Here is a 222191-nt window from a genome sequence, read left to right on the forward strand (position 1 = left end):
CCGAGGTGGACGACCCCGTGCCGATCGGCCGACCCGTCGCGGGTACCGGGATCCACATCCTCGACGCCCACCAGCGGGAGGTCCCGCCCGGTGCCGTCGGCGAGCTGTACACGTCGGGCGTCGGACTCGCGGCGGGCTACCTCGACGACCCGGAGCGGACGGCCGCCGCGTTCGGCCGGTTCTGCCCCGACCTGCCGGAGCGCCTCTACCGGACCGGTGACCTGGTGCGGCTGGCCGCCGACGGCACCGTGCGGTTCCTGGGCCGACGCGACCACCAGGTCAAGGTACGGGGCTTCCGCATCGAGCTGGACGAGATCCGCTCGGCGGTCCTGCGGGCGGCCGGCGGCGGCGTCGCCGACTGTCTCGTCCTGACGGCCGGACGCGACAGCTCGGACAAGCAGCTCGTCGCGGCGGTGGTGCCGGCGGCCGGCGCGCCCCGGCCGGACCCGGCCGCGCTGATCGGGGAACTGGGCGCCGTGCTGCCCGCGTACATGGTGCCGAGGAAGTGGGCGGTGCTGAGCGAGCTGCCGGTGACGCCCAACGGCAAGATCGATCGTGACGCGATAGTGCGCCTGGCGGCGACGCCGGCGCACTCGAGCGCGCGGCAGTCGTAGCGGAGGGGAACCATCGACACGCTCGCAGCGGCCTTCCACCAGCTGACGGCCTATTCCACCGACCGGCACTGGCTGGAGCCGGTCGACGACGACCGGCTGCGCCAGGACTTCATCCCGCTGCTGGCGGAGGAGCAGCCGCCGCCGTTCAAGGAGTACCCGGCGCACCTGCCGCGGGTCACGCTGCCGGCCGTCCCGGGCGCCCCGGTGGCGGCGGCGACGCTGCTCAGCGGCGACGTGGTCGGACCGGCGGCGGGCCGGACGCCGAGCATCGGGGACGTGTCGGTGACGCTCGCCCGGTGCGCGGGGGTGAAGGGGCGCTCCGCGCGCTCCGGCGAACTCTTCCGGGCCGTCAGCTCCGCGGGCAACCGGCATCCGTACGAGGTCTATGTCAGCGCCCGAGGCGTCGACGGTCTCCCGGACGGGGTGTGGCACTACGACCCCCGCGCCCACGCGGTCACCCTGATCGGGCCGCCGGCGGTCGGCGAGGTGACGGCCCTGGTCATCAGCGGCGTGCCGTGGCGCAGCTGCTGGCGGTACAGCGAGCGCGGCTACCGGCACGTCGGCTGGGACTGCGGCACCGTCACGGCGCACGCGGTGCTGGCCGCTGCGGCGCAGGGACTGCCCGCGCGGGTGGAGACCGCCTTCGACGACGCCGCGGTGCGCGCCCTGATCGGGGCCCGGGACGGTGCGGAGTTCCCGATGGTGCTGGTGCCGCTGGGTGACGGCACGCCCGCGGTGGCCGCCGGTGGGGAGGCGGCGCAGGGCGACCTCGGCGCGGGCGCGGAGGAGTTCCCACTCGTGGTCGCGGTGCACGAGGCCGGGAACCTGCGCGGGGCGGCGGAGGTCGCGCAGTGGCGCCGCACCCGGGCGGGCCGTGATCCGGCCCTCCGCCCGACGGCGCAGGTCCCCGCCGAGGCCGGCGACGAGCCGCTGGAGCTGCTGGTGAGCCGGCGGCGCTCCACCCGCCGGCTCGACGACGCGGCCGTCATCCCGCCGGCCGCCGCCCGGTGGATCGTCGACGTGGCCTCGGCGGCGATGCCGGGGGACGCCGGCACGCTCCACGAGGTACGGGTCGTGGCGCACGGCGTCGAAGGGCTGGATCCGGGGGTGTACCGGCCGACGGCCGACGGTCTCGAACGGACCGCCTCCACCAGCCGGGAGGCGACCTTCCGGACCTGCCTCGACCAGGCGCCCGGCCGGGACGCCGCCGCCGTGCTCTTCCTGACCCCGGCGCCCGGGCCGGCGGTCGCCTCGGACCCGCGGACCTACCGCGCGGCCCTGCTGGCGGCGGGTTACGCGCTGGGCCGGATCTATCTCGCCGTCACGGCGCTGCGGCTGGACTGCAGCGGCCTCACCTTCGTCGACAGTGAGCTGCCCGCCACGATCGGTGTCCAGGATGCCCTGGCGGTCATCGCCGTCGGCGTACGCCGGTGAGCACGGAACGGAAGGCTCCCATGAACCCGGATCTCCCGCAGCCCGCGGTGCGGCTGTTCGAATTCTCGACCGACGCGGCGGCCGACACCGTCCTGTACTGCTTCACGCATGCCGGCGGCGCGGCCCCGTTCTACCGGCCGTGGGCGGCCAGCCTGCCGCCCGGCGTCGCGCTCTGTGCGATCCAGCAGCCGGGCCGCCAGGACCTGATGCGACTGCCGCCGTACGCCGACATGAGCGCGCTCGCCGACGCTGCGGCCCGGGCGATCGCGGCTCACCTGCAGGGCCGACGCCACGTCTTCTTCGGGCACAGCATGGGTGCCCTGACGGCGTTCGAGACCGCCCGCCGGCTGCGGCGGGCCGGCGTTCCGGGACCTGACCTGCTGGGTGTCTCCGCGTGCCCCGCGCCGCACCGGGCCGGTGGTCGGCCGGGGGTCAGCGGCCTCTCCGACGAGCAGCTGTTGGCCCGGGTGGCGGGGCTGGGCGGGATCGCGCCCGAGTTCCTGGCCTCCCGGGAGCTGGTGAAGCTGATGCTGCCCGCGATCCGCGCCGACTACGAGGTCCTCGACGGCTACGAGTACGTCGCGGAGGCGCCGCTGGACTGCGCGCTCACCATCTTCGGTGGACTGTCGGACGACTCGGTGCCCGAGGACGCGCTGCGCGCGTGGGACGGGTACGCGTCGGGACCGACGGCGGTCGAGCTGTATCCCGGCGGGCACTTCTATCTGAACGACCGGGCGGCCGGGATCCTCGACGTGCTCTTCGCCCCCGGCACGGCTGCTCCTCGTAACCTCGATCGACAGGCGGTTGACCTCTGATGGCGACATTCCTCAAGCGGGCCGGTCTCGAGGCCGGGCTCGACCACCTCCGCGCCTCGCCCACCGGGAGCGGCACCCTGGAGATGATCGTCCGGCGGCCGGAGGTCGGCGAGCGGGAGATGCTCGACGAGGGCGTGCTCGACCTCGCCGAGGGCCTGGTCGGTGACATGTGGCTGCGGCGCGGCAGCCGCGACAAGATCACCGGTACGCCCGACGTCAACCGGCAGATCACCGTGATGAACGCCCGGTGCGCGGCGTTGGTGGCGCAGGACCGCGAGCGCTGGGCGCTCGCCGGCGACCAGCTCTATGTCGACTTCGACCTGAGCGTCGCGAACGTTCCCCCCGGGACGCGGCTGCAGATCGGGTCGGCGGTCATCGAGGCGACGACCGAGCTGCACCTGGGGTGTAGCAAGTTCCAGACGCGCTTCGGTTGGGACGCGGTGCTCTTCGTCAACTCGCGCGTCGGCCGGGAGCTGCGGCTGCGCGGCATGAGCGCGAAGATCGTGACCGGTGGCGTCATCCGTACCGGCGACAAGGTGCAGCGGGTGGTCGACGGCGCGGCCTAGCGCGGCGTCGGCGGGCTCACACCCGCAGCAGGGTGACCGCCCAGTGCATCCCGCTGCCGAGGGTGGTCAGGGCGACCAGGTCGCCGTCCTGGAGTTCGCCGTCGCGAAGCAGCCGGCGCAGGCCGACCAACTGGTCGGCCGTGCCGAAGTGACCGTTCTCCAGGGCCAGGTCGTTGGTGAGCTGCGCCAGGGGTACGCCCAGCGCCCGGGCGATGTCGGCCGCCGCCTTCTGGTTGTCGTTGAGGTGGATGAAGCGCTTGATCTCGCTGATATCCGTCCCGGTGCGGGCGCAGGCCCGGTCCACCGCGATCCGCATGTTCCCGCCGAACTTCCGGACGAACGCCAGCATCCGGCGGGCGTCGTTGTCGCACAGCTCGCCGAGCCGGTCGAGCGGGTTGCGCACCCGCAGCCCGTCCCGGCCGGCCACCGTGGACGGGTCGAAGGGCCGCGCGGCGCCGCCGACGTCCATCCGGAAGAAGTCCGCGTACTGGCCGTCGGTGATGGTCTCGGTGGCCAGCCAGCGGCCCCGCTCGTGGCCGCGCCGCACCAGCGCCGCCGCGGCACCGTCCGACAGCACGGTCGTCGTGGAGTCCATCCGGTTCTGGTACGTGTCGCAGACCCGGTTCGCCGAGACGATGAGTGCGTGCCGATAGTCCGGATGGGTGGCGAAGCGCCCGGCGACCGCGTCGAAGGCGACCGTGCCGGAGCTGCACGCCTGGTTGATCAGCATCGCCTCGGCGTTGACGGCCCCGATCCGGCCCTGCACCGCGGCGGCGGCGTCCCAGCAGAGGTACTCGGCGAAGTCCGCGATGGCGAGCACCACCAGGTCGACCTCCGCGGCGTCCACCGAGGACGCCCGGAGGGCCTCCTCGCACGCCCGCACCGCCAGATCCGTGAGCAGCGCACCGTCCTCGGCCCGGTGGAAGCGCCGGTAACCCCAGGACCGCACCGTCTCCTCGCTGGCCGCGTACTGCGCGATCACCGCGTCGGTGACCTCCACCGGTTCGCCGAGAGATTCGCCGATGGCGACGATCCCGAACGACATCCAAGCCTCCTGCCAGGGGTCGGCGGCCTCCGATGCGGGTGCCGGGCCGTACGAGACCGCCATCCTAGTCCGGCGGCCACCCGCGCCGGGGACACCCGGGACGGCGGCCGCGCGTTACCCTGCGCCGGTGATCGATCCCGCTGCCGAGCAGCTGACCTTCCGCACCCTGCTGCACAGTCAGATGGCGTTCGCCGTTGAGGCAGGACTGTTCGTCATCCGAGGCGAGGACGAGTGGTTGTCCACGTGGGAGGGCTGGAGGGGCAGCCGGCAGTCCGCTCCGGCCGTCGACTGGGCGGGCGAACTCGTGGTGGCGCTGGCCCTGGGCAGCCGTCCGGCGAGCGGCTATCAGGTGACCATCGAACAGCTCGCCGTCCGGGATCGCAGGCTGTACGTCAACGCCTGGGAGGAGGAGAACGGCGGTACGGGACTGGACATCATCACCCACCCGGTCCACGCCGTCGCCGTGCCGCGGCGGGATTTCGCCGGCGAACCGCACCTCGTCAAGCGCGTCACCGTCTGGACCGACGAGGACTGAGGAATTCGGCCCGTCACTCACCCACGGCGTACGTCACGATGTGCGCGCCCGTGCTGGTCACCTCGCTGCTGGTCAGGCGCAGGGGACGGTGTGCCCCGTCGTCGCCGAAGAGGCGCTTCCCGCCGCCCACCAGCACCGGGTCGACCATCAGCCGAAGCTCGTCCAGCAGCTCCAGGACCAGCAGCGACCGGACGAGCCCGGGACTGCCGATGACGTGCAGGTCGCGGCCCTCCTGCGCCTTCAGCGCGCGCACCGCCGCGCCGATGTCGCCCGGCAGCAGCGTCGCGTTCCGCCAGGCGAGCGGCTCGTGCAGGGTCGTCGAGGCGACGTACTTCGGCAGCGTGTTGAGCGACTCGGCCAGCACCTGCTGCTCCTGCGGCGCGGTCGGCCAGTGCGCCGCGAAGATCTCGTACGTGCCCCGTCCCAGCAGGTAGCCGCCCGCGCCGCGCACGTTCTCGATCACCCAGTTCATCGACAGCTCGTCGAAGTAGCGGGCGTGCCAGCCGCCGTGCGGGAAGCCCCCGGTCACGTCCTCGTCGGGGTAGCTGGGCGACTGCACCACCCCGTCCAGCGTCGTCCACACGTTCGCGATCACCTTGCGCATCCGGATCCCCTGTCGGTCGGTCTCCGCCGCCTGTGCCGGCGGCCGGGTCACCGCGGGGACGGAACCGGACCGCCGTCCTCGACACGACCGGCCGCACCGACGGGCGACCGTCGCTGGTCAGGCTCGCGCCGCCCGGATCGGCCCGTGACATGATGGCGCCCATGGCAGAGCAGCAGGACGTCGGCGGACCCGACCGTCACCACAGGTCAGGTACCACCGCCAACCGTCCGGCTGGCGGCGTCGACGCGCGGCTCGCCCTCGCGCAGGACCCCGCCACGCCACCGATGACCCTGTACGACCTGGCGTCCGACCCGTCGGCCGTGGTCCGCAGGGCGGTGGCCGCCCGGGCCGACGCCCCGGCGCAGGCCCTGCGACCCTTGACCCGGGACCATGACCGCGACGTCCGGGAGGCGGTGGCGAGGAACCCGTCGGCGTCGGTCGCCAATCTGCTGCGTCTGGTGAAGGACGCCGACCGGTGGGTCCGCTGGGCGGTCGCCGGCAACCCGGCCTGCGACGAGTCGGTCCGCCGGGTGATGTCGCAGGCCGCCGACAAGGAGCTTCGTGGCCTGCTCGCGGAGCGGCCGGAGCTGGAGCCCGAGCTGGCCGCCCGACTGATCGACGACGCGTCACCCGAGGTCCGGGAACGCCTGGCCACCCACACCCGGCACCCCGACGTGATCACCGCGCTGCTGGCCGACCGCACCGTCCGCGTCCGCAAGGGGCTGGCCCGCAACCCGCGGACCAGCGCCGCGCAGCGCACGGCGCTCGCCCAGGACCCGGTGGTCGACGTCCGGGTCGCGCTGGTGCGCGCGGTGCCGCTCGACGAGGCGGACCTGGCCCGCCTGGCGGAGGACCGTTCGGTGCAGGTGCGACTGGCGATGGCGACCTCCGAGGTCGTCCCGTCGCACATCCGGCAGGCCCTCGGCAGCGACCCCGACGAGCTGGTGGCCGGCGCGGCGCGGGACTTCCGCCCCGCGTCGAGCAGCTCCTCGGTGGTGAAGCCGCCGCGTGTCGGCCTCCGGCGCCCGGGTGCCGGCCCGGGTCGGCGCGGCACCGGGCGCTGACGCGCGCGGCATCCGGCGGGCTAGCCGGAAGCCTCGGCCAGCTCCTTGATCCCGCGCAACGTGCCCTCGATGGCGGTGCGCAGGTCGGCGAGGCGGAGCTGGACGAGCGCCTCCTCGTGGTGCGGCCTGCGGTCGATCACCAGGGTGAGCCCGGACCGGGCCGGTCCGATCCGCGCGCCGTGGGCCAGCCGGGTGCCGCCGGCCTGGGGCGTGAGGTCGAACCGCCAGGTCGCCACCGGGGTACGCGGATCCGGCGCGGCGTCCCCGAAGCGGCCGTCCGGGTCCACCACCGCCCAGGCGAAGGTGCGTGGGGCGTCCAGCTCGACCACGTAGGAGACGGTCCGCCAGTCGCCGAGCACGGAGTTGTGGTTGTGGCCCTCGAAGCGGGCACCGGGAACGAGGCCGGGGTCGTCCAGCCAGCGCACGCGCCGCAGTTCCGGACTGAACCGGGCCGGCAGGTGGATGTCCGTCGCCAGCTCCCACACCCGGGTCACGTCCGCCTCGATGAACACGTCGCACTCCACCGTCGGACGATCCGCGAAGCGCACGTTTCCTCCTCGTCGCCGGGCGGCAGGCCGGGTCGGGGACCCGGCACGCGTCCGGGTCTGGCGTCGTGGCTCCGACTCTAGGCAGCGGCTGTTCGACGGGGCGGCCCTCACCCTGAGCGATTCGTCACATGCGTAGGATCACCGCGTGTTCCAGCCGGCGTACCCGATCCGCACCGCGCGGCTCACCCTGCGCCCGGTCACCCTCGCCGACCTCGACGACGTGTACGCCTGGCAACGCCGACCCGACGTGGTCCGCTGGATGCTCGGCGCCGAGCCGCGTACCCGGGAGCAGTCGCGGGCGTCGGTGCTCGCCATTGCGGGCGAGGACGCGCTGCGCGCGGAGGGCGACTGCCTGACCCTGGCCGTGGTCGCCGACGCCGGCGTGATCGGGGCCGTCGAGCTGGTGTGGCGCAGCCGGCGCGACCGGACGGCGGAACTGGGGTACGTCCTGCACCCCGACCACGGCGGCCGAGGACTGGCCACCGAGGCCGCCACGGCGCTGCTCGACTGGGGGTTCACCGAGTTCGGGCTGCACCGGGTCTTCGGTCGGTGTCACGGCCGCAACGACGCCTCCGCCCGCCTGATGCGCCGGCTCGGCATGCGCCAGGAGGCCCGCCACGTCGACAGTTACCTGCTCCGGGGGGAGTGGGCCGATCAGCTGGTCTTCGCCGTCCTCGACCACGAATGGCGCGGGCGAGCCGACGCGCCGGTCCGAACCACCTGACCGGCGCCGAGCCCGCGGGAGGACGCGCCCCGGTCAGCTGCCGACATAGGCCGCCAGGTGTTCGCCGGTGAGGGTGGAACGGGCGGCGACCAGCTCCGCCGGGGTGCCCTCGAAGACGACCCGACCGCCGTCGTGGCCGGCACCGGGGCCGAGGTCGATGATCCAGTCGGCGTGCGCCATGACCGCCTGGTGGTGCTCGATGACGATGACCGACTTGCCGGCGTCGACGAGCCGGTCGAGCAGCCCGAGCAGCTGCGCCACGTCGGCGAGGTGCAGACCGCTGGTCGGTTCGTCGAGGACGTAGACGCCGCCCTTCTCGCCCAGGTGGGTGGCCAGCTTGAGTCGCTGCCGCTCGCCGCCGGAGAGCGTCGTGAGGGGCTGACCGAGGCTGAGGTAGCCGAGCCCGACGTCGGCCAGGTGGGTCAGGATCCGGTGCGCCGCGGGCGTCGCCGCGGCACCGCTGCCGAAGAACCCGGCGGCCTCGTCGACCGACATGGCGAGCACCTCGCTGATGTTCCGGCCGCCGAAGGTGTGGCCGAGCACCTCGGCCTGGAACCGTCTGCCCTCGCACTCCTCGCAGACGGTCGCCACGCCGGCCATCATCGCCAGGTCGGTGTAGATGACCCCGGCGCCGTTGCAGGCCAGGCAGGCTCCCTCGGAGTTGGCGCTGAACAGGGCCGGCTTCACGCCGTTGGCCTTCGCGAACGCCTTGCGGATCGGGTCGAGCAGTCCGGTGTACGTGGCGGGGTTGCTGCGCCGCGAACCCTTGATCCCGGCCTGGTCCACCGCGACCACCCCGTCCCGGCGGGCCACCGAGCCGTGGATCAGCGAACTCTTGCCCGAGCCGGCCACCCCGGTCACCACCACCAGTACGCCGAGCGGGATGTCGACGTCGACGTCGCGCAGGTTGTGGGTGCGGGCGCCGCGCACCGCCAACACCCCGGAGGGCGTACGCACCGACGGCTTCGGGGCGACGCGGTCGTCCAGGTGCCGCCCGGTGACCGTGCCGCTGGCCCGCAGCCCCTCGACGGTGCCGGCGAAGACCACCTCGCCACCGGCCGCGCCGGCGCCGGGGCCGAGGTCGACCACGTGCTCGGCGATGGCGATCACCTCCGGCTTGTGCTCGACGACCAGCACCGTGTTGCCCTTGTCGCGCAGCTGCCGCAGCAGGTCGTTCATCCGGGCGATGTCGTGCGGGTGCAACCCGACGGTCGGCTCGTCGAAGACGTACGTGACGTCGGTCAGCGCGGACCCGAGGTGCCGGATCATCCTGGTCCGCTGCGCCTCGCCGCCGGAGAGCGTCCCCGACGCGCGGTCGAGGCTGAGATAGCCCAGCCCGATCTCCACGAACGAGTCGAGGGTGCGGCGCAGCGACGCCAGCAGCGGCGCCACGGCGGGTTCGGCCAACTCACCAACCCAGGTGGCGAGGTCGCTGATCTGCATCGCGCAGGCGTCGGCGATGCTGATCCCCGCAATCTTCGACGACCGGGCCGCCTCGCTGAGCCGGGTGCCGCCGCACTCCGGGCAGGTGGTGAAGGTGACCGCCCGCTCCACGAAGGCGCGGATGTGCGGCTGCATCGCCTCCGGGTCCTTGGCGAGCATGGACTTGCGGATCTTCGGGAGCAGTCCCTCGTACGTCAGGTTGACGCCCTCGACCTTGATCTTGGTCGGCTCCCGGTGGAGCAGGTCGTTCAGCTCCCGCTTCGTGTATCTACCGATCGGCTTGTCCATGTCGAAGAAGCCGGAGCCGCTGAAGATCCGGCCGAACCAGCCGTCCATGCTGAAGCCGGGGATGGTCAACGCGCCCTGACTGAGCGACTTGCTGTCGTCGTAGAGCGCGGAGAGGTCGAAGTCGGTGACCGCGCCGCGTCCCTCGCAGCGCGGACACATCCCGCCGGTGATGCTGAAGCTGCGCCGCTCCTTCACGGTCCGCCCGGCGCGCTCGACGGTGACCGCACCGGCACCGCTGATCGAGGCGACGTTGAACGAGAACGCCTGCGGCGAGCCGATGTGCGGTCGGCCGAGCCGGCTGAACAGGATCCGCAGCATGGCGTTGGCGTCGGTGGCGGTGCCGACCGTGGAGCGGGGATCGGTGCCGAGCCGCTGCTGGTCGACGATGATCGCCGTGGTCAGCCCGTCGAGGACGTCGACGTCGGGCCGTGCCAGCGTCGGCATGAAGCCCTGCACGAAGGTGCTGTACGTCTCGTTGATCATCCGCTGGGACTCGGCGGCGATAGTGCCGAAGACCAGGGAACTCTTGCCCGAGCCGGAGACCCCGGTGAAGACGGTCAGCCGGCGCTTCGGCAGGGTGATGCTGACGTCCCTGAGGTTGTTCACGCGCGCGCCGTGCACGCGGATCAGGTCGTGGCGGTCGGCGGGGTGCGGGGCGTCCGTGCTCGTGGCGTCCATCGTGTCCGTCAGCGCGCTTCCCGGATCCGGATCAGGTTGCCGGCGGGATCGCGGAAGGCGCAGTCGCGGATGCCGTACGGCTGCTCGATCGGCTCCTGGACCACCTCGGCGTCGCTGGCCTGGAGCTTCTCGAAGGTGCCGTCGAGGTCCGGGGTGGCCAGCAGGATCCAGCCGTAGGTGCCCTTGGCCATCATCTCGACGATGGTCCGGCGTTCGTCGTCGGTGACGCCGGGGTCGACGGCCGGCGGCGCCAGCAGGATGGAGGTGCCGGGCTGGCCGGCGGGTCCGACGGTGATCCAGCGCATCTTCCCCTGCCCGACGTCGTTGCGGACCTCGAAGCCGAGCACGTCGCGGTAGAAGGCCAGCGAGGCCTCCGGGTCGTCATGGGGGAGGAAGGTGGTGTCGATGGTGATGTCCATGGCGATCAGGCTAGGTGCGTGTCGACGGGCTGCGCTTCTCGATTCCTGATCGGTCTGGCCACCTGTTTGGCCAGGCACGGCGGCATCCCCGCCGTCACCCGCGCGCCCTGCTGCCGGTAGACGCTGGGCGAGACGCCGACCAGCTCGGAGAAGCGGGTGCTGAAGGTGCCCAGCGACGAGCAGCCGACCGCGAAGCAGACCTCGGTGACGCTGAGGTCACCGCGCCGCAGCAGGGCCATCGCGCGCTCGATCCGCCGGGTCATCAGATAGGAGTACGGCGACTCGCCGTAGGCGCGCCGGAACTCGCGGCTGAGGTGCCCGGCCGACATGTGCGCGCCCCGGGCGAGGGCCTCGACGTCCAGCGGCTGCGCGTACTCCCGGTCGATCCGGTCGCGGACGCGGCGCAACCGGGCGAGGTCACGGAGCTGCTGCGTCGGGTCGGATCTGCTGGTCACCTGCGCGATCCTGCCACGCGGCACCCCGCTCGCCCATGCGCCGGGCCGGCGCCGTCACGGACGCCCGGCCCCGCCCCGACGGACCCGGAACCGCAGGTGGGTCACGTACGGCGACTCCACCGTGCCGAGCCGGTCGAGTTCGATGTGTGCGTCGCCCAGGTTGTCGAAGAGCCGGCGACCCGCGCCGAGCAGCACGGGGGCGAGCTGGACGCGGATCTCGTCGACCAGGCCCGCGGCCAGGAACTGCTGGGCGACCTCCGCACCCATCAGCCGGACGTCCCGCTCCCCGGCCGCCGCGGTGGCCCGGGCGTGGGCGTCGTGGACGTCGGTGACGAAGGTGAACGTGCCGCCCTTCTCGACCCGTTCGGCCAGCGGGTCGTGGGTCAGCACGAAGCAGGGCGCGGGGAACGGGGTGTCGTTCCAGACGCCGATGCCGACGTCGAACGTCCGGCGGCCGAGCACCACCGCGCCGGTGGTCGCCTGCATCTCGCGCGCGATCTCGGCGTCCACCTCGCTGGTGGCCGTGTTGAAGATCCACTCGTGCAGGCGGAGACCGCCCTCGCCCATCGGGTGTGCGGCGCTGACCCGGGGGCCGGCCATGAAGCCGTCCAGCGACATCGTGACGTCCAGCAGAACTCGCGCCATGTCAGTCCTTCCGTCGCCCTCGCGGGCGGGGTCGGTGGTCCTGAACCGGAAGCTACCGGCCGGGTCCGACACCGGCCGGCGGCGCGCCGCCGAAGTCCTCGACCTCGATCACGTCGGCGGGGCGGCGGCGGGGTGCCGGCGGCAGCTCGCCCGGTGGCGCCCAGCCCACCCGGACCACCAGGTAGGGGTCGCCGACGCCGGCCAGCAGGTCACGCATCATCCGCCGCGGCCAGGCCAGCTCGATGGCGTCGCTGATCGGCGCGGTGGCCAGCCCCGCCGCGGTCGCGGTCAGCAGCAGCGCCGACAGCGCCTCGCCGCCGCGCAGCCAGGCCGCCGGGTCGTCCCGCTCACCGAAGAGGATCACGTACGCGGCGCCCCGGTCGAAGTCCGTGCCGGCGCTCAGGCCGGCCGCCCCGCCGGGCACGTGGTCGCGCAGCGGCACCCGCCGGGGCGCCGGCCGGACCGCGGTCGCGGTGGGTACGCCGTCTCCGCTGCCCGCCGGCCGGTTCGTCCACTCGCGCAGCTCCGCCCGGTACGCGGGGTCGGCCAGCTCGGCGTCGGCGGCGCGGGCCGTGGAGACGGCCAGCATCGGCATCTGGTCCAGTCGGACGACGTGCAGGTAAGCCCCCTGCGCCTCGACCGCCTCGCGCAACCGGGTCAGCAACTCCTCGGGGACCGGCCGGTCGCCGTACGCGCGCCGGTCGGTGCGGCGGCGCGGGATGGCGTCGACCAGCGGGCCGGCCGCCACGTCCAGGTCGGTCGGCCCGGTGGTGCGCAGCCGGGCCAGCAGCCCCGGGTCGGCCGGGTCGGGCAGCCGGTCCACCTCGACCCCCCAGCCGAGGGCGGTGAGCGAGATCCGGGCGTGGTGCAGGGCGGCGCCGCAGCTCAGCACCAGCAACCGGCCGTCCGGGTCGGTGGCGGCGAGCTGCCGCCCCGGGTCGGCACGCAGTTCGAGCGCGTCCCCGGCGATCCGCCAGCGCCACGGTTGGGTGTTGAACACCGACGGGGCGTGCAGGGACTGGCGGGCCGCGGCCTCCAGCACCCGTACGGTCGGGGTCTGCTCCGTCCAGGTCGATGGCTGGCTCATGGTGGGCCTCCTCGTTGCTCGTCCCCTCTCACCGTGCTCCGGGCGACCCCGTGCGGACAGGGCCGGAGGACCCCTGGTCACCGGGCCGGCCGCCCTGCTCACTCCGGAGCGGGCGGCGGCGGAGGGACGGCCAGGGCGAGGGTCAGGTCGAGGACGGTGGCCGGGTCGTGCAGCCGGTCGCCGTACAGCTCGCGCAGCTTGCCCATCCGGTAGCGGACGGTCTGCGGGTGCACGAAGAGGTCGGCGGCCACCTCGTCGCGTCGGCCCTGGTGCAGCAGCCAGGAGCGCAGCGTCTCGGCGAGCCGCTGCGCGGTGGCCGGGGACACCGACTCCAGCGGGGCCAGCACCTGCGCGCGCAGGTCGGCCAGCCCCTCCGGGTCCATGCTGAGCAGCAGCTGCGCCAGGTGCTGCTCGGTGTCCAGCGGGGCCTCGCCGGCCGGGTCACCGAGGCCCAGCGCGAGCGCCCGGGTGGCCCGCTGGTACGACGTGGCCACCCGGTGCCACGGCCGGGCCGGCCCGAGCACCGCCCGGTGCCCGTGCAGCACCCGGACGAGCTGCCGGCGGCGGCCGCCGTGCATGTCCGGCACCAGCAGCACCGCCAGCTCCTCGGCCGGCTCGACCCCGGGCAGGTCCTCGCCGCTCTCCAGGGTGTGCGGGCTGAGCAGCGCCAGCACCGCGCGCAGGCCGCGGCGGGGCAGCAGCACCACGGTCAGCGTGCGCGGCGGCGGCCAGTCGGCCCGTTCGGCGCTGCGCCGCAGGGTCTCCTCCGGCTCACCGGCCAGCAGCTGCTGGGTGAGGCGTTCCAGGGAGCGGCGGCGGGCCCGGCCGGCGCTGGCCAGCTCGTCGGCGTGCCCGGCGACGCTGGCCGCCGAGAGCTCGTCGATGTAGGCGAACATCAGCTCGGCGAACTCGGCGACCGTCGCGGCGGCCAGCCCGCTCTGCACGGTGGTGGTGGAGACCTCCCGCCAGGCCACCCGGGCACCGATCCGGTACGCGGCCAGCAACGCGTCCATGCTCCGCCCGGCGCGCGCCTCCCCGCTGCCGAGGGCGTACGCCGCCTCCAGGGCGGGGGTGAGCGGGGTGCTCGGGTCGGACGGCTGGGTACCCTCCAGGAGCTGGAGGAACGTGCCCAGCGCGATCCGTACCGCGTTCTCGATCTTCTCCCGCATGCTGCCGGTCAGGGTGCCGGAATAGCTCGGCACCTCGGCGGTGATCGCGCTGACCGTACGCTCGGCGACGACGGGGAGGCGGTCGCGGAGCCGACCGGCCACCTGTTCGTCGAGTTCGAGGTGGGCGGCGCGTCGGGTTGTCCCGGACTCGTCCGACATGCGTTGTTCTCCCGGAACAAAAACCTGTGGTTGATTCACCTCTGCCGGTCAAGATGTTATGCGATTACGCGGCCACCCTGGTTATATGACCACAACTGTCCCGCGCCCGCCCAAGCGGCTCTCCGTCCGGGACCGGCTGCTGCGGCTGGCCGAGACGGTGACCACCCCGCTGCTGCCCGAGGACTATCTCGACCTGGTCGCGCCGCTGCGCGCCGGGGCCGCCCTGCGCGGCCGGATCGTCGAGGTGCGCCCCGAGACGCCCGACGCGGCGACCGTGGTCATCAAGCCGGGCCGCGGCTGGCAGGGGCACAGCCCCGGGCAGTACGTCCGGCTCGGCGTCGACGTCGACGGGGTGCGGCAGTGGCGGGCGTACTCGCTGACCTGCCCGCCGGACGGCGCGGACGGCCGGATCGCGGTGACCGTCAAGGCCATCCCGGACGGGAAGGTCAGCAACCACCTGGTCCACCGGGCCCGGCCCGGCACGATCGTGCAGCTCGACCAGGCCCAGGGCGACTTCGTGCTGCCCGAGGCCACCCCGGAGCGGGTCCTCTTCCTCACCGCCGGCAGCGGCATCACCCCGGTCATGGGGATGCTCCGCGCCGGCCTGCACACCCGCGCCGACGTGGTGCTGGTGCACTCGGCGCCCACCGCCGGTGACGTCATCTTCGGCGCCGAGCTGCGGGCGCTCGCCGCCGCGGGCGGACTGCGGCTGGTCGAGCGGCACACCGACGTCGACGGGCTGCTCGGGGTGCACGAGCTCGACGACCTGGTGCCCGACCACGCCGAGCGCGAGACCTGGGCCTGCGGTCCGGTCGGCATGCTCGACGCGGTCGAGGGGTACTGGACCTCCCGTGGGCTCGCCGACCGGCTGCACACCGAGCGGTTCCGGCCCACGGTCATCTCCGCGGGGGAGGGCGGGGCGGTGACCTTCACGGGAGCGGGAGTGACGGTCGAGGCCGACGGCGCGACGCCGATCCTCGACGCGGGCGAGAACGCCGGCGTGCTCATGCCGTCGGGCTGCCGGATGGGGATCTGCTACGGCTGCGTCCTCCCGCTGCGTCAGGGCGCCGTGCGCGACCTGCGCACCGGCGACCTCACCACCGCCGTCCCGGGCGACGGCGTGCTCATCCAGACCTGTGTGTCGGCGGCGGCCGGTACCTGCGACATCGACCTGTAGACAGGAGGCCGACGTGACCGTGATCCAGAAGAAGGCCGTCAACCCGATCGCCCACCTCAGTGCCGAGGACATCGAGATCCTCGGCAAGGAGCTGGACGCCATCCGGGACCGGGTGCTCGCCGAACGCGGCGAGTCCGACGCGACGTACATCCGCAAGGTGATCAGGACGCAGCGGACGCTGGAGATCAGCAGCCGGGCGGTGCTGCTCTTCTCGCTCTTCCCGCCGGCCTGGGTCGTCGGGACCGCGGGCCTCGCGGCGGCCAAGATCCTGGAGAACATGGAGATCGGCCACAACATCCTGCACGGCCAGTACGACTTCATGCGCGACCCGAAGATCCACTCCACCACCTGGGAGTGGGACCACGTCTCGCCGGCCGAGCAGTGGAAGCACTCGCACAACCAGCTGCACCACACGTACACCAACGTGCTGGGCAAGGACAACGACCTCGGGTACGGCATCATGCGCGTCGACGAGGACCAGAAGTGGCACCCGATGCACCTGGGTCAGCCGCTGTGGAACTTCATCAACGCCTGCTTCTTCGAGTACGGCATCGCCGCGTACGACCTGGAGCTGGGCCGGAACCTGCAGAAGGGCCGGCACAAGTCGCCGGAGTTCCGGGCCCGGGCCCGCGCGGTGGGTCGCAAGATCCGCCGACAGTTCCTCAAGGACTACCTCGTCCACCCGCTGCTGTCCGGCCCGTCCTTCCTCAGCACCCTCGCCGCCACCTTCACCGCGAACCTGATCCGCAACCTGTGGAGCCACTCGGTGATCATGTGCGGGCACTTCCCGAACGGGGTCGAGACGTTCTCCAGGACCTCCATCGAGGGCGAGACCCGGGGCGAGTGGTACCTGCGGCAGATGCTCGGCTCGGCCAACATCAGCGGCAGCCGGCTGATGCACATCATGACCGGCAACCTGTCGTTCCAGATCGAGCACCACCTCTTCCCCGACCTGCCCAGCAAGCGCTACCAGGAGATCGCCCCGCAGGTGCGGGCGCTGTTCGACCGGTACGGGCTGAAGTACACCACCGGCCCGCTGCCCAAGCAGGTCGCCTCGGCCTGGTGGAAGGTCATCCGGCTCTCCCTGCCCAACCGCGATGCCGCCCGGCGGGAGCCGGTGACCCCCGCGCTGGCCTCCGGCGCGGCCTGACCCCTCGCGCTCCTCGCGCGGCAGGACCTGTGCAGCGGCCCGACCGGCCGGCGACGACGAGTCGCCGAGCCGGCCGGGCCGGTGTCGTTCCGGTGCTCACCGCGCAGGTGCGCGGGTCCACCGGTCAGGGGTTGACGAAGTCGCGCACCTGCCCGTAGATCGTCGCGTCGGTGATCAGGCTGAGGTGGCCGACGCAGGCGGTCTTGGTGTTGGTGGCACCGCTCAGCACCGTGCTGTCGGCCGGGTTGATGACCCCGTCGCAGGACGACCAGAACGTGCCGTACGTGAAGGAGCCGGGCGTCTCGTCTCCGGAGTTGAGGTTGGCCAGGAAGGTCGAGCCGACCCGCATCTCCACGCAGGCGGTGCTGAAGCAGGTGTTCGCCGAGCTGGTGCCGTGGTTCGGGCCGCCCAGGGAGACCCACCGGTCGACCTTGCCGCTGCTGGCCAGGTTCTTCAGGTAGTAGCGGGAGGAGAGCCCACCCATCGAGTGGGTGACGATGTCGACCTTGGTGGCGCCGGTGGCGGCGAGCAGCTTGTCGACCTCCTGGCTCACCGTCTGCGCCGTGGTGGCGTTGGACTGGCTGGTGTTGTAGGAGAACGCCCGCAGGTAGCTCGACGGCCAGCCGTCCGCCTGGAACCGGCTGATCATGGTGTTCCAGGTGGAGGCGCTGCTGTTCCAGCCGTGCACGAACAGGATCGGGTTGCTCGACGGCGTCCAGTTCGCGGCCTGCGCGGGGGAGGGGAGGCCGACCAGGGTCGCCGCGGCGACGGTGAGGGCGAGGAGCCATCTCGTCAGCAGGGATTTCACGGGGGTGGATCCTTCCGGGGGAGACGGGCGAGGCGCCGCCGGTCGGCGGGCCGCCCACGAGCCGTCCACGTGCCTGTTCGGCACCTCGGAGGGGTCACGACACGGGTTCGGGGGACCCGGGTCGTCCGAGGTGCCGGAATGTTACCGACGGGTTGCCTTCGAATGTCAATACATCGATGCGTGTTTGGTCGGTGGCGGTCCGGAACCGTCGGCGTACGGTGGCGGGTTGTCGGGGGTGGCTGGCAGACTTCCGGGAGGTCACCGGCGGAGGGACGTGAGGTCCATGACGGGTAACGGGCACGACCTGCGGCCGAGCGCCGACAGCTTCACGCTGTTCGACGCCCGGGTCACCGTCCACGATGCCGCCGGCCTGCTCGCGGCGGCCGAGGCCGGCCCCGTCGAGCTGCTCGCCGACGCGCCGGTTCCCGCGCCGCTGCGCGCCCTCCGGCTCACCCTCCGCGCCGCCGACGGGACCCACCACTTCGACGCCGAGGTCCGGGGCTCCGCCGGTCGGGCGGTCGGCCTGCTCAGCCTGGGTGTCGCCGGCCCCGCCGGGGTGCTGCTCGTGCGCCGGCTGACCGCCGGCGACCCACCGACCGGCGGGCTGCTCGCCGAGGCGTCGCGCCGGCTCGGGCTGCGCCCCCCGGGCACCCTCGACGAGGACCCGGCCGGGGCCGTCGCGCTGCGCGAGGCCGCCGCGCTCGGCCTGCGCCCCGACCTGACGTACGACGAGGGGCCCGACGGTGGACGGACGGTGACCCTGCGCGCGGCCGTGCCCAGCGCGGAGGTCGGGCCGGCGCACCTGGGGGCCGTGGTCGGCCTGGTGCTGCACGTGATCCGCGAGCTGGCCGGGGAGGGCGCGCTGCGCGGCCGGGCCTTCCCGGTGGGCCGGCCGCCCACGCCGCCGACGGTCCGGGCCGTGCCGCGCACCGACGCGGTCACCCTCGACCAGGTCGGCGGCCTCGCCGAGGTGGTCGCCCGGTTCCGGGAGATCGCCGTGTCGTTCCGGCACCCCCAGGTGATGGCCCGCTGGGGCGCCCGCCGGCCGCAGGGCATCCTGATGTACGGCCCGCCCGGCACCGGCAAGACCATGCTGGCCCGGGCCCTGGCCAACGAGATCGGCGCCGACTTCCGGGAGATCCGCACCCCGGAGATCCTCGACAAGTATCTGGGCGGCTCGGAACGCAACATCAAGCAGATCTTCCGGGAGGCCCGCCGCTACCGGCAGCCCACCGTGATGCTCTTCGACGAGTTCGACAGCATCATCAGCTATGCCGGTGCCGGCGGCGACGCCGCCAGCCAGGCGGTCAACGCGGTCGCCGGCATCTTCAAGCAGGAGATGAACACCCTCTTCGAGGAGAACCCCGACGTCATCGTGGTGGCCACCACCAACTTCCCGCAGCGGGTGGACGCCTCACTGATCCGCTCCGGGCGCTTCGACATCAAGCTGGCCATTCCCGCCCCCGACGAGACCGGCCGCGCGGAGATCATCACCAAGATGGTCCGCGAGTTGATCGACCGGCACGAGCGGCCCGGCTTCCGGATGTTCGCCGACGACGTCGACCCGGCCGGGCTGGCCGCGCTCACCCCCGGCCTGACCGGCGCGGACATCCGCGAGGTGCTGCGCCGGGTGCAGCTGGCCAAGGCGATGCGTGAGGCGACCGAGGGTGCGCCGGCCGGCCCGATCAGCCAGGATGACCTGCGAGAGGCTGTCGCCGGGCTGCGCCGCGGCTGAGCCGGCCCGACGGAAGGAGACCCGTGTCGTCCACCCTGCTGTCCCGCCGGGACCTGGCGTTCCTGCTCCACGACTGGCTGGACGTGACCCGGCTGACCGAGCGGGCCCGCTATGCCGAGCACTCCCGGGAGACCTTCGACGACGTGCTGGACCTGGCCGCCCGGGTGGCCGCCGAGCACTTCGCCACCCACAACCGGGCCGCCGACCTCGCCGAGCCCACCTTCGACGGTCGCCGGGTGCACACGATCCCGCAGGTCAAGGCCGCCCTCGACGTCTTCGCCGAGACCGGGCTGCTGGCCGCCACGATGGACTCCTCGGTCGGCGGGATGCAGCTGCCGCACGTGGTCGCCTCGGCCTGCTTCGCCTGGCTCCAGGCGGCCAACGTGAGCACCGCGGCCTACCCGTTCCTCACCCTCGGCAACGCCAACCTGCTGCTCACCCACGGCAGCGCCGAACAGGTCGACACCTGGGTCCGGCCGATGGTCGAGGGCCGCTTCTTCGGCACCATGTGCCTCTCCGAGCCGCAGGCCGGCAGCTCGCTCGCCGACATCACCACCCGCGCCGAGCCGCAGGACGACGGGACCTACCGGCTGACCGGCACCAAGATGTGGATCTCCGGCGGCGACCACGAGCTGGCCGAGAACATCGTCCACCTGGTCCTGGCGCGGATCCCCGGGGGACCGCCGGGGGTCAAGGGCATCTCGCTGTTCATCGTGCCCAAGGTGCTGCTCGACGAGGACGGGCAGCTCGGGCCGCGCAACGACGTGGTGCTGGTCGGCCTCAACCACAAGATGGGCTACCGCGGCACCACCAACACGCTGCTCAACTTCGGTGAGGGAGTGCACCGGCCGTACGGGCGGGCCGGGGCGGTCGGTCACCTGGTCGGCGAGCCGCACCAGGGCCTCGCGCAGATGTTCCACATGATGAACGAGGCACGGATCGGGGTGGGCGCCGGGGCCACCGCCCTCGGCTACACCGGCTACCTCAAGTCCGTCGCGTACGCCCGTCAGCGTCCCCAGGGCCGCCCGGTCGCCGACAAGGACCCGACCGCGCCGCAGGTCCCGATCGTGGCCCACCCCGACGTACGCCGGATGCTGCTGGCCCAGAAGAGCTACGTGGAGGGCGCGCTCGCCCTGGTCCTCTACTGCGGCCGGCTGCTCGACGAGGAGCGGACCGCCCCGGCCGAGGCCGACCGCGACCGGGCGCACCTGCTGCTGGACATGCTCACCCCGATCGCCAAGAGCTGGCCGTCGCAGTGGTGCCTGGCCGCCAACGACCTGGCCATCCAGGTGCACGGGGGCTACGGCTACACCCGCGACTACGACGTCGAGCAGCACTGGCGGGACAACCGGCTCAACCCCATCCACGAGGGCACCCACGGCATCCAGGCCCTCGACCTGCTCGGCCGCAAGGTGACCATGCAGGGCGGCGCCGGGCTGGCGCTGCTGCTGGAGACGATCGGCGCGACGGTCACCCGGGCCTGGAAGGCCGAGGGGGAGGCCGCCGAGCTGGCCGCCCACCTGGGGGCGGCGGTGGACCGGATCGGCGTGGTGACCCGGCGGCTGTGGGGCAGCGGCGACCCGGAGCTGGCGCTGGCCAACGCCTCGCTCTATCTGGAGGCGGTCGGCCACGTGGTGATCGCGTGGATGTGGCTGGAGCAGCTGCTCGCCGTGGAGGCGAAGGGGTCGCCGGAGGGGGCCGAGGGGGAGTTCCTGGCCGGGAAGCGGCAGGCGGCACGCTACTTCTTCCGCTACGAACTGCCGCGCACGGGGCCGCAGTTCGACCTGCTGGAGAGCCTGGACCGGACCACCCTGGAGGCCCGGGAAGGCTGGTTCTGACCGACGCGTACCGCCTGCCGCCTCAGGGTTGGCGCTTCTCGACCCGGGTCCAGCCGACCCACCCGCGCTCCGCCACGAGCGTCCGCAGTCGGGCGACGGCCGGGTGGGCGGCGTAGGCGAACGAGTCCATCAGGCGGACGAACGCCTCGTCGGGCGAGGTGTCGCCCATCCCGCTCAGCTCCCCGGCGGCCTCCGCCTGGGCGAAGAGCTCGCTCATCAGGTCGGCCGTCTCGCCCAGCAGCTCCTCGTCCGCCCAGTTCTCGGCGATCCGGCCGATGAGCTGATAGAGCCGCACCACCTTCGGGTCGGCCAGCTGCGCCACCTTCTGCTCCATCATCTGCGGGATCGACTCCGGCCAGCGCGCCGCCATGAGGATCCAGGCGTCCCGCTCCGCCTCGACGGTGGCCGCCGACGCGCCGATCGCCCGCAACCGCGCCAGATAGTCGGCCACCTCCGGCGGGACGGCGAGGGAGTCGCCGGAGCCCAGGAGCGCGATCCGCCGCCGGTGCTCCTGCAGGGTGCGGATCTGCGTACGCAACTGCCGGTCGATCTCGGCGGTCGCGGCGGCGAACGTCTCGGGCTCGGCGTCGAGCAGCTCCCGGACCCGGGCCAGCGGGACACCCGCCTCGGCCAGGGTCCGGATCCGCACGAGCCGCACGACCGCCGCCGCGTCGTACGTCCGGTAGCCGGAGGCGTCGCGCTCCGGTTCTTGGAGCAGCCCGATCTGGTGGTAGTGCCGCACGGCGCGGATGGTCACCCCGGCGTAGGACGCGAGCCGTCCGATCGTCAGCATGGCATCCGCCTCCCGTCAGCTGATCTTGCGGCGGTACACGGCCATGGCGGCGACGTACGCCACGACGAGCAGGCCGGCACACCAGGCGATGGCGATCCAGGCGTCGGCACCGACCTGCTGCTGAGCGAACAGGTTACGGATGGTGTCGACGATGGACGTCACCGGCTGGTTCTCGGCGAAGGCGCGTACCGGGCCGGGCATGCTCCCGGTGGGGACGAAGGCCGAGCTGATGAACGGCAGGAAGATGAGCGGGTAGGCGAGCGCGCTCGCGCCGTCGACGGACTTCGCGGTCAGCCCGGGGATCACGGCGAGCCAGGTCAGGGCCAGCGTGAACAGCAGCACGATCCCGGTGACGGCGAGCCAGTCCAGCACGCCGGCGCCCGAGCGGAAGCCCATGGCCAGGGCGACCAGCACCACCAGCACGAGGGAGAGCAGATTGGCGACCACCGAGGTCAGCACGTGCGCCCACAGCACCGACGAGCGGGCGATCGGCATGGACTGGAACCGTTCGAAGATGCCGCCCTTCAGGTCGAGGAAGAGCCGGTACGCGGTGTAGGAGATGCCCGAGGCGATCGTGATGAGCAGGATGCCCGGCAGCAGATAGTTCACGTAGCTGCCCGACCCGGTGCGGATCGCGCCGCCGAAGACGTAGACGAAGAGCAGCAGCATGGCGATCGGCATGATCGCGGTGGTGATGATGGTGTCGGGGCTGCGGCCGATGTGCCGCAGCGACCGCCCCAGCAGGACGGCGGTGTCGCCGAAGAAGTGCTTGTTCATCGGGGCTCCTCAGCTGTTCGTGGGGGAGAGGTCGGCGGTGCCGGCGTCGGTGGCGTCGTCGCCGACGATGGCGAGGAAGACGTCCTCGAGCGTCGGCTGCTTCTCGACGTACTCGACCGTGGCGGGCGGGAGCAGCCGCTTGAGGTCGGCAAGGGTGCCGTCGGCGATGATGCGTCCCCGGTGCAGGATCGCGATCCGGTCGGCGAGCTGTTCGGCCTCGTCGAGGTACTGGGTGGTGAGCAGCACCGTCGTGCCCTGCGTGGCCAGTTCCCGGACGGCCTGCCAGACCTCCAGCCGCGCCTGGGGGTCGAGCCCCGTCGTCGGCTCGTCGAGGAAGATCACCGGCGGCTCGCCGATCAGGCTCATCGCGATGTCGAGGCGGCGGCGCATGCCACCGGAGTACGTCGACACCCGCCGGCTCCCCGCGTCGACCAGCGAGAAGCGGGCCAGCAGGTCGTCCGCGATCCGGCCCGGGTTCCGCAGGTGTCGCAGCCTGGCCACCAGCACCAGGTTCTCCCGCCCGCTGAGGATCTCGTCGACGGCGGCGAACTGTCCGGTCAGGCTGATCGACTCGCGTACCTGTGGGGCCTGAGCGGTCACGTCGAAGCCGTTGACGCCGGCCGTGCCCGCGTCGGGTCTGAGCAGCGTCGACAGGATCCGCACCAGCGTCGTCTTGCCCGCCCCGTTGGAACCGAGCAGGGCGAAGATGCTGCCCCGCGCCACGTCGAGGTCCACCCCGCGCAGCACGTGCAGTTGCTGGTACGACTTCTCCAGGCCACGGACCTGGATGGCAGGCCCGGGGACCTGCTCGGACGTCCTCCGAAGATTCATGGCGTCAGCATGCAGGGTTGACGCTGCGTCAAGGTCAAGCCGACGAGAGGGATGATGTGGTGGTGGCCGACGACGGAGATCTGATCGACAACCCCCGCATGAACCGCCCTTCCCTACGCGACGAGGTGATCGGCCACCTGGCGGAGGCGGTCGGGGCCGTCACCGTCGCACATCCGGTCCGGGTCGCCGTCGACGGACCGCCCGCCGCCGGCAAGACCACCCTCGCCGACGAACTGGCCGCCGTCCTGCGCGCAGAGGGCCGCGACGTCATCCGCGCGACGATCGACGATTTCCTCTTTCCCCGAGCCCAGCGCTATTCGCGCGGCGAGTACTCGGCCGAGGGCTGCTACTTCGACACCCACGACCACGACGCGCTGAACCGGGTGCTGCTCGATCCGCTCGGCCCGGACGGAGATCGACGGTTCCGATCCGCGGTCTACGACCACACGACGGATGCCGCGCTGTGCCCGCCGGCCACCACCGCCCCCGCCGACGCCGTGCTGCTCTTCGACGGCGTCTTCCTCCTGCGCCCGGAACTGATCGACCGGTGGGACCTGCGGATCTTCGTATCGACCGCGTTCGAGACGACCGTGGACCGTGCCATCAGCCGAGACGGACAGGTGTCATCCCGGACCGACGTCGAACGGCGCTGGCGCGAGCGTTACCTCCCCGCCCAACAGCTCTACTTCGCCACGGTCCGCCCGACCGATCATGCCGACGTCGTCGTGCACAACGACGATCCCCGGCAGCCGCGCTGGGAGACGCGAGTACCCTGACCCCGCTCTCGAAGTGGAGTGCCGGCTCCGTCACTCGTATCCCATCGCCGGGATGATCGCGCCGAATGCCTCTTCGATGCGCCTGCGGGTGCCGGCGTCGAACTGGTCGTCGCGGTGCGCCAGCTTCTGTGCCTGGAACGTCGACCGGGTGGCGAAGTCCTCGACGCCGAGGCGTGCGAAGAGGGCGCGGCGCTGCCCGGGCCAGTCGGCGGCGAGGTCCTCCGCCTTCACCTCGACGTACCGCCGGCCCGTCAGGTCGACCGTGTCCTTCCAGGTGAGCCACCGGTGGTAGACCGCCGTGAGGTAGGCGAGCGCGCCGTCGACGGTGGGCGGCGCCCACGGCTGGGCCAGGTGGGAGGCGAGCACCGAGACCGGGTGACGCGTGATGTGGACGATGGTCGCCTCGGGGACCAGCTCCCAGAGGAACTCCATGCACAGCAGGTTGAACGGCGTCTTCTCGCACCACGTCGGCTTGCCCGCGTCGGCGGCGGCGCCGCCGAACAGGGCGTCGATCAGGCCCCGCAGGATGGTGATCAGTTCACCCCGGTCGCGGAAGTACCGGGGCAGCACCCGCCGTCGGCTCAGCGGCGCGAACGGGCCGGCGGGCCGGTCGGCGTTCCCGAAGCCCTCCGCGGGCGCGGGTTCGTCGTACGTGCAGGCGATCAACTGCGGCCAGAGCCGGTGCACCGCGTCCCGGTAGCGCTCCTGGCCGACCAGCTCGGGAACGGTCTTGCCGCGATCGTCACGCCGGCCGGGCACCCGTACGGTGAGGAACTCGGTGAGCCGGTGGAGGGCGTCCTCGCCGACGATCGGGTCGTACCGGTCGGTGAGCGCGTCGGCCAGGTCCCGCAGGCCACCCGGGTCGACGAGGAACCGGGTCTCCATGGGGATCCGGTGGATCAGCGGATGCTCGCCGATGATGTCGGCGAGCCGTGACGTTCCGGAACGACCCGTGCCCGCGACGAAGACCGGTGAGGGGGAAGACATGGCGAGCAGTCAATCCCTCCGCCCGCTGCGGGGCAAGTCATTTGAGGGCCGCGTCGAGGTCGTCGAGGTGACGGGAGACGGGGCCGGCGGTGAGCATCCCGCTGCCGGCTCCGGCCAGCTCCCCGGCGGCCGGTGCGAGTGCGGTCCGGGCGCGGGTCAGCACCGTCCGGTCGTCCAGGGCGATCGCCGCTCGGGCGGTGAGGCACCACAGGGCTTCCCACAGCAGGTCGCGCGGCGGCTCCGGGACCTGGCGCAGCGCCGCGGCGGCCTCGACCGGGCGATCCCGTCCCAGCAGGACGAGCGGGCGTGCCCAGGGGGTGTACGGCCCCCAATCCGTCCCGTCGTCGAAGGTGACCGGTTCCCCGTGCGCCACCCGCAGGCACAGCAGGGCCAGCGGCAGGAGGCCCCGCTCGACGCCGGGCATGCCGGCGGTGGCGAGCTCTGCCGCCCCCGCACGGTAGGCCGCCTCCGCGGCCTGCGGCGACGGCTCGGTCGCGGCCAGTCGCAGCGCGCGGTACCACCGGGTGAACACGCCGACGAGGGGGCGGTCGTACCGCTCGGCGAGCCGGTCCGCCGCGGCGGCGTGCCGGTCGCCGGTGCGGAAGTCCGCGAGCGCGCTGCGGGCCTGCATGCGGACGAGATGACCGAGGATCTCGAACGCCCCCAGGCCGTGCCGGGCGGAGAGCGCGACGAGTTCGGCGCCGATCCGGTCCCGCCGGGGAGCCAGGCCCGCGCGGTGGAAGGTCTGCATGAACACGCCGTTCAGCGCGAAGGCCAGCAGGGACGGGTCGCCCAGGCGGCGCGCGATCCGCTCCGCCTCCTCGGCGGCCTCGGGTCCGCGCGCCGCGCGGGTGCCGCGTGACTCCACCGCGATCGTGGCCAGCAGCCGGGCCCGGGTGGCCTCGGAGGACCCGGGACGTAATGCGCTCAGGGCCCGCTCGGCGGCCGCGACGATCTGCGCCGCCTGCGCCGGATCATCCGACCGCGTCCAGATCGCCGGTACGTCGTAGCCGCCGATCACCCGGGCGGTGAGATCAGGATCGCCCAGCTGCTCGGCCGCGGCGATGGCCGCGCTCCGCTGCTCCCGCGCCGCCTCGAGCCCGCTCGCCCCGGTCACGGCGAGACTGCGCAGCAGGCCGACCGTCGACTCCAGCCGGGCGGCGGAGCCGGACGCCACCGTACGGTCGTACGCCGCAGCGGTCTCCGCCCAGACCCGGTACGGTCCCGGCGATCCCGGTCCGCCGCCGACCCGATCGGCCTGCCGGAGGATGTCGGTCTCCAGGCCACGCAGTCGCGGACCCGGATCAACGCCGAGCTGGTCCGCCAGCAGGCCGCGGGCCCGGCGCAGGACCGCGAGCGCGTCACCCTGGCGTCCCGCGCGGTACAGGGCGAGCGCCAGCAGCAGCCACGCCTCCTCCCGCCACGGATGCGCGGCCACATGCGCATCGAGATCGGGTACGACCTCCGCGGCGCGCCCGACCTCCAGCAGCGCCTCGGCCCGCTGCTCGATCGCGTTCAACCGGAGCTGTTCGAGACGGGAGCGCTCGACGCGCGACCACGGCTCGTCGTCGACACCGGCGAACGCGGGACCCCGCCACCGACCCAGGGCACGGTCGAGCCGCTCGAGTGCCGCGTGCGGGAACGCCGTGGCCGCGGCGGCGACCTCGTCCTCGAACCGCCAGGCGTCGACCGCGTCCGGCGCCAACCTGAGCGCGTAGCCCGGGCCCTCCGTGACCAGCAACCGGGCCGGCTCGCGCGGTGGACGCTCCGGCTCCAGCGCGCGCCGCAACGCCGCCACGAAGGTGCGGACGCTGCCCACCGCGCCCGGTGCCGGCTCCGCCCAAAGATCAGCCACGAGGCGGTCGACCGGTACGACCCGACCACGCGCCACAACGAGTCGGGCCAGCACCGCGCGGTGTTTCGGCCCTTTCAGGTCCAGCGGCGCGCCGCCGTCGTCCCAGGCGACGACCGGACCGAGCACACCGATGCTGACCTGCACTGATCGAACCCGCCCTTCCGCGCCTGCGCCCAACGTATCGCGCTCATCGTCTGCTCATCCGCGACCGGCAGGCTGGGACCGTCCGACCAACCAGAAGAGGACGATCATGACATTTGCCATTCCCGGTTTCGACTACCAGCGCGTCCCGGTCACCGACGACGTGACCCTGAACGTGGCCGTCGGCGGCACGGGCAGCCCCGTCGTGCTGCTGCACGGCTTCCCCCAGACCCACCTCATGTGGCGGCACGTCGCCGGCGACCTCGCCACCGACCACACCGTGATCTGTCCCGACCTGCGCGGCTACGGCGCCAGCGACAAGCCCGCCGCGCGCGACGTCGACACGTACTCCAAGCGGACCATGGCCGCCGACATCGTCACCCTCGCCGGCACGCTCGGCCACGAGCGCTTCGCCCTGGCCGGACACGACCGCGGTGCCCTCGTCGCCATCCGTGCCGGCCTCGACCATCCCGGCACGATCAGCCACCTCGCCATCCTCGACGTCCTGCCGACACTGGACATGTGGGACATCCTGCACGGGTCCTCCGCCGCAGTCGCCTTCCACCTGTATCTGATGGCCCAGCCTCCCGGCCTGCCCGAGCAGATGATCACCGCCAGCGCGGACGCGTTCTTCGGCTACTTCCTCGACCTGTGGGCCAGGGACCCGGGGGCCATCCCCGCCGACGTGCGGGCGGAATACCTGAGAGCATCCCGGGACGCGGTCGACTCCATCGTCGCCGACTACCGCGCCTCGGCCGGCATCGACATCGACCACGACCGGGCCGACCGGTCCGCCGGGAATCGGCTGCGCATGCCGGTCACCGTCGTCCAGCAGGACTGGGGGGCCGCACTCGGCTACGACGCCGCCGCGCTGTGGCACACCTGGGCCGCCGAGCTGGAGCACCACACCACGTCGGTCGGGCACTTCATGGCCGAGGAGACACCCGCCGAGATCATCGGCGTCCTGCGTACCCTGCTCGCGCGGTAACGATCGTCCGCCCGGCGACCACGCGCGGCGACCGCGCGACCGGGTGCCGGAGGATAACCGGTGTCGTCGCGGAGACCCGACCGGTACGAAGATCGGGTGCCCTTTGTCGCGCTCTTCGCCGCCGTCCTCCTCTTCGGCATCGCGGACTCGATGATCCACTCCTACCTCGTGCTCTTCGGCGCGGACGTGGTGGGGCTGACGCCGCTGCAGATCGGCGTGTGGGCCTCGGTGCTCGCCGTCGGCGGGATCACGATCGGCTGGTGGCTGGGACGGCTGTTCGACCGTCGGCCCGCCCGGACGTACGCGATGGTCGTGATCCTGGCGGGCTCGGCGGGTTATCTGCTGCTGCCGTGGGTCTCCAGCTTCCTGCTGCTGCTCCTCCTGGCCGCGACGGTGCTCGGCGCGATGGGGGCGGTCTTCCCGCAGCTCTTCGCCCTGGCCCGGGCCGTGCTGGGCGAGGGCGCCGCCGGGCAGCGGTCCGCGCCGCTGCTGCGGTCGGGCTGGTCCCTGGCGTGGGCCGTCGGGCCGTTGCTGGGCGCGCTCGTGCTGTCCCGGGGCGGCTATCCCTGGCTGATGTGGACGGCCGCCGGGGTGTACGTCGCCGCCGCGCTGATCCTCTCCGCCGTGCCCCGCCCCGGGCCCGTCGCGGGTACGAGTTCCGCGCCGGGCCGGACCCCGGTCCTGCTCACCGTGAGCGTCACCCTCTTCTTCACCGCGATGTTCGCGGGCGGGGTGGCGCTGCCGTTGTTCGTCACGCGCGCCCTGCACCAGCCGCCCGCGTCGGTCGGCGTGCTGTTCAGCGTCTGCGCGGCAGTCGAGGTGGTGGCCACGCTGGGGCTGATCGTCGTCCCCGACCGGGTCAGCCAGCGGGCCCTGATCCTCGGCGGCTTCGGCTCCTTCGTCTGCCTCTACGCCCTGACGGCCGTCTCCTCGACCATGCTGATGCTCGTCGTCGGGCAGGTCTTCCGCGGCGTGGGGATCGCGATCGTCGGCGCGGCGGGCATCCGCTACTTCCAGGACCTCCTGGCCCCGGCGACCGGCCGCGCCACCACGCTGTTCGCCAACGCGTCCACGGCCGGTCTGCTGGTCTCCGGGATCCTCTCCGGCGTGGCCGTCGAACACGTCGGCTACCGCGCGACGTTCTGCCTCTGCGGGGTGGCCGCCGCCCTGGGCGCAGTCGCCTTCACCCTCGGTTCCCGCCGCCGGCCCGACCGCCGCGCGCCCGCGCCGGTCGGGCCCGAACGGCAGCCGGCCGGCTCCGCGTGACGGGAGACGTCAGCCCACCCGCTCGGCCAGCGAGACGACGATCCCCTCCGGCCCCCGGACGTACGCCATCCGCCACGCACCCTCGTACTCGCCGATGCCGCCGACCAGGCCGTAGCCCTCGCTCGCCGCCCAGTCGACGGCGGCCCGCAGGTCGTCGACCTCGAAGGAGACGTTGCGCAGACCCAGCTCGTTCGCCATGGCGGCCGGCGAGCCGGGCACCGAGGCGGGGCGCACGAAACGCGCCAGTTCCAGGCGCGCACCGCCGTCGGGCGCGGCCAGCATGACGATCTCGGTGCGGGAGTCGGGGATGCCGCAGACCGTCTCCAGGAACTCTCCCTCGACGTACGTCCGACCCTCGACCTCCAGACCGAGCGCCACGAAGAAGGCGGTCACCCCGTCGAGATCCTCGACGGTGATGCCGACGTGGTCGAAGCGCCGTACGAATGACATGGTGTGTGCTCCCGCGGTCGTCCCGGCCAGGTATCCGTCACGGTAGACGTTCCCCGGCGCCGTGCCGGGGGCTTCGAGTTGCGTCGCACGGCGAACCTTGTTCGGATTGATCGACGTGGTCCATCGCGGGGGAGGACGGAACGTGCGTCGGCTGCTGCTCCTCCTCTCTGCCACGGCGGTGGGCGTCGGTCTCATGATCCTGATGAGCGCCGGGACAGGGGCCGGGACGTGGTTCGGCATCACGTTCTGCGTCTTGCTGATCGTCGGTGCCGCCGTTGGTGGCCGGTGGGGTCGCGGACCGGTGGCCCGGGGCGTACGGGCTCCGCTGCTGGCCGGAGTGGGAGAGCTGGTCCTGGGGCTGTGCGCGGTCATGGGCGTCATGCTGATCTGGCGGCCCTCGGTCGGAGCCGACCTGCCGATGGTGCCCTTCCTGCTCTGCATGGCGCTCGGGTCGCTGCTGATGGTCCCCGTCGGGCTGATGGGCGACGAGACGGACGGCGAGCCGGGCGCGGCCGTACGCCGACCCGCCAGAGAATCCACCGGTGACGAAGAATTCTCTGGCGCAGACGGCCAACCCCTCCGCTGACCTGCACTACTACCTGGTTCACGACCGCTTCGGCGAGCCGGAGGGACTGCTGGCCGAGGAGTTTCTGCTCGCGGCCGACTACTCCTCCGTCGGGCTGATGAGCGGCGGCTGGAGCCGAGCGGTGGGGAGGTGGCGCGACGCGTCAGCCACCAGTCGGCGCCTCCGCGTCGATGCCGCGCTGCGGGCCCGGGTGACGCCCGTCGGCCGGACGGCGGCGGCGCTCTACCGGGATCTCGGCGGCGTCGATCTGCCGGACGAGACCGCGCTGCGGAGGTGCTTCGGTGACCTTCCCGCGCAGACACCGCCTCTCCTGCGCCTCGACGGCTCCCAGGCCACGTCCGGGTTCCGCGAGACGCGCGTGTACCGGATCCTCTTCACCGACGAGTTGACCCAGGTCGGCCTCGCGGCGCTCAGCGATACGTGGCAGATGCCGGTCACCGGGGACCTCACCGATCCCGAGATGCAAATCGTGGGTGCGGTCCACCGCCGTGTTGCTGGCGACGCCTTCCGCTGGAATCTGCGCCGGGTGGCGGCAGGCGCCGCCTGGGGGTTGGACGTGACGTGTGATCTAGGGGGGAAGCGGGACGAGGCGGTCGGCATGCTGTTGCGCGGCCTGACGACCCAGATGCGGCAGCAGGGTCTGATCCCGATCACCCTCGATCGGTTCCGCTGAGCGTTTCCGGCTGTCACTTCCTCGGCTGCGTCGAAGCCGAGGAGTCGGTCCGGAGCCTTGTGCCGCCCCACGGCGCGGTTCGGAGACTCGGCGTCCGACCCGGACGGAGACGCGGCTGAGGGTTGCGCGGTACCGTCCGAAAGGCGGATCGCCATGAGGCGTGCTGGTCCGCAGTCGCAGTCCTCGACCTGGGAAGCAGGCGAAGGTATGGCTACCAAGACGGACACGATCGGCACCAGGATCCGCTACTGGCGGATGCGCCGTGGCGGGATGAGTCAGGCCGTCCTCGCCGGGTTGGCCGGGGTCAGCCAGCCGTACATCTCGCAGGTCGAATCCGGCCGCAAGACGATCGACCGACGTTCCACCCTGGTCGCCATCGCCGCCGCGTTGCAGGTCACGGTGGCTGATCTGCTCGGACAGGGCACCGAGCCCGGCGACCCGGCTCGGGAACGTGCCGCCGAGAGCGTGCCGGCGATCTGGTCCGCCCTCATCGAGATCGAGGACGGCGAGCGCAGGCCGTCGACCCGCAGCAGGGATGAGTTGACCGCCGACATCGCGCAGAGCGACCAGCTCCGCAACCGTTCCCACTATCCGGCGATGGCCCGGATGCTCCCCGGTCTGCTCTTGGAAGCCGCCGCAGTCGGTGGGACGGTGTTGGCCCAGGTGGCGTACCAGGCCTCCACCTGCCTACGGAATCTCGGGTACCGGCACCTGGCGCTCAACGCCGCCCGGATCGCGGTGGCCGCGGCCGAGGACGTCGAGGAGCCGGCCTGGCTGGGGGCGTCCCGATTCGCGTATGCGCAGAGCCTGCCGATAGAGGCCGCGCCCCTGGCGGCCAGGGGTGCCGACCGCTCGATGGCCGAGCTTCAGGCAGCCGCCGCCGATGAGCGGGTCCGTCAGATGCTCGGCCAGCTGCACCTCGTGGCCGCCCTGGCCTCGACCGTGAGCGGGCGACCGGATGTTGCCCGGGACCACCTCGCCGAGGCGGCTCGTGAGGCGGCGACCCTCGGCGATCCGGCGGACGGCGCGGGCTTCAACGGTTGCGGGTTCGGCCCGACCAACGTGGGCCTGTGGGAGATGTCCATCGCGGCCGAGTCGGGTGAGCCCGGCCGGGTGATCGAGCTGTCCCGCACGGTCCAGCCCCAGGTCCTGACGGCGTCGATCCGGCAGATGTCCTACTGGCTTGACCTCGGCCGAGCGTTGACCGAATCCAGTCGCGACGCCGAGGCGCTGGTGGCGTTCGTGCGAGCGGAACAGGCCGCACCCGTGCCGTTCGCGCTGAGCCCCCTTGCACAGGACGCTGTGGTGACGATGGCGCAGCGGGCGAAGCGGCGTGCCGTTCCGACCGAACTGCGGCAGCTCGCTGGGCGCCTCGGCATCAGCCTGGCGTCATAACCAGCGGTAATCACCACATCACCGGTCACCCCTAGTGTCCGATTCGGGAGAGGCAATGGCCTCCCTCGGTCGGGCATCGGTGGCTTCGGGATAGCCGCCGTGCCCCTCGGCACCGGAGGTGGGGATGGGCGGTCCGGGCGACGACGTGCCGGGCATCGGCCAGCTGGTTCAGGCGGTGGAGCGGGAGGCCGCCAAACGACGCCTCCTCGCCCTCGCCGAATCGGGTCGGATACCAGTCGACGAGACCGTCCGGGCGGTGCCGGACCGGCGGTGGCGACGCCCCGCCAGCAGCGGCACAGGTGACGACCCGCCGGCATCACGCGTCGCGTACGACGAGTATCTGCTCGCGGTCGCCCTGACGTTCGCCCGGCGGCACCGTCCGGTGTGGTGCTGGCGCAGATGGCGGCGGGTCTGCCGGTGCGGCGCCGACCTGCCCTGCGTCACCCGCCACCGCATTCCGATCGGCCGTCAGCACTGGCCGGAGCAGGGGGAGCAGTGAGCGAGGAGGAGGCGATTCTCGCCGTACACCTGCGGGGTCTCGACGGGATGTGCGTGGGGTGTCGGGTGTGGTGGGCGCGGCTGGTGCCGTACCCGTGCTGGCAGGTGGAGTGGGTGACCAGCCGGCAGGCGCGGGCGGTCACCGCGCGGTTCCTGGGGGTGCGCGCGTGACCACCCACGGGCCGGTGCTGCCCATCTGGACCTGCGGTGGTTGCGGCGCGCCGTGGCCGTGCGCGACCCGTCGGCGGGAGCTGCGGGCGGAGTACGCGGACGCACCGGTCTCGCTGGCGCTCCATCTGGGGGCGCAGCTCGTCCGCGCCACCGCCGATCTGAGCTGGGCACCCGCCGGGACGCTGCACCGGCGCTTCCTGGGCTGGCTGCGGTGAGCATCCTGCGGGCGGGGGACGAGAAGTACCACTACCGCGACGGCTCGCACCGCTGGGTGCCGCCCGACCCGGACGAGGACCAGGCGGTGTGGGAGGAGCAGGTCCGCCAGCACAAGCACGGCCACCTGCGCAACGAGCGGCCGAAGGTACGCCTCCGGCGCCTCGTCTGAGGCGACCCCCCCGACGACCGGCGGATCAGCGGGCGTCAGGCACGGCCGACGCGGTGGACTCCGCAGGATGGCTGTCATCCGACCCTGTGTCGGCGGTGCGGGCGGGGACGGCCGTTTGCAGCCGACGGACATCTCGGCTGGTCAGCATGCCGAGGACGGAGAGCACCATCAGAGCGGCGAGGATCAACAGCGTCCGGCGGGTGCCGATGACCGCCGCGAGTGGTCCGGCCGCCACCTGGCCGAGGGGGATGGCGATCCAGGATCCCAACATGTCGTAGGAGTAGACGCGGGCCAGCCGGTCGGCCGGGATGTGTTGCGCGATCGACGTCTCCCAGGCGACGGAGAACTGTTCGACGGCGATGCCCACCGCGACCGCGGCCGTCACCAGCACGACGACGGTGGGTGCCAGGGCCAGCCCCAGCAGCACGGACGACTCGGCGAACATGCAGACCACCCCGAGCAGGAGCAGCCGGCGCACCCGGAGCCGCAGGGCGATCAACCCGCCCACCACCATCCCGGCGGTCTCCGCCGCCAGCACCAGACCCCAGCCGCTGCGGCCGATCGTCTCGTCGGCGACGGCCGGGCCGAGCACGTTCATCCCACCGGCGAGGGCCGCGTTGAGCATCATGAAGCCGAGCACCACCACCGGGACCCAGGTGCGCGCGGTGAATTCGCTCCAGCCGGTGCGGAGGTCGGCGAGGACGCCCGAGCGGGCACCCGCCGTCCCAGGGGCGGCGATCCGGACGCCGGTGAACGCCACCGCCGCGACAGCGAAGGTGAGCGCGTCGACGGCGAGCCCCCAGCCCGGCCCGACGGCGGCCACCAGCACCCCACCGAGGGCCGCGCCGCCGATCATGCTCGTGTTGATGCCGAGCCGGAGGAGCGCGTTGGCCGGCTGGATCAGCTCCGCCGGCACGGTCTGCGGCGTCGCGGCGGCGGAGGCCGGCTGGGACAGGGCGCTCACGACGCCGTTGGCCGCACCGAGCGCCAGCAACAGCGGGAGCGTCGCCGTGTCGGTGAGCACGACAGTGGCCACCACCGCCTGGGTCAGCGCGCCCAGGGCGTTGGAGCCGACCAGCACCAGCCGCCGCGGGACCCGGTCGGCCACCACCCCGCCGAAGAGCACGAACAGCACGGTCAACAGCGATCTCGCACCGACCACCAGACCGAGGTCGCGCACCGAGCCGGTCAGATCGAGTACAGCGAAGGCGAGCGCGATCGGAGCGACGCCGTTGCCCAGCATGTTGACCATCCGGCCGGCCGCCAGGAACCGGAACGCGCCATACCGTAGCGGCGCCAGCATCAGTCCTCCTCCCGCAGGGAACACCGGTCGACGGGGGCCGGGATCCAGGCCCCGGAGCCGCTCGGCACCCGGGCCATGGTCGCGTCCCGGCGCGGGCGCGCGCGACCCGTTCTCTTCCGGGCAGAACGACGCCGCGACACGTCCGACCACTCGGGACTTCCACCCGGCCGGTCGACCGCGTGCTCGTCGCCGGCGTTCCTGCTGCGAGCAGGCATGGTCTCGGGACCCCGGCCCACGATGCCGGTCAGAGCGAGGTCGACGGCCGGGCCTTCTGGGGGTGGAGCGTCTCGTGCCGGGCCAGCATGGCGACGAACTCGCGGATCTTCCGCTCGCGGGTCTCCGCCCGCTTGACGGCGTTGACGCGGTAGATGAGCGCGAACCTGTTGGTCTTGGTGAGCACGTCGAACATGGCCTGCGCGGCCGGGTTCGCGGCGATGGCGGCGAGCAGGTCGGCCGGCACCTCGGCCTCGGACGGCGGGGCGTAGGCGGCGGCCCACCGGCCGTCGGCCTTCGCGGCCTCCACGGCGGCCCGGCCGGCGGGCTGCATCCGCCCCTCCGCCTCCAGCCGGGCGACGTGCGTAATGTTGCGCTGCGACCAGGCACTGCTGGGCCGGCGCGGGGTGAACCGGATCCAGGAGATCTCCTCGGTCCCCTTCCGGGCCTGCCCGTCGATCCAGCCGACACAGAGTGCCTCGTCGACCGCCTGCTGCCAGGTCAGCGTGGTGACGGTGCCGCCCTTCTTGCCCAGGGCGAGCCACACCCCGGGGGAGGAGGCGTGGTGGGCCGACAACCACGCCCGCAGCGCGTCGGCGTCGGCGACGATCAACTCATCCAGTTCGGCCCCTGCCATGACAGCAGGCTATCGCTGGCCCCCGACCTTCCTAGATGGCGATCGGGAGTGTCTCGATCCAGCACGAGGCGACCTTCGGCGCCAGCAGGGCCTTGGCCTCCTCGGCGTCGGCCCGGGTGAGGAAGACTCCGATGCCGGAGATCTCCGGCCGGTGCGCCAGGCCCACGTCCGTCATGAGGACGAAGACGTCGCGGAACCGGTCCCGGCGCGCCTGCTGCTGATGGTGGTCCGGGTGCAGTGAGGCGATGAGGTCCTCGACGGAGGCGGCGTTGAAGCCGGGGTTCACCCCGGACAACGGGGCCGTCGGCCACCGTGGCAGGTAGGCGTCGGCGGTGTGGAAGAAGCTGCCCTGGACGCGGGAGAGGACGTCCTCGTGCCAGCCGAAGGCCATGCTGACGACGTAGTCCGACCGGCCCTCGCTCTCCAGCAGGAAGACCCGGTAACCAAGGTCGGCGCGAATGCCCGGCAGCGCCGCCATGATCCGGCTGGCTTCCGCCACGGTCGCGCACCGGACGACCAGCCCCCGGTAGCCCTCCCGGATCTTGACTGCCTCCGCCGGCTTGAACAGCAGGTCGATCGTCGTCTCGTGCTCCCTGCCCGGGTTGCTGCGCAGCAGCAACTGGCCGTGAGTCGCGGAGTAGGCCTCCAAGGCGAACCGGCGGTCGCTCCGGAAGACCGCCGTCCCCGGCCTCAGCTCATGATCCTGCCTCAGCCACGAGCTCCCGGTCATCGGGACATGGTCGGGGCTCGGGGCGGCCATGGTCAACACGGCGTCCCTCCTCTGCGAGCCGCTCAGTCGGCCGGATCGGTCGCGGGTGTCGTCTCCGCCGCAGCGGTGATCTGGCTGGGCTGGGGTTCGGCTGTCGCGCGGTACGGTCGTTCAATCAGCGGGCGTTGAACGAACGGGGGAGTCGATGACCGCCACGTCACGCGAGATCGTGGAGCGGGTGCTCCGGGCAGGCCGCGAACTGGATGTCGACACCTTCGTGGCGTTGATGGCGCCCGACGGGTACATCGAGTGGCCGTACCGGCCGCCGGGCGTACCCGCGCGGGTGCAGGGGCGCGCGGAGATCCGGAGGCATCTGACCGAGGTGGCCAAGGGCTTCATCAGGTTCCACGAGTACCGCGCCGTCGTGCTGCACGAGACCGCCGATCCGGAGGTGGTCATCGTGGAGTACGACGCGCACGGGACCGTTGTCACGACCGGTGCACCCTTCCAGCAGACGGTGATCGCGGTGATCCGCGTCCAGGACGGTCGGATCGTGTCCTACCGCGACTATGTCAATCCACTGCCGTTGGTCGAGCTGCTCGCCGACATCACCGCAACGCCGGCCGACGCCTAGCGACGCGGGACCGTCACCGGAACATGCCCTCAGCGCAGGCACTCGGTCTCGTGCAGGTGATCGAAGATGATCTGGTCGACCGGGGAGACCCGGTGGCGGTCGGCATAGGTGAGCCAGGCGATCTCCTCGATCTCGCTGCTGGGTCGCAGGACTCCCCGGTAGTCGGCGGTGTAGCAGGTCATCCGGACGATCGTCCCGTCGGGATGACCATGGGCCTGGGCGTGGAACGTCCCGGCGTGCTCGGCGGTGCCGGGAGCGATGGTCACGCTGAGTTCCTCCTCGATCTCGCGGACGAGGGTGTCGAGGTCGCTCTCGCCCGGCTCCCGCTTGCCGCCGGGGAGGTAGTAGACGTCCTTGCCGCGTGAGCGGGAGCTGAGGATCGCGCCGTCCTCCAGCCGGATCCAGGCGACCTTGTCGATGATGGTCATGCTCGGCCTTCCCACGGGGTGCTCCGCCGCTAGGCGGCGAAGTCGACGCCGGCGAGGGAGACGCCACGGTACGCGGCGAGCCGTTCCGCCTGCTCGACGATCGCCTTCCGCCGGCTGTCGGGCAGCTCCCGCCACGGTTGGACGGCCAGCTTCATCGTCCGGCCGGACTTGCGGGGCCGCCAGGTGCCGACCAGGTCACCGTCGACCAGCACGGCACCGGGGCGACCCAGCACCGGCCACAGCTCCTTCGCCCGGCCCGGGTCCGGCACCAGCGTCTCCCGGTCCTTCGCCTGGAGGAAGAGGTCGAACGGGCCGAGCAGCCGGGTCGCCGGGGCGTCCGTCGACCTCCACGCCGGTTCGTCGGCGGCCAGGAGCCAGCGCGTCTCGCCGTCGACGACCACTTCGACCACCTCCTCCGGCCAGTGTGCCTTGACGTCCCGGACCGGGGCGTCGAGATAGCCGGCCACGTGTCGAGGGGTGGCCGGGCCGAGCAGCCGCAGGTAGGCGCGGACCAGGTCGAACCGGTCGCCCGGGGCGGCCGCCTTCGTGAATCCGGGGATGCGGCGCAGGACCGGGGGCGAGGTGTCGGGTCGCAGCTCCAGACCGGCCCGTACGGCGGCCAGCCGGAACGGCATCTCGTACAGGTGGGTGGCCTGGCACGGTCGGCAGAACCGCAGGTAGGGCTCGGGCAGCAGCGCGGCCAGGCGGGCGGAGACCGCACCCTTGACGGTCGGCTCGGCGACGATGGCGCGCATCCGGGCGGCCACCTCGTCGAGAGCGGCCAGGATGCCGATGCCGGCCGCCTTCAACGGCTTCGCGGCGTCATAGATGCGCTTGCCGGCGTCCGCGTCGGAGAACGGCTCCACCGCCGCCGCCACCTCGGCCAGGTCGGCACGACGGTAGCGGTGCGGTGCGCCGCGTACCGTCCAGAGCAGCACCGGCTCCTCGTCGGAGAGCGCGGCCACGTCGATCCCGCGCAGGGCCAGCGCCCACCGGGCACCGTCCGGACCGGTGTCCTGCACCCCCAGGTCGAGCACGGCGGTGTCCGCGAGGCTGCCCCCGGTCCGGTCGAGCTGCTGGGCCCGCACGCGGAAGTTCAGCACCTGGCGACGGTCAGCCACGTCGGTCCGCCGCCTCCAGGTAGGCGGCCAGGTTGGCCAGCGAGGAGGCGATCCCGGCCTCGTGGACCGCCGGGTCGATGCCGGGTGGCACGTCCGTCGCGGTGACGGTCACCTCGGTGCCCGCGCCGACGGCGGCGAGCTGCCAGGTCATGGTCATGGTGCCGGCGTACGCGGGGTCGTCGGCCTCGAACACCGCCCGCTGCACCACCCCACCGGGAGGCTCCAGGGCGGCGAAGCCGACCTCCACCACGTCGGTCGCGTCCGACGTCTTACCGGGGCTGCCCGTTGCGTCGAGGTGAGTGAGGACCATCCGGAAACCACCGCCGGGGCGCGGATCCCACTGCGCGATCCGGCCCCGCATGCCCTGCGGTGGCAACCACGCCTCGACCGCCGCCCGGTCGAGGAGGGCGGCGTACACGGTCGTCGGCGGTGCCGCGATCACCCGGCTGGCACGGTCGGTCCTGGCCATGGACCGATCCTAGGGCCGGCGTCGCGGAGGACCGGCAGCGTCAGTGCTGCCGGCCCACAGTGTCCTTGGTGAGGCGGACGGCACCGTCCGGGGTGGCGGGTGCTGCCGTCCGGTAGCCCTCGCTCTGATAGAGGTCGATGTTCCGCCCGCTCTTCGCGCCGGTGAAGAGCACGACGCGGCGGCAGTCGGGTGCCGCGTCCGCCTCGGCGGTGCGCAGCAGCCACCGGCCCAGCCCGTGACCGCGCAGGTCGGGCACGACGGCGAGCCGACCCACGTGCCAGTCGCTGTCGACGCGCCGGGTCCGCACCATGCCCAGCAGCCGGCCGTCCCGCCAGAGGCCCGTGGTGTGCCAGGTCGCCAGCCAGTCACCCACCTCCGCCACCGACTCGCGCAGCGCCGGAACGGCCAGGGTGTCGTTGGCGAGCGCCTCGTCCACCCAGCAGCACCGCTGCAGCACCGTCACCTCGGGCGCGTCGTCCGAGGTCAGCCGGCGTACGTAGGACCCGGGCAGCGGTCCGGGGAGCGTCCCGGGGCGGGCGCTCTCGCGCAGGGGCCGCAGCGCGTGGGCGACCCGGACCAGCTCGTCCAGCAGCCCGATGCCCGCCGCGTCGCGGGTCGCGTCGGGGCGCAGCCGTCCACTCTCCACCGCCGCGCCGCTGCGGATGGCGACCGTGGCGCCCAACGGCACCAGGCGCAGCGTGGTCACCACCTGCGTGGCGTGCTGCACCGCCCGGGTGCCGGCCGACGTGTGGCCGTAGCTGACGAAGCCGATCGGCTTCCACGCCCATTCGCGGCCGAGGTGGTCCAGCGCGTTCTTCAGCGTCGCCGGCATTCCGCTGTGGTGCTCCGGCGTGACCGCGATGAAGCCGTCCGCCGCGTCGACGATCGCGCTCCACCGGCGGGTGTGCTCGTGCCGGTGCACGCCCGACGCCGGATGTTCCTCCTCGTCGAAAAAGGGCAGGTCCAGCTCGCCGAGGGCCACCGGGACGAGTTCGACGCCGAGTTCCGCGGCGCGCGGGGTGACGGCCTCGACCAGCCACTGTCCGATCAGGGGGCCGAGGGCGCCGGGACGGGTGCCGCACCGCAGCACCAGGACACGGAGCGGTTTCGTTGACATGGAAACGAGCGTAGGTGCTAGTTTGATTACATGTCAACGAAAGAGTCGGCCGTGCGCTGGTTGAGCCCCGACGAGGAGCGGGCGTGGCGGGCGTTCCTGCGGGTCGTGGTCGCCGTGCAGAGCGGCACGGCGCGCGACCTGGCCGCCGTCGGTCTCTCCGAACCCGACTACGAGGTGCTGAGCACCCTGTCGGAGCGGCCCGACCACACCAGCAGCCTGGGGGAGCAGGCCGACAAGATGGGCTGGTCCCGCAGCCGGCTGTCCCGGCACGCCACCCGCATGGAGGTACGCGGCCTGCTGAGCCGCGCCCCCGACCCGACCGACGGCAGGGGCTGCCTCCTCGTGCTCACCGCGCAGGGTCTGGCCGCACTGGAGAACGCCGCCCCGGCCCACCTCGAGTCGGTACGACGGCACTTCATCGACCGGCTGACCCCGGAAGACCTCGCCGCCGTCGAACGCATCGCCCGGCGGCTCGACGCACCCCCGGCCGACCGTGACCGTTGAGCGTCTCCGCGGGGAGTACGCCCTTCGCGTTGCGGGTCAGCGGTCGGCGAGCAGCGTGTCGCGCACCTCGCGGCGCAGCACCTTGCCGATCTGGGAACGGGGCAGGTCCTCCACCACCACGACCCGGCGGGGCACCTTGTAACCGGCGAGGTGCTCCCGGCACGCGGAGCGGAGCGCCTCCGGGTCGGCGCTCGCGTCCGGCTCCAGGACCACGGCGGCGACGACCTCCTCGCCGCCCTGCGCGACCGGCATCCCGACGGCGGCGGCGTCGCGTACGCCGGGGAGCCGGCGCAGCGCCTCCTCCACCTCGGACGGATAGACGTTGAAGCCGCCGGTGATGATCAGTTCCTTGATCCGGTCCACCACGGTGACGAAGCCGTCCGGGTCCATCGTCACGATGTCACCGGTGCGCAGCCAGCCCTCCGGCAGCAGCACCTTCGCCGTCTCCTCGGGCCGGTGCCAGTAGCCGGCGAACACCTGCGGGCCACGGACCAGCAGCTCGCCGGCCTCGCCGGGGGCCCGGTCCCGGGACGGGTCCTCCGGGTCGACGATCCGGATGTCGGTGGAGGGGAACGGCACTCCGACGGTGCCGGGGCGACGCGCGGGGGAGACCGGGTTGCCGAGGGTGATCGGCGAGGTCTCGGTCATGCCGTACCCCTCGACGAGCAGGCCACCGGTGACCGACTCCCACAGCTGGACGGTGGCCGGTGGCAGCGCCATCGCGCCGGAGATGGCGTACCGGACGGAGGTCAGGTCGATGCCGCGGTCGCGGGCGGCGCCGGCCAACCGCTCGTAGATCGGCGGGACCGCCGGCAGGAACGTCGGCGGGCGGCGCCGGGCCGCGTCGAGCACCTGCTCCAGGTCGAAGCGGGGGAAGAGCACCAGCGTGGCGCCGATGCTCACCGCGAAGGTCAGGCAGAGCGTCAGCCCGTACGCGTGGAAGAGCGGCAGGACCGCGTACACCGTCTCCTCGCCGTCGCGCAGGCCCGGCACCCACGCGCGGCCCTGCGCCGCGTTGACCCGCAGGTTGTGGTGGGTCAGGATGGCGCCCTTCGGGGTGCCGGTGGTGCCGCCGGTGTACTGCAGCAGCGCGGTGTCCGCCGCGCCCGGCGCGGGATGGTCGGCGGGCAGCGGGGTGGCGGCGGCGAGCAGCCGGGACCAGGCGAGGGTGCCGGGTGCCGGCGCGGTCATCGCGGCGCGGGCGGCGCGGGCCTTGCCCAGCGGGAGCCGCAGGGCGAGGCGCTTGAGGGGAGGCAGCGCCCGGGTCAGGTCGACCGCGACGACGGTCTCCACCGCGCCGCGCCCGACGACCAGCGGGGCGACCTTGTCCCACACCACCGCGACCCGGGCGCCGTGGTCGGTGAGCTGCTGGGCCAGTTCCTGCGCGGTGTAGAGCGGGTTGTGCTCGACCACCACCGCGCCGAGCCGCAGTACGGCGTAGAAGGCGACCACGTGTTGCGGGCAGTTCGGCAGCACCAGCGCCACCCGGTCGCCGCGGGACACGCCGAGCCGGTGCAACGCCCCGGCCGCGCGCGCGACCTCGGCGTCCAGTTCGGCGTAACTGGTGGTGGCGCCGAAGAAGTCCAGCGCCACCCGGGAGCCGAACCGGCGGGCGGCGGCGCTCAGCAGGTCGACCAGCGAGTCGGTCGACTCGGGAACGTCGGCCGGTACGCCGGGGGCGTAGCTGCGGATCCAGGGCCGCTGCGCGGTCGAGTCCATCGCCGTCTCCTCGCTGGGTGGTGGTGGCGCCCCGCCCAGCCTAACTTACCGTTCGGTAACCTACGGCCCCGTAGGCCGGGTCAGTGTCGCTGCATCGCCTGCCGGCCCCGCAGGAACGCCAGGACCACCACCACGACCAGCGCGATGATCCCGATGACGACCAGCCAGCGCACCGCCTCCAGCAGCAGCCCGAGCAGGATGAGCGCGCCGCCGACGACGCCGACGACCCAGAGCATGGCCCGCATGTTCGCCTCCCGTGACGAGGATGCCGCCGACCGGCGGACCGCCCGGTTTCCCGCTGCGCCGCCGGCCATGCCCGCCCGGGAGCGGTCAGTGCCGGGCGACGTAGACGGTGTTCGCCGACTCCCGGCCCTGCAACGGGTTGGGGAAGCGGACGACGTGCGCCACCGACGTCGGGAACACCTCGGTCAGCACCCGCTGGAACGCCGGGTCCGGCGGGTCGTTCGACCAGAGCGCGAAGACCCCGTCGGGGTGCAGCAGCGCGGCCAGCCGCCGCAACCCGTCCACCGTGTAGAACGCGGCGTGGCTGGGGTGCAGCACCTGGCGGGGGGAGTGGTCCACGTCGAGCAGCACGGCGTGGAACCGGCGTCCGGGCGACTCGGGGTCGAAACCGGTGCCGTCGGCGACCGCGGCGAAGAAGTCCGCCCGGACGAAGCGGGTACGCGGATCGGTGGCCAGCCCGCTGGCGAACGGCAGCAGCTCCCGGCGGTGCCAGTCGATCACGTCCTCGATCGCCTCGACCACCACCAGCGAGCGCAGTCGCGGGTCCTCCAGCGCCGTCCGCGCGGTGTAGCCCAGGCCGAGCCCGCCCACCACCACGTCCAGGTCGGTGCCGGTCAGCGGCGCCAACCCGAGCCGGGCGAGTTCGATCTCCGCGACCGGGAAGAGGCTGGACATCAGGAACTCGTCGTCGAGCTTCACCTCGTACACGTCGACGTCGAGCGCCGGGTCGCGGCGGCGGCGCAGGCTGATCTCGCCGATCGGGGTCTCCCGCCAGGCCAGTTCTTCGAATCGCGCGACCACGGGTGATCCTTCCGCCGGTTTCGTCACCGGATGTTACCGGTCCGCCGGGCGGGCGCCGGATGATCCGCCGGGGTTGCGCTTTTTCGCCCGTCCCGGCATCGTCCGCCCCGTCCGGGGTACGCGAACCGGTCGAGATGTCCCGAGAGGAGAGCGGCGTGGCGGAGATGCTGGCCGGACGGCTGCACGTGACCGGACGAGAGCTGAGGATGGAGTCGGTGCCGGTGCCCGAACCGGGGCGCGGGCAGGTCCGCGTCCGGGTGGCCGCCGCCGGGGTGTGCCTGTCGGACGTACACCTGATCGACGGCACCCTCACCCCGCTGTACCTCGCCGGAGACGTGGTGACCCTCGGTCACGAGGTGGCCGGGACCGTCGACGCCCTCGGCGACGGGGTCGAGGGCTGGGTCCCGGGCCAGCGGGTGCTGCTCCAGGCCGGGGAGCGGGACCGGCGGGGCTCCGTGCTCACCCGCGGCGTCGACTACGACGGCGGCTGGGCCGAGTACGCCCTGGCCCGCGAGGACACCCTGGTACCGATCCCCGACGCCCTGCCCTTCGAGCAGGCCTGCATCATCCCCGACGCGGTCTCCACGCCGTGGGCGGCGGTCACCGACACCGCCCGGACCCGACCGGGGGAGGCCGTCGGGGTGTGGGGCGTCGGCGGACTCGGCGCGCACGCCGTGCAACTGCTGCGGCTGGTCGGCGCGGCCCCGGTGATCGCGGTGGACCCGCTGCCGGCGGCCCGGGAACGGGCGCTGACCCTCGGCGCGGACGTCGCGCTCGACCCGAAGGACGGCGGCTTCCGCGACGCCGTGCTGGAGTTGACCGCCGCCCGGGGCCTCGACGTGGCGTTCGACTTCGCCGGCGTCACCCCGGTCCGCGAGCAGGCGCTGACGGTGCTCGGCCGGCGCGGCCGGCTGGTGCTCGCCGGCATCGCGAACCGGCCGGTCACCATCGCCTCCGACAGCCGGTTCAACTACCTCGGCCAGTCCGTGCACGGGCACTACGGCTCGGAGGCCGAGCACGTCGACCAGCTGGTGTCGCTGGCCGGCCAGGGCCGGCTCGACCTGGCCGCGTCGGTCAGCGACGTGCTGCCCCTCGCCGACGCGGCGGAGGCGGTCCGGCGCGTCCACGACAAGCAGGGCAACCCGATCCGGCTGATCCTGCGCCCCTGACCGCCGTCTGACACACCCGCCGGACCGGCGGGTGCCGTCGGAGTGGGCTCAGAGGGCCAGCGCCAGGGCGGCGGACACCACCGCGACGGCCAGCCCCAGCAGGGCCAGCCAGCCGGCGACGCGGGCGGCCCGAGGTGAGCCGCGGTGTCGCAGCAAGGCGACCGTGACTGCGCTGCCCGTCGCGGCCAGCACGCCCGTCGGCACGAGGATGACCAGCGCCGAGAAGGTCAGCATGCCCTCGACGCTGGTCCGCCCGGCCCAGAGCGCGAGGACGCAGTACGCGACGCCCAGCCACGCCAGCAACGCGAACGGCACCACGAAGAGGAGCACCGCGTCGGTCCAGGAGCCGGGGTCCGGCGCGGCCGGACCGGCGGTGGTCGGGTCGAACGGACCGAATCCGTCCGCCCGGCCCGGCTCGTCCGGCTCGTCCGGCGCGGCGGGGCGGAGCGCGGGCGGCTGAGCGTCGTCGCTCCGGACGAAGTCCATCAGTCGGCGGGTCGGCTGGCGACCACGACCGTGTCGAGGGCGTCCACGGTACGGCCGTCGGCGGCGGTCACCGGGCGGCGGGCCGTCTCGGCGCGCCGGATGTGCAGCCCGGCGAGGCCGTCGACGACCGTCTCCGGGGTGAGCAGCACCGCCGGGTCCTGCGGCCCGCCGATGCCGCCCTCGAGGTTGGCGAGGTCGTGTCCCACCACCACCACGGTGCCGCCCGGGCGCAGCGCCCGCCGGACCGAGGTGAGCACGCCGGCGAGGTCGGCGGCGGGCAGGTGCAGGTAGCTCAGCAGGACCAGGTCGTACGAGCCGGGCACCGGCCGGTACGCGGTCACGTCCGCCACCCGCCACTCGACCGTCACGCCGCGCCGGGCGGCCAGCTCCCGGCCCCGCTCGACGGCCACCGGCGAGAAGTCCACCGCGTTGACCCGCCAGCCCTGCTCGGCCAGCCAGACCGCGTTGCGTCCCTCGCCGGCGGCCAGGTCGAGCGCCGCACCGGGGGTCAGCCCGGTCACCGACTCGACCACGAAGCGGTTGGCCTCAGCGCTCCACACCAGTCCCGGCGCGTTGGCGTACCGGGTGTCCCACTCGTGGCTGTCCACTGTGTCCCTCCGTCCGGTGTCCCCAGAACATCACCGCGACCGTACCGGTCACCGCCAACGCCGCGACGGCGACCAGTCCGAGCGCCCACCCGACGGGTAGTTCCCGGGCGAGGACGAAGACCCCCATCACCACCACGAACCAGCCGAACGACCTGCGCAGGACGTCGGCGGGGATCCGACCGGCGAGCCGGCCGCCGACCAGGCTGCCGGCGACGGCGGCGGCGGTCACCGCGGCGGCCAGGCCCCAGTCGATGCTGACGCTGGAGAGATAGCCGGCCAGCCCGGCGAAGGACTTCATCGCGACGACCACCAGGGAGGTGCCGACCGCGACCGGCATCGGCAGGCCGCCGAGCAGGGCGAGCGCGGGCACGACGAGGAAGCCGCCGCCGGCACCGACCAGCCCGGTGACCAGGCCGACCACCACGCCGTCGACGATCACCCGCAGCGCCGGCAGCTCGTGCGGCACCGGCCGGCCCTCGACCGGCCGCCGACCGCGGATCATCGCGACCGCGGTGGCGAGCATCATCAGCGCGAAGCCGGTGAGCAGGACGCCGGCCGGGACGAACTCGGCCAGCCGGCCGCCGACGTACGCGCCGGTCATCCCGGCCAGCCCGAAGACCAGTCCGGTACGCCAGCGGACCCGGTGCGCCCGGACGTGGGGCAGCACGCCCACCGCGCTGGTGGCGCCGACCACCAGCAGTGAGGTGGAGATCGCCTCCTTGGCGGGCAGGTCGGCGACGTAGACCAGCAGCGGCACGGCGAGGATCGACCCGCCGCCGCCGAGCAGGCCCAGGGCGACCCCGATCAGCACGGCCAGTCCGACGGTGAGGGCCAGGGTCCCGGTCATGCCCGCGCTCCGGTGCTCTCCCGCAGCTGACCGACGATGGTGTCCAGGTCGCAGTTGGCGCCCCGGTTGTAGGGCAGCCTGCCGAGCAGCATGCCCATCGCGCAGGTGTCGGTGACCGCGGCGACGGTGAGGCCGGCGCCGATCAGCCCGGCGACCCACTTGAGGCCCGGTACGAAGACCGAGGCCACGACGCTGACCAGGACGATCGATCCAGCGACGAGGCGGACCTGACGCTCCAGGCCCCAGCGTGGGGTGCCCTGCCGGATCGGCGCGTTGCTGGCCTGCCAGGCCAGCATGCCGCCGTCGAGGACCTTGAGGTTCGGCAGTCCGACCCCGGCGAGGGACTGCCCTGCCTGCGTGGCCCGGGCGCCGGAGCGGCAGATCAGCACCACGTCCTCGGCCAGGTGGTCGCGCAGTTCCGCGCGGTGCTCCTTCAGGAGGTTCAGCGGCACGTTGTAGGCGCCGGGGATGTGGGACGTCTCGAACTCGGCCGGGGTGCGCACATCCAGCAGGCGGGGTGCGTGTCCCGAGTCGATGAGTTCGCGCAGGCTCGGGGCGTCGATGGTGCTCGGGCGGGGGGTGGTCTCGGGAGTGCTCATTTCTCCTCTTTCGTGGACAAACCGCCACGCGTGACGGCAGGGCCGTACGCCGGCCGGCGCAGGCGCGTCGGCCGGTACGGGCGGGTGGGTCAGCCGGCCATGGCGAGACCGGCCGACGCGGCCCGGTCGAACCGGTCGTCGATGACGACGACCTCGCGGCCGGCGTTGGCCAGCAGCGACGCCGCCGCGGTGGCCCGGTAGCCGGAGCCGCAGTGCACCCAGACCGTGCCGGCCGGCACGTCGGCGAGCCGGCCGGGCAGGTCGGGCAGCGGAACGTGCACGGCGCCGGCGAGGTGCCCGGCCCGCCACTCGTTGGTCATCCGCACGTCGAGCACCACGTCGGGGTGGGGCAGCCCGGCGGGGGCGGCACCCGCCCGGGCGGCGGCCAGCGCCGGGAAGTCGGCCGCCCGCAGCTCGCGCAGGTCGCCGGGTTCGGTGGCCCACTGCTCGGGCGTCCCGGTGGCCTGCGCGGCCGGGCGGTCGATGCCGATCCGGACCAGCTCCCGCTGGGCGTCGGCGACCTGCTCGGCGGTGTCGGCGAGCAGGGTGACCGGGCTGCCCCAGTCGATCAGCCAGCCCAGCCAGGTCGACATCGGGCCGTCCAGCCCGAGGCTGACGGTGCCGGCCAGATGCGCGGCCGCGTACGCCTTGCGGTGCCGCAGGTCGACCACCCACTCGCCGTCGGCGATCCGTCGGCGCAGCTGTGCCGCGTCGGCCCGGGCGACCGGGGTGAGGTCCACCGGGGCGGGCCCGGCCTGGTTCGTCACCCCCATGTGGGCGTAGTAGGCCGGGTAGGCGTCGAGGCCGCCCAGGGTCTCGGTGACGAACTCGTCGGCCGCGAGGCGCAGCACGGGGTTGGCCTGCTTCTCCCGCCCGATGGTCGAGTCCGGGGCGTCGGCCTGGCTGGCCGAGCAGAAGCTGCCGAAGCCGTGCGTCGGCCAGACCTGGGTGCCGTCGGGCAGCAGGTCGGCCAGCCGTCGGGCGGAGTCGTGCTGGCGTCGGGCGAGGTCGTGCGCGTGCTCCCTGCCGAGCAGGTCGGTGCGACCGGTGGTGCCGAAGAGCAGCGACCCGCCGGTGAAGACGCCGACCGGCTGCCAGCCGCCGTCGGTGGCCTCGTCCAGCACGTACGACAGGTGGTGGAAGGTGTGTCCCGGGGTGGCCAGCACGCGCAGCCGCAGCGAGTCGGAGACGGTCACCGCGTCGCCGTCGGCCACGGCCTCGCGGGCGAAGCCGACCTCGTCGGCAGCGGCCACCAGATGGTGGGCGCCGCTGATCCGGGCCAGGTCGCGTCCGCCGGAGACGTAGTCGTTGTGCAGGTGGGTCTCGACCACGTGGGTGACGCGTACCCCCTGGGCCCCGGCGAGGTGGAGGACGCGGTCGATGTCGCGTTGTGGGTCGACCACGACCGCCACGCGGCCGTCGGAGGCCAGATAGCTGCGGTCGCCGAGTGAGGACGTCGCGATGACGGAGACCTGCACGGTCATGTCGTTCTTCCTTTCCTTATACCCCCGGGGGTATGTGACGGGCAGAGTGCGCTCTTGTCCGGTGCGGCCGACTACCCGCCCACGCCGTTGTTACGCGACGTGGGCGGTCGGTGGTCGGTGGCTCAGGCGAGGGAGAGGAAGAGCTTCTCCAGCTCCTCCTCGGTCATCTCCGGCGTCTCCCCGCGCTCGCGGGCGGCGTTGCAGTGCCGCATGCCGGAGGCGATGATCTTGAAGCCGGCCCGGTCGATCGCCTTCGACACGGCGGCGAGCTGGGTGAGCGCCTCGCGGCAGTCCTGACCGCTCTCCATCATCTCGATGACGGCGTTGAGCTGGCCTCGGGCCCGCTTCAGCCGGGTCAGCGCGTCGCTGGTCATGTCGGGTCGAAGCTTCATGGTTACCTCCTGCGCTCCAAGATACCCCCGGGGGTACCCGTGTGCCACCCCTACCCCGGACGGCGGGTGCCACGCAGGGTCCCCGAGGGATCGACGGAGCGCTTATCCTGTGCCCCGACCGACCACGGAAGGGATCCCATGCCGTCGCGGCAGGACCAGCTCCACTCGTACCAGTTCACCGTGCAGCGGGCGGTCGCCGCGCTGGTGATGCGGGAGACCGACCCCGCCCGGTCGCCGTTCCGGCGGCTGGCCGGCGCGGGGCTGGCCAGCGTCCTGGTCGCGGCCATCGGGCTCGGCGGGTTCGCCCTGTACGGCCTCTTCGCCGGCGGCGGCACCTCCTGGCGGGACAGCAGCGCGGTGATCGTGGAGAAGGAGTCCGGCGCCCGGTTCGTCTATCGGGAGCAGCGGCTGCACCCGGTGCTCAACTACGCCTCCGCCCTGCTGATCATCGGGGCGGAACGGCCGCGGACGGTGCTGGTGTCCCGCCGCTCGATCGACGGCGTGCCGCGCGGCCTGCCGCTGGGCATCGCCGACGCCCCCGACTCGCTGCCCGCGCCGGGCCGTCTCGCCACCGGCCCGTGGACGGTCTGCTCGGTCCCGTCGACCGAGGCCGGGCGGACCGAGCCCCGCTCGGCGCTGCTGATCGGCCGGGACGCCACCGGTGGCCGGCCCCTCGGCGAGCAGGGCATGCTGCTGCGGCACCCGGACGGCGGCATCTACCTGCTCTGGCACCAGCGGCGCTACCTGCTGCGCGACACCGACCGGGTGCTCGCGGCGCTGGCCGCCACCCGGGAACGGGCCGTGCCGGTGGCACCCGCGCTGCTCAACACCGTGCCGGCGGGCGCCGACCTGGCGCCGCCACCCCTGCGCGGCCTCGGCGGGCCCTCCGACGCCGTCTCCGGCGCCGCCGTCGGCGACGTCTACCTGGTCCGCAACTCCGGCGGCGGTCGCCAGTACGCGGTCGCCGAGCGGGACGGACTGGCCGGCATCACCGAACTCCAGGCGAGCCTGCTGCTCGCCCGCACCGGCCAGGGCGAGCCCAAGCCGATCACGCTCGGCCGTTTCGCCACCCTGCCCAAGCGCCCCGACCTGGTGCCGGTCGGCCCGACCGCCCCGCCGACCAGCCCGCCCCGGCTGGCCGGCGGCGACACCGGCGCCATCTGCGCCCGGGTCGGCGACGACACCGGCGTACGCGACGTGCGGACCGGGGTCACTCCGCCGGACCTCACCGCCGCCGCCCGGAGCGTGCCGCCGCCCGGCCGACCCGACCCGCTCGCCGACCAGGTGGTGGTGGAGCCGGGCCGGGGCGCGGTGGTGGAGTCCGCCGCCGCGCCCGGCGCGCCCGGTGGCGCGATCTCCGTCGTCACCGACCTCGGTCGGCGGTACGTGCTCGCCGACGGCGCGGTGCTCGGCATGCTGGGCTATTCCGGCGTGCGGCCGGTGCGGCTACCCGCCGGCCTGGTCAGCCTGGTGCCGGCGGGCAGCGCCCTCGACCCGGCCGCCGCCCGGGCCGTCGCCGCCCCCGCCTGACGGCCCTCCGAGCCGGGCCGGGGCCGCCGGGCGCAGCGGTCCGGCGCGTCGCTCACTCCGCCGGGCGGCGCAGCACACTCACCGCGAAGTCCGCGTCGTCCCGCCACGGGCGCAGGTCCCAGGTGGCGAAGCGGTGCTCCAGGCGCAGCCCGGCCACCACCGCGTCGGCGTCGAAGTCGGGCAGCGGGTAGCCCCGGTCGGTGCCGAACCCGACCACCACCAGCCCGTCCGGCCGGACGTGGGCGGCGACCCGGGTGAGCACCGACCGCTCGGTGCCGGGCGCGACGAAGGCCATCACGTTCCCGGCGACCACCGCCGCGTCGAACGGCTCCGCCTCGCCCTGCGCGGCCAGGTCCAGCTCCGCCAGGTCACCGACCAGCCAGCGCGGCCCCGGGTGGTCGGCCCGGGCGGCGTCGACCAGCGCCGGATCGGCGTCCACGCCGACCACCCGGTGCCCCCGGGCGGCCAGCTCGGCGGCCACCCGCCCGGTGCCGCAGCCGGCGTCGAGGATCCGCGCGCCCGGCGCCACCAGCGCGTCCAGCAGTCGCGCCTCACCGGCCAGGTCCGCCCCCTCGGCGGCGAGGCGGCGGAACCGGTCGATGTACCACTGCGAGTGGCCCGGCTTGGTCTCGGTCACCCAACGGGTCGGCTTGGCCATGCCGTCACGGTAACCGGATCTTTCCCGCCGGGTCGGCTCACCCCTTCTCCGCCCCGCTGGTCAGCCCCTCGGTCAGCAGCCGCTCGCTGGCGAAGAAGAGCAGCACGATGGGCAGGGTGAGGATCACCGAGCCGGCCATCAGCACCGTCTTGGGCACCTCGACGCCGTCGGCCAGCAGGGACAGCCCCAGCGAGACGGTCCACCGGTCCGGCCGGTCCACCAGGAAGAGCAGGGCGAACAGGTACTCGTTCCAGGCGATCATGAAGTCGTACAGGGCGACGGCCATGATCGACGGCGCGGCGAGCGGCAGGCTGACCCGGCGGATGATGCCGAGCCGCCCCGCCCCGTCGATGGCGGCGGACTCCTCCAGGCTGACCGGGATGGTCTCGAAGTAGTTCTTGAGCATGTAGACCGAGACCGGCAGGGTCTGCGAGATGTAGACCAGCACCAGCCCGAAGAGCGACCCGCGCAGCCCGGCCCGGGTGAAGACCACGAAGAGCGGGATCGCGATGACGATCGACGGGAAGAGATAGACGGCGAGGAAGAGCACGTTGACCTGGCGTCGGCCGAAGAATCGCAGCCGCGACACCGCGTACGCGCCGGGGATGGCGACGACCAGGGTGAGCAGGGTCGCGGCGACGGCGACCAGTCCGCTGTTGCGGATGAAGGTGAGGAAGCCCTGCCCGCCGTGCTCGACCGAGCGCAGCACCTCCGCGTACGTCGCCACGGTCAGCTCGTTCACCGGCACCAGCAGCGCGCCCGGGTCGAGCAGCAGCCGCTCGATCGGGCGTACCGACAGCACCAGCATGTACCAGAACGGCAGCAGGGTGACCAGCAGGAACGCGGCGATCACCAGTCGCCGCAGCCAGCGCAGGGAAACAGTCTCGATCCGGTCCCGGTCCATCACGCCTCCTGGCGGCCGGAGAAGAAGCGCAGGTAGATCGCGACGAACACGATCAGCACCACGGCCAGCACGACCGCCTGCGCCGCCGCCGCACCGATGTCGGTACGCGCGGTCAGGAACTGGTAGACCCGGACGCTGACCACCTCGGTGCCGGCCGAGCCGCCGGTGAGCAGATAGACGTCGTCGAACTTGTTGAACGTCATGATGAACCGCAGCACCCCCAGCAGGCCGATCACCGGCATCAGCTGCGGCAGCAGGATGTGCCGGAAGCGCTGCGTCGGGGTGGCCCCGTCGACCCGGGCGGCCTCCTCCAGCTCGCCGGGCACCGCCTGGAGCCGCGCCAGCAGGAACAGGAACGCGAAGGGGAAGTAGCGCCACGCCTCGAACGCGATCACGGTCCACAGGGCGGTGGAGTCCTGCGACAGGAACGCCACCGGGGCGTCCCAGCCGAGGAACCGGCGGCCCCAGTCGTTGACGATGCCGAGCTGCGGGTCGAGCATCACCTGCCAGACGAAGGCGACCGCCACCACCGGCGCCACGTACGGCAGCAGCATCGACGCCCGGACCAGGGTGCGGCCCCGGAACGGGCGGCGGACGACCAGCGCGGCGACCAGGCCGAGCGCGATCGAGCCGAACGTCCCGCCGACGCTGTAGAGCAGGGTGGTCCAGAGCGTGTCGGCGAACCCGGGGGTGTGCAGCACCCGGTCGAAGTTGCTCAGGGTCAGCTCGCCGAAGAGCCCGGTCTTGCGCAGGGTGGCCAGGCGTACCCGTTGGAAGGCCAGCACCACGGTCCAGACGATCGGGATGCCGATCACCGCGACCACGACGAGCAGGGTCGGGGCGACCAGGGCGAGCCCGGCGCGGGACTCTCGGCGGCGCAGGGTGAGCGGACGGCGGCGGCCGGGGGTGGGCCGCTCCCGGGTGGGGGAGCGGCCGGCCTCCGGCGCGGTGGTGCTCAATTCACCCCCTTGGCGATCGCCTCGACGTCCTTGCGGGCCCGCGCCGCCGCGGCGGCGGCGTCGGACTTCCCGCCCGCCACGTCGGCCAGGGCCTTCGGCACGGGCAGCTCGCCGAGGATCGCGCCGACCAGCTTGCCCTGCCCCTGCGGCAGCCCCCACCGGGCGAAGGTGTCCGGGCTGCGGCGCAGGGTGGCCAGCACGTCGTCGCCGTACACCTGGGAGAGCGGCTTCTTCGTGTCCACCCCGGCCGGGCTGGTGGTCCAGGCGGTGAGGAACTTCTCCTTGTCCTGCGGGGTGCCCTTGCGCACCGGGACCCGCCCCTCGGGCGACATGCCGAACCAGCGGGGGTAGCCGTCGGAGAGCATGTACTCCACGAAGGACGACGCCGGGTCGGCGGCCCCGTCCAGCACCGCCCACGAGCTGATCTCGCCGTACTGGGCGGGCTCGGTGCCGTTCGGACCCTTGATCGCGGTGACGAACCCGCTGTTCTTTGCCAGGAACGTCGGGTCGGCCTGGCACTGCAGGCAGGTCGGCCGGGCGTCGTTGCGCAGGCCGGCCAGCTCGTCGAGGATGAACGGCGACCAGATCACCATGGCCGCCTTGCCTGCGAAGTAGGTGGCCCGGGTGGTGTCCACGTCCTGCGCGCCCTTCACCGAGTGGTTGCGCACCAGGTCGCCGTAGAAGCGGAACGCCTCGACGCACTCGGGGGAGTCCAGCTTCACCGCCCCGGAGTCGTCCGTGAGCTGGCAGTTGTTGGCCAGCGCCAGGTGTTCGAAGGTCTGCTGGGTGAAGACGTCACCGGGAGCGGTCGCCGCGGTGATGCCGGCGACCCCGCCGGTGTTCAGCTTCGCCGCCGCGGCGGCGATCCTGTCGTACGTGTCGGGGGCGGGCAGGCCGGCGGCGGCGAAGAGGTCCTTGCGGTAGACCAGCAGCTGGCCCCACCCGTCACTGGGGACGGCGAGCTGCTTCCCGTCGTCGGAGGCGAGTTCCAGCGCGCGGGCGGAGAAGGTGTCCCGGCCCAGCTTGTCGACGATCTTCGCGTTCGCGTCGGGGTGCAGCAGGTCGTTGCCGGCCAGGGTCCGGATGCCGGCCAGCGACACCGAGCCGACCACGTCCGGCAGGTCGCCCGCGGCGGCGGCGGAGGCGATCAGGGAGGGGAACTGGTCCTCGTTGACGGCGACGAGGTTGACCTTCACGCCGGTCTTCGCGGTGTAGTCGGCGATGATCGCCTTGGTCGCGTTCACGCGGTCGGCGACGTCCTCCAGGCTCCACACGGTGATCTGTGAACTGTCGCTTTTCTGCGCGTCGTCGCCGCAGGACACCACGCCGACCCCGGCGAGTGCCAGGATCAGGGTGAGGGCCAGCGACCGCGTCGGAGGCGATGACATCGGCGGCACTCCTCTCGAAGGGTACAACAACGCGTCTATACCCATCGATCTATTGATCTAACCAGATATGCCGATTTACCTGGTAGAATGGGGTCCGGCACTTCCCTGGAGCGACGCCATGGGCAATTGGGTTGTCTCTCTGGCCGGGCCTCGACGGATCAGCCTCGAGCCCTGCCCCGCGGACCCGCTCGGCCCCGGCCAGGTCCGCGTCCGCACCTGCTGGTCCGGCATCTCCGCCGGCACCGAGCTGACCCTCTACCGGGGCAGCAATCCGCGCCTCACCAAGCAGTGGGACGACGCCACCCGGATGTTCGTGCCCCGCCAGAACCCCACCCCCTACCCGGTCGCCGGCTTCGGCTACGAGGAGGTCGGCGAGATCGTCGAGGTCGCCCCGGACGTCCCCGACCGCCACCCCGGCCAGCTCGTCTGGGGCATCTGGGGCCACCGCGCCGAGGCGGTCGTGCCGGCCGGCGCGGTCAGCCCGCTGCCGTCCGGGGTGGACCCGCTCACCGCGGTCTTCGCCCGCCCCGGCGCCATCGCACTCACCGCCGTGCTCGCCGGCGACCTGCACCTCGGTGACTGGGTGGGGATCTTCGGGCAGGGCGTGATCGGCCTGCTCGCCACCCGGCTCGCCGCCCTCTCCGGTGCCCGGGTGGTGGCCGTGGACCGGGTACCCGCCCGGCTGGAGGCCGCCGCGCGCTTCGGCGCCCGGCTGACCGTCGACGCCGCCGTCGCCTCCGCCGCCACGGTGCTGCGCGCCGCCGCCGACGGCCGGGGCGCGGACGTCTGCGTCGAGCTGTCCGGGTCGTACCCGGCGCTGCACGAGGCGATCCGGGCCACCGCACCCGGCGGCCGGGTCGTCGCCGCCGGCTTCTACCAGGGGTACGCCTCTGGGCTGGCCCTCGGCGAGGAGTTCCACCACAACCGGATCCAACTCGTGGCGGCCCAGGTCTCCGGGGCCGCCCCGCTGCCCGGCCTGGCCGGCCGGTGGACCGGCACCCGGATCGCCCACACCTTCATGGACCTGGTGGCCGAGGGCAGCGTCGACCCGCTGCCGCTGGTGAGCCACGTCGTCGACGCGGGCGCGGTGGCCGACGCGCTCACGTTGCTCGACCGCGGTGACGGTGACGTCCTCCAAGTCGTGCTGAGGTTCTGATGACCATTCCACTCGCCTGCCAGGAACAACTCCTCCCCGGCGGCACGCTCTCCGACAAGTTCGCCCTCGCCACCTCCCTCGGCTACGACGCCATCGAGCTGCGCGGCCGGGGCGACCTCGGGTTCGCCCGACGGCTGCCGGAGCTGCGTCGGGCCCGGGCCGACGGGGTCGTCATGCCCACCGTCTGCGTCGAGATGGACCACTTCATCGGCGACTTCGACCCCGACCGCTCGCGCGACGCGGTCCGCAACCTCCGCTCCCAGCTCTCCGTCATCGCCGAGCTGGGCGGCCTGGGTGCGATGACCCCCGCCGCGTGGGGGATGTTCTCCCGCCGCCTGCCGCCCTTCGAGCCGCCCCGGTCGCCCGCCGGGGATCGACAGGTGCTGGTCGACGCCCTCGGCGAGCTGGGCGAGCACGCCCGCGCCGAGGGCGTCACCCTCTTCCTGGAACCCCTCAACCGGTACGAGGACCACATGGTCAACCGGCTCGACGAGGCGGTGGATCTCTGCGTCGCCGTCGGGCTGCCCTCGGTGCGGGTCGTCGCCGACACCTTTCACATGAACATCGAGGAGGACGACGTGCCCGCCGCGCTGCGCGCCGCCGCGCCTCACCTCGGGCACGTGCAGGTCAGCGACTCCAACCGCCATCAGCCCGGCGCCGGGCACCTGGACTGGCCGGAACTGCTGCGCACCCTGGACGAGATCGGCTACCCGGGCTGGCTGGCGCTGGAGTGCCGGCTGCGCGGCGACCCGCTCCGCGCCCTGCGGCAGGCCGCCACCGTGCTGCGGGACGCCCAGCCACGGCGGGCCGCGGCGTGACCACCGCCGTCCCCGGCTCCGGCGCGGAGCTGACCGCCCCGGGCGGGCCGCCGCCCCGACCCACCGGCGACGAGCGGGCCGCCGCGCTGCGCCGCCTCGCCGTGGCCACCCTCGACGCCAACTGGGAACACGACCACACCGTGCCGTCCCGGACGCTCTATCCGCACCAGTGGAGCTGGGACTCGGCGTTCATCGCGGTCGGGCTGGCCCACGTCCGCCCCGACCGGGCCTGGCGGGAGCTGCGTACCCTCTTCGCCGCCCAGTGGGCCGACGGACGGGTGCCGCACATCGTCTTCAACCCCGCGCTGCGGGTCGGGTCGTACTTCCCCGGGCCCGAGTTCTGGGACTCCGCCCGCGCCGACGGGGCCCCGCCCGTGGCCACCTCCGGGATGGTGCAGCCGCCGGTGCACGCCCTCGCCGCCTGGCTGGTGCACCGCCGCGCCCCCACCGAGGCGTCCGTGCAGGCGCTGCGCTGGCTCTATCCCCGGCTCGTCGCCCAGCAGCGTTACCTGACCGTCCGGCGGGACGTCGGCGGCGCCGGGCTGGCCTGCATCGTGCACCCGTGGGAGTCCGGCCTGGACAACAGCCCGGCCTGGGACGCGCCGCTGGCGGCGGTGCCCGCCGACGCCGCCGTCATGCGGGCGTACCGCCGGCACGACACCGCGCACGCCGACGCCGCGCACCGCCCCACCGACCTGGACTACGCGCGGTACGTCGCGATCGTCGCCGCCTACCGTGCGGTCCGCTACCGCGACGGGGCGCTGGCCGGTGGCCATCCCTTCCTGGTCGAGTGTCCGCTGGTCAACGCGGCGCTCGGGGCGGCCGAGCACGCGCTGGCCCGGATCGCGACGGTGGTCGGTGCCGACCCGGGGCCGCACCGGGACCGGGCCGCCCGGATCACCGAGACCATGGTGGCCCGCCTGTACGACCCGGTCACCGGCACCTTCCACCCGCGCGACCTGCGCACCGACCGGCTCGTCCCGGCCCGGACGGTGCTCGGGCTGCTGCCGCTGATCCTGCCCGACCTGCCCGCCCGGCAGGTCCAGGCGGTGCTGACCGAGGCGTGCTCGGCCCGGTTCGGTCTCGCGGCCCGGATGGCCCGCCCGCTGCCCAGCCACGACCGGACCGCACCGGACTTCGAGCCGCTGCGCTACTGGCGCGGACCGAGCTGGCTGAACACCGGCTGGCTGCTCTGGCGGGGCCTGGGCGTCCACCACCGGCCCGACCTGGCCGCCGGGCTGCGCGAGTCCATGCTGGAGCTGGTCGCGCGGGGCGGCTGCCACGAGTACTTCCACCCGGACACCGGGGCGGGGCTGGGCTCCCCGGCGTTCAGTTGGACGGCGGCGCTGGCCCTCGACGCGCTCGCCGACGGCTGAGCCGCCCGGCGGGCGTGGCTAGACAGCCGAGCCTCCCGGCGGGCGCGGCCGGTCGGCTCAGGCGCGCAGCTCGGCGAGGAGGTCCGCCACCCGGGTCCGGATCTCGTCCCGGATCGGGCGGACCGCCTCGACGCCCTTGCCGGCCGGGTCCGCCAGCTGCCAGTCCTCGTAGCGCTTGCCGGGAAAGACCGGGCAGGCGTCGCCGCAGCCCATGGTGACGATGACGTCGGAGGACTCCGCCGTGGCGTACGCCAGCAGTGTCGGGGTCTGGTCGGTGATGTCGATGCCGACCTCGCGCATGGCCTCGACGGCGGCCGGGTTGACGGTGTCGGCGGGGGCGGAGCCGGCGGAGCGGACCTCGACGGTGTCGCCGGCGAGGTGGCGCAGCCACCCGGCGGCCATCTGGGAGCGGCCGGCGTTGTGCACGCAGACGAAGAGCACGCTGGGCTTGTCGGACATCGGGGCCTCTCTCGGGGTCAGGCGCGGTGCTCGGTCGGTGCGGGCTCGCCGGTCGGGACGACCACCTGGTCGGCGGCCCGCCCGGCGTCGGGATAGAGGGCCAGCAGCAGCGCGGTGCCGACGGCGAGCCCGACGAGCTGGGCGACCACGAAGCCGGGGACCGCGGCGGGGGCGATGCCGGCGAAGGTGTCGGTGAAGGCGCGGCCGACCGTCACCGCCGGGTTGGCGAACGAGGTGGACGAGGTGAACCAGTACGCCGCGCCGATGTAGGCGCCGACGGCGGCCGGGGCGACCGGGGCCCGGCCGGAGCGGGCCAGCGCGAAGATCAGCAGGATCAGTCCGGCGGTGGCGACGACCTCGCCCAGCCAGAGGTGCCCGCCCGTGCGGTTTCTGCCGGAGAGGTCGACGGCCGCCAGGTCGAACATCAGGTTCGCCAGCACCGACCCGCTGATCGCGCCGGCGACCTGTGCGACGACGTAGCCGCCGAGTTCCCGACCGGTGAGGCCGGTGCCGGCGCGGCGGCCGAGGAACCAGTCCGCTGCGGAGACCACCGGGTTGAAGTGCGCGCCGGAGACCGGACCGAAGATCAGGATCAGCGCGCCGAGGGCGAACGCGGTGGCCGTCGAGTTCTCCAGCAGCTGGAGGCCGACGTCGTCGGGGGAGAGGGTGGTGGCCATGATGCCGGAGCCCACCACGGCGGTGACCAGTGCGGCGGTGCCGGTGAACTCGGCCAGCAGTCGCCGCCAGGGTGCGACGGTCATGCGGCCGGCTCGACGGTGAGCAGGGCGGCGAGCTGGCGCAGCAGGGCGGGCCGGGCCCGGTACCAGACCCAGGTGCCCCGGCGCTCGGCGTCGACCAGGCCGGCCTCGCGCAGCGTCCGCAGGTGGTGCGAGATGGTCGGCCCGGTCAGGTCGAACGCGGGGGTCAGGTCGCAGACGCAGACCTCTCCGCCCTCGGCGGAGGCGATCATCGACATGAGCTGCAGCCGGACCGGGTCGCCGAGCGCCTTGAACGCGGGGGCGAGGGCGGTGGCGGTCCCGGCCGGCACCCGGCGCTGCGCCAGCGGCGCGCAGCAGGGGGCGTCGGCGCGGTCCGGGGGCGGGGCCGCTTGCTTCGACATCGCTCTAGGTTGACAGACGTCTAAACAATGTGCAACCGTCTGCTTCGACAGACGTCGAGACAGTCCTCGAAGGGGGTGCAGCGTGCCGGCCGACATCACCGTACGCCCGATGCGCGCCGACGACGCCGCAGCGGTGCTGGCGATCTACCAGGCCGGCCTGGACGGCGGGGACGCCAGCTTCGAGACGACCGCGCCGAGCTGGGCCGCGTTCGACGCCGGCCGGCTGCCCGACCACCGTCTGGTCGCCGTCGACGGGGCGGACACCGTGCTCGGCTGGGTCGCCGTCTCGCCCACCTCGACCCGCCCCGTCTACGCCGGGGTGGTCGAGCACTCCGTCTACGTCGACCCGGCCACCCGGGGCCGCGGCGTGGCCCGGCTGCTGCTGGACGCCCTGATCGCCGCCACCGAGGCGGCCGGCATCTGGACCGTCCAGTCCGGCGTCTTCCCGGAGAACGCCGCCAGCCTGGCCGTGCACCGGCGGGCCGGTTTCCGGATCGTCGGCACCCGGGAGCGGGTCGGCCGCCACCACGGCCGGTGGCGCGACGTGATCCTGCTCGAACGCCGCAGCCCGCTGATCTGATCCACCTCTCATCGCACAGGAGACCCGATGAACGCCCTGGACGCACTGCCCGTCGTGGTGATCGGCGCCGGCCCGGTCGGCCTGGCCGCCGCCGCGCACCTGCACGAGCGGGGCCTGCCCTTCACCGTCCTGGAGGCCGGCGACACCGCCGGCGCGGCCGTCCGGCAGTGGGGGCACGTCCGGCTCTTCTCCCCGTGGCGGTACGACGTCGACGCCGCCGCCCGGCGGCTCCTCGACCAGGCCGGCTGGGTGGCCCCCGACCCCGACGCCCTCCCCACCGGGGCGGAACTCGCCGCCGACTACCTCCAGCCCCTCGCCGACCTGCCGCAGCTGCGCCCACGTCTGCGGTACGGCGTCCGGGTCGAGGCGATCAGCCGGCTCGGCCTGGACCGGCTCCGGACCGCCGGCCGGGACGCCACCCCGTTCCTGATCCGCCTCGCCGACGGCGAGGAACTGCTGGCCCGCGCGGTGATCGACGCCTCCGGCACCTGGCGCACCCCGAACGTCCTCGGCGCCTCCGGGCTGCCCGCCCGGGGCGAGGACACCGCCGGGGACCACCTGGAGCACGCGCTGCCGGACGTGCTCGGCGCGGACCGCGACCGGTTCGCCGGCCGGCACACCCTGGTCGTCGGCGCCGGTCACTCCGCCGCCACCACCCTGCTCAGCCTGGCCGACCTCGCCGCCGAGGCACCCGGCACCCAGGTGACCTGGGCGATCCGCGCCGCCAGCGCCACCCGCACGTACGGCGGGGGTGACGCCGACGCCCTGCCCGCCCGGGGTGCGCTCGGCTCCCGGCTGCGCGCCCACGTCGACGCCGGCCGGGTCCGCCTGCTCACCGGCTTCTCCGTGCACGCCCTGCGGCCCGCCGACGGCCGGGTCGACGTGGTCGTCCGGCGGGCCGACGGCGGCGAGGGGTCGCTGGTCGTGGACCGGATCGTCGCCGCCACCGGCTTCCGCCCCGACCACTCCATCGCCGCCGAGCTGCGGCTGGACCTGGACCCGGTGATGGGCGCCACCCGGGCCCTCGCCCCCCTGATCGACCCGAACGAGCACTCCTGCGGCACCGTCCCGCCGCACGGCGTGGACGAGCTGTCCCACCCCGAGGCCGGCTACCACGCCGTCGGCATGAAGAGCTACGGCCGGGCACCGACCTTCCTGATGGCCACCGGCTACGAGCAGGTCCGCTCCGTCGTGGCGGCACTCGCCGGTGACTGGGCGGCGGCCCGGGACGTCCAGCTCGACCTGCCCGAGACCGGAGTCTGCAGCAGCGACCCGGCCGACCCGGCCGGCGGCGACAGCTGCTGCGGCACCGCCGCACCCGCCGCCAAGGGCCTGGCGACCGGCATCGTCCCGCTCAACCTGATCACCATTGGCGCCGCGCCGGTCACCGCCCAGACCGGTGGCTGCTGCGGCGGTTGACGGGGACCGGTGCCCGCCGGCCGTGGGGTCGGCGGGCGCCGGTCACGCCGCCGCGTGCCTGCGGCGGCCGGCCGCCGTCGCCACCATCCCGGCGACCAGCGCGGTGAGCACCCCGACCAGTTGGAGAGCCTGACCGGCCGCCACGGCGGCGCCCGCCCGGCCGGTCAGGTTGCCCCAGCCGGTGGGGCTGACCGCCCAGCCGACGGCCACGAAGAGCCCCAGCGCGGCCCCCACCGCTGGGGACCACCACCAGCGGCGGCCCAGGCCGACGACGAGTGCGCCGGCCAACAGGATGACGATCCCCGGCGGGATCGCGACGGGGAACTCCACCCCCGCCGCCCGGAGCACGCCGATGCCGACGGCACCGACGAGCAGACCCAGGATCGTGTACGTGCGTGCCCTGTCCCTCATGGACGCAGCATCCGCCGCCGGACACCGCTCGGGCGTCACCGCGGACGCGTCAGCCCGGCTACCGCCGACGGCGCAGCGGCCGGGTCCGGATAAGCCACCGGGCGTACGCCCGGCGGCCGACCCGCAACCCTCCCGCCGGCCGTTTGCCGACGGGTGGCGCGGGTAACCGTCGCCGGTCCCGGAGTGTGGCCGGGGCCGGTGAGGACAGGAGTGCGACGTGCGGTTTCCCCGGTTCGTCGAGGCGGTGTCCCGCCGTGCCGAACTCCCCACCGAGCAGGCGGCCACCATCTCCCGCGCGGTGCTCCAGACCCTCGCCGAGCGGGTCACCGGCGGCGAGTCGGCGGACCTGGCCGCCCAACTGCCCGACGAACTGAGCGGCTACCTCGCCGCCCCTCCCGGTGACCCGCCGACCGGGGGCTCGGTCGAGTTCCTGTTCCGGGTGGCCCACCGGGCCGGCGTCGACCCGGCCGTCGCCGAGGTGGGCGTACGGGCGGTGCTGACCACGCTGCGCGAGGCGGTCACCGTCGGCGAGTTCGAGGACATGGTGGCGCAGCTGCCGCGGGGCTTCGACGCGATGGTCGACCCGATCCCGCGCCCCGGCGACGTCTGAGCCGTCAGTCGGCCTCGGGCGGGTCGGCGAGGTCGTCCGCCGACGGCTCCTGCGGCTCGGCCACCCAGGCGGAGAAGACCGGCACCCCGTGCCACGCCCCGGCCCCGTCCCGCCGCTGGTCCGTGGCCACCGCCACCACCGCGTACGGGTGGCCGAAGCGCAGCTCCGCCGTCCGGGCCACCCCCGGCGGGGCGAAGCTGACCAGCTCGAGCGCGGCGGTGACAGCGGCAGCGGAGAAGCCGTACCGGCCGAAGCGGGCCAGTGCGCTCTGCCGCGCCTCCACCTCGGCCCCCGCCACGCCCAGCCGGCCGGCGAGCGCCCGACCGGCGGCGTCGAACCCGAGGCCGGGGCCGGTCAGCCCGTGCTCGCTCCGCGCCGACCAGCACGGCAGCACCGCCGTGTGCCGCTCCTCGCGGCCACCGGTCGCCCGGGTGCGCAGTCGCTCCTCCCGCAGCTCCCACAGCGCCGTCCCGCCCAGCGGCAGGTCGAACAGGGACCGCCGGTCCACGTCCGTCCCGTCCACCGCGCCGGTGGCCAGCCGGTGGGCGGCGGCCAGCACCGCCGCCCGGTCGACGTCCGGCGCCGCGGCCACCGACACCACCGCCAGCCCGGCACCCGACTCGGCGCGGGCCGGCGCGAGGTGCACGATCACGTCCCCGGCCGCCCCGTCGGCGGCGATCCAGCCGCGGTGCCCGCGGGCGGGGCTGCGCAGCACCCGGGTCAGCGTGCCGGCCCAGCGGCTCTCCGGTCCCAGGTCGGCGGCCGGCGTGACGTCGAACGGGGTGGCCCAGGAGATCCGGGTGGCCACGGCGCTGGCCAGCGCCAGCACCACCTGTGGGGTGAGCCGCAGCGGGAACCGGTCGATCAGGCCGAGGGTGTGCTCGCGGGCCCACTCGTCGAGCGCCGCCTGATCGGGCAGGGGACCGGTCGCGGTCTGCGGGGGCAGCGCGGCCTGCCAGTCGGTCGGCCCCTGCCCGGCCCGCTGCCACACGGCGGTCGCCGCCGGCACCAGCGGGTGCGGCTCGGCCAGCAGCGCGGCGGCCTGCGCCGCGGCGTCCGCCGGTGCCGTGCCGAGGACGTCGGCCAGGGCGTCCCGCTCCGCGCCGGTCGCCGCCGGGGCGCAGAGTGCCAGCAGCAGCCAGGCGCCGAGCGGGGAGGCGACGTGGTGGCCGGGGCCGGCGGCGGCGTGCAGGCGGGCGGCGTACCGGGCGAGGGAGTCCTGGAGGGTGCTCATGGCTCCACTCTGCCCATCGGCCGCCCGCTCGGCACGTCCAGCGCCGGGTCGGGTCACGACCACAGCTCGAACGGCTCGTCGATCTCCTCACCGGCCAGGAACGACGGCAGCAGCTCGGGCAGCCGGCCCGGATAGAACCGCTCCCGGCCGGCCACGATCTCCGGCACCGGCCACCAGCGGAAGCCGACGTAGTCCTCCACCTCGTAGTCCAACCGGTCCGTGCCGTCCACGTCGGGCGCGTCGGCGTCGAGGCGTACGGTCAGCACCACCTCGTCCTGGACGTGCCGTGACTGGCGGTGGACGAAGCTGGCCCGGCGTCGCCACGACGGCGGGCCGAGCTGGGCGGCGGTGACCACGAACCCGGTCTCCTCACGCAGCTCCCGCAGCGCGGTCCGCGCGAACGTCTCACCGGGGTCCATGCCGCCGCCCGGCAGCTCCCACCAGGTGCCCAGCCGGGGATGGTCGGGGTCGCGGGTGTGGAAGAGCAGGACCAGCCCGGCCCGGTCGCGCACCACCAGCCGCACCGCGCGGCGTTCCCACACGGGCAGGTCCCGGGGCAGCTCGCTCATGGTTCTCCTCCGCCCGTCACGCTACCCGTGCTCGGGCACGCTCGCCCCGATCGACCGGGCCAGCTCGGCGGGGAGCGGGTAGGGGCGCTCGACGGGGACCACCGCCGCCGCCCCGGCCTCGTCCCCGGCGGCGAGCCGCTCGCGGACCGTCCGGGCCAGCGGGGTCACGTCGGTCAGGTCGACCAGCCAGTCGTCGACGTACCGGTCGACGGCCGCGCCGGAGAGGCCGACCTGGAGCGACCGGTGCGGCAGCGGGGCCAGGCGTAGTGACCGCTCGGGGTCCCACTGGCACCGGACCGGGCTGCGGCGCAGCCGACGGCTCCACTCCGCCCGGTCGGTGTGCAGGCGGGGGTCGTAGCCGCTGGCGCAGGAGTTCGCGAGCGCCCACTCGAAACCGGCCCTGCTGATCCGGACGGCCAGCACCCGCTCCTGACCCGGCTTGGCGGCGTAGCCGCAGCGGTACAGCATCCAGCGGAACGACGGCTTGATCCAGGTCATCCGCTCGCGTTTGAAGGGCGGCACGAAGCGCCCGGCGGCCAGTGCCGCCTCCGCGACCTCCGACGGATAGGCCTGGTAGACGGTGATCGTGTCGGTGGTGAAGGTGGCCCGGATCTGTCGGGCAGGAACGGTCACCCGCCGATGGTGTCGGTCGCCCCGGGTCCGCTCCACCGCTTTTCGCCCGGGCGGCGGGCGGCCGTCGACGGCGTCGGAAGATAGGCTGCCCGCCGTGGCAGGTCTGTTGAGAAATGTGGCGTCGCGGCTCGGTCGGCTCACCGGGGGCGCGACCGCGCCGGCCCGCCCGGGCCCGATCCCGGCCCAGGTCGCGCGGCGCCGCGAGGTCAGCGCGTTGCAGCGCCGCGAGCTGGCGTACGCCCCGGAGCTGGACGGGCAGGCGGACCCGGGGGAGATCGTCTGGACCTGGGTCCCGTACGAGGACGACCCCCGCCAGGGCAAGGACCGCCCGGTGCTGGTGGTCGGCCGGCAGAGCCGGACCCTGTTCGGGCTGATGCTCTCCAGCCAGAGCGAGCGGGACGGGCAGCGGCACTGGCTGGCGCTCGGACCGGGCTCCTGGGACCGGGACAACCGGCCGAGCTGGGTACGCCTCGACCGGGTCCTCACGATGCGTGAGGACAGCATCCGGCGCGAAGGGGCGGTGCTGGACCGGCCCCGCTTCGACCGGGTCGGCCAGGCCCTGCGCGCCGGCTACGGCTGGCGCTGATCCCGGCGGTGTGCCCGTGACCGGTGACCCGATCGTCCCCGTCGACGACCGGATCGCCTCCTGGGTGGCCGCGGACTTCGGGCTGACCCTGGTCTCCGCCGTGCCGGTCGGCTTCGGCGCGGACCCCACCGCCCGACTCTGGCGGGCGACCACCGGGGACGGCGCCGCCTGGGCGGTCAAGCTCTCCGGCGGCGGCAGCCCGACCGGTCTGCTGGTGCCGGCCCGGCTGGCCGGGCGCGGCGTGCCGGGCATCGTCGCCCCGCGCCGCACCCGCGACGGCCGGGTGTACGCGCTCCGCGACGGACGGCGGCTCTCGGTGGCGCCCTGGGTCTCCGACGAGCGGGCGCCGGCCGGCGACCTGCGTCCCGCCCACTGGCGCGGGTACGGCGCGGTGCTGGCCGCGACGCACGCCACCCCGGTCACCGGTGAGCTGGCCGACCTGCCCCGGGAGGACCACACGCACACCGCGGTCGGCGCGGCGACCCGGCGGACGGATCAACGGCTGCGCGGCGTGGACGACCGGACGGCCGACGGGTGGACCCGGCGGGTCGCGGCCCGCTGGCGTGCCGTCGCCGCCGACGTGGCGACCCTGCTGGACCAGGTGGACCGGCTCGGTGCCCGGCTGCGGGCCCGACCGGCCGACCTGGTGGTCTGCCACGGCGACCCCCACCTGGGCAACCTGCTGCTCGGTCCGGACGGGCAGGTCTGGCTGATCGACTGGGACGACGCCGTGCTGGCGCCCCGCGAGCGGGACCTGATGTTCGTGCTGGGCGGCGGTCCCGCCTTCGCGCCTCCGTCCGGGGTGGACGAGGCCGCCTTCCTGGCCGGCTACGGCCCGGTACGCCCGGACCCGCTCCGGCTCGCGTACCACCTGGGCGTGCGGGCGTTGGACGACATGTGGAGCTGGGCCGCCGACGTGGCCGATCCCGCGCTGCCCGAGGCGGACCGGGTCCGCGCGCTGTCGATCGTGGACGGTCTGGTGTCGCCGGTGGGGCTGCTCAGCCTGGCCCGTCGGGCGATGCGCGACCTGGGCCGCTGACTCAGCACTCGGCCAGGTACGGGGTGTCCACGAGCTGGCGGGCGGCCCGGGCGGACCCGACGCTCTTCGCCTCGTACATCGCCGCGTCGGCGCGGCACAGCGCCTCGGCGAGCTGGGTCGGATGGTGCACCGGGGCGAGCCCGACCGAGGCGGTGACCTGCACCGACCGGGTGCCCAGCGAGATCGGCGCGGCCAGGGCCTCGCAGAGCCGGCGGGTGGCGCGCTCGATCCACCGGCGGTCGACGGTCGGGCTGACCAGCAGGCCGGCGAACTCGTCGCCGCCGAGGCGGGCCACCAGGTTGTCACCGGCGAAGGCCGCCAGGCGTTGGGCGACGCTGATCAGCACCTGGTCACCGGCGGCGTGCCCGTAGCGGTCGTTGACCAGCTTGAAGTCGTCGAGGTCGAGCACGACGGCGATCAGCGGCGTGCCGGCGGAGCTGGTCAGCAGGGTCCCGGCGAGCCGGTAGAAGGCCCGCCGGTTGGGCAGCCCGGTCAGCGGGTCGTGGCTGGCCGCGTGCCGTTCGGCCGCCAGTTCGGCCTGGAGCAGATCGATCTCGGCCTCCGCGCGCAACGCGCGGCGGCGCAACTGCCAGGCGGAGACGAGGGCACCGGCGGCGGAGACGCCGGACGCGAACGTCATCGGATCCGGCACGAGCCCTCCCTCACCCCAGCCGTCGGCCTGACCGTGTCGGCCCTGGTGGCCACCAGGGCACGGTGACCCACAGTGAGCGGATGGGTACACGGTTCCGTTCGGTTATCATGCTCGCTGTCCAATGCAGATGCAATAGCAGATGCACGTGCATCCGGTCCTGAATCGACCGACCACCCCTGAGTCGCCGCCACCGCTCCTCCCACGGCACCGGCCGGCTCTCGCGCAGAAAGACGCCCCATGCAACAGCCCGAGAACGGCGTACCCGCCAGTCAGCTTCCGTCGCTCCGCTGGCAGAAGAGCCGCCGGAGCAACCCGAGCGGCAACTGCGTCGAGCTGGCCGAACTGCCCGACGGCGCGGGCATCGCGATGCGCAACTCGCGCCACCCGGAGGGGCCGGCCCTGATCTACACCGTGGACGAGATCGCGGCCTTCGTGCTGGGCGCGCGGGACGGCGACTTCGACCACCTGCTCCCCGACACGCGGTCCCGTCGACGGGACTGACTCGGCCGTCCGGACAGTTCACCTCACTGTCGGTTCATGGCATGCTTACGCGTCGGGCGTCCGGCCCGCCACCCGGCATGCGAAGGACGGCACGTGACGATGGTTCCCGGCGAGGGCGGTCCGGCCACCGGTCCGACCGTGCTGCGCATGCTGCTCGGGGCGCAGCTGCGTCGGCTCCGCGAGGGCGCCGGGGTGACCCGGGAGGGCGCCGGCTGGGAGATCCGCTCGTCCGAGTCGAAGATCAGCCGGATGGAGCTGGGCCGGGTCGGCTTCAAGGAACGCGACGTCGCCGACCTGCTCACCCTCTACGGCGTCACCGACACCGACGAGCGGGCGGCGCTGCTCAAGCTCGCCCGGGACGCGAACAGCCCCGGCTGGTGGCACCGCTACGGCGACGTGCTGCCGAGCTGGTTCCAGTCGTACCTGGGGCTGGAGGCCGCCGCCGCGCTGATCCGCACCTACGAGGTGCAGTTCGTGCCCGGCCTGCTGCAGACCCCGGAGTACGCCCGCGCGGTGATCCTCCTCGGCCACCGCGCCGCCCCGCCCGAGGAGATCGAGCGGCGGGTGAGCCTGCGGGTGGAACGTCAGGAGCTGCTGCGCCGTCCCCGGCCGCCACAACTCTGGGCGGTCGTCGACGAGGCCGCCCTGCGCCGCCCGATCGGCGGCCCGGAGGTCATGCGCGGCCAGTTGACCGCGCTGATCGAGGCGACCAGGTCACCGCACGTACGGTTGCAGATCGTGCCCTTCGACGCCGGCGGCCACGCCGCGGCCGGCGGTGCCTTCACCATCCTGCGCTTCGGCGACCAGGACCTGCCCGACATCGTCTACATCGAGCAGCTGACCAGCGCGATCTACCTCGACAAGCGGGACGACCTGGACTACTACGCGCTGGCCATGGAGCGCCTCTGCGTGGAGGCCGAGCCGCCGGAGCGGACCGCGGAGATCCTGGGCCGGATCCTCGCCGAGCACTACCCGCAGTGACCGGTCCCGGGGCCGCCACCACCCCGGGCCGGGCACTACCATGAGCGCGAATCGAGGACAGTGGACGGTCGTCGCCCGGCGCGGGTGACGCGGAGTCGTGGAGGCACCCTTGACCACCGAAGTTCCCGACACCGCGACCGACCCCGTCCACCCGAGCGACCGGATCGACACCTCGGTGGCGCACCCCGCCCGCCGCTACAACTACTGGCTCGGCGGCAAGGACAACTTCGCCGCCGACCGGGAGTCCGGCGACCGGATGGCCGAACTCTTCCCGAGCATCCGGATCAGCGCCCTGGAGAACCGGCGCTTCCTGCAGCGCGCGGTCGGCCACCTCGCCCGCGAGGCCGGCATCCGGCAGTTCCTCGACGTCGGCACCGGCATCCCGACCGCCAACAACACCCACGAGGTGGCCCAGGGCATCGCCCCCGCGTCCCGGGTGGTCTACGTCGACAACGACCCGATCGTGCTGGCCCACGCCCGGGCCCTGCTGACCAGCTCCGCCGAGGGCGCCACCGCCTACATCGACGCCGACCTGCGCGACCCGGACAAGATCCTCAGCCACCCCGACCTGCGGCGCACCCTCGACCTGTCCCAGCCGGTCGGGCTGATGCTGGTCGCCGTGCTGCACTTCGTCCCCGACGCCGACGACCCGTACGCCGCGGTCACCCGGCTGCTCGACGCGCTGCCGGCCGGCAGTTACCTCGCCGCGTCGCACGCCACCCACGACTACCTCCCGCCGCACCTGGCGCAGGAGGCGAAGGCGTCCGCCCGGGGCGGCGGCCCGCACGGCATCATCAACCTGCGCAGCCGGGACGAATTCACCCGCTTCTTCACCGGCCTGGAGCTGATCGAGCCGGGTATCAGCTCGGTCGCGGAGTGGCGGGCCGGGACGGAGCCGCAGCCGCGCCCCTCCGTCGTCGAGGTCAGCATGTACGGCGGGGTGGCCCGCAAACCCTGACGGGCGGCAGGCAGACTGGACCACCATGTCGCCGTTCACGCCCCAGCTGCGGTTGCACGACCGGTTCGTCCTGCGCGAGCGCATCGGCCTCGGCGGGATGTCCGAGGTGTGGCGCGCCGACGACGAGGTGCTGCACCGCCCCGTCGCGGTGAAGGCCCTCGCGTCGCAGCTCGCCACCGATCCGCAGCTGCGGGCGACCATCCAGCGCGAGGCCCGCGCCGCCGCTCGGCTCACCCATCCGAACGTCACCCAGGTGTACGACTACGGCGAGGCGACGCTGGCCGACGGGGCGGTCGTGCCGTACCTGGTCATGGAGCTGGTGGAGGGGCGGAACCTGGCCGACCGGCTGGCCACCGGCCCGCTGCCGTGGCCGGAGGCCGTCCGGGTGGCCGGGCAGGTGGCGGCCGCGCTGGCCGCCGCGCACCGGATCGGCGTGGTGCACCGGGACATCAAACCGGGCAACGTGATGCTCACCGAGACCGGCGCGAAGGTCCTCGACTTCGGCATCGCCGCGTTGGCCGGGCCGCGGCACTCCGGGCAGACCGGCGAGCTGGTGATGGGCACCCCGGCCTACTTCGCCCCGGAGCGGATGACCCCCGGCCCGCCCGACCCGGCCAGCGACGTGTACGCCCTCGGCGCGCTGCTCTACCGCACCCTCACCGGCCGGGCGCCCCTGCCCGTGCAGACCTGGGAGGACGTCCTCGACGTGCAGGCCCGCCGGCCGCCCGTGCCGCCGCCGGGCGTCCCCGGCCTTCCCGCCGACCTCGCCGAGCTGACCCTCGCCTGCCTCGCGCTCGACCCGGCCCGGCGGCCCACCGCCGCCCAGCTCGCCACCCGGTTCGGCGCCGGCCAGCCCGCCGACCCGCCGACCGCCATTCTGCCCACCGTGGCCCGGCCCGCGCAGCCGCCCACCCTGATCGACCGGGCGCCCGCGCCGGTCCGCCCGACCCCGCCGCCGCTGCCCTCGATACCGGCGGTGTCGCCGCGCCCGCCGGCCCGCTCGGGCCGCCTGATCGGCGTGCTGGTCGCGACGGCTGTCCTGCTCCTGCTCGGCCTGGTCGGGACGATCGTGCTCGGTGACCGCCCCGGTCGGACGCCGGACGCCGGCCCGGCCACCGTCGCGCCCGCCCAGGACCCGACCGGGGAGTCCTCCGCGCCGCCGCCCCCGGAGACCGGCGGCGCGCCCACCACCACCCGGCCGGGGCCGCTCACGCTGCGCCAGTTGGCCGCCGGGTTCGCCGCGGTGCTCGCCGACGCGCGGGCCAGCGGCCAGATCGACGAGAAGACCGCCCAGGACCTGCGGGAGAAGGCCGCCGAGCTGGACCGGGGCAAGCCGAAGGACCGTGCCAAGCGGCTCGCCGACCTGCGCGAGCGGGTCGCCGAGGCGGCGGACCGGGGCCGCCTGGACGGCGACACCGCCGCCCGCCTCCAGCAACTGCTCGACGCGTACGTGCCGGCGCGCGGCGGCGGCCGCAACGACGACTGAACCGCTGGCGGGCCCGCTGGCCCGTGGGCACCGGTGTGCCCCGTCGCCCTCGCCGGTCTGTTGGTCGCCGCCACCGGTGCCGCGCCCGGTTCCGGGCCGACGGGGCGACCGGTACGTCGCGCGTGACTCGCCACCGTCCGCCGCTGGTCGGATGACCCGTTCTGTCCGGTTTGCGGCGGCTGATTCGGGTGACCCGTTGATGCCATCAAGTTCGTAGCGTCCGTGCCATCCGCCGGGCCCGCCTGCGCCGCTCGGCCAGACGGGAGAGATTGTCCGGCGCGCGTGCACCGTCCGGTTCGGGGCCATCCCCAGGCTGGAATGCGGGCGGGGGCCGGGTCGTTACAGTCACCGTACGACCGAGTACCACGGCCCGGTGGACGCGCAGTTCGCTCGGATGCCCGGCCCCGGAATGCGGGTGGCCGGCCGGTCGTTACACATGGTCCCGGCGCCGCGAAGAGGCCCCCGCCCCGCGAGCCCAAGCCGGTCGAAGACTTTCCCCCTTTTGCGTGTAGAGCGCCTGACGGTGCTTGCGTCTCCACCCCCATGGAGGCGCCGACCCCCGAATGGAGCTACCCCCATGAACACGATCTTCCGTAAGAGCGTTCTCGGTATTGCTGGTCTGGCTTTCACCGGTGGTGTGTTCGCCGGTCCGATCGCCGCCCACGCCGACACCAACCCGGTCACCGCTAGCAAGCCCGTCGCGGCGGTGCAGGCCGACAAGCCCGACACGTCGAAGCTCATCCCGCACGGCGTCCAGGGCAAGCAGTCGAAGATCGACCTGAACGACGAGCAGGTGTCGAACGCCAAGGCGATCATCGCCGCCACGAAGAAGGCCGGTCTGCCCGAGCGGGCGGCGGTGATCTCGATCGCCACGAGCCTGCAGGAGTCGAAGCTGGAGAACCTGGGCCACCTGGGCGACAAGAACGATCACGATTCGCTGGGCCTGTTCCAGCAGCGCCCGTCCAGTGGTTGGGGCACGCCCGAGCAGATCACCGACCCCGAATACTCCACCCTCGCGTTCGAGAAGGGTCTGAAGCAGGTCGACGGCTGGCAGGACATGCCGCTGACCGAGGCCGCCCAGACCGTGCAGGTGTCGGCCTACCCCGACGCGTACGCGCAGTGGGAGCAGCAGGCCGCCGACCTCGTCGCCCAGCACTGGAACAGCTGACCGGAGCAGTAACCGCCGCTGGCCGGCACCCCGAACCCCGGGGTGCCGGCCAGCGGCATGAGCACGGTCCTCAGGCGCAGGGGGCGTAGAGACGGCGGGTGCCGGTGCCGGCGGCGTACGCGGCCCGGTCGCTGAAGCGGCACCCGAAGTCGGGGGCCGCCACCGCCTTCGGGTCGGCCACCGCGTCCCCGGCGGGACGGTCGCCGGTGCGTACCCAGGTGGTGAGGTCGTCCCAGGCGGTGCCGGCCTCGGTCGGGCTGAACTCGCAGTGCTGGGAGGCCCGGACGGCCCGCTGGACGACCAGCCGGCTGCGGCCGTGCCACGCCGTGTCGCGGGCGTACGCCTGCTCCATCGAGAACGGTACGAAGAGGTCACCCAGGTCGTGCAGGGTGAGTACCGGTACGGTCGGCCGACCGCTGATCCGCGGCACCTCGGTCAGCGTGGGCGACAGCCGCTGCCAGAGGTTCTCCGGGGCGACCCGCTGGACGGCGGCGTTGACGTTCACCGGGCTGTTCGGGGTGTAGCGGGTCAGCAGGTTGGTGGCGAGCTGGCCGGGGCGCTGGGCGGGCGAGTCGCCGCCGTTGGTGGTGCTGATGGCGAAGAGGAAGTCCTTCCAGACCGCGAAGGACGCCTCGGCGCCGGGGCGGTCACCGCCGGAGCGGTTGATGGTGATCGCCCGCAGCTGCTTGCCCAGGTCGGTGGTGGTGTCCGGGCCGCCCGGCTTGAGCCCGGCGAGACCGAGCGCCACCTGGATCCTCGGCACCGCGTTGGTCAGGTAGTCGGTGGGCGTCGGATACGCCGGCACCCCGGCGAGGGCCTGCGCCACCAGGTTGTAGTCGAGGTAGAAGTCGAGCAGCTCGTGGTCGCCGAGCACCCCGCACATGGGCAGCGCCCCGTCGTAGTAGCCCGGGTACTGCTCCAGCGACCGGCCGATGATGTAGCCGCCCATGGAGACACCGGCCATCAGCACCCGGTGCGGACGCTTGACGGTGCGGCGGAAGAGGTCGGCCAGGTCCTTGGTGCCGAGGACGCCGGAGCGGATGTCGAAGCCGTTCGTGGCGTACGACGACGCCGCCCAGGCGTACCCCTGCTCCAGCATCCGTTGCCGCAGGCCGAAGGCGGGCGGCTCGGGGGAGAGCACGGTGCTCTGGCCGCGGTAGCCGTGCGCCCACATCACCAGGTCGCCGTTCCACTTCGCGGGCGTCTCGATGATGTAGCCGGCGTGCCGGTGCACGCCCTGGCGGACGGTGGTGGCCGCGCCGGAGATCTCCAGCGGCGCCAGCGGCGGGTTGCTGATGGTGTAGCCCGGCAGCGGCTGGCTGCCGTCACCGTCGCGGTCGGCGGCGACGGCCGGCGCGGCGCCGGCGAGCCCGACCGCGAGGGTCAGGGTCGTGCCGACGGCGAGCAGTCGGCGGACCAGGCGGGTGGTTGAGGTCAGCATCGTTGCTCCCCCGGGGACGGGTGCCGCCCACCGGGGGGCGACCAGGCGGGACGGATGCCTACCGGCCGGTAGCGCCCTGAAACTAGGCCCGCCGTGGACCGCTGTCAATCACCTGCTGACCGAACGGTCAGTCAGGTCCGCCCGGTCCGCCCACAGTGTCCGGTCAGACCACCCCGTGGGCGAGCATCGCCTCCGCCACCCGGCGGAACCCGGTGATGTTCGCCCCGGCCACGTAGTCGCCGGGCACGCCGTACTCCTCGGCGGTGGACCAGCAGCGGGCGTGGATGTCCCGCATGGTCTCCCGCAGCCGCTGCTCCGACCGGTCGAACGTCCACGACTCCCGACCGGCGTTCTGCTGCATCTCGAACGCGCTGACCGCCACCCCGCCGGCGTTGGCGGCCTTGCCGGGCGCGAACCGCACCCCGGCCTCGCCGAGGATCCGTACTGCCTCCGGCGTGGTCGGCATGTTCGCCCCCTCCACCACCGCGACGCAGCCGCCGGCCACGAGCGCCGCGGCCTCCGCGCCGCCGATCTCGTTCTGCGTCGCGCACGGCAGGGCCAGGTCGCAGGGGACCTCCCAGACGGTACGACCGGAGACCGCCACCGCGTGCGGCACCTGGCGTACGTACTCGTGCAGGCGGCCCCGGCGCTCCTCCTTCAGCTCCCGCAGCAGCGCCAGGTCGACGCCCTTCTCGTCCAGCACGTACCCGTCGGAGTCGGAGCAGGCCACCACCGTCCCGCCGAGCTGGTGCACCTTCTCGATCGCATAGATCGCCACGTTGCCCGAGCCGGAGACCACCACCCGCTTGCCGTCCAGGCTGTCCCCGGTCTGCCGGAGCATCTCGTCGGCGAAGAACACCGCGCCGTACCCGGTCGCCTCCCGGCGCACCTGCGCACCCCCGTACGACAGGCCCTTGCCGGTGAGCACCCCCGACTCGTACCGGTTGGTGATCCGCTTGTACTGCCCGAACAGGTAGCCGATCTCCCGGCCGCCCACCCCGATGTCCCCGGCCGGTACGTCGGTCTGCGCGCCGATGTGCCGGTACAGCTCGGTCATGAAGCTCTGGCAGAACCGCATCACCTCCCGGTCCGAGCGGCCCTTCGGGTCGAAGTCCGCGCCGCCCTTGCCGCCCCCGATCGGCAGCCCGGTCAGCGCGTTCTTGAAGATCTGCTCGAAGCCGAGGAACTTGACGATGCCCAGATAGACCGACGGGTGGAAGCGCAGGCCGCCCTTGAACGGGCCGAGGGCGCTGTTGAACTCAACCCGGAAGCCGCGGTTCACCCGGACCCGCCCCCGGTCGTCCTCCCACGGCACCCGGAACATGACCTGCCGCTCCGGTTCGCAGATCCGCTCGATGATCCGCGCGTCCGCGTACTCGGGGTGCCGGGCCAGTGCCGGGCCGATGCTCTCCAGCACCTCCCGGACGGCCTGGTGGAACTCGGGCTCACCCGGGTTCCGGCGCACCATGCTCGCGAACACCGTCTCGACGGCTTCCGGCATCACCGACACGTCCCTTCGTATCCGGCGGCCTCGTCGCCGCCGACGTGTCCGAGTACGGACCACCGGCCCCGTCCGGTTCACTGGTGGCCGTGGACGAGTCGATCTGGAACGCGGTACGCGGCGCGCGCGAGTGGTTGGACGCCGCCAACGGCAGCGGGGACACCGAGCTCACCTGTCGGATCCTCAAGCTGACCGAGGAGGCGGGGGAGGTGGCCGGCGCCTGGATCGGCGTCCTTGGGCAGAACCCGCGCAAGGGCGTGACCCACCGCCGCGAGGACGTCGCCGCGGAACTGGCCGACGTCGCGTTCACCGCCCTCGTCGCGGTGGAGAGCCTGGGCCTGGACGCCCGGGAGGTGCTGGCGGCGTGCGCCGCCAAGGTCCGCGCACGCGCCACCTGACCCGCCCCTGCCCGGCGAAGTGATCCGACCGGGGCTCCGGTACGTACTCCCGCCGGGGGGACCGCGAAAGGGGATCAGCATGGCGGTATCGGGGGACGACGCGTGTCGTGCGGCGGGGCCGGAGCCGGTGGTCGAGGTGTCGGGCGACCCGGACCCGCCACCGTCGGCGGGGCGGACGTGGCCGGGGCCGGCCCGCCTGCTCGTCGCCGCCGCCGTCCTCGTGGTGGCCCTCGGCGCGGTGGCGGTGGCGGCGACGATGTCGCATCCCGAGTGGCTCGGTTCCGCCTTCTCCGGGGGCGCTCGACCACCGGCGGTGGCCAACGGCGCGGAGTCCGGCGGCGTGGGTGGGGCGGAGGCCGCCTCCGACCAGGTGCTCGCCGCCCCGCTGGCCGGGCGTCGCCGGGCCACCTTCGAGCTGGCGGACGGGCTGACCACGTTCGGCCTGCGGACGGCCGACCTGGGGGAGGACCTCTACCGGATCAGCACCCCGCCGGACGGGAGCGTCAGCCCCCGGGCCGAACTCTCCGGCGACCGGGTGCGGCTGCGCGTGCAGGAGCGGGGCCGACGCGGGACGGCCGCCGTGGAGGTGCTGCTCAACGCGCGGGTCACCTGGCGGCTGCGGATCGTCGGCGGCGTCGACACCCAGCTGCTCGACCTCACCTCCGGCCGGGTCGCCGGGGTGGAGCTGGTCGGTGGGGCCACCCGTACCGAGCTGCGGCTGCCGCCACCGGCCGGGACGCTGACGGTGCGGATGACCGGGGGCGTGAACCAGCTCGTGGTCCGGGTGTCGGACGAAGTGCCGGTCCGGGTGCGGGTCGCGTCGGGCGCCGGTTCGGTCGCCGTCGGCGCGGACCGGCGGGACGGGGTGGCGGCCGGTGAGCTGCTCGGCTCCCCGGGCTGGGACCGCGCGGTCCAGCGGCTCTACGTCGACCTGGTGACGGGTGCCAACACGGTGAGCGTCGGCGGGGGCTGAGCGTAGAGTCGGGCGGTGGACCGTACCGAATCGATGCCGGCGCAGACCGTGCCGGCCGGCGTGGCCGACACCGACCCGGGCAGTGTGCTCCTGCCCGGGCACGACGTGCCGTTGGGGCGCTACACGACCGTGCGTCGGCTGCTGCCGCAGCGGCAGCGTCGGATGGTCGGCGCCTGGTGCTTCGTGGACCACTTCGGGCCGGACGACGTGGCGGAGCGCCCCGGCATGGAGGTGCCGCCGCACCCGCACACCGGGCTCCAGACGGTGACCTGGCTGCTGGACGGCGAGATCGTGCACCGGGACAGCCTGGGCAACGTCCAGCCGATCCGGCCCGGTGAACTCAACGTGATGACCTCCGGTCACGGCATCGCCCACTCCGAACGGTCACCGGCCACGCATCCGCCGCTGATGCACGGCGTACAGCTGTGGGTGGCGCTGCCGGACCCGGCGCGGGCCGGCGCGGCCGACTTCGCGCACCACGCCGACCTGCCGGCGTGGCGCGACGGCGACCTGGCCGTCACCCTGCTGGTCGGTGAGCTGGCCGGCGCCCGCTCCCCGGCCGTGGTGCACACCCCATTGCTGGGCGCGCAGCTGGCGGCCCGCGGGCCGGCGCCGGCCACGCTGCCGTTGCGCCGCGACTTCGAGTACGGGCTGCTGGCGATGTCCGGTGCGGCCCGGGTGGACGAGGTGGCCCTCGCGCCGGGCGCCCTGCTCTATCTCGGTGCCGGGCGGGACGCGGTGACCCTGCACGCCGAGCCGGGCAGCCGGTTGCTGCTGCTCGGCGGCGCGCCGTTCGAGGAGCCCCTGGTCATGTGGTGGAACTTCGTCGGCCGGTCGCACGAGGAGGTCGCCGCCGCCCGGGAGGACTGGATGGCCGGCCGCCGCTTCGGCACGGTGGCCGACGACGCCGCGCCGCCGCTGCCGGCCCCGGCGCTGCCGACCACCCGGTTGAAGGCCCGGGACCGGCGGGGCACCCTGTCCGGCTGATTGCCCGCCGCCGGTGCGGGTAGTCGCGGGCATGTCGACCAGTGCGATGTCCAGCATCGAGGAGAAGAAGCGGTTGGTCCGCCGGCTCGCCGGTGACGGCCGGGGCTTCGCGGAACAGTACGGATTCCGGGTGGTGAACAACCCGTCCCACCTGTTCCAGGTGCTCTACCTGTCCGTTCTGCTCGCCGGGCGGGGAGATTTCCGGCGGGCCGTGGAGGCCGCCGACGCGCTGCGGGCCAACGGCTGGGACAGCGCCGCCCGGCTGGCCCGGTCGCTCGACTCCGACCGGGTCCGGGTGCTGCGCGAGGCGGGCCAGCGCGGCGACGTCGAGGCGCTCGCGGACGTCCTCGGCGATCTGGCCCGGACCGTGGTGGAGCGCTACCGGGGCGACCTGCGCCGGCTGCGGACGGAGGCGCACCAGGACGCCGCCCGGGAGCGACGGATGCTCACCGAACTGCCCGGTGTGGACGATCAGGTGGTGGACCTGTTCCTCCGGGAGGTGCAGGCGGTGTGGCGGGAGGTGGCCCCGGTGGCCGACCGGCGGGCCCTCGTCGCCGCGCGCCGGCTGGGGCTGGGGCGGTCGGCGGCCGATCTGGCCGGCCTCGCCGGCAGCGGCGAGTCGGAGCGGCTGTCCTGGCTCGTCGGCGCGCTCGCCCGGGTCGACCTGGAGAAGCGGTACGCGGAACTGAGCGGCTGATCAGCACGTGCCGCTGGACACACTTTCGCGAAAGTCACCCGTTCGGCTGATGGTATCTCGTATGATGATCGTGGCAGGGATGCCCGCCCGGTTCGGGCGACCATCCACCGCCTGGCGGCCGCGACCCGGTTCGGGCGCGGACCCGCCAGGGACAGGTACTGCGTGGCGCCCCAGGTCGCGGTTCGTGACCCGGGGCGCCCGCCTGTATCCGGGGCTGTCGTCTCCGGCTCACTTCGCGAGCGCGGCCAGCAGGTTCACCGTGGCCGCGACGATGACCGCCCCGAACAGGTACGACACCAGCGAGTGCCGCAGCACCGTGCGTCGCAGTTCCGCGCCGGACAGGTCGGTGTCGGAGACCTGGAACGTCGCCCCGACGGTGAACGCCAGGTATGCGAAGTCCGCGTAGCAGGGCGGCTCCGCCTGGTGGAAGTCCACCCCGCCGGGCGGCGTACGGGCGTAGTAGAGGCGGGCGTAGCGGGTGGTGAAGACGGTGTGCACGACGAACCAGGACAGCACCACGCTGAGCACGCCCAGCCCGCCGTACGTGTCCAGCGGCAGGCCCGGCCCGAGCGGGTGCGCGGTGGTCAGCAGCACCCCGACCGCGACCAGGCTGGCCAGGCACGCCACCAGCAGCAGCACGTCCCGCACGGCCCGGTTCGGGTCCTCCACCACGGCCAGCCGGGCGGTGCCGTCGGCGTCCAGCCGCCACAGTCGCCGCCAGAGCAGGGTCAGCCAGGCGAGCGCCGCGGCGTCCCAGCCCACCAGCGGGCCGAGCGCGGGCGACACCAGGACCCCGAAGAGCCCACCGCAGAACACCCCGGCCAGCCCCATCACGGTGAGCTGGAGCGCCGCCGGGGTGTGCCCGTCGGGGCGGCCGGTCGGAGGCGCCACCGGGGGTCGGGTCAGATGCCGCGCAGGTGCTGCGAGACCCGGGTGTGCGGGTCCCGCGCCTGGGCCGCCCGCTGCGCCGGGCTCAGCTCCGGGGCGGCGTCGATGCCGGCCGACCGGGCCACCTCGGTGCCGTTGGCGTAGTCCACCGGGGGCAGCGCCCGCAGCGCCTTGAGCACCTCCGGCGGCGCCCCCTCCCGTTCTGCCTCCCGGACGACGTCGTCCTTCCCGGCCGGGTAGTCCAGCGCCGACAGGTACTCAAGGACGTCCGTGTAACTCGCCATGGAACGGGCTCCCTCGCGCCTGGAGTTGCGGTCACGACCGACCGCGGTTACCCGCCGGGCCGCCGGTCACGCCCGGTCGGCCCGGAAATCCGCCGCCGTTTCCCGCCGGCATCCGCGGGTACGCGGCGGCGAGCACCGGAGGGGGTACCGATGAACTACGACACCTTCGTCGACCAGGTCGCCCAACGCACCCGCACGCCGTCGGAGCGGGCGGTCGAGCTGACCCACGCCACCCTGGAGACGCTGGCCGAGCGGTTGACCGGCGGCGAGGTGCTCGACCTCGCCATCCAACTGCCCCGCCCGTTGCAGGTGGTGCTCAAGCCCAGCCCCGACACGGAGGCCGCCGACCGGTTCGGCGCCGCCGAGTTCGTCGCCCGGGTCGGCCAGCGGGCCGGTGTCGACGGCAACGTCGCCCGGGACGCCGTCCGGGCGGTCTTCACCACGCTGCGCGAGGCGATCAGCGGCGGCGAATTCGACGACCTGGTGACCCAGCTGCCGCGCGACTACCGGGAGATGGTGGAGCCCGCCCTCGCGCCCGGCGCCACCCTGCGCCGACGCTGACACCTGCGCCCGACCGACGCCCGTCGCGCCGCTCGACGCGGTCGGGTCGTGCGTGCCGAGGCCCGGCGCGGTCAGCCGATCGCGCCGCTCGCCCGGAGGGCGGCGATCCGGTCGGCGTCGAAACCCGCCTCGACCAGTACGTCGTCGGTGTGCTCGCCGGGTGTGGGCGGCGGCCGGCGCAGCGCCGTCGGGGTGCCCGAGAAGCGCGGCGCGGGGGCGGGCTGGGTCACCCCGTCGTGCTCGACGAAGACGCCCCGGGCCGCCAGGTGCGGGTGCTCCGGCGCCTCCCGCCAGTCCAGCACCGGCGCGACGCAGGCGTCGGTGCCGGCCAGCAGCGCGGTCCACTCGTCCCGGGTGCGGGTGCGGAACAGCCGCGCCCACGCCTCGCGCAGCGCCGGCCACTTCGCCGGGTCGTTCCGGTCGGGCGCCTCGTCGCCGGCCAGCGGGAAGCCGGTCAGCCGGACCAGCTCGGCGTAGAACTGCGGCTCCAGCGCGCCGACGGCGACGTACCGGCCGTCGGCGCACTCGTAGGTGTCGTAGAACGGGGCGCCGCCGTCGAGCAGGTTCACCCCGCGCGGGTCCTGCCACATGCCGAACCGGCGCAGCGCGTGGATCTGGGTGGACAGCACCGACACGCCGTCCACGATGGCCGCGTCCACCACCTGACCGGGGGCGCCGGCGCGGACCGCGTACAGGGCGGCGACCACGCCCAGGGCCAGCATCATGCCGCCGCCACCGAAGTCGCCGAGCAGGTTCATCGGCGGCACCGGGCGCTCGCCGGCCCGGCCGATCCCGTGCAACGCCCCGGTCAGCGCCAGGTAGTCGATGTCGTGCCCGGCGGAGGGGGCCAGCGGGCCGTCCTGTCCCCAGCCGGTCATCCTGCCGTACACCAGGCGGGGGTTGACCCGGTGGCAGTCCTGCGGGCCGAGCCCGAGTCGTTCGGTCACCCCCGGGCGGAACCCCTCGACCAGCGCGTCGGCGCCCGCGACCAGGGCCAGCACGACCTCCCGCCCGCCGGGCGACTTGAGGTCCACCGCGACGGACCGGCGGCCCCGGTTGAGCAGGTCACCGGGCGGGCTGCCGAAGCCGGCCGGGCTGGTGCGGTCCACCCGGACCACGTCGGCGCCCAGGTCGGCCAGCATCATCGCGGCGAACGGGCCGGGGCCGATCCCGGCCAGCTCCACCACCCGTACGCCGGTGAGCGGACCGGTCGGGGCAGGGGCGTCAGCGGTCATCGGGCCACGATAGGCGTCGACGTCCCCGCCCGGTGCCCGGGGACGGGCACGGCGGTGCCACACAGCCGTTGACCAGGGCAACCGTGCTGCGTCGAAGTTTGGCAGCACGGTGAGGATGCCCTAATCTAGGGGGCACGAGGGGAGTACTTCCCACGAACCATTCCGGTCAGTACGGCGCGCCCCGGGCGTGCCTCGGGTGGTTGCCCACGATCCGTGGGTGAAGGAGACCTCGAACATGACACGGTGTTCGAGGAGGCTCCATGAGCGATCTGTCATACCTGTCCGCCGGTGACCTGTCGTCGGTCGGTACGCCTACCCTCTGGGCGGTGACCATCGTCGGCGTACTCGTCCTGCTGGTGCTGGACTTCCTGGTCACCCGGCGCCCGCACGAGGTGTCGATGCGCGAGGCGATCGGCTGGTCGGCGTTCTACATCGCCCTGCCGCTGGCCTTCGGCGGCTGGATCTGGTCCCGGTTCGGCTCCCAGCAGGGCGTCGAGTACCTCACCGGTTACCTGGTCGAGAAGTCGCTCTCGGTCGACAACCTCTTCGTCTTCATGCTGCTGCTGGCCGCGTTCGCGGTGCCCGCCGTGCTCGCCCAGCGGGTGCTGCTCTACGGCATCGCCGGCGCGCTGGTGCTGCGCGCGATCTTCATCGCCCTCGGCGCCGCCGCCCTGCAGACCCTCGACTTCGCCTTCCTGCTGTTCGGCCTGATCCTCATCGCCACCGCGGTCAAGCTGCTGCGCGACGCGGTCTCGGGGCACGAGCAGGAGGTCGACATCAACAAGATGCGGTCGGTCAAGCTGCTGCGCAAGGTGATGCCGGTGGTCGACGAGTACCACGGCACCAGGCTGACCATCCGGCAGGCCGGTCGCCGCGCGCTCACCCCGTTCGCGCTGGTCGTCGTCGCGGTGCTCGCCACCGACATCGTCTTCGCCGTCGACTCGGTCCCCGCCGTGTACGGCATCACCGAGGACCCGTACCTGGTCTTCGCCACCAACGCCTTCGCGCTGCTGGGGCTGCGGGCGCTCTACTTCGTGCTGCACGCCGCGCTGAGCCGACTGGTGCACCTCAGCTACGGTCTCGCGATCATCCTCGCCTTCATCGGCGTCAAGCTCGGCCTGCACTGGGCACACGGGATCTGGGCCGGCGTGCCGGAGATCCCGACCCTGGCCTCGCTCGGCGTGATCATCGGCGTCCTGGTGGTGGTGACGCTGACCAGCCTCCGCGCCACCCGCAACGCCCCGCCCGGCGAGAAGGAGATCGTCGTCGAGCGGCACTGAGGTGACGACGAGGGGCCTGCGCCAACCGGGCCCCTCGTCGTCCCGCAGGTGGTAGGAAAGGCGAGTGGGAATCGTGTCGCCAGGGTTCCAGGGTCGGCCCCGTTCGGCGGAGCCGGCCCTGCCGCCGGGGCAGTACCTGACCGAGGACTTCCCGGTGCTCTCCGCCGGCCCCACCCCGCGGGTGCCGCAGGAGACCTGGGAGTTCGTCATCACCGACGAGACCGGCGCCCAGTTCCGCTGGTCCTGGGCCGAGCTGATGGGTCTGCCCCAGGAGACGCCGACGGTGGACATCCACTGCGTCACCCGCTGGTCCAAGCTCGGCACCAGCTGGCAGGGCGTCTCGCTGGACACCCTGCTGGACGGGATCGACACCGCCGCCGACTACGCGCTGGTCCACTCGTACGGCGGGTACACCACCAACCTGCCGCTGGACGACCTGCGGGACGGGCGGGCGTGGGTGGCGCACACCTTCGACGGTGCGCCGCTGGACCGCGAGCACGGCGGTCCGGCCCGGCTGCTCGTGCCGCACCTGTATTTCTGGAAGTCGGCGAAGTGGGTGCGCGGGATCCGGCTGCTGGTCGACGACGAGCCGGGCTTCTGGGAGACCGCCGGCTACCACGACTACGGCGACCCGTGGCGCGAGCAGCGCTACCAGGGCGACTGAGGTGGCCGCACCAACTCCCGGCGGGCGGACCGGCACGCCGTTGACCTGGCGGGTGGCCCGCCTGGTGGAGCGCCGGCCCGAGACGCCGACCGCGCAGACCCTGGTGCTGGAGGTTCCGGGCTGGCCGGGGCACGTGGCCGGGCAGCACGTCGACGTCCGGCTCACCGCTCCGGACGGCTACCAGGCCGCCCGGTCGTACTCGCTGGCCGGGCCGGCCGAGGGGGACCGGATCGCGCTGACCGTGCAGAGGGTGCCCGACGGTGAGGTGTCGCCGTACCTGATCGACGTCTGGGCCGCCGGCGACCCGGTGGAGGTGCGCGGCCCGGTCGGCGGCTGGTTCGTCTGGCGTACGACGGAGGCCGCGCCGGTGCTGCTGGTGGCCGGCGGTTCCGGGGTGGTGCCGCTGATGGCGATGATCCGTGCCCGCCGGGCGGCGGGCAGCCGGGTGCCGTTCCGGCTGATCTATTCGGTGCGCACCCCGGCCGACGTCATCTACGCCGACGAGCTGCGCCGCCGGGCCCGCGACGACCAGGGCCTCGACGTCGCGTACGTCTACACCCGGGCGGCACCCGACGGCTGGCGGGGCGAACCGCACCGGCTCGGCCTGGCCGACGTGAACACCCACGGCTGGCCGCCCGACCTGGAGCCGCTCTGCTATGTCTGCGGACCCACCGGCTTCGTGGAGACGGTGGCGGACCTGCTGGTCGGGCTGGGTCACCCGGCGCGGCGGGTGAAGACCGAACGCTTCGGCCCGACCGGATGAACGGCGAGGAGACCTGATGACCGAGATGTCGTACCTGGACGGCAACATGCTCGACGGGCCGCTGCGGGAGCTCTTCGCCGTGGACCTCAGCTCCGCGACCGGGCGCTGCGAGTCGTGCGGGATGGTCGGCCCGATGGCCGGCCTGCACGTCTTCTCGCACGCGCCCGGGCTGGTCGGCCGCCGCCCGGCCTGCACGGAGGTGATGCTGCGGCTGGTCCGCGCACCCGACCGGGCCTGGCTGGACCTGCGCGGGTCCACCTTCCTCCAGGTGCCGATGCCGCCGGACCAGCCGCACCCCCGTCCGCTCTAGCGACCGTCGACGGTGCCGGTCAGGTCGGCGCGGCGGGGCGGGTCCGCGCCGGCCCGCCGGCAGGTCAGCGCCGCCACCAGGGTGGCGTGGTCGAGCACCGCGCCGAGCCGCCCCGCGTCGAGGTCACCGACGGCCGTGGGGGTCGCCGCGTCCGCCTCGACCAGGGCGTCCAACAGTCCGGCGGTGAAGGCGTCCCCGGCCCCGACGGTGTCCACCACGGTCACCCGCCGGGCGGGTCGGGTCACCTCGACCGACCCGGTGGCGGCGTAGGAGCCGGCCGCGCCCCGGGTCACCACCACCAGGCGTACGCCGAGGTCGAGCAACCGGCGGGCGGCGGTCTCCACCGACGCGCCCGGGAAGAGCCAGGCCAGGTCCTCGTCGCTGGCCTTGACCAGGTGGGCGTGCCGGGCCAGCGCGACCAGCCGGTCCCGGGCGGCGTCCGGGTCGGCGAGCACCGCCGGGCGCACGTTCGGGTCGAGGCTGACCAGCACCCGCCCGGCGGCGTGCTCGCGGGCCAGCACCCCGGCGACCTGCTCCGCGCCGGGCGGGAGCAGCGCCGCGAGCGAACCGGTGTGCAGCACCCGCGTGTCGGCGGGCAGCGACCCCAGCTCGTCGGCGGTCCAGTGCCAGTCGCTCGTCCCGTCCAGATAGAAGTCGTAGCCGGCGGCTCCCGTGTCGTCGAGCGAGACGACGGCCAGGGTGGCGGGGCGGTCGTCGGCCACCGCCGACGCGACGTCCACCCCGTTGGTCTCGGCGTGGGCGCGCAGCCGCCGGCCGAAGGCGGTGCGGGAGAAACGGGCCAGCATGGTGGTGGGGCGGCCGAGGCGGGCCAGCCCCACCGCCACGTTGAGCGGGCTGCCGCCGGGGTGGGCGGCGAAGAGGTCGCCGCCGGCCGAGGGCGCGAGGTCGATGACGGCCTCGCCGAGCACGGTGAGCACGCTCAGGCCCCCGCGGCCACGGTGTCGGCCTGGGTCCGGTCGCCGGCCTGGGCCGGGTCCGGGGCGACGTCCCGACGGCCGTGCACCGAGTACGGGGTGCCGGGCTCGGCGTCGCCGAGTAGCACCGTGCCGTCCGGGAGGACCCGGACCGGGACCGGGTCGCTCAGCTCGCCGACGAAGCGACCCTCCTCGTCGTGGTGCAGGAAGGCCAGCAGCTGCCAGCGACCGTCGTTGTCACGGACCAGGCGTCCGCTGTAGAGGCTGTCGTCGGTGAGCCGCTGCGCCTTCGCGGCGTCGAACGGGCCGAGCAGCGAGTCACCGGGCACCGCCCAGACGCCGCAGGCCCGGGCGTCCCGGCAACGCTCGGCGAGCTGGTCGTGCAGGCAGGAGAAGAGCAGGATCGGCCGGCCGTCGACGATCTCCACCTGCGGCACCTCCAGGTGCCCGAAGCCGCTGCCCGGTGCGGTGACCGGCGGCTGTGCCTCCCAGTGCACCAGGTCGTGCGAGCGGGCGTGCGCGATGACGCCCCGGTCGTCGACCGGGCCCTCGTTGGCCCGCGCGGTGATCAGCATGTGCCAGCCGTCGCCGTCCGGGTCGGCGAAGACCCACGGGTCCCGCCACGCCTCGTCCTGCCAGGTCGAGTCGCCGAGGCGCTCGTACCAGCGGCCGGCGGCGGTGAGCACCGGTGCGGCGGGGTGCCGCTCCCAGGTGACCAGGTCCGTCGAGGTGGCCAGGCCGATCCGCTGCACCAGCGCCCGCTCGGTGCTGCCCGCGCCGGTGTAGAACATGTGCCAACGACCGTCGGGGCCGGGCAGCACCGAACCGGTCCAGGTGGCGATGTCGTCGAAGGCGGGCCGGTCGGCGGGGACCAACGCGTCGGCGAGCTGCGTCCAGGTGCGCAGGTCGGTGGAGACGGCGTGACCGACGCTGGCCCGGAAGTGCCGCCGGTCCGGGTCGCCGAGCGCCCGGGAGGCGCGCAGGAAGTACAGGTGGTGGGTGTCGCCCTCGCGGGCGAACCAGAAGTCCCAGATCCAGGCGTCGGGAAGTCGCAGCACGGTGGTTCCTTTCGGTGCCGCGCGCGGGCGGCGGGGGTCGGCCGCCGCGCGGGGCGGCGGAGGACGTCGGCGGGGGAGACCGACGGGGTGTGCGGAGGCTCAGGCGGATGGCGCGGCGGCGACCGAGTCGCGACGGACCAGGGGGCAGGGCATGACGACCTGCCGGGCGGTCCGCCGGCGGGTCCCCTTCGGCTGGTTGAGCAGGTCCACCATGGTCTCCACCGCCCAGGCGCCCATCTCGTAGTGCGGCAGGGCCACGGTGCTCAGACCGGGGTACAACCCCTCCGCGATGAGTTCCTGGTTGTCGAAGCCGATCACCGACAGGTCGGTGGGGATGCGCAGGTCGAGTTCCGCGGCGGCCCGGTAGGCGCCCATCGCCATCCGGTCGTTGAAGCAGAACAGGGCGGTGGGCCGGTCGGGCAGCCGGAGCAGCTCGCGGGACACCCGGTAGCCGCCGTGGCTGTCGGAGACCTCGGCGCGGACCAGTTCCGGCCGGAACGGCACCCCGGCCTCGCGCAGCGCCGCCTGGTAGCCGAGCAGCCGGCCCCGGGTGGCGGGGATGTCGTCGACGTTCGTGACGAAACCGATCCGCCGGTGGCCGTGGGCCAGCAGCTCGCGGACGGCGACCTCGCCGCCACCGCGCTCGTCGGGCACCACCGACGGCCACACGGGGTCGGTGCTGCTGGCGTCGAGGAGCACCACCGGCATCGGCGCCAGCTCGTCGGGGACCCGTACCACCCGGTGGTACATGGTCGCGTAGAGCACGCCGTCGACCCGGTGCTGGGCGAGCGCCTGGATCTCCCGCCGTTCGACCTCCGGGTCGCCCCCGGTGGTGAGCAGCATGAGCACCCAACCACGCGCCGAGGCGGTCTCCTGCGCGCCGAGGATGATCCGGCCCGCGTGCGGGGTGGTGGCGATGACGTCGCTGAGCAGGCCGAGGGTCTGCGAGCGTTGCAGCCGCAGCCCCCGGGCCAGCCCGTTCGCCGCGTAGCCGAGCTGGCGGGCCGCCGACTCGACGCGTTCGCGGGTCTCCGGACTGACCCGGGTGCCGGACTTGTTGTTCAGCACATGGGACACGGTGGTCACCGAGACGCCCGCCGCGGCGGCGACGTCCCGGATGCTCGCCTTGGATCCCATCAGCTCACCACTACCCTGCTCGCGGGGGTCCGGGCGTCCGGAGTGGACGACCGGTCAACGGTATCGGACCGGTCACTCGTCCCACAGGCCGTGCTCGGGCCAGCGGCGCGGCAGGCGCTCGGCCACCGGCGGCAGCTCGGGCAGCGGCTTGTGCGGGTGGTGCTGGTACCAGTACGCCACCGAGGAGAAGTCGTTGCCCTGGTCGTTGGCGTGCCCGTGCTCGATCGTCACCCTGATCGACGACGAGAAGCGCACCGGGTCCTCGATGTGGAACCGGTACATGCTCCACAGGCCGAAGTGCTCCTGCGGGCTGCTGGCCAGGCTGATGCCGTGGTACGGGCCGGCGTACGCGCCGCTGGGGAAGCCCCACGCCGCGTTGAAGTAGTCCTCGGTGCCGGTGCCGTGCAGCGACGGGGGCCACTGCTCGCCGTCGATGAAGATCATGTCGTCGCCCTCGCCCGGCCAGGTGTACGGCTGGTTGGAGGCGTTGTGGTTGTCGATGCTCAGCACGCAGCCGACGTAGTGCCCGGCCCCGCCGTCGGTGTCGAGGATGACGTAGTTGTCGTCACCGGTCAGGTTCACCCCGGGCAGGTCCCACGGGTTCGGCACCTCACCCGGGGCCAGCCCGTTCGGCACCGGCGTGCAGGGCTTCTCCTGCCGGTAGTAGGCGTGGAAGTAGGCCACGTCGTCCGGCTTCGCCTCGTCGGTCAGGTCGTAGTCGACGTAGTAGAAGAGGTTCTCGATCGGCTGGTCGGACTCGTTCCGGATGACGATCTTCGCCGAGCTGCCGAACGGCATCGGGAAGTACGAGTTCATCGCGGCGGCGAACGGCCCCTTCGGGCCGCGACGCGGGCCGAACACCATGCTCAGCGGCAGCGAGACGTAGTGCGTGCAGGTGGCGTGCCCGACGCCGAAGAAGTCACCCAGCGGGCTGCGGACGCTGGGGTTCTCCTCGCCGTCCCAGTACATCTCGATGACCAGCTTGCGCAGGTACTTCTCGGAGTAGCAGCGGGTGGTCAGCCAGATGTGCTCGATGACGCCGGTGCCCTCGATGTCCGCCAGGACGTGCGTCTCGCCCGGCGGGACGACCGCGAAGTCGCGGTTGCCGCCGGTACGGTCCCAGCTCGACTCGCGCCGGGAGCGGCCGGCCTTGACCCGGGTGAGACCCGCGAGGGGGCTGGTGGGTCGCCAGAACGACATGGTGCTTCCTTTCCGGGGTGGTGCGGGGGGATTGGTGCGTCAGCCCTTGACCGCGCCGAGGCTGAGCCCGGCGACGATCCGCCGTTGCAGCAGCAGCGTGAGGACGACCGCGGGTACGGAGTAGAGGGTGGCCAGCGCCGTCATCGGGCCCCAGTCGAGGCCGAACTGGCTCTGGAAGTTGGCGATCGCGATCGGGGTGGTCTGTGCGCGTACCGAGGTGAGCAGGAGGGCGAAGAGGAACTCGTTCCAGGAGGCGAGGAAGGCGAAGATGGCGGTGACCGCGACCCCGCCGGAGACCACCGGCAGGATCACCCGCCGCAGCGCGGTGAACCGGCCGCAGCCGTCGACCAGCGCCGCCTCCTCGATCTCCCGGGGCACGCCCTCGAAGAAGCTGGCCAGCAGCCAGATCGACAGCGGCAGCGCCACCGTGGTCTGGGCCAGGGCCAGCCCGGTCGGGGTGTCGGTGAGGCCGACCGCGCCGAGGATGGTGACCAGCGGGATGCCGATCGCCACCGCCGGGGCCATCCGGACCAGCAGCGAACCGGCCATCAGGATCCGCCCGGTGCGGCTGCGGTAGCGGGTGATGGCCCAGGCGGCCGGGATGGCCAGGGCCATCGACAGCAGCGTGGCGATCACCGCGGTGCTGACGCTGTTGACGAAGGAGGCGGTGACCCCGGGCCGCTGGAGCGCGGTGAGGTAGTTGTCCAGGCTGAACCGCTGGGGCAGCACGGTGGGCGGCACCGCGATGGCGTCGACGGCCGGCTTGAACGAGGTGAGCACGAGGTAGCCGAACGGGAAGGCGTAGAGCGCCACGACCGCGACGGCGGCGGCCCAGAGCAGCCCGGTCCTGATCCGCGCGGCGAGCAGGTGCGACATCAGGACTCCTTGCCCGGTCGCCAGATGGTCAGCACCGCGACCATCGCGACCAGCATCATGACGATCATGAACAGGGTGCTGGTGGCGGCGGCCGTGCCGGGGTCGTTGTAGCTGACCATCGTCTTGTAGATGGTCAGGCTCAACGTCTCCGACGCGGACTGCGGGCCGCCGTCGGTCTGGATGAGGATCACGTCGAACGCCCGGGCGGCGTCCACGCCCCGGATGATCAGCGCCACCGCGATCACCGGCCGCAGCAGCGGCAGGGTCACGCTGACCAGCAGCCGCAGCCCGCGCGCGCCGTCGAGGCGGGCCGCCTCGTACAGGTCCGGCGGGATGGCCTGGAGGCCGGCGTAGAGCACCAGGGTCATGAACGAGGTGGTGAGCCAGATGTCCGGCAGCGCCACCGAGAAGAGCACCAGGTCGGGGTCGCTGAGCCAGGAGACGTCGCCGGGGTTGCCCAGGACGCCGACCCGGGTGAGCAGCTCGTTGACGATGCCGACGTTGTCGATCATCAGGAACCGCCAGAGCAGGCCGGCGACCACCGGGGCGATCATCAGCGGATAGAGGAAGAGCGTCTGGAGGATCCGGGCCTTCGGGCCGAGCCGGTGGAACAGCAGCGCCACGGCCAGGCCGAGCACGAGTTCCGCCGTCACCACGATCACCGTGTAGGCCAGCGTCCGGCCGGCCGCCGCCCGGATGCCCGGGTCGGTCAGCGCGGTCAGATAGTTGTCCAGCCCGGCGAAGCTCCGCCCGTCGCCGAGCCCCGAGCCGGTGTACAGGCTGTCGACGGCGAGCTTCACCAGCGGCCAGCCGACCAGCGCGAGCAGCACCACCGCGGCCGGGGCGGCGAGCAGGGTGGCGTACCCCGCGTCCGACAACCGGCCGCGGGCCCGCGACCGCCGTCGGACGGCGGCGGGTTCCGGTGCCGGCGCCGACGGGGTACGCGGCGGCGCCACCGGCGCTGTCCGGGTCACTTGATGATTCCCTCGATCTGGGTACGGGCGGCCTTGAGCAGGGCGGCGTAGTCGGCACCCGGGGTGAGCGCCTTCTGGATGGTGGGGACCAGGACGCTGTCCACGATCCGCTGCCAGTGCGGGCTGGCCGGGCGGGCCCGGGTGGCCGAGGCGTTGAGGGTGGACAGCAGCGGGCCGAACGACTCGTAGCCGGGCTTGTCGGCGTACTGCTGGTAGGCGGACTTGCGGGCGGCCAGGCCGAGGCTGGTCTCGATGCTCAGCGCGTTGGTGTCGTAGGCGGCCTTGATGAACTGCTGCGCCAGGTCGGCCTTCGCGCCGCCCTTCGGGGCGGACAGGTACCACGGGCCGGGGATGCCGGCGACGCCGGCGGTGCCGCCGATCATCGGCGCCGCGCCGACCTTGCCGGCCACCTTCGCGTCCTTCGGGATCTGCCGGTACGCGTGCGCCCAGAACCGGGTCATCGCGGTCTGCCCCTGGTTGAACAGGTTCTGCGCGGCGTTCCAGTCGGTCTGCGCGGCGCCGGCCGGGGCGACCTTCTGCTTGTTGTTCAGGTCGGCGTAGAAGGTCAGCGCGGCGAGGTGCTGGGCGTTGTCGACGATGACGGTGCCGTTGTCGTCGAGGACCACGCCGGGGGAGCCGGCCTGGAGCACGTGCGCCAGCCACTCGGTCTCCACCGCGCCCTTGACGTCGGTGCCGTAGAGCTTCTGGTCGGGCCGGGTGAAGAAGGTGGCGATGTCGGTGAACTGCTGCCAGGTGGTGGGCGGCGCGAGCGGGTAGCCGTACTTCCTGGCGAAGGCGGCCTTCTCCTTCGGGTCCTCGAAGAGGTCCTTGCGGTAGAAGAGGATCTCGCTGTTGGTCCAGACCGGCATGCCGATGAAGTGCCCGTCGGACTGGGCCTCGGCGACCAGGGCGGGGAAGAGGTCGTTCTTGACCTCGGGGGTGAAGAGGCCGTCGAGGGCGGCCAGCTTGTTCGCCAGCAGCGGGATCCAGACGGCGTCGACGGCGCAGACGTCGAAGGAGGGCTTGCCGCTGGCGAGTTCGCTGGTCAGCCGGTTGAACAGCCCGTCGTAGGGGAGTTCGACCAGGGTGACGACGGTGCCGGTGTCCTGCTTGAACTTGTCGACCACCGGCTGGAGCTCGATCTTGCCGCCGCCCTCGCACGCCACGGTGAGGGTCTTGGCGTCGGACGAGCCGGTGCCGCTGCCGCCGCCGGCGCCGCAGGCCGCGGTGCCGAGCAGGGCGGCCGCGCCGGCACCACCGGCGAGGCCGAGGAAACCACGGCGGTTCCATCCGCCGATTGCTGTCGGGGAGACGCGAGGGGCCATGGTGCTGCTCCGTTTCAGGGGTTCGCCGGGCGCGTGGGGGCGCGCGCCGGAGCGCGTGGCGGGAAAGTCGGTGAGCAGTGCCAAAACCTTTTGGCAAAAGCTTTTGGCAGAGCCTAAGAGCGCACCCTGTGGCGGTCAAGTGTCCAACCGGTAAATTCCCCCGCCCCGCCCCGCCCCGCCCCGCCCCGCCCCCCCCGGGCCCCGCCCCGCCCCCCCCGGTGATCAAGAGCTTTGCGTCGGGATCCGGGCGTGAGGCGACGCAAACCTCTTGATCAACGCCTCGGCGGGCGGTGTGGGCGAGGGTCAGGGTGTGCGGGTGAGGTGAGCCAGGTCGGCGGCCGGCTCGGCGTGGGTGCCGGGCGTGCGTGCCGGTGCCGGGGCGGCCGACGGACGGGACCGCTGCGGCAGCGGCGCGGCGGGGGCCGGGCCGCGCCGTCGGCGGCGGGCCAGCCGGGCGGCCACCTGACGGACGGTCACCGGCACGACCGAGAGGACGAGCTGCCCGCTGCGCGGGTCGACGGTGGCGGTCACGCCGTACAGCCGGAGGCCGTGCCGCAGCAGGCGCGGGCGGCCGGTGACCAGGCGCGGCGCGCGGACCGGCGCGCTGCCCCGGCCGTACGCCCCGGTCAGCTCCGCCCGGACCGGATGCCGTTGCCCGGTCGCGGCGCTCGCGGCCAGGAGTTCGTCCACCGGGAAGTCGGTGCGGACGGTCCGGCCCGTCGGGTCGGTGGCGTCCAGCAGGGTGGTGCCGGCGAGCCGCCCGGCCACCAACCGGACCGGCCCGCCGTCGGCCGCGAAACCGGGGTACGGGCTGCGCGCCGTCACCGCCAGGGTGTCCCGGTCGGTCCAGCGCACCTCGACGGTGTCCAGCTTCGCCAACCAGTCCGCCCGGACGTCGGTCACGTCGGCCCACCGGTCGCCGCCCGGATAGCCGGCGTGCCAGCGGTCGCCGCGGACCACCGTCGGCGGGACGCCGTGCTCGGCGTCCTGGGCGATCACGGCGAGCAGGTCGTCCACCCCGCCGGCGGTCACCGCGCCGAGCCGCAGCCGCGCCTCGATGTCGAGCCGGTCGCGCAGGCCGTCGGTGACGTGCCGCTCGATCAGCCGGCGGACCGTCGCGTGCACCCGCTCCTGGGTGGGCCGGTCCAGCAGCCGGAAGTCGTCGCCGACCAGGTTGGCCAGCTCCAGGCCGACGTGCCGGCGCAGCACCGCCTCGCGGCGTGGGCCGGCCGGGATCAGGTCGGCGACGAACGCGAAGAGCCGCTCCACACTGGCCAGCCGCGCCTCCACCCGGCTGTGGTACGTGATGTTGCGGGCGTTCAGCCGGCGTACCGCGTGGTAGTAGTCGTAGTCGGCCAGCACGGTGATCCGCCGGGCCCGGTAGCAGGCCTCCAGCGTGAACGGCTGGTCGCTGAGCACCGGCATGTCCTCGGGGAACCGCAGCCGGTGCGTGTCGATCAGGTCGCGGCGGAACAGCTTGGTGTTGGCGAGCGACCAGGGCAGCGCCGAGTCGAAGAGGTCCACGTCGACCGCGTTGCCGGCGGCGAAGACGTCGGCGAAGACGTGCCGGCCGTTGACTCCGACCACCCTGCCGAGCACCACGTCGGAGCCGTACCGGTCGGCGGCGGCGACGAGGCGTTCCAGCGCCTCCGGGCCCAGGTGGTCGTCGGAGCCGAGGAAGAAGACGTACCGGCCGGTGGCCAGGTCGAGGCCGCGGTTGCAGGGGGCGGCGGGACCGCCCGAGTTGGGCTGGTGCGCCACGGTCACCAGGCCCGGGTGGCGGGCGGCGAGCCGGTCCAGCAGCCGGCCGCCGCCGTCGGTGGAGCCGTCGTCCACGGCGACGATCTGCATCCGTTCCCGGCCGATGGTCTGCGCCAGCAGCGAGTCCAGGCAGGTCCGCAGGTAGGGCATGGTGTCGTAGACGGGCACGATGACACTGACGTCGGGCGCGGTCATCGGATCGCTCCTTCGGCGGGGGCGGGGATGGCGTCGTCGGTGGTGGCGGGCAGCAGCCGGCGGTAGACCCGATCCAGCACCTCGGCCTGCGCCGCCCAGGTCCAGCCGGCCAGCAGGCCGGGCCGGTCGTACGCGGCCCGGTACCGGGCCGGGTCGGCCAGCACGGCGGTGACCGCGCGGACCAGGTCGGTCACGTCCCCGGCGGTGAACACCTCGCCCTGCCCGGTCTCCCGGACGGTGGCTGCCATGGTGCGGACGTCGCTGACCACCACGGGCAGCCGGGCGTGGGCGTACTCGAAGAACTTGGTGATCAACGCGATCTCGTGGTTGGGCCAGTGGTGGATCGGGATGATCCCGACGTCCGCGCCGGCCAGGAAGGGGACCACCTGCCAGTGCTTCACGTACGGCAGGACGTGCAGCCGGTCGGCCACGCCGAGCTTCCCGGCGCGGTCGGCGAGCTCCTCGACGTGCCGCCGCGCCGGGTCGACCACCAGCGCCAGGTGCACGCCGGGCAGCCGGGGCAGCGCGTCGACCAGCGTGGTCAGCCCGCGCTGCGGGGCCGCCGCACCGCTGTAGACCAGCAGCGGGACGTCGGCGCCGAGGCCGCACTCGACGCGCACGTCCGGCGGCGGCCCCGCACCGGCCGGGCGGTGCTCGACGGCGGGCGCGTTGAGCACCACGGACGGCAACTCCGGCAGCCGGTGCTCCCGGCGCAGCAGCTCGGCCAGGTCGGCGGAGACGGTGACCACGGCGTCGGCGTGCGGGGCGTACTCCCGCTCGTGGGCGCGGTGGGCCGGCAGCCAGCGGGCGTGGTCGCGCCAGGGCCGCAGGCCGGGCAGGAACTCGTGCGCGTCCCAGACCAGGGCGACCCGGCGGCCCTGCGCGGCGGCCCGGATCTTGGCGCGGGCGCCGACGCCGAGCATCCGGAAGTCGTGCGCGTGGATCAGGTCGGGGCGCAGCCGGTCCAGCTCCGGGCCGTAGGCCAGCTCGTAGTCCCAGAGGCCCGGCTCCAGCCGCCGCCACGCCCGGTCGCGCCGCACCGCCTGCCAGAACAGGGTGTACGCCCGGTCCCACGGGTTGCGGAACCTCCGGCCGCTGCGGACCCGGTGCATCATCCTCGTGCGCAGCCACACCCAGCGCGCCAGCAGCCGGGCGGCGGTGGACCGCAGGCGCAGCCGACGCCGCGCCCGCCGCAGCCGGGCACCGTCCAGGTCACCGGCCCGGGCCCGCTGCTCCAGCAGCGCCGCCTCGACGGTCAGGTCGGCCTGCCAGCCGCGCACCTGGTGGGCCCGGTAGTCGGCGATCCCACCCGGCCGGTACGCCAGCGGCCAGCGCAGCCAGGAACGGCGGAACTCGTGCCGGCGGCGGTCCAACGGGTCGGGCACCGGCAGCAGGCGCACCTCGGCGGCACCGAGCCGCCAGGTCACCTCGACGTCGTGCGGGGACCGGCCGAGCAGGGTGACGTCCCAACCCGCCTCGGCGGCGGACCGGGCGACCTTCTGCACCCGGGAGTCACCGTCGACCCGGTTGTCGACGATCATGACGACCCGGGCCCGCCGGGGCGCGGCCGTCGTGTCGTCCGGTGCCACCTGTTGCTCCTCCGCTGCTCCGCCGGCCTCTCCGGCGCGTCACCACGCTCATCGAGGCAGTGGGCCGGACGGCGACACCGACGTGACGCGGAGGCGACCGTCCGACGGCGGTTCGGTGGTGACCCGGCCGGCGTCGCCGGTGGGGAGCGCCGCAGCGACCCTCCCCACCGGCGACGGTGCTCAGCCGGCCGCGGCGGACAACCGGCGCCAGGCCAGCGCGGTGAGCACGGTCAGCGCGGCGGCCGCCAGCCAGAACGGCGCCACGATGCTCCCGGTCGTCCGGGCGAGCAGACCGCCGACGGCGGTGCCGACGGCCGCCCCGCCCAGGTCGGCGAGGGCGTAGACGCTGTTCACCCGGCCGCGCAACCGGTCCGGCACGAGCCGCTGCCGCAGCGACACCACCAGCACGCCCCACACCATGGCGTGCACCCCCCACACCGCCATGGCGGCGCCGGCCACCCACGGCTGCCGGGTGGTGGCGAGGACGACCTGGAGTCCGATCTCGATCAGCAGGCCGACCCGCAGCAGGGTCGGGGTGCCGAACCGGGCCCGCAGCCGGGGCGCCAGCCCGGTGCCGGCCAGGCCGCCGATCGCCGAGGCGGTGAGCAGCACCCCGTACCCGACCTCGGTGAGGCCGAGCCGCTGCCGGGCGTAGAGCACGAACGCGGCGAACGCCGCGCAGAACGCCACGTTCATCACCGCGATGCAGCCGGCGAGGGTCCGCAGCACGGGGATCCGCCAGAGCGCGCGTACCCCGGCGGAGATGTCGGCCCGCAGCGAGCGCGGCGGGTCGGCCGCCGGCTCGGGTGCCGCTGGCGGCACCGGACGCCACCGCAGCAGCGCCAGCAGCAGCGCGGCCAGCCCGAAGCTGGCCGCGTCGACGCCGAACGGCAGCGCCGCAGCGAGCACGAAGAGGTACGCCCCGAGCGGCTTCGCCGCGAACTGGTTGCCCACCACGAAGGTGGCGAAGAGCCGGCTGTTCGCCTGCTCCAGCCGCTCGGGCGGCACCACCGAGGGCAGCAGCGCCCCGGCGGCGGTGTCGGCCAGGGTCTCCCCGACGCCGGTCAGGAAGAACGCCAGGCAGATCAGTGGCACGGTGACCAGCCCGGTGAGCACCGCGACGGCGAGCGCGGCCAGCACCAGGCCCCGGCCCAGATTGACGCCGATGATCAGTCGACGGCGGTCGAGCCGGTCCACCAGCGCACCGCTGACCAGCGCGAAGAGCAGCCAGGGCAGTTGCTGGGCCAGGACGGCCGCGGCGATGGCGGCCGGGTCACGGGTGAGCGAGGCGACCAGGAGGGGCCCGGCCACCATGGTGACGCCGTCACCGAGGTTGGAGACCGCGCTGGCGGTCCAGAGGCGGAGAAAGTCGGGGCCGAGCTGGCCCGGGGTGACGTCGGTGGTCATGCCGACCACCGCGCAGGGTGATGACGTCCGGGCGCGACGGGGCGCCCGGACGGATGGTCCGGAAACACGAGGAACTCCCTCGGAAGCGATGTGGTGGCGTGGTCACGCCATGACGGAGGACCCGCGCGGAGGGCGGGTCACCTGATCGCTTCGCGAGGCGGGGCGGGGTCCGGGGACGATCGGTGCGCCGGCAGGGCGGCGCGGATCGGGTTGGGGCCGAGCGGCCGGTCGGGCCGCCGGCTCGGTCAGGACGCCGTGGTCCGCCGCGGCGAAGCGAGCACCAGCACCGTGCCGAGAAGAGCCATACCCATGATCGACCTCCTGTCGTCCTGGCTCACCCTAGGGCTCCGGCTTCGTCGGCGCGACCCCGGTTGGACAACGGTGGGCGGGGCGGTGAGAGTGTGCCGACGTGAGATACCTGCGTACCGGTGCGACGGTGGGGATCCGCCGGCCCCGCCCCACCGACGAGGCCGAGTTCGTGGCCGCCGCCCGGCGCAGCCGGGAACTGCACCACCCGTGGCTCGCCGCACCGGCCGATCCCACGGCGTACGCCGCGTGGCTGCGCAAGATCCGTCGCCGGGACAGCTCCGGCTTCGTCTTCTGCGACCGGGCCAGCGGGGAGATCGCCGGGTACGCCTCGATCAGCGGCATCGTCCTCGGTGCGCTGCGCGGCGGCTACCTGGGTTACGCCGCGTTCCTGCCGTACGCCGGCACCGGCCACGCCTCGGCCGGCATCGGCCTGGTGGTGGCGTACGCGTTCGACGCGATGGGGCTGCACCGGCTGGAGGCGAACATCCAGCCCGGCAACGAGCCCTCGAAGCGGGTGGCCCGCAAGCTCGGTTTCCGGCAGGAGGGGTTCTCCCCGGACTACCTCTTCATCGACGGGGCGTGGCGGGACCACGAGCGGTGGGCGATCACCGCCCCGGCGGCCGACTGAGTCGCCGACCGGCCACCGGGGCGGCCACCGGTCAGCTGCCGGGACGCGGGAAGGCGACGGGGCTGCGGTGCCCGTCCCGGTCCACCGCGCGTACCCCGAAGAAGACGTTGTCCTTGGAGAGGTCGACGGTCACCTCGGTGACGTCGCCGACTGCGATCACCCGCTGCCACTCGGCGGCCGTGGTCTCCCGCCACAGCACCTCGTAGCCGGCCAGGTCGGGCTCGTCGCCGCGCTGCCAGCGCAGCGTCGTGTCGTTGGTGAGGTTGCTGGTGACGATCACCGCCCCCTTCGGGGTGCCCGGCGCCTGCGCCAACGACCAGAGCGCGGCGCCGTTCACCCGGGCCACCCGGGTGATGTAGTCGAAGTCGCAGAACTCCGGCAGGTCGCCGTACTGCACGCCGTCGACCACCCGGACGTCCTGGTGCTGGTGGGCGAAGTCCTCGTTCGGCTCGGTGAAGCGGCCGGCCGGCCAGCCCTGGCGCAGGAACGAGATGTGGTCGCTGCCGCGCAGGTAGCGGTCCCGCCGGTAGACGACCCGGATCCGCATGCCGGTGGCACCGTTCTCGGCGACGTCGGCGACGAACCGGGCGAGCTGCCGGGACGGCGAGTCGTTCTCGCCGCCCACCGACTGGCGGACGCTCGCCTCGGCCGGGGTCTCCGCGGTCGGCACTCCCTCGGCGAAGAGCCGGACGGTCCGCGGGTCGCGGGTGCCGTCGTCGGCGGTGCTGCTGCCCACGATGTCGTTGCTGAACATCCCCTGCACGTCGACACCGGCCGCCTTGAGCTGCCCGGCCAGGTACGCCGAGCCGTACAGGCCCTGCTCCTCGCCGGCCACGGCGGCGAAGACGACGGTGGCCTCGACGGGCCGGGTCGCCATCACCCGGGCCAGCTCCATCAGCACCGCCACCCCCGACGCGTCGTCGTCGGCGCCGGGGGCGTCACCAACCGCGTCCATCACGTCGGTCGCGCGGGAGTCGTAGTGGCCGGTGACCACGTACACCCGGTCGGGGGAGGAGACGCCGCGCAGGGTCGCCACCACGTTGGTGATCCGGGTCGCGGTGGGGATCCGCGAGGCCGGCTGCTGGACGTACGACTGGAGTTCCACCGTCATCCGGCCGCCGGACGCGGCGGCGTACTCCGACAGCCGGTCGCGGATCCAGTCTCGGGCGGCGCCGATGCCGCGCTGCGGGTCGTCCTGGGCCGAGAGGGTGTGCCGGGTGCCGAAGGCGGCCAGCCGCCGGACGGTGGCCTCGATCCGGTCCCGGTCGACCTCGCGCAGCAGCGCGGCCAGCTCCCGGCCGGGCGGCTGGGGGCGGACCGGCTGGCCGGGGCCGGGCGGTGGGCCGGGCTCGTGCGCGGCCGCCGCCGTGCCGGTCAGCGGGGCGGCGACGGTGGCGGCGGTGGCCGCCGCGGACGCGGTGAGGAAGCTGCGCCGGGTCGACCTCGTGGGCCGTTCCCCGGCGGTCTCATGGGATCCCATCAGCGCATCCTCGTCCCGTGTCATGACGTTTGTCTATATCCACCGCGGCTCGGCGGGCACGTTTGTCGGGCGTGTCGACGGGAACGGCAGCGGGCATGACGAAACCTCGTGTGGTGATCGTGGGGGCCGGGTTCGCCGGATACCACGCGGCGAAGACGTTGAGCCGGCTCGCCGGCAAGCGGGCCGAGATCGTCCTGCTGAACTCGACCGACTACTTCCTCTATCTGCCGCTGCTGCCCGAGGTCGCCGCCGGCGTCGTGGAGCCGACCCGCATCTCGGTGCCGCTGTCGGGCACCCTCGACGGCGTCCGGGTGGTGGTCGGCGAGGCGGACCGGGTGGACCTGCAGAACCGCTGGATCGGCTACCGGCAGCAGGAGGGGGACCGGGGGCGGCTCGCGTACGACCGGCTCGTGCTCGCCGTCGGCAGCGTGAACAAGCTGCTGCCGATCCCCGGCGTGACCGAGTACGCCCACGGCTTCCGGGGCCTGCCCGAGGCGCTCTATCTGCACGACCACGTGGTGCGGCAGGTCGAGCTGGCCGAGCTGACCGACGACCCGGCCGAGCAGCGCGCCCGGACCACCTTCGTGGTGGTCGGCGCGGGCTACACCGGCACCGAGGTCGCCGCACACGGCCAGCTCTTCACCGACCGGCTGGTCAGGCAGCGCCCACACCTGAACGTCCGCCCGCGCTGGCTGCTGCTCGACGTGGCGCCCCGGGTGCTGCCCGAGCTGGACCAGCGGATGTCGGTCACCGCCGACCGGGTGCTGCGCCGACGCGGCGTGGACGTGCGGATGGGCACCTCCGTCTCGGAGGCCACCCCGGACGGGGTGATGCTGACCGACGGCGAGTACGTGCCCACCTGCAGCCTGGTCTGGTGCGTCGGGGTACGCCCCGATCCCTTCGTCGCCGAGCTGGGCCTGCGCACCGAGAAGGGCCGGCTGGTGGTCGACGAGTACCTCACCGTCCCCGGCTTCCCCGAGGTGTACGCCTGCGGCGACGCCGCCGCCGTGCCCGACGTGACCCGCCCCGGGCAGGTCTGCGCGATGACCGCCCAGCACGCGCAGCGGCAGGGCAAGCTCGTCGCGCACAACATCGCCGCCTCCTACGGGCAGGGCAACCGGAAGCCGTACAAGCACCACGACCTGGGCTGGGTGGTCGACCTCGGCGGGAAGGACGCCGCCGCGAACCCGCTGAAGGTGTCGCTGTCCGGCCTGCCGGCCAAGGCGGTCACCCGCGGCTACCACCTGCTCGCCATGCCCGGCAACCGGGCCCGGGTGGGGGCGGACTGGGTGCTGGACGCCACCCTGCCCCGACCCGCCGTGCAGCTCGGCCTGGTGCCGGGCACCGCCGTGCCGCTGGAGAGCGAGTCGCCCGAGGTGGTCCGCCGGGCCTGACCGCCCGGCTCAGCCGTCGGCCGGCGGCCGGTCCCCGTCCCCGGGGTGCCGGCCGCCGGCCGCGTCGTCGTCGGTGTCGCCGGTGGCCGGCGACGGCACGCTGCGCAGCCCGGCCGGCGCGTACTCGCGCAGCAGGATCTGCACCACGCCCGCCGCCGGGATGGCCAGCAGGGCGCCCACCAGACCGGCCAGCTCGGCCGCGAGCAGCACGCTGACCAGCACGGTCAGCGGGTTCAACCGGACCGCCCGGGACATGATCAGCGGTTGCAGCAGGTGGTTCTCCACCTGCTGGTAGACGACGAAGAAGACCAGCACCACCACGCCCGTGCCCGGCGAGTGCAGGAAGCCGGCGCCGGCCGCGAGGATCGCCCCGAGGGTCGCGCCCACCAGCGGGATCAGGTCCGCGATCGCCACCAGCAGCGCGATCACCGCCGCGAACGGCACGCCGGTGAGGAAGAGCACCAGAAAGGTCAGACCACCGCAGATCACGCTGATCAGCAGGTTGCCGCTGAGGTAGCCGGTGATCGTGCGGGAGGTGTCGCGGCCGACGCGGCGCAGCCGCTGCGCCGGGCCGTCGCCCACCAGGGCCAGCGTCGCGGCGATGATCCGCGGGGCCTCCAGCACCATCAGGTACGCCAGCACAATCACCGTGACCAGCCCGGCGAGGGTCTCCAGCACGCCCCGGACCAGCCCCACCGCCGGTTGGCGCAGCTGCGCGCCGTACTGGCGGATCTGGTGGGAGTGGCTGGTGGCGTACTCCCGCAGCCGCAGCCGTTGCAGCACCTCGCCGATCGGTCCCCGGCCGGCGCGGGCCTCGCGCAGCAGCTCCGGCGCCCGGTCGGCGAAGCGTCCCACCTCGTCCAGCAGCGGCAGCACGATCCCCGCGGCGATCCCGGCGAGCAGCCCGAACGCGGCCAGGAAGACCAGCAGCGTGGCCAGGGCGCGGCGCCGGACCCAGCGCCGCTCCACCTGGTCCACCAGGGGCTTCAGCGCCACCGCGAAGAAGACGGCGACCAGCAGCCAGATCAGCACCCGTCGGGTGGCCCAGAGCAGGACCAGCACCAGCATGGTGGCCAGCACCAGACCGATGACGATCAGCGCCCGTCGGGCGGTGCCCCGGTCGTCGGCTCTGCTCATCCGGCGCGGCTACCCGGCCGGGGGCGCGGAAAACCCCCGGCGGCCCGCGGCGGTTCAGCCGTCGGCGAGGGTGGCGTCGGTGGCCGGGCGGGCACCGGAGACGAAGGCGTCCAGCGCCGCGCCGTGCAGCACCCCGCCGGGCAGCGGGTCGGCGGCCACCCGGGCCGTCAGCCGGCGTACCGGCAGGCGGTCGGGGCGGTGCGCGGCGGCGAGCACCAGGTTGCCGTACCGCCGGCCGCGCAGCATCCGGCGGTCCGCCAGCACGCAGACGTCGGCGAAGACGGCGCGCAGCGTCGCCACCTGCGTACGGGAGAAGGTCAGCGGGGGCAGGTCGGTCACGTTGACCAGGTAGACGCCCTCCGGGCGCAGGGTCCGGGCCACCTCGGTGACGAACTCGACGCTCGCCACGTGGGCCGGCATCCGGGCGGCCCGGTAGATGTCGGCGAGGACCACGTCGTACCGGGCGGGCGGGGCGGCGGTCACCGCGTCCCGGGCGTCGGCGACCGTCACGGTCACCTCGGTCGGGAGCGCGGGCAGCTCGCGGCGGACCAGCTCGACCACCGCCGGGTCCCGCTCCACGACCCGCTGTGCCGAGCCGGGACGGGTGGCGGCCAGCCAGCGGGGCAGGGTGAGCGCGCCACCGCCCAGGTGCAGCACGTCCAACGGCCGGCCGGCCGGGGCGACCACGTCGAGCACCGCGGCCATCCGGCGGACGTACTCGAAGTGCAGGTGGCGGGGGTCGACGAGGTCCACGTACGACTGGGCCACGCCGGCGGCCAGCAGCGTGCGCCCGGTCCGGCGCGCCGGGTCGACGACCAGCGCGAGGTCGTCGGCGGGGCTCTCCATGGCCGGCAACGGTACCGGGCGGGGCCGGCGGGCGAACCGCCCGCCGGCCCCGGGGTGGCTCAGCCGGCGGCCATTCCCGCGCCGGCCTCATCGATGACCGCGTCGATCCGCCGGGCCAGGTCCACGTCGAGGGCGGTCACCCCGTCGACCTGGCCGGTACGCACGGTCAGCACCGCGCTGTCCGGCTCCGGCCGGCCGAGCTGCGGCCCGCGCCCGAGGTCCACCCGGAGCAGGTCGAGCCGGTCGAGCACCCGGTCCAGGTTGCCCGCGGGCAACTCGATGGTGCGCACCAGCGACCGCCGGTCGCTCGACCAGTACGGCAGCCGCGCGAGGGCCTCCCGCAGCTCCCGGTCGGTCAGCGGCGCGGTCGCCGACGCCGGACCGACCAGGCCGCCGCCGGGCTCCGGCGCGGCGAGCAGCTCCCGCAACCCGTCCGGTACGCGCAGCGACTCCACCAGGTCGCCGTCCGCGTCGGCCAGCGCGGCCAGGGTCGCCTCCGCCTGGTAACGGGCCTGCTCGGGGCTGCGCCCACTGAGTCGGGCCACCTCGGCCAGGAAGCCGGGCAGCTCGTCGTGGCGTTCGATGCCGTCCACCGGCACCACGTCGTGCAGCTTCACCGGCACCGCCTCGAGCAGCCGCTGGCGGGCCGCCTCGTCCAGCGCCCAGGCCAGCGTCAGCACGGTCGCCTCGGCGCCCACCTTCGCGGTGGAGAAGTCCACGCCGGCACGGCGGCCCACGTCGTCGACCAGGTCGCGGTAGCCGAGGGTGGCCACCCGTGGGTTGCCGGGCTGCGGCTGCGGCCGGGGACGCTCCGGCGTGCCGGCCGGCGGCGGGGCGGGGCCGCCGCGCGTGGTGTCCGGCTTGTGGCGTCCGGCCGGCGGGGGACCGGTCCGCCGACCCCGGTCCAGGGAGGTGATCTGCTTGGACGCGCTCAGGCTCGCACCGGTCTCGCTCGGCTGCCGACCGCGCTCGCGGGCCTCCCGGGCCAGGGCCCGGCGGCGCTGGTTGTCGCCCTCCATCTGCTTGCGCATCGTCACACCTCGTTCCTCGTCGGAGTGCTTCCGACGGTGAGCCTTCCCGGGTGCCCGGCACCGAAACGGTCGGCGCGACGGCCCCGGCGACCCGGTCGGTCAGCTTCACTCGCAGCGGGTGAGGGCCGGTCACCCGGCGGGGCGGCACGCTCGGGACGGACCGGAAATCTTCCGACGCACGCGGAAGGGAAGGTCGTCATGAAGCAGATCGTCGAGATCGTCCCCGCCCGACCCGGCTGGTACGCCCGCTGGCAGGTGGGCCCCGAGGCCACCCGCTGCTATCCGGTGACCCTCTGGGCGCTGCTGGAGGAAGCCGACGGCACCGGCCGTGAGGTGGTCGGCGTCGACTGTGTCGGGCAGTGGCCCGGAGCGGACGACAACGAGGCGGGTGGGGAGTTCGTCCGCTATCTGTTCCAGACGCCGGATTCCGGTCCACCGGAGGACGCCGAGCCGCCCGGCGTGCAGCAGCTGCGCGAGAGCGGGCCGAGGCTGCAACCGACCCCCGCCGCCTGAGCTTTCCTCCCGGCCCCCGACCCCTGGTCCCAGGGTCGGGGGCCACCCCCCTCCGGCGGTCCGGGGACCGGCGGTGGGGGTGGCCTGCGCTCAGCCGACCTCGCGGGAGCCGTCGCGGGCGACCGGCGGCGCCACGGCCAGCAGCTCGCCCAGCCCGGTGCGGTCCAGCAGCTGCTGGACCTGCTCGTTCGTGCCGGTGAGCCGGACCGGACCGGCGCCGGCGCGGTGGATCACCACGAGCGCGCTGAGCCCGGAGGAGTCGCAGAGCCCGACGTCGGTGAAGTCGAGCAGCAGCTCCTGGTGGCCGTTCCGGCGGAGCTCCGCGGCGGCGGCCACCAGCTGGGGCGCGGTGTCGAAGTCGAGCTCGCCGGCCAGCCGGAGTCGGGCGCCGCCGGCGTCGAGCCGGCTCACCTCGATGGTCAACAGCTGGGCGGGCATGCCTCCATTGTTCCCGGCCGGGCCCGGTGGGGAAACCCCGGGGTACCTCAGGCGGACGCCGCGGACCGGTCGGCCCGGTCGCCGGGCTGCGGCCGGGCGAGCAGGCCGGTGACCCCGGTCATGTCGAGGATCGTCTCCAGGAAGCGGGGCGTGGCGCGCAGCCGGATCGCGGTGCCGCCCTGCTGACCCTCACGCCAGGCGTGCACGATCACCGACAGGCCGGTGCTGTCGATGAAGAGCAGGTCGGCGAAGTCCAGCACGATGGCCGGCGGGGTCTCGGCGAGCAGCCGGTCCACCTCGGCGCGCAGCGGTGCGGCGGTGGTGAAGGCCAGGTCCCCGCCGATCCGGACGACGGGAGCGTCGGGGTCGGTGCGGTCCACGGAGATGCTGAGCGGTGTCGCCTCGGGCTTCCTCCGCTGGGATACCACACTCACACCTTTCCGCCGGTGTCGATCGGGGCAGGGACTGTCCGGATCGTAACAACCGGGCAACCACCCCGCCCGGTGACGACGTCCAGCCGGGCTCCGGCCGCCGGAGTGGCGGTCCCGGCATACCGGCGTAGGGTGGGGCGAAGAGATTGGAACACACACGCCGTATCCGGTGGACCGCGGGTATCGACGCCGCGGATGTCGACAAGGAGTGGGGCCCAGCTGGTGACTGCTGCCGACGTCAGGGACTCCGAGCCCGGCGACGGACGGATCTCCACGCCGAGTGCCGCACGGGCCACGGCGTGGTCCGCCGCCGCGCCCGCGCGGCCGGCCCTGCCCCCGTTGGCACCGGACCGCGGCTCCGCCGCGCCGGACTGGTCGGAGGTCGTCGAGCACTTCCGCGAGGGCCTGATCGTCTGCGACGCCGACGGGGTGGTGCGGCACGTCAGCCCGGTCGCCGAACGGCTGCTGCCCGAGGTCCGCACCGGGGAGGTGCTCGAGGCCAGCGGTCTGGAGCTGTTCTCCGGCACCGGTCCCGCCGAGTTCACGCACGGGGACCGCCGGCTGCGGCTGCGTCAGGTGCCGCTCTCGGCCGCCCGCTGCTGCTGGTACGTGGAGGACGTCACCGAGAGCGTCAGCCGCGCCGACGCCCTGCTCGCCGAGCGGGCCCGGTCGGCGTTCCTGGCCGTGGTGGGGGAGAAGCTCGGCAACCCGCTGCACCCCGACCGGGCCGCCGCCGCCGTGGTCCGGCTCGCCGTGCCCACCCTCGCCGACGTCGCCGTACTGGTGCTGGCCCCGCGCTCGGGGCGGGCCCGCTGGTGGCGCGCCTCCCGCTCGGACGACGAGGCCCCGGCCGTGGACAGCGGCATGCTCAGCGCGACGGCGCTGCCGGTGGCCATCGCGGAGGGCCTCTCCGGCGCCGAACCGCACACCCTGGACTGGCTGGTCGAGCAGGCGGTGGAGGCCGGCTGGCTGCCCGGGCTGACCGCCGCCGAGGCGACCGCGCGGGTGGTGCCGCTGCCCGGCCGTGACGATCCGGCCGGCGTGCTGCTGGTCGCCCGCCGCGCCGTCCGCTGGTACGACGAGGCCGACGTCGACCTGGTCCGCGCCTTCGCGGGTCGGGCCGGGGCGGCCCTGACCACGGCGGTGCTCTATCGCGACCAGGCCGAGGTCGCCGACACCCTCCAGGCCAGCCTGGTGCCCGTCGAGCCGACCGCGGCCACCGGCGTGCAGTGGGGTACGGCGTACCGGCCGGCGCAGGCCGGGCTGCGCATCGGCGGCGACTTCTACGGCTCGCACCGGCTCGCCGACGGCGGTTCGGTCTTCTTCCTCGGTGACGTCTCCGGCAAGGGGGTGGAGGCGGCCGTCTTCACCGGGCAGCTGCGCCAGTGCCTCCAGGCGCTGCACCGGGTGGAGTCACAGCCGGGGCGGCTGCTCAAGCTGCTCAACGACGCGCTGCTGGAGACCACCCAGGCACACGGCCAGGGCCGGTTCGCCACGATGGTGCTCGGCGTGGTGCGACCGCACCGCGACGGCAGCCTCACCCTGACCATGGCCGGCGGTGGCCATCTCCCGCCGCTGGTGCTGCGGGCCTCCGGCGAGGTCGAGGTGGTGCCGCTGAGCGGGATGCTCATCGGCGTGGTGCCCGACCCCCGCATCGGCGAGGTCACCGTCCGGCTGGAGCCCGGCGAGACGTGCCTGCTCTACAGCGACGGCGTCACCGAGGCGCGGGGCGGCCGGCGGGGCGACGAGCAGTTCGGCACCGACCGGCTGCTGACCGCCATCTCCGGCTGCGCCCGCATGCCGGCGCCGGCGCTCGCCGAGCGGATCGAGCAGGTGACCTGCGACTGGCTGGCCCACGGCGACCACGACGACATCGCGGTGCTCGCCCTGCGCGCGACCGGCACCGGAGCCCGGGCGCCCCGACACCTCCACGCGGTGACCACCCTGGCCCGTGCCGACGACCCGAGGGAGAGCAGCGCGTGACCGCGACCACCACCGAGGCCGATCCGGCCCACGCCTACCCCGGCTATCTGGAGTTCCTGGCCGACGCCGACGAGTACGGCGCGGTCGAGGTGGCGCTCGGGCTGCTGGAGTCGGGTGTCCCCGCCGAGCGGGTGCTGCTGGAGCTGGTCGCCCCGGCCCAGGCCGAGGTGGGGGAGCGGTGGGCCCGCAACGAGTGGAGCGTGGCCCAGGAGCACGCCGCCACGCACATCAGCGAGCGGGTCGTGGCGGCGGTCGCCGCGTACGTCAACCCGCGCCCGGTGCGTGGCCGGATCGTGGTCGCCTGCATGGACGGGGAGTGGCACGCGTTGCCGCCCCGGCTGGTGGCCGAGGTGCTGCGGTTGCGCGGCTGGCAGGTGACCTTCCTCGGCGCCAGCGTGCCGGCCGCCCACCTGGTGTCCTACCTGCACCGGTACGACGCCGAGGCGGTCGCCCTGGCGTGCGCGCTGCCGATGCGGCTGCCGTACGCGCACCGGATGATCGAGGCGTGCCGTCGGGCGGACGTGCCGGTGCTGGTCGGTGGGCGGGGCTTCGGTGACGACGGGCGCTGGGCCGCCCGGCTCGGGGTGCCGTGGGCGCCGGACGCGCCGTCGGCCGCCGATCTCGTCGCCGACGAGCGGGCACTGCGCCGGGTCACCCCGCCCCGGCTGGACCACCTGGCCGACGACGAGTACGCGAGCCTGACGAAGCGGCGCGGGGAGCTGATCGACAGCGCCCTGGCGGACCTGCGGGAGCGGGTGCCGAGCGTCAACGACTACACCGTCGCCCAGCTCGACTCCACGATCAGCGACCTGGGCTACATCGTCGACTTCCTGGCCGCCGCGCTCTACGTCGACGACGCCACCCTCTTCACCGACTTCGTCGGCTGGCTGGTGTCGATTCTGACCAGCCGAGGCGTGCCGGCCGGCGCGGTCGGGCTGACCCTCGACCACTACGCTCAGGTGCTGCGGGACTTCCCGCGGGCCGCCGCGTTCCTGGCGGAGAGCCGGGAGCTGGTGTCGGCGTCGGCGGCGCGCTGACGTCGTCGGGTGACGACGGCTGACCGCCGCCTGCTTATACTTGCTCCGCTGCAAGCATCCGCCTGCGGTCCGGAGCGAGGGGGGCAGGGTGACCTTCACCGTCGCGTACGCCGGACAGGACGGCGCATCGGCGCACCTGCGTCTCACCGGAGAGCTGGACATGAGCACCGCGCCGGAGCTGAACGCCGCGATCGACCGCCTGGCGGCCGACGGTGTCCGCGAGTTCCTGGTCGACCTCACCGAGCTCATCTTCTGCGACTCGACCGGCATCGCGGCCTTCGTCCGCGGGGACAATCACGCGGCCGCCGCGGGCGGCTGGTTGCGGGTCACCGGCGCGACCGGCCGGGTGGCCCGGGTGCTCCGGGTGACCGGGCTCGCCGAGGTGCTCGAGTACGACCCACAGGTGGCCGACCCGAGGTCGCAGTCGGCCTCGTGATGGGCTAGATTTCGCCCCGCTGACAGGTGACCGAGTGGTCCCGTTCCGCCTTCGAGACGAAGCAGGTAGATCCATGGGTCCAGGCACTCCCAGCCCCGTTCGCATCCTGGTGGTGGACGACGACCCGGGTGACGTCCTGATGATCGAGGAGGCCCTCGCGGACTCCGACGTGGAGAAGGTCATCGACGTGGTCAACGACGGCCAGGAGGCGATGGAGTTCCTCCGCCGGGAGGGTCGGCACACCGATGCGCGCCGCCCGGACGTGATCCTGCTCGACCTGAACATGCCGCGGATGGACGGCCGGCAGGTGCTCGGCGAGGTGAAGCAGGACGAGGACCTGCGGACCATCCCGATCGTCGTGTTGACCACCTCGAACGCGGACACCGACATCGTCGGCAGCTACACCCTCCAGGCGAACGCATACGTGACGAAGCCGATCGACCTGGACGACTTCAACGACGTGGTGCGTCGGATCGACGAGTTCTTCGGCCGCGTGGTGGTGCTGCCCAAGCGGGGTTGACCCGCGCGACCTCCGGATGCTGAACATTTTTCCCGAACCGCCTCGGTCCGCGCCGGCAGCGCCCAGGATCGTCAGGTGGGGAAGGAAACATCAGCTGCCTGGGGGGCGACAGTATGAGGTTCTCCGTCGTTGGGACCGGTTACGACCAGCGGCAGGTCGACTCCTGCCTCGACGAGCTGGGGGTCCGGTTGAGCCGGCTCGCGGCGCGCGCGGAGAGCGCCGCCGGGGCGGGCCGCGAGTGGGACCGGATCCGGCACGAGGCGACCCTCCTGCGCGACCTGCTGGCCGGGCCGGCGGACGGCGACGTCGTGGCGGTGCGGTCGGGCGCGGCGGACGTCGAGCGGGAGGCGGCCGACCTGCTGGCCCGGGCCCGCGGCGAGCTGGACGCCGCCCGCGAGGAGGCCCGTCAGGTCCGGGAGCGGGCGTACGAGGAGGCGGTGCGGGCCCGCCGGGACCTGGAGGCGGCGCTGTTGGCCCGTCGGCGGCGCGCGGCCCGGGTCGACGAACTCCTCTGTGGCGCGGCTGTCGAGGCGGTGCCGGCCGACACCCCGACCGCTGCGGCCGGCGTGCCGGCGACCCGGCTGGCGGCGGGTACGGCGACCGACGCGCCGGGGGAGCGCAGCGCGGCCTGAGCGGGGCTCAGACCAGCGCGTCGACCACCGTGGTGGCCCGCTTCTCGTGCTTGGCGTACGCGTCGGGGAACGCGGAGACCTGGACGGCCTGGGCGGCGTCGGTGACGCTGAGTTCCTGCCAGTCGGGCACCTCGTCGAGCGCCGCGTAGAACGCCCGGGCCGCGTACGCGGGACGCATCAGCTCGGCGACGCTGCCCCAGCCGCTGCTCGGGCGCTGCTGGAACAGCCCGAGCGAGTCGTGGTCGGCGCCGCTGCCCTGGTGCGGATAGTCGTACGACTCGGGCAGCACCTCGCTGGCCAGGTTGTGCAGGTCGCTCTCCTGCATGGCGGTGGCGAGCGCCACGACCAGCGCCCGGCGCGGCATCCGCATGCCCCGTCCGACGTCCACGATGACCTTGGCGTTGTCCATCTGGAGCTGGTCGAGTCCGGCGACCGGGCGGGGCCGCTTCGGCGCGACGGGCCTGCGTGGCGCCGGGGCGGTGGCGCCGGGCCGGGGGACGGCCGCCAGCGCCGGGGCGGCGGGCGGGGCGCTGCGGGTGAAGTCGCGGGAGGCGCGCTGGTCGGCCTCGGCGGCGGCCGCGGCCCGGTCGGCCAGCACCTCGCGGACGGGTTCGTGGCGTTGCCCGGTGTCCCGGGCGCCGACGACGGCGACGAGGCCGAGGCAGCAGCTCACCCCGGTGGCCACGGCGACCCGGGCCGGGGTGGAGGCGAGGGCCCGGCGGCGGGGCGGCTCCGGGGTGCGGTGGCGTCCGATGGTCCGTTCGGCTGATGCGACCTCGGTGGAGCGTCCAGCGGGTCGCGTCTCGGTCGTCTGCTGCGCGGGGGAGTCGTCGGGATGCACCCGCCGAGGCTAGAGAGCTTCGGGGCCGTTGCCATCGGGGTACTTGGTGGCTTGAGTCACAATTTGCCGTTATCCGCCCGTTCATTTCCCCCGGCACGCCAGCAAGCCGGCGCAATCCGCTCTTCCGAAATAGCCGGAATCTAATAACAAAGACTGTCAAAGCAGGCACAAGATCACGTCTGGGAGGCGGCGACCCGGGATCCACCGTCCGGTCAGGGCGGCACTCGTCCTAACCGGTGACCACCCCTCCACCCCGAAGCGGAGGTGCGCGGGCCCGGCGATCGGCACCGCCGACCCGCCACCCCTCGGTACGATGCGGACGGTGACGGAACGCGTGATCGACGAGCCGACGGCCGACGAGCCGAGCCCGCCCCGAGGCCGACGTGGACTCGGCGTCGGCCTGCTCGCCGTCCTGCTCGCCGCGGTGCTCGCCGGGCACCGGGCCGTCCCCAACGTGCACGGCTTCGGCAGCCTCCTCGACAGCGCCACCCCGCTGCTCGGTCTCGGCGTACCCCTGCTGGCCCTCGCGGCGCTGCTGCGCCGGTCGCGGTGGGCGCTGGCGGCCGTGCTGGTGCCGGCGGTGGTCTGGGCGGCCCTGTACGGCGGCGACTGGATTCCCCCGGCCGCCGGGGCCGGCCCCGCCGCCGTCCGGGTCGCCAGCCAGAACCTCCGCTCCGGCAATCCCGACCCGGCCGCCACCGTCGACGCGCTCGCCGGCTCCGGGGCCGACCTCATCGCCCTCCAGGAGGTCGACGACGACGGGCGGATCGACGCCGCCCTCGGCGCGCGCTATCCGCATCGGGCCACCGTCTCCACGGTCGCCCTCTGGAGCCGCTGGCCGATCCGCGACTCCACCGGCGTCGACACCGGCCTCGGCTGGACCCGGGCGCTGCGCGCCGTCGTCGCCGCCCCCGACGGTGACCTGGTGGTCTACGTGGTCCACCTCGGCTCCGCCCGCGCCGGGCACACCGCCACCCGGGACGAGACCCTCGCCGCGCTGGCGGCGACCGTCCGGGACGACCACGCGCCCCGGCTGGTGGTGCTCGGTGACCTGAACACCGCCACCACCGACCGGGTCTTCGTGCCGCTCACCCGGCTGCTGCACGACGCCCAGACCGACGCCGGGCAGGGCTTCGGCTTCACCTGGCCGTCGACCGTGCCGGTGACCCGACCGGACCACGTCCTCTACCGGGGGCTGACCCCCACCTCGGCCGGGGTGCTGCGCACCCCGGAGAGCGACCACCGGGCGGTCACCGCCGGATTCCGCTGGTGAGTCAGTGCCGGCCGTTCTCGGCCGGGGTGACGGTCAGCCGGTGCCGCGAGTTGTCGCCGCTGGAGAAGGGCCAGAGCCGGTCGGCGTACTCGACCAGCTCGGCCAGCTGCTGCCGGCTCAACCCGGCCGACGAGATCTGCGCCCGCACGTCCGCCCGGTAGCGCCCGTCGTCGTCGCGGCCCAGCTTCGCCTCCGCGGTCACCTGCACCGTGTGCGCCTCGTCGGTGATCTCGCCGGCCGCCTCCACCGCCGCGTGGTGCAGGCACGAGGCGAACGCCGCCGCCAGCAGCTGCTCGGGGGTCAGGCCGGTGCAGTGCGGCGCCAGCGGCGACGCCAGCGCCGAGGAGAGCCCACCGTCGTCGGTACGTACGTGGCCGCCCGCCGCGGTCGCGGTGGCCTCATGCAGCCAGGAACTCGGATCCGGCATCGCGTTCCTCCCGTCACTCACCGGCCGGGGTTCCCGACCCCCGTCGGGTGAAACGCCCGGCGGCCACGCGCGCGGGTGCCTCAGCCGCCCCAGGCGGTCGGCGGCCCGTCCAGCGCCACCGCCTCGGTCGCCTCGGTCGCGGCCCGGTCGGTCCACGGGGACACCACCCCGCCGCGCTGCCGGGGCGGGGCCGCGAGCATCGGCACGTACACCCGGGCGTCCACCACCTCGGCCAGCACCAGGGCGGCCATCAGGCTGCTCGGCCGGACCAGCGGGTCGTCGGCGAGGCAGCGCCGGCACAGGTCGGCCACCTCGGCCGGCAGCCCGTCGATCTCCGGCAACGGCTCCGGCGCCTGCCGTTGCCGTTCGCCCAGCAGCTGGGTGGTGCTGCTGGCCGCGTACGGCAGCCGGCCGGTGAGGCAGTAGTAGAGCAGCACGCCGAGGGCGTACATGTCGGCGGCGGGGGTGGCCGGCTGCCGGTCCAGCTGCTCCGGGGCCAGATAGGCCGGGGTGCCCACCACGATCCCGTCCGGCGTCCGGTCCGGGGCGCCGGCCGGGGTGGCGATGCCGAAGTCGAGGACCTTCACCCCGGACGGGGTCAGCATCACGTTGGCCGGCTTCACGTCGCGGTGCACGATGCCGTGCGCGTGCGCGGCGGCCAGCGCGGCGCTCACCTCGGCGCAGACCCGTACGGCGATCCGCCAGTCCAGCGCGCCGTCACGCAGGTGGGCGGCGAGCGTCTCGCCCTCGGCCAGCTCCATCACGATGTACGGCACCTCGCACCCCGGCATCGGCGTGGCGGTGCCGAAGTCGTGCACGCTGGCCACGTTGGGGTGCACCAGGCGGGCGGCCGAGCGGGCCTCGTCCCGGATCCGCTCCACCGACGTCGCGCCCTCGTCCTGCCCCGGCGAGATCAGCTTCACCGCGACCGGCCGGTCCAGCACGAGATCGTGACTGCGCCACACCTCGGACATGCCACCGATGCCGATGCGCTGTTCGAGCCGGTACCGCCCGCCCAGCGTCCTCATCGATCGCTCCTCGTCCTCGGTCCGCCGTTCTCCCACGGCCGTCACGGCCTTCGGGTCGCGGTACCCCGGGTCCGAGCTGGGCAAACCGCCGGGAACGCGATCGCGCGCGGGGTAGCTTGCCCAGCAGGAGCGTCGTGCGCGAAGCGTGACACTTCGACTGCGGAAGGTGGTGCCGGGTGGGTGTGGTGCGCGTACGGTTCGTCGGTGGACCCGCCGACGAGCTGGTCCGGGAACTGCCCGCCGACCCCGACGGCCGACCGCCGGAGCGGTGGATCGTGCGCCACCCCGGTCGGCAGCCCTCCCCGGCCGGCGACGAGGCGGACCACCTGTACGAACGGGACCGGCGCGACGGCTACGGCGGCTGGACGATGCGCTTCGTCCGCACCGATCCGTTCGGCGCCACCGAGTGACCGCCGGGGTGCCGCTCAGCCGGCGACCGCGCCGGTGGTGCCGAGGATGACCGAGGCGACCAGCTCCGGGTCGTCGTGCATCGGCACGTGACCGCAGCCGGTGAGGTCCAGGTGACGGGCGGCCGGCAGCCGGGACCGGGCCAGCGCCGCCTGCCGGTACGGCAGGATCCGGTCCCGGGTGCCCCAGGCGACGGTGACCGGCACGGTCGGCGCGCCGACGAAGGCGTACCCCCGGCCGGCGCGGGCCACCGCGCGGAAGGCGGGCGCGTCGCGCAGCGCCCGGGCGTCGGCGAGCGCCGCCTCGACGGTCAGCCGGTCGGGACGGGCCAGGATCATGCCGAGCGCCAGGGTGCGGCCGGGCGCCGACGCGAGGAGCGCCCGCAGCACCGGCGCGGGCAGTCGGGTCGCGCTGCGGTGCAGGCTCAGCACGGTCACCGCCCGGCGCAGCTCGACGGCGGTGCAGAAGCCGGCGGGGGAGAGGGCGGTGGCCGAGGCGACCAGGTCGGCGGCGGCGAGTTCCAGGGCGATCGCGCCGCCGAGGCTGTTGCCCGCGACGTGCGGACGGTCCAGGCCGAGCGCGGTCAACAGCTCGGCGACCCCACGGACCACTGCGGGCATGTCCGCCGGCAGGCCGGCCGCCGGCAGCGGTGAGCGGCCGAACCCGGGCAGGTCCACGGCCAGCACGTCGTGCGCCTCGGCGAGCCGGTCCAGCACCGGCGACCAGGCCGCCCAGTGGTGTCCGATGCCGTGCAGCAGCACCAGCGGCGGGCCGGAGCCGCGCCGCTCGAAGGCCACCCGTACCGGCCCGCTCACCGGTCGACCCGCCCCGGGCGGAGGTCTGCCGGCGGTGGACGGCCGTCGATGGACATGCCGGCAAGTTACCACCGGGTAGCAGTCGGCGGAAGAGGCGCGCGTCGGGCCACCGGCCAGGCCGGGACCCCCTGGGCGGCCAGCCAGGCCGGCCCCTCCGGCCCGCGTGCCAGGGCGGCGACGGCGACCATCGCGGCCCGCGCCGCGTCCGGCGCGGCGACCGTCACCGCCGCCCAGGGTGAGGCCACCGCCCCTCCGGTACGCGGGTCGCGTACCCCGCCACCGTCCGGCCGGTGCCCGTCGGCGGTGACCAGCGCGCCGTCGACCAGGGTGGTCGGTCCGCCGTCGACCGCGACCGGCCACCCGCCGTCCGGCGCCGGGCCGGCGGCGGCGACCCGGGAGCCGACCGCGACCAGCACGCCGGTCCGCTGCCGGACCGCCGCGCGTTCCGCGCAGCGCTGCACCAGGTACGCCGTGGCCGTCCCACCCAGGTCCAGCCAGCGCGGCGGCGGCACCGCCAGCAACTCCCCGCGCAGCGTCACCGCCCGCCAGTCCGCCGGCACCCCCACCGGCCCGATCCCCGAGCCGCAGACCGGCAGGCCGCCCCGACCGGCGGTACGCCGCAGCCGGGCCGCCCCGATGGTCGGGTCCACCGCCCCACCACTGGCCTCCGCGGCGCCCAGCGCCACCGCGACCAGGTCCCGCAGCAGTGGGCCGACCGGCGCGGGGCGACCCGCGGCCCGGTGCGCCCGCCCCAGCTCCGCCTCGGCGGTCCGCAACGCGGCCAGCCCGCGCGCCACCACCCGGCGGACCGCCGGCAACGCCGTACGCTCGGTCACCGCCACCCGTACCGGCCGCTCGCGCCACCACCAGCGGACCTCGAAGGTCCCGTCCATGCTCATCCGGGCAGCCTGCCCGCCCCGCCTGGAGGGCAGGTGGGTCGGACCTGTGGTCCGGCTGTGCGGGCCCGTACCGGGTCGACCGGGGGTGGACCGCCCGCACAGCTGGTACACAGGATCGGGACAGGGTCGCTACAGCCGCCGCGCCCACGATGGGGGACATGGTCATGGAGGGGCAGGCCGCGCAGGGCCGGATCGAGCTGCGCCGACCGGACGGCGAGCCGGTCCGGGTGCTGGTGGTGGACGACGAGCCGACGCTGACCGACCTGCTCTCGATGGCCCTGCGCTACGAGGGCTGGCAGGTGCGCAGCGCCGGCAACGGGATGGCGGCGCTGAGCACCGCCCGCCAGTTCCAGCCGGACGCCGTGGTGCTCGACGTGATGCTGCCCGACCTCGACGGCTTCCAGGTGCTGCGCCGGCTGCGCGAGCAGACCCCCACGGTGCCGGTGCTCTTCCTCACCGCCCGGGACGCGGTGGAGGAGCGGATCGCCGGGCTCACCGTCGGCGGCGACGACTACGTCACCAAGCCGTTCAGCCTGGAGGAGGTGATCGCCCGGCTGCGCGCCCTGCTGCGCCGCTCCGGGTTCGCCGTCGCCGCCCGGGAGGACGCCGTGCTCACCGTCGGCGACCTCAGCCTGGACGAGGACAGCCACGAGGTACGCCGTGGGCGCGACATGATCACCCTCACCGCCACCGAGTTCGAGCTGCTGCGCTACCTGATGCGCAACCCGCGCCGGGTGCTCAGCAAGGCGCAGATCCTCGACCGGGTCTGGAACTACGACTTCGGCGGCCAGGCCAACGTCGTCGAGCTCTACATCTCGTACCTGCGGAAGAAGATCGACGCCGGCCGGGAGCCGATGATCCACACGCTGCGCGGCGCGGGGTATGTCCTCAAGCCCGCCGAGTGACCGGGCCGGGCGGCTGCGGGGCTGGCTGGCCGGCTGGACCCTGCGCCGCCGGCTGGTGGTCTCCGTGGTGGCGCTGCTCGCCCTGGTCAGCGTCGGCATCGGCGGCCTGACCACGGTCGCGCTGCGGCACTTCCTGGTCACCCAGGTCGACAGCCAGCTCACCGCCGGCGACCGACGTCGCGACGACGTGCCCCCGTTCTTCCGCGACCCGGCGTCCTTCCCCCGCCCGAGCAACACCCTGTCGTGCGGGCCGGAGCCGCCGGCGGGCTTCCCGTCCAGCTCGGTGGCGGTCAAGGTGGCGGACGGTCGGGTGACGTGCAGCCGGATCCGGACCACGGCCGGGACGGCCGAGCCGCTGCCGGCGGACGAGGTGACCCCGCTGACCCGGCTGCCCACCGACGGGAAGCCCCGCACCGTGGAACTCGACGACCACGGCGACTACCGGGCCGTCGCGCGGCAGGTGCCCGACGGTGACGTCCTGGTCTTCGCCTACCCGCTGAGCCGGGTGCAGGAGATCGTCATGTGGATGGTCCTCGCCCAGGCCGGCGTGGTGACCGCCGGGCTGCTGGTCGCGGGTGCCCTCGGCGCGCTCATCGTCCGGGCCGCGCTGCGCCCGCTGAACCGGGTCGCCGCCACCGCCGGGCGGGTCGCCGAGCTGCCCCTGGACCGGGGCGAGGTGGCGCTGTCGGTGCGGGTGCCGGAGAGCGACACCGACCCGCGTACCGAGGTGGGCCGGGTGGGCGGCGCGCTGAACCGCATGCTGGGCCACGTCGCCGCCGCGCTCGCCGCCCGGCAGGCCAGCGAGACCCGGGTACGCCAGTTCGTCGCGGACGCCAGCCACGAGCTGCGTACCCCCCTGGCGGCCATCCGGGGCTATGCCGAGGTGGCCCGGCGCGGCCGGGACCGGGTGCCCCCGGACGTGGCCCACGCGCTGCGCCGGGTCGAGTCGGAGAGCACCCGGATGACCAGCCTCGTCGACGACCTGCTGCTGCTCGCCCGACTGGACTCCGGCCGGCCGCTGGTCGCCGAGCCGGTGGACCTGACCGCGCTCGTGGTCGACGCGGTCAGCGACGCGCACGTGGCCGGCCCGGAGCACCGCTGGCAGCTCGACCTGCCCGACGAGCCGGTGGGCGTGAGCGGCGACGCGGCCCGACTGCACCAGGTGGTGGCGAACCTGCTCGCCAACGCCCGGGTGCACACCCCACCCGGCACCACGGTGACCACCCGGCTCGCCCCGGTCGCCGGCGGGGTCGAGCTGAGCGTCGCCGACGACGGTCCGGGCATCCCGGCCGACCTCCAGGCGGAGGTCTTCGAGCGGTTCGCCCGCGGGGACAGTTCCCGGTCCCGGGCGCACGGCAGCACCGGTCTCGGCCTGGCCATCGTGGCCGCCGTGGTGGACGCCCACCACGGCCGGGTCGAGGTGGCCAGCCGCCCCGGCCGCACCGTCTTCACCGTCCGGCTGCCCGATTCCACAGCGGACGCATAGGTCGCTCACGGGACCGGGCCAGCGGGCCGCCGGAGGCTTCCCGGCATGGACAGAACAGAACGCCTGCTGACCGCGCCCGGCTCGCCGACGGCCGTACCCGAGGCTCCCGCGCCGCCCACGCCGGGTCCCGAACCGGCCCGCCGCGACGGTGACCGGCCGCCGCCGGCCGACCCCCGGTGGACCCGGCCGGCCCTGGTGGCGCTGCTGCTGACCACCGGGCTGCTCTACCTGTGGGGGCTGGGCGCGTCCGGCTGGGCCAACGCGTTCTATTCGGCCGCCGTGCAGGCCGGTGCCGAGAGCTGGCGGGCGTTCTTCTACGGCGCGTCCGACGCGGCCGGCGCGATCACCGTCGACAAGACCCCGGCCTCGCTCTGGCTGATGGCCCTGTCGGTACGGATCTTCGGGTTGAGCAGCTGGTCGATCCTGGTGCCGCAGGCGCTGCTCGGCGTCGCCTCGGTCGGCGTCCTCTTCGCCACCGTCCGCCGCTGGTACGGCGGGGTCGCCGGACTCGTCGCGGGCGCGGTGCTCGCCACCACCCCCGTCGCCACGCTGATGTTCCGCTTCAACAACCCGGACGCCCTGCTCGTCCTCCTCCTGGTCGCCGCCGCGTACGCCACGGTCCGTGCGGTGGAGACCGCGAGCACCCGCTGGCTCGCGCTGGTCGGCGTGCTGGTCGGCCTCGGCTTCCTCACCAAGATGCTCCAGGCGTTCCTGGTGGTCCCGGTCCTCGCCGGGGTGTACCTGCTGGCCGCGCCGACCGGGCTGTGGCGTCGCGTGCGGCAGTTGCTGCTGTCCGGGCTGGCCCTGCTGGTCAGCGCCGGCTGGTGGGTGGCGATCGTCGAACTCGTGCCGGCGAGCGCCCGCCCCTTCATCGGCGGGTCGCAGCACAACAGCGTCCTGGAGCTGGCCCTCGGCTACAACGGCCTCGGCCGGCTCACCGGCGACGAGGTGGGCAGCGTGGGCGGCGGCGGCCGGCCGGGTGGTGGCGGTCCGTTCTCCGGTCAGACCGGGTGGCTGCGGATGTTCGACACCGAGGTCGGCGGGCAGATCTCCTGGCTGCTGCCGGCCGCGCTGATCCTGCTGGTCGCCGGACTGGTGCTGGTGGGCCGGGCGCCGAGGACGGACCGGCGGCGGGCGGGTCTGCTGCTCTGGGGCGGCTGGCTGCTGGTCACCGGGCTGATCTTCAGCTTCATGTCCGGCATCTTCCACGCGTACTACACGGTGGCCCTCGCCCCGGCCGTCGGCGCGCTGGTGGGCATCGGGGTCACCCTGCTCTGGCGCGAACGCCGCAGCGCCGGGCCGGTGGAACGGGTCCACGCCTGGCGCGCCCCGGCCGCGACCGCCGTCCTCGCCCTCACGCTGGTGGCCACCGCCTGGTGGTCGTGGCGGCTGCTCGCACGCGGCGCCGACTGGCAGCCGTGGCTGCGCAGCGGCGTGATCGTCGTCGGGCTCGCCGCCGCGGTGCTGCTCGTCCTCGTCGACCGGCTGCCCCGCCGGGTCCGCCCGGTGGTGCTGGCGCTCGGCGTCTGCGCCGCGCTGGCCGGCCCGGTCGCCTACTCGCTCCAGACGGCCGCGACCCCGCACACCGGCTCGATCCCGACGGCCGGTCCGTTCGTGCAGGGCGCCGTCGGTCCCGGCCGGGGCGGCTTCCCCGGCGGTCGGCCACCCGGCGGCCAGTTCCCGGACTTCCCCGGCTTCCCCGGCGCTCCGGGCCAGAACGGCGGCACGGGCCAGGACGGCGGCACCGGGCAGAACGGGCAGCTGCCGGGGCTGCCGGGCGGACCGGGCAGCACCGGCGGGCAGACCGGATGGTTCCCGGGCTTCCCGGGCGGCGCCGGGCCGGACGGCCGCGGTACCCGGGGCGGCGGCATGGGTGGGCTGCTCGACGCCCGTGCGCCGAGCGCCGAGATGACCGCGCTGCTGACGGCGGACGCCGACGCGTACACCTGGGTGGCCGCGACGATCGGGTCGAACAACGCCTCCGGCTACCAGCTCGCGACCCGGCGGCCGGTGATGGCGATCGGCGGCTTCAACGGCAGCGATCCGTCCCCGACCCTCGCGCAGTTCCAGCGGTACGTCGCCGACGGGAAGATCCACTACTTCCTCGGCGGCGGCGGGTTCCGCGCCGACGGCGGCAGCAGCGCCTCCCGGGAGATCGCCGCCTGGGTCGCCGAGCACTACTCCGCGACGACCGTCGACGGCGTCACCGTCTATGACCTGACCAGTGGAAAGTGAGGTCGACCGCGATGACGTCCGCCGTCCGTACCGCCGTCCGGGCCCGGCCGGCCACGCCGACCGCCGTGCTCGACGTGGTGGTGCCGGTCTTCAACGAGGAGCGGGACCTCGGGCCCTGCGTCCGGCGACTGCACGCCCACCTGACCGCACACTTCCCGTACCCGTTCCGGATCACCGTCGCGGACAACGCCAGCGTCGACGGCACCCTCGCGGTGGCCCGTACGCTCGCCGCGGAGCTGCCCGGCGTCGAGGTGCTGCACCTGGCCGCCAAGGGGCGGGGACGCGCCCTGCGGGCGGCCTGGTCGGCGTCGCCGGCGCCGGTGCTGGCCTATCTGGACGTCGACCTCTCCACCGAGCTGGCGGCCCTGCTGCCGCTGGTCGCGCCGCTGTTGTCCGGCCACTCCGACCTGGCCGTCGGCACCCGGCTGGCGCGCACCTCCCGGGTCGTCCGGGGCGCCAAGCGGGAGGTGATCTCGCGCGCCTACAACCTGCTGCTGCGCGGCACCCTGGCGGTCCGATTCTCCGACGCGCAGTGCGGCTTCAAGGCGATCCGGGCCGACGTGGCCGCCCGCCTGCTGCCGCTGGTGCAGGACACCGGCTGGTTCTTCGACACCGAGCTGCTGGTCCTGGCCCAGCGGGCCGGGCTGCGGATCCACGAGGTGCCGGTGGACTGGGTCGACGACCCGGACAGCCGGGTGGACATCGTGGCCACCGCCCTGGCCGACCTGCGCGGCATCGGCCGGCTGGCCCGGGCCCTGGTGACGGGCGCGCTGCCGCTGGCCGAGTTGCGCGCGCAGCTCGGCCGCGCCCCGCTCGCGCCGCCCCCGGCGCAGGTGCCGCTGGGGCTGCCCCGGCAGCTCGCCCGGTTCGCCGCCGTCGGGGTGGCCGGCACGCTGGCGTACCTGGCGTTGTTCGTGGCGGGCCGGGGCGTGCTCGGGGCGCAGGCGGCGAACCTGCTGGCCCTGCTGGTGACGGCGGTGGCGAACACCGCCGCGAACCGGCGGGTCACCTTCGGCATCACCGGGCGTCGGCACGCCGCCCGGCACCATCTGCAGGGCCTGCTCGCGCTGGCGACGGGGCTGGCGTTGACCAGCGGGTCGCTGGCCGCGCTGCACGCCGCCACCGCACCGTCCCGCCCGCTGGAGCTGACGGTCCTGGTCGCCGCCAACCTGGTGGCCACCGCGGTGCGGTTCGCCCTGCTCCGCCTCGCCCTGCACCACCGCCGCCCCTGACGCCGTCGCCGCCACCCCGGTCCGACCGGCGGGTCGGACCGGGGTGGCGTCGACGTGGGGCCGTGCGCAAGGGTGGGGCCGTGTACCGGGAACGGGCGGCGGTGGGGATCCCCGGGGCGGTCGTCTGGCGCAGCGACGCCGGGGCGGGCGGCCGGGTGACCCGGGTGCTGCCGGACGGCTGTCTGGACCTGTTGTGGTCCAGCCGGGCGGGGCTGCTGGTCGCCGGGCCGGACCGGACCGCCCACGTCTCCACCAGCGTCCCGGGGGAGCGGTGGGTGGGGCTGCGGCTGCCGCCCGGCACCGGGCCGGCCGTCCTCGGGGTGCCCGCCCACGACCTGCGGGACCAGCGGGTTCCCCTGATCGACCTGCTGGGCGCCGCGGCCCACCCGGTGGCCGAGCTGCCCGTCGGGGCGGTCGCCGCGGCGCTGGAGGGGATCGCGGTGGCCCGGCTGCGGGCGGCCGGCGGCCCCGACCCGCTCGGTGCGCGGGTCGCCGCCCGGCTGGCCGCCGGCGCCACCGTGGCCGCGACCGCCGCCGAGGTCGGCCTCGGCCCGCGCGCCCTGCACCGTCGCAGCCTGGCCCTCTTCGGGTACGGCCCGAAGACCCTCGCCCGGATCCTGCGGATGCGCCGGGCGCTCGCCCTGGCCCGCGCGGGTGCCCCGTGGGCCGAGGTGGCCGCCCGGGCCGGGTACGCCGACCAGGCCCACCTCACCCGGGACGTGCGCGACCTGGCCGGGGTGCCGCCCACCGCCCTGACCGGCTGACGACCGGCCGCTCAGCCGGCGGACAGCGGGGCGTACAGGTCGACACCGTTGCCGTCGGGGTCGTGCAGGGTGGCGTAGCGCTGCCCCCAGAAGGCGTCCCAGGGCGCCAGTTCGCCGTGGAATCCGGCCCCGGTCAGCTCGGTCCAGTACCGGTCCACCTCGGCCGCGTCGGCGCACCGGAAGGCGAGACCGGCGCGCGGGCTTCCGGTGGGCGGTCGCCACCCGGGGTGGAAGGTCCGGACCATGCCGGCCTCGTCCCAGGCCAGCCGCAGGCCGCCGGGGAGCGTCACCTCCACGTGGTCCTCGGTGTCGGCGTCGGGTGGGATGTCCAGCCCGAGTCGCCGGTAGAAGTCGAGACTGCGGGCCATGTCGGAGACGACGAGACCGATGAGGTCGAAGTGGGGTGCCATCCGGCCACGGTAGGGCCGTCCCCGGCCCGAGGTCTTGAACGGAACGGACCGGGGCCGAGTGATGCGTGTGCCCCTCATGGCCCGCCCGGCCGGGCTACTGTCGAGGACGACTCCGGCCAAAAGGTCCAAATGCCGCAACTCGGCGTACCCGGTCGGTTCCACGACGGCGAGGGAAGGAAACGGTCGATGATGCACCTGGCCTACCTGGACGCGGGTTCCGGCAGCCTGATCGTGCAGGCGGTGGTCGGCGGGGTGGCGGGCGTGGCGGTCGCGGCCAAGCTCTACTGGCGCCGGCTGGTGTCCCGGCTCCGTCGCCAGCCGACCGACCCGGCGTCCATCGATCCGCTGCCCGGCGCGCCGGAGGCCGCCCCCCGACGCCAGTCCGCCGACATCTGACCAGGCCCGACGGTGACCAGCCTCGACACCCGGGTGGAACCCGGCTCCTTCCGCGACCCGGGCAACCGGGTTTTCCACCGCGGCACCGAGGTGCTGCGCGGCCTCGACGAACGGTCGGCCGGGGACTGGCGGACCCTCGCCGCCAGCGACTTCTTCCGCGCCCTGCTCGCCGACGGCCGGGTCTGCGCCACCGAGGAGATCGCCGCCACCCCGCCCTGGTCCGCGGTGCTCCGGCACGAGCGCATCCCGTTCGTCTCGCACCCGTACGAGTGGTCGTTCGGGATGCTGCGCGACGCCGCCCTGCTGCACCTGGAGATCCTGCGCGAGGCGCTGGCCGCCGGCTTCACCACCAAGGACGGCTCGGCGTACAACCTCCAGTGGCGCGGCGCGTCCCCCGTCTTCATCGACGTCGGCTCGTTCGCGCCGCTGCGCGACGGGGAGCCCTGGGCCGGGTACCGACAGTTCTGCCAGACCCTGCTGTATCCGCTGCTGCTCCAGGCGCACCTCGGGGTGGACTTCCAGCCCTGGCTGCGGGCCCGGGTCGACGGCATCGAGCCGGACCAGCTGCGCCCGCTCTTCCGTGGCGGCCGGCGGCTGCTGCCCGGCGTCCTGACCCACGTGCACCTGCACGGGGCGATGCAGCAGCGCAACGCCGGGGCCAGCACCGCCGACGTCCGGGACCAGCTGCGCGCCGCCGGCTATTCCCGGGAGCTGGCGGTGGCCACCGTACGCGGGTTGGCGAAGCTGGTCCGCCGGCTGGACCGGCGGCCGGGGGAGACCCACTGGGCCGACTACCAGCGCACCTGCGCCTACTCGGCGGCGGACCGGCTGGCCAAGGAGCGGTTCGTCGAGGGCGCGATGGCCGCCGCCGGATCGCCCGCGCTCGCCCTCGACCTGGGCGCCAACGACGGCCGGTACGCCCGCGTCGCCGCCCGGCACGCCGACTACGTGGTCGCCGTCGAGCAGGAACCCGCCGTGGTCGACGCGCTCTGGCGGGCGCTGCGCGCCGAGGGGGAGCGGCGGATCCTGCCGCTGGTGATGGACCTCGCCGACCCGTCGCCCGGTGGCGGTTGGCGCGGCGTCGAGCGGGCCGGTTTCGCCGCGCGTACCCGGGCCGACGTGGTGCTCGCCCTGGCCGTGGCGCACCACCTGGCGCTCGGCCGGAACGTGCCGCTGGCCGAGGTGGTCGACCAGTTCGTCGGGTTCGGGGTGCCCGGCGGCCGGCTGGTGGTGGAGTTCGTGCACCCGGAGGACCCGATGGCCCGCCGGCTGCTGGCCAACAAGCCCGACGGCCTCTTCCCCGACTACCGCCGGGAGGAGTTCGAACGACTCCTCGCCGCGCGCTGCCGGATCGAGCGGCGCTGGGAGCTGCCCTCCGGCACCCGGACGCTCTACCAGGCGGTCGTGGGTGGCTGAGGACACCCTCGCCCCACCCGAGCTGCGGTCGGCCGGAGCCGACCCGGCGCGGGTCGGCCGACCGTGGCGGGCGGAGGCGGGCCGGCTGCTGGAGGTGGCCGCCCTGGTCGGGCTGGTGGTCACCCAGCCCCTGCTCGACGTGCTCGGCCGCAGTCCCGACTTCTTCCTGTTCCACCGGGCCGCCCCGGCCGACATCCTGCTGCTGGTGGCGCTGATCGCCGGGGCGCCGACGGTGGCGGTCGCGCTGGTCGGCGCGCTGAGCCGGGCCGCCGGTCGGACCGCCCGCGCGGCGGTGCACACGCTGCTCGTCGGGCTGCTGCTGGCCGCCCTCGCCGTGCAGGTGGGGCGGCACCTCACGCCGCTGCGGGGCGTACCCCTGCTGCTGGTGGCGGGGGTGGCCGGCGCGGCCGGCGCGGCCGCGCACCGGCGCTGGCGGGTGCCCGGCCGGGTGCTGCGGGTCGCCGCGATCGGTCCGCCGGTCTTCGTCGGGCTCTTCCTCTTCGCCTCGCCCGCCTCGGCGGTGGTGCTGCCCCGCGCGCACACCGGCGCGGCCGGGGTGGCCGGCGCGGGCGCGCACCCGCCGGTCGTGATGATCGTCCTCGACGAGCTGCCGCTGGTCTCGCTGCTCGGCCCGGACGGGAGGATCGACGCCGCCCGGTATCCACACTTCGCCGAGCTGGCGGCGGGCTCCACCTGGTACCGGAACGCCACCGGGGTCAGCGGCTGGACCCCCTACGCGCTGCCGGCCATGCTGACCGGCCGCTACCCGGCCAAGCCCGTCGCGCCGCACTACTCGCAGTACCCGGACAACCTCTTCACCGCCCTCGGCGGCCTCTACGACATCCGCGCGCAGGAGAGCATCACCCGGCTCTGCCCACCCAGCCGCTGCGAGCAGCCGGCCAGCCCCGAGCAGGGGCTCGGCGTGCTGGTCCGGGAGAGCGGCCGGTTGCTGCGCCAGGTCACCGCGCCGGTGGACAGCCGGGTCGACCCGGAGGACTCCTACCGCGAGGTGAGCCGCGCCGAGGCGGGCCTGGACGCCGCCGAGCCGGTACCGGCCGACCCGAAGTTCCGCTGGGACACCCTCGACGACAACCAGCCGGCCCGGTTCACCGAGTTCCTGTCCGGGCTGCGCCCGTCGTCCCGCCCGACCCTGCACTTCCTGCACCTGCTGATGCCGCACTCGCCGTGGGTCTGGCTGCCGTCGGGGGCGCACTACGCCGCGCCGGAGGACCTGCCCAACGACGGCGCCGGCTGGGTGGACCTGGCCCGGCAGCGGCACCTGGCCCAGCTCGGCTACACCGACCGGCTGATCGGCGAGACGCTGCGCACGCTGCGCACCACCGGCCTGTACGACAAAGCGCTGATCCTGGTCACCGCCGACCACGGGGTCAGCTTCACCCGCGACTGGCAGGGGCGCGGGATGGACGCGATCGTGCACGCCGCCGACCAGGTCGCCTGGGTGCCGATGTTCGTCAAGGCACCCGGCCAGCGCGCCGGCCGGGTCGACGACCGCAACTGGCAGCACGTCGACCTGCTCCCCACCATCGCCGACGAGACCCACGTCCAGGTCCCGTGGCGGATGGACGGCCGTTCCGCCCGGGAGGCGCCCCGCACCGGCGGCGACAAGCTGTTCTACGACCGTCCCGGCCAGCCGACGACCATCACCGGGGGCGTGCCGGCCGCCCGCCCGGCCCCGGCACCGGATCCGCTGATCGGCACCCGGCCGGGGGACCGGCCCGCCGGTGGGACCGCCACGGTGGCGAACCTCGCCGCGTTCCGCGCGGTCGACCCGGCGCACGGCGAGCTGCCGGCCCTGGTCTGGGGCACCCTGCCCGCCTCGGTGCCGGACGGCACGAAGCTGGCCGTCGCGGTCAACGGCACCATCGGCGCGGTCGTCCCGGTGGTGGCCGCCGACCGGGGCGGGCGCCGCTTCGCCGCCCTGCTCCCCGACGACCGGCTCTTCGCCGCCGGAGCCAACCGCCTCGATCTCTACCGGGTCGCCGCCGACGGCACCCTGCGCCGCCTCGCCCTCTCCTGAGCCTCGTCCCGGCCGCGTGCTGGGCACGCTCCCAGTCCCGTCGGTGGGGTTTCCGCGCCGGTGGGTCGGGAAACGGGTGACGCATACCTCACCGCAGAACCACGGCGAGCGGTGTCCCCGCGACCGTGTTTACGGTAAAAGCGAAGGCAATTCAACGAAGATCTTGCCGGCGAAGCGAGGAACACATGACGGAAGTCAAGCTCGACCACCCCGGTGGGCAGCTGTCGATGCCGGTGCAGTCCGCGGTCGAGGGCCCCGCCGGCATCAAGGTCGGCGCGCTGCTCAAGGAAACCGGGATGACCACCTACGATCCCGGGTTCGTCAACACCGCCGCCTGCTCGTCCGCGATCACCTACATCGACGGCGACGCGGGCATCCTGCGCTACCGGGGCTACCCGATCGAGCAGCTGGCCGAGAAGTCCTCCTTCCTGGAGGTCTCCTACCTGCTCATCTACGGTGAGCTGCCGACGCAGACCCAGCTGACCGAGTTCTCCGACCGGATCCGCCGGCACTCGCTGCTGCACGAGGAGATGCGTCGGTTCTTCGACGGCTTCCCGCGCGACGCGCACCCGATGGCGGTGCTCTCCTCGGCGGTCAGCGCGATCTCCACCTTCTACCAGGACAGCCTGGACCCGTTCGACTCGGAGCACGTGGAGATGTCCACGATCCGGTTGATGGCGAAGGTCCCCACCATCGCGTCGTACGCGTACAAGAAGTCGATCGGCCAGCCGCTGCTCTACCCGGACAACTCCCTCGGGTACGTCGACAACCTGCTGCGGATGACCTTCGGCGTGCCGGCCGAGGAGTACGAGGTCGACCCGGTGATGTCGAAGGTGCTGGACATGCTCTTCGTCCTGCACGCCGACCACGAGCAGAACTGCTCCACCTCGACCGTGCGGCTGGTCGGCTCCAGCAACGCCAACCTCTTCGCCTCGGTCTCGGCGGGCGTGAACGCGCTCTTCGGCCCGCTGCACGGCGGCGCCAACCAGGCCGTGCTGGAGATGCTCCAGAAGATCAAGGCCGACGGCGGCGACGTCCGGTCCTTCGTCCAGAAGGTCAAGGACAAGCAGGACGGCGTCAAGCTGATGGGCTTCGGCCACCGGGTCTACAAGAACTACGACCCGCGGGCCGCCATCGTGAAGAAGGCCGCCCAGGACGTGCTCGGCCGGATGGCCAAGCCCGACCCGCTGCTGGACATCGCCATGGAGCTGGAGGAGATCGCCCTCGCCGACGAGTTCTTCGTCTCCCGGCGGCTCTACCCGAACGTGGACTTCTACACCGGCCTGATCTACAAGGCCATGGGCTTCCCGACGAAGATGTTCACGGTGCTCTTCGCGCTCGGCCGGCTCCCCGGCTGGATCGCGCAGTGGCGCGAGATGATCAACGACCCGGAGACCAAGATCGGCCGGCCGCGGCAGATCTACACCGGCTCGCCCGAGCGGGACTACGTCCCGGCCGCGGAGCGCTGACCTCCGGACCCACGACGAAGGCCGCCGACCCCGCGAGGGGTCGGCGGCCTTTTCGCGTACGCGCCGTCAGCGCAGGCCGGCGGCGGCGAGCAGGTTGCCGTCGGGCAGGACGGGCAGGGCGCTGCCGAGGGTCATCCGGTGCTCGGCCCGCTCGGCGGTGAACCGGGCGTCGTGGGCGATCGCGGCGGCGTACGCGGCGGCGGTGCGGGCCGCGATGGCCGACCAGCCGTACTGCTCGTGCACCATGGTGCGGGCCCGCCGGGCCAGGGCGCGGGCGCGCTCCCGGTCCGACAGCAGCGCGTGCACCGCCTCGCTCAGCCCGTCCGGGTCCTGCGGGGCGAAGGTCATCCCGGTGACCCCGGTCTCGACGATCTCCGCCAGCCCACCGGTACGCGCCACGGCCAGCGGCGCGCCGGCCGCCGCGCCCTCCAGGGCCACCATGCCGAACGGCTCGTAGATGCTCGGCACCGCGAAGCAGTCCGAGGCGGCCATCACCGCGGGCAGCTCGGTGCCGCCGAGGAAGCCGGGCATGCTCACCGTGCCGCCCAGCCCCAGCCGGTGCACCTCGGCCTCCAGCGCCGGCTTGTACGGCCCGTCGCCGACGATCACCGCGCGCAGCCCGGGGTGCCGCTCGCGCAGCCGCGGCAGCCCGGCGAGCAGGTGCTGCACGCCCTTCTCATAGACCAGCCGGCCGGCGAAGGTGACCAGCGGGCCGTCCCCGGCGTACCGGGCCCGGGCGGCGGCCACCGCCCGGGCGGGGACCTTCCAGCGGTGCGGCTCCACCCCGTTGGGCACCACGTCCACGCGGGCGGTCGGCACCCCGAAGAGCGCGCCCACCTCGTCGCGCATGTACCCGGAGCAGACGATCACCCGGCCGGACTCGGCGGCGAGCCACTGCTCGACGCCGTGGATGGTCCGGTTCATCTCCTCCGGCAGCCAGCCCTGGTGCCGGCCCGCCTCGGTGGCGTGGATGGTGCTCACCAGCGGCACGTCCAGGTGCTCGCGCAGGGTCATCGCGGTGTGCGCGACGAGCCAGTCGTGGGCGTGGATCACGTCGTAGGAGCCGGACTCGGTGGCGCGCAGGGCGGCCCGGGTGAGCGTGTGGTTGAACGCCATGGTCCAGGCGAGCAGGGAGCCGGTGGCGAGCGGGAAGGTGACCGGGTCCTCGGCGGCGCGGACGATCCGCACGCCGTCGGCGTACTCCTCCAGCGGGGCGCCCTCGGTGTGCCGGGTGACGACGGTGACCTCGTGCCCGGCGGCGGCCAGGGCGACGGAGAGGGCGTGCACGTGGCGGCCGAGGCCGCCGACGAGCACGGGCGGGTACTCCCAGGAGAGCATCAGGATGCGCCGCGTGGCCGGCGGCACGCCGGCGCCGTCCTGCTGGGGCGGCTGCGGCCGGGAGGTGAGGGTGGGCCGGTGGGTCCGGTCCACGGCGGTGGCGGTCTGCGCGCCGACCCGCAGGGTCGTCACATCAATCTCCGTCCATACATGCGGATATGCGCCGGCGACACTGGCGGCGTGGGAGCGTGGTGGGGGTGGCCGAGCGGCCGGGCGGACGACGCGTGCGCGCGCGTCCGGACACCAGCAAAGGGCATTCCGCGCCGAGCCGCATCTTGAGGAGCATGATCGTGACGGACGACACCCGAAGGGCCACCCCGCCTCAGGTGGGTGGATTTCGGTTACGGTCCGAACGGGTGGATTGGGCGTGGGGGACGCGGGGCATTAGCGGCGTGCGCACTGGCGGGAGCCCCCGGTGCGTTCATGATGATGGGCCGAAGGAGCGACATGCAGGTCTGGCCGGGCGAGCGGTATCCCCTGGGCGCCACCTACGACGGGATGGGGACCAACTTCGCGATCTTCTCCGAGGTGGCCGAGCGGGTCGAGCTCTGCCTCTTCGACGAGTGGGACGTGGGCACCGAACGCCGGGTCGAGCTGCGCGAGGTCGACGCCTACGTCTGGCACGCGTACATCCCGGGCATCGAGCCGGGCCAGCGCTACGGCTACCGGGTGCACGGCCCGTACGACCCGGCCAACGGGGTGCGCTGCAACCCGCAGAAGCTCCTGCTCGACCCGTACGCGAAGGCGGTCGACGGGGAGATCTCCTGGGACCCGGCGGTCTACGACTACGTGCTCGGCGAGCCGGACCGGATCAACGAGACCGACTCGGCGCCGTTCATGCCCAAGTCGGTGGTGGTCAACCCCTACTTCGACTGGGGCAACGACAAGCCGCCGCGCACCCCGTACCACCACTCGGTGATCTACGAGGCGCACGTGCGCGGGCTGACCATGCGCCACCCGGACATCCCCGAGGAGCTGCGCGGCACGTACGCGGCCATCGCCTCCCCGGTCATGATCGACTATTTCAAGCGGCTCGGGGTGACCGCCGTCGAGCTGATGCCGGTGCACGAGTTCGTGCACGACCACCGCCTGGCCGACCTGGGCCTGCGCAACTACTGGGGCTACAACACCATCGGCTTCTTCGCCCCGCACCACGGCTACTCCGCGCTGGGCCGGCTCGGCCAGCAGGTGCAGGAGTTCCGCGGCATGGTCCGGGCGCTGCACGCCGCCGGCATCGAGGTGATCCTCGACGTGGTCTACAACCACACCGCCGAGGGCAACCACCTCGGCCCGACGCTCAGCTTCAAGGGCGTCGACTGCCCCAGCTACTACCGGCTCTCCGAGTCCGACCGGCGGTACTTCGTCGACTACACCGGCACCGGCAACAGCCTCAACGTGCGCAGCCCGCACTCCCTTCAGCTGATCATGGACTCGCTGCGCTACTGGGTGACCGAGATGCACGTCGACGGCTTCCGCTTCGACCTCGCCGCCACCCTGGCCCGCGAGTTCTACGAGGTCGACCGCCTCTCCACCTTCTTCGAGGTGGTCCAGCAGGACCCGGTGGTCAGCCAGGTCAAGCTGATCGCCGAGCCGTGGGACGTCGGCCCCGGCGGCTACCAGGTCGGCAACTTCCCGCCGCAGTGGACCGAGTGGAACGGCAAGTACCGGGACACCGTCCGGGACTTCTGGCGCGGCGAGCCGAACACCCTCGCCGAGTTCGCCTCCCGGATCTCCGGCTCCGCCGACCTCTACCAGGACGACGGCCGCCGCCCGTTCCACAGCATCAACTTCGTCACCTGCCACGACGGGTTCACCCTCAACGACCTGGTGTCGTACAACGACAAGCACAACGAGGCCAACGGCGAGGAGAACCGGGACGGCGAGAGCCACAACCGGTCCTGGAACTGCGGCGTCGAGGGGGAGACCGACGACCCCGGGGTGCTGGCCCTGCGGGCCCGGCAGCGGCGCAACTTCCTGGCCACCCTGATCCTCTCCCAGGGCGTGCCGATGATCGGCCACGGCGACGAGCTGGGCCGCACCCAGCACGGCAACAACAACGCCTACTGCCAGGACAGCGAGCTGGCCTGGATCGACTGGGACGCCGCCGACCACGAGCTGCTCGACTTCGTCCGCCGGGTCACCGAGTTCCGCACCCGGCACCAGGTGTTCCGCCGCCGCCGGTTCTTCACCGGACTGCCCGTGGGCGGTCGGGCCGCCGGCTCGGGCCTGCCCGACCTGGCCTGGTACACCCCCGACGGCCGGGAGATGACCGGCGACGACTGGGGCAACGACTTCGGCCGCTCGGTGGCCCTCTTCGTCAACGGCGACGGCATCCCGGAGCGCGGCCAGTACGGCCAGCGCCACCGGGACAGCTCCTTCCTGCTGCTCTTCAACGCCCACGACGCGGCGCTGGACTTCACCCTGCCGCCGGCCGAGTTCGGCCAGCGGTGGGACCTGGTGATCAGCACCGCGGAACCGGATCCGGAGAAGACCACGGTCGTCGAGGCGGGCGGCAGCGTCTGCGTCCCCGACCGTTCCCTGCTGGTCCTGGAGAGGACGGCCTGACCATGACCGACACCCCCCGACCCGGCCCGACGACGCGGGTGGGGTCGACCTACCGCGTCCAGGTGCGGCCCGGGTTCGACCTCGACGCCACCGCCGGCCTGACCGACTACCTCGCCGACCTCGGCGTCACCCACCTCTACAGCGCGCCGCTGCTCACCGCCACCCCCGGCTCCCAGCACGGCTACGACGTGGTCGACCACCGCGCGGTCAACCCCGAACTCGGCGGCGAGGCCGGCCGGCAGCGGCTGGTCCGGGCGCTGCGCGCCGCCGGCCTCGGCCTGGTCGTGGACATCGTGCCCAACCACGCCGGGGTGGCCCGACCGGCGGCCAACCCCGCCTGGTGGGACGTGCTGCGCCGGGGCCGGGAGTCGGCGTACGCGGACTGGTTCGACATCGACTGGGACCGGGGCCGGCTGCTGCTGCCGGTGCTCGCCGACACCCCCGACGCCCTCGACGACCTCAAGGTCGCCGACGGGGAGTTGCGCTACCACGAGCACCGCTTCCCGATCGCCGACGGCACCGGCGACGGCACCGGCCGCCAGGTGCACGACCGGCAGCACTACGAGCTGGTCTCCTGGCGGCGCGGCGACGCCGAGCTGACGTACCGCCGCTTCTTCGCCGTCTCCGACCTGGCCGGCCTGCGGGTGGAGGACCCGGAGGTCTTCCGGGCCACCCACGCGGAGATCCTCCGCTGGGCCGACGCCGGCGAGCTGGACGGCATCCGGGTGGACCACCCGGACGGGCTGCGCGACCCGGCGGAGTACCTGGCCCGGCTGCGCGCCGCCGCGCCCGCCGCGTGGCTGGTCGTGGAGAAGATCCTGGAGTACGGCGAGGAGCTGCCCGACTGGCCGGTCGACGGCACCACCGGGTACGACGCCCTCGCCGCCGTCAGCGGTCTCTTCGTCGACCCGCGCGCCGAGGGCGACTTCACCGCCCTGGACACCCGGCTCACCGGCCACCCGACCTCCTGGCCGAACCTGACCCACGACACCAAGCTGGCGGCCGCCACCCGGCTGCTCGCCGCCGAGCTGAGCCGGCTCGCCGCGCTCGTGCCCGAGCTGGAGCGCGAACAGGTCCGGGCCGCCCTCGCCGAGCTGGCCGCCTGCTTCCCGGTCTATCGCGGCTACCCGCCGGAGGGGGCCCGGCACCTGGCCGCCGCCCGCGCCGAGGCCGGCCGCCGCCGCCCCGACCTGACCGCCACCCTGGACGCGGTCACCGCCCGGCTCCGCGACCCCGGGCACGAGCTGGCCGCCCGGTTCCCGCAGCTCACCGGCGCGGTGATGGCCAAGGGGGTGGAGGACACCGCCTACTACCGGTGGAGCCGGTTCGTCGCGCTCAACGAGGTCGGCGGCAGCCCCGCCCACTTCGGGGTGCCGCCGGCCGAGTTCCACCGCTTCGCCGCCGCCCGGCAGGTGCGCTGGCCGGCGAGCATGACCGCCCTCTCCACCCACGACACCAAGCGCGGCGAGGACGTCCGGGCCCGGCTCGCCGTCCTGTCCGAGCTGCCCGGCCGCTGGGCCGAGCGGGTCGGTGACTGGATGTCCCGCGCCCCGCTCGCCGACCCCGCCTTCGCCCACCTGCTCTGGCAGACCGCCGTCGGCGCCTGGCCGATCGAGCGGGAGCGGCTGCACGCGTACGTGGAGAAGGCCGCCCGGGAGGCGTCGGTCTCGACGAGCTGGGCCGACCCCGACCCGGCCTTCGAGCGTCAGCTGCACGCGCTGGTCGACCGGATGTACGACGACCCGGAGCTGCACGCCGAGCTGACCGAGTTCGCCGCCGGGATCACCCCGGCCGGCTGGTCCAACTCGCTCGGGCAGAAGCTGGTGCAGCTCACCATGCCCGGGGTGCCGGACACCTACCAGGGCACCGAGCTCTGGGAGAACTCGCTGGTCGACCCCGACAACCGCCGCCCGGTCGACTTCGCCGTACGCCGGGAGCTGCTGGCCCGGCTCGACGGCGGCGACCGGCCGGCGGTGGCCGCCGACGGCGCGGCGAAGCTGCTGGTGGTGTCGCGGACGCTGCGGCTGCGCCGGGACCGCCCGGAGCTGTTCGCCGGCTACCGCCCGGTGCCGGTGCGCGGGCGGGCCGCGGCGCACGCGCTCGCCTTCGACCGGGGTGGGGCGATCGCGGTGGCCACCCGGCTGCCGCTCGGCCTGGCCGGGGCCGGCGGATGGCGGGACACGACTCTGTCACTTCCTGTTCATCCGGTGACCGACCTGTTCACCGGACAGGTCTACAGTGGTTCTGAGCTGCTCCTTGATGATCTGTTGAGCACCTATCCCGTCGCCCTCCTGGCTCCCACCGACTCCGTGGAGGCTGCCGCATGACCGAGTTCACGGTGTGGGCGCCCGAGGCCGCCCGGGTCCGACTGCGCCTGCCCGGCGTCGCCGACCACGAGATGCGTTCCGGCCCGGACGGCTGGTGGCGGGTCGAGGTGCCCGACGCCGGCCCGGGCACCGACTACGCGTTCGTCCTCGGCGACGACGAGCGGGCGCTGCCCGACCCCCGGTCGGCCTGGCAGCCGGCCGGCGTGCACGGGCCGAGCCGCCGCTACGACCACGCCGCGTTCGACTGGACCGACCAGGGCTGGACCGGCCGGCAGCTGCCCGGCAGCATCCTCTACGAGCTGCACGTCGGCACGTTCACCCCGGAGGGCACCTTCGACGCGGCGATCGGCCGTCTCGACCACCTCGTCGACCTCGGCGTCGACCTGATCGAGCTGCTGCCGGTCAACGCCTTCAACGGCGAGCACAACTGGGGCTACGACGGGGTCTGCTGGTACGCCCCCCACCAGCCGTACGGGGGACCGGACGGGCTGAAACGACTGGTCGACGCCGCCCACGCCAAGGGGCTGGGGGTGATCCTCGACGTCGTCTACAACCATTTCGGGCCCTCCGGGGCCTACGCGCCGATGTTCGCGCCGTACCTGACCGAGCAGAGCAACACCTGGGGCCGCACCGTCAACCTCGACGGGCCGCACTCCGACGGGGTGCGCCGCTACATCATCGACAGCGTGCTGATGTGGCTGCGCGACTACCACGTCGACGGGCTGCGGCTGGACGCCGTGCACGCCATGCCCGACTCCCGGGCCACGCACTTCCTGGAGCAGGTCGCGGTGGAGGTGGAGGCGCTCGCCACCCACCTGGGCCGGCCGCTGTCGCTGATCGCCGAGTCCGACCTCAACGACCCGAGGCTGATCACCCCGCGCGAGGCCGGCGGGTACGGCCTGCACGCCCAGTGGAACGACGACGCCCACCACGCGCTGCACACCCTGCTCACCGGCGAGCGGCAGGGCTACTACGGCGACTTCGGCTCCCTCGAGTGCCTGACGGACGTGCTGACCGGTGCGTTCTTCCACGCCGGCACCTGGTCCAGCTTCCGCAACCGCAGTCACGGGCGGCCGGTGGACCGGCAGCGTACGCCGGGGTACCGGTTCGTGGCGTACCTGCAGAACCACGACCAGATCGGCAACCGGGCGACCGGCGACCGGATCTCCGCCACGCTCTCCCCGGCGCTGCTGCGGGTCGGTGCGACGCTGCTGATGACCGCCCCGTTCACGCCGATGCTCTTCATGGGGGAGGAGTGGGCGGCCAGCACCCCGTGGCAGTTCTTCACCAGCCACCCCGAGCCGGAGCTGGCCACCGCCGTGGCGACCGGTCGTCGGCGCGAGTTCGCCGCGCACGGCTGGCCGCCCGGCGACGTGCCCGACCCGCAGGACCCGCAGACCTTCGTCCGCTCCCGGCTCGACTGGGCCGAGCTGGACAAGCCCGAACACCGCGAGATGTACGACTTCCACCGGCGGCTCATCGCGCTGCGCAAGCGGCGCCCCGAGCTGTCCGACCCACGGCTGGACGCCGTCGACGTGCGGCACGGCGACCAGTTCCTGGTGATGCGCCGGGGCGAGACGCTGGTGGTGGCGAACCTCGCCGGCAAGGCGCAGCGGATCAACCTGCCCGCCCCGGTACGCAGCGTCCTGCTCACCACCGGCACCGGGGTCACGGTGATGCGGGACGGCCTCCAACTGCCCGCCGAGACGGCCGCCGTCGTCGCCTGACGCTCCGGCGGTGGTAGGTACGGACTCGCCCGCCATCGCCCACCCCTGCCCTGAGGCGGCCGGGGCCGGTGTCATCTACCCCGGGTCACCCACCGTCGGTCGGGTCCGGGTTGCCCACGCGCCCTGGACAGTGTGCCGTGGTCAGCTCCGGCCAGCCCCGCCACCTGCCCCGGGCGGCATTATGGCGATGGCTCTGAGCTGCGGTTGTGGCAACGGCTCTGAGCTGCGGTTGTGGCAGCGGCTCTGGCCACTACGAACTTGATTACATCAGTGGATCAGGATCACCGGTCAGCGCCTGACCCATTGATGTAATCAAGTTCGTAGCGAGCGCACATCCAGTCCCGACCGTCGGTGCGGCGGACGGCCTTCCCCGGACGGATCGGGTGCCTATCCCGACCAGGCGGGCCGATTGCCGGCAGATCCGCGGCTGATCCGCCGGCCGGATCAGCGCGGTGGGCGACGCCAGAAGTCCGCCGGCAGCGCCTCGACGCCGCGGGCCGCCGCCTCGTACTCGACGGCGACCGGCAGCAGCGCGGCGTAGGCCGGGTCACCGCCGCTGGCCAGTGGGCGGATCACCTCGGCGTTCATCCGGGCCCGGGCCGCCACGGTCTCCCCGAACGCGGCCCGGTCGCCGTCGTGGCCGTACGCGTCGAGCAGCAGGTGCAGCCGTTCCCGGGGATCGTCGTCGGCGGTGAAACCGAGCGCCGCGGTCGTCTCCGGACCACGCAGCGGCACCCAGCACAGCGCCGCGAAGGCCAGGTCCCACTCCCAGGACGAGGGACCGGCGGTGTCCCAGTCGACGAAGCCGACGAGCCGGCCGTTGCGCCACACCGCGTTGTGCGGGCCGGCGTCGTGATGGCCGATGACCAGGCCGGGCCGCCAGCCCTTGCCGGCGAACCAGCGCGCGTCGGGGGACGGGGTGAAGGACGTGGTGGCGTCGTGCAGCCGCCGCAGCCAGCCGCCCACCTGGCGCAGCGTCCCGGCCGAGCGCACCCAGGACGGCCACGGCACCCGGTCGCCGACCGTCTCCCCGTCCAGGTGGGTCAGCATTTCCCGGCCCTGCTCGTCCACTCCCAGCACGCGGGGCGCGCCGTCGAAGCCGACCGAAGCCAGGTGCCGCAGCACCTCGTGTACCGCCGGGGTCCAGGGCTGGGCGGGCCGCCGTACCGTGTCGCCGACCCGTACCGCGCCGAGAAGCCGGCCGCCGGGCATCCGCTGCTCCGTCATGCCCCGGTTCTAGTCGGTGGCGCCGCCCGCCGCACCGGGTTTTCGGCGCACACCGGACCCGGTCGGCGTCAGGGCAGCGGCCACTCGTGGACCGGTCGGTTGCTGTGCATCAGGTCGACGTAGTGCCGGACCACCTCGCGCAGCGCCTCCGGCCGGTCGAGGTGGTCGGCCGACTCCAGCCGGTGCAGCGTCTCCACCTGCCAGGTCGCCCCGTTGCGCCCGGTCAGGCAGCGCTGCTCGATGATGCCGAGCAGCCGGTCCCGCTCGCCCGGGTCCAGCCCCCACCCGTCCAGCCCCTGGTGGGCCAGGGGCAGCAGCCGGCGCAGCACCAGCTCGGTCACCGGCAGATAGCCCAGCCCGGGCCAGAACACCTGGGCGTCGATGCCGTGCCGGGCACAGTTGGTGAAGTTCTCCTCGGCGGCGCTGAAGGACATCTGCGACCACAGCGGCCGGTCCGACTCCGCGAGGGCCCGGACCAGTCCGAAGTAGAACGCGCCGTTGGCGACGGTGTCCACCACGGTCGGGCCCGCCGGCAGCACCCGGTTCTCCACCCGCAGGTGCGGCCGTCCCTTGAGCACGTCGTAGACGGGGCGGTTCCAGCGGTAGATGGTGCCGTTGTGCAGCCGCAACTCGGCCAGCCTGGGCACGCCGCCGGCCGCGAGCTCCGCCACCGGGTCCTGCGGGTCGCACACCGGCAGCAGGGCCGGGAAGTAGCGTACGTTCTCCTCGAAGAGGTCGAAGACGCTGGTGATCCACCGTTCGCCGAACCAGACCCGCGGGCGTACCCCCTGGGCCTTGATCTCCTCGGAGCGGGTGTCGGTGGCCTGCTGGAACAGCGGAACCCGGGTCTCCCGCCACAGCTCCCGCCCGAAGAACAGCGGCGAGTTCGCGCCCAGCGCGACCTGGATGCCGGCGACGGCCTGGGCGGCGTTCCAGTAGTCGGCGAACTGGGCCGGGCTGACCTGGAGGTGGAACTGCGTGCTGGTGCAGGCGGCCTCGGGGGTGATGGTGTCGGCGGTGGTGGCGAGACGTTCCACCCCGCCGATGGAGATCGGCAGGTCCTCGCCGCGGGCGGCGAAGATCTGCTCGTTGAGCAGCGCGTAACGCGGGTTGGCCGACAGCGTCTCGGCGGTCAGGTGCTCCGGCCGCAGGGTCGGCAGGATGCCGATCATGACCATGTGCGCGCCGACCGTGCGGGCCTTCTCCTCGGCCGCGTTCAGGCTGGCCCGGACGTGCTCCTCGAACTGCGCGGTGCCGGTGCCGGCCAGCCGGCGTGGCGCCACGTTGATCTCCACATTGAACTGGCCCAGCTCGGTCTGGAAGTCCGGGTCGGCGATGGCGGCCAGCACGTCGGCGTTCCGCATCGCCGGCAGCGAGTCGTCGTCGACCAGGTTCAGCTCGATCTCCAGGCCGGTCATCGGCCGCTCCACGTCGAAGCGCGACTCGCGCAGCATCTCGGCGAAGACGTCCAGGCAGCGCCGGACCTTTTCCCGGTAGCGGGCCCGATCCTCACGACTGAACGTCCGCGCGCCGACATCTTCGCCCATGGTCACCACCCTGTCACCGTTGGTTCCCCTAACCTTGCACGACACCGTGGGGCGGGGAAGACCCGAAGGTCCCTTTACCTACCCCGTCCGCGCCCGGGTGATCCCGGTCGCGTCCGGCGCGCGGCGGCGCGGTCCGGCGCGGGCGGCTGGTTAGCATGGCGACGACCGGCGGGTGGGGGAGTGGGATGCGCGACAAGGCGACCAGGTTCTTCGTGTGGGCGGCGATCGCCGAGGCCTGCTCCTGGGCGGCGCTGCTCGCCGGCATGGCCGTCAAGTACGGCCCGCCCGGCAACGAGATCGGCGTACACGTCTTCGGGCCGATCCACGGCGCGCTCTTCGTGGTCTACGGGATCCTCGTGCTGGTGGTGGCGCGGCTGCGCCGCTGGTCGGTCGTGACCACGCTGGTGGCGCTGGCCTGCGCGGTGCCGCCGTTCGCCACGCTGGTCTTCGAACGCCGGGCCCGCCGTCGCGGCCTGCTCGACGACCCCGCCGACACACCCGCCCGGCTGACCCCGGTCGGCTGACCGGCGGCCGTCCCGGCGGCGGCCCTAGCCGAGCACCGAGCAGGCGGCGATGCCGAACAGCAGCACCGCGCCGACCGTCGCCTGCAGCAGCAGCGCCGGACCCAGGTGCGACCAGACGGTGGCCGTACGCGGGGTGAGCAGCTGCCCGGTGGTGAGGTTGACGATCCGCTCGATCTTCGGCGGCAGGTCGGCGTCGGGCTGGGGACGCAGCGTCACCTGCACGTGGTCACCCGGGTGCAGCGCGCTCTGCGGCAGGTGCCCGTGCAGCTCCACCTCGACCAGCCGCTCCGCGCGGTCGCGCAGCCGTACCGGGGTGACCAGGAACTCCGGGCCCTTCTTCAGCTCCTTGAAGCTGCGCCGGGCGCCGCCGCCGACGTTCGCCAGCAGGGAGCGCAGCAGCAGCATCAGCAGTCCCACCACGCCGGCCGCCGTCAGCACCGCCACCAGCACCGGCTGCCCCACCCGCACCTCGCGCGGGTAGCCCTCCAGCAGCCGGAGCACCCGGCCGGTGACGATCCGCTCCGTCGGGTGGACGACGCGGGAAGCGTGTAGGTCCGTATCCATGATCACCACCGAGAGTCCCGTTGCGTGTACCGATGGTAGCGGTCGTCCGGGTTGAACGACGTGAATGAACACCGGTCACGCCGATGACCGGCAGGTGAACTCCGGACCGGCGCGGGTATGCGTGCGGCCGAGCCGGAAAGGGGTCGAGCATGCAGCTGTCCTTCCTGCGCCCGCTCTATGACCGTCCCGGGCCGTGGTGCTCGGTCTATCTGGACGCCTCCCGGGACACCCACGACGCGCGTCCCGCGCTGGACCTGCGCTGGCGGGCCCTCAAGGGCCAACTGCTGGAGCAGGGCGCCGACGCGGCGACCATCGACGCGGTGGAACGGGTGGTCCGCGGCCACGACCCGATGCCGGGGGACTACGGCATCGCCGTCTTCGCCACCGGCGGACGGGTGGTGCTCACCGAGTACCTCGCCGCACCTCCGCTGCGCGACCTGGCCACCTGGTCCGCCCTGCCGCACACCATGCCGCTGGTCGCCCAACGCGGCGAGCAGGTCGCCTGGGTCCGGGTGCTCGCCGACCGGACCGGCGCCGACGCCGTCGCGGTCAGCGCGGGCGGGGTGCCCCGCCGCGCCCACGTGCAGGGGCGAGAGAGCTTCCAGCTGCGCCGGGTGCAGCCGGGCGGCTGGTCCCAGTCCCGCTACCAGCGGGCCGCCATGGAGGCGTGGCACCACAACGCCGGTGACGCCGCCGCGGCCACCGCCGACCTGGCCGACAAGGTCGGCGCCGACGTGGTGGTGGTGGCCGGTGACATCCGTGCCACCGGCATGATCGCCGCCCAGCTCCCCGAGCGCTGGCAGGACGTGCTGGTGCGTACCGACGCGGGAAAGCGGGCCGGCGGCGCCGACCCGACGGCGATGGACGACCTGACCGTGCAGACCATCGCCGAGGTGGCCGACCAGCGGGTCTCCGCCGCGCTGGACCGGTTCGGTCTCCAGGAGGACGTCGGGGCCGGCCTGGACGCGGTGGTCCGCGCGCTGCAACGCAACCAGGTCGACACCATGCTGATCGTCGACGACGCCTCCGCCGACGGGGAACTCTGGGTGGGGCCGGACCCGACCGAGATCGCCACCGACCCGGGTCAGCTCGCGGCCATGTCGGTCGACGACCCGCAGCGGGTCCGCGCCGACGCCGCTCTGCTCCGGGCACTGGTCGGCACCGACGCCGAGCTGACCGTGCTCGCCCCGGAGGAGGCGCCCGACCTCACCGACGGGGTCGGTGCCGTGCTGCGCTACGTCGACGCGAGCACCCCCGGGCGGGGCAATGGCTGACCGTACGGGGGCGGACCTGGTCGTGGAGCGGCTGCGCGCCTGGCGGGTCCCGCGTGCCTTCGGCTATCCCGGGGCGGCGATCGCCCCCGTCGTGGCGGCACTGGACGCCTCGGGCGGGGACCCGGAGTTCGTCCCCGCCCGGCACGAGGAGACCGCGGCCTTCATGGCCACCGGTCACGCGAAGTTCACCGGTGAGATCGGGGTGTGCCTGGCCACCCAGGGGCCCAGCGCGGTCCACCTGCTCAACGGCCTCTACGACGCCAAGCTGGACAGCAAACCGGTGGTGGCGATCATCGGGGAGGACATCTCCGGGCCGCTGGGCGCGGCGCACGAGGAGATCGGCCTGAGCCGGCTCTTCGGCGACGTCTGCCAGTTCGTCCGGTACGGGCGGGCGCCCGACCAGGTGCCCGCCGTGCTGGACCAGGCGTTCCGGACCGCCGCGGCGACCCGGAGCCCCACCGCGGTGGTGCTGCCGCGGGACGTGCAGCTCGCGCGGGTGCCCGACCTGCTGCCGCAGACCGCCGGGATCGTCTCGGCCACGCCGGGCGAGCCGCTGGCCCGGGTGCTGCCGCACGCCGCCGACCTGGACGCCGCCGCGTCGGTGCTGGGCACCGGCCAGCGGGTGGCGATCCTGGTCGGGCAGGGCGCACACGGCGCGGCGGACGAGATCGTCGCGCTGGCCGACCGGCTCGGTGCCGGGGTGGCCTGCTCGCTGCTGGGCAAGCCGGTGCTCGACGAGCGGCTGCCGTTCCACACCGGGGTGCTCGGGGAGGTCGGCACCACCGCCGCCGCCCGGCTGATGGGGAGCTGCGACACCCTGCTGCTGGTCGGCACGAACGATCCGTGGGTCGACTACTTCCCCGTGCCGGGGCAGACCCGCACCATCCAGATCGATATCGACGGGCGACGGATCGGCACCCGCTATCCGGTGGACGTCCCGCTGGTGGGCGACGCCGTGGAGACGCTGCGTGCCCTGCTGACCCGGGTGCCCGGCCGGCGTCACGAGCAGTGGCGCGGCATGGTGGAGAGCTCGGTCGACCGGTGGCGGGCGGAGGCGGCGGAACGGGCCGCCGTACCGGCCGAGCCGATCAACCCGCAGCTGGTGCTCCAGGAACTGGGCACCCGGGTGCCGCGCAGCGGCGCCCTCGCCGTCGACGTGGGCTCGGTCCTCTACTGGTACGCCCGACACCTGGAGCTGCCACCGGGCGTCGCCGCGCAGCTCTGCGGCACGCTCGGCTCGATGGGCTGCGCCCTGCCGTACGCGGTGGCCGCCAAGCTGGCCCGCCCGGACCGGCCGGTGATCGCCCTGCTCGGCGACGGGGCGATGCAGTTCAACGGCCTGGCGGAGCTGATCACCGTGGCGCACCACTGGCGGCAGTGGCGCGATCCGCGGCTGGTGGTGCTGGTGCTCAACAACCGGGACCAGTCCGGGATCGGTGGTGGGCGGACGCTGACCGACGAGCTGGCCGACCGGCGCCCCGACGTGCCGTACGCCGGGTGGGCCCGGCTGTTGGGTCTGCACGGCGTCCGGGTGGACCGGCCGGAGCTGGTCGGCCCGGCGTGGGACGAGGTCCTCGCCGCGGACCGGCCCAGCCTGCTGGAGGCGGTCGTCGACCCGGCCGTGCCGCTGAACCCGCCGGAGCCGGCCCTGGCGGACCTGCGCGGCCTCTTCGCCGACGGGGACGCGGCCCGCCGGGTCCGGGAGCGGATGCTGGCCAACCGGGTGGCCGTGGAGGCCGAGGACCTCGTTTGACCGGGTCCTCCCGGGGCATGTCCAGGTGATCGTCTTCGCTGGAGGTGGCATGCCCGTGCCCGTCGACCGTCGCTACGGTCCCGCGTCGCTGCCGGCGGCGCGCGGCCCGGTCTCCGCCGCGCTGCTGGTGGCGCTGCGGCAGCCGCCGCACGACCTGCCGGCGGCCCTCGGCGCGGAGGTGCCGGCGGTCGACCCGCTCACCGACGAGGACCTCCAGCTCAGTCTCTTCCTCTGCTACGAGCTGCACTACCGGGGTTGGCGGGACGTCGACGAGGCGTGGGAGTGGCAGCCCACGCTGCTGGCGCTGCGGGCCCGGATCGAGGGCCCGTTCACCGCGGCGCTGCGGCGGCTGGTGGGGCCGCTGCCGGCGGCCCTGCCCGACGGGGTGCCGGAGGCGTTGGGCGCCCTGGTGGCGGCCGACGACGGCCCCTCGCTGGCCGCCGCGTTGCAGCGCCGGGCCAGCCTGGCGCAGTTCCGGGAGTTCGTCGTCCACCGGTCGCTCTATCACCTGCGGGAGGCCGATCCGCACAGCTGGGCGCTGCCCCGGCTGGGCGGTCCGGCCAAGGCCGCGCTGGTCGAGATCCAGATGGACGAGTACGGCAACGGTCGGCTGGACCGGATGCACGCCGAGCTGTTCCGCCGCACCATGCGACGGCTCGACCTGGACACCGACTACGCCGCCCACCTGGACCGGGTGCCGGCGGTGACCCTGGCGACCAACAACCTCATCTCGCTGTTCGGCCTGCACCGGCGGCTGCGCGGCGCGCTCCTCGGTCACCTCGCCGCCTTCGAGATGACCTCCTCGCTGCCCAACCGCCGGTACGGCAACGGCCTGCGCCGGCTCGGGCTGGACGAGGTGGCCACCCGCTTCTACGACGAGCACGTCGAGGCGGACGCGGTGCACGAGCAGATCGCCGCGTACGACCTCTGCGGCGGGCTGGTGCGGGCCGAGCCGGCCCTGGCCGGGGACGTGCTCTTCGGCGCGGCCGCGGCGCTGGCCGTGGAGCGGCTCTTCGCCGCCCACCTGCTCGACGCCTGGGCCGCCGGCCGCTCGTCGCTGCGCAGCGCCCCGGCGGCGGGCACGGGCGAACCGGAGCGCGTGGCCCTCTCCGCCGCCTGAGGCGTACCCCCCCCGGGGTTCAGTGCTCGCGGTTGGTGCCGGCGCGGAAGTCGACCGCCTTGTGCGTGCCGTCGCAGAACGGCTTCAGAGCCGACCTGCCGCAGCGGCAGAGCGCGACCGTGCCCCGCCGCGTGTCGATCGGCTGCCCGTCCGGGGTGACCAGGGCGAAGTCGCCGCGCACCAGCAGCGGCCCGTCCTGGTACGGGGTGATGGTGGCGGCGGCGGGCGCTGCGGTCTCGTCGTCGGGCATGGGCGCTGGAGTGCCCGCCCGGGTGCCCGCGAAACCCGGCGCGCCGGTAAGGTCCCCGGACCGCCGGAGGAGGTGACTCGGCGTCCCTGCGCGGCCTGCGTGGCTACCGGCCGGTCGCCACCGGACCGGGGATTGGTCCGGCGCGTGGGGGGATGCCCCGTTTAGACCCCATCGGGACGGGAAGCCGGGCCGCGTGGTGAGCGAACGAGGCAAGGTGGGCCCGGTGCCGAAGGTGCCCGTGGGGCTGACGGCGGCGGACGCCGGACTGGCCGGCGACCGGGTCGTCGCCGTCGGCAGCACCGCGCGGGTGCTGGTGGCGGCGACCGCCCGGGCACTGCGCGGCGACGACTGCGCCGACCTGGGCCACCCCACGCCGCTGTCCCGCTTCACCGGCGCCCCCGAGCCCGTCCGGCGGGCCGCGGCGGCCCGGGCCGTCGGCCGGGTCGCGCTCACCCCGGCCCAGACCGCCGAGGTGGACGCCGAGCGGGTGGCCCGCTGGATCGTCGCCCAGTACCCGCACCGGCGCTGGCCCGCCGTGGTGCTCGGCTCGCCGCACGGTGCCGCCGCGCACCTCGCCGTGGCCCTCGGGACGCCCTGGCTGCCCGCCGGCTTCGAGCTGACGGTGCACTGGAACAGGGGAGCGGTGGACCGGCCGCAGGCCGCCCTCGACCACGGCGCCGCCCTCGCCACCCGCCTGCTCGCCGGCAATCCCGACGTGCACGTCCGGCAGGTGCACTGCCCGGCCAGCCGGGGCGCGCTCACCGGCGCCACGGTGGCCCTCGCCGTGCGGTGGCGGACGCTGCCGGCGGCGTACCGGCGGTTCCTGGCCGACCGGCTCGACCCCGGCGCGCCGGTGCTGCTGCTGCACGACGCCCGTACCTGGCCGCTGCTCGACGACGGGCGGGGACACAGCTTCCAGGTCGGCTGCCCCGCCAGCGGCCTGGACCCGGTCGACTTCCACCCGGACGCGCCCGCGCTGCGTCAGGTGCTCCGCGCGGCCGGCGGGGACGGCCGGCACTGGACGCCCCCGCAGGTCACCACCCCGCAGGGGGACGCCGAGCACGGTGTGGAGTCCGGCTTCGACCAGGCCGCCCAGGAGTGGACCGGCCGCACCGGCCACCCGCTGCACCGGGTGCGGGTGCCGCACCCCGACGCGCTCAGCGCCGCCGTCGCCGACCTGTACCGGGGCTGGCTGCGGCGCGGCGGCAAGACCGGGAACCGGCTGGTGGTCGAGTGCGGTCGGCTGCTCGACCCGTGGCAGGTGCTACGCGCCGGGCTGGTGCCGTACTGGTGCGAGAACGCCACCCGGCGCCGGGTGGAGGCGGTGGAGTGGTGGCTCGCCAGCAGCGAGCCGTTCAGCTCGGTGGACGTGCTGCCGGAGCCGCCGGGGGTCCGCTCGCCGGCCCTCGCGGGGCTGCCGCAGTGGCTCGCCGTGGCCGGGTTCGGCCGTCGGCGGCGGGCCCTGGACCGGGGCTGCGCACGCGGCTACCCGGTCTCCTCGGTGCCGACCCGGCGGGCCACCGAGGTGCTCCGCAACCAGCCGTACGACCTGCCCGTACCGCCCCGGCTGGGGATGGCCGACGCGCTCGACGCCCTCCGCGCCGGGGGCAGCCACCAGGGGCTGCTGGTCAGCTGACCGGCGCGTCCCGGGGGCACGCCGGCCCGGGCCCGCGCCCCGCCCCACCAACCCCGGCGAAACATCCTCGCGATCTCGCGGTCCGTGATTGAGTACCTACGGAGCGGGAACACCGCTCGCTGCGACGGCCGATCGGCGCTGCGCGGCGACGTGTCGTCGCTTCCGACGTGCCCGTCACGTAACCCACTTTCCGGCCCGGTGCGTGGCTCGACCACGCGCACGACCGGTTTCCCAATCCGGGCGGGGGACCTTCGGCGAGGGAGGCGCGGATGTTCGGACAGACCACCACGACCACACCACCACCACCCACCGAGCGGGGCCTGGAGGATCTCGACGCGGCGGCGCTGGCGTACGCGGCGCGGATCGCCGGGCTGCCACCGGAGCGGCGGCAGGAGGCGCGGGACGACCTGGTCCGGTTCGCGCTGCCCTTCGCCGGCCGGCTCGCCCGCCGCTACCGGGGTCGCGGGGAGCCGCTGGAGGACCTGGAGCAGGTGGCCCGCCTCGGCCTGGTCAACGCCGTCGACCGGTACGACCCGGAACGGGGCTCGTTCACCGCGTACGCGGCGATCACCATCGTCGGCGAGATCAAACGGCACTTCCGCGACCGCACCTGGGGCGTGCACGTGCCCCGCCGGCTGCGCGACCTGATCCTGGAGGTGGGGCAGGCGACGGCGGCGCTGACCAGCGAGCTGTCCCGGGCGCCCACCGTCGCCGAGCTGTCGGCCCGGCTGGAGACGCCGGAGGAGGAGATCCTCGCCGCGCTGGAGTCCGCCGCCGGCTACAGCCCGGCCTCGCTCAACGCGCCGGTCGGCGGGGAGAGTTCGGCCGAGTTCGGTGACCTGGTCGGCGAGTCCGACAGCGCGCTGGAGTCGGTCGACGACCGGGTGACGGTCAGCGGCCTGCTGCACCGGCTGCCCTGGCGCGAGCGGCGCATCCTCGCCATGCGCTTCTACGGCAACCAGACCCAGGCGGAGATCGCCGCCCGGTTCGGCATCTCCCAGATGCACGTCTCCCGGCTGCTGTCCCGCGCGCTGACCTGGCTGCGTCAGGCCATGCTCGCCGACGCGCCGCCGCCCTGGCAGAACGGAACGGCCGAGGCGGAACCGGCGAAGACCCGGATCTCGGTGCGCCAGCACGGCGACCAGGTGGTCGTCGAGGTCGGCGGGGAGGTCGACCGGGACGGGGCGGACAAGCTGCGCCGGGCGATGCTGGAGGCGGTCACCGGGCAGCCCCGCGAGGTGGTGGTCGACCTCGTCGGGGCGGGCACCGTCGACGCCGGCGGCATCGCCGCGCTGATGGCCGGTCGGGAGGCGGCGGCCCGCACCGGGGTGCCGCTGCGGCTGACCCGGGTCCAGCCGGCCGTACGCCGGTCGCTGGCCGCGGCCGGCCTGCCCGCCGCCGACTGACATCGCGTACGACGGAGGGGGCCGACGGCGTCGGCCCCCTCCGCGCTGCCCGTCAGCGCTCCGGGGTGTCCCCGTGCCCGCGCGGGTGCCGCCACCGCTCGGTCTCCTGCGGTGGCTGCCCCGGCTCGGCCTCCTCGGGCACGTCGGTCTCCTCGAAGCTCGGCCGGCGGATCTGCTCCGGCTCGGGCACCACCACCGGCCGGGCCCCGGACTGCGGGGCGGGCTGGTACTCGACGGCCCCGCGGGCGCCGCGCGCGCCCTCGGCGGCGGGGGACTCCGGGATGTGCCGTTCGTGGCGCAGCTCCTCGGCGAAGCGCTGCGGCGGCTTGGTGGTCCGCTGCGGCAGGTCCCGGCCGAGGTTGGCGACGAGCTGGCCGTACTTGGCGTCGAAGGCGGGGCGCTCGGAGCGGATCCGCGGCATCCGGTCGAAGTTGCGCAGCGGGGGCGGGCAGGTGGTGGCCCACTCCAGCGAGTTGCCGAAGCCCCACGGGTCGTCGACGGTGACCATCGCGCCGTACCGCCAGGACTTCCAGATGTTCCAGATCACGAAGAGGGTGGACGCCCCGAGCACGAACGACCCGATCGTGGAGATCATGTTCAGCGTGGTGAAGCCGTCACCGGGCAGGTAGTCGGCGTAGCGGCGGGGCATGCCCTCGTTGCCGAGCCAGTGCTGCACCAGGAAGGTGGCGTGGAAGCCGATGAACATGGTCCAGAAGTGGGCCTTGCCGAGGCGCTCGTCGAGCAGCCGGCCGGTCATCTTCGGGAACCAGAAGTAGAGGCCGCCGAAGGCGGCGAAGACGATGGTGCCGAAGAGCACGTAGTGGAAGTGGGCGACCACGAAGTAGGTGTCGGTGACGTGGAAGTCGGCCGGCGGGCTGGCCAGCAGCACCCCGGTCAGACCGCCCAGCAGGAAGGTGACCAGGAAGCCGACGGCGAAGAGCATCGGCGTCTCGAAGGTGAGCTGCCCCTTCCACATGGTGCCGATCCAGTTGAAGAACTTCACCCCGGTCGGGACCGCGATGAGATAGCTCAGGATGCTGAAGAACGGCAGCAGCACCTGGCCGGTGGCGAACATGTGGTGCGCCCAGACGCTCATCGACAGCACGGTGATGGCGATGGTGGCGAGCACCAGGCCGGTGTACCCGAAGATCGGCTTGCGGGAGAAGACCGGGATGATCTCGGTGATGATGCCGAAGAACGGCAGCGCGATGATGTAGACCTCGGGATGACCGAAGAACCAGAACAGGTGCTGCCAGAGCATCGGCCCGCCGGTGGTCGGGTCGAAGACGTGGGCGTGCAGGATCCGGTCCGCGGCGAGGGCGAAGAGCGCGGCGGCCAGCAGCGGGAAGACCAGGATCACCAGCACGCTGGTGAGCAGCAGGTTCCAGGTGAAGATCGGCATCCGGAACATGGTCATGCCCGGGGCCCGCAGGGTGAGCACCGTGGTGATCAGGTTGACCGCGCCGAGGATGGTGCCCAGGCCGGACACCGCCAGCCCGACCACCCACATGTTCGCCCCGACGCCCGGTGAGTGCTGGGAGGTGCTCAGCGGGGTGTAGGCGGTCCAGCCGAAGTCGGCGGAGCCCTGCGGGGTGAGGAAGCCGCCCACGGCGATCAGCGCGCCGAAGAAGTACAGCCAGTACGCGAAGGCGTTGAGCCGGGGGAAGGCCACGTCGGGGGCGCCGATCTGCAACGGCACGAGATAGTTGCCGAAGCCGAAGACCATCGGCGTCGCGAAGAGCAGCAGCATGATCGTGCCGTGCATGGTGAACATCTGGTTGTACTGCTCGGGGGAGAGGATCTGCATCCCCGGCTGCGCCAGCTCCGCGCGGATCAGCATGGCCATGAAGCCGCCGACGATGAAGTACGCGAACGAGGTGCCCAGATAGAGCAGCCCGATCATCTTCGCGTCGGTCGTGCCGAGCAGCTTGATCAGGGAGCTGCCCTTGAGCGCTCCCCGCACCGGTCCGGGATAACCGCCGAACCGGGCCGGCGCCAGGATCGCGGGCCCCCGGTCTCGTGCCGGCTCCGTGACTACCCGCTTGGGCATGGCTTCTCACCCCGTCGTCAAGACAGAAAGGACGGGTGTGGCTACCCGCCCCTCTATCCATGTAACCAGGCGAGAAGGGTAATTTCGGTCAGATCGCCGGGAGCATGGCCCAGACGACCTTCCCGTCGCCGACCGGGGAGCTGCCCCAGCGCTGCGCCAGCTCACGGACCAGCAGCAGCCCACGCCCGCCCTCGGCGCGCAGGTCCCGGCCCGTGGCGGCCCGCACCGTCGCCGTGCTGCCGTCGGCCACGGCCACCCGCAGGTACGGCCGGCGCAGGGTGACCGTCACCTGCATCGGGGTGCCGGCGTGCCGGACCACGTTGCCGACCAGCTCACTCAGCACCAGCGAGGCCGGCCCGGCCAGCTCCGGCACGTTCCACCGGCCGCAGGCGTCGGTGACCAGCTCCCGGGCCCGCCGACAGGCGCCGGCGACGGGCTCCAGCCGGGCCCGCAGTCGGGGGGAGGCGGCGGCGTTCGCCACGGCGGTGGCCTCGGCGCAGTCCCGGCGTACCGGCACGACGCGGCAGGCGGTGGTCTCGGAGAGCCAGGTGGCCGTCTCCTGCGGCGGCGAGCAGAGCACCATCGGCACGGCGGGCCAGTCGGCGGCGCGGCGGGCGGCGGCGGCGAAGACCGAGAGCGCGAGCGGGTCGGTCACGGCCAGCCGGGACAGGTCCACCACCAGGGCGTCCGGCTGCGCGGTGAGGCAGTGGTCCAGCGTGGTGTGCACCGAGCGCATCGTCGACAGATCCAGCCGGCCGGCGAGTCGGACCACGGTGACGGGTGCGTCGTCGCGGACCTCGCAGCTGATCCCGGTGGACATGAGGCCCTCGTTTCGGTGGCGTCGCGGACCCGTCAACTACCCGCCCCCCCGCGCGGCGAAACCGGACCTGTCGCCCATCCGGCCCTGGTCAACGGCGATATCCGTCACTGCCCGCAAGCAGGCCGGAACCGATCATCACGGCCCCCAGCGCCAGGTGCAGCCAGCCGTCCGCGTCGTTGACCGGCAGGAAGTTCGCCGCACTGGGCTGGTCGACGGCGAGACCGAAGAGCCAGAGCACGAGACAGACCGCGCCGCCGCCGAGCAGCCAGGCGCGTGCCCCCGTCACCGTCCGGGCCAGCGCCAGGCCGACCACCCCGAAGAGCAGGTGTACGCCGTTGAGCAGCACCGAGACCTGGAAGACGCCGAGCAGCATCGCCCCGGACTGGTGCCCGGCCAGCCGCAGGTCGCCGAAGTCGCTGGTGATCCCGGGCAGGAAGCCGAGCGCGCCCAGCAGCAGGAAGAGCACGGCCAGCCCGCCGGCCACCCGGCGTACCGGGGGACGGCCGTCGGCCGGATTGCGGCGGGCCCGGGCGTGGGCCGTCGAGTTCGTCACCGCGGTCCCCCTCCCGGCGTACGGCACCCGCGCTTTCCCGCCCGGCCCGCCGCCAAACGACGCAGGGGCCCCTCGTCGACGCCGTACGTCGACCAGGGGCCCCTGCCCACACCCTCAGGCGGGTTGCAGGGCGAGCTGGCGGACCCGCTCGTAGAGCTCCACGTAGCGCTGCGCCATCACGGCCGGGGTGAACCGCGCGGCGGCCTCCCGCCGGCACTCGGCCTCGTCCAGCAGGCCGGCGGCGAGGACCAGGTCGCCCAACTCCTCCTCGTCGCCTGCGAGCAGGCCGGTACGGCCGTGCTCGATCAGCTCCGGCAGGCAGCCGCGGGCGGTGGCGACCACCGGCGTACCCAGGGCCAGGGACTCGACCACGGCGGTGCCGCCGGGCTCCTCCCAGCGCAGCGGGAAGAGCGAGGCGCGGGCCCCGGCGAGCAGGTCGTCGCGCTCCTGGCCGGCCACCGTGCCGACCCAGCGGACCAGGTCGCCGTCGACGTGCGGCGCGACGTGGTCGTAGAAGAACCGGACGTCCGGGTTCTGCCGGGCCTCGTCACCGGCGGCGGCCAGGTCCTCCGGCCGGTGGTACGGCCCGACGGGGCCGGCCAGCACCAGCGGGAAGCCGACCTGCCGGGCCAGCCGGGCGCCGACGTCCTGCCCCTTGCCCGGGTTGATCCGACCCAGAATGATCATGTAGTCGCCCTTGTCGGCGCCGGAGCGCCGGTCCGCGCCGACCGCGAGGGGCGTGGAGAGGTGCACGTGCCCCACCGAGTGCTCCTGGAGGGCGCGCGGGGCGCGGGCGAGCTGCGAGGCGGAGACCCCGTTGACCCGGACCCGGTCGCCGCCGTCCAGGTTTCCGTACAGCTCCGGGTGCTTCGCCAGGTCCCAGTGCAGGGTGTGCAGCGCCGGCGGCCCGTCCGGGCCCATCGCCGCCATGGTGGCCAGCCCGACCGCCTCCACGTGGTCGTGCACGAGGTCGATGTCGTCCCGCGAGTGCAGCGCCCGCACCACCCCGCTCAGGTGCGCCTGCGACACCCCGCAGACCTGGTTGTACGGCCGCTGGAGGGCGTGGAACTGCCCGTCCGGGAAGACCGAGATCTTCTCGTCGACCGGCAGCGTGCTGCTCTCCACCGAGGCGAGCACCACCCGTACGCCGAGCCGCCGCAGCTCCGGCACCAGGGTCGCCACGACGTTCTCGATCCCGCCGTAGCCGGGCGGCGGCACGGACAACCACGGACCGGCATTCATCAGAACGGTCATACTCATCGGGCGACGTCCCTTCCCTGGGCGCGGATCGGCCTCTTCCTCGGGTTCACGCGGCGACCCGGCGGCGCGGCACCCGGTGCCGCAGCTGCGCCAGCGGCGGGCGCTCCTCGATCGAGACGTCGTTGACGACGATCTCCCGGTCCAGGTTGGGCAGCGCCTCGGAGCCGCCCCGCCGGAACTGGGTGAGCAGGGCGGCCGGCGCGCTGCCCGGGCTCGCCCAGCCGCGCCGCTGCAACCGGGACCACGCGGTGAGCATGATCTGCGCGGACATCCGGCCCAGCGCCGCGGTGTCCTGGTGGCGGTGCTTGCGCTCACCGAGGTCCACCTGGGCCAGCGCGTCGAGACCGACCAGCTCCAGCAGGTCGATCAGCATCGCCGTCTCCACGCCGTAGCCGGAGACGAACGGCACCCGCTCCAGCACCTCCCGGCGGCCGGCGTACTCACCGGCCAGCGGCTGGACGAACCCGGCCAGCTCGGGCCAGAACAGATTCAGCAGCGGCCGGGCCATCAGCTCGGTCACCCGACCTCCGCCGTCGGCCTCCACACCGGACGCCCCCACCAGCGGGCGGTGGTAGAAGCCCTTCACGAAGTCCACCGACGGGTCGGTGAGCAGCGGTCCGATCAGGCCGGTGACGAAGTGCGGCCGGAACTCCCGCAGGTCGGCGTCGATGAAGGCGACCACGTCGCCCTCGGCCGCGGCCAGCCCGGCCCAGAGCGCGTCGCCCTTGCCGGTGAGCCGGGGCAGGCCCCGGGTCATCGCGTCCTGGCTGACCACCTCGGCGCCCGCGGCGCGAGCCACCTGCGCGGTGCGGTCGGTGGACCGGGAGTCCACCACGATGAGTTCGTCGACGAGGGGCACCCGGTCCATCAGGTGCTCCCGGATCGTCGACACGATCGCCCCGACGGTGGTCTCCTCGTTACGCGCCGGCAGCACCACGCTGACCCGGCTGTCCCCCTTGGCCCGCATCAGCCGCCGGGCCGGCCACTGGCCGGCCGACGTGGTCCGATACGTGGCCCAGGCCTCCACCACCGGTGAGACGATCGATTCTGTATCCCGCACAGGCACCCCCTGGTCGTGGCGGAAACGCGGTACTACTTTTCCCAGTTCACGCCCGGCGCTAACCGGATCGTGCCTATCAGCTTGATCACGTTCCCGGTGCCGGGAGGTTCCCGGGGGATGAACGTCTCGTTGCGCGCCCCGCCGGGTTTGGTCCGGTGCCGGCAGGGGGAGAGCTGAACCGTATCCGTGAAATGTGGCGAGAGGGTCGATCGAATGCGCACGTGCCGGGTGGGACTGGTAGGGGCCGGCGGGGTGGCGCAACGCCACGCGCGGGTGTTGAGCGGCTTCGAGGACGTCGAACTGCTCGGGGTGACCGACGTCGACCGGACGGCGGCGGAGGCGCTCGCCGGGGCACACGGCGCCCGCACCTTCGCCGACGTGGACGAACTGCTCGCCGCCGGACCGGACGCCGTGTACGTCTGCGTACCGCCCTTCGCGCACGGGCCCGTCGAGGAGGCGGTCATCGCCGCCGGGGTGCCGATGTTCGTGGAGAAGCCGGTCGCGGTGGACCTGGAGACCGCCGAGCGGATCGCCGAGCTGGTGCAGCGGCGCGGGCTGCTCACCGCGGTCGGCCACCACTGGCGCTATCTGCACGTCGTGGAACAGGCGCGGGAGCTGCTCGCCGACCGTCCGGTCCGGATGGTCAACGGCGCGTGGCTGGACAAGGTCCCGCCGGTGGCCTGGTGGGCCCGCCGGGACCGGTCGGGCGGCCCGGTGGTGGAACAGGCCGCGCACGTGCTCGACCTGGTCCGGGCGCTGGTCGGCGAGGCGACCGAGGTCACCGCGTACGGCGACGGCACCCCGCCGCCGGTCGACGGCGCCGACATCGACTCGGTGACCGCGGCGACGCTGCGTTTCTCCTCCGGCGCGGTGGGCACCCTCGCCGCCGCCTGCGTGCTGACCTGGAAGCACCGGGCCGGCCTGGAGATCCTCGCCGACGGGCTGGCGCTGTCGCTGGCCGAGGACGGCCTGACCGTCCGGGACGCCGACGGCGAGCGGCACCTGCCCGCCGACCCGGACGGCGCCCGGGTGGCCGTCGACCGGGCCTTCGTCGACGCCGTCCGCGGGGTCGGCGACGACGTCCGCGTCCCGTACGCGGAGGCGCTGCGCACCCAGCGCCTCGCCCTCGCCGTCGCCGAGTCCGCCCGGACCGGCCGCAGCGTGGCGCTGCCCACCGGTCCGGCCGCCACCGCCGTCGGGGCGGGGGTGACCGTCGATGCGTGACAGTGTCGTGGTGGTCAGCGGGCCCGGGCAGGTCGAGCTGGTCGAGCAGGACGCCGGTGAGCTGCGTGAGGGCACCTTCCGGGTGGAGACCCTCTACAGCGGGGTCTCCGCCGGCACCGAACTCAGCTATGTCAAGGGCACCAACCCGTACCTGAACGTCACCTGGAACGCCGACCTCGGCCTCTTCCAGCCCGGCGAGGCGAGCACCCCCTACCCGGTGAACCGGCTCGGCTACATGCAGGTCGGCCGGGTGGTGGAGAGCCGTACCCCGGCGGTCACCGTCGGCACCGTCGGTGCGATGACCTACGGCCACCGCACCGGCTACGTCGCCGACCCGGTCGCCGAACGCTTCGTCCCGCTCCCCGAGGACCTCGACCCGCTGCTCGGCGTCTACGTCGCGCACATGGGTCCGATCTGCGCCAACGGGCTGCTGCACGCCGCCGCCGACCTCTGCGGCACCGACGTGCGGTCGCTCGGCGACGGCGTCCGGGGCCGCCGGGTGGCGGTGGTCGGCAGCGGGGTCGTGGCGCTGCTCACCGCGCTCTTCGCCCAGCGCCACGGGGCCGCCTCCGTGGTGGTGCTCGATCCGACCCCGCAGCGTCGTGCGGTCGCCGAGGCGCTCGGTCTGGAGACCCTCGACCCCGAGGCGGACGACCCGGCGGTGGTGCTGAAGACCCGGTGGAACCACGCCGCCGGGGACCGGGGCGCCGACGTGGTCTTCCAGTGCCGGGGGCAGGCCTGGGCGTTGCAGCTCGCGTTGCGCCTGCTGCGCCCCCAGGGCACCGTCGTCGACCTGGCCTTCTACCAGGCCGGCGCGGACGAGGTCCGGTTCGGTGAGGAGTTCCACCACAACGGGCTGTCGCTGCGCTGCGCCCAGATCGGCCGGGTGCCCCGCGGCCTGGCCCCCACCTGGGACCGGGAGCGGCTCTCCCGGGAGACCATCGAGCTGCTGCGCCAGTACGGCGACCAGATCCGTAAGCACCTGGTCTCGGCGGTGGTGCCGTTCGAGGAGGCTCCGGCGCTGCTGACCGACCTGGCGGAGCGTCGCCGGCAGGAACTCCAGGTGGTGCTCACCCGCTGACGCCGTGCCGGCGCCGGATACGGTGCTGTCATGACCACCGATGTCGGCCGCCCGCCCGGGCTGGCCGCCCTGCTGCCCTACCTGCGCGCCCACCGCGGCACCCTCGCCGTGGTGGGCGCGTTGTCGCTGGTCGGCGCGGCGGCGTCCCTCGGGCAGCCGCTGCTCACCCGCGCCGTGCTGGACCGGATGACCGCGACCCGGCCGATCGGCGCGCTGGTGGTGCTGCTGGTCGCCCTGGTGGTGGCCGCCGCCGTGGTCGGCGGGCTCCGCGACTACCTGCTGCAACGCACCGCCGAGGGGCTGGTCCTGGGCACCCGGCGGCGGCTCGCCGGGCACCTGCTGCGGCTGCCGATCGCCGAGTACGACCGTCGCCGCACCGGTGACCTGCTCTCCCGGGTCGGCTCGGACACCACCCTGCTGCGCGCGGTGGTCACCTCCGGGCTCTTCGAGACGGTCACCGGCGCGGTCATGGTCCTCGGCGCGGGCACGGCGATGCTGCTGCTCGACCCGCCGCTGTTCGGGGTGACCCTGGCCGCCGTCGGGGTCGGCGTCGGCTTCGCGCTCACCGTCGCCCGCCGGGTGCGTGGGCTGGCCCGCCGCGCCCAGGAACGGGTCGGCGAGATGACCTCCGCGGTGGAGCGCGCCATCTCCGCCGCCCGGACCATCCGGGCCAGCCGGGCCGAGGAGCGGGAGGCCACCGCCGTCGCCGGCAGCGCCGAGGCGGCGTACGCGGCGGGGCTGCGGGTCGCCCGGGTGCAGGCGGTGGTCGGACCGGTCGGCACGGTCACCCTCCAGGGGGCGTTCCTGCTGGTGCTCGCCGTCGGCGGGGCGCGGGTGGCGGCCGGGGCGATCAGCGTCGGCGACCTGGTCGCCTTCGTCATGTTCCTGTTCTTCCTGGTGCTGCCGCTCGGTCAGGCGGTGCACGCCTACACCCAGCTGCAGACCGGCCTGGGCGCCCTCGCGCGGATCGAGGAGATCCTCGACGTACCCGTGGAGGGGGCCGACGACCGGCGGGCCCGGCCGCCGGCGCTCCCGGCCGGACCGGTCGCGATCGAGTTCGACCGGGTCGGGTTCGGCTATCCGGGCGGCCCGCCGGTGCTGCACGAGGTCAGCTTCACCGTGCCGCCCGGCACCCGGACCGCGCTGGTCGGCCCCTCCGGCGCCGGCAAGTCCACCCTGCTCGCCCTGGTCGAGCGCTTCTACGAGGTCACCGGGGGGACGCTGCGGCTGGCCGGGACCGACGTGCGGGACCTGCCCCGCGACGTGCTGCGGTCCCGGCTCGGCTACGTCGAGCAGGAGGCGCCGGTGCTGGCCGGCACGCTGCGGGAGAACCTGCTGATCACCGCGCCGGACGCCACCGACGACGAGGTGCGTGCCGTGCTCGCCGAGGTGAACCTCGGCCACCTGGCCGACCGCTCCGCCGAGGGGCTGGGCGTGCAGGTGGGGGAGGGTGGGGTGCTGCTCTCCGGCGGCGAGCGGCAGCGCCTGGCCATCGCCCGGGCGCTGCTCGCCGGGCCGCCGGTGCTGCTGCTCGACGAGCCGACCAGCAACCTCGACGCCCGCAACGAGGCGGCGCTGCGCCGGGCCATCGACGCGGTGGCCGTCCGGCGCACCCTGCTGATCGTGGCGCACCGCCTCTCCACGGTCGTCGACGCCGACCAGATCGTGGTCCTCGACGGCGGTCGGGTGGTCGCCGTCGGCACCCACGACGAGCTGACCGGGACCAGCCCGCTGTACCGCGAACTCGCCACCCACCAGCTCCTCGTCAGCTGACCCGGGACAACCCTCCTGACCTGGGCGGACGGGGCGGATTCCGGACACCCGCCCGACCCCGTGGCGGGCGGGCCGCACAACGCGCCGCGATTCGCGTACCGTTGCCGCTCATGGGTGTGTCGCAACGTGTGAAGAGCAGGTTCCGGCGGTTCCTCCAGCGCCCGGGGACGACGGTCGACCTGGCCCCACTGGAGAAGCTGCTCCCCGCCATCGAGGCCCGCGAGGAGGAGCTGCGGCAGCTCGACGACGCCGAGCTGACCGAGGCCGCCGGCTCCGCCACCGGCTACGAGGAGATCTGCGCGATCGGCCGGGAGGCCGCCCGCCGCGGCCTCGACCAGCGGCCGTACGACGTGCAGCTGCTCGGCGCGATGGCGCTGCTCTCCGGCAAGGTCGCCGAGATGGCCACCGGTGAGGGCAAGACGCTCACCGCCGCCGTCGCCGCGTACGGGCACGTCCGGCTGGGCAACGGCCCGGTGCACGTGCTCACCGTCAACGACTACCTGGCCCGCCGGGACGCCGAGTGGATGGCGCCGGTCTACACGCTGCTCGGGCTGACCGTCGGCTGGGTCAACGAGGCCTCCACCCCCGAGGAGCGCCGCGCCGCGTACGCCAGCGACGTCACCTACGTCTCGGTCAGCGAGGCCGGCTTCGACTTCCTCCGTGACCAGCTCGTCACCGACCTCGACGACCGGGTCCAGCCGCCGCTGAAGACCGCCATCGTCGACGAGGCCGACTCCATCCTCATCGACGAGGCCCGGGTGCCGATGGTCCTCGCGGGCGCGGTCGCCGGCGAGCAGGACCCGGTGCACGCCGCCGCCGCGCTGGTCCGTGGCCTGCGTCGGGGCCGGCACTACACCGTCGCCGAGGACGGCCGCAGCGTCGCCTTCACCTCCGCCGGCCTGGCCACCGTCGAGGCGAAGCTCGGCGGCATCGACCTGTACGACGAGGAGCACGTCGGCCAGCTCTCCGCGGTCAACGTGGCGCTGCACGCGTACGCCCTGCTGCACCGCGACGTCGACTACATCGTCCGGGACGGCTCGGTGGAGCTGATCGACGAGATGCGCGGCCGGGTCGCCCAGCGCCGCCGCTGGCCGGACGGGCTGCAGGCGGCCGTCGAGGCGAAGGAGGGCCTCGATGCCACCGCCGAGGGCGAGGTGCTCGGCACCATCGCCGTGCAGGCGTACATCGCGCTCTATCCGACGGTCTGCGGGATGACCGCCACCGCCGTGCTCGTCGGTGACCAGCTCCGCGAGTTCTTCGGCCTCGAGGTGGCGGTGATCCCGCCGAACACCCCCTGCGTCCGGGAGGACGAGCCGGACCGGATCTATGCCACCCGGGCCGAGAAGGAAGAGGCGCTGATCGACGAGATCAAGCGCAACCACGAGCGTGGGCGGCCGGTGCTGGTCGGCACCCTCGACGTCAAGGAGTCGGAGGGGCTGGCCGCCGGCCTGCACGCCGCCGGGGTGCCCTGCGTGGTGCTCAACGCCAAGAACGACGACGACGAGGCGGCGATCATCGCCGAGGCCGGCGCGTACGGCGCGGTGACCGTCTCCACCCAGATGGCCGGTCGGGGCGTCGACATCCGGCTCGGCGGCAGCGACCAGGCCGACCGGGACCGGGTCGCCGAGCTGGGCGGGCTCTACGTGATCGGCAGCGGCCGGCACGACAGCCGCCGGGTCGACGACCAGCTGCGCGGTCGGGCCGGTCGGCAGGGCGACCCGGGTGGGTCGGTCTTCCTGGTCAGCCTGGAGGACGACCTGGTCGTCCGGCACGCCGGTGACACCGTTCCGCCGTCGCCGCGGATGAACGCCGACGGCCTGGTCACCGACCCGCAGGTGGACTACGCCGTGGAGCACGCCCAGCGGGTCGCCGAGGGCGTCAACCACGAGATCCACCGCAACACCTGGCGCTACAGCGTGGTGATCGAGCAGCAGCGCAAGGCCCTCGCCGAGCGGCGGGAGCGGCTGCTGACCAGCGACATCGCCGCGCTGATGCTGCTGGAGCGGGTGCCGGAGAAGGCCGAGGAGATGGACGAGGACCTGCTCGCCCGGGCCGCCCGGTCGATCGCCCTCTATCACCTCGACCGGCTCTGGGCCGAGCACCTGGCCGAGCTCTCCGAGGTCCGCGAGGGGGTGCACCTGCGGGCGTTGGGCCGGCTCGACCCGTTGGACGAGTTCCACCGCAGCGCGGTGCCGGCGTTCACCGCCCTCATCCCCGAGATCGAGACCCGGACCATCGCGACCTTCGAGGAGACCGAGTTCGGCGACGACTGGGAGCCGGACGCGTCGAAGCTGGTCCGACCGACCGCCACCTGGACGTACCTCGTGCACGACAACCCGTTCGGCTCGGAGCTGGACCGGCTGATCGCCTCGGTGGGGCGGCGGCTCATCTCCGGTTCCCGCTGACCCGGCGCAGGGGTCCCGTTCGGCGCGGCAGTCGCCGGGCGGGACCCCTTTGCGGGTTTCGATGCTGGTTTGCGAGGGTAGTAGGCCGGGGCTCTCGATCAGGAAGAGGCAGCGTGATGACACAGGCAATGGCGCCGTACGGGGACACCGCGTGGTCGTGCGTGGGGGCGGTGGGGACCGTGGCCCGGTGAACCTGCACACGCGGGAGCCCATGATCGACACGCTGGGAGCACTGGAGACGGCCGCGCTGCTGCGCGAGCTGACCGCCGGCCTGATCGCGGTCACGAACTTCGACGAGGCGCTGACCGAGCTGGTCCGGATCGCCCGCGACGCCGTGGACGGCGTCACCTGCTGCGGGTTCACGGCGCTGCGCGCCGGTGAGCCGGCCGGGGTGGCCGCCTCCGACCCGGCCCTGGCCGAGCTGGACGATCTGCGGCACGGCCCGGACTCGCCGGCGATGAGCGCCATCCGCCGCCGCGAGATGATCACGGCGCAGGATCTGGGCCAGGAGTCGCGCTGGCCGGTCTGGACCGCCCGCGCGCGGGGTCTCGGGGTGGGGGGCGTGATCTCCGCGCCGGTCGACGTCGACGAGCAGGTGATCGGCGCGATCAACCTGTACGGCGGGGCGGCCGCGCCGCTGACCGCCCGGCACCAGCTCACCGCGATGCTCCTCGCCGAGCACGCCGGGCTGCTGCTGGCCGCCGTCCGCGACCGGGAACGGCGTACCGCCCAGGCCGGTGAGCTGGACTCCTCGCTGCTCGGCGAGGGCGTCGTCGGCCAGGCCATCGGGGTGATCATGACGCAGCGCGGCTGCCCGGCGCCCGAGGCGCTCGACGTGCTCCGCAGCGCCGCCTCCTCGTTGGACATTCCGCTGCGCGAGGTGGCCGAGCGGCTGGTGATCACCGTCTCCCGCCCCCGGGAGAGCTGAGCGGTTCTCGTTTCGCCCTGGTGGCGCTCGGGTAGCACCCTGGACTGGTGAGCTGCTCGAACCTGGGAGGAACCGATGGAGAGCCGGCTGAGGGTGCAGGGCAATCCGATTCAACCGATGCTGGTGATGTTCCCGTTCGGGCTCTTCGTCAGCGCCGCCGTCTTCGACCTGGTCGACGTCGTCGGGGGACCGGCCTTCCTCGGTGAGGTGGGCTACTGGACGGCCGCCGCCGCCCTGACCGCGGCGGCGCTCACGACCGTCGCCGGAATGGTCGACCTCTGGGACGTCCGGGCCGGCCGGACCCGTCGTACGGCGGTGACCTTCAACCTGGTCAACGCGGTGATGGCCGCGCTCTTCCTGCTCGCCTGCCTGATCCGGGCCGACTCGCCGCAGCGCGGCGCGACCGGCGCGCTGCTCGCCACCGAGCTGGTCGCCCTCGCCGTCGGCGGTTTCGGTGTCGCGCTGGGCACCCGACTGATGCGCCAGTTCGACCGCAGCCCCGTCGAGGCCAGCGGCTTCGAGGCCCTGCACGGCGTCGCCGGCTCCACCGTGGAGATCGTCCGCCCCCGCGCCTGACGCCCCGAGCCCCCCCCCCCCCCCCCCCCCCCCCCCCGCGCGTGCCTGGCCCCCCACCGTGTGCCGGCCGGGATGCCACTCGATCCCGGATGTCGTGGCGATCCCCTCGGCCGGGTGCCACCACATCCATGATCGAGCGTGATCACGAACCCGGAGCGAGCGCGAGCGCGGCGGGGAGTCCGGATGCGTCGATCATGAAGTTTCGGTCACGAGGGTCGGGTCCGCGTGACCGAAACTTCATGATCAACCCGGGCCGGGAGGGGGCGGGGGACCGGGGCAGGGGGCAGGGGTCAGTGGTGGTGGGTGTGGTGGGTGGCGAGGAGGTCGGCGCCGAAGTCACTGGTGGGGTGGCGGAGCACGGTGTGCGCGTGATTGCCGTCGTCGGCGGTGTTGTCGTACTCGATCAGCAGGTCGTCGCCCTGCACCCGGTAGTAGTGCCGCGACCCGGACCCGGTCGCGCCGGCCCAGGCGAAGTGCAGCTCACCCCCGCCGAGCCGGGCCGCCTCCCGGGCTGCCAGCTCGGCCGGCAGCCGGTCGAGGTAGAGCGCGACGAGCCGGTCGAGCAGTGCCCGGCCGGTCGGCGTGAGCCGGCCCCGGGGCACGCCGAGCGGCTCGATCAGCCCCGGTGCGGTGGCCCGGGTGGCGCTGATGATGTCCTCCGGCGCCGCCCCGGCGACGATCGCGGCGGCGCGTCCGGCCGGGCCGAGCGCGTCCAGCAGCTCCCGGGCCAGGTCCTCCTCGGGGCCGAGCGGTCGCAGCACCGGTCGCCCGGCGTGCCGGACGGTGGCCGGGTTGGCGCCGAGGAAGAGCGGGGCGGGGGAGACCTGGTCGTCGACCACGGTCATGCCCACCGACAGGTGGTGCCCCTCGACCCGCCAGCCCCAGCGGTCGTCCCGGGTGGGGTCGCCGAAGAGCGCCACCCAGTAGTCGCCGCTGTGCCGGCCGCGCCGCCAGCCCTCCGCCCGGTCCAGCACCTCCTCCAGCGCGACGACCGCCATCGCCTGGGCGTACGCCGGTGGGCTGAGCGCGGTGGCCAGCAGCCGGTGCGCGGCCTTGCGCGCGGCGGGGTCCAGGTCGGTGAGGGGGACGCCGGGGCGGGGCCGGGGACGGTACTCCAGCCAGCGCCGGGCGGCGTCGTCGTCGAAGGCGTGCCGGGCGCGCCGGCGGGCCGGTTCGTCGAGCGCGGCCAGCAGGGCGCCGGCGGCCGTGCGCATCTGTTCGGGTACGGGGTCCTCCACCGCACCTGTATACCCGCCCGGCCCGTCGATGTGGGCCGGCCGGGGTGGGTCAGCTCCGGCCGAGTACGGCCAGCATCTCCGGCAGGTCGAAGAAGCGGGCGGTGTCCACGGCGGACGGGCTGCCGTGCTCGGGGTCCGCGCCGGCGTCGAGCAGGGCCCGGACGGTGCGGGTGTCCTTGCGGAAGACCGCCGCGGCGAGGGCGGTCTGCCCCCGGTCGTTGACCCGCGACGGGTCGGCGCCCCGCGCGAGCAGCGCCGCCACGGTCTCCGGGTGGGCGTGGTACGCGGCCAGGATCAGCAGCGTGTCGCCCTTGGCGTTGGTCAGGTTGACCGGCAGTCCGGCGTCGAGCTGCCCGGCGAGTTCCTCGGCGGCGCCCGCCCGCGCCAGGTCGAACATCCGGTGCGCGAAGGCGATGGTCTCGGCGTCGAGCTCGTCGGTCATCCGTCCAGGTTAGTGGGACCGACGGGCCCGTCGCCTGGTAGCTTGCCGACCCGGCACGGGAGGGTGCGATGGACGATGCGGTGTACGTCGGCAACGCCGGCGTGGACGGGGCGACCGACGCCGGCTGGCTGCTGGGGCACTTCAAGCCGGTGGGGGACGTGCGGCACTCGGACGAGGTGGAGGTGAAGTGGGGCGTGCACCCGGCGGGGGAGGCCCGCTCGCGGTGGGCCACCGGCGAGCGGCGGACCGCCCTGCTGGTCCTGGTCAGCGGCCGGTTCCGGGTGGAGCTGCCGGATCGTACGGTGCTGCTCGGCACCCCCGGTGACTACGTGGTGTGGGGCCGGGGCGTGGACCACTCCTGGTACGCCGAGCGGGAGTCGGTGGTGCTGACGGTCCGCTGGCCGTCGGTGCCCGGCTACCGGGTGGAGCCGCCGGTCCGGCGCTGACCCCGGGCCGCCCGCCGTGCGGGTCGCCGGTGCCGAGGAACGCCGTGCCCGGGGTGTCCCAGCATCCGGTATTGCCTACTAAACCTATAGGGTTTACATTCTATGCTCGTGGGGTACGCGCCGCACCGCACTCCCCGAGGACGCCCGCCATGACCAGCACCGACCAGTCCGAACTGCTCGCCGTCGCCCGGCGTCACGCCGACCCGGTCCGCTGGCCGGTCCCGCTGCGCTTCGACCGGGCGCAGCGCTGGTACGCCCGCCTCGCCGTCACGCCCGACCACGAGGTCTGGGCGCTGAGCTGGCTGCCCGGACAGGGCACCGACCTGCACGACCACGGCGGCGCGGCCGGCGCGTTCCTGGTCGTCGCGGGCGCGCTCACCGAGGAGACCGTCACCGCCGGTCGGCTCCGCCCGCACCGGCTCGCCGCCGGCGTCGGTCGTCGCTTCGGGCCCCGGCACGTGCACGTGGTGACCAACCGGGGCGCGGAACCCGCGGTCAGCGTGCACGTCTACCGCCCGGCACTGCGCCGGATGACCCGCTACCGGCTCACCGACGGTCGGCTCCAGGTCGCCGACGTGGCCGAGGCCGGCGTCGCGTGGTGACCCGCCGCGCCACCCCCACCCGACCACCTGAGAAAGGACCGACGATGACCGAGACCCGTACCGAGAGCTGTCCGGTGCCACCACCCGGCTCCCGGGGCATCGACGAGCTTCTCGCCGCCGCCCGCACCCGGCTGCGCCGGCTCGACCCGGAACAGGCACACCTCGCGTACCGCCGGGGCGCGCTGCTGGTCGACATCCGTCCGGCGGGCCAGCGGGCGGCGCACGGCACCGTCCCGGGCGCCCTGATCGTGGAGCGCAACGTCCTGGAGTGGCGCTTCGACCCGCGCTGTCCGGCCCGGCTGCCGCAGGCCGTCGACTACGACGTGCCGGTGATCGTCCTGTGCCAGGAGGGCTACACCTCCTCGCTGGCCGCCGCCGCCCTCCAGGAGATCGGCCTGCACCGGGCCACCGACGTGGTCGGCGGCTTCGTCGCCTGGCGCATCGCCGGCCTGCCCACCCTCGGCCCCACCCCGCCGCACCGACCCACGCCCGCCGCGCCCCCGGTCACCGCCGGTCGGGCGCCCCGCTGACCGTCCCGCCGACCCCGGCGTGGCGCGCGCGACCGCCAGCTCAGGAGGCTCCATGTCCGTCGTCGCCATCTCCCCGCGCGGATACCGCGCCGGCCGCCCCGACCGGGCGGCGGCACCCCGACCGCGCACCGCACCGACCCTGACCATCACCCTCGACCTCGGCCCCGGCGGCCTCACCCCCGGCCTGGCCCGGCTGGTCGAGGTGCTCGGCGACCTCGCCCGGACCGGCGAGATCCGGGCCGGCCACGTGGTCACGCCGGCGGGGCCCACCGGCCCGTGGCCGCGCGCGGCGGAGCAGCCGCCGGGCCCGGCCGACCGCGAGTCCCATGGAGAGGACCCCGATCCGGTACGCGTGCTGGCCGCCTCCCGCGTGGTCCACCAGGGGGCGCGGGAGGTCCCGCTGACCCGGATCGAGTTCAACCTGCTGCACTTCCTCGCCGCGCACCCGCGCCGGGTCTTCACCCGGACGCAACTGCTCTCCCACGTCTGGGGCTACGAGCACGCGGTGGCCCGCACGGTCGACGTGCACGTGCGCCGGCTGCGCGCCAAGTTCGGCGTGGACACCCCCCTGGTGACCACCGTGTACGGCGTCGGTTACCGGCTCGCCGACTCCGCCCGGGTGGTGGTCGACCCGGATCGGTGAACCGTCCGACACCGCCCCGGTCCGACCATCGGCCCGGGGCGGAGCCGCGCCCGCCGTCGGCCGCCCGGGGGCAGGGCGGAACCGGGCGGGCACCCCCCGTATCGGGTCAACTCACCGACTCTGCTGTAATCATCAGGCTTCGTACGCAGAGCGAGCGCGCGGCTCCGATGTGTTCGTCAATTGTCACATTCATGCAACGCGGCCGCCCCTTGACCCTCGCACAGCCGCCGGGAAGCATCGATGAAGCGGCGTCCCGGGCCGTGGGAGACACCCGGATCAGCCAAGGAGGACCATGTCGGTCAGCCCCGCCTCGTCGCGCGCCGGATGGCATACGTCCCAACCCGCGGTCCCCGGTCGTCCCCCCGGCGGCCAGCGTCGTCCCGCGAACACGGCCGCACCCGTGCTCACGGTGACCCTCTCCATCCCGCTCGCCGCGGAGGAGTCGCTGACCCCGGCGGCCCGCCGACTGCTCGACGCCGCCCGCGAGATGCTGGAACGCGGCGAAGGGGTGATCTCCAGCGGCCCGGCCCCGGTGGACCGCCGGCCCGACGCGGTGCCGGTCGGCCGCGCCCCGTCCCGTCCGCTCGCCCCGACCATCCCGGCCCTGCACATCCTGGCCTCCTCCCGGTCGGTGCTGCGTGACGGCGAGCCGGTGCCGCTGACCCGCCTGGAGTTCGACCTGCTGCTGCACCTGGTCGCCCACCCCCGCCGGGTCTTCACCCGGTTGCAGCTACTCAACGCCGTCTGGGGCTACGAGCACGCCGGTGTCCGCACGGTGGACGTGCACGTACGCCGGCTGCGCGGCAAGGTCGGCGTGGACGTCCCCCTGGTCACCACGGTCTACGGGGTGGGCTACCGGCTCGCCGACGACGCCCGGGTCACCATCGACCGCACCGGCTGACCCCGGGCCCACCCCGCCGGGAGCGCCGACCGGGCCGGCCCGGCAGGATGGTCGGGTGCGCGTCCGTCCGATCACCCCCGAGCTGCTCGTGGCCGAGCTGGCCGAGCGGTGTGTCGCCACCGACGTGCCGGGCCGGCTGCGGGTCGCCGTCGACGGCCCACCGGCCGCCCGCCCCGACGAGCTGGCCGCCGCCCTGGTCGACCCGCTGCGCGCCGCCGGCCGCCCGGCGCTGCACGTCCGGGCCGCCGACTTCCTGCGTCCCGCCTCGGTGCGGCTGGAACACGGCCGCACCAACTCCGACGCCTACTACGAGAGCTGGATCGACGAGCCGGGGCTGCGCCGGGAGGTGCTGGACCCGGCCGGGCCGGACGGCTCCGGCCGGCTGCTGCCGTCGCTGTGGGACCCGGTCACCGACCGGGCCAGTCGGGCGGAGTACGTGACGCTGCCTCCGGGCGGGGTGGTCCTGGTCAGTGGGGGCCTGCTGCTCGGCGGTGGGCTCGTCTTCGACCTCGCCGTCCACCTGGTGCTCACCCCGGCCGCCCTGGCCCGGCGTACCGACCCGGCGTCGGCGTGGACCCTGCCGGCCTTCGCCCGCTATGCCGACGAGGTCGCCCCGGCCTCCTTCGCCGACGTGGTGGTCCGCGCCGACGACCCCCGGCACCCGGCTCTCGTCGAGCGGGACTGACCCCGCACGTCGACCGGACGAACCCGCCGGGACCGGTCGAAGACGGGCGGTCGGGCGGCCCGTGGGACGCTCGGGACGGCCGGCGCGACGCAAGAGCGCACGAATGCGATGGAAGCTCGCGCAAATCACCGGTTTGATCCTCTGGAGCGACGGGTAATCGCCCGGCTCACAGAGCACGGGTGATCTCACCCGCGCCACCCGACCGAAGGTCCGGGGCGCATCGTCGCCCCGGACCGGTGTGAGGCCCCACGAAAGGCAGGCAGCGATGCTCGTCCACGACACGGTGACCACGGGCCGTTCCCAGGCGGACACCGACCAGATCCGGCAGTCCCTGCAGGCGCGCTACGACGAGCTGACCGCCGAGTACGAGCAGGCGGTCCTGCAGAGCCAGGTGCTGCGGCTGGTCGAGGTCGGCGACACCGCCGGCGACGACCAGGCCGACAGTGGCACCAAGACCGCCGAGCGGGACACCGCGCAGTCCCTGCTGCGGACCATCCTGGAGCGGCGCAGCCAGTTCGAGCACGCGCTGACCCGGCTGGACGAGGGCACCTACGGCTTCTGCGAGGGCTGCACCGCGCCGATCCCGGTCGAGCGGCTGGAGATCTTCCCCTCCGCCACCGCCTGCGTGTCCTGCAAGCAGAACCGGGAGCGGCGGGCGGCCTGAGTCGCCCACCGGTCGGTCCCGCACCCGGTGGACCCCACCCATGGGTGAGATCAAGGTGGGCACCGCCTCGTGGACCGACCGGACGTTGCTGGACTCCGGCTGGTATCCGCAGAGCGCGGACACCCCGGAGAAGCGCCTGGCGTACTACGCCCGGCAGTTCCCACTGGTCGAGGTGGACGCCACCTACTATTCGCCGCCCGCCGAGCGGACGGCGAAGCTCTGGGTGGACCGCACCCCGCCCGGCTTCACCTTCAACATCAAGGCGTTCAGCCTGCTGACCGGGCACCCGACCCGGGTCGGTGCGCTCTACAAGGACCTGCGCCCCGACACCGGGAAGAAGAACCTCTACCCGGACGACCTGCCGCCGCAGGCGTACGAGGAGGTCTGGACGCGCTTCCTGTCCGCGCTCGACCCGCTGGTCGAGGCGGACCGGCTCGGCGTGCTGCTGTTCCAGTTCCCGCCCTGGTTCACCATCAAGCGGGACAACAAGCAGTACCTGCTGGAGGTGGCGCGGCGCTGTGCCCCGCTGCGCCCGGCCTTCGAGTTCCGGCACGCGTCCTGGTTCGACGGGGACAACCGCGACGAGACGCTCGGCTTCCTGCGCGAGCACGACCTGGCGTACGTCTGCGTCGACATGCCGCAGGGGCACCGGTCGTCCGTACCCCCGGTGCTGGCGGCCACCGCGGAGCTCGCGGTGGTCCGCTTCCACGGGCACAGCGACAAGTGGACCAGCAAGGACATCCACGAGAAGTTCGGCTACGACTACTCCGACCGGGAGCTGCGCGACTGGGCGCCGAAGCTGCGCGAGCTGGCCGGCCAGGCCGCGCAGACCCACGTGCTGATGAACAACTGCTACCGCGATTTCGCGCAGCGCAACGGGGCGACCCTGCGCGGACTGCTCGACGCCGACTGACGCGGGTTCACCCGCGTCGGGTGAGGCCGGTTCACCTCTTCGCCGCGCAGCCTGGACGGTGTGTGCGGTCGCCTCGACCGACGCGACCGCGAGCGTGAGACGAGGAGGTGGGCCATGACGGTGCGGGTGGTGGCGGATGCGCGCCGCGGCGGGGTGCTGCACGTGGTCGGCGGGTCCGACCCTCCCCGGCGCGGGGAGCGGCCCGGTCGGTTCCGGCCGACCCGGCTCTGGCGGGGGCCCAGCGGGCCGCCGTCCCGCGCCGACGACCGACGCTGGGAAACCGACGCACGGGGGTGGGCAGATGGCTGAGCAGCTGATTTCCGCGTTCGAGTCCTCGATGGACAAGACGAACGTGATCCTGAAGGAGATCGAGTCGGCGTACGGCTGGCCGAAGGAGCAGCGCAACCAGTCGTACGCGGCGTTGCGCACGGTGCTGCACCTGCTGCGCGACCGGATGCCGGTGGCGGAGAGCGCCGAGTTCGCCCAGCAGTTGCCGGTGCTGCTGCGGGGCATCTACTTCGAGGGCTGGCAGCCGGAGAACGTGCCGATCAAGCTGAACCGGGACGACTTCCTCTACGAGGTCCGGCAGGGCTTCCCGTACGACGTGGAGGGCGGCCCGCAGCGGGTCGTGCAGGTGGTCCTGGACACCCTGCGCCGGCACGTCACCCAGGGCGAGTGGCAGGACGTCAAGTCGCAGATGCCGCGGGACCTGGCCCAGCTGATCCCGTGACCGGAACCGACCCGGCCCGTCCCGTCATGGGGCGGGCCGTCGGGGTCCGGGTCACCGGGTGCCCCGCGGCCCGGGCCAGGCCGCCGAAGGCCACCGCGTCGATGATCGCCGCGCCACCCGGGTCGTTGTTGAAGTAGACGTACGCCGGCTCGGTGTCGGCGAAGGCGTCGGCCAGCCGGTGCACCCAGGAGGCCAGCGCGGTCCGGCCGTAGCGCGGCCAGGGTCGGGCGCGACCCTCGTGCAGTCGCAGGTAGCCGAAGTCGGTGGTGCGCCACAGCGGTGTCACCGGTCGGCTCAGTCGGTCCGCCCAGACCAGCGCGGCGCGGCGGCGCTCCAGCACCCGCCGGACCTCGTCCGTCCACCAGGAGGGGTGCCGGGGCTCCACCGCCACCCGCACCTCGGCGGGGAAGAGTCGCAGGGTGGCGTCCAGGGCGGCGGGGTCGGCCCGCAGGTTCGGTGGGAGCTGGACCAGCACCGGACCGAGCTTGTCGCCCAACCCGTCGGCCCGGTCGAGGAAGCGCGCCACCGGCTCGGCCGGTTCGCGCAGCCGCTTGATGTGGGTGAGGTAGCGGCTCATCTTCACCGCCACCCGGAAGTCGTCGGGGGTGCGGTCCCGCCAGGCGACGAAGGTGTCCCGCTCGGGCAGCCGGTAGAAGGCGTTGTTCACCTCCACCGTGGCGAACCGCTCGGCGAAGTGCTCCAGCCAGCGCCGCTGCGGCAGCTTCGCCGGATAGAAGCGGTCCCGCCAGTCGCGGTACTGCCAGCCGGAGGTGCCGAGCAGGATCATCCCCACGTCATACCCGGCGGGTGGGCGCTTGACGCCGGGACGGCGGGCTGTCAGCATGTGGAAGCGCTCCCATCGGTCCACGTCACAGTCTCGTCACCGCCCGCGGTGACCCCGACGAAGGACAGGACCGCATGCCCCACCCCCACCACACCACCGGCCGCCTCCGCACCGGTCTGCTGGCCAGCGCGCTCGCCGCCACCACCGCCCTCGCCGTCGGTCTCGGCGTCGTCCACTCCGGGCCCGCCGACGCGGCCACCACCTGGCAGAGCCTCGCCGCCGCCAAGGGGCGCGACATCGGCTTCGCGCTCGACCCGAACCGGCTCTCCGAGACCGCGTACAAGCAGATCGGGGACGCCGAGTTCAACCTGGTCGTCCCGGAGAACGCGATGAAGTGGGACGCCACCGAGCCCAACCGGGGGCAGTTCAGCTTCGCGCCCGGTGACGCCGTGGTCGGCTACGCCGCCACCGGCGGCAAGAAGGTGTACGGCCACACCCTCGCCTGGCACAACCAGCTGCCCGGCTGGGTCTCCGCCCTCTCCGGCCCCGACCTGCTCCAGGCGCTGAAGGACCACATCGCCGGGGTCGCCGGCCACTACCGCGGCAAGGTCGTCGCCTGGGACGTGGTCAACGAGGCGTTCGCCGACGGCGGCACCGGCGCCCGCCGGGACAGCGTCTTCCAGCAGCGAATCGGCAACGGGTGGATCGAGGAGGCGTTCCGCGCCGCCCGCGCCGCCGACGCGGACGCGAAGCTCTGCATCAACGACTACAGCATCGAGGGCGTCAACGCGAAGAGCACCGCGATCTGGAACCTGGTCAAGGACTTCAAGGCCCGTGGCGTACCGATCGACTGCGTCGGCTTCCAGTCCCACCTGATCGTCGGGCAGGTGCCCGGCGACTTCCAGGCCAACCTGCAACGCTTCGCCGACCTCGGGGTCGACGTGCGGGTCACCGAACTGGACATCCGGATGCCCACCCCGGCCACCGCCGCCAACCTGACCGCCCAGGCCGCCGACTACAAGCGGGTCGTCGCGACCTGCCTCGCGGTGAGCCGCTGCGTCGGGGTCACCACCTGGGGCATCACCGACCGGTACTCGTGGATCCCGGGCGTCTTCCCCGGCCAGGGGGCGGCCCTGGTCTGGGACGACAACTACCGGCCCAAGCCGGCGTACCAGGCGGTGACCGAGGCGCTCGGCGGCGTCGCCACCCCGCCCAGCACCCCGAACACCTCCCCGTCGCCGACCACGCCCGGACCGGTCCCGACCACGCCCACCCCGCCCCCGCCGACCGGTGGCTGCACCGTGACGTACGTGCCGAACTCCTGGAACAACGGCTTCACCGCCGACGTGCGGGTCCGCAACGACGCCACGACGGCGGTCGACGGCTGGACCGTCGGGTTCGCCTTCACCGCCGGCCAGCGGGTGACCAACGGGTGGAATGCCACCGTCACCCAGGCCGGCGCCCAGGTCACCGCCCGCAACGCGAGCTGGAACGCCGCCGTCCCGGCCGGCGGCACGGTCAGCTTCGGCTTCCAGGGCACCCACACCGGCGCCAACCCGTCCCCGTCCGTCTTCACCCTCAACGGCGTGACCTGCCGCAACGGCTGACCTCAGGCGGGCCCCGGCGAACCGTCCGCGTCGCCGGGGCCCGCCGTCTACGGTGGGTTAGAAGATCGCGCGTGGGGTACCACCCGCTGCACGACGAACCCCGACGCACGGCGGGGCGGCACACCCGAGGGAGCACACCCATGGCACTCAATGACGACGACATGCAGACCACCAGCGGCGGCGGCCTCGAAGGCCCGGCCGACGGTGGGGCGACCCCGGGCCACCAGGACGGCGGCGCGGACGGTGGCGCCGAGGGCCCGGCCGACGGTGGGGCGACCCCGGGCCACCAGGACGGCGGCGCGGACGGTGGCGCCGAGGGCCCGGCCGACGGTGGCGCGACGCCCGGTCAGCAGGACGGCGGTGCCGACGGTGGCGCCGAGGGTCCCGCCGACGGTGGCGCGACCCCGGGCCAGCAGGACGGCGGCGCCGACGGCAGCGCGAGCTGACGTGACGTACCTCGACCCGCCGGACGGCCACGGCCGTCCGGCGGTTCCGTCTCCGGCCGCCGACGCCCTCGCCCGCTGCATCAGCGTCGAGCCGGCCAAGTTCGCCGCCGCGCACTGGGGACGCGCGCCGCTGCTGTCCCGCGCCGCCGAACTGCCCAACCCGCGGGGCTTCACCGACCTGCTCAGCCCCGCCGACGCCGACGAACTGCTCAGCCGGCGGGGACTGCGTACCCCGTTCCTGCGGGTGGCGAAGGACGGCCAGCTCGTGCCGGCGGCCCGGTGGACCGGCGGCGGCGGCGCCGGCGCCGAGATCGGCGACCAGGTCCTCGACGAGCGCATCCTGGCGCAGTACGCCGGCGGCGCGACCCTGGTGCTGCAGGGCCTGCACCGGATCTGGCCGGCCCTGGTCGACTTCGCCCGCGACCTCGGCACCGCGCTGCGCCAGCCGTTGCAGGTCAACGCCTACCTGACGCCGGCCGGCAGCCAGGGCTTCGCCACCCACTACGACACCCACGACGTCTTCGTGCTCCAGGTCGACGGCCGCAAGCACTGGCGGATCCACCCGCCGGTGCTGCCCGACCCGCTGGAGAAGCAGCCCTGGGGCGGCCGGGCCGACGAGGTCTCCGCCACCGCCGACGGGTCCGCCGCGCTCGACGTGGTGCTGGAGCCGGGCGACGCGCTCTATCTGCCCCGCGGCTGGCTGCACAGCGCGCAGGCGCAGGAGTCCGCCTCGCTGCACCTCACCGTCGGCATCCGGGCGCTGACCCGCTACGCCATGGTCGAGGAGCTGCTCGCGCTCGCCGCCGAGGACGCCCGCCTGCGCGCCGGGCTGCCCTTCGGCACCGACGTGACCGACCCGGACGCGATCGAGCCGGAGCTGACCGAGACGGTCGAGGCGCTGCGCGACTGGCTGCTGCGGGCCGACCCCGCCGCCGTCGCCGCCCGGCTGCGCGACCGGGCCTGGCCGGCCGCCCGTCCGGCCCCCATCCGCCCGCTGGCCCAGGCGGCGGCCCTGGCCGCCCTCGACCCGGACAGCCGGGTCGCCCTCCGGGCCGGCCTGCGCTGGCAGCTCGCCCCCACCGGCGACGGGAAGGTCGCGCTGCGGCTCTTCGACCGCACCATCACCCTGCCCGGCACCTGCGAGCCGGCGCTGCGCGTCCTGCTCGGTGGCGAGGTGACCCGGGTCGGTGACCTGCCCGGCCTCGACGACGACGCCGACCGCCTCGTGCTGGCCCGCCGGCTGCTCACCGAAGCCGTCCTGACGCCCGCCTGAGCACCGTCGGTCGGCGACCCCGTCCCGGGTCGCCGACCGGTCGTGCTCAGCGGGTCAGCACGAGCAGGGCGATGGTGGTCAGCAGGCCCGCGACCAGCACCACGATGATCGGACGCGGGCCCAGCACCGCGTGCCGGCGGTCCGCCAGCAGCCGGGCCGGCGCCAATCCGAGCAGCGGACCGACCAGCGTCACCACCAGCGCCAGCACCGGCATGCCCACCGCCAGGTCGCCGCCGCTGCCCGCGCCGACCGCCCGGGCCCCCGCCCCGAGGGCGTACGCGGCCACCGAACCGCCGATGCCGCAGAACGCCAGCAGCGGGTTCACCGAGCCGGGCAGCTCACCCGGCTGACGGGTCCGGTCCAGCAGCTCCCGCACCCCGCGCAGCAGCGGCACCGGGTCACCCTCGGCGTCCCGCGCCGGCCCCGGCGGGTCACCCAGCCGCCGGCCGCCCCCACCGAGCCGCAGCCGCAGCTGCTGCCACAGGTGGGTCGCCTCGGCGTCGACCCGCTCGACCAGCTCCCGCGCCTCGACCACCGCCGCCTCCGCGCGGCGTACCTCCTCGGTGGCCTCGGCGACGGCCCGCTCGGCGGCGGCGCACTGCTGCGCGTACCAGTCGTGCGCCTCGGCGCGCTGGGTGGCCACCCGGGCGGTCAGCTCGGCGAGCCGACGCAGCTGGGCGGCGTACGTGTCACTGGTGACCGGTTCGTTCATCGGGACGGACCATAAGGGATGATCACCTGTCCGGTGCGGTGCACCGCCCGGTCGAAGTAGAGACCCCGCCACGGCCGGGGATACCAGTCCGGGCCACCGCTGCCCGGATAGAGCGAGGAGCCCAGCTCGCCGCCCTGCACGTCCAGCGCCACCCACGCCCCGATCTGGTCGGTACGGGCCGCCGGCCCGCCCAGGTCCACCCGCATCCGGGCCACGCCCCGCCACCACGCCAGCACGTGCGTACGCCGTTCCGGCCCGTCGTGCAGGATCCGCCGCAGCTGCTCCAGCCCGGTCCGCCGCCCGGCTCGCCCGGCGAGTTGACCAGCCGCCGCGTCGACCGCGTAGAGCAGCAGGTAGTGCGGCGTGTTCGCGGCACCCGGCGCGCCCAGCGAGTCGCCCACCTCGGCCATCAGCTCCGACACGCTGTCCTCGTCGTACCAGGCGGCGTCGTCGGCGAGGTCCTCGTACAGCTCGCGGGCGGCCGGGTCGGCGTCCGGGTCGAGGCAGGCGATGGAGAACCGGGCCGTGCCGGGGCGGTGCTGGCGGGCCAGGGAGCGGGCGGCGGCGTCCAGCACCGCGCAGGCCTCGTCGACCCGGGTGCCCAGCACCGCCAGGTTCCGCCCGGGGGCGCGGGGCAGCCGCAGCGCCGCCGACCGGGCCTGCACGTCGATGATCTCCCCGAGCAGCGCCACCGGGCTGCGCGGCACCCCCTGCTCCGGCGCGGAGAGGGCCCGGAAGTCCGGGGCGTCGGCCAGCCGCGGGATCGCGTCGCCGTCGAAGAGCCGGGCCGGGGCGGCGTCGGCGGGGCGCATCCGCCACAGCCGGTGCTGCAACTCGCTCCAACTCTCCCAGTCGCTGGCGGACGGGATCCGGGCCACCTCGTTCCCCTCGGCCAGCCCGGACTCGGCGTTGACCACCGCGTGGTGCCGGGGGAGCGACTGCGCGGCGTCGTTGCGTTCGGCCAGGATGCGCAGCGCCTTCGGCAGCGCGATCCGCAGGGTGAACTGGGCGACCAGCGCCGGCCGCCCCCACAGCGCCTCGATGCCGCGTACGTCCTGCGAGGCCAGCACCAGGTGGATGCCCTGCGACCGGCCCCGCCGGGCCAGGTCCTCCAGCAGGTCGGCGGCCTCCCGGGCGACCACGTCCCGGCCGGCCAGCAGCGCCTGGAACTCGTCGACCACCGCGACGATCCGGGGCCAGTGCCCGGTCGGGTCGACCGCCCGCAGCTCGGCCAGCTTGGTGACCTCGTGCTTCTTCGCGGCGTCCGCCCGGCGGCGCAGCTCCTCGGCGAGGAAGCGCAGCAGCGCCAGCCCGAACTCCCGGTCGGTGTTGACGTTGATGCCGACCAGCCGCATGTGCGGCAGCCAGCTCGGGTCCCGCCGGCCCTTCGCGAACCGGGCGAAGGACACCCCCTCCTTGAAGTCCAGCAGATAGAACTCCAGCTCGGTGGGGGAGTAGCGGGACGCCAACGCGCCGATCCAGGCGAAGATCAGGTTGGTCTTGCCGGTGCCGGACGGGCCGCCGATCAGCGCGTGCGGCGGATAGTCGCCGAGGGTCAGCAGCACCGGCCGGCCGTGCGGGCCCTCCCCGATCGGGGCGGTCAGGCCGTGCGCCGAGTCCTCCTGCCAGAACCGGTCCGGTGGCGGCAGCAGGTCGCTGAACGGGGCCGGTGGGGGACCGGCGTTGACCCGCGACGCGACCTCCCGGCAGGTCTCGGTGACCATGGTGGCCGGGGGCGCGGCGTCCAGGGTGACCGGTAGCCCGGCGATTCGGGCGCCGTCGGGTTGCACCACCACCCGGGTCACCGTCGGGTGGTCGGGCAGGTCGATGCCGCGCACCACCAGGTGCACCCCGCAGGCCGCGCCGGTGCGGACCACCCGGTCCAGCTGGCCGCGTTCGTGCCGGTTCAGCTCGTCACCGCCGAGCAGCACCGCCACCCGCCACGGCTCCGGTCGCCGGCCGGTCGCCGTCGCCAGCTCGCGCAGCGAGCCGTGCTCGCCGGCCAGCACCGTCTCGTTGATCCGGCGGATCTGCTCCACCAGGTCGTCCAGCAGCCGGCCCAGTCCGCCGGGGCCCACGAAGGTGAGCAGTCCGGCGGTGCCCAGCGGGGCGAACCCGGCCAGGCCGCCGCCGAGGTGCTCGGGGTCGTACCCGAAGAGCCGGACGGTGCCGGGGTCGGCGCGGCCGACGGAGCGCAGCAGCAGCGCGGGCACCACCGCGGCGATGCCGTCGGTGTCGTCGCCGGCCAGGTGCACGTGCCCGGCGTCCAGCAGCGGCACCAGCGCCGGCACCGGTTCCGCGCCGGCGATCCGGACCGTGCCCACCCGCACCGCGCCGGGCGGCTCGGCCCGCCCGGCGGGCGTGGGCCGCCACCGCGACCACGGCGCCGACGCCGCGCCGGGTGCCTCCCGCTCCGCCGCCACCGCCGCCCGCCGGGCCAGCTCCGCGATCCGCGCGGTGTGCCGGGCGTCGATCTCGGCCAGCCGGCGGTCCCGGGCGGCACCCACCCGCTCGGGTACGGCGGCCGCGGCGCGGCGCACCCGCGCCAGCCGCTCCTCCCCGGCGGTCAGCTCCGCGCCGGCCGTGGCCAGCCGGTTCCGGGTGGCGCCCAGCGCCTCGGAGAGCATTCCCCGAACCCGGGTCACGAGCTGGGTGCGTACGTCAGCCATGGTTCTCCCGGCCGGTGTCCCGTTCGGTGGTCTCCGGCGGCAGGTCCCGACCCAGCCGCGCCAGCAGCACGCCCGTGAGCACCCCGGCGGTGACCGCCGGATCGGCCGCGTGCGGCTGCTCCTGGTCGCCGGAGCGGCGCGGCGGGGGCATCCGGCACACCCGGGTCAGCAGGCCCTCCAGCACCGGCGGCGGCAGCCCCGGCAGCAGGTCCCGCACCCGGCCGTCCAGCTCCCGGCGCAGCCGGCCCAGGTCGTCGGCCCGGGGCGGATGCCCGAGCAGCTCCCCGGCCAGGTCGCGCAGCAGCGGCGGGGCGACCGCGGCCAGCCCCAGGCCGACGTCCGCGTGCGCCCGGCGCAGCTCCCGGTGCAGCCGGTCCCGGTCGCCCGAGCGCACCCCGGTGACCACCCGACGCAGCAGGTCCCGCGCGTCGGGCACCCGCTCGTCCGGCTCGTCCGGCGGCCCCTCCCGCCCGCCGGTCAGCTCCGCGACCCGCACCGCCCACCAGCGCCGCATCGTCGGATCCGCGCCCGACTCGGGCGGCGGCCCCGCCGGCTCCGGCGCGGCGTCACGGGGCGCGTCGTGCTTCGGCCGGCGCTCCGGCGACCTCGGCGCGGGCGCGCCGTCGGCGGCCAGCCCGATCGCCGCCAGATAGCCGGCGAGCTGCTCCTGGGCGACCCGCAGCGCGTACCCGGCGGTCTCGGCGTGCTCGGTGGCGGCGGAGAGCTCCGGCACGCCCATCGGGTTCGCCGACTCCTGCCGCACCCAGCGCAGCCGCTCGGCGGCCTGGCCGAACTTCTCCAGCGCCAGCGCGAGCGGGGCGAGCGGCAGCTCCTCGGCGGCGGCGCGCACCTGCGCCCCGATGTCCTCGACGATGGACACGGCCTGTGCCTACAGCGTCGAGACGTAGAGCTGCGCCTGCTCGACCGCGACCAGTGTCGCGGCCAGACACTCCTCCAGCTCCTGGCTGGCCTGGGTCAGCGAGGCCTGGGCCGCCTCCACCGTCTCGTGGCCGCTGCCCTCCAACGCGCCGGCCAGGGTCTGCTGCGCCTCGGCCAGCTTCTCGCCGGCCGCCTGCACGGCTGACTGCCCGTCACCTATCTGCTGGAGGGCGACATCGATGGCTGCCTTCAGCTCGGCGACGCTCGCCACGGGGACCTCCTGGGGGCGGGGAGATCTCCATTACAACCCATCCCACCGGGTGAGCGAACATCCGCCCTCGCGGTGTTCCTGCCCCACTGTCCGATTCCGCCCCTGACGTGCGCGAAGGCCCGCCGGCCCGAACCGACGCAGTCCCGTCGGCGCTCCGTCCGGTCCCGCCGGCGAGTCACCCGTGCGTCCCGCTGTGCGGAACCGGTGGCGCCGGCCCGGTGGGTCAGCCCCGGCCGCCGGGCTCCCGGCGCAGCCAGCGGGGGCCGTACACCTCGGCGCCCAGCGCGCCGACCCGGGCCCGCAGCTCCCGGTCGGCGGTGACCACCAGCCGGCGGCGCTCCGGCGCCGCCGCGACCAGCTCCACCATCGTGTCGTCGCCCGAACCGGGCGCGGCGACCACCCGCACCCCCGGTACGCCCGGCACGTCCCGGGCCGCCCCCTCCAGCACCAGGACCACCTCCACCGGCGGGTCCAGCTCCGGCGGCACCCCGCGCTCCGCGACCGGCAGCAGCGCGTCCCGCAGCCGGGCCGCGGCCCCCGCCCGGTCCCGCCACCAGCCGTCCGGGCGGGAACCCACCACGTTGGCGCCGTCGACGATCAGCAGTGGTCCGCTCTCCATGCCCCCAGCCTGCCACCCGGGGGAGTTTGTCGCGCCGACCGCCGGGTAGCCACCGCCGACCGTGCCGCGCCCGCGGTGTCGCTCCGGCGACCGTGCCGCGCCCGACTGCGGAGGACAGAGATGATGGGACCTGGTGACTTCGGCTCGGACCCGTGGGACGAATTCCTGGCCCGGTACTTCGGCCGGGGCGAGGGGGGACGGCGGCCGGCGCACCGGGTCGACATCACCCGCCTGATGACCGCCGACGCCCGGGAGATGCTGGCCGACGCGGCCCGCCGGGCCGCCCAGAAGCACAGCAACGACCTGGACACCGACCACCTGCTCTGGGCGGCGCTGCAACGCGAGCAGCTGCGCGACCTGGTACGCCGGGCCGGCGCCGACCCGGACACCCTGCTCAACGCGCTCGGCGGGCGCGGCGACGGGGCGCCCTGCGGCGAGGTGCCGCCCAACCTGTCGCTCACCCCGGCGGCCAAGCGGGCGCTGCTCGACGCCCACCAGCTGTCCCGGGCGATGGGGGCGAACTACATCGGCCCCGAGCACATCCTGATGGCGCTGCCGCTCAACCCGGAGTCGCCGGCCGGCCGGATGCTTGCCGCGGGGCGGATCCAGCCCGAGTCGCTCCAGGCGGCCAGCGCCGAGCGGGGCCCGATGCCCGGTCCCAAGCCGGACCGCGGCACCCCCACCCTCGACCAGTACGGCCAGGACCTGACCGACCTGGCCCGGATGGACCAGATCGACCCGGTCATCGGCCGCGCCGACGAGATCGAGCAGGCCGTCGAGATCCTGTCCCGGCGGACCAAGAACAACCCGGTGTTGATCGGCGAGGCGGGCGTCGGCAAGACCGCCATCGTGGAGGGGCTCGCCGAGCGGATCTGCGACGGCGACGTGCCGCAGACCCTGCTCGGCAAGCGGGTGATCCAGCTCGACCTGGCGGGTCTGGTCGCCGGCACCCGCTACCGGGGCGACTTCGAGGAACGGCTGAAGAAGGTGATCGACGAGATCCGGGCGCACCGGGAGGAGCTGATCATCTTCCTGGACGAGATCCACACCCTGGTCGGCGCGGGCGGCGCCGGCAGCGAGGGCGGGATGGACGCGTCCAACATGCTCAAGCCGGCCCTGGCCCGCGGCGAGCTGCGGGTGATCGGCGCGACCACGCTGGACGAGTACCGGCGCAGCATCGAGAAGGACGCCGCGCTGGCCCGCCGGTTCCAGCCGGTGCTGGTCCCCGAGCCGACCGTCGAGGACACCGTCACCATCCTGCGCGGCCTGCGTGACCGCTACGAGGCCCACCACCAGGTCCGCTTCACCGACGAGGCGCTCGTCGCCGCGGCGGAACTCTCCGACCGGTACGTCACCGACCGGTTCCTGCCCGACAAGGCCATCGACCTGATCGACCAGGCCGGCGCCCGGGTCAGGCTGCGTACCCGCACCCCCGCCTCGGACGTGCGGGAGCTGGAACAGCAGCTCGACGACGTACGCCGGGACAAGGAACAGGCCGTCGCCGACGAGCAGTACGAGCGGGCCTCCGCGCTGCGCGACCGCCTCGGCGAGCTGGAGGAGCAGATCCGCCGCGCCCAGGGCGAGGGACCCGACACCTCCCAGGTGCCCTCGGTCGGGCCGCAGGAGATCGCCGAGGTGGTCTCCCGGGCCACCGGCATCCCGATCAGTCAGCTCACCGAGGAGGAACGGGACCGGCTGCTGCGGCTGGAGGGGCACCTGCACGAGAAGGTGGTCGGCCAGGAGGACGCGGTCAGCGCGGTCGCCGAGGCGGTCCGCCGCTCGCGTACCGGGCTGGCCGACCCGGACCGGCCGATGGGCAGCTTCCTCTTCCTCGGCCCCACCGGCGTCGGCAAGACCGAGCTGGCCCGCGCCCTCGCGGAGGCGCTCTTCGGCGAGGCGGACCGGATGGTCCGGGTCGACATGAGCGAGTTCCAGGAGCGGCACACCGTCAGCCGGCTCGTCGGCGCCCCGCCCGGATACGTCGGCTACGAGGAGGCCGGCCAGCTCACCGAGGCGGTCCGCCGCCGCCCGTACGCGGTGGTGCTGCTGGACGAGATCGAGAAGGCGCACCCGGACGTCTTCAACATCCTGCTCCAGGTGCTGGACGAGGGGCGGCTCACCGACAGCCAGGGCCGGACGGTCAACTTCCGGAACACCGTACTGATCATGACGAGCAACCTGGGCGCGGAGCTGATCACCGGCACCCAGCGCGCGGTGGGCTTCGGCGCCGGCGAGCCCGGCACCGAACGGGAGAACGAGGAGCTGCGCGAACGGCTCAACCGCCGGCTCCAGGAGACCTTCCGGCCGGAGTTCCTCAACCGGATCGACGAGACGATCATCTTCCGCCGGCTGGAGGCCGAGCAGCTGCGCCAGATCACCGAGCTGCTGCTGGAGGAGACCCGCCGCCGGCTGCACGCGCAGGACATCCAGGTCGAGTTCACCACCGCCGGCATCGACTGGCTCGCCGAGCACGGCTACCAGCCGGAGTTCGGCGCCCGGCCGCTGCGCCGGGTCATCCAGCGGGAGGTCGACAACCGGCTCTCCCGGATGCTGCTGGAGAACCAGATCTCACCCGGTCAGAAGGCCGTCGTCGACGCCCGGGACGGACAGCTCGCCGTCGACGTCACCGCCGGTGACCACGGCCGTGCCGCGGCCACCACGTCCCACCCGCGATGAACCGGAGGGCCGGCATGACCGAACCGGAGGAGACCCGGGAGGACACCGAGCGCAGCGAACCGATCGTCGCGCCACCGACGGCGAACCCGTCCCGGGTCAAGGTGCCGCCGGAGGGGCTGAAGCAGCAGACCGACGAGGGCGACCCGACGCCGTCCGGGCCGCCGGCCGAACAGGAGGCGTGATGGTACGCGAGAAGCGGCTGGATCCCGAGGTCGAGGTGATCTGGGACGACTTCCACGCCCAGGTCAACGTCCCCTCCGAGCAGCTGCGGCAGTGGCTGCTCACCCGGGGGTCGGGCGAGGAGGCGTTCGGCCCCGACCCGGACCTGAACCTGCCCGAGCCGGGGCGGCAGATCCTGCACGTGCTGAGCAAGCGGAAGGTCGACCTGACCCCGGAGGACATCGAGGTGATGCGGGAGGCCGTCGACCGCATCCAGTCCCTGGTCGAGTCGAAGCCGAAGCGGGGCAACGCCGACGACGAGTGGCGGCACTCCCTGCTCGACCTCGGGCACGACGTCCTCGTCGAACGCTGACCACGCGGACGGCACCCGGGGTTCCGCCCCGGGTGCCGTCTCCGTGCGCCCTACTCGGATTCCATGCTGGGCAGTTGCAGGCCGGCGGCGTCGGCCGCGTCCTGCCGGTCGCCGCGGGCCCGCTCCTCCCGGCTGAGCAGGGTGGCGTACTCGGTGATGTCGGCCGCGTCCGGCACCTCCGGCAGCCGGCGCAGGAACGTCTCGACGTCCTGGGACGCGGCGGTGTGCGCGGCGGCCGCCTGACGCAGCAGTTCCCGCTGGTCGACGGGCTGGGGATCGGTCATGGGGGACAGGTACCCACCGTCAGGCGGTTCGCACCCCGCCACCGGGTCCGGACCGGGACGGCGGGATGCCGAAGCCCGGGTGCCGCAGCAGCCAGGCCAGGTAGTCCGGGTGGGCGGCCAGCGAATCGGTGTACGCGGCCAGCGCCGTCTCCAGCACCGTCTCGGCGACCCGGGCGGCCGGGGCGTCCGGGTGCCAGCCGAGCAGCAGCCGCCAGCGCAGCGGCGTACCGGCCAGCCGCCGGGTGACCAGGCCGCTGACCGGGCGGAAGGTGGCCTGGCAGAGCGCCACCGCCTCGCCGGCGTCGACCAGGTCCAGACCGCCGCGCACGTCCGTCTCGTAGACCTTGCGGGGGGTGAAGCCGGCGCGGGCGCAGGCGGCGGCGAAGCAGTCGCCGAAGCAGCCGTCACCCGGCGCCGCGACCCACTGCTCCCGGCGCAGGTCCACCAGGCGCACCTCGTCCCGGTCGGCCATCGGGTGGGTCTGCGGCAGCAGCACCAGGACCGGTTCCACGGCGACCTCCCGCCAGCTCAGCCCGAACTCGGCCGAGGGGCGGGAGTCGCCGCAGACACCGGTGAGCGCGAAGTCGAGCCGACCGCCGGCCACCAGCTGGGACAGCTCGTCGACCGACCAGGAGGCGTACGTGGTGATCTGCACCTGCGGCTGCTCGGCGGCGAGCCGGTGCACCAGCCGCCCGAGGATGGGACTGTTCACCCCGCCGAACCGGTACCGGCCCAGCGCGTCGTCGGACCCGGCCAGCCGGGCGGCCTCGTCCTGCAGGCCCTTCATCGCCGGCAGCAGCACCCGGGCCCGGGCCAGCACCAGCTCGCCGAGCGCGGTCGGCCGCGCCCCGCGCCGGTCCCGTTCGAACAACGGCCCGCCCAGGGTCCGCTCGATCCGCTGGAGCTGGGCGGTCAGGGCCGGCTGGGCCAGGCCGAGCGTGGACGCCGCCTTGGTCACGCTCCCCGTCTCCGCGATCGCGCAGACCACCCGCAGGTGTCGCAGCTCCAGATTCATACGGTGACCGTAGGGCCACGCAGCGGTCGACGGAAGGCCCGGACGGCATCGGCCTTCCCCGATGCGTACCCCGGTCCGGGCCGCCGGCCACCGCCGGTGCGTGCCCGGGTCAGGACTTCGGTCGCCGCTCCAGGTCGGACAGTTGGGTCCGCCGGCCGGTCACCGCGTCACGCAGCTTGTCGACCACGCCCACCGCCGGCTCGACGATCTTGTTCCAGGGCGGCGTGGCCGGCGTGCCCGGGTGCGGCCGGGTCGGGGCCGCCTCCTCGGCGATCTGCCACCGGTTGCCCAGCCGGATCAGCTCCGCGTCGGTGGCCACCTCGCGCAGCGGGCCGACCAGCGCGGTGAGCCGGCTGACGTGCCGGCGGACCCGCTCGGCCACCTCGACCAGCGTCGGGTCGTCCGCGCCGGAGAGTCCCTTCAGGGCGGTCAGCAGCGCGGCGTCCGCCTCGATCTCCCGGTCGACCAGCTCGGCGCTCTCCGGCACCGCCGCCCGGACGGCGGGGAAGAGGTACTGCTCCTCCGCGGACAGGTGCCGGGACACCGCCGCGGTCAGCACGTCCAGCACCTCGCGTCGCCGCTGCGGCGTGAGGTCCGCGTCGGTGACCCGGTCGGCCAGCTCGCACAGCTGCCGGTGCTCCCGGTCCACGATGTCGGCCAGGCTCCGGCCGCCGGGACGGTAGGTGTCGTCGGCGGTGGGCGGCAGCGGGGGCAGGGGGACGGTCATTGGTGCCCTCCTCGACTGGTGGCCGGCGGAACCCGGCGGCCCGGCGGGCGGTGTGGGGACGCAGCGGCGGTACCCGGATGCTCGTGCGGCGAAACGCGGTGCTCCATCGACGGACGGCACCCCCACCCGCCCGGGCGACAACGGCACGAGCCGGACGGGGCACGCCACCGGACCCCCTGGGCTGGTATGAAGGGCCCATGACGAGCGACGCCGCTTCCGCCCGACCCGACCCCGTCGACGAGGTCGTCGACCTCTGCCGCGACCTGCTGCGGATCGACACCACCAACACCGGCGACAACGACACCAGCGTCGGCGAACGGCGCGCCGCGGAGTACGTCGCGGAGAAGCTGGCCGAGGTCGGCATCGACGCCGAGTTGCACGAGTCGGCGCCCGGCCGGGCCAACCTGGTCGCCCGCATCCCCGGCACCGACCCGGGCCGCGACGCGCTGCTGGTGCACGGCCACCTCGACGTGGTCCCCGCCGACCCCGACGAGTGGTCGGTCCACCCGTTCTCCGGGGAGATCCGCGACGGTTACCTGTGGGGTCGCGGCGCGATCGACATGAAGGACTTCGACGCGATGGTGCTCGCCGTGGTCCGCGGCTGGCAGCGCACCGGGGTCCGTCCGGAGCGCGACGTCGTGCTCGCCTTCACCGCCGACGAGGAGGCCGGCAGCGACTACGGCGCGCACTTCCTGGCCCAGCGGCACCGGGGCCTCTTCGACGGCTGCACCGAGGCGATCGGCGAGGTGGGCGGCTTCTCCTACTCGATCAACGAGTCGTCTCGGCTCTATCTGATCGAGACCGCCGAGAAGGGCATCGACTGGCTGCGGCTGCACGCCAAGGGCCGGCCCGGGCACGGGTCGTTCCTGCACGACGACAACGCGGTGACCGCGCTCGCCGAGGCGGTCGCCCGGATCGGCCGGCACCGCTTCCCGGTGACCGTGACCGACACCGTGCGGGCCTTCCTGGAGGAGGTCTCCGACGTGCTCGGCATCGAGATCGACCCGGACGACCCGGAGACCGCCATCGCCAAGCTCGGCCCGATCGCCAATATCATCGGCGCGACGATCCGCAGCACCGCCAACCCGACCCGGCTGGCCGCCGGCTACAAGGACAACGTGATCCCCGGCCGGGCCACCGCCACCATCGACTGCCGCAGCCTGCCCGGCCAGTCCGAGATGCTGGAGGCGCAGCTGCGCGAGCTGGTCGGCCCGGACATCGACATCGAGTACATCCAGCGTCAGCCGGCCCTGGAGACCACCTTCGACGGCGACCTGGTCGAGGCGATGTCGGCCGCGCTGCGCGCCGAGGACCCGGGCGCCCGCCCGGTTCCCTACATGCTCTCCGGCGGCACGGACGCCAAGGCGTTCTCCCAGCTCGGCATCCGCTGCTTCGGGTTCGCGCCGCTGCGGCTGCCCGCCGACCTCAATTTCTCCGGGCTCTTCCATGGCATCGACGAGCGGGTCCCGGTGGACGGGCTACAGTTCGGCGTGCGGGTTCTCGACCGGTTTCTCCGCAGTTGCTAACCGTGTCCACGGCGTCACCGCCGGCGCGGATCCTCCCCCATCGCGAAGGGACTGCCTCACATGACCGACCAGCACGGTGAGCTGGACGCCGCCCTCGAGCGGGTGATCGACACGGCCCGTGCCCACCTGGCCGCCGTTCGCGCCGCCCAGGGCCGGATCGACGACGACAACGTCTGGCAGGCGTACGTCGCCCTGAACAACGCCTCCTTCGCCTACGACGAGCAGCTGCTCGACGCCTTCGGCGAGGTGACCCCCTGGGATGTCGAGTCGATCGACCCCGACGAGGCCGACGAGCGCTTCGGCGGCGAGGGCGTCGAGGCGACCGACCCGCATCCGCGGGTCATCTCGGTGCGGCAGCGCCGCGACTACCGGGTGCCGAGCGTGGCCGCCCTGCTGCGGGTGGCCGAGGCGGCCCGCCGCGAGGGCACCCCGGAGGAGGACGAGCCGGCACCCGTCGAGGGGGTAGGCGAGGCCGTGCTCGAGCTGCTGCAGAGCGGCGACGGCTCGCTGAGCGCGCTCGACGTGCCGGAGCTGGAGCCGCTCGACGGGGTGGTCATGGTCAGCGAGGTCGGCACCCCGGTCGACCTGGAGTCGTTCGACGACGACGACCCGGTGGGCCCGTTCCAGCCCGCCGCCGACGACCGGCTGGTGGGCCGCCTCGACGAGCACCCGTTCCTGGAGCTGGACGAGGAGCACGACCACGCCCACTAGGCCGTGACGCCCCCGGGGCCCGACCGTGCGGTCCGGGCCCCGGGGGCGTCGGCGTCCACCCGGGTACGGCTCGCGCCGCGCTCAGTACGACAGACCCGGCTGCGGCTGGTTCACCAGGCGCCGGCGCAGCATGACCTGCCGCGTGCCGTCCCGGTACAGCCGCACCCGGGCCAACTCCCATCCGGAGAACTCCGCCTGGATCGCCAGCTGCGCCGCGGCGGTCAGCCGGTCGACGTTCGAGGGCAGCCGCAGCGGCGCGTATTCGTAGTCCATGCGATCCATGCTGCCCAGCCCGGGCGTGGTTCGCCACCCCCTGACCGTGATCCGCGTCCCGTCCCGCCGACCGGCCTCAGCCGTCGCGCTCCGGATAGCCCACCGGCACCGCCGAGACGTCGTCCAGCGCGGTGACGATCTCGTCCGGCAGCGTCACCCGCTCCACCTGGAGCGCGCCGAGGAGCTGCCCGACGGTGCGGGCGCCGAGGATCGGGGCGGTCACCCCGGGCCGGTCCCGGATCCAGGCCAGCGCCACCTCCAGCGGCGACACCCCCAGCCCACCCGCCGCGGTGGCCACCGCCTCCACGATGCTGGAGCAGCGCGGCTCCAGGTACGTCGCGACGAACCGCTCGAAGTGCGGCGAGGCGGCCCGCGAGTCCGCCGGCCGGCCGTGCCGGTACTTCCCGGTGAGCACCCCCCGACCCAACGGCGACCAGGGCAGCACACCCAGCCCCAACGCCTCGCAGGCCGGCAGCACCTCCCGCTCCACGCCCCGCTCCAGCAGCGAGTACTCCACCTGGGCGGCGACCACCGGGGCCCGGCCCGGCCAGGCCGCCTGCCAGGCGGCGGCCCGGGCGGTCTGCCAGCCGGCGAAGTTCGACACCCCCACGTACCGGGCGCGCCCGCTGGTCACCGCGTGGTCCAGGGCGGAGAGGGTCTCCTCCAGCGGGGTGTCCGGGTCGTAACCGTGCACCTGCCACAGGTCGACGTGGTCGGTGCCGAGGCGCCGCAGCGAGGCGTCCAGGGTGCGCAACAGGTGACCCCGCGAGCCGTCCCGCCGCCGCCCGCTGCCCGGCCGCAGCCCCGCCTTGGTGGCGATGAGCAGCTCGTCGCGGGGGACCAGGCCGCCCAGCAGCGAGCCGATCACCGACTCCGCGTCGCCGTCGGCGTACACGTCGGCGGTGTCCACGAGGTTGCCCCCGGCGTCCAGGTAACTCTTGAGTTGGGCGGCCGCGTCATCGGCGTCGGTGTCCCGGCCCCACGTCATGGTGCCGAGCGCGAGCCGCGAAACCGCCAGCCCGCTTCGGCCGAGCGGTCGCTGTTGCATGGGTGAACCTTATTTCGAACCCGGCGTCACGGATATCCTCGCCCGCAGTCAACTTCCTGCCCGACCTGCCGGTCGGGTGTGACGCGTTCGAGGTGAGCCGGTGGTCCGCCGCTGCACCCGCATTGCGTAACCTGATGCGACCTGTGGTGCGGACGGTGGGAGGACCAGTGCGACTCGGGCTCAGCCTCGGATACCAGACGGCGTGGAGCACGCCGGCCGACCACCTGGCTCTTGCCCAGGAGGCGGACCGGCTCGGCTACTCGGTGGTGTGGGCGGCGGAGGCCTACGGCTCCGACTCGCCCAGCATGCTGGCCTGGATGGCCGGCCAGACCGAACGCATCGACGTGGGCAGCGCGGTGATGCAGATCCCCGCCCGCACCCCGGCGATGACCGCGATGACCGCCGCCACCATCGACGCCCTTTCCGGCGGCCGGTTCCGGCTCGGCCTCGGGGTCTCCGGCCCGCAGGTCTCCGAGGGCTGGCACGGTGTCCGGTTCGCCAAGCCCCTCGCGCGCACCCGGGAGTACGTCGACATCGTCAAGCTGGCGATCGCCCGCAAGGAGGTCGCGTACGACGGCGAGCACTACACCCTGCCGCTGCCCGACGGCCCCGGCAAGGCCCTGCGGCTCGGGTTCCACCCGCCGCGCGAGCACATCCCGATCTACCTCGCCGCCGTCGGCCCCAAGAACCTCGAACTCGCCGGTGAGATCGCCGACGGCTGGCTGGCCGTCTTCTACGCCCCCGAGTTCGCCGACGAGCAGCTCGCCTCGGTGCGCGCCGGCCGGGCGAAGGCCGGCAAGGAACTGGCCGGCTTCGACGTGGTGCCGTCCGTTCCCGTCGTGGTCGGCGACGACATCGCCACCTGCGCCGAGCTGGTCCGCTGGTACGCCGCCCTCTACGTCGGCGGCATGGGCAGTCGGCAGCAGAACTTCTACAACCAGCTCGCCACCCGGATGGGCTACGGCGACGCCGCGCGCGAGGTGCAGGACCTCTACCTGGCCAAGCGGCAGCGCGACGCAGCCGCCGCGATCCCGATGGAGTTCATCGACCGCACCTCGCTGCTCGGACCGAAGGAGCGCATCGCCGAGCGGATGCGGGAGTACGCCGCCGCCGGCGTCACCACTCTCTCGGTGACCCTCTTCGTGGCGGACCGGGACAGCGGTGTGCAGACCCTGCGTACCGTCGCCGAGGCCCTGGACCTCTCCGGAGTCGGCGAGTGACCTGGGTCGAGGCCATCGTCCTGGGCATCGTCCAGGGGCTCACGGAATTCCTGCCCGTCTCCTCGTCGGGTCACCTGCGAATCACCTCGGCCATCTTCTTCGGCCGGGACGCGGGCGCGTCGTTCACCGCCGTCACCCAGCTCGGCACCGAGGCCGCCGTGCTGATCTACTTCTTCAAGGACATCTGGCGCATCGTCCGCACCTGGTTCCTCGGCCTGCGGGACCGCTCGGTCCGCAGCAGCCTGGACTACCGGATGGGCTGGTACGTCATCGTCGGCACCATCCCGATCGGTGTCCTCGGTCTGCTGTTCAAGGACACCATCCGCGAGGGCGCGCGGAACCTCTACCTGATCTCCTTCACGCTGATCTTCTTCGCGCTGGTGCTGGCCTTCGCCGAGTACTGGGGGCGACAGACCCGCACGCTGGAGAACTTCCGGATGCGCGACGGCATCATCATGGGCTTCGCCCAGGCGATGGCGCTGATCCCCGGCGTCTCCCGCTCCGGCGGCACGCTGACCTTCGGTCTGCTGCTCAACCTCACCCGGGAGACGGCGGCCCGGTACTCGTTCCTGCTGGCCATCCCCGCCGTGGTGCTGTCGGGTGTGTTCAGCCTCGGCGACGTCTTCCAGCCCGCCGAGCCGGGCACGGCGGCACCGAGCGTCGCGCAGATGGTCGTCGCCACCCTGATCGCCTTCGCCATCGGGTACGCGGCCATCGCCTGGCTGCTGCGGTACGTCGCCCACCACACCCTGTACCTCTTCGTGCTCTACCGGGTGGCGCTGGGCACCCTGGTCCTCTGCCTGCTCCTCACCGGCACGATCAGCGCCACCTGACCGGACCCCTCCGAGCCGTCCTCATGCCGCTGGCCGGCACCCCGTGATGCGGGGTGCCGGCCAGCGGCGTTACTGCTTCGATCAGCTGTTCCAGTGGGTGGCGACGAGGTCGGCGGCCTGCTGCTCCCACTGCGCGTACGCGTCCGGGTAGGCCGACACCTGCACGGTCTGGGCGGCCTCGGTCAGCGGCATGTCCTGCCACCCGTCGACCTGCTTCAGACCCTTCTCAAACGCCAGGGTCGCGTACTCGGGGTCGGTGATCTGCTCCGGCGTGCCCCAACCACTGGACGGGCGCTGCTGGAACAGGCCCAGCGAGTCGTGGTCGTTCTTGTCGCCGAGGTGGCCGAGGTTCTCCAGCTTCGACTCCTGCAGGCTGGTGGCGATCGAGATGACCGCGGCCCGCTCGGGCAGGCCGGCCTTCTTGGTGGCGGCGATGATCGCCTTGGCGTTCGACACCTGCTCGTCGTTCAGGTCGATCTTCGACTGCTTGCCCTGCACACCGTGCGGGATCAACTTGCCCGTGTCGGGCTTGTCGGCCTGCACCGCGACCGCGACGGGCTTGGCGCTGGTGACCGGGGTGTCGGCGTGGGCGGCGATCGGACCGGCGAACACACCACCGGTGAAAGCCAGACCAGCAATACCGAGAACGCTCTTACGGAAGATCGTGCTCATGAGGGGTAGCTCCATTCGGGGGTCGGCGCTCCCCGCCGGGGGGACGGGGGAACGCAAGCACCGTCAGGCGCTCATACACGCACAAGGGGGAAAGTCTTCGACCGGCTTGGGCTCGCGGGGCAGGGGGCCTCTTCGCGGCGCCGGGACCATGTGTAACGACCGACCGGCCACCTGCATTCCAGGGGCCGGGCCACGTCCACCAGGCCGATGTTCGGCGGTGGTACTCGGTCGTACGGTGGGTGTAACGACCGCGGCCCCGCCACGATTCCGGCCTGACGATGCCCCGGGTCACACCCGGAACCGGACACCCGGCGCACCGCCGAACATCCTTTCCCGATCCACCGGCGCACGGGCTGGGGCCGGGCGGGCGGCACGGACGCTACGAACTTGATTACATCAATGGGTCAGGCCCGGATTTTCGTCACCGTACAGAGGAAACCACCCATCCGGTCAGCGGCGACGGGAGACCGTCGTGCCCGGCGCGCTGCTCAGCCCCGAATCGCTATGAATCGGGCGCACGGGGGCGCACCGCCAGCCGGCGTACCCGCAGTCCTGCCCCCAGTGCCCCCGCTCCCATCCGCAGTCCACTGCGCCTCCACCGTCTCCAGTCCGCCACGCAAGATCGCGCTCGATTCTGAATCGAGTGGCATCGGACGCATTTCGACCCCACTACTTCCTGGATCGAGCACGATCTTGGCGTGGGGCGTGGGGCGTGGGGCGTGGGGCGTGGGGCGTCACACCCGCGTACCCGAGGAGAGAGGACCGGGCGCGGAGCCGGCACGGCCCGCGACCGCCCACCCCCTCCGGACCGGCAGGCCCTAGGGTGGTCAGCGTGGCAACCCTTCTGCTTCTGCGACACGGCCGGACCACCGCGAACGCCGACGGCGGGCTGGCCGGCCGCCAACCGGTCGAGCTGGACGACACCGGTCGCGCGCAGGCCTCGGCGGTCGGTGAGCGGCTGCGCGGGCTGCCCCTGGCCGCCGTGGTGACCAGCCCGCTGATCCGCTGCCGGCAGACCCTGGAGCTGGCCCTGCCGCAGGCCGAGCCGGTGGTGGAGGAGGGGCTGATCGAGTGCGGGTACGGCAGCTGGGAGGGGCAGCCGCTGAAGAAGCTCGCCAAGGAGCCGCTCTGGCCGGTGGTCCAGCAGCATCCCAGCGCGGCGGTCTTCCCGGACGGTGAGTCGATGGCCGGGATGGCGGCGCGGGCGGTGGCGGCGGTGCGTTCCTGGGACGCCCGGATCACCGCCGAGCACGGGCCCGAGGCGGTCTGGCTGGCGTGCAGCCACGGCGATGTGATCAAGGCCATCGTGGCGGACGCGCTCGGCGTACACCTGGATCTCTTCCAGCGGATCGTGGCGGACCCGGCGTCGGTGACGGCGATCCGCTACACGCCGATGCGACCGTTCCTGATGCGGCTCAACGACACCGGCGGTGACCTGGCCGCGCTGGTGCCGCCGCCGCGCAAGCGGCGCCGGCGGGCGAGCCGGGCGGCCGACTCGGACGCGGCGGTGGGTGGTGGCGCGGGGGCGGCCGGGTGAGCGGCGTCGCCACGCCCGGGACGGCGCGGCGCGGCCGCCGGTGTTTCGCCTTCGGCGGAACCGGCCTCGGTGCGGTGCGCGACTGTTCCACCCGCCGGATAGGGTCGTGGGTATGACCCACCAGGTGCACGCCTTCGAACCGCCGGAGCGGTTCGTCGCCGGGACCGTCGGCCCGCCGGGGGAGCGCACGTTCTTCCTTCAGGCGCGGGGCGGTGGCCGGCTGGTCAGCGTCGCGCTGGAGAAGGTCCAGGTGTCCCTGCTCGCCGAGAAGCTGGAGGAACTGCTCTCCGAGGCGCAGCGCCGGTTCGGCGTGGACCTGCCGGAGGCGGTGCCGGTCGTCGGCGACAACGACCCGCTGGACACCCCGGTCGACGAGGAGTTCCGGGTCGGGACGCTGGGCCTGGCCTTCGACGTGGACACCGCCACCGTGGTGATCGAGGCGATCGCCGTGGGTGAGGCGGAGGTCGAGGTCGAGCTCGGCGGCGCCGAGGACGACGAGGAAGACGACGAGGACACCGAGCCGGAGGAGCCGGACGAGGACCTCGACCGGCTGCGGGTGCGGCTGACCCCCGAGGCGACGCGCGAGTTCATCGAGCGCGCCCGCCGGGTGGTCAACGCGGGCCGCCCGCCCTGCCCGCTCTGCGGCCAGCCGCTGGATCCCGCCGGGCACCTCTGCCCGCGGCACAACGGTTACCACCGGTGACGTCGTCCGAACTCCAGCCCCGCCAGGACGGTGCCGAGACGCTGCGGCTGCTCACCGAGGGTGAGCTCGATCTGGAGGGGCGGCTGGTCGACGCCTCCAACACCACCCTGCGCGGCATCCTCACCCTGGACGGCATGACGGCCCGGTGCGTCTACAAGCCGGTGCGCGGAGAGCGGCCGCTGTGGGACTTCCCGGACGGCACGCTCGCCGGTCGGGAGGTCTCCGCGTACCTGGTCTCCCGGGCCACCGGGTGGGACCTGGTGCCGCCGACCGTGCTGCGGGACGGCCCGTTCGGGCCCGGCTCGTGCCAGCTCTGGATCGACGAGCCGGAGGAGGCGGAGCCGCTGGTCGGGTTCGTGCCGGCGGACGCGCTGCCGCCGCGCTGGTTCCCGGTCGCCGCGGCCCGCGACGACGACGGGTCGGCGTACGCCCTGGCGCACGCCGACGATCCGCGGCTGGCCCGGCTCGCGGTCCTCGACGCGGTGCTCAACAACGCCGACCGCAAGGGCGGCCACGTGCTGATCGGGCCGGACGACCGGATCTACGGCGTGGACCACGGCGTGTGTTTCCACGTCGAGGAGAAGCTGCGCACCGTGCTCTGGGGCTGGGCCGGCCGGGAGTTGCCGCCGGACGCGCTGGAGGCGCTGGACGCGCTGGCCGGGCAGGTCGCGGGTGGCCTCGGCGAGGAGCTGGCCGAGCACCTGACGATCGGTGAGGTCGCCGCGGTGGCCGAGCGGATCGACCGGCTGCGTCGGACCCGTCGCTTCCCGCAACCGCCCGAGGACTGGCCGGCGATGCCCTGGCCGCCCATCTGAGCCGCTGTCGTGTTGATCACCGCAGGGCCGGCTCCCGGCCGCCTGACGGATCGTTAGGCTGGCTTTCATGGAGTCTTGGGTGGGACACGAGGTGCCGCGGCTGCCGGGCGACGGCACGACACTGAACCTGTACGACTCGGCGCGCCAGGGCCCGCAGGCCAGCCGGCCCGACGGCACCGCCTCGATGTACGTCTGCGGGATCACCCCGTATGACGCCACCCACCTCGGTCACGCCGCCACCATGATCACTTTTGACCTGGTGCAGCGGATGTGGCGGGACGCGGGCCTGACCGTGCGGTACGTGCAGAACGTCACCGACATCGACGACCCGCTGCTGGAGCGCGCGGCCCGCGACGGCGAGGACTGGAAGGTCCTGGCCATGCGGGAGACCGCGCTGTTCCGGGAGGACATGGAGGCGCTGCGGATCATCCCGCCGGCGCACTACGTGGGGGCGGTCGAGTCCATCCCGGACATCGCCGAGAAGGTCCTCGTGCTGCTCAAGGACGGCGCCGCGTACCGCCTCGACGACGGCACCGGTGACGTCTACTTCGACGTCAGCGCCGCGCCCCGGTTCGGCTACGAGTCGAACCTGTCCCGGCAGGAGATGCTGGAGATCTTCCCGGAGCGCGGCGGCGACCCGGACCGGGCCGGCAAGCGGGACCCGCTGGACCCGCTGCTGTGGCGCGGCGCGCGCGAGGGCGAGCCGTCCTGGCCCGGTGGGGAGCTGGGCGCCGGCCGGCCGGGCTGGCACATCGAGTGCGCGGTCATCGCGCTGAACCTGCTGGGTGACCGGATCGACGTCCAGGGCGGCGGCAACGACCTGCTCTTCCCGCACCACGAGTGTTCCGCCGCGCACGCCGAGCGGCTGACCGGCGTCGCGCCCTTCGCCGACCACTACGTGCACGCCGGCATGATCGGCCTGGACGGCGAGAAGATGTCCAAGTCCAAGGGCAACCTGGTCTTCGTCTCCCGGCTGCGCGCCGACCAGGTGGACCCGATGGCGGTCCGGTTGGCCCTGATCAGCGGCCACTACCGCGCCGACCGCTCGTGGACCGACGAGTTGCTCACCGCCGCGCAGGAGCGGCTGGCCCGCTGGCGTCGCGCCGCCGCGGCCCCCGCCGGGCCGTCCGGGGCCGACCTGCTGGCCGGGGTACGCGCCTGCCTCGCCGACGACCTGGACACCCCGGGCGCCCTGGCGGTGGCCGACGCGTGGGTCGAGCAGACCCTCGCCGGCGTCGCCGACGACGCGTACGCCCCGGAGCTCTTCGCCGACACCGTCGACGCGCTCCTGGGCATCCGCCTGTAGGGCGGCTCAGCCGAGGACGAGGCCGGGGTCCGGGTCGGGGTCGGCCGCCGGGGCGGGGATCTGGTACTCCTCGGTCAGGGTGGTCATCGGGCCGGGCCAGGTGGCCTGCGCGACCTCGATCGGCTTGCGGTGCGCGTCGTACGCGACGTGCAGCAGGTGCAGCACCGGGGTATCGGGGCGGATCTGCAGGATCTCCGCCTCCTCCCGGCTGGGCTGCCGGGCGCTGATCGTGTCGGTGGCGGTGACGTACCGGCGGCCGGTGGCCTCCTCGGCCTCCTGGTAGAGCGGGCGGCCGAACGCCTCGGCGCGTTCCAGCGAGGTGCCGGCGGTGTCGGCGGGCAGGAACCAGGAGGCGCCGACCTCGACGGGTGAATCGTCGGTGCGGACCAGGTGCCGCCGGCAGAGCAGGTCGGTGCCGTCGGGCACCCCGAACGCGTCGGCGACCTCGGGCGGGGCGGGGGAGCGGCCGACGGAGACGAGCTGCTGCCGGTACCGGGCGGCCAGGTCGGTGTGGTAGCCGCGGAAGCCGCCGTACCGGCCGCGGGCGAGCCGGTTGAGCCGCCGCCGGGTGCCCCGGACGTACGTACCGGAGCCGGGTTTGGTGATCAGGATGCCCTCGACCCGCAGCTGGTCGACGGCGCGCTGCACGGTCTGTTTCGCGACGCCGAACATCTCGGCGATGGCCGGGATGGACGGCAGCCGCTCGCCGGGTGCCCAGTCGCCGCGGCGGACCTGGGCCTTGAGCTGCGCGGCGATCTGCCGGTGCGGGAACTCGGCCGCCCCCGGGTTGATCTGCATGCCCGCCTCCTCATGGCAGCTAGGTTCCTAGGATGCCCTAGCGGGTGTGACGGCGCCACCCCGGACACGCCGGTACCGGCCTTCAAGACGAGGAGACCCTCAGCAGGGCGGGCGGCGGCAGGTGTCGAGTCGGCCGGGGCGGGGGCCGAGGTCGCCCGTTCGCCACCGGTCGGCCCAGTTCTGCACCTCGCCGAAGAGCGGGCGCAGCGCCTCGCCCTTGGCGGTGGGGCGGTAGGTGACGTGACCGCCGCCGTCGTCGGAGCGATGGATCACGCCCTCGCGTTCGAGTTCGCCCAGCCGCTCGGTGAGCAGCCGGTCCGACAGGCCCGGTACGGCGCAGCGGATCTCGCCGAAGCGCAGGTCGGGGCGGGCCAGCAGCACCCGGAGCACGGACGCGGTCCAGCGCCGTCCCAGCATCTCCATGGCGTGCTGGACGTAGGGGCAGTAGCCGGCCGCGTCGGGCGTGACCTCGGACGTCACCGGGACAGCATACCTTGACTCACCTTTCGTAAGCGCTTACCTTTCGTAAGTGCCAGCGGGTCGGCCGCCGGCGATGTCGAAAGGGCTCACCCGTGTCCCACAACGGTTCTGATCACGACTCCGCGCCGGTCCGGATCCTGCGCGTCGACAGCAGCGGGCGGTACGGCGACTCACTCAGTCGTCGGCTCACCGGCCGGCTCACCGAGGCGCTCGGGCGGCGGCACCCCGACGCGGTGGTGGTGAACCGGGACGTCGCCCAGGGCGTGCCGTTCCTCACCGAGACCACCATCGCGGCGAGCTTCACCCCGCCGGCCGACCGGACCCCCGGCCAGGCGCAGGCGCTCTCCACCTCCGACCACCTGGTCGCCGAGCTGCTCAGCGCGGACTACCTGGTGATCGGCGTGCCGATCTACAACTTCTCGGTGCCCGCCACGCTCAAGGCGTACTTCGACCAGGTCGCCCGGGCCGGCGTCACGTTCAGCTACTCACCGGAGGGGCCGACGGGCCTGGTCACCCGGGTACGGACCGCCTACGTCGCGCTGACCAGCAACGGTGTGCGGCTCGGCTCCGAGGCCGATCACGCCTCGGCGTTCATCCGGCAGTTCCTCGGCTTCCTCGGCATCACCGACGTCCGCTTCGTCGACGGCAGCGGGCTGCTCTTCGGCGGCAACGGCCACGAGGAGCAGCTCATCGGCGCGGTCGACGGGCTCGTCCCGGTCGCCGCCTGAGCAGCTCCGCGACGGCGCCGGTGGGTCAGCCCCGCCGGCGCCGTCGTGCGGGCCGACTCACCAGGAGCCGGCGGTGGGGCCGGCCGAACCGCCCCGACGGCGCAGGTACTTCTCGAACTCCTGGGCGATCTCGTCACCGGTCAACGGGGTGATCCCGGCGTCACCGACCCGCTCCTCCAGCTCGCGCACGTACTCGCCCAGCTCGGCGTCCTGCTCGGCGGCGCTGCGCACCCGCTGCTCCCACTCGGCGGCCTCCTCGGCCAGGTCGGCCATCGGCACCGGCAGGTCGAGCACCTCCTCGACGCGGTGCAGCAGCGCGAGGGTCGCCTTGGGGCAGGGCGGGTTGTTGGCGTAGTGCGGCACGTGCACCCAGAACGACACCGCGTCGACCTCGGCCCGGGTGCAGGCGTCGTGCAGCACGCCCACGATGCCGGTCGGCCCGTCGTAGCGGGTGGGGGTGAGCTGGTAGCGCTGGGCGGCCTCCGCGTCCGACGCGCTGCCGCTGATCGGCAGCGGCCGGGTGTACGGCACGTCGGCCAGCAGCGCACCGAGCAGCACCACCCGCTCGACCTCCAGGCTGTGGCAGATCTCCAGGACCTGCTCGCAGAAGGTCCGCCAGCGCATGCTCGGCTCGATGCCGCGGATCAGCACCACGTCCCGTTCGGTGCCCTCCGGACTGGCCACCATGAACCGGGTGGTGGGCCACTCGACCCGGCGGGTCTCGCCGTCGGCCATGGTGATGGTGGGGCGGCTCACCTGGAAGTCGTAGAAGTCCTCCGGGTCCAGTTCGGTCACCTGCCGGGACTGCCAGACCTGCTCCAGGTGCTCCACGGCGGCGGTGGAGGCGTCCGCGGCGTCGTTCCAGCCCTCGAAGGCCGCGATGGCCACCGGGGACCGCAGCACCGGCAGCCCGTCGAACTCCGTCACGCCGTCACCTCACCCTGCTCGTCGGGGACGGCACCGGGCCGGGGCCCGGTCGTCCGCCCGCCGTGCACGGTGGCGTCCCTGATGTCCTTCACGTCCGTCAGCCTACGTGCCGGGACGGGATGCGGCCCGTCGGCCGCGCCGGTCACCGGCCCGACCCGCCAACCGAAACAGGCGAACCGGACACGGTGATCCGGCTGACAGTATGTGGGAAGGCAGGCGTGCGGTAACCAGCGCTCGGATGATCGCACTAACCTGACTCTGTGCGGACTTCGTTGCTGAATGTGCTGGCGGATCGGATCCTCGTGGCCGACGGGGCGATGGGGACGATGCTCCAGGCGGCCGACCTCACCCTCGACGACTTCGAGGGCCTCGAAGGCTGCAACGAGATCCTCAACGTCACCCGGCCCGACGTCGTCCGCGGCGTCCACGAGGCCTACCTCGCCGCCGGTGCCGACTGCGTGGAGACCAACACCTTCGGCGCCAACCTCGCCAACCTGGCCGAGTACGACATCCCGCACCGGATCCGCGAGCTCTCCGAGGCGGGTGCCCGGATCGCCCGGGAGGCCGCCGACGCGTACGGGACGGCGGAGCGGCCCCGGTTCGTGCTCGGCTCGATCGGCCCCGGCACCAAGCTGCCCACCCTCGGGCACGCCGCGTACGCGACGCTGCGCGACGCGTACCAGGAGAACGCCGCCGGGCTGATCGCCGGTGGGGCGGACGCCCTGATCGTGGAGACCTGCCAGGACCTGCTCCAGGTCAAGGCGGCGGTGGTCGGCTCGCAGCGGGCGATGGCCGAGACGGGCGTACGCGTCCCGCTGATCTGCCACGTCACGGTGGAGACCACCGGCACCATGCTGCTGGGCAGCGAGATCGGTGCCGCGCTGACCGCGATCGAGCCGCTCGGGGTGGACCTGATCGGGCTGAACTGCGCGACCGGCCCGGCCGAGATGAGCGAACACCTGCGCTACCTGTCGCAGCACGCCCGGGTGCCCCTGTCGGTGATGCCGAACGCCGGCCTGCCGCAGCTCACCGCCGACGGCGCGGTCTACCCGCTGACCCCGGTGGAGCTGGCCGACGCCCTGGAACGCTTCGTCACCGAGTACGGCCTGGCCCTGGTCGGCGGCTGCTGCGGCACCACCCCCGAACACATCCGGGTGGTGGCGGAACGGCTGCACGGTGTCCGCCCGGGCCCCCGGGAGCCCCGGCAGGAGCCGGGTGTCTCCTCGATCTACCACCACGTGCCGTTCGCCCAGGACGCCAGCGTGCTGATGGTGGGGGAGCGGACCAACGCCAACGGCTCGAAGGCGTTCCGTGAGGCGATGCTCGCCGGTGACTGGCAGGCCTGCGTCGAGATCGCCCGCAGTCAGGCGCGGGACGGCTCGCACCTGCTGGACCTCTGCGTCGACTACGTCGGCCGGGACGGCACGCAGGACATGCGCGAGCTGGCCGGCCGCTTCGCGACCGCCTCCACCCTGCCGATCATGCTCGACTCGACCGAGCCGCCGGTGGTCGAGGCCGGGTTGGAGATGCTCGGCGGGCGCTGCGTGGTCAACTCGGTCAACTTCGAGGACGGCGACGGCCCCGAGTCCCGCTACGCCCGGGTCATGCCGGTGGTCAAGGAGCACGGCGCCGCCGTGGTGGCCCTGCTGATCGACGAGGAGGGGCAGGCGCGGACGAAGGAGTGGAAGGTCCGGGTCGCCGGCCGGCTGATCGAGGACCTGACCACCCGCTGGGGTCTGCGCCGCGCCGACATCCTCATCGACGCGCTGACCTTCCCGATCGCCACCGGCCAGGAGGAGACCCGCCGGGACGGCATCGAGACCATCGAGGCGATCCGGGAGATCGCGGCCCGCTGGCCGGGGGTCAACTTCACCCTCGGCATCTCCAACATCTCGTTCGGCCTGAACCCGGCCGCCCGGCAGGTGCTCAACTCGGTCTTCCTGCACGAGTGCGTGCAGGCCGGGCTGACCTCGGCGATCGTGCACGCCAGCAAGATCCTGCCGATGTCGAAGATCCCCGACGAGCAGCGCGAGATCGCCCTCGACCTGGTCTACGACCGGCGCCGGGAGGGCTACGACCCGGTGCAGCGGTTCATCGAGGTCTTCGAAGGGGTGGACGCCGCGTCCGCGCGGGCCACCCGGGCCGAGGAGCTGGCCGCCCTGCCGCTGGACGAGCGGCTCAAGCGGCGGATCATCGACGGCGAGCGCAACGGCCTGGAGGCCGACCTGGACGCCGCGATGGCGGGCGGCCGGTCACCGCTGTCCATCATCAACGACCTGCTGCTGGACGGCATGAAGGTGGTCGGTGAGCTGTTCGGCTCGGGCCAGATGCAGCTGCCGTTCGTGCTCCAGTCCGCCGAGGTGATGAAGACCGCGGTGGCCTACCTGGAGCCGCACATGGAGAAGGCCGACGACGGCGGCAAGGGTCGCATCGTGCTCGCCACGGTCAAGGGCGACGTGCACGACATCGGCAAGAACCTGGTCGACATCATCCTGTCCAACAACGGCTACGAGGTCGTCAACATCGGCATCAAGCAGCCGATCAACGCCATCCTCGACGCCGCCGAGGAGCACCGGGCCGATGCGATCGGCATGTCCGGGCTGCTGGTCAAGAGCACGGTCATCATGAAGGACAACCTGGCCGAGATGGCGTCGCGCGGGGTCGCGGAGCGCTGGCCCGTCCTGCTGGGTGGGGCGGCGCTCACCCGGGCGTACGTCGAGGACGACCTGCGGTCGATGTTCCCCGGCCAGGTGCACTACGCCCGGGACGCGTTCGAGGGACTCTCTCTCATGGACCGGGTGATGACGGCCAAGCGCGGTGGCGCGCCGGTGATCGACCCCGAGCGGGAGGCGGCGCTGGCGGCGCGGCGGGCCCGGCGGGAGCGGCAGCGGGCCATGGTCAGCGAGGCGCTGCCCGAGCTGGACGACGCGTCGGTCCGCTCCGACGTCGCCGCCGACGTCGCGGTGCCCACCCCGCCGTTCCTCGGTACCCGGGTGATCAAGGGCGTGCCGCTGGCCGACTACGCGGCGCTGCTCGACGAGCGGGCGACCTTCCTCGGCCAGTGGGGGCTGCGCGGTTCCCGCGGCGGCCAGGGCCCGTCGTACGAGGAGCTGGTGGAGGCCGAGGGTCGGCCCCGGCTGCGTTACTGGCTGGACCGGCTGATCGCCGACCAGGTCCTCGAAGCCGCCGTCGTCTACGGCTACTTCCCCGCGTACGCCGAGGGCAACGACCTGGTGGTGCTGGACGAGAACGGCAACGCCGAGCGGGCCCGGTTCTCCTTCCCGCGTCAGCGGCAGGAGCGTCGGCTCTGCCTGGCCGACTTCTTCCGCCCGAAGGGCGACGAGCTGGACGTGGTGGCGTTGCAGCTGGTCACCGTCGGGCAGCCGATCAGCGAGTACACGGCGAAGATGTTCGCCGCCAACTCCTACCGGGACTACCTGGAGGTGCACGGCCTCTCCGTGCAGCTCACCGAGGCCCTCGCCGAGTACTGGCACCGGCGGATCCGGTCGGAGCTGGTGCTGCCGGGTGGCCGTACGGTCGCCGACGACGACCCGGCGGACCTGGCCGGGCTGCTGCGCACCGACTACCGCGGCTGCCGGTACGCGTTCGGCTACCCGGCCTGCCCGGACCTGGAGGACCGGGCGAAGATCGTGGAGCTGCTGGGCGCGGAGCGGATCGGGGTGCGGCTGTCCGAGGAGTTCCAGCTGGAGCCGGAGCAGGCCACGGACGCGATCGTGGTCCACCACCCGGAGGCCAGCTACTTCAACGCCAAGTGATCACCGCAGGTGCCCTGACCTGCGGCGGGACACCCGGAACACCCCTGATTTGCAAGATCATGCCGTTTCGAGGCCGTCGGGGGTCTGCGGATCGTCGGCGAACGCGTGGTCGATCGCGCGGCGGGTGCGGTCCTCGCTGGCCGGTAGCAGGTGGGTGTTGATCCGGAGGGTGAAGCCGGGATCGGCGTGACCGAGGTACGCCGAGAGGGCCTTGACGCTTTCGCCGGCGTCGAGCAGCACCGAAGCGTAGGTGTGCCGGAGCACGTGCATGCCGTTGTGCCGGTTGTCGGGGACGCCCGTGGCGCGGATGGCGGGCTTCCAGACGCCCGAGTTGAAGCCCGTCCGGCTCAGAGCCGTACCGGCCGGGGTCGTCAGGTAGAGCGTCACGTTCCGCGGCTCGCCGGTCGAGGTGCCCCATGGAAGTGTGACGTCAACCGGCGGGTACCGCTTGGCGTGCTCGGCCAGCCGGCGTGACACCGAGTCCGGCAGTGGAACGTCGCGGACCTTACCGCCTTGGGTGGCGCGAAGATCAGGCGTCCTCGGACGAGCTTGACCTGACGCATCACGTGCAGGACCGGCCGCGCGGGGTCGATGTCGTCCGGGCTGACGCCGAAGATCTCACCCTGCCGCAGGCCGCAGCCGGCGCCTAGGTCGACGCTGATCCGGTAGCGGTCGGCCAGGGCGGCGCGGAAGCGGGCGCGTAGGTCGTTGGGCCAGGGGACCACCTTGGGTGCTTGGTACTTGGGTGGCCGGATCGTCTTGGCCGCGAACGGGTTGCTGACCACCTTCCGATCATCGACCGCGGCGTTGAAGATCATCGAGACGTCGTTCAAGGCGGCCCGCTTCGCAGGCCGCGCGCGCCGCCGAACCAGGCCCGGGCCGATGGCCCGCCGCCGCGCCTCTGGCCTTCGGCCGCCAGCGCGTCGGTGATAGCCCGCCGGCGGCGCGACATACGAAGAAGCCCCGAGCCGCCATGATCGATGGCAGTTCCGGGGCTTCACGTTGGTCGAGACACAAACAGTGCCTCCGGCGGGGCGCTCGGGCACTCCGGGATGATGGCACCATCCCGCCAACCTCCGTCCGGGCAGGCCCCACCTGCTCCACGGTGTGCGGACGAAGGCCGACGGGATGGAACTGGCGGAAACGCTATGCGCTCGGTGGGACGGGTGGCCGTAGCCGCTTAACCGATCCTGACGGTAGGTCTGGCTCGAAGGGGACCTCCAACCTTGAAACACCGGGAGGCTTTGGCTCGTCTCTGGAAACCAAGGTCTTCGGCAGCTTCTTAAGTGTTTTTAGCTTCCGGGTGCTCAACGTGCACTTTTCCTTCGTCTGATAAGCCTTGACAACCTCGGTCGGGTCATCCCTCCGTCGAAACCACGAGACTCGGGTGGGCAGGTCCCAGCTCTGCTTCACAAGAGATATGGCTTCCCCGGCTTCAAGCGGATATCTGACGCCAAGTCCATCGACGACGCCGAAAAAGGTGATCTCGTTGTCGATGTCGATGTGCTCCTTCTGGAAGCTGACTTGAACTGACGTATAGGGATCGACTACTAGTGGCAGTGGTGGCGGCTCAATCTGGCGAATGTGTATCGTGTCGCCATCTCTGGACTCGATGAGAACCGCTAGAACCTGCACGGGGCGTTCGCCGGTATTCAGAATTTTCATCGTTATCAGGATCTGCGCGTCCATAATGTCGCGACCCTGCGTGACTTTAATTGGCGTCCCGTGGGGGTTGTCATCGTCCGAATGTCGAAGCGGCGTATCGATCCGAGCCTCAAGATCCAGCTTTGCTTCAGGCTTTCTCTCACGTCCAGCCCACGAGCCCATGGCGGCAGCGGTCACGGCACTCAAGATCGCGGCCAATCCGATGGCATTATCGTTTCGGAGAGCTTCCATGCCGCCGGAGCCCTGCGGGAAGCCCCACAGGTTCCATGTAGACCAAGCTGCGCCTGCCACGATTACGGTCGACAAAAACACCATAATCCAACGTGCGAAGGTCTTCATCTGCTCCTACTCGAAGTGCACCCGCCAGTTCCGCCCGGCGGAGCCGGGCAGGTGCGCCTGCCCGGACACGGTCGTTCAGCCGCTGGATGCTTCACCTTTGACCGTGCAGCCATCAGTCACTCCCGGTGTGCACCAAGGCCGACGGGATGGCTAGCGGGCGTTGCGGGCGAGGGCCCTCGCTAGGAGCCCATCGTCACGAGAGTCATTCCAGGTAATGGCCTCGACGCCGTCGCCAGCGGGCGATATCGCTGCGTTGAAGGCCCGAGCGTCCTCGGAGAGGGGGGCGTTGGTCACGAGCAAGAAGCCGCCGTCGAAGCCCGACTCTCGGACGATCGCAGCTGCGTGCTGGATATCTCTTGCCCCCAGTGATCCCCGGCGGCGCAGCTTGACTTGGACGTTAACCTTCCCGGCGCCAACTTGGACGCGAGCGTCAACGCCGTTGTCACCGGCTCCGGGCCGGTGGGTGGGGTCAAGCACTGCTCCTGTCCGCCGTATCGCGTGGAGGACCGCGGCCTCGTAGGCCTCGTAGGCCTGTAGCGGCGACAGGCTTGAAGGGGCGATTGTCTCGACTGCCTCAGCAACTGCCGCAGCTACCTCCGGAGGCTGTTCCTGGGCTGCCCTCTCGACTGCGCGTGCCGCTCTTTGTCGGACAGCGGCAAGCTCGATGGTGTTGTCACCATGCCCGAAGCGACGCAGCGGTGTTCCCTGCACGCCGACCAGCAAGAGGACTGCGCCGATGAGGAGCAGGACGGCTGTTCCTGCTTGGTTGTCGGAAGAAAAGACTGCCCAGCCGCCGATGCCGGTGCCGGCGAGCCCGAAGATGCTGGCAACGACGCGAGCGCGGGTGGAGAGGACGTCAGAGGACTCCTCCTCGTGGTGTGGTGGCTCTCCAGTCGGGTTGGTCACGGCTGTCCATCCTATCGATGCGAGGCTAGGCGCCCAAGATCATGCCGTCTACAGGCCGTCTGAGGTGAACCAACGGCGACCAACGATGACGATCGACGGTAGACCCGAACGCAGGTCAGCGGCCGTTCGGTCCGGTTGACGTTGGTATGCCGAACGCCTTCCACATTGCAACGCCAAGTGACCGCCTTGCCCTTCCGGAGCTGCGCAAGCACGGTTTCGTCACCTCGCTAGGCCGTCGTCACGCCGTCGTGGTCGGTCGGGCGGTGCCTGAAGGGGGCGTCGATCGCCCGGCGGGTGCGGTCCTCGCTGGTGGGCAACAGGTGAATGTAGACCCGCAGCGTGAAGCCCGGGGTCGGCGTGGCCGAGGCGCAGGGACAGCGCCAGCGGATGTTGAATGAAGATCCGTAGGACCGGATCCTCAGGTCCAGTGGAGTCTGCCGTCCTCGACGATCTCGGTCCGCGACGGGTCGTCGAGCTGGTCGGCGACGTCGTCGAGCATTGCCGCCGTTCCGCCCCAGCCGGTCTCGAAGTACCCCTCGTCCGCATGCCACTCTGTGATGCGGCCGTGGCGCGGACCACCGCGCAGGTCCACCAGGAGCATGCCGCCGCCCAGGGACCAGCAGATCGGGACGGTGGCGGTGCAGAACCCGAACATCCGTTGCCCGGCCACGGTGGCATGCGCCCCGCCCGGACCGCAGCAGTCCCGGTTGGAGTACCGCGAGAGTTCGGCGAACCGTTCGCGCACGCCGACCACCGGTAGCGGCATGTAGAAGGTGGGGATCGGGGACCCGCCCCGGTAGTCGGCATCAGCGATGCCGTCCATCAGCCCCCACCACGCGAGCAGGTCTTCCGGCAGCGCACGTCCCATCACCTCCTCGGTACGGCGGACCTCTGCAGCGCCTGCCGGTGGGCGAATCGCTGCCGCAGTCACCGGCGCGTGGTGCGCCAGCCAGGTGGTGATACGCCGCCATGATTCGTCGACCCGCATGTTCACCCGGCGCACCCTACCCAGCCCGGACCGTCGGCAGGTACCGGTTCGACGCCCTGCAAATCGGCGGAAGCGGATGGCCGTGTCGACCAGAAGAAGACACCTCCGCGCCCTCCCCGGGACGAGCCGCGAGCCGACGAGCCGGTGGGTGACTAGCGGGGTGACGTCCGCGACGGATGCTGGCGCACGACCCCATCCCGGGGGACCGGCGTAGCAGCTAGGCCCATGAGGAGCCGCAGGTCATGGACCCGAGTTGGTTGCCTGGGGATCAAGGAGTCGGGGCTACTCACCGAGGCGCAGGCTTGACCTCAAGCACGGTTGAGCTACCAGTCTCGGCGTCATGCGATGACTCATCCATGCCATCACGGGTGCTCTACCTGCGCGCAGGCAGGCGGAGTGGAACCGCGCTGCCCGTATAACGGCGGCCGCTGACCCGACTGTGCCCCCGCTGGCGCGTTTCCTGCTGCTCGCACCTGAGCTGTACGGGTCGACTGCCGAACAACCCGGGCGGTGGGAGTAGGCAACAGGAGCCGGCGACAGCAACCAGCCGAGACGAGGACAGCCGCCAGCGGCTCGACGCGAACACGTGCCGAGGTCTCGGCGCGTCCTTTTCCCATTTGGTCTGCACCCGGCGATAGTTCAACGCCAGGTGACCGCCGCAGGCGCGCTGACCACAGCCGAGGAGGTGGTTCGGAGGTCGTGCGTATGGTCGCTCGGGTGACCACCGATGAAGGCCGCGCCCGCCTCGCCGAACAGCTTGTGGCGTTACCGGTCCACGAACTCGTGGACGTGTTGCGACGGGTCCTGCCGCACTACACCGAGGACGAGCCCGGCCTCCGAACGACGTTGGTCCTGGCAACGGCGACCACGGACGAGGACACCCCGGACGTGGCTGAACTCGCCCTCGTCGCCTGGCCGGACCGGAACCACCACGAGGGTGGTCTCGGAGCGGACCAGGGACTGTGGAACGAAGGGGACTGTGCGACGTGTGCGGTGACCCTGACCTCGAACGCGAAGCGCGGGCACTGCCCGGTCTGTGGCTCTGGGTGTGGCCTGACCTAAGCAGCCGGTCCGGGTCACTGCGGCCGGGCGGACCCGGTCTCCGGGGTCGACCGTCTCCGGCGGGACGCGCCGAGGGCGGTCAGGCCGACGCCCCAGATCAGCAGGACCGCGCACCACTGCGCCCAGGCCGCCGCGTCCATCCGGCCGGAGAGCAGGTGACGGACCGAGGCGTACGGGGTGAGGGCCTGGGCGGGCCGGAGCACGTCGACCGCACCGAGCACCGCCCAGCAGCCCAACGGCAGCACGATGGTGCCGAGGAACGCCAGGACGGTCGACCGCAGCAGCAGCCCCAGTCCGATGCCGACCAGCACGGCCACGACCTGCACCAGCACTCCGCCGAGCGCGATGGTGCCGGCGTGCCGCCACGGATCGGAGGCGGTGCCCGACGGGACGAGGGCCAGCGCGACGACGCAGGCGAGGGTGCCGAAGACACCGACGGCGGCGGCCACCAGGACTCCCGCCAGCAGGGTGGGGGTGAGTCGAGTCGTCCGGGGTGCGTGGCGCAGGTCGTGGGCCAGCAGAATGCCGATCAACGGCACGGCGACCGACATCAGGCTCTGCACCGGGTCGGCCATCGCGTCGAGGGTACGGTCGCCGGGCTGCCCTGCCGCGCTCAGCGCCACGGCGGCCGTCAGCCCCAGCAGCAGGGTGCCCGCGAGCAGCCACTTCCGGCGTCGCGTCCCGACGGCACGGCGGAGCGCGTCGAGGGTCGACTCGTCCGGCCCGATGTCCACGAGGTCCCGTCCCATGCGTCCTCCCTGACGTCAGGCTTCCGGTCGGGGCGGGGCGGCGCTGTCCCGTACGCCGGATCGTGCCCGAACCGTGCCCGGCGCGGCCGGCCGGTGCCGACGGCGGCCGGGACGGGTCGTGTCCCGGACGGCCGGCGGGCCGTTGAAGCAGCAGGGGCACGGGCCGCTCTCCACCGGTCGGTGCCGACAGTCACGGCTGTGAGGGAGTGGCCCGTGCGTGAGGCGGCGGCGAAGGTCCTCGACCGGCACCCGTTCACCCGGCTGCTGGTGACGTTGGTCGGTCTCATCGCGGTCGGCGGCATCCTGCTGACGGCCCTCTACGCCTGGCAGGAGCGCTCGGCGGCGGTCTTCGCGGCCGGGGCGCTCGTCGCGGGGGCGGCCGGCGCGGTCGGGGCGCTCGGCGGGTTCCTGTTCGGCCTGCCGCGCTTCTCCCCGGCGCGGGTGGTGGAGGCGGCGAAGGAGGTGGCCGCCCCGCAGGCGTTGTCGGCGACCAGTGTGCTGACGCCCGGAACGAACCTGGAACAGGTCTCCGACTGGCTCACCAAGCTGCTGCTGGGTGCCGGTCTCACGCAGCTCGGCCGCCTCGGGAGCGGCTTCGGTTCCCTGGCCGACACGCTCGCCCGCGCCCTGACCGGCGGCGACGCCGCCGGTCCGGCGCCGACCGCGCGCGTCCTGGCCGGCAGCCTCGTCCTGCTCTACCTGGTGGTCGGCTTCCTGTTCGGTTACGTGATGACCGCCCTGTGGTACTACCGGCGGCTCAAGGACCTGCTGGAGCCGGCCCCGCCCGACCGCGCCGCCGACGTGCCGTCGCCCGAGCCGGGTCGACCGGTCGTTCCGGCGCAGCCCGTCCCGTAGCGAGGGGGCAGCCGGGAGGATTCGTGCGGCGTACGGTCGCGGGATGGCCTTCGACGACGACGCGTGGGATCCGTGGCCGCCTGAGGTGGTCGCCGACCGGCTGGCCGGTGTGGACGTGCCGTGGTGCGTGGCCGGGGGCTGGGCCCTCGACCTGTTCCGTGGTGCGACGACCCGCAGCCACGGTGACCTGGAGATCGCCGTGCCGGCCGACCGGTTCGCCGAGGTGGCCGCGCGCTTTCCCGAGTGCGAGTTCCGGGTCGCCGGTGGCGGTCGGACGGTGCCGCTGTCGGCGGAGGCCCTGCGGGCGCACCACCAGACGTGGGCGTGGGAGCGGGACGCCGACGTGTGGCGCTTCGACGTGTTCCGCGAGCCGCACGACGGGGACACCTGGATCTGTCGGCGGGACGCGCGGCTGCGCCTGCCCTATGCGGAACTCATCCGGCGGGATCCGCAGGGTGTGCCGTACCTGCGGCCGGAGGTGGTGCTGTTGTTCAAGGCCAAGGCGCTGCGGGACAAGGACCGGGTCGACTTCGACGCCGTCCTGCCGCTGCTGTCGACCCCGCAGCGACGGTGGCTGGACGACGCGCTGGCGCTGGTGCACCCGGCCCACGAGTGGCGGCGTCAGCTGAGCTGAGTCCGGGGTGCGGGCCGGTCCTACCGTGACGGCATGACGACGATACTGACGGTGTTGGCGGTGCTGGCCGTCATCCTCGCGGCCGTCTTCGGTCACCTGGCGTTGCGGGACCGGCGGCGGCGCGGCACCGACGAGGACCGGGCCGCGGTGCGGGACGCCCACGCCACCCGGCACCGGGAGACGGCGCAGTGGCAGCACCCGGAGAGCGACGGCATCCGTCGCCCCCACCTGGGTGGCGGGGGATGACCGGGTCAGCGGGCGACGCCGGCACCGGCGTCGCCCAGCGCGTCCCGCCAGCGGCGCATCCGCCAGGCCGCCGCACCGTTGAGCAGCTGGTCGACCAGGCCCGGCCGGTCGGTCGGGGCCGGCTCCGGGTGCCGGGTCCGAAAATCGGTGTACGCCCGCTGCTGCTCGGCGGTGGGGGAGGGCGCCTGCGCGCCGCCCCGGCCGACGAGGTGGAAGGCCTGCCCGCCGACGGTGAGCAGCAACGTGCCGAACCGGGACAGCCGGCCGGTGACCTGGCCGGGCGCGACGGCGAAGAGTTCCCGGCCGGCGCGGTCCCGGGCGCGCAGCCGTCCCTCGTGCAGGGTCATCAGGATCGGCTCGCAGCGGGCGCCGTTCCACCTGCTGCGTCGCCAGTAGACGATGCTGGCGTGAACCGGTTCGTGAGGCACGGGCGCACTGTACCGGGAGGGTGCCACCGGCCGCTCGGCGGCGGAACCGCTGAACGACAACGGGCGGTGGTGCGTGCTCAGGGGTGGCATCACCCGTCGGTGGACGGGGTAAGGGTGCCAACCAGGAGCGAGGCCGGGGAGGGCACCGTGGGGGAGCGCGCGCGAGGTCGGCAGCCGGGGCTGCTCGCCGGTCTGCTGGTGGCGGCGATGGTGGCCGGCGGCTGCATGGTGGGTGGGGTGAGCAGCCAGGGCGAGCCCGCGCAGCCCCGGCCGCAGCAGCCCCGGCAGCCCGCCTCGCCGGGCGCGCAGACCACCCGGGCCGACGGCACGACCAGCGTCGCCGAGTTCAAGCAGGACTTCAACGACGCGCTGGGCGGCGCGCAGAGCTACTGGACCGCCCAGTTCCGGAAGTCCGGCAAGCGGTTCCAGCCGGTCCGCCGCGTGGTGCCGTACACCCGGGCGGGCGAGGTGTCCTGCGGTGGCCAGGGGCTGCCGCGCAACAACGCCGTCTACTGCTCGGCCGGCGACTTCATCGCCTACGACGTGAACTGGTCGGTGGCGGCGTTCCGGCAGGTCGGTGACGCGTTCCTGTTCTATCTGCTCGGCCACGAGTACGCCCACGGCGTGCAGGTGCGCCTCGGCATCCGCTACACCTACACCATCCAGCAGGAACTCCAGGCCGACTGCATGGCCGGGGCGTACCTCGGTGACTCGGTCCGGGACGGCAGCCTGCGGCTGGAGGACGGCGACCTGGAGGAGTTCCGGGAGGGGCTGCTGGCGGTGGGCGACGACCCGGACCAGCCGTGGTTCGCGGAGGGCTCGCACGGCAGCGCCGAGCAGCGCACCGACTCCTTCTTCCGGGGGTACGAGAAGTCCCTCGGCGCCTGCGGGCTGAACTGACGCGAGGATGCCGCAGGTCACGCCGGGGCGGGACGGGCGGTGCCGGGCCGCGCGGGGCTGAGAGGATCCCCGGGTACGCCCGCACGCCGAGGAGGCTCCGCTGAGCAGCACCCACCCCGCCGCCGTGCTCTTCGACATGGACGGCACGCTGGTCGACAGCGAGAAACTCTGGGACGTCGCGCTCGAGGAGCTGGCCGCCGAGTACGGTGGCACCCTCTCCGCCGCGGCCCGGCGCGCGATCGTCGGCACCAGCATGGCGGCCTCGATGCGGATCCTGCACGACGACCTCGGTCAGCCGGGCCGGGATCCCGAGGTGAGCGCCGCCTGGATCAACGCCCGCATCCTGGAGCTGTTCCGCACCGGCCTGAGCTGGCGGCCCGGTGCGTCCGCTTTGCTGCGGGCGGTACGCGCCGCCGGCATCCCGACCGCGCTGGTCACCTCCAGCGGGCGGGCGCTGGTGGAGATCGCGCTGGACACGCTGGGGCGGGACAGTTTCGACGTGGTGGTCTGCGGCGACGAGGTGGACGCGGCCAAGCCGCACCCGGAGCCGTACCTGACCGCCGCTCGGCTGCTGGGCGTGCCGATCGAGCGGTGTGTGGCGATCGAGGACTCGCCGACGGGGGTGACCAGCGCGCTCGCCGCCGGTGCGGCGGTGCTGGCCGTACCGCTGGACGTGCCGGTGCCAGCGGCGGACGGCGTACACCAGGTGACGAGCCTGACCGCGGCGGACCTGGAGCTGCTGGCCGCCCTGCTCGGCGAGCCGCCCCCCGGTCGGTGACCGGAGGGCGGCTCGCCCGGCTCACCCTCAGTCGTGGGCGATGGCGTTCAGCACGTTGATCCGGGCGGCCCGGACGGCGGGCAGCACCGCGGCGATCACGCCGATGATCGCGGCGAGCCCCAGGAAGAGCCCCATCTGGCCCCACGGCAGGACCAGGTCGGTGATGCCCTCGTCCTTGAGCGCCCGGACCACGGCGGCGCCGAGTCCGGTGCCGACCGTGACGCCGAGCAGCGCCCCGAAGATCGAGATCACCACCGCCTCGACGGTGATCATCCGCATGGTCTGCGCCCGGCGCAGCCCGATCGCCCGCAGCAGGCCCAGCTCCCGGGTCCGCTCCAGCACCGACAGGGCGAGGGTGTTGATGATGCCGAGCACGGCGATCACGATGGCCAGCGCCAGCAGGATCTGGATCATCCGCAGCGGGGTGTCGAGCTGGCTGGTCTGCTGCTTGATGAACGCGTCCCGGTCCGCCACCGACACCTCGGGGCTGTCGGCCAGCAACGACTTCACCTGCGGCTGCACGTCGTCGACCCGCGCGCCGGGCGCGAGCTGCACGAAGCCCTGGATGGGCTGCGGGATGGCGAAGTCCTTCGCCGCCTGCGCCGGCAGCATCACCGGGTTGGTGACCTGGGAGCTTTCGTAGATGCCGCTGACCGTGTAGGTCTTCGGCTCGCCGCGGGACAGCTGCACCGTCAGCTGGGAGCCGACCGACACGTTGCGGGACTTCGCGGTGTCGGAGCTGACCAGGATCTGGTCCGGGCCGAGCCGGCTGATGTCACCGGCGGTGGCCTTCGCGCCGAAGATCCGCTCCAGCGCGGCGACGTCGCTGGACGCCCCCACGAAGGTGCGGGTGCCGTTGACGGTGGCCATGTCGCCGTACTCGCCGTCGACGATCTGCACGCCCGGGATCGCCGCGGCCTTCTCCAGCACCGCCGGGTCGAAGCTCGGCGGGCGCGGCCCGCTCTGCGCCCCGGAGATCACCAGCTCGGCCTTGATGGTGTCGGCGGCGACCTTGCTGATGCTGCCCTTGGCCGAGTCGAGGATCACCGTCACGCCGGTGACCAGCGCGATGCCGACCATCAGCGCGGCCGCCGTGATGGCGGTGCGACGGGGGTTGCGGCCGGAGTTCAGCCGGCCCAGCCGGCCCGGCACCGACCAGGCGAAGATCGCCCCGAGCAGCGACACCACCGGCCGGCTGATCAGCGGGGTCAGCAGCGCCACCCCGATGAAGGCGAACAGCACGCCGGCGAGGATGGTGGCCAGGGTGTTGTCGCCGGCGTGGCCGTCCAGGCCGAGGAAGAGCAGCACCGCGCCGATCGCGGTCACCACCGCGCCGGCCACGGTGACCTTGGTCAGCGGCCGGTCCGGGGTGGCCACGTCCTGCATCGCGGCGATCGGCGGGATCCGGGACGCCCGCAGCGCCGGCAGCAGCGCCGCCACCACGGTGATCACCAGGCCGACGCCGAACGCCCCGATCACGGCCGCGGCCGGCACGCCCAGCGACGACAGCGCGAGGCCGCCCGCCAGCTTGCCGAAGAGGTACGCCAGCAGCGCGCCCACGCCGATGCCGGCGGCGAGCCCCAGCACCGACGCGATCAGGCCCACCATGACGGCCTCCAGCACCACCGAGCCGATGATCTGCCGGCCGCTGGCGCCGATGGCACGCATCAGGGCCAGCTCCCGGGTCCGCTGCGCCACGATGATCGAGAAGGTGTTGAGGATCAGGAAGGTGCCCACCAGCAGCGCCACCGCGGCGAAACCGAGCAGGATCTTGTTGAAGAAGGAGAGCCCCTCCTTCAGCCCGGCGGAGGCGTCGGCGGAGACCTGCTTGCCGGTCTTCACCTCGTAGTCGCCGCCGACCGCGCGGGCCACGTCGTCCCGCAGCGCGCTGTCGGTCACCCCGGCGGCGGCCTTGACGGTGATGTTGTTGAACACGTCCCGCTGGCCGAGCATCAGCTGCTGGGCGACCGGGGTGGTGAAGGCGACCTCGTTGACGCCGCCGACGGAGTCCCGGTCGCCGCTGTAGCCGAAGACACCGACCAGGGTGAACACCTTCTTCGGCGCCAGGGTCAGCACGCCGACCCGGTCACCGACCTTGACCTTCGCGGCCTTCGCCAGCGCCGCGTTCACCACGATCTCGTCGTCGGCGCGCGGCTCCCGACCCTCCCGCAGCTTCAGCAGGTCGCTCTCGCCCTGCCAGTTCTCGCCCAGCTGCGGCGGCCCGAACGAGGTGACCACCTTGCCGTCGCTGCCGATCAGCCGGGCGCCGTCGGTGGCGACCACACCGGTCGCCTCGGCCACCCCGGGGACCGCGCGGACCTTCTCCAGCGTGGCGGCCGGCACGGGCGCGGCGACCTGCTCGCCCTCGCTCTCGCCCACCGCGACCTTCGGCTTCGCCGCCACGTTCACGTCGACGCCCTGGTACGCGTCGGCGAAGACCGCGTCGAAGGACCGGCCGAGGGTGTCGGTGAGCACGAACGCGCCGGAGACGAACATGACGCCCAGCACCACGGCCAGGCCGGAGAGGAGCAGCCGGACCTTCCGGGCCAGCAGGCTCTTCAACGTCGCGCGGAACATCAGTTGCTCACCTCGGCCGGGGTGTCCAGCTTCTTCATCGTGTCCAGCACCGTCTCGGCGGTCGGCTCGATCAGCTCGGAGACGATCTGCCCGTCGGCGAGGAAGACCACCCGGTCGGCGTACGCGGCGGCGGTCGGGTCGTGGGTCACCATCACGATGGTCTGGCCGTGCTCGCGTACGGAGTTGCGTAGGAAGTTCAGCACCTCCGCGCCGGAGCGGGAGTCCAGGTTGCCGGTCGGCTCGTCGGCGAAGATCACCTCGGGGCGGGAGACCAGCGCCCGGGCGCAGGCGACCCGCTGCTGCTGGCCGCCGGAGAGCTGCGCCGGACGGTGCCCGAGCCGGTCCCGCAGACCGACCGTGTCGATCACCGTGTCGTACCAGGCCCGGTCGGGCTTGCGCCCGGCGATCGACAGCGGCAGCAGGATGTTCTCCTCCGCGGTCAGCGTGGGCAGCAGGTTGAACTGCTGGAAGATGAAGCCGACCTTGTCGCGGCGCAGCTTCGTCAGCCCGGCGTCGCCGAGCCCCGTCACGGTGGTGTCGCCGATCGCCACGGTGCCCTTGGTGACCGAGTCGAGGCCGGCCAGGCAGTGCATCAGCGTCGACTTGCCGGAGCCGGACGGCCCCATGATCGCCGTGAACCGGCCGCGTTCGAACTCCGCGCTGACTCCGCGCAGGGCGGCCACCTGGGCCTCACCGCTGCCGTACACCTTCCACACGTCGTTGGCCCGGGCCGCGGCCTGCGCCTGCTGGCCTACCGTCGCCGTCACGTCATCTACCTCTTCCGTCCGCTGCTGATCCGCACCGCCCCCGTGGTCGGTGCGGCAGATCCCATCCTCGGTGCCACCGGCGGTGAATCCGTCCGACCCCGGGCGTAGCCGGGCCGGAAATCTCACTGCGGGTCGCCCCCGATGCCGACTCAGGGTCGCCCCCGAGACGTCGCCCGAACGACCGGTTTTCCGGCGCGCGGGACGCCTGCGCCGTCGACGCTAGGACCTGACGTCGCGTCATGGTCAACCGCGCCGCGCCCCCGACGGTCACGGTAGGTGACGACGACAACATGCCCCGGCGGTGCTCACCCGCGCGGGCGGACCAGGCCCGTCTCGTACGCCAGCACGACCGCCTGCACCCGGTCGCGCAGGCCCAGCTTGGTCAGCACGTGCCCCACGTGCGTCTTGATCGTCGTCTCGCTGACCGACAGCGCTCGGGCGATCTCGGCGTTGGACAGCCCCCGGGCGACCTGCACCAGCACCTCCCGTTCCCGTTCGGTGAGCGTGCCGAGCGCCTTCGGCGGACCCGCCGACGGGTCCGGCAGGACGTCGGCGAAGCGGTCCAGCAGCCGCTTGAGGATGCGCGGCGCGACCACCGCCTCCCCGGCGGCGACCGTGCGGATCGCGGTCACCAGGTCCTCCGCCGGGACGTCCTTGGCCAGGAAACCGCTCGCCCCGGCCCGCAACGCGCCGACCACGTACTCGTCCAGGTCGAAGGTGGTGAGGATCAGCACCCGCACCGGCAGTCGGGCGTCGACGATCGCCCGGGTGGCGGCGACCCCGTCCATCCGCGGCATCCGGATGTCCATCAGCACCACGTCCGGCAGCAGTCGGCGGGACAGCTCGACCGCCTCCGCGCCGTCCCCGGCCTCCGCGACGATGTCCAGGTCCTCCTCGATGCCCAGCACCATCCGGAAGCCGGTCCGCAGCAGCGGCTGGTCGTCGGCGAGCAGGATCCGTACCGGCCGCTTCGGCGCCGTGCCCTCGGTCATCGTGTCCCCCGTCGTGCTGGTCGTCGTGCGCGTCCCCGGCCCTGGCCCGCCGCCCGGGCCCGCCGGTCCGCCCGGTCCCGGCCGGCGGGGCGCTCACGCCGGCACCGTCCCGAGCGGCTCCACCGGGATCCGGGCGGAGACCCGGAAGCCGCCGCCCGGCCGGGCGCCGGTCCGCAGGGACCCACCGTAGAGGGCCACCCGCTCCCGCATGCCGACCAGACCGTGCCCGACCCGGTCGGGTGCCGGGGCCGGGCCCCGCCCCGTGTCGTCCACCACCACCGTCACGTCTCCGTCGGCGAACCCGAGCCGCACCGACGCGGTCGCCGTCCCGGCGTGCTTGAGCGCGTTGGTCAGCGCCTCCTGCACGATCCGGTAGACGGTCAGCGCCACGCCCTGCTCCATCGGGCCGGGCGTGCCGTCGACCTGCAGGGCCACCGGCAGCCCCGCCTCGCGGACCTGCTCCACCAGCGATTCGATGCCGGCCAGGCCGGGCTGCGGCGCCAGGTCGGCGGCCGGCTCCGCCTCGGTACGCAGCACGTCCAGCAGTCGGCGCAGCTCCCGCAGGGTGGCCCGGCTGGTGTCCTCGATGGTGGCGATCGCCCCGTCCGCGGCGTCCGGGTCCCGCCGCAGCACCCGGCGGGCGCCGGTGGCCAGCACCCCCATCACGCTGACGTGGTGCGCCACCACGTCGTGCAGCTCCCGGGCGATGCGGCGGCGTTCGTCCGCCACCGCCTGCTCCGCGAGGGCCCGCTGGGTGCGCTCGGCCACCCGGGCCCGCTCGCGCAGCACCTGCGTCGACTGGCGGCGGGCGTGCACCGCCCGGCCCACCGCGTACGCCACCGTGGCGGTGAGCGCGTTGTTGAGCACCAGGTAGGCGGTGCCGATCTCCAGCGGGCCCTCCATCGGCGCCACCGCGTTGGTGACCGCCACCGGCACCCAGAGCAGCACGGTGGCCAGCACTGCCGGACGCGCCGACCGGTGCGCCGCCATCGTGTACGTCAGCACGACGAACGTCAGGCTCTGCGTGGTCGGCGCGTGCCCGAGCAGCGCCGGCACCGCGAGGGTGGCCACCGCGGCGCCCACCGCCGGCCACGGCGCGACCCGGCGCAGGGCCACCGGCGCCGCGCCGAGCGCACTCCAGCCCAACGCGGCCGGCAGCCGCGCGGGCCAGAACTCCCGCGGCGTGAGCAGGATGAACAGGACCTCCAGCAGCACCAGCCCGACCGCGAAGAGCCCGTCGGCGGCCAGCGGCCGGCGACGCGCCCACGCCTTCAGCCGGTCGGTCATGCGCACACGCTAACCGCCCGGGCGGCCGATCCCTCGTCGCCGGAGCCGAACCCGGCGTCCTCCCCGAGGAGGAGGGTCACTCGTCCGCGCCGGGGGCGGCCGGCCCGGACCGGGCGTCGCGCAGCGGGTCGGCGGGAGCGGCCACCGGGAAGGGCGGCGGGGTGCCGCCGAAGCTCGGGCAGAGCGCCTGGTGGTTGCACCAGTCGCAGAGCCGGCTCGGCCGGGGCCGGAAGTCCTGCCGCGCGGTGGCCTGCTCGATCGCCTGCCAGAGCGCCACCACCGTGCGCTCGAAGCGCAGCAGCTCCTCGGCGTCGGGGGTGTAGTCGCACACCTCGGCGTCCTTGAGGTAGAGCAGCCGCAGCACCCGCGGCACCACGCCCCGGGTCCGCCACAGCACCAGGGCGTAGAACTTCAGCTGGAACAGCGCCCGCGCCTCGAACGCCTCCCGGGGCGCCCCGCCGGTCTTGTAGTCGACCACCCGCAGCGCCCCGTCCGGGGCGACGTCGAGGCGGTCCAGGTAGCCCCGGATCAGCAGCTCGTCGTCGACCACGGCGGAGATCAACGCCTCCCGCTCGGCCGGTTCCAACCGGCGTGGGTCCTCCACCGCGAAGTAGCCCTCCAGCAGGGCGGTGGCCGAGCGGAGGAACTCGGCGGCGCCGACCGCGTCACCGTCGGCGAAGAGCCCCGCCAGCTCGGGCTGCTCGGTGACCAGCCGGTCCCACTGCGGGCTCACCAGGTCACCCGCCGACTCCGGCGTGCGGGCCGCCGCCGGCAGGTCGAACAGCCGCTCCAGCACGGCGTGCACCAGGGTGCCCCGGGCCTGCTCGACGCTCGGCCGCTCGGGCAGCCGGTCGATGCTGCGGAACCGGTAGAGCAGCGGACACGTCTTGAAATCCGCCGCCCGCGACGGCGACAGCGACGCCCGCACCGTGGGCGGCACCGCCGCCGGAACGAGGGTGTCCTGCGTGTCGATCACCGGTTCCGCCGTCATGCCCGGAAGGTTAGGGCACCGGTCCGACACCCGCTCCGTCGCCGCACCGGCACATGATCGCCGCCGCGTACCATCGGTGCGGTGCAGCAGCCGACCCGACCCGCGCGCCGCCGCCGCCTGACGGTCGGGCGGGTGTGCGGGGTGCCGCTGCACCTGGACGCCTCGATGCTGCTGCTCACCCTGGTGGTGACCGTCGCGTACGCCGTGCTGGCCCGCCGCCAGCTCGACCTCGGTCCGCTCGGCGGCTACCTGATCGGGCTCGGCTTCGTCGTCTCCCTGCTCGGCTCGGTGCTGCTGCATGAGCTGGGGCACGCCCTGACCGCCCGCCGGTACGGCATCGGTGTGCGCGGGATCACCCTGGAACTGCTCGGCGGCTACACCGAGCTAGACCGGGACGCCCCGAGCCCCCGGGTCGAGCTGCTGGTCTCCCTCGCCGGCCCGGCCGTGTCGGTGGTGCTCGGCGCGGCCGGTGTCGCCGCCACCCTCGCCCTGCCCGACGGCACCCTCGGCGACCAGCTCGCCTTCCAGCTCGCCGCGAGCAACGTGGTGGTCGCGATCTTCAACAGCCTGCCCGGACTGCCGCTGGACGGGGGCCGGGCGCTGCGCGCCGCGGTCTGGGCGCGGACCGGCGACCGGCACCGGGGCACCGAGGTGGCCGGCCAGGTCGGTCGCATCGTGGCCGTCGGCACCGTGGCCCTGGTGGTGGTGCTCACCCTGCGCCGGGCGCTCGTGCCGCTGGCCCTGCCGCTGCTGCTGCTCGTCGCGCTGACCCTCTGGCGCGGCGCCGGCCAGTCCATCCGGATGGCCCGGATCAGCCGGCGGCTGCCCCTGGTCGACCTGGCCCGGCTGGCCCGGCCCCTGCTGCCCGTACCCGCCGGCACGCCACTGGCCGAGGCGCAGCGGCGGCGCGCCGAAGGTGCCACCCCGGTGGCGGCGCTCGCCGTGGTCGACACGACCGGCCGGCCGGTCGCCCTGGTCGAGGAGGCCCGGGCCGACGCCGTACCCCTGCACCGGCGGCCGTGGCTCGCGGTGGACGAGGTCGCCCGCGCCCTGGACACGCTGCCCGCCCTGCCGGTCGACGCGGACGGCGAACGGGTGATGGAGACCGTGCGGACCCACCCGGGCGCACAGTACGTCGTGACGGCAGGCGAAGATGTCGTCGGCGTGCTGCACATCGCGGACCTCGCCCGGCTCCTGGAACCCGAACGGAAGATGAACACGTGACCGCAGATCCCTCCGCCGTCCCGGCCACCCCGGCGCTGACACCGGTGCACCGCGGGCCGTTCCGCCCCGGTGACCGCGTGCAGCTGACCGACCCCAAGGGGCGGATGCACACGGTGACGCTGGAGCCGGGCAAGGAGTTCCACACCCACCGCGGCATCCTGGCCCACGACACGCTGATCGGCCTGCCCGACGGCAGCGTGGTGACCACCAGCGGGGGCGGCACCGCGTTCCTGGCGCTGCGCCCGCTGCTGTCGGACTACGTGCTCTCCATGCCCCGCGGCGCCCAGGTGATCTATCCGAAGGACTCGGCGCAGATCGTCGCGATGGGCGACATCTTCCCCGGCGCGAAGGTCCTGGAGGCCGGCGCCGGCTCCGGCGCGCTGAGCTGCTCGCTGCTGCGCGCCGTCGGCACCGAGGGGGAGCTGCACTCGTTCGAGGTGCGCGACGACTTCGCCCAGATCGCCAGGCGCAACGTGGAGGCCTTCTTCAACGGCCCGCACCCCGCCTGGAACCTGCACGTCGGCGACGTCGCGCAGTGCCAGGAGACCGGCTTCGACCGGATCATCCTGGACATGCTCACCCCGTGGGAGACGCTCGACATGGTCGAGCGGGCGCTGGTGCCCGGCGGCGTCTTCATCGGCTACGTGGCCACCACCCCGCAGCTCTCCGAGCTGGTCGAGGCGCTGCGCGAGCGCGGCGGCTGGACCGAGCCCCGGGCCTGGGAGTCGCTGGTCCGCGACTGGCACGCCGAGGGCCTGGCCGTCCGCCCCGACCACCGCATGATCGCGCACACCGCGTTCCTGGTCTCGGCCCGTAAGCTCGCCCCCGGGGTCACCGCCCCGCCGCGGCGGCGCAAGCCCAGCAAGGGCGCCGAGGCGTACGCCGAGCGCAAGCAGGCGCTGCGCGAGGCCGCGGCGGCCCGGCAGGCGGCGGCCGACCGGGCGGCCGGTGCGGAGCCGACCGACCCGGGTCAGGAGCGGGACCAGCCGTGACGCGAACGGAGGCGGTGGCATGAGCCGGCCCGGGTTCGGCAACGGTGACCTGCCGGCGGTCTTCCCGGACTGGTCGCCCTACACCGACCTCGAATCCGCCGCGCGGGCCTACCTGCGCGACCCGGACGTGGCCCTGGAGGCGCTCGGCGGGGTGCTGCGCGGCGCCTCGGTGCTCGGTTTCACCCTGGAGCGCTTCGTCAACGAGGTCAACGGGGTGTGGCAGGAGGTCGTCGTCTGCGACGGCAGCCGCCTGGTGCTCTGGCACGGCGAGGACGTCCCGCCGGGGGAGGGCCCGCCCGGGTCGATGACCTCGTCGCTGCGGGTGGTGCCCGTCTCCACGGTCACCGAGGTCGGCTGCCGGCGGCGGCTCACCCGCGCCGACACCGGGGAGATCCGGGTCGACAGCATCGACGTCTATCTGCTGCTGACGTCGCTGGACGAGGCGCCGCCCGGCGACGAGATCGCCGGTACGCCGCGGCACGACGCGCTGCGCTTCGGCAAGACCATCGACGACGGCGGGGCCGGTCAGATCGCCCGCCTGGAGGAGTTCGCCCGGCTGGTCGCCTCGGTGGTCGGCCGCCCGGTGCTCTGAGTCGTACCGCTCGCCTGCCGGCCCCGTCCGGGCCGGCAGGCGGCGGGTCAGTCCTCCTCGGCCTCCGGGCCGGCCACCTCGACGCCGTCGCCGCGCACCACGTGGATGCACTCGCCCGGGCACTCCTTCGCCGAGTCGATCACCTCGAGGCGCAGGTGCTCGGGCACGTCGACCCGGCTGCCCGGGGCCAGCCGCAGCTCGCCGTCGGCGCCCTTGACGTACGCCAGGCCGTCGACGTCGAACTCGAAGACCTCCGGGGCGTACTGGACGCAGAGTCCGTCGCCCGTGCAGAGATCCTGATCCACCCAGACCTGAAGCTGGTCCGTCGCGACCTCCGCCACCGGTGCACCCCCCATGTTCTCCCGTCCCACACTCCGACGGTACCCGAACCGCCGTACCGGCCCGTCGACCAGGCCTTGGCGATCAAGCTTCGGTGACGAGCGCGTTGCATGGGACCGAATCGGGCTCATAGCGGCTAGTGTTAGCTCAGAACGTTCAAGCCCCCCGGGGAGGTGGGACGTGGCACGCAGCGACGACGCGGACTCGCGCGCCGCACGGTGGGAGAAGGAGGCCCACGATCTCTCCACGCAGGTCGCGTTCCTTCAAGAGGAACTCGCTCTGGTGCGGCGCAAGTTGACCGAAAGCCCCCGACACGTCCGGCAGCTCGAAGAGCGGCTGGCGGCCACCCAGGCGCAGTTGGCGCGGCTGACCGAGAACAACGAACGGCTCGTGAGCACCCTCAAGGAGGCTCGCGCGCAGATCGTGACGCTCAAGGAGGAGATCGACCGCCTCGCGCAACCGCCGAGCGGCTACGGCGTCTTCCTGGCGAAGCACGACGACGGCACGGTGGACGTGTTCACCGGCGGGCGTAAGCTCCGCGTCGCCGTCTCGCCCTCGCTGGAGGTCGACGAGCTGCGACGCGGCCAGGAGGTCCTGCTCAACGACGCGCTCAACATCGTCGACGCGTTCGGCTTCGAGCGGGTCGGTGAGGTCGTGATGCTCAAGGAGATCCTCGTGGGTCCCGACGGTGCCCCGGGTGACCGGGCCCTGGTGGTCTCGCACTCCGACGAGGAGCGGATCGTGCACCTGGCCGAGACCCTGATCGGTTCGCCGATCCGGGCCGGTGACTCGCTCATGATCGAGCCCCGCTCGGCGTACGCGTACGAGCGGATCCCGAAGAGCGAGGTCGAGGAGCTGGTCCTGGAGGAGGTGCCCGACGTCGACTACACCGACATCGGTGGCCTCCAGTCGCAGATCGAGCAGATCCGCGACGCGGTGGAACTGCCCTTCCTGCACGCCGACCTGTTCCGTGAGCACCAGCTCCGGCCGCCGAAGGGCATCCTGCTCTACGGCCCGCCGGGCTGCGGCAAGACGTTGATCGCCAAGGCGGTGGCCAACTCGCTGGCGAAGAAGATCGCCGAGCGGGAGGGCAAGGAGAGGCACACCAGCTTCTTCCTCAACATCAAGGGCCCCGAGCTGCTCAACAAGTACGTCGGCGAGACCGAGCGGCACATCCGGCTGATCTTCCAGCGGGCGCGGGAGAAGGCCGGCGAGGGCACCCCGGTGATCGTGTTCTTCGACGAGATGGACTCGATCTTCCGGACCCGCGGCTCCGGTGTCTCCTCCGACGTGGAGAACACCATCGTCCCGCAGCTGCTCAGCGAGATCGACGGTGTCGAGGGGCTGGAGAACGTCATCGTCATCGGCGCCTCCAACCGGGAAGACATGATCGACCCGGCGATCCTGCGCCCCGGCCGACTCGACGTGAAGATCAAGATCGAGCGACCGGACGCCGAGGCGGCCAAGGACATCTTCTCCAAGTACGTCCTCTCCGGGCTGCCCCTGCACCCGGACGACCTGGCCGAGCACGGCGGCGACCCGCTGGCCACCGTCGCGGCCATGATCGACGCGGTCGTCCTGCGGATGTACTCGGAGACCGAGGAGAACCGCTTCCTCGAGGTCACCTACGCCAACGGCGACAAGGAAGTCCTCTACTTCAAGGACTTCAACTCCGGCGCGATGATCCAGAACATCGTCGACCGGGGCAAGAAGATGGCCATCAAGGAGTTCCTCACCTCCGGGCGCAAGGGGCTGCGGCTGCAGCACCTGCTCGACGCCTGCGTCGACGAGTTCCGGGAGAACGAGGACCTGCCCAACACCACCAACCCCGACGACTGGGCCCGCATCTCCGGCAAGAAGGGCGAACGGATCGTCTACATCCGTACGCTCGTCTCCGGCGGCAAGGGCACCGAGGCCGGCCGGTCGATAGAGACCGCCAGCAACACCGGCCAGTACCTCTGATCCACGACGACAAGCGGCGGGCCACCTCCGGGTGGCCCGCCGCTTCGTCGTCGTCAGCCCGTCGGCTCAGGTCAGCAGCGACGGGAAGAACAGGGTCCCCATCCGGTACGCCAGCGGCACCAGCAGCACCACCAGCGGCCACAGCAGCCACGCCGGCAGGTGCCGCAGCACCAGCAGCCCCGGCACCAGCAGCGTGTGCGACCGGTACTGCACCACCTGGTTGCCCACCACCAGCGGCGCCACGAACATCGCCACCATGAAGACGGTCAGCCCGGCGTCCACCGCCGTCAGCCGGTCCCGCCGCGCGCCGACCACCGCCGCCGCCACGACCAGCAGCACCAGCGCCAACGCCACCCAGATGCTCAGCCGCACCGTCTCGTGCAGCCGCGCCACCAGGTGCGGATCCGGATCCACCACCCACACCCGCGCCGGACGGGCCACCTCCCACCGGAAGTTACCCACCGGGTTGTGCCCCCGGCCGCCCGAATAGTGCTCCTGGATCAGGAAGTAGCCGTTCCAGTGCCCGACGGTCACCTGGAGCACGGCGAACACCGCCAGCATCCCGGCCGCCGGCAGCGCGCACACCGCCGCCAGCACGCCCACCGCCCGGCCCGCCGTCAACCGCCGGCGGGCCACCAGCACCCCGACCGCGACCAGACCCACGACCGCCACCAGCCCACCGATCGGGTACGCCGCGGTCGCCAACGCCCCCGCCAGGCCCGCCGCCACCCACCGCCGCCGCG

Annotated in this window: 225 protein-coding genes and 2 pseudogenes (2 of these 227 cut by a window edge); 115 read left to right on the plus strand and 112 right to left on the minus strand. The window is 73.8% G+C overall.

Annotation, left to right across the window (positions count from 1 at the left end; all coding sequences use genetic code 11):
• The 4 genes from ABUL08_RS05460 to ABUL08_RS05475 all read left to right on the plus strand — a co-directional run.
• On the plus strand, window positions 1-614 hold the 3' portion of the coding sequence (locus ABUL08_RS05460) for a non-ribosomal peptide synthetase (protein WP_350935102.1). 2602 nt of this gene lie to the left of the window's left edge; only the last 614 of its 3216 coding nucleotides appear in the window; its start codon lies beyond the left edge, outside the window; the stop codon is at window positions 612-614.
• A gap of 204 nt (window positions 615-818) precedes the next feature.
• Entirely contained in the window at window positions 819-2048 is a 1230-nt protein-coding gene (locus ABUL08_RS05465; protein WP_350935105.1) for a nitroreductase family protein, read from the plus strand.
• Between the two features lie 20 nt (window positions 2049-2068).
• The gene (locus ABUL08_RS05470; RefSeq protein WP_350935106.1) at window positions 2069-2863 is read left to right on the plus strand and encodes a thioesterase II family protein; all 795 of its coding nucleotides are present in this window, start codon (window positions 2069-2071) and stop codon (window positions 2861-2863) included.
• A complete protein-coding gene (locus ABUL08_RS05475; protein WP_350935108.1) occupies window positions 2863-3429 on the plus strand; it encodes an MOSC domain-containing protein in 567 nt (188 codons plus the stop codon). Before ABUL08_RS05470 ends, ABUL08_RS05475 begins: the two co-directional genes overlap by 1 nt.
• A gap of 16 nt (window positions 3430-3445) precedes the next feature.
• Here the strand turns inward: ABUL08_RS05475 and ABUL08_RS05480 are convergent, their stop codons facing one another.
• On the minus strand, window positions 3446-4474 hold the full coding sequence (locus tag ABUL08_RS05480; protein WP_350935110.1) for a 3-oxoacyl-ACP synthase III family protein: 1029 nt from the start codon (window positions 4472-4474) through the stop codon (window positions 3446-3448).
• Between the two features lie 127 nt (window positions 4475-4601).
• On the opposite strand from ABUL08_RS05480, the gene ABUL08_RS05485 reads away from it, so the two are divergent.
• Window positions 4602-5009 carry a protease complex subunit PrcB family protein gene (locus ABUL08_RS05485; protein WP_350935113.1) on the plus strand — a complete coding sequence of 136 codons (408 nt, stop codon included), beginning with the start codon at window positions 4602-4604 and terminating at the stop codon, window positions 5007-5009.
• A 13-nt stretch (window positions 5010-5022) separates the two neighbouring features.
• Here the strand turns inward: ABUL08_RS05485 and ABUL08_RS05490 are convergent, their stop codons facing one another.
• Window positions 5023-5613 (minus strand): dihydrofolate reductase family protein, encoded by a 591-nt coding sequence (locus ABUL08_RS05490; protein WP_350935115.1) that lies wholly within the window; start codon window positions 5611-5613, stop codon window positions 5023-5025.
• Between the two features lie 161 nt (window positions 5614-5774).
• Here ABUL08_RS05490 and ABUL08_RS05495 point away from each other — a divergent pair, with 161 nt between their 5' ends.
• Entirely contained in the window at window positions 5775-6677 is a 903-nt protein-coding gene (locus ABUL08_RS05495) for a hypothetical protein (protein WP_350935116.1), read from the plus strand.
• Between the two features lie 20 nt (window positions 6678-6697).
• On the opposite strand, the gene ABUL08_RS05500 is transcribed toward ABUL08_RS05495, so the two are convergent.
• Window positions 6698-7225, minus strand: a complete 528-nt coding sequence (locus ABUL08_RS05500; protein ID WP_350935118.1) for an SRPBCC family protein — start codon at window positions 7223-7225, stop codon at window positions 6698-6700.
• 145 nt (window positions 7226-7370) lie between these two features.
• Between ABUL08_RS05500 and ABUL08_RS05505 the strand changes: the two genes are divergently transcribed.
• Window positions 7371-7949, plus strand: a complete 579-nt coding sequence (locus ABUL08_RS05505; protein WP_350935120.1) for a GNAT family N-acetyltransferase — start codon at window positions 7371-7373, stop codon at window positions 7947-7949.
• Between the two features lie 33 nt (window positions 7950-7982).
• Here ABUL08_RS05505 and ABUL08_RS05510 read toward each other — a convergent pair whose 3' ends face one another.
• From ABUL08_RS05510 to ABUL08_RS05535, 6 genes are all read right to left on the minus strand, one after another.
• The gene (locus ABUL08_RS05510) at window positions 7983-10358 is read right to left on the minus strand and encodes an excinuclease ABC subunit UvrA (protein ID WP_350935122.1); all 2376 of its coding nucleotides are present in this window, start codon (window positions 10356-10358) and stop codon (window positions 7983-7985) included.
• A gap of 8 nt (window positions 10359-10366) precedes the next feature.
• Window positions 10367-10777 carry a VOC family protein gene (locus ABUL08_RS05515; RefSeq protein ID WP_350935125.1) on the minus strand — a complete coding sequence of 137 codons (411 nt, stop codon included), beginning with the start codon at window positions 10775-10777 and terminating at the stop codon, window positions 10367-10369.
• Window positions 10778-10782: 5 nt separating this feature from the next.
• Complete coding sequence (locus ABUL08_RS05520; protein ID WP_350935126.1) at window positions 10783-11232, minus strand: helix-turn-helix transcriptional regulator; 450 nt, start codon at window positions 11230-11232, stop codon at window positions 10783-10785.
• A gap of 54 nt (window positions 11233-11286) precedes the next feature.
• Window positions 11287-11877 carry a dihydrofolate reductase family protein gene (locus tag ABUL08_RS05525; protein WP_350935128.1) on the minus strand — a complete coding sequence of 197 codons (591 nt, stop codon included), beginning with the start codon at window positions 11875-11877 and terminating at the stop codon, window positions 11287-11289.
• A 52-nt stretch (window positions 11878-11929) separates the two neighbouring features.
• Window positions 11930-12964, minus strand: a complete 1035-nt coding sequence (locus tag ABUL08_RS05530) for an Acg family FMN-binding oxidoreductase (RefSeq protein WP_350935130.1) — start codon at window positions 12962-12964, stop codon at window positions 11930-11932.
• A gap of 98 nt (window positions 12965-13062) precedes the next feature.
• A complete protein-coding gene (locus ABUL08_RS05535) occupies window positions 13063-14292 on the minus strand; it encodes a PucR family transcriptional regulator (protein ID WP_350935132.1) in 1230 nt (409 codons plus the stop codon).
• A gap of 85 nt (window positions 14293-14377) precedes the next feature.
• Between ABUL08_RS05535 and ABUL08_RS05540 the strand changes: the two genes are divergently transcribed.
• On the plus strand, window positions 14378-15469 hold the full coding sequence (locus ABUL08_RS05540) for a ferredoxin reductase (protein WP_350935134.1): 1092 nt from the start codon (window positions 14378-14380) through the stop codon (window positions 15467-15469).
• A 13-nt stretch (window positions 15470-15482) separates the two neighbouring features.
• Window positions 15483-16619 carry a fatty acid desaturase family protein gene (locus ABUL08_RS05545; protein WP_350935136.1) on the plus strand — a complete coding sequence of 379 codons (1137 nt, stop codon included), beginning with the start codon at window positions 15483-15485 and terminating at the stop codon, window positions 16617-16619.
• A gap of 124 nt (window positions 16620-16743) precedes the next feature.
• Here the strand turns inward: ABUL08_RS05545 and ABUL08_RS05550 are convergent, their stop codons facing one another.
• The gene (locus tag ABUL08_RS05550) at window positions 16744-17427 is read right to left on the minus strand and encodes an esterase/lipase family protein (protein WP_350935138.1); all 684 of its coding nucleotides are present in this window, start codon (window positions 17425-17427) and stop codon (window positions 16744-16746) included.
• Window positions 17428-17710: 283 nt separating this feature from the next.
• On the opposite strand from ABUL08_RS05550, the gene ABUL08_RS05555 reads away from it, so the two are divergent.
• Entirely contained in the window at window positions 17711-19162 is a 1452-nt protein-coding gene (locus ABUL08_RS05555) for an ATP-binding protein (protein WP_350935141.1), read from the plus strand.
• Between the two features lie 23 nt (window positions 19163-19185).
• Window positions 19186-21000: an acyl-CoA dehydrogenase gene (locus ABUL08_RS05560; RefSeq protein ID WP_350935142.1), complete on the plus strand. Its 1815-nt coding sequence runs from the start codon at window positions 19186-19188 to the stop codon at window positions 20998-21000.
• 22 nt (window positions 21001-21022) lie between these two features.
• Here the strand turns inward: ABUL08_RS05560 and ABUL08_RS05565 are convergent, their stop codons facing one another.
• The 3 genes and pseudogenes from ABUL08_RS05565 to ABUL08_RS05575 all read right to left on the minus strand — a co-directional run bounded on the left by ABUL08_RS05565 (window position 21023) and on the right by ABUL08_RS05575 (window position 23401).
• Window positions 21023-21793, minus strand: coding sequence for a MerR family transcriptional regulator (locus tag ABUL08_RS05565; protein WP_350935144.1), 771 nt, complete (start codon window positions 21791-21793; stop codon window positions 21023-21025).
• A gap of 15 nt (window positions 21794-21808) precedes the next feature.
• Complete coding sequence (locus tag ABUL08_RS05570; RefSeq protein WP_350935147.1) at window positions 21809-22570, minus strand: ABC transporter permease; 762 nt, start codon at window positions 22568-22570, stop codon at window positions 21809-21811.
• Window positions 22567-23401: pseudogene (locus tag ABUL08_RS05575) on the minus strand (ABC transporter ATP-binding protein). The gene ABUL08_RS05570 and the pseudogene ABUL08_RS05575 overlap by 4 nt, the downstream one beginning before the upstream one ends.
• Before the next feature lie 98 nt (window positions 23402-23499).
• Here ABUL08_RS05575 and ABUL08_RS05580 point away from each other — a divergent pair.
• A complete protein-coding gene (locus ABUL08_RS05580) occupies window positions 23500-24177 on the plus strand; it encodes a cytidylate kinase family protein (RefSeq protein WP_350935151.1) in 678 nt (225 codons plus the stop codon).
• 30 nt (window positions 24178-24207) lie between these two features.
• Here ABUL08_RS05580 and ABUL08_RS05585 read toward each other — a convergent pair whose 3' ends face one another.
• Both ABUL08_RS05585 and ABUL08_RS05590 read right to left on the minus strand, forming a co-directional pair.
• Window positions 24208-25164, minus strand: a complete 957-nt coding sequence (locus tag ABUL08_RS05585; RefSeq protein WP_350935153.1) for a sulfotransferase family protein — start codon at window positions 25162-25164, stop codon at window positions 24208-24210.
• A gap of 37 nt (window positions 25165-25201) precedes the next feature.
• Entirely contained in the window at window positions 25202-27163 is a 1962-nt protein-coding gene (locus tag ABUL08_RS05590) for an AfsR/SARP family transcriptional regulator (protein WP_350935154.1), read from the minus strand.
• A 106-nt stretch (window positions 27164-27269) separates the two neighbouring features.
• On the opposite strand from ABUL08_RS05590, the gene ABUL08_RS05595 reads away from it, so the two are divergent.
• Window positions 27270-28148: an alpha/beta fold hydrolase gene (locus ABUL08_RS05595; protein ID WP_350935156.1), complete on the plus strand. Its 879-nt coding sequence runs from the start codon at window positions 27270-27272 to the stop codon at window positions 28146-28148.
• A gap of 96 nt (window positions 28149-28244) precedes the next feature.
• Window positions 28245-29414 (plus strand): MFS transporter, encoded by a 1170-nt coding sequence (locus ABUL08_RS05600; RefSeq protein ID WP_350935158.1) that lies wholly within the window; start codon window positions 28245-28247, stop codon window positions 29412-29414.
• A gap of 9 nt (window positions 29415-29423) precedes the next feature.
• On the opposite strand, the gene ABUL08_RS05605 is transcribed toward ABUL08_RS05600, so the two are convergent.
• A complete protein-coding gene (locus tag ABUL08_RS05605) occupies window positions 29424-29864 on the minus strand; it encodes a VOC family protein (RefSeq protein ID WP_350935159.1) in 441 nt (146 codons plus the stop codon).
• 142 nt (window positions 29865-30006) lie between these two features.
• Here ABUL08_RS05605 and ABUL08_RS05610 point away from each other — a divergent pair, with 142 nt between their 5' ends.
• The 6 genes from ABUL08_RS05610 (at window position 30007) to ABUL08_RS05635 (ending at window position 33572) form a co-directional block, all read left to right on the plus strand.
• The gene (locus ABUL08_RS05610; RefSeq protein WP_350935161.1) at window positions 30007-30450 is read left to right on the plus strand and encodes a hypothetical protein; all 444 of its coding nucleotides are present in this window, start codon (window positions 30007-30009) and stop codon (window positions 30448-30450) included.
• Entirely contained in the window at window positions 30407-31123 is a 717-nt protein-coding gene (locus ABUL08_RS05615) for an aldehyde dehydrogenase family protein (RefSeq protein ID WP_350935163.1), read from the plus strand. Before ABUL08_RS05610 ends, ABUL08_RS05615 begins: the two co-directional genes overlap by 44 nt.
• Before the next feature lie 207 nt (window positions 31124-31330).
• Entirely contained in the window at window positions 31331-32518 is a 1188-nt protein-coding gene (locus ABUL08_RS05620) for a helix-turn-helix domain-containing protein (protein WP_350938511.1), read from the plus strand.
• Window positions 32519-32833: 315 nt separating this feature from the next.
• Window positions 32834-33187, plus strand: a complete 354-nt coding sequence (locus ABUL08_RS05625; RefSeq protein WP_350938513.1) for a hypothetical protein — start codon at window positions 32834-32836, stop codon at window positions 33185-33187.
• On the plus strand, window positions 33184-33402 hold the full coding sequence (locus ABUL08_RS05630; RefSeq protein ID WP_350935165.1) for a hypothetical protein: 219 nt from the start codon (window positions 33184-33186) through the stop codon (window positions 33400-33402). Before ABUL08_RS05625 ends, ABUL08_RS05630 begins: the two co-directional genes overlap by 4 nt.
• Window positions 33399-33572, plus strand: coding sequence for a hypothetical protein (locus ABUL08_RS05635; protein ID WP_350935167.1), 174 nt, complete (start codon window positions 33399-33401; stop codon window positions 33570-33572). The genes ABUL08_RS05630 and ABUL08_RS05635 overlap by 4 nt, the downstream gene beginning before the upstream one ends.
• A gap of 25 nt (window positions 33573-33597) precedes the next feature.
• Here ABUL08_RS05635 and ABUL08_RS05640 read toward each other — a convergent pair whose 3' ends face one another.
• The 3 genes from ABUL08_RS05640 to ABUL08_RS05650 form a co-directional block, all read right to left on the minus strand.
• Complete coding sequence (locus tag ABUL08_RS05640) at window positions 33598-34875, minus strand: MFS transporter (RefSeq protein WP_350935168.1); 1278 nt, start codon at window positions 34873-34875, stop codon at window positions 33598-33600.
• 244 nt (window positions 34876-35119) lie between these two features.
• Window positions 35120-35725, minus strand: coding sequence for a YdeI/OmpD-associated family protein (locus tag ABUL08_RS05645; RefSeq protein WP_350935170.1), 606 nt, complete (start codon window positions 35723-35725; stop codon window positions 35120-35122).
• Window positions 35726-35756: 31 nt separating this feature from the next.
• Window positions 35757-36455: a hypothetical protein gene (locus ABUL08_RS05650; protein WP_350935172.1), complete on the minus strand. Its 699-nt coding sequence runs from the start codon at window positions 36453-36455 to the stop codon at window positions 35757-35759.
• Window positions 36456-36639: 184 nt separating this feature from the next.
• Here ABUL08_RS05650 and ABUL08_RS05655 point away from each other — a divergent pair, with 184 nt between their 5' ends.
• Window positions 36640-37068: a nuclear transport factor 2 family protein gene (locus ABUL08_RS05655; RefSeq protein WP_350935174.1), complete on the plus strand. Its 429-nt coding sequence runs from the start codon at window positions 36640-36642 to the stop codon at window positions 37066-37068.
• A gap of 29 nt (window positions 37069-37097) precedes the next feature.
• Here ABUL08_RS05655 and ABUL08_RS05660 read toward each other — a convergent pair whose 3' ends face one another.
• The 4 genes from ABUL08_RS05660 to ABUL08_RS05675 are packed head-to-tail and all read right to left on the minus strand — an operon-like array spanning window position 37098 to window position 40203.
• Window positions 37098-37496, minus strand: coding sequence for an NUDIX hydrolase (locus tag ABUL08_RS05660; RefSeq protein WP_350935176.1), 399 nt, complete (start codon window positions 37494-37496; stop codon window positions 37098-37100).
• Window positions 37497-37525: 29 nt separating this feature from the next.
• Window positions 37526-38599 carry a DNA glycosylase AlkZ-like family protein gene (locus ABUL08_RS05665; protein WP_350935178.1) on the minus strand — a complete coding sequence of 358 codons (1074 nt, stop codon included), beginning with the start codon at window positions 38597-38599 and terminating at the stop codon, window positions 37526-37528.
• A gap of 10 nt (window positions 38600-38609) precedes the next feature.
• Window positions 38610-39086, minus strand: coding sequence for an SRPBCC family protein (locus tag ABUL08_RS05670; RefSeq protein ID WP_350935180.1), 477 nt, complete (start codon window positions 39084-39086; stop codon window positions 38610-38612).
• A 40-nt stretch (window positions 39087-39126) separates the two neighbouring features.
• Window positions 39127-40203: a bifunctional NAD(P)H-dependent oxidoreductase/GNAT family N-acetyltransferase gene (locus tag ABUL08_RS05675; protein ID WP_350935182.1), complete on the minus strand. Its 1077-nt coding sequence runs from the start codon at window positions 40201-40203 to the stop codon at window positions 39127-39129.
• A gap of 30 nt (window positions 40204-40233) precedes the next feature.
• On the opposite strand from ABUL08_RS05675, the gene ABUL08_RS05680 reads away from it, so the two are divergent.
• A complete protein-coding gene (locus tag ABUL08_RS05680) occupies window positions 40234-40707 on the plus strand; it encodes a MarR family winged helix-turn-helix transcriptional regulator (RefSeq protein ID WP_350935185.1) in 474 nt (157 codons plus the stop codon).
• Window positions 40708-40743: 36 nt separating this feature from the next.
• Here the strand turns inward: ABUL08_RS05680 and ABUL08_RS05685 are convergent, their stop codons facing one another.
• The 3 genes from ABUL08_RS05685 to ABUL08_RS05695 all read right to left on the minus strand — a co-directional run bounded on the left by ABUL08_RS05685 (window position 40744) and on the right by ABUL08_RS05695 (window position 43470).
• Complete coding sequence (locus tag ABUL08_RS05685) at window positions 40744-42426, minus strand: long-chain-fatty-acid--CoA ligase (protein WP_350935187.1); 1683 nt, start codon at window positions 42424-42426, stop codon at window positions 40744-40746.
• 80 nt (window positions 42427-42506) lie between these two features.
• Window positions 42507-42671 carry a hypothetical protein gene (locus ABUL08_RS05690; RefSeq protein WP_350935189.1) on the minus strand — a complete coding sequence of 55 codons (165 nt, stop codon included), beginning with the start codon at window positions 42669-42671 and terminating at the stop codon, window positions 42507-42509.
• A gap of 85 nt (window positions 42672-42756) precedes the next feature.
• Window positions 42757-43470, minus strand: coding sequence for a polyamine aminopropyltransferase (locus ABUL08_RS05695; protein WP_350935190.1), 714 nt, complete (start codon window positions 43468-43470; stop codon window positions 42757-42759).
• Between the two features lie 164 nt (window positions 43471-43634).
• Here ABUL08_RS05695 and ABUL08_RS05700 point away from each other — a divergent pair, with 164 nt between their 5' ends.
• Window positions 43635-44639 (plus strand): zinc-binding dehydrogenase, encoded by a 1005-nt coding sequence (locus tag ABUL08_RS05700; RefSeq protein ID WP_350938515.1) that lies wholly within the window; start codon window positions 43635-43637, stop codon window positions 44637-44639.
• A 48-nt stretch (window positions 44640-44687) separates the two neighbouring features.
• On the opposite strand, the gene ABUL08_RS05705 is transcribed toward ABUL08_RS05700, so the two are convergent.
• The 6 genes from ABUL08_RS05705 to ABUL08_RS05730 all read right to left on the minus strand — a co-directional run bounded on the left by ABUL08_RS05705 (window position 44688) and on the right by ABUL08_RS05730 (window position 49055).
• Window positions 44688-45125 (minus strand): hypothetical protein, encoded by a 438-nt coding sequence (locus ABUL08_RS05705; protein WP_350935192.1) that lies wholly within the window; start codon window positions 45123-45125, stop codon window positions 44688-44690.
• A complete protein-coding gene (locus ABUL08_RS05710) occupies window positions 45125-45733 on the minus strand; it encodes a class I SAM-dependent methyltransferase (RefSeq protein WP_350935194.1) in 609 nt (202 codons plus the stop codon). Before ABUL08_RS05710 ends, ABUL08_RS05705 begins: the two co-directional genes overlap by 1 nt.
• The gene (locus ABUL08_RS05715) at window positions 45672-46580 is read right to left on the minus strand and encodes a sulfite exporter TauE/SafE family protein (RefSeq protein WP_350935195.1); all 909 of its coding nucleotides are present in this window, start codon (window positions 46578-46580) and stop codon (window positions 45672-45674) included. Before ABUL08_RS05715 ends, ABUL08_RS05710 begins: the two co-directional genes overlap by 62 nt.
• On the minus strand, window positions 46577-47179 hold the full coding sequence (locus ABUL08_RS05720) for a rhodanese-like domain-containing protein (protein ID WP_350935198.1): 603 nt from the start codon (window positions 47177-47179) through the stop codon (window positions 46577-46579). Before ABUL08_RS05720 ends, ABUL08_RS05715 begins: the two co-directional genes overlap by 4 nt.
• Window positions 47180-47268: 89 nt before the next feature.
• Window positions 47269-48663 carry an MBL fold metallo-hydrolase gene (locus ABUL08_RS05725; protein ID WP_350935200.1) on the minus strand — a complete coding sequence of 465 codons (1395 nt, stop codon included), beginning with the start codon at window positions 48661-48663 and terminating at the stop codon, window positions 47269-47271.
• Between the two features lie 122 nt (window positions 48664-48785).
• Window positions 48786-49055 (minus strand): metal-sensitive transcriptional regulator, encoded by a 270-nt coding sequence (locus ABUL08_RS05730; RefSeq protein ID WP_350935201.1) that lies wholly within the window; start codon window positions 49053-49055, stop codon window positions 48786-48788.
• Window positions 49056-49193: 138 nt separating this feature from the next.
• On the opposite strand from ABUL08_RS05730, the gene eccB reads away from it, so the two are divergent.
• Entirely contained in the window at window positions 49194-50585 is a 1392-nt protein-coding gene (gene eccB, locus ABUL08_RS05735; RefSeq protein ID WP_350935202.1) for a type VII secretion protein EccB, read from the plus strand.
• 52 nt (window positions 50586-50637) lie between these two features.
• On the opposite strand, the gene ABUL08_RS05740 is transcribed toward eccB, so the two are convergent.
• The 4 genes from ABUL08_RS05740 to ABUL08_RS05755 are packed head-to-tail and all read right to left on the minus strand — an operon-like array spanning window position 50638 to window position 54494.
• Complete coding sequence (locus ABUL08_RS05740) at window positions 50638-51243, minus strand: class I SAM-dependent methyltransferase (protein WP_350935203.1); 606 nt, start codon at window positions 51241-51243, stop codon at window positions 50638-50640.
• 37 nt (window positions 51244-51280) lie between these two features.
• On the minus strand, window positions 51281-52147 hold the full coding sequence (locus tag ABUL08_RS05745) for a carbohydrate ABC transporter permease (protein ID WP_350935205.1): 867 nt from the start codon (window positions 52145-52147) through the stop codon (window positions 51281-51283).
• On the minus strand, window positions 52147-53106 hold the full coding sequence (locus tag ABUL08_RS05750; protein WP_350935206.1) for a carbohydrate ABC transporter permease: 960 nt from the start codon (window positions 53104-53106) through the stop codon (window positions 52147-52149). Before ABUL08_RS05750 ends, ABUL08_RS05745 begins: the two co-directional genes overlap by 1 nt.
• Complete coding sequence (locus ABUL08_RS05755) at window positions 53103-54494, minus strand: ABC transporter substrate-binding protein (RefSeq protein ID WP_350935208.1); 1392 nt, start codon at window positions 54492-54494, stop codon at window positions 53103-53105. The genes ABUL08_RS05750 and ABUL08_RS05755 overlap by 4 nt, the downstream gene beginning before the upstream one ends.
• 118 nt (window positions 54495-54612) lie before the next feature.
• Here ABUL08_RS05755 and ABUL08_RS05760 point away from each other — a divergent pair, with 118 nt between their 5' ends.
• Genes ABUL08_RS05760 through ABUL08_RS05770 form a run of 3 tightly spaced genes read left to right on the plus strand, consistent with a single transcriptional unit; the run spans window position 54613 to window position 57844 of the window.
• Window positions 54613-55650 (plus strand): zinc-binding dehydrogenase, encoded by a 1038-nt coding sequence (locus ABUL08_RS05760; protein WP_350935210.1) that lies wholly within the window; start codon window positions 54613-54615, stop codon window positions 55648-55650.
• On the plus strand, window positions 55650-56468 hold the full coding sequence (locus ABUL08_RS05765; RefSeq protein WP_350935212.1) for a sugar phosphate isomerase/epimerase family protein: 819 nt from the start codon (window positions 55650-55652) through the stop codon (window positions 56466-56468). Before ABUL08_RS05760 ends, ABUL08_RS05765 begins: the two co-directional genes overlap by 1 nt.
• A 29-nt stretch (window positions 56469-56497) precedes the next feature.
• The gene (locus ABUL08_RS05770; RefSeq protein ID WP_377522296.1) at window positions 56498-57844 is read left to right on the plus strand and encodes an MGH1-like glycoside hydrolase domain-containing protein; all 1347 of its coding nucleotides are present in this window, start codon (window positions 56498-56500) and stop codon (window positions 57842-57844) included.
• A gap of 57 nt (window positions 57845-57901) precedes the next feature.
• Here the strand turns inward: ABUL08_RS05770 and ABUL08_RS05775 are convergent, their stop codons facing one another.
• The 3 genes from ABUL08_RS05775 to ABUL08_RS05785 are packed head-to-tail and all read right to left on the minus strand — an operon-like array spanning window position 57902 to window position 59423.
• Window positions 57902-58303, minus strand: coding sequence for an arsenate reductase ArsC (locus ABUL08_RS05775; protein ID WP_350935214.1), 402 nt, complete (start codon window positions 58301-58303; stop codon window positions 57902-57904).
• Between the two features lie 17 nt (window positions 58304-58320).
• On the minus strand, window positions 58321-59064 hold the full coding sequence (locus tag ABUL08_RS05780) for an MIP/aquaporin family protein (RefSeq protein WP_350935216.1): 744 nt from the start codon (window positions 59062-59064) through the stop codon (window positions 58321-58323).
• Window positions 59061-59423, minus strand: a complete 363-nt coding sequence (locus tag ABUL08_RS05785) for an ArsR/SmtB family transcription factor (protein WP_350935217.1) — start codon at window positions 59421-59423, stop codon at window positions 59061-59063. Before ABUL08_RS05785 ends, ABUL08_RS05780 begins: the two co-directional genes overlap by 4 nt.
• Before the next feature lie 82 nt (window positions 59424-59505).
• On the opposite strand from ABUL08_RS05785, the gene ABUL08_RS05790 reads away from it, so the two are divergent.
• Window positions 59506-60003, plus strand: coding sequence for a GNAT family N-acetyltransferase (locus ABUL08_RS05790; protein ID WP_350935220.1), 498 nt, complete (start codon window positions 59506-59508; stop codon window positions 60001-60003).
• Window positions 60004-60030: 27 nt separating this feature from the next.
• Window positions 60031-61422, plus strand: coding sequence for an FAD-dependent oxidoreductase (locus ABUL08_RS05795; RefSeq protein ID WP_350935222.1), 1392 nt, complete (start codon window positions 60031-60033; stop codon window positions 61420-61422).
• Between the two features lie 42 nt (window positions 61423-61464).
• On the opposite strand, the gene ABUL08_RS05800 is transcribed toward ABUL08_RS05795, so the two are convergent.
• Entirely contained in the window at window positions 61465-61833 is a 369-nt protein-coding gene (locus ABUL08_RS05800) for a hypothetical protein (protein ID WP_350935224.1), read from the minus strand.
• 217 nt (window positions 61834-62050) lie between these two features.
• Between ABUL08_RS05800 and ABUL08_RS05805 the strand changes: the two genes are divergently transcribed.
• Complete coding sequence (locus ABUL08_RS05805; protein ID WP_350935226.1) at window positions 62051-62443, plus strand: DUF2267 domain-containing protein; 393 nt, start codon at window positions 62051-62053, stop codon at window positions 62441-62443.
• Between the two features lie 4 nt (window positions 62444-62447).
• On the opposite strand, the gene ABUL08_RS05810 is transcribed toward ABUL08_RS05805, so the two are convergent.
• From ABUL08_RS05810 to ABUL08_RS05820, 3 genes are read right to left on the minus strand one after another with little or no spacing between them, the layout of a single operon-like run.
• Window positions 62448-63677 (minus strand): hypothetical protein, encoded by a 1230-nt coding sequence (locus ABUL08_RS05810; RefSeq protein ID WP_350935228.1) that lies wholly within the window; start codon window positions 63675-63677, stop codon window positions 62448-62450.
• 53 nt (window positions 63678-63730) lie between these two features.
• Complete coding sequence (locus tag ABUL08_RS05815; RefSeq protein ID WP_350935229.1) at window positions 63731-64246, minus strand: NUDIX hydrolase; 516 nt, start codon at window positions 64244-64246, stop codon at window positions 63731-63733.
• 21 nt (window positions 64247-64267) lie between these two features.
• Window positions 64268-64879, minus strand: a complete 612-nt coding sequence (locus ABUL08_RS05820) for a DUF4291 domain-containing protein (RefSeq protein WP_350935231.1) — start codon at window positions 64877-64879, stop codon at window positions 64268-64270.
• A 94-nt stretch (window positions 64880-64973) separates the two neighbouring features.
• Here ABUL08_RS05820 and ABUL08_RS05825 point away from each other — a divergent pair, with 94 nt between their 5' ends.
• Both ABUL08_RS05825 and ABUL08_RS05830 read left to right on the plus strand, forming a co-directional pair.
• Complete coding sequence (locus ABUL08_RS05825) at window positions 64974-65465, plus strand: type II toxin-antitoxin system PemK/MazF family toxin (protein WP_350935233.1); 492 nt, start codon at window positions 64974-64976, stop codon at window positions 65463-65465.
• A gap of 16 nt (window positions 65466-65481) precedes the next feature.
• Window positions 65482-66504 (plus strand): phosphotransferase, encoded by a 1023-nt coding sequence (locus ABUL08_RS05830; RefSeq protein WP_350935235.1) that lies wholly within the window; start codon window positions 65482-65484, stop codon window positions 66502-66504.
• A gap of 1 nt (window position 66505) precedes the next feature.
• On the opposite strand, the gene ABUL08_RS05835 is transcribed toward ABUL08_RS05830, so the two are convergent.
• The gene (locus ABUL08_RS05835) at window positions 66506-67156 is read right to left on the minus strand and encodes a GGDEF domain-containing protein (RefSeq protein WP_350935236.1); all 651 of its coding nucleotides are present in this window, start codon (window positions 67154-67156) and stop codon (window positions 66506-66508) included.
• 237 nt (window positions 67157-67393) lie between these two features.
• Here ABUL08_RS05835 and ABUL08_RS05840 point away from each other — a divergent pair, with 237 nt between their 5' ends.
• The 5 genes from ABUL08_RS05840 to ABUL08_RS05860 all read left to right on the plus strand — a co-directional run bounded on the left by ABUL08_RS05840 (window position 67394) and on the right by ABUL08_RS05860 (window position 72250).
• Window positions 67394-67657 (plus strand): DUF397 domain-containing protein, encoded by a 264-nt coding sequence (locus ABUL08_RS05840; RefSeq protein WP_350935238.1) that lies wholly within the window; start codon window positions 67394-67396, stop codon window positions 67655-67657.
• Window positions 67658-67756: 99 nt separating this feature from the next.
• Entirely contained in the window at window positions 67757-68638 is an 882-nt protein-coding gene (locus ABUL08_RS05845) for a helix-turn-helix domain-containing protein (RefSeq protein WP_377522295.1), read from the plus strand.
• Between the two features lie 109 nt (window positions 68639-68747).
• Window positions 68748-69596: an SAM-dependent methyltransferase gene (locus ABUL08_RS05850; protein WP_350935242.1), complete on the plus strand. Its 849-nt coding sequence runs from the start codon at window positions 68748-68750 to the stop codon at window positions 69594-69596.
• 25 nt (window positions 69597-69621) lie between these two features.
• Window positions 69622-71082 carry a protein kinase domain-containing protein gene (locus ABUL08_RS05855; protein ID WP_350935244.1) on the plus strand — a complete coding sequence of 487 codons (1461 nt, stop codon included), beginning with the start codon at window positions 69622-69624 and terminating at the stop codon, window positions 71080-71082.
• Window positions 71083-71659: 577 nt separating this feature from the next.
• Window positions 71660-72250 (plus strand): hypothetical protein, encoded by a 591-nt coding sequence (locus tag ABUL08_RS05860; RefSeq protein WP_350935245.1) that lies wholly within the window; start codon window positions 71660-71662, stop codon window positions 72248-72250.
• 70 nt (window positions 72251-72320) lie between these two features.
• On the opposite strand, the gene ABUL08_RS05865 is transcribed toward ABUL08_RS05860, so the two are convergent.
• Complete coding sequence (locus tag ABUL08_RS05865) at window positions 72321-73691, minus strand: alpha/beta hydrolase family protein (protein ID WP_350935247.1); 1371 nt, start codon at window positions 73689-73691, stop codon at window positions 72321-72323.
• Window positions 73692-73854: 163 nt separating this feature from the next.
• Window positions 73855-75192 (minus strand): NADP-specific glutamate dehydrogenase, encoded by a 1338-nt coding sequence (gene gdhA / locus ABUL08_RS05870; RefSeq protein ID WP_350935249.1) that lies wholly within the window; start codon window positions 75190-75192, stop codon window positions 73855-73857.
• 89 nt (window positions 75193-75281) lie between these two features.
• Here gdhA and ABUL08_RS05875 point away from each other — a divergent pair, with 89 nt between their 5' ends.
• From ABUL08_RS05875 to ABUL08_RS05890, 4 genes are all read left to right on the plus strand, one after another.
• The gene (locus ABUL08_RS05875; protein WP_350935251.1) at window positions 75282-75590 is read left to right on the plus strand and encodes a MazG-like family protein; all 309 of its coding nucleotides are present in this window, start codon (window positions 75282-75284) and stop codon (window positions 75588-75590) included.
• Window positions 75591-75669: 79 nt separating this feature from the next.
• Window positions 75670-76563, plus strand: a complete 894-nt coding sequence (locus ABUL08_RS05880) for a hypothetical protein (RefSeq protein ID WP_350935253.1) — start codon at window positions 75670-75672, stop codon at window positions 76561-76563.
• A 15-nt stretch (window positions 76564-76578) separates the two neighbouring features.
• A complete protein-coding gene (locus ABUL08_RS05885) occupies window positions 76579-77550 on the plus strand; it encodes a pirin family protein (protein WP_350935255.1) in 972 nt (323 codons plus the stop codon).
• 46 nt (window positions 77551-77596) lie between these two features.
• Window positions 77597-78247, plus strand: a complete 651-nt coding sequence (locus ABUL08_RS05890) for a hypothetical protein (RefSeq protein WP_350938519.1) — start codon at window positions 77597-77599, stop codon at window positions 78245-78247.
• A 228-nt stretch (window positions 78248-78475) separates the two neighbouring features.
• Here ABUL08_RS05890 and ABUL08_RS05895 read toward each other — a convergent pair whose 3' ends face one another.
• Complete coding sequence (locus tag ABUL08_RS05895) at window positions 78476-79138, minus strand: DUF1345 domain-containing protein (RefSeq protein ID WP_350935257.1); 663 nt, start codon at window positions 79136-79138, stop codon at window positions 78476-78478.
• Window positions 79139-79149: 11 nt separating this feature from the next.
• Window positions 79150-79419 carry a DUF2795 domain-containing protein gene (locus ABUL08_RS05900; protein ID WP_350935258.1) on the minus strand — a complete coding sequence of 90 codons (270 nt, stop codon included), beginning with the start codon at window positions 79417-79419 and terminating at the stop codon, window positions 79150-79152.
• Window positions 79420-79569: 150 nt separating this feature from the next.
• Between ABUL08_RS05900 and ABUL08_RS05905 the strand changes: the two genes are divergently transcribed.
• On the plus strand, window positions 79570-79980 hold the full coding sequence (locus ABUL08_RS05905) for a DUF2267 domain-containing protein (protein ID WP_350935260.1): 411 nt from the start codon (window positions 79570-79572) through the stop codon (window positions 79978-79980).
• Window positions 79981-80051: 71 nt separating this feature from the next.
• On the opposite strand, the gene ABUL08_RS05910 is transcribed toward ABUL08_RS05905, so the two are convergent.
• Window positions 80052-81215, minus strand: a complete 1164-nt coding sequence (locus ABUL08_RS05910) for a CaiB/BaiF CoA transferase family protein (protein WP_350935262.1) — start codon at window positions 81213-81215, stop codon at window positions 80052-80054.
• A 260-nt stretch (window positions 81216-81475) separates the two neighbouring features.
• Between ABUL08_RS05910 and ABUL08_RS05915 the strand changes: the two genes are divergently transcribed.
• The 4 genes from ABUL08_RS05915 to ABUL08_RS05930 all read left to right on the plus strand — a co-directional run bounded on the left by ABUL08_RS05915 (window position 81476) and on the right by ABUL08_RS05930 (window position 84232).
• A complete protein-coding gene (locus ABUL08_RS05915; RefSeq protein WP_350935264.1) occupies window positions 81476-82495 on the plus strand; it encodes a TerC/Alx family metal homeostasis membrane protein in 1020 nt (339 codons plus the stop codon).
• Window positions 82496-82568: 73 nt separating this feature from the next.
• Window positions 82569-83159 carry a sulfite oxidase-like oxidoreductase gene (locus ABUL08_RS05920; protein ID WP_350938521.1) on the plus strand — a complete coding sequence of 197 codons (591 nt, stop codon included), beginning with the start codon at window positions 82569-82571 and terminating at the stop codon, window positions 83157-83159.
• A gap of 1 nt (window position 83160) precedes the next feature.
• Window positions 83161-83922, plus strand: a complete 762-nt coding sequence (locus ABUL08_RS05925; protein WP_350935266.1) for a ferredoxin reductase — start codon at window positions 83161-83163, stop codon at window positions 83920-83922.
• A 16-nt stretch (window positions 83923-83938) separates the two neighbouring features.
• On the plus strand, window positions 83939-84232 hold the full coding sequence (locus ABUL08_RS05930) for a DUF6510 family protein (RefSeq protein ID WP_350935268.1): 294 nt from the start codon (window positions 83939-83941) through the stop codon (window positions 84230-84232).
• Here ABUL08_RS05930 and ABUL08_RS05935 read toward each other — a convergent pair.
• From ABUL08_RS05935 to ABUL08_RS05980, 10 genes are all read right to left on the minus strand, one after another.
• Window positions 84229-85170: a carbohydrate kinase family protein gene (locus tag ABUL08_RS05935; RefSeq protein WP_350935271.1), complete on the minus strand. Its 942-nt coding sequence runs from the start codon at window positions 85168-85170 to the stop codon at window positions 84229-84231. The two genes, ABUL08_RS05930 and ABUL08_RS05935, sit on opposite strands and share 4 nt — an antisense overlap.
• Before the next feature lie 2 nt (window positions 85171-85172).
• Window positions 85173-86225 carry a glycoside hydrolase family protein gene (locus ABUL08_RS05940; protein WP_350935273.1) on the minus strand — a complete coding sequence of 351 codons (1053 nt, stop codon included), beginning with the start codon at window positions 86223-86225 and terminating at the stop codon, window positions 85173-85175.
• Window positions 86226-86324: 99 nt separating this feature from the next.
• Window positions 86325-87362 (minus strand): LacI family DNA-binding transcriptional regulator, encoded by a 1038-nt coding sequence (locus ABUL08_RS05945; protein ID WP_350935274.1) that lies wholly within the window; start codon window positions 87360-87362, stop codon window positions 86325-86327.
• Window positions 87363-87434: 72 nt separating this feature from the next.
• Window positions 87435-88562: a glycoside hydrolase family 172 protein gene (locus ABUL08_RS05950; RefSeq protein WP_350935276.1), complete on the minus strand. Its 1128-nt coding sequence runs from the start codon at window positions 88560-88562 to the stop codon at window positions 87435-87437.
• Window positions 88563-88601: 39 nt separating this feature from the next.
• Complete coding sequence (locus ABUL08_RS05955; protein WP_350935279.1) at window positions 88602-89438, minus strand: carbohydrate ABC transporter permease; 837 nt, start codon at window positions 89436-89438, stop codon at window positions 88602-88604.
• Window positions 89438-90412 carry a carbohydrate ABC transporter permease gene (locus tag ABUL08_RS05960; RefSeq protein WP_350935281.1) on the minus strand — a complete coding sequence of 325 codons (975 nt, stop codon included), beginning with the start codon at window positions 90410-90412 and terminating at the stop codon, window positions 89438-89440. Before ABUL08_RS05960 ends, ABUL08_RS05955 begins: the two co-directional genes overlap by 1 nt.
• Window positions 90409-91737, minus strand: a complete 1329-nt coding sequence (locus tag ABUL08_RS05965) for an ABC transporter substrate-binding protein (protein ID WP_350935283.1) — start codon at window positions 91735-91737, stop codon at window positions 90409-90411. Before ABUL08_RS05965 ends, ABUL08_RS05960 begins: the two co-directional genes overlap by 4 nt.
• 303 nt (window positions 91738-92040) lie before the next feature.
• Window positions 92041-93693: a glycosyltransferase family 2 protein gene (locus ABUL08_RS05970; protein ID WP_350935285.1), complete on the minus strand. Its 1653-nt coding sequence runs from the start codon at window positions 93691-93693 to the stop codon at window positions 92041-92043.
• Window positions 93690-95234 carry a glycosyltransferase gene (locus ABUL08_RS05975; RefSeq protein WP_350938523.1) on the minus strand — a complete coding sequence of 515 codons (1545 nt, stop codon included), beginning with the start codon at window positions 95232-95234 and terminating at the stop codon, window positions 93690-93692. Before ABUL08_RS05975 ends, ABUL08_RS05970 begins: the two co-directional genes overlap by 4 nt.
• Window positions 95235-95462: 228 nt before the next feature.
• Complete coding sequence (locus tag ABUL08_RS05980; protein ID WP_350935287.1) at window positions 95463-96689, minus strand: MFS transporter; 1227 nt, start codon at window positions 96687-96689, stop codon at window positions 95463-95465.
• A 409-nt stretch (window positions 96690-97098) separates the two neighbouring features.
• Between ABUL08_RS05980 and ABUL08_RS05985 the strand changes: the two genes are divergently transcribed.
• Window positions 97099-97626: a GNAT family N-acetyltransferase gene (locus ABUL08_RS05985; protein WP_350935290.1), complete on the plus strand. Its 528-nt coding sequence runs from the start codon at window positions 97099-97101 to the stop codon at window positions 97624-97626.
• A gap of 31 nt (window positions 97627-97657) precedes the next feature.
• Here the strand turns inward: ABUL08_RS05985 and ABUL08_RS05990 are convergent, their stop codons facing one another.
• Entirely contained in the window at window positions 97658-99106 is a 1449-nt protein-coding gene (locus ABUL08_RS05990; RefSeq protein ID WP_350935292.1) for a M20/M25/M40 family metallo-hydrolase, read from the minus strand.
• A gap of 95 nt (window positions 99107-99201) precedes the next feature.
• Here ABUL08_RS05990 and ABUL08_RS05995 point away from each other — a divergent pair, with 95 nt between their 5' ends.
• Window positions 99202-100500: an NAD(P)/FAD-dependent oxidoreductase gene (locus ABUL08_RS05995; protein ID WP_350935294.1), complete on the plus strand. Its 1299-nt coding sequence runs from the start codon at window positions 99202-99204 to the stop codon at window positions 100498-100500.
• A gap of 9 nt (window positions 100501-100509) precedes the next feature.
• On the opposite strand, the gene ABUL08_RS06000 is transcribed toward ABUL08_RS05995, so the two are convergent.
• The 3 genes from ABUL08_RS06000 to ABUL08_RS06010 are packed head-to-tail and all read right to left on the minus strand — an operon-like array spanning window position 100510 to window position 103514.
• On the minus strand, window positions 100510-101637 hold the full coding sequence (locus ABUL08_RS06000) for an AI-2E family transporter (RefSeq protein ID WP_350935296.1): 1128 nt from the start codon (window positions 101635-101637) through the stop codon (window positions 100510-100512).
• Between the two features lie 54 nt (window positions 101638-101691).
• Window positions 101692-102483, minus strand: coding sequence for a spermidine synthase (locus ABUL08_RS06005; RefSeq protein WP_350935298.1), 792 nt, complete (start codon window positions 102481-102483; stop codon window positions 101692-101694).
• 59 nt (window positions 102484-102542) lie between these two features.
• Window positions 102543-103514 carry a 4a-hydroxytetrahydrobiopterin dehydratase gene (locus ABUL08_RS06010; RefSeq protein ID WP_350935300.1) on the minus strand — a complete coding sequence of 324 codons (972 nt, stop codon included), beginning with the start codon at window positions 103512-103514 and terminating at the stop codon, window positions 102543-102545.
• A 198-nt stretch (window positions 103515-103712) separates the two neighbouring features.
• Here ABUL08_RS06010 and ABUL08_RS06015 point away from each other — a divergent pair, with 198 nt between their 5' ends.
• A complete protein-coding gene (locus ABUL08_RS06015) occupies window positions 103713-104027 on the plus strand; it encodes a hypothetical protein (RefSeq protein WP_350935302.1) in 315 nt (104 codons plus the stop codon).
• 90 nt (window positions 104028-104117) lie between these two features.
• Here the strand turns inward: ABUL08_RS06015 and ABUL08_RS06020 are convergent, their stop codons facing one another.
• Together ABUL08_RS06020 and ABUL08_RS06025 are read right to left on the minus strand one after the other, a co-directional pair.
• Window positions 104118-104465, minus strand: a complete 348-nt coding sequence (locus tag ABUL08_RS06020) for an STAS domain-containing protein (RefSeq protein ID WP_350935303.1) — start codon at window positions 104463-104465, stop codon at window positions 104118-104120.
• Window positions 104466-104512: 47 nt separating this feature from the next.
• Window positions 104513-104845: an STAS domain-containing protein gene (locus tag ABUL08_RS06025; protein ID WP_350935305.1), complete on the minus strand. Its 333-nt coding sequence runs from the start codon at window positions 104843-104845 to the stop codon at window positions 104513-104515.
• A 273-nt stretch (window positions 104846-105118) separates the two neighbouring features.
• Here ABUL08_RS06025 and ABUL08_RS06030 point away from each other — a divergent pair, with 273 nt between their 5' ends.
• The 5 genes from ABUL08_RS06030 (at window position 105119) to ABUL08_RS06050 (ending at window position 109504) form a co-directional block, all read left to right on the plus strand.
• Window positions 105119-106879 (plus strand): PP2C family protein-serine/threonine phosphatase, encoded by a 1761-nt coding sequence (locus ABUL08_RS06030; RefSeq protein ID WP_350935306.1) that lies wholly within the window; start codon window positions 105119-105121, stop codon window positions 106877-106879.
• A complete protein-coding gene (locus tag ABUL08_RS06035) occupies window positions 106876-107916 on the plus strand; it encodes a cobalamin B12-binding domain-containing protein (RefSeq protein ID WP_350935308.1) in 1041 nt (346 codons plus the stop codon). The genes ABUL08_RS06030 and ABUL08_RS06035 overlap by 4 nt, the downstream gene beginning before the upstream one ends.
• 88 nt (window positions 107917-108004) lie before the next feature.
• Window positions 108005-108352, plus strand: a complete 348-nt coding sequence (locus ABUL08_RS06040) for an STAS domain-containing protein (RefSeq protein ID WP_350935309.1) — start codon at window positions 108005-108007, stop codon at window positions 108350-108352.
• A 73-nt stretch (window positions 108353-108425) separates the two neighbouring features.
• Window positions 108426-108872, plus strand: a complete 447-nt coding sequence (locus ABUL08_RS06045; RefSeq protein ID WP_350935312.1) for a response regulator — start codon at window positions 108426-108428, stop codon at window positions 108870-108872.
• A gap of 113 nt (window positions 108873-108985) precedes the next feature.
• Complete coding sequence (locus ABUL08_RS06050; protein WP_350935314.1) at window positions 108986-109504, plus strand: ATPase; 519 nt, start codon at window positions 108986-108988, stop codon at window positions 109502-109504.
• A 7-nt stretch (window positions 109505-109511) separates the two neighbouring features.
• On the opposite strand, the gene ABUL08_RS06055 is transcribed toward ABUL08_RS06050, so the two are convergent.
• Window positions 109512-110345 carry a hypothetical protein gene (locus ABUL08_RS06055; protein ID WP_350935316.1) on the minus strand — a complete coding sequence of 278 codons (834 nt, stop codon included), beginning with the start codon at window positions 110343-110345 and terminating at the stop codon, window positions 109512-109514.
• A 322-nt stretch (window positions 110346-110667) separates the two neighbouring features.
• Here ABUL08_RS06055 and ABUL08_RS06060 point away from each other — a divergent pair, with 322 nt between their 5' ends.
• The gene (locus ABUL08_RS06060; RefSeq protein WP_350935317.1) at window positions 110668-111618 is read left to right on the plus strand and encodes an endonuclease/exonuclease/phosphatase family protein; all 951 of its coding nucleotides are present in this window, start codon (window positions 110668-110670) and stop codon (window positions 111616-111618) included.
• Window position 111619: 1 nt separating this feature from the next.
• Here the strand turns inward: ABUL08_RS06060 and ABUL08_RS06065 are convergent, their stop codons facing one another.
• Both ABUL08_RS06065 and ABUL08_RS06070 read right to left on the minus strand, forming a co-directional pair.
• A complete protein-coding gene (locus ABUL08_RS06065; protein WP_350935318.1) occupies window positions 111620-112045 on the minus strand; it encodes an OsmC family protein in 426 nt (141 codons plus the stop codon).
• 80 nt (window positions 112046-112125) lie between these two features.
• Complete coding sequence (locus ABUL08_RS06070; RefSeq protein ID WP_350935321.1) at window positions 112126-113073, minus strand: serine/threonine-protein kinase; 948 nt, start codon at window positions 113071-113073, stop codon at window positions 112126-112128.
• A 176-nt stretch (window positions 113074-113249) separates the two neighbouring features.
• Here ABUL08_RS06070 and ABUL08_RS06075 point away from each other — a divergent pair, with 176 nt between their 5' ends.
• Complete coding sequence (locus ABUL08_RS06075; protein ID WP_350935323.1) at window positions 113250-113483, plus strand: hypothetical protein; 234 nt, start codon at window positions 113250-113252, stop codon at window positions 113481-113483.
• Window positions 113484-113498: 15 nt separating this feature from the next.
• On the opposite strand, the gene ABUL08_RS06080 is transcribed toward ABUL08_RS06075, so the two are convergent.
• Window positions 113499-114296 carry an alpha/beta fold hydrolase gene (locus ABUL08_RS06080; protein WP_350935325.1) on the minus strand — a complete coding sequence of 266 codons (798 nt, stop codon included), beginning with the start codon at window positions 114294-114296 and terminating at the stop codon, window positions 113499-113501.
• A gap of 65 nt (window positions 114297-114361) precedes the next feature.
• Window positions 114362-115195: an FAD:protein FMN transferase gene (locus tag ABUL08_RS06085; protein WP_350935327.1), complete on the minus strand. Its 834-nt coding sequence runs from the start codon at window positions 115193-115195 to the stop codon at window positions 114362-114364.
• Window positions 115196-115359: 164 nt separating this feature from the next.
• Between ABUL08_RS06085 and ABUL08_RS06090 the strand changes: the two genes are divergently transcribed.
• From ABUL08_RS06090 to ABUL08_RS06110, 5 genes are all read left to right on the plus strand, one after another.
• Window positions 115360-116100, plus strand: coding sequence for a response regulator transcription factor (locus ABUL08_RS06090; protein WP_350938525.1), 741 nt, complete (start codon window positions 115360-115362; stop codon window positions 116098-116100).
• Window positions 116101-116125: 25 nt separating this feature from the next.
• On the plus strand, window positions 116126-117586 hold the full coding sequence (locus ABUL08_RS06095) for a HAMP domain-containing sensor histidine kinase (RefSeq protein ID WP_377522292.1): 1461 nt from the start codon (window positions 116126-116128) through the stop codon (window positions 117584-117586).
• 45 nt (window positions 117587-117631) lie between these two features.
• Window positions 117632-119821: a glycosyltransferase family 39 protein gene (locus ABUL08_RS06100; RefSeq protein WP_350935329.1), complete on the plus strand. Its 2190-nt coding sequence runs from the start codon at window positions 117632-117634 to the stop codon at window positions 119819-119821.
• 11 nt (window positions 119822-119832) lie between these two features.
• Entirely contained in the window at window positions 119833-121053 is a 1221-nt protein-coding gene (locus ABUL08_RS06105) for a dolichyl-phosphate beta-glucosyltransferase (protein ID WP_350935331.1), read from the plus strand.
• Window positions 121054-121133: 80 nt separating this feature from the next.
• Complete coding sequence (locus ABUL08_RS06110) at window positions 121134-121817, plus strand: helix-turn-helix domain-containing protein (protein ID WP_350935334.1); 684 nt, start codon at window positions 121134-121136, stop codon at window positions 121815-121817.
• A gap of 11 nt (window positions 121818-121828) precedes the next feature.
• Here the strand turns inward: ABUL08_RS06110 and ABUL08_RS06115 are convergent, their stop codons facing one another.
• On the minus strand, window positions 121829-122227 hold the full coding sequence (locus ABUL08_RS06115; protein WP_350935335.1) for a VOC family protein: 399 nt from the start codon (window positions 122225-122227) through the stop codon (window positions 121829-121831).
• A 186-nt stretch (window positions 122228-122413) separates the two neighbouring features.
• Here ABUL08_RS06115 and ABUL08_RS06120 point away from each other — a divergent pair, with 186 nt between their 5' ends.
• The 4 genes from ABUL08_RS06120 to ABUL08_RS06135 all read left to right on the plus strand — a co-directional run bounded on the left by ABUL08_RS06120 (window position 122414) and on the right by ABUL08_RS06135 (window position 127546).
• A complete protein-coding gene (locus ABUL08_RS06120; RefSeq protein ID WP_350938940.1) occupies window positions 122414-122623 on the plus strand; it encodes a hypothetical protein in 210 nt (69 codons plus the stop codon).
• 12 nt (window positions 122624-122635) lie between these two features.
• Window positions 122636-124039 carry a class I SAM-dependent methyltransferase gene (locus ABUL08_RS06125; protein WP_350935337.1) on the plus strand — a complete coding sequence of 468 codons (1404 nt, stop codon included), beginning with the start codon at window positions 122636-122638 and terminating at the stop codon, window positions 124037-124039.
• Window positions 124032-126077, plus strand: a complete 2046-nt coding sequence (locus ABUL08_RS06130; protein ID WP_377522207.1) for a sulfatase-like hydrolase/transferase — start codon at window positions 124032-124034, stop codon at window positions 126075-126077. The genes ABUL08_RS06125 and ABUL08_RS06130 overlap by 8 nt, the downstream gene beginning before the upstream one ends.
• 185 nt (window positions 126078-126262) lie before the next feature.
• Window positions 126263-127546: a citrate synthase gene (locus tag ABUL08_RS06135; RefSeq protein WP_350935339.1), complete on the plus strand. Its 1284-nt coding sequence runs from the start codon at window positions 126263-126265 to the stop codon at window positions 127544-127546.
• 66 nt (window positions 127547-127612) lie between these two features.
• Here ABUL08_RS06135 and ABUL08_RS06140 read toward each other — a convergent pair whose 3' ends face one another.
• Window positions 127613-129016: a glycosyltransferase family 4 protein gene (locus tag ABUL08_RS06140; RefSeq protein WP_350935341.1), complete on the minus strand. Its 1404-nt coding sequence runs from the start codon at window positions 129014-129016 to the stop codon at window positions 127613-127615.
• Between the two features lie 315 nt (window positions 129017-129331).
• On the opposite strand from ABUL08_RS06140, the gene glgX reads away from it, so the two are divergent.
• From glgX to treZ, 3 genes are read left to right on the plus strand one after another with little or no spacing between them, the layout of a single operon-like run.
• The gene (gene glgX, locus ABUL08_RS06145; protein ID WP_350935343.1) at window positions 129332-131449 is read left to right on the plus strand and encodes a glycogen debranching protein GlgX; all 2118 of its coding nucleotides are present in this window, start codon (window positions 129332-129334) and stop codon (window positions 131447-131449) included.
• Window positions 131450-131451: 2 nt separating this feature from the next.
• Window positions 131452-133776, plus strand: a complete 2325-nt coding sequence (gene treY / locus ABUL08_RS06150) for a malto-oligosyltrehalose synthase (protein ID WP_350935345.1) — start codon at window positions 131452-131454, stop codon at window positions 133774-133776.
• Entirely contained in the window at window positions 133773-135503 is a 1731-nt protein-coding gene (treZ, locus tag ABUL08_RS06155; protein WP_350935347.1) for a malto-oligosyltrehalose trehalohydrolase, read from the plus strand. The genes treY and treZ overlap by 4 nt, the downstream gene beginning before the upstream one ends.
• Before the next feature lie 444 nt (window positions 135504-135947).
• On the opposite strand, the gene ABUL08_RS06160 is transcribed toward treZ, so the two are convergent.
• On the minus strand, window positions 135948-136730 hold the full coding sequence (locus ABUL08_RS06160; protein WP_350935349.1) for a phosphotransferase: 783 nt from the start codon (window positions 136728-136730) through the stop codon (window positions 135948-135950).
• Window positions 136731-136798: 68 nt separating this feature from the next.
• Window positions 136799-138277, minus strand: a complete 1479-nt coding sequence (locus ABUL08_RS06165; RefSeq protein ID WP_350935351.1) for a glutamate--cysteine ligase — start codon at window positions 138275-138277, stop codon at window positions 136799-136801.
• Window positions 138278-138462: 185 nt separating this feature from the next.
• On the opposite strand from ABUL08_RS06165, the gene ABUL08_RS06170 reads away from it, so the two are divergent.
• A complete protein-coding gene (locus tag ABUL08_RS06170) occupies window positions 138463-138801 on the plus strand; it encodes a DUF3817 domain-containing protein (protein WP_350935353.1) in 339 nt (112 codons plus the stop codon).
• A gap of 24 nt (window positions 138802-138825) precedes the next feature.
• Here ABUL08_RS06170 and ABUL08_RS06175 read toward each other — a convergent pair whose 3' ends face one another.
• Window positions 138826-139374 carry a hypothetical protein gene (locus tag ABUL08_RS06175; protein WP_350935355.1) on the minus strand — a complete coding sequence of 183 codons (549 nt, stop codon included), beginning with the start codon at window positions 139372-139374 and terminating at the stop codon, window positions 138826-138828.
• Window positions 139375-139514: 140 nt separating this feature from the next.
• Between ABUL08_RS06175 and ABUL08_RS06180 the strand changes: the two genes are divergently transcribed.
• The 3 genes from ABUL08_RS06180 to ABUL08_RS06190 are packed head-to-tail and all read left to right on the plus strand — an operon-like array spanning window position 139515 to window position 143512.
• Window positions 139515-140639 (plus strand): baeRF2 domain-containing protein, encoded by a 1125-nt coding sequence (locus ABUL08_RS06180; protein WP_350935357.1) that lies wholly within the window; start codon window positions 139515-139517, stop codon window positions 140637-140639.
• Window positions 140632-142392, plus strand: coding sequence for a thiamine pyrophosphate-binding protein (locus ABUL08_RS06185; protein WP_350935359.1), 1761 nt, complete (start codon window positions 140632-140634; stop codon window positions 142390-142392). Before ABUL08_RS06180 ends, ABUL08_RS06185 begins: the two co-directional genes overlap by 8 nt.
• A 49-nt stretch (window positions 142393-142441) precedes the next feature.
• Window positions 142442-143512 (plus strand): iron-containing redox enzyme family protein, encoded by a 1071-nt coding sequence (locus ABUL08_RS06190; protein WP_350935361.1) that lies wholly within the window; start codon window positions 142442-142444, stop codon window positions 143510-143512.
• Between the two features lie 19 nt (window positions 143513-143531).
• Here ABUL08_RS06190 and ABUL08_RS06195 read toward each other — a convergent pair whose 3' ends face one another.
• Window positions 143532-143762 (minus strand): CDGSH iron-sulfur domain-containing protein, encoded by a 231-nt coding sequence (locus tag ABUL08_RS06195; RefSeq protein ID WP_350935362.1) that lies wholly within the window; start codon window positions 143760-143762, stop codon window positions 143532-143534.
• 223 nt (window positions 143763-143985) lie between these two features.
• On the opposite strand from ABUL08_RS06195, the gene ABUL08_RS06200 reads away from it, so the two are divergent.
• Both ABUL08_RS06200 and ABUL08_RS06205 read left to right on the plus strand, forming a co-directional pair.
• Entirely contained in the window at window positions 143986-145398 is a 1413-nt protein-coding gene (locus ABUL08_RS06200) for a hypothetical protein (RefSeq protein ID WP_377522204.1), read from the plus strand.
• Between the two features lie 269 nt (window positions 145399-145667).
• Window positions 145668-146804 (plus strand): SigB/SigF/SigG family RNA polymerase sigma factor, encoded by a 1137-nt coding sequence (locus ABUL08_RS06205; RefSeq protein ID WP_350935364.1) that lies wholly within the window; start codon window positions 145668-145670, stop codon window positions 146802-146804.
• Between the two features lie 52 nt (window positions 146805-146856).
• Here ABUL08_RS06205 and ctaD read toward each other — a convergent pair whose 3' ends face one another.
• The 5 genes from ctaD to ABUL08_RS06230 form a co-directional block, all read right to left on the minus strand.
• Window positions 146857-148854 carry an aa3-type cytochrome oxidase subunit I gene (gene ctaD, locus ABUL08_RS06210; protein ID WP_350935366.1) on the minus strand — a complete coding sequence of 666 codons (1998 nt, stop codon included), beginning with the start codon at window positions 148852-148854 and terminating at the stop codon, window positions 146857-146859.
• 88 nt (window positions 148855-148942) lie between these two features.
• A complete protein-coding gene (locus ABUL08_RS06215) occupies window positions 148943-149674 on the minus strand; it encodes an ATP-binding protein (RefSeq protein WP_350935368.1) in 732 nt (243 codons plus the stop codon).
• A gap of 88 nt (window positions 149675-149762) precedes the next feature.
• Window positions 149763-150227, minus strand: a complete 465-nt coding sequence (locus ABUL08_RS06220) for a DUF4383 domain-containing protein (RefSeq protein WP_350935371.1) — start codon at window positions 150225-150227, stop codon at window positions 149763-149765.
• A 114-nt stretch (window positions 150228-150341) separates the two neighbouring features.
• Window positions 150342-151487, minus strand: coding sequence for a glycosyltransferase (locus tag ABUL08_RS06225; RefSeq protein ID WP_350935373.1), 1146 nt, complete (start codon window positions 151485-151487; stop codon window positions 150342-150344).
• Between the two features lie 46 nt (window positions 151488-151533).
• Window positions 151534-152514 carry a glucosyl-3-phosphoglycerate synthase gene (locus ABUL08_RS06230; RefSeq protein ID WP_350938530.1) on the minus strand — a complete coding sequence of 327 codons (981 nt, stop codon included), beginning with the start codon at window positions 152512-152514 and terminating at the stop codon, window positions 151534-151536.
• Between the two features lie 246 nt (window positions 152515-152760).
• Between ABUL08_RS06230 and ABUL08_RS06235 the strand changes: the two genes are divergently transcribed.
• The 6 genes from ABUL08_RS06235 to ABUL08_RS06260 all read left to right on the plus strand — a co-directional run bounded on the left by ABUL08_RS06235 (window position 152761) and on the right by ABUL08_RS06260 (window position 160534).
• Window positions 152761-153771 carry a Gfo/Idh/MocA family protein gene (locus ABUL08_RS06235; protein ID WP_350935374.1) on the plus strand — a complete coding sequence of 337 codons (1011 nt, stop codon included), beginning with the start codon at window positions 152761-152763 and terminating at the stop codon, window positions 153769-153771.
• The gene (locus ABUL08_RS06240; RefSeq protein ID WP_350935376.1) at window positions 153764-154852 is read left to right on the plus strand and encodes a zinc-binding dehydrogenase; all 1089 of its coding nucleotides are present in this window, start codon (window positions 153764-153766) and stop codon (window positions 154850-154852) included. Before ABUL08_RS06235 ends, ABUL08_RS06240 begins: the two co-directional genes overlap by 8 nt.
• A 30-nt stretch (window positions 154853-154882) precedes the next feature.
• Window positions 154883-156625, plus strand: a complete 1743-nt coding sequence (locus tag ABUL08_RS06245; protein WP_350935377.1) for an ABC transporter ATP-binding protein — start codon at window positions 154883-154885, stop codon at window positions 156623-156625.
• A 110-nt stretch (window positions 156626-156735) separates the two neighbouring features.
• On the plus strand, window positions 156736-159030 hold the full coding sequence (gene secA2 / locus ABUL08_RS06250) for an accessory Sec system translocase SecA2 (protein ID WP_350935379.1): 2295 nt from the start codon (window positions 156736-156738) through the stop codon (window positions 159028-159030).
• 187 nt (window positions 159031-159217) lie between these two features.
• Window positions 159218-159958, plus strand: a complete 741-nt coding sequence (locus ABUL08_RS06255; protein ID WP_350935381.1) for a GAF and ANTAR domain-containing protein — start codon at window positions 159218-159220, stop codon at window positions 159956-159958.
• Window positions 159959-160033: 75 nt separating this feature from the next.
• Window positions 160034-160534, plus strand: coding sequence for a DUF2231 domain-containing protein (locus tag ABUL08_RS06260; protein ID WP_350935383.1), 501 nt, complete (start codon window positions 160034-160036; stop codon window positions 160532-160534).
• Between the two features lie 290 nt (window positions 160535-160824).
• Here the strand turns inward: ABUL08_RS06260 and ABUL08_RS06265 are convergent, their stop codons facing one another.
• Both ABUL08_RS06265 and ABUL08_RS06270 read right to left on the minus strand, forming a co-directional pair.
• Window positions 160825-161772, minus strand: a complete 948-nt coding sequence (locus ABUL08_RS06265) for a DUF3500 domain-containing protein (RefSeq protein ID WP_350935385.1) — start codon at window positions 161770-161772, stop codon at window positions 160825-160827.
• 49 nt (window positions 161773-161821) lie between these two features.
• Window positions 161822-162214: an ankyrin repeat domain-containing protein gene (locus tag ABUL08_RS06270; RefSeq protein ID WP_350935387.1), complete on the minus strand. Its 393-nt coding sequence runs from the start codon at window positions 162212-162214 to the stop codon at window positions 161822-161824.
• Window positions 162215-162282: 68 nt separating this feature from the next.
• On the opposite strand from ABUL08_RS06270, the gene ABUL08_RS06275 reads away from it, so the two are divergent.
• The 9 genes from ABUL08_RS06275 (at window position 162283) to ABUL08_RS06315 (ending at window position 168328) form a co-directional block, all read left to right on the plus strand.
• Complete coding sequence (locus tag ABUL08_RS06275; protein ID WP_350935390.1) at window positions 162283-162660, plus strand: cupin domain-containing protein; 378 nt, start codon at window positions 162283-162285, stop codon at window positions 162658-162660.
• Window positions 162661-162809: 149 nt separating this feature from the next.
• Complete coding sequence (locus ABUL08_RS06280; protein WP_350935392.1) at window positions 162810-163262, plus strand: cysteine dioxygenase; 453 nt, start codon at window positions 162810-162812, stop codon at window positions 163260-163262.
• 44 nt (window positions 163263-163306) lie between these two features.
• Window positions 163307-163792, plus strand: coding sequence for a rhodanese-like domain-containing protein (locus ABUL08_RS06285; RefSeq protein ID WP_350935394.1), 486 nt, complete (start codon window positions 163307-163309; stop codon window positions 163790-163792).
• A 139-nt stretch (window positions 163793-163931) separates the two neighbouring features.
• Window positions 163932-164435, plus strand: a complete 504-nt coding sequence (locus tag ABUL08_RS06290; protein WP_377522290.1) for a winged helix-turn-helix domain-containing protein — start codon at window positions 163932-163934, stop codon at window positions 164433-164435.
• 292 nt (window positions 164436-164727) lie between these two features.
• Window positions 164728-165336: a winged helix-turn-helix domain-containing protein gene (locus tag ABUL08_RS06295; RefSeq protein ID WP_350935397.1), complete on the plus strand. Its 609-nt coding sequence runs from the start codon at window positions 164728-164730 to the stop codon at window positions 165334-165336.
• Window positions 165337-165391: 55 nt separating this feature from the next.
• Window positions 165392-166021, plus strand: coding sequence for a nucleoside/nucleotide kinase family protein (locus tag ABUL08_RS06300; RefSeq protein WP_350935400.1), 630 nt, complete (start codon window positions 165392-165394; stop codon window positions 166019-166021).
• A gap of 265 nt (window positions 166022-166286) precedes the next feature.
• Window positions 166287-166685, plus strand: coding sequence for a TraR/DksA family transcriptional regulator (locus ABUL08_RS06305; RefSeq protein ID WP_350935402.1), 399 nt, complete (start codon window positions 166287-166289; stop codon window positions 166683-166685).
• Window positions 166686-166725: 40 nt separating this feature from the next.
• On the plus strand, window positions 166726-167598 hold the full coding sequence (locus ABUL08_RS06310; protein WP_350935403.1) for a DUF72 domain-containing protein: 873 nt from the start codon (window positions 166726-166728) through the stop codon (window positions 167596-167598).
• Window positions 167599-167899: 301 nt separating this feature from the next.
• Window positions 167900-168328 (plus strand): DUF2267 domain-containing protein, encoded by a 429-nt coding sequence (locus tag ABUL08_RS06315; protein ID WP_350935405.1) that lies wholly within the window; start codon window positions 167900-167902, stop codon window positions 168326-168328.
• Here the strand turns inward: ABUL08_RS06315 and ABUL08_RS06320 are convergent.
• Window positions 168285-169196: a DUF72 domain-containing protein gene (locus tag ABUL08_RS06320; RefSeq protein ID WP_350935406.1), complete on the minus strand. Its 912-nt coding sequence runs from the start codon at window positions 169194-169196 to the stop codon at window positions 168285-168287. The two genes, ABUL08_RS06315 and ABUL08_RS06320, sit on opposite strands and share 44 nt — an antisense overlap.
• 50 nt (window positions 169197-169246) lie before the next feature.
• Here ABUL08_RS06320 and ABUL08_RS06325 point away from each other — a divergent pair, with 50 nt between their 5' ends.
• The 3 genes from ABUL08_RS06325 (at window position 169247) to ABUL08_RS06335 (ending at window position 172438) form a co-directional block, all read left to right on the plus strand.
• On the plus strand, window positions 169247-170719 hold the full coding sequence (locus ABUL08_RS06325; RefSeq protein WP_350935408.1) for an endo-1,4-beta-xylanase: 1473 nt from the start codon (window positions 169247-169249) through the stop codon (window positions 170717-170719).
• A gap of 140 nt (window positions 170720-170859) precedes the next feature.
• Entirely contained in the window at window positions 170860-171165 is a 306-nt protein-coding gene (locus ABUL08_RS06330) for a hypothetical protein (RefSeq protein ID WP_350935411.1), read from the plus strand.
• Between the two features lies 1 nt (window position 171166).
• Window positions 171167-172438: a cupin domain-containing protein gene (locus ABUL08_RS06335; RefSeq protein WP_350935413.1), complete on the plus strand. Its 1272-nt coding sequence runs from the start codon at window positions 171167-171169 to the stop codon at window positions 172436-172438.
• Between the two features lie 46 nt (window positions 172439-172484).
• On the opposite strand, the gene ABUL08_RS06340 is transcribed toward ABUL08_RS06335, so the two are convergent.
• The 5 genes and pseudogenes from ABUL08_RS06340 to ABUL08_RS06360 form a co-directional block, all read right to left on the minus strand.
• The gene (locus tag ABUL08_RS06340) at window positions 172485-173150 is read right to left on the minus strand and encodes a hypothetical protein (protein WP_350935415.1); all 666 of its coding nucleotides are present in this window, start codon (window positions 173148-173150) and stop codon (window positions 172485-172487) included.
• Complete coding sequence (locus tag ABUL08_RS06345; RefSeq protein ID WP_350935417.1) at window positions 173147-175819, minus strand: FtsK/SpoIIIE domain-containing protein; 2673 nt, start codon at window positions 175817-175819, stop codon at window positions 173147-173149. Before ABUL08_RS06345 ends, ABUL08_RS06340 begins: the two co-directional genes overlap by 4 nt.
• 37 nt (window positions 175820-175856) lie before the next feature.
• Window positions 175857-176699, minus strand: a pseudogene (locus ABUL08_RS06350) (hypothetical protein); the annotation flags it as partial.
• Between the two features lie 9 nt (window positions 176700-176708).
• A complete protein-coding gene (locus ABUL08_RS06355; protein WP_074473389.1) occupies window positions 176709-176969 on the minus strand; it encodes a hypothetical protein in 261 nt (86 codons plus the stop codon).
• 223 nt (window positions 176970-177192) lie between these two features.
• A complete protein-coding gene (locus ABUL08_RS06360; protein ID WP_350935419.1) occupies window positions 177193-177588 on the minus strand; it encodes a hypothetical protein in 396 nt (131 codons plus the stop codon).
• Window positions 177589-177708: 120 nt separating this feature from the next.
• Here ABUL08_RS06360 and ABUL08_RS06365 point away from each other — a divergent pair, with 120 nt between their 5' ends.
• Genes ABUL08_RS06365 through ABUL08_RS06375 form a run of 3 tightly spaced genes read left to right on the plus strand, consistent with a single transcriptional unit; the run spans window position 177709 to window position 180796 of the window.
• Window positions 177709-180264 carry an ATP-dependent Clp protease ATP-binding subunit gene (locus ABUL08_RS06365; protein ID WP_350935421.1) on the plus strand — a complete coding sequence of 852 codons (2556 nt, stop codon included), beginning with the start codon at window positions 177709-177711 and terminating at the stop codon, window positions 180262-180264.
• A gap of 14 nt (window positions 180265-180278) precedes the next feature.
• Window positions 180279-180446: a hypothetical protein gene (locus ABUL08_RS06370; protein ID WP_242800732.1), complete on the plus strand. Its 168-nt coding sequence runs from the start codon at window positions 180279-180281 to the stop codon at window positions 180444-180446.
• Window positions 180446-180796, plus strand: a complete 351-nt coding sequence (locus ABUL08_RS06375; RefSeq protein WP_350935423.1) for a DUF3140 domain-containing protein — start codon at window positions 180446-180448, stop codon at window positions 180794-180796. Before ABUL08_RS06370 ends, ABUL08_RS06375 begins: the two co-directional genes overlap by 1 nt.
• Before the next feature lie 50 nt (window positions 180797-180846).
• Here the strand turns inward: ABUL08_RS06375 and ABUL08_RS06380 are convergent, their stop codons facing one another.
• The 3 genes from ABUL08_RS06380 to ABUL08_RS06390 form a co-directional block, all read right to left on the minus strand.
• A complete protein-coding gene (locus ABUL08_RS06380) occupies window positions 180847-181080 on the minus strand; it encodes a hypothetical protein (protein WP_350935425.1) in 234 nt (77 codons plus the stop codon).
• Between the two features lie 19 nt (window positions 181081-181099).
• Window positions 181100-182095, minus strand: coding sequence for a LysR family transcriptional regulator (locus tag ABUL08_RS06385; RefSeq protein ID WP_350935427.1), 996 nt, complete (start codon window positions 182093-182095; stop codon window positions 181100-181102).
• A gap of 109 nt (window positions 182096-182204) precedes the next feature.
• Window positions 182205-182822 carry a hemerythrin domain-containing protein gene (locus tag ABUL08_RS06390; RefSeq protein WP_350935428.1) on the minus strand — a complete coding sequence of 206 codons (618 nt, stop codon included), beginning with the start codon at window positions 182820-182822 and terminating at the stop codon, window positions 182205-182207.
• 197 nt (window positions 182823-183019) lie between these two features.
• Here ABUL08_RS06390 and ABUL08_RS06395 point away from each other — a divergent pair, with 197 nt between their 5' ends.
• Window positions 183020-184348 (plus strand): M20/M25/M40 family metallo-hydrolase, encoded by a 1329-nt coding sequence (locus ABUL08_RS06395; RefSeq protein ID WP_350935430.1) that lies wholly within the window; start codon window positions 183020-183022, stop codon window positions 184346-184348.
• A gap of 60 nt (window positions 184349-184408) precedes the next feature.
• On the plus strand, window positions 184409-185059 hold the full coding sequence (locus tag ABUL08_RS06400) for a hypothetical protein (RefSeq protein ID WP_350935432.1): 651 nt from the start codon (window positions 184409-184411) through the stop codon (window positions 185057-185059).
• An 81-nt stretch (window positions 185060-185140) separates the two neighbouring features.
• Here the strand turns inward: ABUL08_RS06400 and ABUL08_RS06405 are convergent, their stop codons facing one another.
• Window positions 185141-185332 (minus strand): DUF5703 family protein, encoded by a 192-nt coding sequence (locus ABUL08_RS06405; RefSeq protein WP_212836622.1) that lies wholly within the window; start codon window positions 185330-185332, stop codon window positions 185141-185143.
• 76 nt (window positions 185333-185408) lie between these two features.
• The gene (locus ABUL08_RS06410; protein ID WP_350935434.1) at window positions 185409-186380 is read right to left on the minus strand and encodes an aldo/keto reductase; all 972 of its coding nucleotides are present in this window, start codon (window positions 186378-186380) and stop codon (window positions 185409-185411) included.
• A gap of 167 nt (window positions 186381-186547) precedes the next feature.
• On the opposite strand from ABUL08_RS06410, the gene ABUL08_RS06415 reads away from it, so the two are divergent.
• Both ABUL08_RS06415 and ABUL08_RS06420 read left to right on the plus strand, forming a co-directional pair.
• The gene (locus ABUL08_RS06415; protein ID WP_350935436.1) at window positions 186548-187600 is read left to right on the plus strand and encodes an LLM class F420-dependent oxidoreductase; all 1053 of its coding nucleotides are present in this window, start codon (window positions 186548-186550) and stop codon (window positions 187598-187600) included.
• A complete protein-coding gene (locus ABUL08_RS06420; RefSeq protein ID WP_350935438.1) occupies window positions 187597-188433 on the plus strand; it encodes an undecaprenyl-diphosphate phosphatase in 837 nt (278 codons plus the stop codon). Before ABUL08_RS06415 ends, ABUL08_RS06420 begins: the two co-directional genes overlap by 4 nt.
• Before the next feature lie 81 nt (window positions 188434-188514).
• Here the strand turns inward: ABUL08_RS06420 and ABUL08_RS06425 are convergent, their stop codons facing one another.
• Complete coding sequence (locus ABUL08_RS06425; protein ID WP_350935440.1) at window positions 188515-189105, minus strand: hypothetical protein; 591 nt, start codon at window positions 189103-189105, stop codon at window positions 188515-188517.
• 823 nt (window positions 189106-189928) lie between these two features.
• Between ABUL08_RS06425 and ABUL08_RS06430 the strand changes: the two genes are divergently transcribed.
• From ABUL08_RS06430 to mshC, 4 genes are all read left to right on the plus strand, one after another.
• Window positions 189929-190642 (plus strand): histidine phosphatase family protein, encoded by a 714-nt coding sequence (locus ABUL08_RS06430; protein ID WP_350935441.1) that lies wholly within the window; start codon window positions 189929-189931, stop codon window positions 190640-190642.
• 112 nt (window positions 190643-190754) lie between these two features.
• Complete coding sequence (locus tag ABUL08_RS06435; RefSeq protein ID WP_350935443.1) at window positions 190755-191345, plus strand: DUF3090 domain-containing protein; 591 nt, start codon at window positions 190755-190757, stop codon at window positions 191343-191345.
• Window positions 191342-192160: an SCO1664 family protein gene (locus ABUL08_RS06440; RefSeq protein WP_350935445.1), complete on the plus strand. Its 819-nt coding sequence runs from the start codon at window positions 191342-191344 to the stop codon at window positions 192158-192160. The genes ABUL08_RS06435 and ABUL08_RS06440 overlap by 4 nt, the downstream gene beginning before the upstream one ends.
• A gap of 67 nt (window positions 192161-192227) precedes the next feature.
• Window positions 192228-193466: a cysteine--1-D-myo-inosityl 2-amino-2-deoxy-alpha-D-glucopyranoside ligase gene (gene mshC, locus ABUL08_RS06445; RefSeq protein ID WP_350935446.1), complete on the plus strand. Its 1239-nt coding sequence runs from the start codon at window positions 192228-192230 to the stop codon at window positions 193464-193466.
• 6 nt (window positions 193467-193472) lie between these two features.
• Here mshC and ABUL08_RS06450 read toward each other — a convergent pair whose 3' ends face one another.
• Window positions 193473-194264 (minus strand): GntR family transcriptional regulator, encoded by a 792-nt coding sequence (locus ABUL08_RS06450; protein ID WP_350935448.1) that lies wholly within the window; start codon window positions 194262-194264, stop codon window positions 193473-193475.
• Window positions 194265-194363: 99 nt separating this feature from the next.
• A complete protein-coding gene (locus ABUL08_RS06455; RefSeq protein ID WP_350935450.1) occupies window positions 194364-194744 on the minus strand; it encodes a winged helix-turn-helix transcriptional regulator in 381 nt (126 codons plus the stop codon).
• Window positions 194745-194836: 92 nt separating this feature from the next.
• Between ABUL08_RS06455 and ABUL08_RS06460 the strand changes: the two genes are divergently transcribed.
• Complete coding sequence (locus tag ABUL08_RS06460; protein ID WP_350935451.1) at window positions 194837-195472, plus strand: FMN-dependent NADH-azoreductase; 636 nt, start codon at window positions 194837-194839, stop codon at window positions 195470-195472.
• A 57-nt stretch (window positions 195473-195529) separates the two neighbouring features.
• Here the strand turns inward: ABUL08_RS06460 and ABUL08_RS06465 are convergent, their stop codons facing one another.
• The gene (locus ABUL08_RS06465; protein WP_120728099.1) at window positions 195530-196399 is read right to left on the minus strand and encodes a PAC2 family protein; all 870 of its coding nucleotides are present in this window, start codon (window positions 196397-196399) and stop codon (window positions 195530-195532) included.
• A 272-nt stretch (window positions 196400-196671) separates the two neighbouring features.
• Between ABUL08_RS06465 and metH the strand changes: the two genes are divergently transcribed.
• Entirely contained in the window at window positions 196672-200175 is a 3504-nt protein-coding gene (gene metH, locus ABUL08_RS06470; protein ID WP_377522289.1) for a methionine synthase, read from the plus strand.
• A 57-nt stretch (window positions 200176-200232) separates the two neighbouring features.
• Here the strand turns inward: metH and ABUL08_RS06475 are convergent, their stop codons facing one another.
• The 5 genes from ABUL08_RS06475 to ABUL08_RS06495 form a co-directional block, all read right to left on the minus strand.
• Window positions 200233-200562 (minus strand): hypothetical protein, encoded by a 330-nt coding sequence (locus ABUL08_RS06475; RefSeq protein ID WP_377522191.1) that lies wholly within the window; start codon window positions 200560-200562, stop codon window positions 200233-200235.
• Window positions 200559-201008, minus strand: a complete 450-nt coding sequence (locus ABUL08_RS06480; protein ID WP_350938942.1) for a hypothetical protein — start codon at window positions 201006-201008, stop codon at window positions 200559-200561. Before ABUL08_RS06480 ends, ABUL08_RS06475 begins: the two co-directional genes overlap by 4 nt.
• A 313-nt stretch (window positions 201009-201321) precedes the next feature.
• Window positions 201322-202179 (minus strand): hypothetical protein, encoded by an 858-nt coding sequence (locus ABUL08_RS06485; protein WP_350935457.1) that lies wholly within the window; start codon window positions 202177-202179, stop codon window positions 201322-201324.
• A 150-nt stretch (window positions 202180-202329) separates the two neighbouring features.
• On the minus strand, window positions 202330-203085 hold the full coding sequence (locus tag ABUL08_RS06490; RefSeq protein WP_350935458.1) for a restriction endonuclease: 756 nt from the start codon (window positions 203083-203085) through the stop codon (window positions 202330-202332).
• A 418-nt stretch (window positions 203086-203503) separates the two neighbouring features.
• Window positions 203504-204079, minus strand: a complete 576-nt coding sequence (locus ABUL08_RS06495; protein ID WP_350935460.1) for an SMI1/KNR4 family protein — start codon at window positions 204077-204079, stop codon at window positions 203504-203506.
• 711 nt (window positions 204080-204790) lie between these two features.
• Between ABUL08_RS06495 and ABUL08_RS06500 the strand changes: the two genes are divergently transcribed.
• Window positions 204791-205135, plus strand: coding sequence for a hypothetical protein (locus ABUL08_RS06500; protein ID WP_350935461.1), 345 nt, complete (start codon window positions 204791-204793; stop codon window positions 205133-205135).
• A 14-nt stretch (window positions 205136-205149) separates the two neighbouring features.
• Here ABUL08_RS06500 and ABUL08_RS06505 read toward each other — a convergent pair whose 3' ends face one another.
• A complete protein-coding gene (locus ABUL08_RS06505) occupies window positions 205150-205884 on the minus strand; it encodes a hypothetical protein (protein ID WP_350935463.1) in 735 nt (244 codons plus the stop codon).
• Window positions 205885-206097: 213 nt separating this feature from the next.
• On the opposite strand from ABUL08_RS06505, the gene ABUL08_RS06510 reads away from it, so the two are divergent.
• Genes ABUL08_RS06510 through ABUL08_RS06520 form a run of 3 tightly spaced genes read left to right on the plus strand, consistent with a single transcriptional unit; the run spans window position 206098 to window position 207619 of the window.
• Window positions 206098-206739 (plus strand): hypothetical protein, encoded by a 642-nt coding sequence (locus ABUL08_RS06510; protein WP_350935465.1) that lies wholly within the window; start codon window positions 206098-206100, stop codon window positions 206737-206739.
• A gap of 43 nt (window positions 206740-206782) precedes the next feature.
• Complete coding sequence (locus tag ABUL08_RS06515) at window positions 206783-207373, plus strand: nucleotidyltransferase domain-containing protein (RefSeq protein ID WP_350935467.1); 591 nt, start codon at window positions 206783-206785, stop codon at window positions 207371-207373.
• A gap of 33 nt (window positions 207374-207406) precedes the next feature.
• The gene (locus ABUL08_RS06520; protein ID WP_350935468.1) at window positions 207407-207619 is read left to right on the plus strand and encodes a hypothetical protein; all 213 of its coding nucleotides are present in this window, start codon (window positions 207407-207409) and stop codon (window positions 207617-207619) included.
• Window positions 207620-207624: 5 nt separating this feature from the next.
• On the opposite strand, the gene ABUL08_RS06525 is transcribed toward ABUL08_RS06520, so the two are convergent.
• Complete coding sequence (locus ABUL08_RS06525) at window positions 207625-208047, minus strand: hypothetical protein (protein ID WP_350935470.1); 423 nt, start codon at window positions 208045-208047, stop codon at window positions 207625-207627.
• 114 nt (window positions 208048-208161) lie between these two features.
• Here ABUL08_RS06525 and ABUL08_RS06530 point away from each other — a divergent pair, with 114 nt between their 5' ends.
• Both ABUL08_RS06530 and ABUL08_RS06535 read left to right on the plus strand, forming a co-directional pair.
• Window positions 208162-208947 (plus strand): neutral zinc metallopeptidase, encoded by a 786-nt coding sequence (locus ABUL08_RS06530; RefSeq protein ID WP_350935472.1) that lies wholly within the window; start codon window positions 208162-208164, stop codon window positions 208945-208947.
• A gap of 124 nt (window positions 208948-209071) precedes the next feature.
• A complete protein-coding gene (locus ABUL08_RS06535) occupies window positions 209072-209725 on the plus strand; it encodes an HAD family hydrolase (RefSeq protein WP_350935474.1) in 654 nt (217 codons plus the stop codon).
• Between the two features lie 27 nt (window positions 209726-209752).
• Here ABUL08_RS06535 and ABUL08_RS06540 read toward each other — a convergent pair whose 3' ends face one another.
• The 5 genes from ABUL08_RS06540 to ABUL08_RS06560 form a co-directional block, all read right to left on the minus strand.
• On the minus strand, window positions 209753-212302 hold the full coding sequence (locus ABUL08_RS06540) for an ABC transporter permease (protein ID WP_350935476.1): 2550 nt from the start codon (window positions 212300-212302) through the stop codon (window positions 209753-209755).
• Window positions 212302-213069 carry an ABC transporter ATP-binding protein gene (locus ABUL08_RS06545; protein WP_350935479.1) on the minus strand — a complete coding sequence of 256 codons (768 nt, stop codon included), beginning with the start codon at window positions 213067-213069 and terminating at the stop codon, window positions 212302-212304. The genes ABUL08_RS06540 and ABUL08_RS06545 overlap by 1 nt, the downstream gene beginning before the upstream one ends.
• A 305-nt stretch (window positions 213070-213374) precedes the next feature.
• Window positions 213375-214061, minus strand: a complete 687-nt coding sequence (locus tag ABUL08_RS06550; protein ID WP_350935480.1) for a response regulator transcription factor — start codon at window positions 214059-214061, stop codon at window positions 213375-213377.
• Between the two features lie 93 nt (window positions 214062-214154).
• On the minus strand, window positions 214155-215348 hold the full coding sequence (locus ABUL08_RS06555; RefSeq protein ID WP_350935482.1) for a sensor histidine kinase: 1194 nt from the start codon (window positions 215346-215348) through the stop codon (window positions 214155-214157).
• A 76-nt stretch (window positions 215349-215424) separates the two neighbouring features.
• Window positions 215425-216339: a RecB family exonuclease gene (locus tag ABUL08_RS06560; protein ID WP_350935484.1), complete on the minus strand. Its 915-nt coding sequence runs from the start codon at window positions 216337-216339 to the stop codon at window positions 215425-215427.
• A gap of 132 nt (window positions 216340-216471) precedes the next feature.
• Here ABUL08_RS06560 and ABUL08_RS06565 point away from each other — a divergent pair, with 132 nt between their 5' ends.
• Genes ABUL08_RS06565 through ABUL08_RS06575 form a run of 3 tightly spaced genes read left to right on the plus strand, consistent with a single transcriptional unit; the run spans window position 216472 to window position 219147 of the window.
• Window positions 216472-217563, plus strand: coding sequence for a site-2 protease family protein (locus ABUL08_RS06565; RefSeq protein ID WP_377522286.1), 1092 nt, complete (start codon window positions 216472-216474; stop codon window positions 217561-217563).
• A complete protein-coding gene (locus ABUL08_RS06570) occupies window positions 217560-218555 on the plus strand; it encodes a tRNA (adenine-N1)-methyltransferase (protein WP_350935485.1) in 996 nt (331 codons plus the stop codon). Before ABUL08_RS06565 ends, ABUL08_RS06570 begins: the two co-directional genes overlap by 4 nt.
• Before the next feature lie 19 nt (window positions 218556-218574).
• Window positions 218575-219147: a hypothetical protein gene (locus ABUL08_RS06575; RefSeq protein ID WP_350935487.1), complete on the plus strand. Its 573-nt coding sequence runs from the start codon at window positions 218575-218577 to the stop codon at window positions 219145-219147.
• Window positions 219148-219194: 47 nt separating this feature from the next.
• Here ABUL08_RS06575 and ABUL08_RS06580 read toward each other — a convergent pair whose 3' ends face one another.
• Window positions 219195-219488, minus strand: coding sequence for a ferredoxin (locus ABUL08_RS06580; protein ID WP_242800665.1), 294 nt, complete (start codon window positions 219486-219488; stop codon window positions 219195-219197).
• 178 nt (window positions 219489-219666) lie between these two features.
• Here ABUL08_RS06580 and arc point away from each other — a divergent pair, with 178 nt between their 5' ends.
• Entirely contained in the window at window positions 219667-221448 is a 1782-nt protein-coding gene (gene arc / locus ABUL08_RS06585) for a proteasome ATPase (RefSeq protein ID WP_350935489.1), read from the plus strand.
• A gap of 66 nt (window positions 221449-221514) precedes the next feature.
• On the opposite strand, the gene ABUL08_RS06590 is transcribed toward arc, so the two are convergent.
• Window positions 221515-222191 carry the 3' portion of a hypothetical protein gene (locus tag ABUL08_RS06590; protein ID WP_350935491.1) on the minus strand. It continues 631 nt past the right edge of the window, so 677 of the gene's 1308 nt are visible here — the last part of the coding sequence; the start codon falls outside the window, past its right edge — the gene reads right to left on this strand; it ends in the stop codon at window positions 221515-221517.

It is taken from the genome of Micromonospora sp. CCTCC AA 2012012 (assembly GCF_040499845.1).
In the GTDB taxonomy this organism is placed as follows: Bacteria; Actinomycetota; Actinomycetes; order Mycobacteriales; family Micromonosporaceae; genus Micromonospora; species Micromonospora mangrovi.

Bases quoted from the DNA above. Each gene is read 5' to 3' on its own strand.
- ABUL08_RS05470 (WP_350935106.1), top strand. From the start codon at position 2,069: ATGAACCCGGATCTCCCGCAGCCCGCGGTGCGGCTGTTCGAATTCTCG.
- ABUL08_RS05475 (WP_350935108.1), top strand. From the start codon at position 2,863: ATGGCGACATTCCTCAAGCGGGCCGGTCTCGAGGCCGGGCTCGACCAC.
- ABUL08_RS05480 (WP_350935110.1), bottom strand. From the start codon at position 4,474: ATGTCGTTCGGGATCGTCGCCATCGGCGAATCTCTCGGCGAACCGGTG.
- ABUL08_RS05490 (WP_350935115.1), bottom strand. From the start codon at position 5,613: ATGCGCAAGGTGATCGCGAACGTGTGGACGACGCTGGACGGGGTGGTG.
- ABUL08_RS05495 (WP_350935116.1), top strand. From the start codon at position 5,775: ATGGCAGAGCAGCAGGACGTCGGCGGACCCGACCGTCACCACAGGTCA.
- ABUL08_RS05510 (WP_350935122.1), bottom strand. From the start codon at position 10,358: ATGGACGCCACGAGCACGGACGCCCCGCACCCCGCCGACCGCCACGAC.
- ABUL08_RS05515 (WP_350935125.1), bottom strand. From the start codon at position 10,777: ATGGACATCACCATCGACACCACCTTCCTCCCCCATGACGACCCGGAG.
- ABUL08_RS05525 (WP_350935128.1), bottom strand. From the start codon at position 11,877: ATGGCGCGAGTTCTGCTGGACGTCACGATGTCGCTGGACGGCTTCATG.
- ABUL08_RS05530 (WP_350935130.1), bottom strand. From the start codon at position 12,964: ATGAGCCAGCCATCGACCTGGACGGAGCAGACCCCGACCGTACGGGTG.
- ABUL08_RS05535 (WP_350935132.1), bottom strand. From the start codon at position 14,292: ATGTCGGACGAGTCCGGGACAACCCGACGCGCCGCCCACCTCGAACTC.
- ABUL08_RS05540 (WP_350935134.1), top strand. From the start codon at position 14,378: ATGACCACAACTGTCCCGCGCCCGCCCAAGCGGCTCTCCGTCCGGGAC.
- ABUL08_RS05555 (WP_350935141.1), top strand. From the start codon at position 17,711: ATGACGGGTAACGGGCACGACCTGCGGCCGAGCGCCGACAGCTTCACG.
- ABUL08_RS05565 (WP_350935144.1), bottom strand. From the start codon at position 21,793: ATGCTGACGATCGGACGGCTCGCGTCCTACGCCGGGGTGACCATCCGC.
- ABUL08_RS05570 (WP_350935147.1), bottom strand. From the start codon at position 22,570: ATGAACAAGCACTTCTTCGGCGACACCGCCGTCCTGCTGGGGCGGTCG.
- ABUL08_RS05580 (WP_350935151.1), top strand. From the start codon at position 23,500: ATGAACCGCCCTTCCCTACGCGACGAGGTGATCGGCCACCTGGCGGAG.
- ABUL08_RS05585 (WP_350935153.1), bottom strand. From the start codon at position 25,164: ATGTCTTCCCCCTCACCGGTCTTCGTCGCGGGCACGGGTCGTTCCGGA.
- ABUL08_RS05595 (WP_350935156.1), top strand. From the start codon at position 27,270: ATGACATTTGCCATTCCCGGTTTCGACTACCAGCGCGTCCCGGTCACC.
- ABUL08_RS05605 (WP_350935159.1), bottom strand. From the start codon at position 29,864: ATGTCATTCGTACGGCGCTTCGACCACGTCGGCATCACCGTCGAGGAT.
- ABUL08_RS05620 (WP_350938511.1), top strand. From the start codon at position 31,331: ATGGCTACCAAGACGGACACGATCGGCACCAGGATCCGCTACTGGCGG.
- ABUL08_RS05640 (WP_350935168.1), bottom strand. From the start codon at position 34,875: ATGCTGGCGCCGCTACGGTATGGCGCGTTCCGGTTCCTGGCGGCCGGC.
- ABUL08_RS05645 (WP_350935170.1), bottom strand. From the start codon at position 35,725: ATGGCAGGGGCCGAACTGGATGAGTTGATCGTCGCCGACGCCGACGCG.
- ABUL08_RS05650 (WP_350935172.1), bottom strand. From the start codon at position 36,455: ATGACCGGGAGCTCGTGGCTGAGGCAGGATCATGAGCTGAGGCCGGGG.
- ABUL08_RS05655 (WP_350935174.1), top strand. From the start codon at position 36,640: ATGACCGCCACGTCACGCGAGATCGTGGAGCGGGTGCTCCGGGCAGGC.
- ABUL08_RS05660 (WP_350935176.1), bottom strand. From the start codon at position 37,496: ATGACCATCATCGACAAGGTCGCCTGGATCCGGCTGGAGGACGGCGCG.
- ABUL08_RS05670 (WP_350935180.1), bottom strand. From the start codon at position 39,086: ATGGCCAGGACCGACCGTGCCAGCCGGGTGATCGCGGCACCGCCGACG.
- ABUL08_RS05675 (WP_350935182.1), bottom strand. From the start codon at position 40,203: ATGTCAACGAAACCGCTCCGTGTCCTGGTGCTGCGGTGCGGCACCCGT.
- ABUL08_RS05680 (WP_350935185.1), top strand. From the start codon at position 40,234: ATGTCAACGAAAGAGTCGGCCGTGCGCTGGTTGAGCCCCGACGAGGAG.
- ABUL08_RS05685 (WP_350935187.1), bottom strand. From the start codon at position 42,426: ATGGACTCGACCGCGCAGCGGCCCTGGATCCGCAGCTACGCCCCCGGC.
- ABUL08_RS05690 (WP_350935189.1), bottom strand. From the start codon at position 42,671: ATGCGGGCCATGCTCTGGGTCGTCGGCGTCGTCGGCGGCGCGCTCATC.
- ABUL08_RS05700 (WP_350938515.1), top strand. From the start codon at position 43,635: ATGCTGGCCGGACGGCTGCACGTGACCGGACGAGAGCTGAGGATGGAG.
- ABUL08_RS05705 (WP_350935192.1), bottom strand. From the start codon at position 45,125: ATGGACTTCGTCCGGAGCGACGACGCTCAGCCGCCCGCGCTCCGCCCC.
- ABUL08_RS05715 (WP_350935195.1), bottom strand. From the start codon at position 46,580: ATGACCGGGACCCTGGCCCTCACCGTCGGACTGGCCGTGCTGATCGGG.
- ABUL08_RS05720 (WP_350935198.1), bottom strand. From the start codon at position 47,179: ATGAGCACTCCCGAGACCACCCCCCGCCCGAGCACCATCGACGCCCCG.
- ABUL08_RS05725 (WP_350935200.1), bottom strand. From the start codon at position 48,663: ATGACCGTGCAGGTCTCCGTCATCGCGACGTCCTCACTCGGCGACCGC.
- ABUL08_RS05730 (WP_350935201.1), bottom strand. From the start codon at position 49,055: ATGAAGCTTCGACCCGACATGACCAGCGACGCGCTGACCCGGCTGAAG.
- eccB (WP_350935202.1), top strand. From the start codon at position 49,194: ATGCCGTCGCGGCAGGACCAGCTCCACTCGTACCAGTTCACCGTGCAG.
- ABUL08_RS05740 (WP_350935203.1), bottom strand. From the start codon at position 51,243: ATGGCCAAGCCGACCCGTTGGGTGACCGAGACCAAGCCGGGCCACTCG.
- ABUL08_RS05745 (WP_350935205.1), bottom strand. From the start codon at position 52,147: ATGGACCGGGACCGGATCGAGACTGTTTCCCTGCGCTGGCTGCGGCGA.
- ABUL08_RS05755 (WP_350935208.1), bottom strand. From the start codon at position 54,494: ATGTCATCGCCTCCGACGCGGTCGCTGGCCCTCACCCTGATCCTGGCA.
- ABUL08_RS05760 (WP_350935210.1), top strand. From the start codon at position 54,613: ATGGGCAATTGGGTTGTCTCTCTGGCCGGGCCTCGACGGATCAGCCTC.
- ABUL08_RS05765 (WP_350935212.1), top strand. From the start codon at position 55,650: ATGACCATTCCACTCGCCTGCCAGGAACAACTCCTCCCCGGCGGCACG.
- ABUL08_RS05775 (WP_350935214.1), bottom strand. From the start codon at position 58,303: ATGTCCGACAAGCCCAGCGTGCTCTTCGTCTGCGTGCACAACGCCGGC.
- ABUL08_RS05780 (WP_350935216.1), bottom strand. From the start codon at position 59,064: ATGACCGTCGCACCCTGGCGGCGACTGCTGGCCGAGTTCACCGGCACC.
- ABUL08_RS05785 (WP_350935217.1), bottom strand. From the start codon at position 59,423: ATGTCGAAGCAAGCGGCCCCGCCCCCGGACCGCGCCGACGCCCCCTGC.
- ABUL08_RS05795 (WP_350935222.1), top strand. From the start codon at position 60,031: ATGAACGCCCTGGACGCACTGCCCGTCGTGGTGATCGGCGCCGGCCCG.
- ABUL08_RS05800 (WP_350935224.1), bottom strand. From the start codon at position 61,833: ATGAGGGACAGGGCACGCACGTACACGATCCTGGGTCTGCTCGTCGGT.
- ABUL08_RS05810 (WP_350935228.1), bottom strand. From the start codon at position 63,677: ATGAGCACCCTCCAGGACTCCCTCGCCCGGTACGCCGCCCGCCTGCAC.
- ABUL08_RS05815 (WP_350935229.1), bottom strand. From the start codon at position 64,246: ATGAGCGAGCTGCCCCGGGACCTGCCCGTGTGGGAACGCCGCGCGGTG.
- ABUL08_RS05840 (WP_350935238.1), top strand. From the start codon at position 67,394: ATGCAACAGCCCGAGAACGGCGTACCCGCCAGTCAGCTTCCGTCGCTC.
- ABUL08_RS05845 (WP_377522295.1), top strand. From the start codon at position 67,757: ATGGTTCCCGGCGAGGGCGGTCCGGCCACCGGTCCGACCGTGCTGCGC.
- ABUL08_RS05855 (WP_350935244.1), top strand. From the start codon at position 69,622: ATGTCGCCGTTCACGCCCCAGCTGCGGTTGCACGACCGGTTCGTCCTG.
- ABUL08_RS05860 (WP_350935245.1), top strand. From the start codon at position 71,660: ATGAACACGATCTTCCGTAAGAGCGTTCTCGGTATTGCTGGTCTGGCT.
- ABUL08_RS05865 (WP_350935247.1), bottom strand. From the start codon at position 73,691: ATGCTGACCTCAACCACCCGCCTGGTCCGCCGACTGCTCGCCGTCGGC.
- gdhA (WP_350935249.1), bottom strand. From the start codon at position 75,192: ATGCCGGAAGCCGTCGAGACGGTGTTCGCGAGCATGGTGCGCCGGAAC.
- ABUL08_RS05880 (WP_350935253.1), top strand. From the start codon at position 75,670: ATGGCGGTATCGGGGGACGACGCGTGTCGTGCGGCGGGGCCGGAGCCG.
- ABUL08_RS05890 (WP_350938519.1), top strand. From the start codon at position 77,597: ATGTCCAGCATCGAGGAGAAGAAGCGGTTGGTCCGCCGGCTCGCCGGT.
- ABUL08_RS05900 (WP_350935258.1), bottom strand. From the start codon at position 79,419: ATGGCGAGTTACACGGACGTCCTTGAGTACCTGTCGGCGCTGGACTAC.
- ABUL08_RS05905 (WP_350935260.1), top strand. From the start codon at position 79,570: ATGAACTACGACACCTTCGTCGACCAGGTCGCCCAACGCACCCGCACG.
- ABUL08_RS05910 (WP_350935262.1), bottom strand. From the start codon at position 81,215: ATGACCGCTGACGCCCCTGCCCCGACCGGTCCGCTCACCGGCGTACGG.
- ABUL08_RS05915 (WP_350935264.1), top strand. From the start codon at position 81,476: ATGAGCGATCTGTCATACCTGTCCGCCGGTGACCTGTCGTCGGTCGGT.
- ABUL08_RS05930 (WP_350935268.1), top strand. From the start codon at position 83,939: ATGACCGAGATGTCGTACCTGGACGGCAACATGCTCGACGGGCCGCTG.
- ABUL08_RS05945 (WP_350935274.1), bottom strand. From the start codon at position 87,362: ATGGGATCCAAGGCGAGCATCCGGGACGTCGCCGCCGCGGCGGGCGTC.
- ABUL08_RS05950 (WP_350935276.1), bottom strand. From the start codon at position 88,562: ATGTCGTTCTGGCGACCCACCAGCCCCCTCGCGGGTCTCACCCGGGTC.
- ABUL08_RS05955 (WP_350935279.1), bottom strand. From the start codon at position 89,438: ATGTCGCACCTGCTCGCCGCGCGGATCAGGACCGGGCTGCTCTGGGCC.
- ABUL08_RS05965 (WP_350935283.1), bottom strand. From the start codon at position 91,737: ATGGCCCCTCGCGTCTCCCCGACAGCAATCGGCGGATGGAACCGCCGT.
- ABUL08_RS05970 (WP_350935285.1), bottom strand. From the start codon at position 93,693: ATGACCGCGCCCGACGTCAGTGTCATCGTGCCCGTCTACGACACCATG.
- ABUL08_RS05975 (WP_350938523.1), bottom strand. From the start codon at position 95,234: ATGATCGTCGACAACCGGGTCGACGGTGACTCCCGGGTGCAGAAGGTC.
- ABUL08_RS05980 (WP_350935287.1), bottom strand. From the start codon at position 96,689: ATGACCACCGACGTCACCCCGGGCCAGCTCGGCCCCGACTTTCTCCGC.
- ABUL08_RS05990 (WP_350935292.1), bottom strand. From the start codon at position 99,106: ATGGGATCCCATGAGACCGCCGGGGAACGGCCCACGAGGTCGACCCGG.
- ABUL08_RS05995 (WP_350935294.1), top strand. From the start codon at position 99,202: ATGACGAAACCTCGTGTGGTGATCGTGGGGGCCGGGTTCGCCGGATAC.
- ABUL08_RS06000 (WP_350935296.1), bottom strand. From the start codon at position 101,637: ATGAGCAGAGCCGACGACCGGGGCACCGCCCGACGGGCGCTGATCGTC.
- ABUL08_RS06005 (WP_350935298.1), bottom strand. From the start codon at position 102,483: ATGGAGAGCCCCGCCGACGACCTCGCGCTGGTCGTCGACCCGGCGCGC.
- ABUL08_RS06010 (WP_350935300.1), bottom strand. From the start codon at position 103,514: ATGCGCAAGCAGATGGAGGGCGACAACCAGCGCCGCCGGGCCCTGGCC.
- ABUL08_RS06015 (WP_350935302.1), top strand. From the start codon at position 103,713: ATGAAGCAGATCGTCGAGATCGTCCCCGCCCGACCCGGCTGGTACGCC.
- ABUL08_RS06020 (WP_350935303.1), bottom strand. From the start codon at position 104,465: ATGCCCGCCCAGCTGTTGACCATCGAGGTGAGCCGGCTCGACGCCGGC.
- ABUL08_RS06045 (WP_350935312.1), top strand. From the start codon at position 108,426: ATGGGTCCAGGCACTCCCAGCCCCGTTCGCATCCTGGTGGTGGACGAC.
- ABUL08_RS06050 (WP_350935314.1), top strand. From the start codon at position 108,986: ATGAGGTTCTCCGTCGTTGGGACCGGTTACGACCAGCGGCAGGTCGAC.
- ABUL08_RS06065 (WP_350935318.1), bottom strand. From the start codon at position 112,045: ATGCCGGATCCGAGTTCCTGGCTGCATGAGGCCACCGCGACCGCGGCG.
- ABUL08_RS06070 (WP_350935321.1), bottom strand. From the start codon at position 113,073: ATGAGGACGCTGGGCGGGCGGTACCGGCTCGAACAGCGCATCGGCATC.
- ABUL08_RS06085 (WP_350935327.1), bottom strand. From the start codon at position 115,195: ATGAGCATGGACGGGACCTTCGAGGTCCGCTGGTGGTGGCGCGAGCGG.
- ABUL08_RS06090 (WP_350938525.1), top strand. From the start codon at position 115,360: ATGGAGGGGCAGGCCGCGCAGGGCCGGATCGAGCTGCGCCGACCGGAC.
- ABUL08_RS06100 (WP_350935329.1), top strand. From the start codon at position 117,632: ATGGACAGAACAGAACGCCTGCTGACCGCGCCCGGCTCGCCGACGGCC.
- ABUL08_RS06105 (WP_350935331.1), top strand. From the start codon at position 119,833: ATGACGTCCGCCGTCCGTACCGCCGTCCGGGCCCGGCCGGCCACGCCG.
- ABUL08_RS06115 (WP_350935335.1), bottom strand. From the start codon at position 122,227: ATGGCACCCCACTTCGACCTCATCGGTCTCGTCGTCTCCGACATGGCC.
- ABUL08_RS06120 (WP_350938940.1), top strand. From the start codon at position 122,414: ATGATGCACCTGGCCTACCTGGACGCGGGTTCCGGCAGCCTGATCGTG.
- ABUL08_RS06135 (WP_350935339.1), top strand. From the start codon at position 126,263: ATGACGGAAGTCAAGCTCGACCACCCCGGTGGGCAGCTGTCGATGCCG.
- glgX (WP_350935343.1), top strand. From the start codon at position 129,332: ATGCAGGTCTGGCCGGGCGAGCGGTATCCCCTGGGCGCCACCTACGAC.
- treY (WP_350935345.1), top strand. From the start codon at position 131,452: ATGACCGACACCCCCCGACCCGGCCCGACGACGCGGGTGGGGTCGACC.
- treZ (WP_350935347.1), top strand. From the start codon at position 133,773: ATGACCGAGTTCACGGTGTGGGCGCCCGAGGCCGCCCGGGTCCGACTG.
- ABUL08_RS06160 (WP_350935349.1), bottom strand. From the start codon at position 136,730: ATGACGGAGCAGCGGATGCCCGGCGGCCGGCTTCTCGGCGCGGTACGG.
- ABUL08_RS06165 (WP_350935351.1), bottom strand. From the start codon at position 138,277: ATGGGCGAAGATGTCGGCGCGCGGACGTTCAGTCGTGAGGATCGGGCC.
- ABUL08_RS06170 (WP_350935353.1), top strand. From the start codon at position 138,463: ATGCGCGACAAGGCGACCAGGTTCTTCGTGTGGGCGGCGATCGCCGAG.
- ABUL08_RS06180 (WP_350935357.1), top strand. From the start codon at position 139,515: ATGCAGCTGTCCTTCCTGCGCCCGCTCTATGACCGTCCCGGGCCGTGG.
- ABUL08_RS06185 (WP_350935359.1), top strand. From the start codon at position 140,632: ATGGCTGACCGTACGGGGGCGGACCTGGTCGTGGAGCGGCTGCGCGCC.
- ABUL08_RS06190 (WP_350935361.1), top strand. From the start codon at position 142,442: ATGCCCGTGCCCGTCGACCGTCGCTACGGTCCCGCGTCGCTGCCGGCG.
- ABUL08_RS06195 (WP_350935362.1), bottom strand. From the start codon at position 143,762: ATGCCCGACGACGAGACCGCAGCGCCCGCCGCCGCCACCATCACCCCG.
- ABUL08_RS06205 (WP_350935364.1), top strand. From the start codon at position 145,668: ATGTTCGGACAGACCACCACGACCACACCACCACCACCCACCGAGCGG.
- ctaD (WP_350935366.1), bottom strand. From the start codon at position 148,854: ATGCCCAAGCGGGTAGTCACGGAGCCGGCACGAGACCGGGGGCCCGCG.
- ABUL08_RS06215 (WP_350935368.1), bottom strand. From the start codon at position 149,674: ATGTCCACCGGGATCAGCTGCGAGGTCCGCGACGACGCACCCGTCACC.
- ABUL08_RS06225 (WP_350935373.1), bottom strand. From the start codon at position 151,487: ATGAGTATGACCGTTCTGATGAATGCCGGTCCGTGGTTGTCCGTGCCG.
- ABUL08_RS06235 (WP_350935374.1), top strand. From the start codon at position 152,761: ATGCGCACGTGCCGGGTGGGACTGGTAGGGGCCGGCGGGGTGGCGCAA.
- ABUL08_RS06240 (WP_350935376.1), top strand. From the start codon at position 153,764: ATGCGTGACAGTGTCGTGGTGGTCAGCGGGCCCGGGCAGGTCGAGCTG.
- ABUL08_RS06245 (WP_350935377.1), top strand. From the start codon at position 154,883: ATGACCACCGATGTCGGCCGCCCGCCCGGGCTGGCCGCCCTGCTGCCC.
- secA2 (WP_350935379.1), top strand. From the start codon at position 156,736: ATGGGTGTGTCGCAACGTGTGAAGAGCAGGTTCCGGCGGTTCCTCCAG.
- ABUL08_RS06260 (WP_350935383.1), top strand. From the start codon at position 160,034: ATGGAGAGCCGGCTGAGGGTGCAGGGCAATCCGATTCAACCGATGCTG.
- ABUL08_RS06270 (WP_350935387.1), bottom strand. From the start codon at position 162,214: ATGACCGACGAGCTCGACGCCGAGACCATCGCCTTCGCGCACCGGATG.
- ABUL08_RS06275 (WP_350935390.1), top strand. From the start codon at position 162,283: ATGGACGATGCGGTGTACGTCGGCAACGCCGGCGTGGACGGGGCGACC.
- ABUL08_RS06280 (WP_350935392.1), top strand. From the start codon at position 162,810: ATGACCAGCACCGACCAGTCCGAACTGCTCGCCGTCGCCCGGCGTCAC.
- ABUL08_RS06285 (WP_350935394.1), top strand. From the start codon at position 163,307: ATGACCGAGACCCGTACCGAGAGCTGTCCGGTGCCACCACCCGGCTCC.
- ABUL08_RS06295 (WP_350935397.1), top strand. From the start codon at position 164,728: ATGTCGGTCAGCCCCGCCTCGTCGCGCGCCGGATGGCATACGTCCCAA.
- ABUL08_RS06305 (WP_350935402.1), top strand. From the start codon at position 166,287: ATGCTCGTCCACGACACGGTGACCACGGGCCGTTCCCAGGCGGACACC.
- ABUL08_RS06310 (WP_350935403.1), top strand. From the start codon at position 166,726: ATGGGTGAGATCAAGGTGGGCACCGCCTCGTGGACCGACCGGACGTTG.
- ABUL08_RS06315 (WP_350935405.1), top strand. From the start codon at position 167,900: ATGGCTGAGCAGCTGATTTCCGCGTTCGAGTCCTCGATGGACAAGACG.
- ABUL08_RS06325 (WP_350935408.1), top strand. From the start codon at position 169,247: ATGCCCCACCCCCACCACACCACCGGCCGCCTCCGCACCGGTCTGCTG.
- ABUL08_RS06330 (WP_350935411.1), top strand. From the start codon at position 170,860: ATGGCACTCAATGACGACGACATGCAGACCACCAGCGGCGGCGGCCTC.
- ABUL08_RS06340 (WP_350935415.1), bottom strand. From the start codon at position 173,150: ATGAACGAACCGGTCACCAGTGACACGTACGCCGCCCAGCTGCGTCGG.
- ABUL08_RS06345 (WP_350935417.1), bottom strand. From the start codon at position 175,819: ATGGCTGACGTACGCACCCAGCTCGTGACCCGGGTTCGGGGAATGCTC.
- ABUL08_RS06360 (WP_350935419.1), bottom strand. From the start codon at position 177,588: ATGGAGAGCGGACCACTGCTGATCGTCGACGGCGCCAACGTGGTGGGT.
- ABUL08_RS06365 (WP_350935421.1), top strand. From the start codon at position 177,709: ATGATGGGACCTGGTGACTTCGGCTCGGACCCGTGGGACGAATTCCTG.
- ABUL08_RS06370 (WP_242800732.1), top strand. From the start codon at position 180,279: ATGACCGAACCGGAGGAGACCCGGGAGGACACCGAGCGCAGCGAACCG.
- ABUL08_RS06375 (WP_350935423.1), top strand. From the start codon at position 180,446: ATGGTACGCGAGAAGCGGCTGGATCCCGAGGTCGAGGTGATCTGGGAC.
- ABUL08_RS06380 (WP_350935425.1), bottom strand. From the start codon at position 181,080: ATGACCGATCCCCAGCCCGTCGACCAGCGGGAACTGCTGCGTCAGGCG.
- ABUL08_RS06385 (WP_350935427.1), bottom strand. From the start codon at position 182,095: ATGAATCTGGAGCTGCGACACCTGCGGGTGGTCTGCGCGATCGCGGAG.
- ABUL08_RS06390 (WP_350935428.1), bottom strand. From the start codon at position 182,822: ATGACCGTCCCCCTGCCCCCGCTGCCGCCCACCGCCGACGACACCTAC.
- ABUL08_RS06395 (WP_350935430.1), top strand. From the start codon at position 183,020: ATGACGAGCGACGCCGCTTCCGCCCGACCCGACCCCGTCGACGAGGTC.
- ABUL08_RS06400 (WP_350935432.1), top strand. From the start codon at position 184,409: ATGACCGACCAGCACGGTGAGCTGGACGCCGCCCTCGAGCGGGTGATC.
- ABUL08_RS06405 (WP_212836622.1), bottom strand. From the start codon at position 185,332: ATGGACTACGAATACGCGCCGCTGCGGCTGCCCTCGAACGTCGACCGG.
- ABUL08_RS06410 (WP_350935434.1), bottom strand. From the start codon at position 186,380: ATGCAACAGCGACCGCTCGGCCGAAGCGGGCTGGCGGTTTCGCGGCTC.
- ABUL08_RS06425 (WP_350935440.1), bottom strand. From the start codon at position 189,105: ATGAGCACGATCTTCCGTAAGAGCGTTCTCGGTATTGCTGGTCTGGCT.
- ABUL08_RS06435 (WP_350935443.1), top strand. From the start codon at position 190,755: ATGACCCACCAGGTGCACGCCTTCGAACCGCCGGAGCGGTTCGTCGCC.
- mshC (WP_350935446.1), top strand. From the start codon at position 192,228: ATGGAGTCTTGGGTGGGACACGAGGTGCCGCGGCTGCCGGGCGACGGC.
- ABUL08_RS06450 (WP_350935448.1), bottom strand. From the start codon at position 194,264: ATGCAGATCAACCCGGGGGCGGCCGAGTTCCCGCACCGGCAGATCGCC.
- ABUL08_RS06485 (WP_350935457.1), bottom strand. From the start codon at position 202,179: ATGAAGACCTTCGCACGTTGGATTATGGTGTTTTTGTCGACCGTAATC.
- ABUL08_RS06505 (WP_350935463.1), bottom strand. From the start codon at position 205,884: ATGGGACGGGACCTCGTGGACATCGGGCCGGACGAGTCGACCCTCGAC.
- ABUL08_RS06515 (WP_350935467.1), top strand. From the start codon at position 206,783: ATGGCCTTCGACGACGACGCGTGGGATCCGTGGCCGCCTGAGGTGGTC.
- ABUL08_RS06520 (WP_350935468.1), top strand. From the start codon at position 207,407: ATGACGACGATACTGACGGTGTTGGCGGTGCTGGCCGTCATCCTCGCG.
- ABUL08_RS06540 (WP_350935476.1), bottom strand. From the start codon at position 212,302: ATGTTCCGCGCGACGTTGAAGAGCCTGCTGGCCCGGAAGGTCCGGCTG.
- ABUL08_RS06550 (WP_350935480.1), bottom strand. From the start codon at position 214,061: ATGACCGAGGGCACGGCGCCGAAGCGGCCGGTACGGATCCTGCTCGCC.
- ABUL08_RS06555 (WP_350935482.1), bottom strand. From the start codon at position 215,348: ATGACCGACCGGCTGAAGGCGTGGGCGCGTCGCCGGCCGCTGGCCGCC.
- ABUL08_RS06560 (WP_350935484.1), bottom strand. From the start codon at position 216,339: ATGACGGCGGAACCGGTGATCGACACGCAGGACACCCTCGTTCCGGCG.
- ABUL08_RS06575 (WP_350935487.1), top strand. From the start codon at position 218,575: ATGAGCCGGCCCGGGTTCGGCAACGGTGACCTGCCGGCGGTCTTCCCG.